We start from the raw sequence: 178,589 nt of genomic DNA, 5'->3' as shown, positions 1-178,589 counted from the left end.
CACCCCGAGGGTGTCTCCGGTCGGCTTTTCTCTGCGCGCGCCCCGCGCCCCGCGCCCCGCGCCCCGCGCCCCGCGCCCCGCGCCCCGCGCCCCGCGCCCCGCGCCCCGCGCCCCGCGCCCCGCGCCGGAGATCGTGCTCGATCCAGGATTTAGTGGTCTCGCCGACGCGCCGATGCCACTACATCCTGGATTTGGCACGATCTTGGCGAGGTGACGCCGCTGGGGAGGGCGGGCGGTCGCCGATCGCGGCCAGGTCGCGGTCTGGATGGTCCGGTGCTGCGGATGCGGCGGGTGGGTCAGAGGGTCTGCACGGTGGCGATGCGTTCCTCAAGCTGTTCGATGGTGGCCTGGGCGCTCGGCGGGCCGCCGCAGATCCGGCGCAGCTCGGCGTGGATCTTGCCGTGCGGCTGGCCGGTGCGGTGGTGCCGGGCGGCCACCAGAGCGTTCAGCTGGCGCCGGAGCGCCACCCGGCGCTGGGCGGCACTCATTGGTGCCGGCGGCGCCGCGACGGGCGTACCGGCCGGCTGAGCGGCCCGGTCGGCGCTGCGGCGGCGCTGCTCGGCCTGCCGTTTGGTCAGCAGCAGAGAGACCTGGTCGGCGGTGAGCAGGCCGGGCAGGCCGAGGTACTCCTCCTCCTCGGGAGTGCCCGCCTGGGCCGCCGTGCCGAATGACGCGCCGTCGAAGATCACCTGATCCAGCTCGGCGGTGGCCGAGAGCGCCGCGAACCGCTTCTCCAGCTCACCGCTGGCCTGATCGTCGCGCTGCGCCCGCTCCAGCAGATCGTCGTCGAAACCGTCCGATTCCTTGGGCTTGCCGAGCACGTGGTCCCGCTCGGTCTCCATCTCGCTGGCCAGCCCGAGCAGGTGCGGCACGCTGGGCAGGAAGACCGACGCGGTCTCCCCGGGCCGGCGGGCCCGGACGAACCGGCCGATCGCCTGGGCGAAGTAGAGCGGGGTGCTGGCGCTGGTGGCGTAGACCCCGACGGCGAGCCGCGGGATGTCCACCCCCTCGGACACCATGCGCACCGCGACCAGCCACCGCTGCTCGGAGGCCGCGAACGTCGCGATCCGTGCGGACGCGCCCACGTCGTCGGAGAGCACCACGGCGGCCTTCTCGCCGGTCACCTGCTCGATCAGCTTGGCGTACGAGCGGGCGGACTGCTGGTCGGTGGCGATGATCAGCCCGCCGGCGTCGGCCATCCCGGCGTTGCGCAGGACGGTGAGCCGGGCGTCGGCGGCCCGCAGCACCTGCGGCATCCAGTCCCCGGCCGGGTCCAGAGCGGTACGCCACGCCTGCGCCACCAGATCCTGGGTCATCGGCTCACCGAGCCGGGCCGCCAACTCCTCGCCCGCGTTGGTCCGCCAGCGGGTCTCACCCGAGTACGCCAGGAAGAGCACCGGCCGGACCACGCCGTCGCGCAGCGCGTCCGAGTAGCCGTACACCGAGTCGGCGCGGGAGCGCAGCAGCCCGTCACCGCCGCGCTCGTAGCTGACGAACGGGATCGGGTTGTCGTCGGAGCGAAACGGCGTCCCGGTGAGCATCAGCCGGCGTACGGCGGGCTCGAAGGCCGCCTTCACCCCGTCGCCCCAGGTCCGGGAGTCGCCCGCGTGGTGGATCTCGTCGAGGATGACCAGGGTGCGTCGGGTCATGGTGCGCCGCCGGTGCACCTGCGGGGCCATCCCCACCTGCGCGTAGGTGACCACCGCGCCGTGGAAGTCGGCCGCGGAGTGCACGTCGGCGTTGCGGAACGCGGCGTCGAGCTGGATACCCACCCGGGCCGCGGCCTCGGCCCACTGGTTCTTGAGGTGCTCGGTCGGGGCGACGACCGTGACCGCCTCGATGGTGCCGTCACCGAGCAGCTCGGCCGCGATCCGCAGGGCGAAGGTGGTCTTGCCGGCGCCGGGTGTGGCGACCGCGATGAAGTCCTCGCTGCGCCGGCGCAGGTACTCCACCAGGGCCTTGCGCTGCCAGGCACGTAGTGCCGGGAACGTCTCGAGCACCGGCGTCCGGGCTGCCACGCGAAGCTCCTCTCCGACCGCACGACGGCGGACCCCGGGCGAGGGCCACGAGTACCGCCGCCCATGAAAACGCCTCCGCGCAGAAGCTGCCGCGAAGGCCGACTCAGCATAACCAGCGCGGGCCCCACGGCCCAGGCGACGCCACGCTGGTCACATCCACCACCCAGACCCCGGGCCCACCGGGGTCACGGAAAGCCCCCGCCGACCCGTCGGCTTGAGCCCTCACCAGTCCCGGTCGGTGCGCGGATCCGCGCCACCGCTACGGGGCGGGCGCAGCGTCGCTACCGGGACGGACCAGCGCCGGCGCAGGGCGATCAGGCGCAGCCCGAAGACCAGCACGGCGGCGGCGGTGAGCGGCAGCGGCCCGGTCTGGTCGGTGACGTACAGCAGCACCACCACGACCGATCCGACCAGGGCGACGACCGCGTAGATCTCCCGGCGCAGCACCACCGGGATCTCGGCGGTGAGCAGGTCCCGGCCGAGGCCGCCGCCGATCGCGGTGAGCATGCCGATCAGGCAGGCGCCGACCGCCGGCACCCGGGCGTCGAGCGCCTTGAGCGTGCCGGTCACGGTGAACAGCGCGAGGCCCGCCGCGTCCAGCACCAGCACCGTGGTGCGTAGCCGGGCCAGCTGCGGGTGCAGCCAGAAGACGGCTAGCGCGGTGACGGCGGCGGTCGCCGCGTACCGCCAGTCGGCGAAGGCCAGCGGCGGCACCTCGTCGATGACCAGGTCCCGGAAGATTCCGCCGCCGAGGGCGGCCACGAAGCCGACGAACGCGACGCCGAAGAGGTCGAGCCGCTTGGCCACCGCGGCCGAGGCCCCGGACGCGGCGAACACCGCCACCCCGGTCAGGTCGGCGAAGAGCAGGGCGGTGGAGGTGGTCACCGCCGCAGGCTACGTCGCCGGCCGGGACAGCGGCCGTCGTTCACTCGCGGTACGAGTCGTAGATCTCCTTGCACTTGGGGCAGACCGGCGAACCCGGCTTGGCCGCCTTGGTGACCGGGAAGGTCTCCCCGCAGAGCGCGACGACGAAGGTGCCCATGACGGCACTCTCGGCGATCTTCTCCTTGCGGACGTAGTGGAACATCTCGGGACCGGTATCGGCGTCCTTCAGCTCCGGACGCTCGAGAACCTCTGTGCTCACGTCTGCACCTCCGACCGTCAAGTTTGGCAGGTCATCACGGCCGGGTCCACTTGAGGCCGGCCGCGGCCCCACCCCGTACCGTGCCCCCCGTGACTGACTTTCGCATCAGCTACGGCACCGAGGTGGCCGACGCCCTGCACGACGGCCGGCCCGTCGTCGCCCTGGAGAGCACCATCGTCTCGCACGGCCTGCCCCGGCCGGCGAACCTTCGGGTGGCTCGGGAGATCGAGCAGGCGGTCCGGGACGCCGGGGCGGTCCCGGCGACGATCGGCATGATCGGCGGCGAGCTGGTGGTCGGCCTGGACGACGCGCAGCTAACCCGCCTGGCCACCGTCGATGGAGTGACCAAGCTCTCCGTCCGCGACCTCGCGGTGGCGGCGGCGACCGGCGCGGACGGCGCCACCACCGTGGCCGCGACCAGTGCGGTGGCCGCCGCGGCCGGGATCGGGGTGTTCGCCACCGGAGGGCTCGGTGGGGTGCACCGGGAGGCCGCGCACACCTTCGACGAGTCGGCGGACCTGATCACCCTGGCCCGGACCCCGATCGCCGTGGTCTGCGCCGGGGTCAAGTCGATCCTCGACGTGGGCGCGACGCTGGAGCGGCTGGAGACCCTGGGGGTCGCCGTGGTCGGTTACCGCACCCGCCGGTTCCCCGGCTTCTACCTCACCGACGGAGGCTTCGACCTGGACTGGTCGGTCGACTCGGCGGAGCAGGTCGCCGCCGTGCTCGCCGCCCGTGACGGGCACGCCGTGCACGCCGGTGGCCTGATCGTCGCCAACCCGCTGCCGGTCGACGAGCAGCTCGACCCGGAGCTGCACGACCGGACCCTCACCGAGGGTCTGGCACTGCTGGAGCGGGACGGGGTGACCGGCAAGGCCGTCACCCCGTACCTGCTGGCGCATTTCCACTCGGCCACCGAGGGCGCGAGCCTGGCGGTGAACGTCCGGATCATCCTGCGCAACGCCGATCTGGCCGCGCGGATCGCGGTCGCCGCCGCTCGCGCCAACGCCGACCCGGCATGACCCGACCGGCCCGGGTGGTCGTCGTCGGGGACCTGATCACCGATGTGGTCGCGGTGCTGTCCGGCCCGCCCGCGGCGGGTTCGGACACCGCCGCCGACATCACTCTCGGCGGCGGCGGGCAGGCGGCCAACACCGCCGCCTGGATCGCGGCGCAGGGGGTGGATGTCACGCTTGTCGGCGCGGTCGGCAACGACGACGCGGGGCGCGACCGGGTGGCCGAGCTCGACCGTGCGGGGGTCGACTGCGCGGTCGACCGGGTCGAGGGCGTCCCGACCGGCACGGTGATCGTGCTGGCCACCGACGGCGAGCGCACGATGATCAGCCAGCGGGGCGCGAATCTGCGGCTCAGTGCCGAGCATGTCGAGCGGGCCCTCGCGGCGGTGCCCGACGCTGGGCACCTGCACCTGTCCGCGTACACCCTGCTGGACGCCGAGTCGCGCGGCGCCGGGCTGCGGGCGCTGGCCGCCGCCCGCGAGCGCGGGCTCACCACCAGCGTCGACGCGGCCTCCGCGGCGCCGCTGCGGCGGGTCGGCGCGGCGGCCTTCCTGGGTTGGGTACGCGACGTCGACCTGCTGCTGGTGAACGCGGACGAGGCGACGGTGCTGGCCGGCGGGCTGGACCCGGCGGCGCAGGGGCGGGCGTTGTCGGCGACGGCCCGTCGGGTGGTGGTCAAGCGGGGCGCGGCCGGCGCGGTCTGGGTGGACCGCTCGGCCCCGGTCTGCGTGGCCCCGGCCCGGCGGGTGGCGGTGGTGGACGTCACCGGGGCGGGCGACGCCTTCGCGGCCGGTCTGCTCACCGCCTGGCTCGCCGGCGCCGCCCCGACGGCGGCGCTGAACCGCGCCGCCGACCTGGGGGCCGTGGCCGTCTCCACCGTCGGAGCCCGGCCACGGCCGTGACCTGCCGGACCCTGGCCCGCCCGTGGTGGGTCAGGGTTCGGCGTCGATGACCTTGTGCGGGCGTTCCTCGGCGGTGAGGCTCATCGGCGGGGTGTCGTCCTGCAGTCGGGGGTGGAACCGGTTGGCCAGCCGGTGCTGCTCCTTGGGCGGGCGGTCGTTGGCCAGCAGCACGGCCAGCCACGGGATGAGCACCATGCCGAGGGCGCACAACGGCAGCCAGAGCCAGAGCAGTGGGGCCTTCGCGCCGACCAGGATCGCGCCGAGAATGATGCACGCCACCCGGATGCCCATCATCAGCACATAGCGGCGCTGACGGCTGGTGAGCTGGTCGTTCTGGCTGCGCGAGGCGTCGGTGATCAGAAGCGGCTGGTACGCCTGACGCTTCACGATGAACCTCCTCGAGGGGATTACGACCCATCCTGTCACCGCGAGGCCGTGATCAGCGAAATTTGACTCATGCCGGTGCGTGTTACGCGCGTGGTACGCTCCGCGACGTGGGCAGCAGGTTCAGCTTCACCGACGAGGCGTTGGCCAACCTGAGGGTCTACGACGTCACGCCCGGGGAAGTCTGGGAGGCGCTGCACAGCGCCCGACGGGTGATCCGCCACCTGGGCGACGACGTGATGGTGGTCTACGCCGCCGCCCGGCGGGGCCGCCGACTGGCGGTGCTGCTCGCCGAGGCCGACGGCGCCGACAACGACTGGGACATCCTCTCCGCCCGGGAGCTGAGCGACGTCGAGTCCAAGCGCTACGACGAGGCCGTGCGGAGATCTCGCCGATGAGGAGGGCCGTGACGATGCACCGTAACGACGCGACCAAGCAGTTCCACAGCGGCGACGACCGGATCGCCGAGCTGATCGACCAGAGCCCGGCGGTGGACCTGCCCACCCCCGACACCGACGTGCCGATGGTGAGCCGGTCGGTCCGGCTGCCGCTGGAGACCTACGAGCGGGTGCGGGCCGCCGCCGACGCCCGCGGCATCGGGGTCACCACGCTGATGCGGCAGTGGATCGAGGCTGGCCTGGCCGACCTGGACGACTCCACCACCGTCTCGCTCGCCGACGTCCGGCGCGCGCTGGCCTCGTTGGCCCACCCCACCGCCGCCTGAGCGAGCGGGCCGGCCGGGTCGTCAGCCGTCGGCTGACTTCGCCTTCGCGGCCGCCTTCATCTGCTGCTTGTACTCCCGCACCCTGCGCAGCGAGTCGGCGTCGGTGACGTCGGCCACCGACCGGTACGCGCCCGGGTCGCCGTAACCGCCGGCCGCCTCCCGCCAGTCCTGCGGGGTCACGCCGAACCGCTTGCCGAGCAGGGCCACGAAGATCTGCGCCTTCTGCTTGCCGAAGCCGGGCAGCTCGGCGACACGCCGGAACAGCTCCGGCCCGTCGGCGACGTCCGACCAGAGCCTCTCGGCCTCGCCGTCGTAGCGGTCCACCAGGACCTGACACACGTCCTGCACCCGCGCCGCCATCGCCTTCGGAAACCGGTGCAGGGCGGGCGGGGTGGCGAAGAGTGCGATCAGCGCCTCCGGGTCGTACCCGGCCAGCTCCGCCGCGTCCAGGTCGTGGCCGAGCCGCTGCGCCAGCACGTACGGCGAGGAGAAAGCCTTCTCCATCGGCACTTGTTGATCAAGGACCATGCCGAGGAGCCTGGCCAGCGGGCTGTGCTCCAGCAGCCGGTTGGCCTCCGGGTCGATGGGCAGCACAAGCGTCATGCCTGCCATCTTGCCCTGCCCGCGATGGGAGACACGACCACCGTCGACGGTGACACCCTGGACTAGTCGGCGGCGGGTGGTGAGCCGGGCGTGGTCCGCAGGCGGGCGAGCGCCTGCGGCGTCAGGTGTCGTGCGAGCGTGTCCAGCGCGGCATGGATGTCTGCGATGTGTTGTGGGTCGTCGGTGCCGAGCGCTGCGGCGAGGACACCGTCGATGGGTGCCGAGCGGACCTGGGCCACGCGGTGGGAGACCGCCGATGCGGGCCGTACCAGCAGGCGGCGGCGGTCGGTGGGGTCGGCGGCGGTGTCGATGGCGCCGGCCTCGCGGAGCCGGGCGACACATGCCGACACCTTGCTCTGCGGAAACCCGGTCCGCTCGGCGATCTCACCGACCGAGCTGCCGGGATGGGCCCGGATGTCGCTGGCGACGATGAGGACCGACCGTTGGCTGGTGGAGTGCTGGCCGACGCCTTCGGTCGGGATGGCGTCCTCGCCGATCTTCATAAGGGTGCGCCCCAACAGGAACAGCTCGATTCCATTCACGTCCCGACGTTACATCAGAACCGATGCATCATTCTTGATGCATCTGATCTGATGGGTTACGGTGATCTTCAGATCGGCCCGACCGCGACCCCTGGAGGACCCCTGATGACCACCACCCAATCCACCCGGACCGGCACCCTCTCGGTCCCGGGTGCCGACCTGTACTACGAGGTCCGGGGCACCGGACCGCTCCTGCTGATCAGCCAGAGTGGCGAAGGTGACGCCAATCGCAGCAGCGACCTCGCCGACCACCTCACCGCCGACTACACCGTGGTGACCTACGACCGCCGAGGGCTCTCTCGCAGCACGCTCACCGACCCGGCACGGCCAGGCACGCTGCCCGAGCACGCCGACGACGTGCACCGCCTGCTGGCCACCCTCACCGACGAGCCGGCTCTCATGCTCGGCTGCAGTCTCGGCGCAGTCATCGGACTGCACCTCGTGGTCCGTCACCCCACCCAAGTCCGCGCCCTCGTCGCGCACGAACCCGTGGCCCCCTGGCTGCTACCAACGAACGAACGCGCCCCCCACGAACGAGAACTGTTCGAACTCCAAGGCACTTACCGCACCGACGGTTTGTCCGCCGTGTTCCCGCAGATCGCCCGCGTCCTCGGCATCGACCCGGCCAACCAGGACACCGAGCCGGATCTGACCCCGCAGCCGATGACGTCCCAACGGATAGCCAACTTCGACCTGTTCATCCGGCACGACTTCACCGCCGTCGTGCGAGACACGCTCCCGGTGACCGACATCGCCGGGTTGATCGAAACCCGCATCGTGCCCGCCGCCGGCCGCACCACCCCACGCACCGTCTTCGACTACCGCTGCGCCGAAGAACTGGCCCGCCTCCGCGACACCGAACTCATCGAATTCCCTGGCGGACACAACGGCGACACCACCCACCCGGCCGCGTACGCCACCGAACTGCGTCGCGTTCTCCGCGACGCTGACTGAGACCGGTTCTGAGGGCCGCCCTTTCCATGGTTAGGCCATGTGTTGGTCAAGGACCATGCCGAGGAGCCTGGCCAGCGGGCTGCGCTCCAGCAGCCGGTTGGCCTCGCGGTCGATGGGCAGCACGAGCGTCATGACCCCATCCTGCCCGGCCGCCGACCCGGGACGAACACCGACGCTCCGGGTTCGATCCGGCGGGTGCCGCGGACCGGGCGCGCGGCGGGGGGCAGGATGGCGGTGTGGACGAACACGACATGCTGCTCTCCCCTGCCGGCGTCGACGCGTTGCGCACCGCGCTGACCCGGGCCGGGTTCACCAGCAACGGGATCGCGGGTCGGCTCGGCTCGCAGGCCACCGGCGCGGTCGCGCGCAACGACTACCGGGCCGCGCTGAAGGCCACCGAGGAGCGCGACCCGCTCGGCACACTGATCCGGGTGTTCATCTGCGACCAGACCGAGTCGGAGGCGACCGTGGCCGCCGCGCTGGCTCCGCTGAGTGTGGCGGAGGCGGTGGCCGGTGGGCTGGTCGAGCGGCACGGCGACGGCCTGCGCGCCGGCGTCGACCTGGAGCCGTACGGCGACGACTGGTGGGTGCTCGCCGACGTGCCGGCCAGCGCCCGGCCGGGCCGACCGCTGCACTCCGAGCACGTGCTCGGCATCGGCGGGGCCACCCAGACCCTGATCGGCGCGACCGTCCGCCGGCCGGTCGACACCGCGCTGGATCTCGGCACCGGCTCCGGCATCCAGGCCCTGCACCTGGCCACCCACGCCGGCTCGGTGACCGCCACGGACCTCTCGGAGCGGGCCCTGCGCTTCGCCGCGACGACCGCCGCCCTCAACGGCCAGGACTGGGAACTGCTGCGCGGCGACATGGTCGCACCGGTCGCCGGCCGCCGCTTCGACCTGGTGGTGAGCAACCCGCCGTTCGTGGTCGGCCCCGGCACCACCACGCACGTCTACCGCGACTCCGGCCGGGTGGGTGACGCGATCGGCGCCGAGCTGGCCGCCGCCGCCCCCGGCCTGCTCACCGAGGGTGGCACCATGCAGTACCTGGCGAACTGGGTGCACGTCGCCGGTGAGGAGTGGGACGAGCGGGTGGCCGGCTGGTTCGCCGGGACCGGCCTGGACGCCTGGGTGATCCAGCGCGAGGTGGCCGACCCCATGGCGTACGTCAACCTGTGGCTCACCGATGTCGGCGAGAGCGCCGACCCGGAGCGGATGGCCGCCTGGCTGGACTGGTTCGACGCGCACAAGGTGGAGGCGATCGGCTTCGGCATCGTGTCCCTGCGCCGCGGCGGGCACGACGACCCGGTGGTCCGGGTGGAGGAGCTGCGCCAGCGGGTGCAGCCGCCGCTGGGCGACCAGGTCGCCGCCTGGTTCGACCGTCAGGACTTCCTGCGGGTACGCGACACCGAGGCGCTGCTCGCCGAGCGCTACCGGGCCGCCGACGGCCTCCAGCTGCGCCAGGAGGCCACCATGGGCGACGAGGGCTGGGCGGTGGACCGGCAGGTCCTCGCGATGCCGGACGGCCTGCGGTGGACCGAGGAGGTCGACCCGCTGGTGCTGGCGCTGGTCGGCGGGGCCGACGGCCGGCTGCCGCTACGTGACCAGCTCGCCCTGCTGGCGGCGGCGCACGAGGTCGAGCCGGACGAACTGGCCGAGGCGGCGGGGCCGATCGTCGCGCACCTGGTGGAGCGGGGCTTCATCGCGCCGGTGCCCGGCTGATGCGGGCGGTGGTGCAGACGGTCGGCCGGGCCAGCGTGACGGTCGACAGCGCGGTGGTCGGCGCGATCGAGGACGGGTTGCTGGTGCTGCTCGGGGTGACCCACACCGACACGCCGGAGACCGCCCGGACGATGGCCCGCAAGGTGCACGAGCTGCGGATCCTCGACGACGAGCGGTCCGCGGCCGACACCGGTGCACCGGTCCTGGTGGTCAGCCAGTTCACCCTCTACGGCGACGCCCGCAAGGGCCGCCGTCCGAGCTGGACGGCCGCCGCCCCGGCCGAGGTGGCCGAACCGCTGGTCACGGCCGTCGTCGAGGCGCTCCGCGAGCACGGCGCCAAGGTGGAGACCGGCCGCTTCCGCGCCCACATGCTCGTCGAGAGCACCAACGTCGGCCCCCGCACGATCCTGCTCGACCTCTAACCGCCCCAACCCCGTTGATCATGAAGTTATCGCCCGCCGCGGCGGCGTGTCGGGACAACAACTTCATGATCAGCCGGCGGTTGCGACCCGGTCAGGAGAAGAGGCCGCGGCGGGAGAGGGACTGGCGGAGCCAGCCGTCGAGTTCGGCGGTCCAGTCGGTGCGGTCGGCGGTGGCGTGGTCGACCGTGAAGCGGCCGAAGGCGTCCCGACCCTCGGTGAAGACACCGCCGCGCTTGTCGACCTCCAGCACCACCTGCATCTGCTGCGGGTCGGCGATGAAGGTGACCTCCAACTGGTTGATCGAGCGGGCGTACTGCGGCGCCGGGTTGAACTCGATCTCCTGGTAGAACGGCAACGTCTGCCGGACGCCGTAGATGTGCCCACGCTCCACATCAGCGCGGGCGAACCGGAACCCCAGCCGCAGCAACGCGTCGAGCAGCCGCTCCTGTGCCGGCAGCGGGTGCACCGAGACCGCGTCCAGGTCACTCTTGTCCACCGCGCGGGCCACCTCCAGCTCCGTACGCAGCCCCATCGTCATGCCGTGCAGATGCTGCCCGTACAGCTCGGTGACCGGTGTCTCCCAGGGCACGTCGAAGCGGAACGGGATGTCGTGTCGCTGCCCGGGCTCCAGCCGGAACGCACCGGTGACCTGCTGGCGGTGGAACTCCTGAGTGGTGTCGTAGTCGTTGTCGCCGCTCTCCACCTCCACCCGGGTGACCAGCCCCAGCGCCACGTGGTCGATGTCGACCTGGTGGTCACCGCCGATGACCTGGATACGGCCCTCCAACTGGCCGCCCGGTCGGCAGTTCGGGTTGGTCAGCACCGTCTCCACCGACGGGCCGCCGACCCCCATCGCCTGCATGAGCCGCTTGAAGACCACGTCGTTCTCCATCTCCTGTCGCCGCCGACCGTGGGTGGCCGACCGTCGGCACGGTAGCCGGGGCGGGCAAGGACACACCGGGGCGACACACTCCCGCCCCGATCCGACCGGATTCCTGTCGGGTGCCCGATCGCCTCACTCCCGTTTTACGCCCCGCCCGCCAAGCTGTGTGTCACACCGGCACCACTGGGCCGGAGACACGGCACAGACGTGGACACGGGGAGAGACAGAGATGGTCCTGCAGATGACGGAAAACCGGACGCGCCCGGCCGCCAGCACCGACACCGACGGGGTCACCGAGGTCCTCGTCGACCTGGACGCCACCGACGAGCGCGGCATCTCCACCGACCTGGTCCGGGCCTACCTCAACGGGATCGGCCGGACGAAGCTGCTGACCGCGGCTCAGGAGGTCGACCTGGCCCGCCGGATCGAGGCCGGCCTGTTCGCCGACGAGAAGCTGGCCACCTGCACCCCCGTCTCACCGGAGCTGCGGGCCGATCTGGAGCTGATCGTCGCGGAGGGCCGGGCGGCCAAGAACCACCTGCTCGAGGCGAACCTGCGGCTGGTGGTCAGCATCGCCAAGCGCTACACCGGACGCGGGATGGCGTTTCTCGACCTGATCCAGGAGGGCAACCTCGGCCTGATCCGCGCGGTGGAGAAGTTCGACTACGCCAAGGGCTACAAGTTCTCCACGTACGCCACCTGGTGGATCCGGCAGGCGATCACCCGCGCGATGGCCGACCAGGCCCGCACCATCCGCATCCCGGTGCACATGGTGGAGCAGGTCAACCGGATGGTGCGGGCCCGCCGCGAGCTGGCGGTGACGCTGGGCCGTGAACCCACCGTCGCGGAGGTCGCCCGGGCGCTGGACATCCCCGAGTTCCAGGTCATCGAGCTGATCTCCTACGACCGCGAGCCGGTCAGCCTGGACCAGGCCGTCGGCGACGACGGCGAGAGCGCGCTGGGCGACTTCGTGGCCGCGGTGGACCCGCGCGTTGAGCCGGGCGACGCGGCCGCGCAGGGCGAGCTGCGCAACGAGGTGAGCATCGTGCTGGCCACTCTCTCCCAGCGGGAGCAGGCGGTCATCCGGCTCCGGTTCGGGCTGGACGACGGCCGGCAGCGCACCCTGGACGAGGTCGGCCGGGAGTTCGGCCTGTCTCGGGAGCGGATCCGGCAGATCGAGAAGGTGACGCTGCTGAAGCTGCGCGCGCCGGAGCGCGCCCAGCGCCTGGAGGCGTACGCCTGCTGACGCACCGGTCCCACGGAAGGCCCTGGCGGTTCGCCGGGGCCTTCCGTGTTGTCGAGGTGCTTGACGGTGACGTCGATCCGCGATACAAACCACATGGTTATGAAACTAGGAGGTTATAAGCGGTGGGCACCGAACTGCTGGACGCGACGTTCGCGGCGCTGGCCGATCCGACCCGGCGGGCCATCCTCGCCCGGCTCGCCAGAGGTGCGGCGACCGTGACGGAGCTGGCAGAGCCCTTCGCGATGAGCCAGCCGGCCATCTCCAAGCACCTCAAGGTGCTGGAACGTGCTGGCCTGGTCAGCCGCGGGCGGGACGCCCAGCGACGGCCGTGCCGACTGGAGGCCCGACCGCTGCGGGAGGCGACGGCCTGGCTCGCCAATTACCGCGACTACTGGGCGGAGAGTTACCAGCGCCTCGATGCCCTGCTCGACGAACTCCAGACCGTCGAGGAAACCGCCGCCGAGCGCCGGCACGCCCAACCGGACGGGACCGACGGATGACGGGCGTCGACGACCCGCTCGTCGTGCACACTCCCGGCGACCGGGAGATCGTGCTGAGTCGGCTGTTCGACGCGCCGGCACACCTGGTGTTCGCCGCCTTCACCCAACCCACACTGCTGGTTCGGTGGTACGGCGCGCGCGGCTGGCGGCTGGCGCAGTGCGACGTCGACCTGCGGGTCGGCGGGCGGTGGCGGTTCGTGTCACTGGGCCCGCGAGGGGCCCGGATGGTCCAGGCTGGGGTCTACCGGCAGATCGAGCCACCGCACCGGCTGGTCTGCACCGAACTCTTCGACGACCAGTCCTACCCGGGCGAGACGCTGGTCAGCCACGCGTTCACCGAGCTGGCCGGACGGACGACCGTCACCATCACGCTGCGCTACGCCACCCCCGAGGGACGGGACACCGTGCTGCGCTACCCGATGGCCCGGGGCGTCGGGCAGAGCTTCACGCGGCTCGCCGACCTGCTGCGCCTGACAACGACGATGCGAGGAGAGACACCGTGAACTGGACGTTGGAAGTGGTGGTCGTGCCGGTCTCCGATGTGGACCGGGCGAAGACGTTCTACGCCGACCGGCTCGGCTTCGCCGTCGACCACGACACGGTGATCGGCGACGACGTGCGGATCGTCCAGCTGACCCCGCCCGGCTCCGGCTGCTCCGTCGTGATCGGCAGGGGCGCCGTCCCGGACATGCCGCCGGGTTCCCTCAAGGGCCTGCAACTGGTGGTGCCCGACCTGGAGCGGGCCCGCACCGAGCTGGTCGAGCGGGGTGTGGAAGTCAGCGAGATCCAGGTGTTGGGCGCCAACCCGAGCCCCATGCCGCACCCGCTGGACAACGTCGGCTTCGTCTTCTTCGCCGACCCGGACGGCAACGCCTGGGCGGTCCAGCAGATCTCCAGCCGCGCCTGACGGCACCCGATGACGGAGGGCACTCACAGGCGGCGGGGGCCGGTGTCCGGGCGGGCGGCCACGCCGCCGACCTGCACCTGCGCGTGCAGGACCGAGATGCCGTCCGGGCGGGCGAGCACCGGGTTGAGGGTCAGCGACCGCACCCGGGGCTGCTCGTCGGCGAGCTGACCGACCCGCAGCAGCAGATCCGCCAGGGCCGTCCGGTCGACCGGGGCGGCGCCCCGGTGCCCGCGCAGCAGCGGCGCCGCCCGCGGCTCGTCGACCAGCTCGGCGGCGTCCCGGTCTGTCAACGGCACCGCACGCCAGGCTCGGTCGCCGAGCAACTCGGTGGCGACGCCGCCCAGACCGAAGCCGACAACCGGCCCGAACGCCGGATCCTCCACCAGCTCCACCACGCAGGCCACGCCGGGCGCAACCATCGGCTGCACCAGGACGTCCGCGCCGAAGACCGCCGCCAACTCGGCGTACGCCCGGCGGACCGCCGGCTCGTCGGGCAGGTCCAGCCGGACCGCGCCGAGGTCGAGCCGGTGCCGCAGCCTCGGCGCGGCGGCCTTGAGCGCCACCGGGAAGCCCAGCCGCGCCGCCGCGTCGACCGCGCCGCCGACCGAGTCGACCGGCACCGACGCCACGACGTCGACGCCGTACGCGGCCAGCAGCGCGATCGGGTCGGTGGCGTCGGCGCGCAGCGCGGCCGGTGCGGCAGCCCGGTCGATCCGGGGCAGCTCGGGTGCCACCCCGGGCTGCCGGCGCAGCCACTCGGCGTACCGGTGCACCCGGGCGAGGGCCCGCACCGCCTCCTCCACGCCGCCGTACGCCGGCACCCCCGCCGGCAGCCGGCCGACCAGGACGGTCGCCACGGTCGGCTTGCCCAACGCGAGCACCGCCGGCAGCGCGGCGGTGACGTCGGCGTCCACACCGGTCAGCTGGCCGGGCAGCGGTGGGGCGAAGACGACCACCAGGGCGTCCACCCGGTCGTCGTCGGCCGTCTCGGCCAGCGCGGTCGCGAACTCGGCAGCGCCGGCGTGCGGCCCGACGTCGCGGGGGTACCCGTCGACGACGGTGAGGCCCTGCCCGGCGCAGGCGCTGGCGGCCAGGCCGGTGAGTGCCGAGGAGTTGCCCACCACGCCGACCCGGCCACCGGCGGGCAGCGGCTGGTTGGCCAGCAGCACCCCCACGTCGAGCAGCTCCGGCACGGTGTCCACCCGGATCACCCCGGACTGGGCGAAGAGCGCGGCCACGGCCACCTCGTCCGGGCCGGCGGTGTCGCCCACCCCGACCGGGCGGGCCGGCGAGGCGAGCGCCACGACCGGTTTGGCCCGGCCGATCCGCCGGGCCAGCCGGGCGAACTTACGCGGATTGCCGAACGTCTCCAGGTACAACATGATCACGTCGGTGGCGGGGTCGTCCTGCCAGTACTGCAGCAGGTCGTTGCCGGAGACGTCCGCCCGGTTGCCGGCCGAGACGAAGCTGGACAGCCCCAGGCCGCGCCGGTCAGCCTCGGCGAGCAACGCCACCCCGAACGCGCCGGACTGGCTGAAGATGCCGACCCGTCCGGCCGGCGGCAGCGCCGGGGCGAGGGTGGCGTTGAGGCGTACCGCCGGGTCGGTGTTGGCCACGCCGAGACAGTTCGGGCCGACCACCCGCATCCCGGCGGCGTGCGCCGCCCGGACCAGAGCCCGCTGCGCCGCCGCGCCCTCGGCGCCGGCCTCGGCGAAGCCGGCGGAGATGACCACCAGGCCGTGCACGCCGGCGACCGCGGCGTCGGCCACCACCGCGGTCGCCGCCTCCGGCGGCACCGCCACCACCGCCAGGTCCACCGGCACCCCGGCGTCGACCGCCGACGGGTACGCGGGCAGCCCCGCCACGGTCGACGCGCTCGGGTGCACCGGCACCACCGCGCCGGTGAAGCCGCCGTCGCGCAGGTGCCCGAGCACCGCCGCGCCGACGCCCTGGCCGGTCGCGCTCGCGCCGTAGACGGCGATGCCGTGCGGGGCGAGCAGCCGGGCGATCGAGCGGGCCTCGGTACGGTGCTCCCGGCCGCGCTGCACCTCCAGCGTGGCCTCGGTGGGCGCGATCGGGAAGTTGAGGTGCACCACCCCGTCGGCGAACTCGCGCTGGACCTGGTAACCGAAATCGGCGAAGACCCGCAGCATCTGCCCGTTGGCCGGCAGCACCTCGGCGACGAAGCTCATGATGCCGTTGCGCCGGGCGGCGTCGGCCAGGTGCTCCATCAGCACCGAGCCGATGCCCCGGCCCTGGTGGGCGTCCTCCACCACGAAGGCGACCTCCGCCTCCGGGGCCTGCGGGCCCAGCCGTTCGTAGCGGCCGACCGCGACGATCCGGTCGCCGGCCAGCACCACGAACGCCTCCCGATCGTGGTGGTCGACCGTGACGAAGCGGATCAGATCCCGCTCGGGGATGCGCGGGTACGGCGAGAAGTAGCGCAGGTAGCGGGTGCGGTCGGAGAACCGGCCGTGCATCGCCACGATGGCCGGCGCGTCATCCGGCCTGATTGGCCGCAACTGGACGGTGCTGCCGTCGCTGAGCAGCACGTCCACCGGCTGGTCCACGGTGGTCACCGGCGCGGTCCTCCCCCGGCCCGGCTCAGTCCCGCGGATCGTACGGGTCGAGCCCGAGCAGCGGGAAGACCGTCTTGCGGGTGGCCGCGATCGCCCGGTCCACCGCGTTCGGCTCGCCGGTCGGCTGCCACGGCTCGTACGACGGGTCCGCGTCGTCGGTCATCCGCAGCGGCACCTCCCGGCCCGGACCACGGGCGGCGGCCAGTGCCCGCCAGGCCGGCGGAGTGAGCGTGGCCGGGTCGAGCGGGTCACCGGTGGCCACTGCCAGCAGGTGGCTCCAGGCCCGGGGCACCACCTCGACCAACGCGTACCCGCCGCCGCCGGTGGCGACCCAGCGGCCGTCGCACAACTCGTCGGCGAGCGCCCGCAGCGCGACGTAGGTGGCCCGCTGCCCATCCACCGTGAGGTTCAGGTCGGCGAGCGGATCCAGCCGGTGCCCGTCGGCGCCGCACTGGCTGACCAGCACCTGCGGCCGGAACGCACGCAGCACCGACGGCACGATCGCATGGAACGCCCGCTGCCAGCCGGTGTCGTTGACGCCGGGCGGCAGGGGCATGTTGACCGCGGTGCCCTGCGCGCCCGGCCCACCCGTCTCGTCCGGGAAACCGGTGCCCGGGAAGAGCGCGAGCGGGGTCTCGTGCACGCTGACCGTGAGCACCCGAGGGTCGTCCCAGAAGATCTGCTGCACCCCGTCGCCGTGGTGCACGTCCACATCCACGTACGCGATCCGCTCGGCGCCCAGGTCGAGCAGGCGGGCGATGGCCACCGCCGGGTCGTTGTAGACGCAGAAACCGGAGGCTCGGGCGGGCATCGCGTGGTGCAGGCCACCGGCCACGCTCACCGCCCGCCGCGCCTCACCGCGCCAGACCGCCTCGGCGGCGGCCACCGTGGCGCCGGCGACCAGCGCGCTGGACTCGTGCATCCCGTCGAAGACCGGGTTGTCGGAGGTGCCCAGCCCGTACCCGGCGAAGAGCGGGTCGCGCGGCGCGGCGCGCACCGCGGCCAGGTAGGCCGGGTGGTGCACCCGGGTGAGCAGGGCGTCGTCGGCGGGCTCCGGCTTGACCAGGCGGACCCCGGGGCGGTCCAGGATGCCCAGCTCGCGGGCGAGCGCGACGGTCAGCTCCACCCGGACGGGGTCGAGCGGATGGTCACCCATGTCGTAGGCGAGCAGCGACTCGTCCCACACCACCACAGTGTCGTCGGACATGTGCCCATCGTCGCACGAGGACCGTCGCCGGCCCACCACACGCGCTGCTCAGCGGCCGGGTGTCGGCCCGGAGGCAACCGGCCGGGTCGGGTCGGCCACCCAGTTGCTCCACGATCCGACGTAGAGCGCCGCGTCCGGTCGGCCCGCCAGGTGCAGCGCGAGCACGGCCTGCGCGGCGGTCACCCCGGAGCCGCAGTACGCCCCCACCGACCGCGCCCCGGTCACCCCGGCGGCGGCGAACCGCTCGCGCAGCACGTCGGCGGCCGGGAAACGCCCGTCCGGGCCGACGTACTCTCCGGCGGGCAGGTTCGCCGCGCCCGGGACGTGCCCGGCGACCGGATCGATCGGCTCGACCTCACCCCGGTAGCGGGGCGCGGCCCGCACGTCGAGCAGTACGGCTTCGTCCGCGGCCGCCAGCGCGGCGGCCTGACCGGCGTCGAGCACCGGAAGATCGCCGGGGCGCACCTCGACGTCGCCGGGGGCCGGGGTGGGCATCGCGGTGGAGACGGGTCGACCGGCGGCGACCCAGGCCGGGTAGCCACCGTGCAGCACGCGGACGGGGCGGTGCCCGGCCCAGCGCAGCGTCCACCAGGCCCGGGCGGCGGCCAGCCCGTCGCCGCCGTCGTACACCACCACGGGGTGACCGGCCCGGACGCCGGCGGCCCGCAGCGCGGCCTGCAACGCGGCCGGGTCGGGCAGCGGGTGCCGGCCGCCCGCACCGGGCGGCCCGCAGAGCGCGGTGTCCAGGTCGACGAAGACCGCGCCGGGCAGGTGACCGGCCAGGTAGTCGTCGCGGCCGGGCGGGCCGGCGAGCCGCCAGCGGACGTCGAGCAGGGTGGGCGGGTCGGCGCGGTCGAGCTCGGCGGCGAGCCGCTCGACCTCGACCAGCGGCTCCTGATTACCGGACATGGCGACCATCCAACACCATGCCGGTCGTCGGTTCGCGGGTCGGCGGCGGTCGATCGCCCGTTCTGCGAGGTAGCATCGTGCACCGGAGGGCCGCTGACGTCATGAAGTCTCACGACCTGGTCGACACGACCGAAATGTACCTGCGCACCATCCTCGAGTTGGAGGAGGAGGGTGTGCCCCCGCTGCGCGCCCGGATCGCCGAGCGACTGAAGCAGAGCGGTCCCACCGTGAGCCAGACCGTCGCCCGGATGGAGCGCGACGGCCTGCTCACCGTCGAGGGCGACCGGCACCTGATGCTCACCGTCCAGGGTCGCGGCACCGCCGTGTCCGTGATGCGCAAGCACCGCCTCGCCGAGCTGCTGCTGGTCAACGTCATCGGGATGCCCTACGAGGAGGCCCACGAGGAGGCCTGCCGCTGGGAGCACGTGATGAGCGACGCCGTGGAGAAGCGGGTGTACGACCTGCTCAATCGGCCGACCCGCTCCCCGTACGGCAACCCGATCCCGGGCCTGGAGGAGCTGGGCTCGCCGGAGGCGGCGCCCGCCGAGGCCGGCGAGGGTGAGCGCAACCTGGCCTTCCCCGGTCTCTCCGGGCCGGTCGTGGTGCGCCGGATCTGCGAGAGCGTGCAGACCAACGCCGACGTGCTGCGCCAGCTGCACGCCGCCGGCGTCGACCCGGGCGCCACGGTGACCGTGGCCCAGGAGCGCGACGGCGTGTCGATCGACCGCTCCGGGGACCGGGTCCGGCTGCCCCGCGAGGTCGCCTCCCGGGTCTTCGTCGCCGCCAACTGACCAACCGCCGGCCAGGAGGGCGACCCGGGCGTCACAGCGCCCGGGTGTTCACCTTCTTGGCCAGCGCGACCAGGTCACCGGTCAGTTTCTCGGCCGCCGAACGTTGGGCACCGCTCGCCGCCGTCCAGCTCAGCGTTGCCAGCCGCCCCTCGCTGGCCAGCCACCCCACCTCGGCGACCGGCCCGCGCCCGCTCGCCGCCGCGATGGTCCGCCGGTACGCCTGCTGACCCAGCCCGGTCACCTTCGTCGCCTTGTCGGGCACCACGTCCGCGCCGAAGGTGGCCTTGTCGATCTTGGTGTCGGTAACGCTCAGCGTCAGCTCCGGCAGCGCCGCGCGCTCGGCCCGGACGACGCAGGTGAACGTGTCACCCCGTTCGCTGGCGGCCGCCACGTCGAAGCGCACCTTGACCAGCTGCTCGATGACCGTGAAGTCGAGCAGGCGGCAGGCGCCGCCCGACGACGCCGCCGGCACGTCCACCGCGATCGGTGCCGGCGGTGGCACCGCCACCGGCTCGGCCTCGGCGGCGCAGCCGCTCACCAGCAGCCCCGCCAGCCCGGCGACCACGATCCGCCCGCGCACGCTCCACCCTCTCGCCGACCGACGGCGGAAGGTGCCCGCCAGGTGTCCGTCGGACACCGTACGGGGTGTCCGGGCCCGGCGGAAGCCCTCGTTCGGCGGGTCCGCCGCGACCCGAGCGGCGCTCATCCGGCCGACCGGTCGTCCACGTACGGGCAGTGCCGGCAGCCGCGTCCGCAGCAGGTGCCGCGGCCGGCCAGGAAACCGGCGCTGAGCACGAACAGCCCGGTCGCCGGGTCGAGATAGCCCGCCTCCCCGGCGGCGAGCGCGGCCGTGTGCGCCGCGATGATCCGAGGCCGGTCGGGGTGCTCGGGCGGCAGCCGGGACGGGTGCGGCTCGGTGAGCGGCCGGTCGGCCAGGGGTCGTCGCTCTCCGGTCACCGCAGCAGTCTAGGGACGCCGTCGGAGCGCCCGGCCCGTGGTCAGCCGTGCCGGGCCAGCGCGGCGGCCACCTCGTCCCGGCCGGCACCGGCGGCGAGCAGCAGGCGCAGCAGCACGCGCGCCTTGTACGGGTCGAGCAACCCGCCGTTGAGCAGCCCACGCCGTTGCAGGTCGGTCTCCGAGCCGACCGCCCCGTACGTGTGCCGCAGCACCGACCCGGCCCCGGATCGGGAGGTGAGCACCACCGGCATCCGGCTGGCGAGGGCACCGAGCGCCGGAGCCAGGGTGGCGGGCACGTGCCCCACTCCGAAGCCGGCCACCACCAGGCCCTGGTGGGTGTCGGCCAACCCATCCAGCAGCAGCCCGTCGTCGTCCATCGTCACCACGTACAGGGCCACCCGGGTCGCGTCGAGCCGGTCCGGGTCGACCGGCGGCAGCGGCTCGTGCCGCTGCGGCCGGGTCAGCACCCGTACCTCCCCCTCGATCACCTGGCCGAGCGGGCCGGCGTTGGGCGAGGCGAAGGTGGCGGTGCTGGTGCTGTGCGTCTTGCGCAGCCAGCGGGCGGCGTGCACCTGGTCGTTGACGGCGACCAGCACGCCCAGGTCACGGGCGGCCGGCGCGGCGGCCACCCGCAGTGCCGCGAGCAGGTTCGCCGGCCCGTCGGCGCCAGCCAGGGTGGGGTTGCGCATGGCGCCGGTGAACACCAGCGGGGCGGCGTGCGGCCAGATCAGGTCGGCCAGGAACGCCGTCTCCTCCACCGTGTCGGTGCCCTGGGTGACCACCACGCCGGTCGCGCCGCCGTTCACCGCCCGGGACGCCTCCGCGACCACGTCGAGCAGCTGACGGCCGGTGAGGTGAGCGCTGGGCACCGCGTGGGTGTCGCGCACGTCCACGGGTACGCCCAGCTCGGCGAGGCCGGGCACGGCGGCGGTGAGGTCCGCGCCGGTGAGCCGGGTGACCACGCCCGGGCGGCCGGCGTCGACGCCGCCCATCGCGATCGTGCCGCCGAGGGTGATCAGGGCGATGGACACGGATGGGCCCTCCTTTCGCCGCTGGGGCGTCCCGCGGCCCTGGGACGGTACCTGCCCCGTTGAGCGGGCCGACGACCCGACCGGACGACGCGAAAAGCGGTGTCGTGTGCGATCGCGGCCCCGGTAGGGTCCCCGGGCCGCCGGCCGGCGGCACGCGTGACCGCACAGACAGGCTGTGATCGTGACCCAGCAGGTGACCCAGGCCCCGGCGAGCGCGACCGGTGCCGTCCCGTCGCTGTGGCGCAGCAGGAGCTTCCTGCTGCTCTGGGGTGGTCAGACGGTCAGCGAGCTGGGCACCCGGATCGCCAACGTTGCGGTGCCGCTGCTCGCCGCCGGCACCCTGAATGCCAGCGTCTTCCAGGTCTCCCTGCTGACCGTCCTGGCCTGGCTGCCGTACCTGCTCTTCTCGCTGCCGGCGGGCATCGTCGCCGACCGGCTCGACCAGCGGCGGCTGATGATCGCGTGTGACCTGGGTCGGGCCGCGCTCATGCTGTCGCTGCCGGTGGCCGCTCTGGTCGGCCAACTCACCCTTCCCTTCCTGTACGCGGTGGTCGGGCTGGGCGGGGTGCTGACCGTGCTGTTCACGGTGGCGTACAAGACCCTGCTGCCCCGGCTGGTGCCGGCGGACCTGCTGGTGGACGGCAACGCCAAGCTCACCATCAGCGAGGATGCCGCCGAACTGGTCGGCCCGACGGTCAGCGGCGTGCTCATCGGGCTGGTCGGCGCGGCCCGGACCTTCCTGACCAACGGGTTCGCCTTTGTGGTCAGCGCGCTGACGCTGATCCTCATCCGCGAGGCGCCGGTACGCCGCGAGCCGGCCCCCCGGGTGCCGCTTCGGGTGGAGCTGACCGACGGGCTGAGCTTCATCCGGCGGCAACCGATCCTCGTCAGCATCCTGGCGTGCACCACCTGGTCGAACTTCTGGGTAATGGCGTCCGGCTCGATCGAGGTCACCTTCCTGGTCCGCGAGCTGCACGCCAACCCGGTGCAGGTGGGGCTGGTCTTCTCGGTCAGCGCGGTCGGAGGGCTGGTGGTGGGGGTGCTGGCCGCCCGGCTGACGGCCTGGCTCGGCTCGGCCCGGGTGATCTGGGTGGCGATGGCCGCACCTGGCCCGTTCTACCTGCTCATGCCGCTCGCGCAGCCCGGCTGGGGGCTGCTGCTCTACGGGGCCGGGCTGGCCGCGTTCTCGGCCAACGCGGTGCTGTTCAACGTGGCGGCGATGTCGTACCGGCAGCGGATCACCCCGCCGGCGATCCTCGGCCGGGTCAACGCGGCGTTCCTCTGGATCTGCCTCGGGGTGATCCCGCTCGGGGCGCTGACCGGCGGCGCGCTCGGCACCGCGCTGGGTCTGCGCGCCGCCCTCTGGGTGTGTGTGCTGGGCACCTGGGCCGCGTGCCTGTTCGTGGTCTGCTCCCCGCTGCGCCGGATGCGGGACATGCCGCCGGTGTCGTCGAAGGATCCGACGGTTTCGTCGTAGGGTCCGACGATTCGCCCGGCAGCCGGGTATTCGGCAGCGGCGTCGTCCTGCTGCGCCACGAGCGGGCCCGCTGACCCACATCGCCCGGACGGTTCCGCACGGGCCAACAGTCCTGGGAGGGCGTACTCGTGGCCAGCTTCGCCGCGCCCGACGGCACCACACTCGCGCGGTGCCGGGCCCGGCCGGCGGCGGGTCAGCGCAGGCGCGCTCCCGGCCGTCGGCGGCGCCGGCCGGTGCCCAGGCCCGGGTGTGGTCCTTTGCTCTGCTTCAACGGAGGCAACACTTGTCCGTGCTGAGTGTTGCGTGGAGTGAAGCAGCGCAAAGGGCGCGTGGCAGGGTACGGCCGGGGCGTGGTCAGCCGCCGCCGCCGGTATCGGGTTGAGTCTCCAGTGGGGGGAGACAGCAGGGTGGGGGCATGAACGGGGAAACGCGCTACACGATCGGCGACCTGGCCCGGCGGACCGGCCTGAGCGTCAAGACCATCCGGTACTACGCCGACCGGGGAATCGTGCCGCCCACCGACCGGAGTCCGGCCGGCTACCGCCGCTACGGCCCGGACGCGGTCGCCCGGCTGGAGCTGGTCCGGACGCTGCGCGACCTCGGCGTGGACCTCGCCGCCATCCGTCGGGTGGTCGACCACGAGGTGCCGCTGGCAGAGGTGGCCGCCGCGCACGCCGAGGCGTTGGCGGTGCAGATCCGCGTGCTGCGGCTGCGCCACGCGGTGCTCACCGCGGCGACCCGGCGCGGCGGCGGAGCCGACGAGTTGGAGCTGCTGCACACCCTGGCCCGGCTTTCCGGGCAGGAGCGTCGCCGGCTGGTCGACGACTTCCTCGACGCCGTCTTCGACGGCCTCGTGACCGTGCCGGCGTACCCGGGGATCATGCGGTCGCTGACCCCGGAGCTGCCTGACGAGCCCAGCGCGGCGCAGATACAGGCGTGGGTGGAGCTGGCCGAGCTGGCCCGGGACCCGGACTTCCGCGCCGGCATGCGGCGACTGGTGCGGCAGTACGCCGCCGACCACGACGTCCCGGGGCTGCCCCGCCCGGATGCTGTCGCGGTGGTCCGGGACGCCGTGGCACCCGCCCTGGCGGCCGGCGTCGACCCGACCTCGCCGGCCGCCGACGCCATCGTGGAGACCGTCACCGGCCGGTACGCGCAGCTCAGCGGCCAGTCCGACGGCGCCGATCTGCGGCGTCGACTGCTGAGCCGGCTGGAGACGGCGAACGATCCCCGCCGGGATCGCTACCTCGACCTGCTCGCGGTGATCAACGGCTGGCCGACGGGCGGGCAGACCGCGCCGGCGCTGGACTGGTTCATCCGGGCCCTGCGCGGTCGGATGCCGATCCGCACCCTGCGTAAGCTGCCCCACACCCACACTGAAGGGCCCCTCCTGTGACCACGATCCGTGTTGCCCGCTCCGACGAAATCCCCGGGCTCGTCCAATACGCGAACGATGCCGGACGCAATGCCGCGACCAGCACCTACCTGACCGACCTACTCACCAAGGGCTGCACGCGGCCGGAGTGGTGCCTGGTGGCCGAGGACGGCGACCGTCTGATCGGCAGCGTTGCCGGGTGGACCATGCCGGGCCACGACATGCCGAGCGATGTCGTGCTCCTGGAGGCCCCCTGGGACGACCCCGACCTGACCGTCGGGCTCGCCCTGCTCGCGGAGATGGCCACCCTGGCCAGGACGCTCGGTGCCACGGAACTGGGGCATGTGGTGGATTCCCCGGCCCAGGCACCACAGTTTCAGCGCCATCCCGAGCGGCGCGGTGAACTGCTGCGCCGGGCCGGATTCACCGTGGCCCGCGACGGCCGGCGCTTCCGCTGGCTGGCCGGCGGGGAACTGCCCGCGCAGGACGAGCGGCTTCGATTCCGATCCCTCGCCGACCTTGGCCCCGAACCCTTCGTCGATCTGCTGGAGGCCCTGCTCGCCGACACCGCCGACGCCCGGCTGTCCGAAGACGTACGCCGGCACGGCCGGCGCAAGGCCGCGGAGCTGCTGTTCGAGGAATCGGCCGAACTCCACCACGAGCCGCAGTGGTGGGAGATCGGGTACGACGCCGACGGCACCCCGGCCGTGATCAGCCTCCCGGCGCACAGCCCCGCCTTTCCCGTGATCGGCTTCGTCGGTGTCGCTCCCGCGCACCGGGGCAAGGGCTACAGCTCGTCGGTCGTGGCACGGGGTACGGCGATCCTGGCGGAGAACGGCGCCACAGAGATCCGCGGCGACTGCGACGTACAGAACATCGCGATGTTCAAGGGATTTCAGCGCGCGGGTTACGACAACTTCGCCGACCGGATGGAGTTCAGCCGTTCGCTCTGACCCGTATCCGGCATCGACGCCCCGGGGGCGTCAGCCGAACCAGGTCATCGCCTGGCCGTGCCCCCGGGTCCACGCCAGCGGCTTCCCATCCAAGGCGAGGACGTTGTGCAGCGCCGCCTCCGGGAGGTCGGGCAACCCGTCGTACGGCAGCACCTCCGGGGCCTCGTTGGCGACCCAGTGCCCGGGCAGGCCACGGACCAGCCGGACGAACGCCTTCCGACGCGGCACGGGCACCTGGTAGAGCACGGAGGTGTGGAAGACCACGAGGGTCGCGCCTGCCGGCGCCCGCGCCGCGAGCGCCGGCAGGTCGTCCACCAGGTCACCGCGGACCAGCAGCGGTGGGTCGGCCGCGGCGACCGCCGCCGCGGCGCGCAGCCGGGCCCGCCGGTGCGCGTGCTCCGGCCAGATCAGGGCGTCCAACCAGGACACGTCGTCGGGGTCGGTCACGTCGAGCGGGTTGAGGTCCAGGCCGGCCCGCCACACCACCTTGGGTACGCGTGCCGGCGGTACCAGTCCGCTGGCCGCGCAGTCCAGGACCGGCTCGCCGGAGCCGACCTGATGCTCGCCGTAGCGGTAGGCGTACCGGTCGGGGTAGAGGCAGAGCCCGGCGGACGCGCCGACCTCCAGTAGAGCGAGCGGCTGCGGCAGCGCGGCGAGCACCGGCAGCAGGACCGCGCACCGCCCGGCCTCGTTCGTCTGGGTGGCCCGAGCCCGCACCTGCGCCTCGATGGCCGACCAGTTCGTCACGGCGTAGTCGTGGAACGCGGCCGGGTCCTCGACCGGGCCGCCGAGCCACCGGACGACACCGAACAACAGATTCGGCTGCCGCTTGGCCGGCGGAAGCCCGTCGAGCAGGGCGAGCAGCTCGTCGTCGCGGGACACCGCCAGGGACAGCCGCTCGTACGCGGGCGAGACCCCGCGCACCTCGCGGCGGGCAAACCTGGCGTACGCCTCAGCGGTCGTCATGTCCTGATCGTCGCAGCCATCCGCCGGCACGTCACACCCCGTGTCTCCGATGCCAGCCGCCGCCTTCCCCGCCTCATAGAGTGCGGCGGCGGCCGGACCGTTGAGCAGCAGCTCAACCGGTCGGAACGGGCAACGGGGAGGTACATGTCGTGCGGGGTGACGGTGTTCGGGTACTGATCGTCGGCGGTGGTGTCGCCGGACTGGCGACGGTGTCCGCGTTGCGGGACTGGGGCGCGACGGCCGACGTGGTTGAGCGGGCACCTGGGCCGGCCGACTCCGGCACCGGCATCTACCTCACCGGCAACGCGACCCGGATGCTCGACGTACTCGGTCTGCGGGAGCCGGTCGCCGACGTCGCCGTGGAGATCACCCGGCAGCGCAGCGCCAACCAGCGCGGACGCCGCCTCTTCGACATCGACGTGGCCGCACTGTGGCAGGGCGTCGGGCCCTGCGCGTCGCTGTCCCGGGCGCAGTTGCACCGGGCCCTGCTCGCCGGCGTCGGCGACGCCCCGATCCGCTGGGGCCGCCAGCCGGTCGCTCTCCGCCAGGAGGGCGACGTGGTCGCCGTCGAGTTCGACGACGACAGCACCGCACGGTACGACCTGGTGATCGGCGCCGACGGGGTGAACTCGACGGTCCGGCGGCTCGCCTTCAACGGTCAGACGGCCCGCGACCTCGGCCAGTACGCGTACCGGTGGGTCGCTCCCCGGATCGACGACGAGTCGGTCTGGTCGGTGCAGTTGGGGCGCGGTAGGCAGTTCCTGACGGTCCCGATCAGCGCCGAGCAGACGTACTGCTACTACAACGACGGCCCGGTGGCCGACCGACCCGGCTGGCGCGACGAGTTGGGCGCGACGTTCACCGAGCCGGCCGCCACGATGCTCAAGGCCCTCGACTACGACGCCAGCACCCTGCACGCCGGGCCGAACCAGGAGGTCGTCCTCGACTCCTGGTCCCGGGGCCCGGTGCTGCTGATCGGCGACGCCGCTCACGCCACCTCGCCGAACATGGCCCAGGGCGCGGCCATGGCTCTGGAGGACGCCGTCGTGCTCGCCGAGTCACTGGCCGCCGCCGGGAGCATCGCCGAGTCGTTGCACGGCTACGAGGTGCGCCGCCGCCCGCGTACCGACTGGGTACTCAGCCAGACGCACCGCCGGGACAAGGCCACCGGGCTGTCGCCCGCGCTGCGCGACCTGGTGCTGCGCCGCCTCGGCGAGCAGATGTTCCGGTCGAACTACAGGCCGCTGTTCGCCCGCCCCTGACCCGACGAGCCGCGCTACTCGCGTGGCTTCGGTCCATCACGATCGACTCGGGTTCCGTGATGTCGGGGTATCCGGGCGAGGATGATGCCCCGATTTCATTGAACCCGAGTCGATCAGGCGGGAATGCCGCGAGCGCGGCAGGTGATCCCTGCCGCGCTCGCGGGTAATACGGTCGATCGCGTACGTCAGCTGCAGCCGCTGGTGGAGCCGCAGCCCTCGCAGACGTAGCAGCTACCGGCCGGGCGCATCTTCGTACCGCAGGTGAAGCAGAGCGGTGCGTCGGCGGCCTTGCCGATCACGGCCTCGAGCAGTTCGGTGCTGGAACCCACGCTCGGAGCCGGCTTGGCGGCGGCCACCTCGGCCATCTCCTGCGCCGGCTGCGCGACGGCCTCCGGCTTGGCCGGGGCCTCCACTGGTGCCGAGGACGCCATCGCGGTGAGCTCCGCGCCGGTCACGGCGGCGGCTTCCGCGTCGGCCTCGGCGCGCAGCTGCGCGGCCCGCTCGCTGGCGGTGAAGATGCCCAGCTCGGCGCGACGCTCGTACGGCAGGAAGTCCAACGCCAGGCGACGGAAGATGTAGTCCATCACCGAGGCCGCCATCCGCACGTCCGGGTCGTCGGTCATCCCGGCCGGCTCGAAGCGCATGTTGGTGAACTTGCTGACGAACGTCTCCAGCGGCACGCCGTACTGCAGGCCGATGCTGATGGCCACCGAGAAGGCGTCCATCACCCCGGCCAGGGTCGAGCCCTGCTTGGACATCTTGAGGAAGACCTCGCCGAGGCCGTCGTCCGGGTAGGACGACGCGGTGAGGTAGCCCTCGGCGCCACCGACGGAGAAGCTGACCGTCTCGGACGGGCGCTTCTTCGGCAGGCGCTTACGCACCGGCCGGTACTCGATGACCTTCTCCACCGCGGCCGGCGCGGCGGCTGCGGTCTCGACGGCGGCCGGCTCGGTGGCCTTGTTGGACTTGGCCACCGAAAGCGGCTGGCCGACCTTGCAGTTGTCCCGGTAGATCGCCAGCGCCTTGAGGCCGAGCTTCCAGCCCTCGAAGTAGATCTTCTCGACGTCCTCGACGGTGGCCGCCTCCGGCATGTTGACCGTCTTGGAGATCGCGCCGGAGACGAACGGCTGGATGGCCGCCATCATCCGCACGTGACCCATCGGGGCGATCGTCCGCTCACCCATGGCGCAGTCGAAGACCGGGTAGTGCTCCGGCTTGAGGCCGGGGGCGTCCACCACGTGACCGTGGTCGGCGATGTGCTCGACGATCGCCTCGACCTGCTCCTCGGGGTAGCCGAGGCTGCGCAGGGCACGCGGAACCGTCTGGTTGACGATCTGCATCGAGCCGCCACCGACCAGCTTCTTGAACTTGACCAGCGCCAGGTCCGGCTCCACGCCGGTCGTGTCGCAGTCCATCATGAAGCCGATCGTGCCGGTCGGGGCGAGGACGCTCGCCTGCGCGTTGCGCCAGCCGTTCTTGTCGCCGATCTTGTTGCCCTGGGTCCACTGCTTGGTCGCCTCGCGGACGATCGCGGTGGCCACCGGGCTGGTCGGCTTGATCTCGTCGTTGGCCGCCGCGTGCTTGCGCATGACCCGCTTGTGCGGCTCGGCGTTGCGGGCGTAGCCGTCGTACGGGCCGACGACGCCGGCCAGCTCGGCCGAGCGGCGGTAGGCGGTGCCGGTCATCAGGGACGTGATCGCCGCGGCGACCGAGCGGCCCTGCTCCGAGTCGTACGGCAGGCCGGTGGCCATCAGCAGGGCGCCCAGGTTGGCGTAGCCGATGCCGAGCTGCCGGTAGGCGCGGGAGGTCTCACCGATCTTCTCGGTCGGGAAGTCCGCGAAGCAGATGGAGATGTCCATCGCGGTGATGACGAACTCGACGGACTTGACGAACTTCTCCACCTCGAAGCCACCGTCGGCGCGGAGGAACTTCATCAGGTTGAGCGAGGCAAGGTTGCACGAGGAGTTGTCCAGGTGCAGGTACTCCGAGCACGGGTTCGACGCGGTGATCCGCCCGGTCTCCGGGCAGGTGTGCCAGTCGTTGATCGTGTCGTCGTACTGCAGGCCCGGGTCGGCGCACTCCCAGGCGGCCTGGGAGATGGCGCGGAACAGCTTCTTGGCGTCGACGGTCTCGATCACCGAGCCGTCCAGCCGGCCGCGCAGGTCGAAGCCGCCGCCGTTCTCCACCGCCGCCATGAACTCGTCGGAGACCCGGACCGAGTTGTTGGCGTTCTGGTACTGCACGCTGACGATGTCGGAGCCGCCGAGGTCCATGTCGAACCCGGCGTCGCGCAGCGCGCGGATCTTGTCCTCCTCGCGCGCCTTCGTGACCACGAACTCCTGGATGTCCGGGTGGTCCACGTCGAGGATGACCATCTTGGCCGCCCGCCGGGTCGCGCCGCCGGACTTGATGGTGCCGGCCGAGGCGTCCGCGCCGCGCATGAAGCTGACCGGGCCGGAGGCGTTGCCGCCGGAGGAGAGCAGCTCACGGGACGAGCGGATCCGCGACAGGTTGACCCCGGAGCCGGAGCCGCCCTTGAAGATCAGCCCCTCCTCCTTGTACCAGTCGAGGATCGAGTCCATCGAGTCGTCGACGGACAGGATGAAGCAGGCGCTGACCTGCTGCGGCGACGGCGTACCGACGTTGAACCAGACCGGCGAGTTGAAGCTGAACACCTGGTTCAGCAGCATCCAGGTCAGCTCGTGCGCGAAGATCTCGGCGTCGGCCGGGCTGGCGAAGTAGCCGTACTCCTCACCCGCGGTGCGGTAGGTGCTGACCACCCGGTCGATCAACTGCTTGAGCGACCACTCCCGCTCCGGGGTCCCCACCGCGCCCCGGAAGTACTTGGTGGTCACGATGTTCGCCGCGTTGACGCTCCACGACTCCGGGAACTCCACCCCGCGCTGCTCGAAGTTGATCGAGCCGTCCCGCCAGTTCGTCATCACGACGTCGCGGCGCTCCCAGGTGACCTCGTCGTACGGGTGGACCCCCTCGGTCGTCCACACCCGCTCGATCTTCACCCCGGCGCTCGCGCTGGCCTTGCTCCGTGACCTGCTTGTCGTCACACCATCCCCCGACATCTCATCCGCCCCCTCGTCCACGCGGCCACCCGCCGCGCTTCCACCTGTCAGCAACACAAACCTCAGTTGGTACGGCCGGCGGTCCCCGCCGCCCCGGCCTGGGCCGCGCCCTCCCGGGCGCGGGCCGCGGCCCGCAATGTCTCGATCTCCTGCTCGAAGTCGGCGAGCGAGTCGAAGGACCGGTAGACGCTGGCGAACCGCAGGTACGCCACCTCGTCCAGGTCCCGCAGAGGGCCCAGGATGGCCAGCCCCACGTCATGGCTGGGGATCTCGGCGGCACCCTTGGCCCGCACGGTCTCCTCGACCTTCTGGGCCAGCAGCGCGATCGAGTCCTCGTCGACGGGCCGGCCCTGGCACGCCTTGAGCACCCCGCCGATGATCTTCGTACGGCTGAACGGCTCGGTCACCCCGCTGCGCTTGACGACCGCGAGGACCGCCTCCTCGACGGTGGTGAACCGCTTGCCGCACTCCGGGCAGGACCGTCGCCGCCGGATGAGCTGACCGTCGTCGGCCTCCCGCGAGTCGACCACCCGGGAGTCGGCGTACCGGCAGTACGGACACCGCATCGCCTACCTCCTAATCATGATCAACCACGGTTGCGCCGGGCACTCCCGGGCACGGCTCGCCACGACGGTGCCGTCCGGAGACGGCGCCCGCCGTGGTCGACGTTACGAGAGTGCGGTCGGTAGTCGGACCCAACCTGTAGGCAACTTACGCCCGTGTCACTACTACATCTAGGGGTTGACCGTATGTCGCTGGCGAACCCGGGTCAAGTTGGCTGGCGTGTCCGGCGCGTCACGGACCATCCGGTCATCCACCCCAGCGCTCCACCGGAAGACCCAACGCCGGACCCCCGCCGCGGTTACCGGCCAACGGGCCGCAGTAGCCCGCAAAACGGCCGAGGATCGAACACCCGTGCTATCCGACGTACCATTTATCAGAACATCCGTACGACAGGAGTGGTTTTTCACCCCGACACGCCGGTGAGAGGTCGTACAGATGTTTGAAAATGACCGATCTCACCTATACGGTCAGGAACAGCCGGGTGCGATGGATCTTCGCCACACGCGGCGACGCACCACCCTCAGCACCGTCGTGGCACCACCGCACGCACCACGAGCCGACGAGGCACCCAGCGCCGACCAGGGAGGACGGACGTGACCGAGGACCGGGCCAGCCGGCCGAAGAGCCCGCAGCAGATCACCGAGGCGGGCCCGCCGGCCACCCGACGCCGCAGCGCCGCGCGCAGCCGGACGGGCCAGCCCGTCGTGCGCCCGGTCACCCCGGTGGTCAGCACCTTCCCCGACCCGGCGACGGTCGACCTGACCGCACGCCAGCGCCGCATCCTGGAGTTCATCCGCAGCTGGGTGGAGCGCCACGGCTACCCGCCGAGCGTCCGGGAGATCGGCGAGGCGGTCGGCCTCGTGTCGCCGTCCAGCGTCGCCTACCAGCTCAAGGAGCTGGAAAAGAAGGGCTTCCTGCGCCGCGACCCCAACCGGCCGCGCGCGGTGGACGTCCGGGCCCCGAGCGAGGCCATCGACGACGAGCTGTCCCGCGCGCAGCGGCCGACCCCGGCATACGTGCCGATGCTCGGCCGGATCGCCGCCGGTGGGCCGATCCTCGCCGAGCAGGCGGTGGAGGACATCTTCCCCCTCCCCCGCGAGCTGGTGGGCGAGGGCGAGGTCTTCATGCTCCAGGTCAAGGGCGACTCGATGCTCGACGCCGCGATCTGTGACGGCGACTGGGTGGTCGTCCGGCAGCAGCCCACCGCCGACTCGGGCGAGATCGTGGCCGCCATGCTCGATGGCGAGGCGACCGTCAAGACCTACCGGCGGCGCGACGGGCACGTCTGGCTGATGCCGCAGAACCCAGCCTTCGACCCGATCCCCGGTGACGACGCCACCATCATGGGCCGGGTCGTGGCGGTGCTGCGCCGGATCTGACCGGTCCGCGGGTGAGTGCCCACGGCACTCACCCGCGCCACCCAGGGCGGTGCAGTCGTTCAGGGTGCGTCAGGGCACGTGGCCGGGACGCGTCAGTAGCGGTCGCCCCGGTGGCCGCGACCGCCCCCGGGATACTGCCCGTACGGGTCCACGGGCGCGTCCTCTTCACGCCGACGACCGGGCCGCTGGCCCCGGTAGTCCGGCTCCGGCCCACCACGCCGTGGCGGCTCCGCCCGACCGCCGCCGGGCTGGCCACCACCACCGGGCTGGCCACCGCCACCGGGCTGGCCACCGCCGCCGTACGCGCCTCCGCCGGGACGGCCACCGCCCGGAGGACGACCGCCGCCACCCGCCGGCCGACCACCGCCGCCCGCCGGGGGACGACCCCCGCCGTAGACGCCGGGCGCGCCGCCCGCCGGGGCAGGGCCGTAGCCACCGTCGGCGGCCGCGGGACGGCCACCGCCGTACACCCCGCCGCCCGCCGGGGCGGGACCACCACGACCCGCGCCGCCGCCGTACGTCCCGCCGCCGGCGCCGTAGACCGCCCCACCGGCCGGCGCGCCACCACCGTAGACGCCACCCGCACGGTCACCGGCCGGGAAGCCGTCGTCGGCACGGGCGCCGGGCGGGCCCAGAGGCTCGCCGTCCGGATCCGACCGGCCGGAGCCATCGGCGGTCGGCGGGCGGCGGCGGGCCCGGAGGATGCCGACGATGCCCGCACCAACCAGCAGCAGGCCGATCAGCCCGACCGCGCCGACCAGGTACGTGATGTCGTCGAAGCTCATCCCGTCGATCCAGGACTTGGAGGCGGCCGACTTGGACTCACCGGCATCCGCCGCCAGCGGTTGCGCCGTCGAGGTGGACGGCGTGTAGCTGAGGATGTCGACCGTCTCCTCCTCGGTGAACTGCTGGCCGTCGGAGACGGTGAGGAAGGTCTTGCCGTCCGTGGTGTAGCTGATGGCCTCACCGAACGGGTCCGTGAGCGGCGTCACCCGGGGCTTGCCAGTGGTGAGCGCGCCGACGATGTCGCCGCCGGTCACGTCGAACTCGAAGGCGTCCGCGTAGGTGCGCAGGACCACCCGGGTGCCGTCCGGCGACCGCGCCGCGCCGGTGATCGCGACCCGGCCGAACGTGTTGAGCGGGTTCTCGGTCTCTGTCCTGGGCAGCGCGATGTCGCCGACCTTGCGCATCGGCACCGGGTCGGTGTCGCCGTTCCTCAGCGCCGCCGTGGGGGTGTAGATCTCGGCCTTCCCGCTGGTCACCTTGGTGATGATCAGCGGTTTGCCATCGTTGCCGATGAGCAGCGCCTCGGCGTCGTGGGGCTTGCCCTCGGGGTAGGAGAGACGGTGCAGCACCGGCTCCTTGCCGCCGGTGACCGGCATCGACCAGAGCGCGACCCGCTTACGGCGCTCCTTGGCGAAGACGTTGTCGCCGGTGTCCGCGATCCAGAGGGTCGCGCCGTTCGGTGAGAGAGCGAGGTCCTCGGTGTCGAACGGGCCATCCCCCGAGTAGCGGACCGGGTCCTTCGAGATTTTGCACTTGCTGTCCAGGAAGAAGACCCGCTTGCGTGCCGAGACCTCGGTGCCGTCGTTGATGACGATGTAGCCGCTCTTGGTCACCACCAGCCCGGACAGCTCGCGCAGCCGCTCGTCGGCGATCGTGCACCGCTTCTTACCGGGAGTGACGGCGGGCGCTTCGAGAGATGCGGGGGCGGGAGCGGCGACAGCCACTCCGGCGAGCGCCACGGTTGCCCAGAACAGGCCGAGGGCAACCGTGACCGAGGAAACAACGCGGCGCATTCGGTCAGTGTCGCATGCCGCGCGTTTCCGGGGGATGACGCCGGGGCCGCTCAGCGCCGGCTGCCGGCCGTCTGCCCCTGTCGCTCGACGTCGAACGGCGCCAACTCGGCGGCGAGCGCCTCGCCGACCCGCACGTGCAGCAGGGTGCCTTCCGGCAGGTGCGACGTGCTGAGCACATCGCCAGTACGGTGCACCCGTGCCACCAGGTCACCCCGGTCGTACGGCAGGACGGCCCGGACCTCCACGGCCGGTCGGGGAAGCCGCTCCTCGATCGCCTCGCGCAGCCCGTCGACGCCCCGCCCGGTGTGCGCGGACACGAAGATCGCGTCCGGCCAGAGCCGCTTGAGCCGCAGCAGCGTGTCCTCGTCGGCCGTGTCGGTCTTGTTGACCACCAGCAGCTCGGGGAGCCGGTCGGCGCCCACCTCGGCGAGCACCTCGTGGACCGCCCGTACCTGCTCCTCCGGGTCCGGGTGGGCACCGTCGACGACGTGCACCACCAGATCCGCCTCGGCGACCTCCTCCAGCGTCGAGCGGAACGCCTCGACGATCTGGTGCGGCAGGTGCCGGACGAAGCCGACCGTGTCCGAGAGGGTGTAGAGGCGCCCGTCGGCGGCGGTGGCCTTACGGGTGGTCGGGTCCAACGTCGCGAAGAGCGCGTTCTCCACCAGCACACCCGCGCCGGTCAGCCGGTTGAGCAGGCTGGACTTGCCGGCGTTGGTGTAGCCGGCGATGGCCACCGCGGGGACGGCGTTACGGGTACGCCGTGCGCGCTTGGTCACGCGTACCGTCTTCATGCTCTTGATCTCGCGGCGCAGCCGGGAGATGCGGTGCCGGATGCGCCGCCGGTCGGTCTCCAGCTTGGTCTCACCGGGGCCACGCACACCCACGCCGCCGCCGGCGCCGCCGCCGCGACCGCTACCACCGGTCTGCCGCGAGAGCGTCTCGCCCCAACCGCGCAGCCGCGGCAGGAGGTATTCCAGCTGGGCCAGCTCGACCTGGGCCTTACCCTCCTTGCTCTTGGCGTGCTGGGCGAAGATGTCGAGGATCAGCGCCGTCCGGTCGACCACCTTGACCTTAGTGCGCTGCTCCAGGTTGCGCAGCTGGGACGGGGACAGCTCACCGTCACAGATCACCGTGTCGGCGCCCGTGGAGAGCACCACAGCGCTGAGGTCGTCGACCTTGCCGCGGCCGATGTAGGTGGCCGGGTCGGGTCGCGTACGGCGCTGGATCAGCCCCTCGAGCACCTGCGAGCCGGCGGTCTCGGCGAGCGCGGCCAGCTCGGTCAGCGAGTTCTCCGCATCGGTCACCGTGCCCTCGGTCCAGACCCCCACCAGGACGACCCGTTCCAGCCGCAGCTGCCGGTATTCCACCTCGGTGACGTCGGTGAGCTCGGTGGAGAGGCCCGGTACGCGTCGTAGCGACTGCCGCTCCGACAGCTCCATCTCGCCGGTGGTGACGTCGTCGAGCTCGTCCTCGACGGGGACAAAGCTCTCCTGGTCTCGCAAGCGGTTCTCCTGTCCGTTTTGATAAGTAGAACGTAATCCTGACATGTCGCAACGCCGAGCGCACCTGCTATATGCCCGTGCTGAAGGTCGCCAAAAGCGGGGGCGAATGCCGGTCGACCTCGACAACCCGGTAGAAATGCTGGGCGGCGGCCGAGCGGCCGCACAGCTGTGACGGAGGGACCCCGTGGCCATCACCCGACTGCCGAGCGCCGGATTCTCGATCACCATCCGGATCGCCGTGACCGCGGACGCCTCCTCGATCGGCCGGCTCACCACCTCGGTCGGCGAGGCGGGGGCGATCGTCACGGCGCTGGACGTGGTGGACTCCGACCCGACCCACGTGATCGTCGACCTGACCTGCGACACCGCCGACGCCGGCCATGCCGACCAGGTGGTGGACGCGCTGACCGCGCTGGACGGCGTGGACGTGCGCAAGGTGTCGGACCGGACGTTCCTGCTGCACCTCGGCGGCAAGATCGAGGTGACCTCGAAGGTCGCGCTGCGCAACCGCGACGAGCTGTCCCGGGCGTACACCCCCGGGGTGGCCCGGGTCTGCATGGCGATCGCCGAGAACCCGGCGGACGCCCGCCGGCTGACCATCAAGCGCAACACCGTCGCGGTGGTCAGCGACGGCTCTGCGGTGCTCGGCCTGGGCAACCTGGGCCCGGCCGCGTCGCTGCCGGTGATGGAGGGCAAGGCGGCGCTGTTCAAGCGCTTCGGCGGGGTGGACGCCTGGCCGGTGGTCCTGGACACCCAGGACACCGACGAGATCGTGGCCATCGTCAAGGCGATCGCGCCGGCGTACGGCGGGATCAACCTGGAGGACATCGCCGCGCCGCGCTGCTTCGAGATCGAGGCCCGACTGCGTGAGCTGCTGGACATCCCGGTCTTCCACGACGATCAGCACGGCACCGCGATCTGCGTGCTGGCCGCGCTGACCAACGCGCTGCGGGTCGTGGGCAAGCAGCTCGCGGACGTGCGGGTGGTGGTCTCCGGCGCCGGCGCGGCCGGCACGGCGATCATGAAGCTGCTGCTGCGCCAGGGCGTCGGCGACATCATCGCGTACGACCGGGAGGGCGCCCTGCACCGTGGGCTGACCGGGCTCAACTCGGCGTGGCAGTGGCTGGCGGACAACACCAACAAGGAGAACTACTCCGGCGACCTGCCGGGTGCGATCCGGGGCGCGGACGTCTTCATCGGGGTCAGCGCGCCGAACCTGCTCACCGGCGACGACATCGCCCAGATGGCCAAGGACTCGATCGTCTTCGCGCTGGCCAACCCGGACCCGGAGGTCGACCCGCGGGAGGCACGCAAGCACGCCGCCGTGGTGGCCACCGGCCGCTCGGACCAGCCGAACCAGATCAACAACGTGCTCGCCTTCCCCGGGGTGTTCCGCGGCATGCTGGACGCGCACGCCGAGGAGTTCACCGAGGAGATGGCGCTCGCCGCCGCCCAGGCCATCGCCGACGTGGTCGGCGAAGACAAGATCAACCCGACGGTGATCGTGCCCAGCGTCTTCGACTCCCGGGTCGCCCCGGCGGTCGCCGCCGCGGTCCGCGCCGCCGCCCACAACCCCAGCCCGCTGCCGGCCGCCGACCCGGGCCCCGCCGACCTCCCCGAGATCGCCGCCAACGCCAGCGCCACCCCCTGACGGACTGATCGACGCGGAGCCGGCCCGGCACACGCCGGTATCGACGTGAGCGGGGGAGACGACCGGTTGGTGGTCGTCTCCCCCGCTTTGCTCTGCTTCAACCACCGCAACGGTCGGTGTCCGATTATCGGACATCAACCGTTGCGTGGGGTGAAGCAGAGCAAAGGCCTCGCGGTGACCGACCGCGGTCGAGCGCGGCACACGAGCGAGTAGCAGACACGGCACACGGGCGACCAGCAGACGCGGCACACGGGCGGCAGAGGACCGGACGGGCCAGCGCCGCCGGATGTCAGGCCGAGGCGGGCAGCGCGGCGAGGTCGACCTCGCCGGTGGCCACCAGGAGGGCGGGGCCGGACAGCCAGCAGGAGTCCTCGGTGACGGTCACCGTGACCCGGCCGCCGGGAACGTCGACGGCGACGCTGCCGGTGTCCCGGGCCGCGTCGCGCAGGGCCACCGCGGCCACCGCGCAGGCGCCCGTGCCGCAGGAGAGGGTCTCCGCGCTGCCGCGCTCGTACACCCGCATCAGGGTGTGCTCGTCGGTGCCGTCGACCGGCTCGCCCGGCACGATGAACTCCACGTTCACCCCGCTCGGGAAGAGCGCCGGGTCGAATCCGGGCGCGGTGGCGAGATTCAGCGCGGACAGCTCCAGACCGGCCGGCAGGACGCAGACCAGGTGGGGGTTGCCGACGTCCACGGCGGTGCCGGGCAGGGTCAGCCCGCCGAGCGTGGCGGTCGAGTCGGCGTGCAGCCGGGGGCGGCGCATCTCGACGGCGATGACGTCTCCCTCGACCCGCGCGCGCACGACGCCGGCCCTCGTGGCCACCGGCAGCGCCACACCGGCCGGCGTGGCCAGCCCGGTGTCGACCAGGTAGCGGACGAAGACCCGGGCGCCGTTGCCGCACATCTCGGCCAACGAGCCGTCGGAGTTCCAGTAGTCCATGAACCACTCGGCCTCACCGGCCTGCCCGGCACCCTCCGGATGCTTGGCCGCGCGGACCACTCGCAGCACCCCGTCCGCGCCGATGCCCCGCCGCCGGTCGCAGAGCGCCGAGACCAGCTCCGGGGTCAGATCGAGCTGACCGTCCGGGTCGGGGAGAACGACGAAGTCGTTGCCGGTGCCATGGCCCTTGGTGAACTCCACGCCCCCATCATCGCGCAGGAGCGGGCACCAGGCGCAGGGCGGCCTCGATCACGTCCGGCGCGGCCGAATCCAGCCAGTGGACCCGCGGGTCGCGCCGGAACCAGGACCGCTGCCGGCGGACGAACCGCCGGGTGGCCCGGACCGTCTCGTCGTGCGCCTGCGTCTCGGTCAACTCACCGGCGAAGAACCGCAGCACCTGCTGGTAGCCGAGCGCCCGGCTGGCCGTCCGCCCCTCGGGCAACCCCCGCCCGACCAGCTCGCGGGTCTCGGCCAGCAGGCCGTCGGCCCACATCCGGTCGACCCGCAGCGCGATCCGCTCGTCCAGCAGCCCGGTGTCCAGGTCGACTCCGAGCTGCAGCGACGGGTAGTACGGCGCCGGCGCCGGCAACGACGCCGTGAACGGGGCACCGGTGAGCTCGATCACCTCCAGGGCCCGGACGATCCGCCGGCCGTTGCCGGGCAGGATGCCCTCGGCGGCGGCCGGGTCGGCCGCGCGCAGCCGCGCGTGCAGCGGTGCCGGGCCGACCTCGGCCAGCTCCCGTTCCAGCCGCTCGCGCAGCTCCGGGTCGGTGCCGGGGAAGTCGAAGCGCTCCAGGACCGCCCGCACGTACAGCCCTGAGCCGCCGACCAGCAGCGGCACCCGCCCCCGGGACAGGATGTCGTCCACCGCCGCGCGGGCCAGACGCTGGTATTCCGCGACGCTGGCCGGCTCGGTGACCTCCCAGATGTCCAGCAGGTGGTGCGGCACCCCGTCCCGCTCGGCGGGGGTCAGCTTGGCGGTGCCGATGTCCATGCCATGGTAGAGCTGCATCGAGTCGGCGTTGACCACCTCCCCGTCCAGGGCGTGCGCCAACGCGATGCTCAACGCCGATTTGCCCGCCGCGGTCGGGCCGACCACCGCGACGACGGTGCCGACCGGACGGCCCCCGTCGCCACTCACGCCGGCACCCAGGACGCCACGAAGTAGGCGACGCCGTACGGGGCCGAGTCGTGCAGCAGCTCGCCGCGCCACCCGCCGCCGGTCGACCGGGCCACGCCGGCGAGCACCTGCCAGGGCGCCCGGCCGGCGGCCTTCAGCTCCGCGGACACAACCGGGTCGAGATCGAGCAGGACATCCACGTCCGCCTCGGCCAGGGCGGTCGCCACCCGCTGGTCGTACGCGTTGGCGCGCGGGTCGTCGTACCCCGGGGACTTCTCCCCCCGACAGGCCGACCCGTCCCCGAGCACCAGCAGCGCCACCCGGGCACCCACGGCGCCGACCTCGTCGGCGAGCGCGGCCAGCTCGGCGGGGGCGGCGTCGGCGGCCACCTGCACGGCGGTCACCGGCAGCCGCACGCCGTGCCGGGCCAGCAGCCACGCACCGAGGGTCAGGCTCAGCGGCAGCACCGCGCCCCGGTCCGGCTGGCCGGGGGTGAGCGGCACGTCCAGGTCGACGCCCCAGGGCTGCAGGGAGCCGGTGGCCGGAGGCGGGACCGGGCCGGTCACCGGGCCAGCGCCGAGCAGCACCACGGTGGACGGGTCGGCGGCCAACAGCCCGCGTACGGCGGTGTCGCAGGCCGCCCGCAAATCGTCCAACTCGGGCGCGGCGGCGCCCGCCACCTCAGGCACGAGCAGGGGCGGATGCGGGCAGACGGCGGCGGCGACCAGTGGCACCCGTTTACCGTAGCGGGAATCCCCGGTGCGTCTCCGCGCTGATCCGGTCAATCGGGCCCTAGGACACCGTATGGTCACGGTCGGCGATAGGCGCTCGACGCGGACCGGGTCGGACCTGTGACAATGCCGGAAGCAACTTGGCTGCGCCGTGGCGGCGACGGGGGACGGTTCCCTCGACGCCGGGAGAACGAGGATGGGCACATGAGCGACTGGACTGCCTTCGGACGGGTGGACGCGGACGGCACCGTGTACGTCAAGACCACCGAGGGAGAGCGGGTGGTCGGATCCTGGCAGGCGGGAGCACCGGAGGAGGGCCTCGCGCACTTCGCACGGCGCTTCGCCGATCTGGTGACCGAGGTGGACCTGACCGAAGCGCGGCTCAACTCGGGGGCGGCGGACGCCGGTCACTCGCTGAGCACGATTCGGCGGATCCGCGCCTCGCTGCCCGAGGCCCACGTGGTCGGCGACATCGACGCGCTGGCCGCGCGGCTGGACAAGTTGGCCACCCTCGCCGAGGAGAAGGCCGGCGAGGCGCGTGCCGCCCGGGACGCCGCTCGCGGCGAGGCCCTGGCCCGCAAGACCGCGCTGGTCGAGGAGGCCGAGAAGCTCGCCGCCGAGTCAACCGGCTGGAAGACCGCCGGCGACCGGCTCAAGGAGATCCTCGACGAGTGGAAGACCATCCGCGGAGTCGACAAGAAGGCCGATGGTGAGCTGTGGAAGCGGTTCGCCGCCGCCCGGGACGGCTTCACCCGGCGCCGGGGCGCCCACTTCGCCTCCCTGGACGCGCAGCGCAAGCAGGCGCAGACCGCCAAGGAGGAGCTGGTCGCCGAGGCGGAGACGCTCAAGGACTCCACCGACTGGGCGGCCACCGCCAACCAGCTCAAGGAGCTGATGACCCAGTGGAAGGCCGCGCCGCGCGCCTCCAAGGAGGCCGAGCAGAAGCTCTGGGAACGGTTCCGGGCCGCGCAGGACGCCTTCTTCAGCCGGCGCAGCGAGGTCTTCTCCGCCCGCGACAACGAGCAGCGCGCCAACCTGGAGCGCAAGCAGGCTCTGCTGGCCGAGGCCGAGGCACTGGACATCGACGCCGACCCGAAGGGCGCCCAGGCCAAGCTGCGGGACATCCAGGCCCAGTGGCACGAGGCCGGCCGGGTGCCCCGGGAGGCCGCCGCCGGGCTGGAGCGCCGGCTGCGCGTCATCGACGACAAGGTCCGCGAGGTGATGGATTCGGCTTGGCGCCGGACCACCAAGGAGGACAACCCGCTGCTCGCCCAGATGCGGTCGCAGGTGGCGGAGGCCGAGGACCGGCTGGCCCGGGCGCAGAGCGCCGGGGACGCTCGCCGGATCAAGGAGGCCGAGCAGGCCCTCGCCGCCAAGCGGCAGTTCCTCCAGCTCGCCGAGCAGGCCGGCTGACCTGAGCTGAGCCTTCCGAGGCCCCGGTCCCGCACGGGACCGGGGCTCCGGCGTATCCGCACCCCGCACGCCGCCCCAAGGTCGCACTGGATCCTGGTTGTAGTGGCATCCACCCCAGGGTGAGACCACTACCTCCAGGATCGAGCACGATCATGCGGGGTGGGGGCGGGCAGCCGGGGCCTTGTTGACGCATCGAGCTGAGCTGATGAGAATGGGCGCCGGAGCCAGGTTGGGCCACCGGCGACGAGGGCGACGACGGCGGGACACCGCCGTCGGGGGTCGTCGGTGAGCCTCCGCGAGTGTCCCCGTCCGCGTGACCTCGGCCGTCGCGCACCTTCCGCGTACCCCCAAAGGGACCGTGGCGTGCGGACGGCCGCCCGCCCGCGCCGCCCACGGCGGGCGCCGGGCCTCCGAAGTGGAGCTCGCATGTTCCGTCCCACCGCACTTGGCGGCGCGCTGACCGCGCTCGTCGCCGCCGCGGCCGGCGTGTTCATCGCCGCCGCCGTCAGCACCAGCCCGGCCGCCGCAGCTGGAACCGGCACCGGGTACCTGCACACCAGCGGCAACCAGATCGTGGACAGCACCGGCACCACGGTCCGGCTGACCGGCATCAACTGGTTCGGCATGGAGACCGACAACAAGACCTTCCACGGGCTCTGGTCGAGCAACCCGTGGCGGGGGCAGCTCGACACGATGGCCCGGCTCGGCTACAACACGCTGCGCGTGCCGTACTCGAACGACGCGCTGAAGCCGGGCGCGACCGCCAGCGGGATCAACGACTTCGTCAACCCGGACCTGGTCGGGCTCTCCCCGTTGCAGATCCTGGACAAGGTGATCGAGTACGCCGGGAGCAAGGGGATGCGGGTCATCCTGGACCGGCACCGGCCGACGTCGGCGGGGCAGTCGCCGCTCTGGTACACCTCGACCGTCTCCGAGGCGACCTGGATCAACGACTGGAAGATGCTCGCCCAGCGGTACGCGGGCAACCCCACGGTGATCGGCGCGGACCTGCACAACGAGCCGCACGCCGAGGGCACCAACCCGGCGGCCACCGGCGCCTGCTGGGGCTGTGGCGACCCGGCCCGGGACTGGCGGCTCGCCGCCGAGCGGGCCGGCAACGCGATCCTCGGCGTCCAGCCCAACTGGTTGATCTTCGTAGAGGGGGTGAGCTGCCCGAGTGGCGGCCTCTCCAACGTCTGGGACAACGACCCGAGCAACGACGAGGACTGCGGCTGGTGGGGTGGCAACCTGTCCAAGGCCGGCCAGTTCCCGGTACGGCTGGACGTGGCCAATCGACTCGTCTACTCACCGCACGAGTACGCCACGTCGGTCTACCGGCAGAGCTGGTTCGACGCGCCGGACTATCCGGCGAACATGACAGCCATCTGGGACCGGTACTGGGGTTACCTCCACAAGCAGAACATCGCGCCGATCATGATGGGCGAGTTCGGCAGCACGCTGGCCGACCCGAAGGACCGGGTGTGGCTGGAGAAGCTGATGGCCTACACCGGCACCGGGGTCACCGGGATGTCCTTCACCTACTGGTCGTGGAACCCCAACTCCGGCGACACCGGCGGCATCGCGCTGGACGACTGGACCAGCATCAACACCACGAAGCAGGCGATCCTCCAGCCGTACCTGATCGCGCCGTCCGGCGGCACCGGCCCGACGCCGCCCACCGGCGGGCCGAGCAACCCGCCGACCGGCGCCTGCTCGGCCACCTACCGGCAGGTCAATGCCTGGCAGGGCGGCTTCCAGGGCGAGTTGACCGTGCGGAACACCGGGTCAGCCGCGGTGAACCCGTGGTCGGTGACCTGGAGCTGGCCGTCCGGGGTGACGCTGGGGAGTGGCTGGAACGCCACCGTCACGCAGTCCGGTACGACGGTCACCGCCGCGGCCCCGAGCCACGCTCCGTCCCTGGCGACGGGCGGGTCGGTCACCGTGGGCTTCACCGCCAACGGCACCGCCAGCGCCCCGGGCACGGTGAAGCTCAACGGCACCGGCTGCTGAGCTGCCGGGACTGCCGGATCGCGATCTGAGCGGCCCACAGTGAAAGGAAGGGCCCCTTGTTATCGCCGGGCGATAACAAGGGGCCCTTCCTTTCACTCAGTGGGCGGCGCAGCCGCTGGTGGGCGCCGCCGCGACCGCCGGGGCGCCGATCGTGGGCAGGCCGAGCAACACCCCGGGGGTACGCGGGGAGCGGCCCGCCTCGGCGGCGTCGCCGGCCCGGGTCCGCCGGTGCGCCAGCGGCGCGCCGTCGGCGTTGAGGTGATGCGGGGCGGCGTACGTCACCGCGGTGTGCACGATGTCCCCGGGCCGGATCTGATCGGCCAGCGACACACCATCGGACGCCGTGGTCGCGAAGTGCACCAGCCGACCGTCGCGGGCTCGGCCGGACATCCGGCCGGTCCGCTCGTCCTTGCGACCCTCGCCGACCGCGACCAGCACCTCGACGGTCTCCCCCACCAGGCGCTTGTTCTCCGCCCAGGTGATCTCCTCCACGGTGGCGACCAGCCGCTCGTAGCGCTCCTGCACGACCTGCTTCGGCAGCTGATCGTCCATCGTCGCCGCCGGGGTGCCGGGGCGCTTCGAGTACTGGAAGGTGAAGGCCGAGGAGAACCGGGCCTCGCGAACCACGTCCAGCGTCCGCTGGAAGTCGGCCTCGGTCTCGCCGGGGAAGCCCACGATGATGTCGGTGGTGATCGCCGCGTCCGGCATCGCCGCCCGGACCTTCTCGATGATCCCCAGGTAGCGGTCGGACCGGTAGGACCGGCGCATCGCCCGGAGTACGTCGTCGGAGCCGGACTGCAACGGCATGTGCAGCGAGTGGCAGACGTTAGGCGTCTCGGCCATCGCGGCGATCACGTCGTCGGTGAAGTCCTTCGGGTGCGGGCTGGTGAACCGGACCCGCTCCAGCCCGTCGATGTCGCCGCAGGCGCGCAGCAGCTTGCCGAACGCGTACCGGTCGCCGAACTCGACACCGTAGGAGTTGACGTTCTGCCCGAGCAGGGTCACCTCCAGTACGCCCTCGTCGACCAGGGCGCGCACCTCGGAGAGGATGTCGCCGGGGCGGCGGTCCTTCTCCTTGCCCCGCAGGGCGGGCACGATGCAGAACGTGCAGGTGTTGTTGCAGCCCACCGAGATCGAGACCCAGCCGGCGTACGTGGATTCGCGCCGGGTCGGCAGCGTGGACGGGAAGACGTCCAGCGACTCCAGGATCTCCACCTCGGCGGCGGCGTTGTGCCGGGCCCGCTCCAGCAGCACCGGCAGCGCACCGATGTTGTGCGTGCCGAAGACCACGTCCACCCAGGGCGCCTTGCGGACGATCTCGCCACGGTCCTTCTGGGCCAGGCAGCCGCCGACCGCGATCTGCATCCCGGGGTGCTTGTCCTTCACCGGGCGCAGACGACCGAGGTTGCCGTAGAGCCGGTTGTCGGCGTTCTCCCGCACCGCACAGGTGTTGAAGACGACGATGTCGGGGGTGTCGTCGGCCGGCGCCGCGCGTACGTAGCCGGCCTGTTCGAGCAGGCCGGAGATGCGCTCGGAATCGTGCACGTTCATCTGGCAGCCGTACGTCACGACGTTGTAGGTCCTAGCCACCCTCTTGGTGCCCCTTCCCCTCGGGCTACCAGGGTAGCGGCCCCGCCGGCGGGCCCAGCCGACCGGCATTGACCCGGTGACCCATGGCGGGGGCCCACGACGGGCAGTACGCTGCACAACAAGAATGTGTTCTGGGCGATTTCGGGGGCTTTGCACTCGGCGCCGCCGATGCGCGGCTCCGCACTCGGGGGAGCACATGACGACCCGCGGGAGGCAACCGTGACGCGACAACATGCGGCACAGCGCTCCGTCGCCACTCCGGACGGCCGGCACCTCGCGGTGGAGACCTCCGGTTCGCCGGACGGGCCCGCGGTCTTCCTGCTGCACGGTACGCCGGGCAGTCGCAGCGGTCCCCGCCCTCGCGGCATCGTCCTCTATCGCCTCGGCGTGCAACTCGTCTGCTACGACCGGCCCGGTTACGGCGACTCCTGCCGGCACGAGGGTCGACGGGTGGCCGACGCGGCGGCCGACGTGGCGGCCATCGCCGATGACCTCGGCATCGAGCGGTTCGCCGTGGTGGGCCGCTCCGGCGGCGGGCCGCACGCCCTGGCCTGCGCCGCGCTGCTGCCGGACCGGGTCACCCGGGCCGCCGTGCTGGTGGGGCTCGCCCCGGCCGGCGCACCCGACCTGGACTGGTACGCCGGCATGTCGGAGAACAACGTCGAGGACTACGGGCAGGCCGACGAGGACCTGGCCGAGCTCACGCTCAGTTTGCAGGTCCGCGCGGAACAGGCCCGGCGGGATCCGATGACGCTGCTGGAATTCCTCCGCCCCCAGCTGCCCGAGGCGGACATCCGGGTGGTCGACGACATCGCGATCCGCCGGCTGCTGACCGACATGTACGCCGAAGCGCTGCGGCACGGCCCCGAGGGCTGGATCGACGACGTGCTGGCGATACGACGGGGCTGGGGGTTCGACCTCGGCGCCATCCGCGCGCCGGTCCGGTTGTGGCACGGCGAGCAGGACCGGTTCTCCCCGGTGGAGCACTCCCGGTGGCTCGCCGCGCGGATCCCGCACGCCGAGGTCCAGGTGCAGGCCGGCGCCGCGCACTTCGGCGCGGTGGAGATCCTGCCGCAGACCCTGGCCTGGTTGGCCACGCCGGAACTCGCGGCCAGCCCGCAGCTGTAAGCCCGAGCCGCACCACGGCCACGGCGGCCCGGACGGCTGGACCGCCCGCCGAGCCGCACCACGGCCACGGCGGCCCGGACGGCTGGACCGCCCGCCGAGCCGCCTCCCGCCGTCGGTCAGAACGGGTGCGGGTCGATCACCCGGACGACGAACCGCCGCTCACGCAGGGTCTGCACGGTCGGATGCTCCTGGCCGAGCACCTCGGCCAACCGGTCGGCCACTGCGGTAACGGCCTCGGCGGGAGCGCCGTCGCCGGCGTGCCTCGACACCAGGGCGAGATCACCGAGGCAGCGCAGCGTGTCGGGGTGATCCGCGCCGATCACCCCGGACAGCCGGTCGGCGGTCTCCCGCAGCCGGTCCCGCGCCGGCACCCACTCTCCCTCCTCGGCGGAGCACACCGCCTGGTTCACCTCGGCCGCCAGGGTGTGCGGGTGTTCGGGGCCGAGCACCTTGCGCAGCTCGCCGACCGCACGCGTGGCCGACGCGAGGGCCGCCGACCGACGGCCGACCGCACGTTCGGCGGCGGAGATGTTGCTCAACGTCGCCAGGGTGTGCGGATGGGTGGGGCCCAGGCGCAGCTCCTCCTCGTACGCCTGGCTGACCGCGATCATCTCGGTCAGCGCCCGGACCGCGTCGCCGACGGACAGCAGGTTCGCAGCCCGGCTCGACCGGCACGCCACCGTGTCCGGATTATCCGGGCCGAAGCGCTCTTCGAGCTTCCGGTAGGCCGACTCGAACATCGGCGCGGCCTCGCCGGCCCGCCCGGCACTGCGCAGGGACACCGCCAGGTTGACCTGGGCGCCGAGGGAGAGGCCGTCGTCGGGCCCGAGCACCTCGCAGTACGCGTCGTGGACGGTGCGCAGCAGGGTGGCCGACCGCTCGTACTCGCCGGCCTCGCGCAGGTCGCTGCCGAGGCGGACAGCAGAGATCAGCGTGTAGGGGTTGGTGGGGCCGAGCACCAGCCGCCGCCGCTGGTGCACCTCGTCGTCCCATCGGCGGGCCGACCGGTAGTCGCCGACCAGCCGGTACGAGACGGCGAGGTTGTTGGCCGCGCTCAGCGTCCGGGGATGATCCTCGCCGAACACCTGGAGCCAGGAGGCGTAGGTGGACCGGTCCCGTTCCAGCGCCTCGGCGTACCGGCCGAGCGCCCGCAGGTCACCCGCGAGGCTGCCGGCGGTCATCAGACTGTGCGGGTGCAGATTGCCCAGCAGCCGGCGCTGCTCGGCCAGCACCGCCTCGTCCAGGTCGCGGGATTCGTCGAACCGACCCAGGCTGCGCAGGATGTTCGCCCGGTTGAACCGCAGGTGCAGCAGCTGTCGACCCAGCGCCGTGGCCTCGCCCTCGTCGTCCAGACCCGCCAGCCGGGCAGACCAGGTGTCGTCCACCAGCCGGCTGAACCCGTCAGCCTGCTCCAGGCCGCCGCGCTGCCACAGGTAGCGGACCCGGTCGATCAGCAGCTGACACACCGACTCGTCGGGGCAGGTCACCGCCTCGGAGACCTCCAGGTGTGGCCAGAGCATGCGCAGCCGGGGCCAGGTGGTCGGGTCGTCGACGTCGCCGCGGGGTCGGGACGCGGCGAGCACCAGGTGCGCCTGGTGCCGGGCGGTGACGATCTCGTCGTCGGTCATCCGGTCCCGAACCACCGCCTGCAGAAGCCGGTGCACCTGGACCCGACCGCCCTGGACATCCAGTTTGAGCAGCGCCAACCGGTTGATCTGCTGGATCAGTGCGCCGCGCACGAGCCGCTCCGACACCGACGGGTCGAACGGCACGAGGGCCGCCGCCATCTCGTCGCTGTAGATCAGGTCGAGGGCGATCTCCGGAGCCAGCACCGAGCAGAGCTGCAACAGCCGGTACGCGGCGGGCGCCTGATCGTGCAGCCGGTTCAACGACAGGTCCCAGGTGGCCTCCACGGAGAGCGCGCTGGGCCCGTGCCGCTCGATCTGCCGCAGGTAGTCCGCGACCGACGTGCCGGTGTCGGCGAGCCACGCGCCGGCGGCGGCCACGGCGATCGGCAGGTCGCCGAGCGCCTCAGCCACCCGATCGGCCTCCTCGGCGCTGATCGTGGGCACCCGCTGAGCGAGGTGGGCGACGCTCTCCGTCCGGTCGAAGACGTCGACCTGGATGGGGTTCGCCCGATCGCCCCAGGCGCGGTTGCGGGAGGTCAGCAGGACGTGCCCGGGCCCCTGTGGCAGGAACGGCTCGATCTGGTCGAGTTCCTCCGCGTTGTCGAGCACGACGAGCCACCGCTCGTACGGCTCGCCCCGGCCCAACACCTGGAGCACCGACCGGACGGTGTCGGGCAGGGTGGGCCCGGCGGCGATGCCGAGCCGACCGGCGAGGTCGGCCAGCGCGGTGTCGACGAACTGCGGCGGGTCCGCGACGATCCACCAGACCACGTCGTAGGCGGCCTTGAACCGGTGCACGTACTCCAGGGCGACCTGGGTCTTGCCGACGCCGCCCATGCCCTGCAGAGCGACCGGCAGCACCACCGCGCTGCCCCCGCTCTGCAACTGCCTGCGCAGTTGCGCCAGGTCGTCCTCACGGCCGGTGAACCGGGCGTTCCGGTTGGGCGCGTTGAAGATCAACGGCTCGGCGCCGGGATAGCGGGCGCCGCCGCCCGCCGGGCCGTCCGCTGCTGCGGGCACCGGCCGGCCGACCAGCCGCAACACCCGCTCCACAGCCGTCGCGGCGCTCACGTTGACCAGGTTGGTCGAGCTCTGGGCCGGGAACTCCGCCAGCGGGCGCAGATCGGCGACGTACACGGCGAGGGCCGTCGAGCCGGTGCTGGTGTCGCGCGCCGGCAGGCCACCGGACGGCGTCGCCACGTAGGCCGGCGAGACCACCGTCAGCGTGCGCGGGGCGGGCGTGCCGGCGGACCCGACGGCGGACGCGGCGTCCACCACCCGCATCCCGGCCGCGCTGAGCACCCGCTCCAGCCACTCGGCCCAGATAGCGTCCTCCGGGGCGCAGCGGAGCACGATCTGGTCGTCGATCGCCTCGGTACGCCGGCGGAAGCGGGCCTTGCCCCGTTCCCGCACCGACTCGTCCATCACCGGCAGCGCGGTCACCGCGCCGTCGGTGAGGATCCCGGTCAACGTCTCGAACGCGGCCAGCAACGACGTCGGCGAGCCGGGCGGGTCGCCGAACGTCGCCAGCGTCTCCTCGTACGCGTAGAACGGCCGGTACGGGACCTCCACCGCCGCCCAGTACCGGCGCCGCTCCGCCTCCGTCATGCCGGTTGGCAGCCCCGCGAACCGGCGCATGGCCAGCAGGCGGCCGGCCTCGGCGCGCTCCTTCTCGGCCTGGTCCACCCGCATCGGCACCGGCAGGACCCGGATGTCCCGCCGCCGGTACCGGTCCCGCACCGAGTGCGCGACCCGGGCCGCACCGTCGATGCCCTGGTCGCTGAGGGTGAAGCAGTCGACCAGGGTGTCCGGCAGGTGCAGGGTGCAGATGTCGGCGACGTCGCTCAGCCCCGTCCGGCTGTCGATCAGGGTGAAGTCGTACTGCCGCTTCATGTCCGCCCGCAGCGCCTCGAAGAACTGCGCCCCGCCCAGCCGGTTGTAGAAGTTGTCCCAGTCCAGCCCGCTGACCGAGACCGCGTAGTCGCTGTTCTGCCGGCCGGCGGAGAGGAAGTCGAGGCCGCCGCCGTCGGGAAAGTTCCAGCGCAGCGAGAACGCGTGGCGGCCGACCCGGGCGTACTGCTCCATCCACCGCTCGGGGCGGTCGTCGGCCCGGGTGGTCTCCCACTCGTAGTCGCGGATGAGGTCGATGACGCCGCTGGTGCCCTGGATCGCCTCGGCGTCGAGGAACGGGTGAAAGAAGCGGTGCAGGCCGGGTGACTCGAGGTCCCAGTCCGCGACCAGGACCCGCCGTCCGCTGGCCGCCAGGATCCAGGCCACGTTGGCCAGCGCCATCGTCCGGCCCGTTCCACCCTTGAACGAGTAGAAGGTGACGACCTGGCCTTCGCGATCGTTGCTCATGGGGTCTCTCCGTGGGGACGCGGTGTCGCCGGATCATCGGGCGGGGACGCAGGGTCGGGCAGAGTCGCCGGGCCGGGGTTGGGCGGCACGTCGCGCAGGCTGGGCACCGGCTCCGGCGGGGGGAAGGCGACGACCGGGGCGTGCTTGAGGAACTGGCGGCGGGCCTCGGTCACCAGCGCCGGCATCAGGTCGACGAACTCCCGCATGGTGCACGCCCGCTTCACCTGGGGCAGGCCGGCGTCGTGCAGCAGCTCGGTCACCTCGGTGGCCCATCGGGCGGTGTCCTGCGCATCGTCGTCGTCGGTGACCACCAGCGGGACGACCCACTCCCGCAGGCCGTGCAGCAGGCCTTCGACGGTGCCGAGCGCATCCGGTGCCGTCACGATCCACGGGTCGACCAGCAGCACGGCCGGTCTGCGATCGAGCAGCCCGGCGGCCTGCGCGAAGTCCGCGGTACGCGCCGACAGCCCGAGCCGCTCAGCCGTGCTGGCCGCGTATTCGGCGGCGGGTAGTTCCTGACGGCTGCCGTACGGCCGCCAGAGCCGGCCGCTGGCCGCGTAGCCGGCGGGATCACGGTCGACCGGCAGGCGGTCCCGGGTGGGTGCGAGGACGGCGACGACGAAGTCCGGGTCGGCCGGTGCCGGGCGGGTGACCTCGTCCAGGCCGGGTGCCCGGGACGGGCCGAGCGGCCGCCGCTCGGCGGTGTGCACGATCCGGCCGGCCAACCGGCTCAGCAGGAGTTCGTACTGTGTCCGGTAGGAGGCCAGCATGCAGAGCGCGCGCAGGCCGTTCTCGGCGTACTCCGGGACGTCCCGGCCCAGGTCGAGAGCGCCGTCCAGCTCGGGATGGGTCTCCCACGGTGGGAAGGGGATCCACAGCACCGGGGTGAGGTGGCCGGCGGCGGCCCGGGCCGGCCCGGCGGCGGCCAGCCGGGCCCGGAAGGACTCCTGTTCCCCCAGCGCCCACGGGCGGCTGAAATAGCCGGGCGAGTAGAGCGGGACGAACACCTCCGCGGCACCGAGCGCCTCCGCGAGGGCCGCCTTCCAGTCGGCTCCCAACGGGATGTGCTGGTCGAAGAACCCGATCCGCATCCCGGCCACCGGCTTCGCCTGGCGGGTCACCTCGTCGGTCAGGTCGGCGAAGAACTTGCCGACCCACACGTCGGTGTCGGCCTGGGCGCCCTGCGGCGGAGCGGAGTGGGCATAGCTGAGGAAGAAGTACGTCCCCAGATCCGCCGCCTTGCGTCGGCCCGCCGGCGGGCTCATCCGGGCTCCTCGGCGAACCGGTTGCACAGCTCGTCCACGCTCGCCGGCACCCAGGGCTCCACCAGGTACGACCGGTGGATGGCCACGATCCGCTGGGCGAGCCGCCAGACCACCGCCCGGTAGGCGTTCTCCCACTGCATGGTCAGCAATCCGTAGACCCCATCCCGCTGGTAGTGCACCGCGATGTCCGGGTCCGGCATCGCGGTCGGGGAGAACCGTTGGATGTCGCGGAGCACCCGGGGCAGTGGCGTGCCGTTCGTCGGCGACCAGGTGACCGGCACGATCGCCGTCTCGTGCGCCGAGGAGGCACCGGGTCGCGGGACGATCCGCCGGCGGGCGAAGGCGTCCCACTCCCGGCCACACCAGTCGCTGCCGAGCAGCGCGCTGGACACCAGCGGAACGAAGACCTGGCAGGTGCCGGCGGCCTGGAGCAGCTCGGGGCTCCAGCGTTCCCCGCCGGCGATGGAGCTGTCCAGGAAGCCGGGATCCACTCCGGTCACCGGGCCGACCAGCTCGCTGACGTGGACCGACAGGTCCTTGTAGAAGCGGGAGATGTTCTCGGCGGGGTTGCCGGTGACCCAGTGGATCGGCGGCAGGGAATAGCTAAGAAAAAACAGCGGGGCGCGCGCGCCAGAGCGTGGGTCCACTGTGCTCACCGCAGTCCCTCCGCCCTCCCCACGCGGCCGGAACATCAGCGTAGTCCCCACGTCAACGCCGCACCGTCAAGCGGTTCGCGGCAAACCAACCGACCGCGAAGTCCACAGTGGCGCGAAGTGGCAGCAGGCGGGCGCTCGCCCGGCCGACCGTCCCGTGCCGGACGAACGGCTCGGCGTCGAGCGCCGCCCCCACCCTCGGAAAGTCGGTGTCGTCCAGGTCGAGGGCGTGGAAGTCGAGGCGGACCCGACGCCCGTCGACGAGACGGAAGCAGCGGTAATCCCGCTCCGGCGGCGGCACCGGCAGACGGTACTCGGCCAGGTGCAGCGCGCTGCACGCCTCGTAGCCGAGGCCGAGCAGCAGGATCTGCCCGTCCGCCGCGTACAGGGCGCCCACCGGTGAGCGTTCGCCCAGGTGGCAGTCGAGGTCGTGGCCGTCGGTGAGCTGCCGCGCCCGGGGACCGAGCGCGGCGAACGAGGTCTGCGGATGGTCGCTGCGCGCCGCGCCGGCGGCACACCGGACGTACTCGGCGAGCACCCCCATCCGTTGCGAGGGGGTGGTCCGGCGGTCCCAGCCCGGCAGGGCCGCCTCGTATCGCGCGAGCTGCGCCGCGTCCATGCCGGCGGTGGCCGCGAGGTACGTCCGGGAGGTGGTCGAGTTGCCGTCGGTCTGGGTGGGCACCAGCAGCGTGCCGGCCGGGCCGAGGACGTCGCGCAGCGCTCCGACGAGCGTCCCCGGGCCGTGCTCCAGCGGGCCCACCCGACGTAGGCCACAGTGCACGAGCAGGCACGCACCCGCACGGACGCCCAGCGCCCGCAGGTCCGCGGCGAGGCCGTCGCGACCCAGCGCGGGCAGGTGTCGTGGCTCATCCGGGCCCGACACGGGTCTCCTCCAGGGCGTGCCGCATCCGCCCCACGAACCGCTCCCCCGCCGGGGTGAGCGTGCGGCTGGCCAGCAGCGCGTCGGCGCCGTCCCGGGTCCACGACAGGTAACGGGCCGCGTGCGCCGGCGCGTCCCGATGCTCGGGCCGGTCGGCATCCGCCCGGGAACGCCACACCCGGGTGACCGCCAGGTGCGCGTACACCCCCTGGAGCACCCCCTCGGGCGGCCGGAGGTCCGGTCGCCAGGCCACCCGGATCCGGGTGGCCGAGCTCGGCTCGACGAGGTCGCACAGGTCGAGCACCGCGCCGAGCTTCGCGTGCTGCCACTCGTGCACGAGCAGCACCGCCAGCGCCTCCGGGTCCGCAACGGGGGTGACGGCGACCGCACCGAACGCGTCCCGGGCGGTGGCGCTCCGCAGCGGTCCCGCCGGGTCGGGGGCCAGCGGCACGACGACGCGCAGACCGGCGTCGAGCGCCGCCGCGTGAGCCGGCACGTCACGGTGCACGACACGCCAGGCGTCAGTCAGGGTACGGCCCAACGCGCGCGCCTCCGCGTCGTCCAGGCGGGAGGCGACCGGCTGGCCGTAGCAGTCCCGGTACGGGTCGCCGTCCTCGACGAGCAGGTGGTGGCCGGGCACCGGCACGCGGCGCGTGGGTCGCCAGCCGGCCGGCGGCGGCTCGCCCGGATCGAGGGACACCACCTGCTCCGCCCGCCCGCCACGGACCCGGAACCCGCCCGGGAGCACGGTCACCTCGGCGGTCTCCCCGCCACCGCTGGGCAACACCAGGCTGCCGAGCGTGGGCAGCGTGATGGCGCCGGCCCGCACCGGGACGTTCAGCGCGGTCGGGACGCCCGCGCTCAGGGCGGCGACGATGGCGAGGGCCGGTAACGGGTCAACCGCCCCGGACCGGGTCGACGGCCTGAGAAGCTGCACCAGCCACGGGCGGACGAAGGAGTGCGCCAGGACCGCCCGGACCGCGTCCGGTGCCGTGCCGTCGAGGTGTGCGAGCAACTCCCAGGCGGCGCTGGGGCCGGTCTTCTCCCGCCAGGCCACCAGCAGTGCCCGGGTGATGGAGAGCTGGGTGGCGGCGAGCAGACCGAGGGTGCGCTCCGACTCGCGCCCGGTCGCCAGTTCGTCCAGCAGTTCGTCGACGGGCGAGTCGTCGCGCTCGGGGTGGGCGGCGTGGCCCGGTGCCGGGTACGCGGCCACCGTGTCGATGAGGCGGCGCAGGTCGGCGCAGTACACCGAGGGGTTGTCGAACCCGGAGCCGGTGCGCCAACGATGGGCGTACAGCCCGCCGCCGCACCGGTCGACGACCGGGCAGGCCCGGCATGTGGCGCTGAGCCCGGCCACGCCGGCCTGCCGAACGGCGACCCCCGGGTGCCGGGCCGCCTCGTCCACCGACTGACCGAACACGTCGAATCCGGTGCCGGCCGCGCCGTGGTACGCCGTCTTCAGCGAATCCACCTGTTCCCACGTGCCGTCCGCCTCGACCACGAGCACGTCGGCCGGGGCGAGGCCGAACGCCTCGGTGCCGCCTCCACCCGGACGCAGCGCCTCGAACAGCCGGATCGACACGGGCCGCCCGTCGTCCACCCACCGCCGGTAGATGCGCCCCAGCCAGTCCGCGTACGGGGTGGCCGTGACGCCGGGGTGGTCGGGAGGGCGGTCCCAGGTGGCGTGCGGCAGCAACAGGTCGACCCGCGGCGGGTGTTCGGCCAGCAGCGCCTCGTACACCCGGTCGGGATCGTTGCGGACGTCGACGGTGCAGAGGATGCCGGCGTAGCTGGCCCGATGAGCGGGTTGACGGAGCAGGGCCAGAGCCCGCCGGACGTGGTCGTGACTGCTGCCGCCGTGGGCGAACACGCGGTGCCGGTCGTTGGCGGCGCGGTCGCCGTCGAACGACACACCGACCTTCACGTCGTGGTCGACCAGCACGCCGCACAGCTCCTCGTCGAGCAGCACGCCGTTGGTCTGCATGCGCAGGTCGAGCTGGGTCCAGGGCGTGATCGCCGCCCGCAGCTCGGCCACCACCTCGCGTAGCCCGGCCGCGCCGAGCAACAGCGGCTCGCCGCCGTGCAGCACCACGTGCACGACCGGCAGTTCGTGCTCGCGCGCGTGCTCGGCGATCCGCTTCGCGGCAGCCCGGACGGTGGCCGGTGCCATCCGGACCGGTCGGCCTCGCCAGGTCTGGTCGGCGTGCTGGTAGACGTAGCAGTGGTCGCAGCTGAGGTCACACCTGCTGTGCACCTTCAGCACGAACTGGCTGACCCGCCGGCAGGATCCGCCCGATCCGGACGAGCCGCACCGGCAGGCCATCGATCAGATGGACGAGTTGAAGGCGGCGACGGGAACGGCGCCCGAGGGCACCGACTCACCGGCAAGGACGCGCTGCCGAACCGTCGCGACCAGGTCGGCATGCTCGACGGCGATCCGTTCCAGCGGGGTGTGCAGGCTACGCGTCAGATCGTCGAGCGCTGGACGGGATGGGCGGGTGGGGGCATGGTCCACAATGAGTCTCCGGGGGCCCGGGGCGCGGGAGCGCGAGCGGCGACAATGGCTCGAAAGGCTCTGGTCCGTGACCAGGATAGACAAATATCGACTCAATGTCACCGTCGGTGCGGCCGCCGGCACCGCCGGTGGCAGCCGGGGCGTCGACAGCGACAGATGAGGAGTGTCACATGTGCCGGAGCATCAAGACCCTGCGTGAGCCGTTCACCCCGCAGGTGACCGACGCGGACATCGAGGCGGCGGCGTTGCAGTACGTCCGGAAGATCTCGGGCTTCCGGGCGCCCGCCACGCACAACGCCGCCGCGTTCGACGCCGCGGTGGCCGCCGTCACCGAGGCCACCCGCACCCTGCTCGACCAGCTCGTGGTCCGGGGAGCCGGGCCCGCCGCCGCCGACCGGACGGCCACCGCCTCCAGCTGACCGGCGCGGCACCGCGGACCGGGCCGGTCGGGCCGACCGGGGTCAGGCCGCGGCGAGGGCCGGAGCGACGGTGTCGGGCGCCCAGCGTGAGCGGTGGCACTGCGACCAACCCCGGCAGCCCGGGTCGGCCAACGTGCAGAGCCGCTGCCTGCTGAGCACCTCGCCGTCGTCGGTGTCCCGGATGTCGAAGTGCACCGGGCGGACCGTGCCGTCCGGTGTGACGAGCAGATGCCGGCCGGCGTCGAGCGTGTCGTCGCGCAGCAGGCAGTTGCGGTCCAGCAGTCGGGCCAACGCGGCGATGCTGGCGTGCTCGGGAAGCCGCTCGGGCACCCCGTAGCAGTCCACGATCGTCGCGAACTCCCCCGGCGCCTGCCAGACGTCGCAGACCACCGCGTACGCCGGCAGCCGGGCCGGGTCGGCCACCGCCAGCGGCATCACCACACGGCCGAGCGCCTCGGCCAGCGCCGGGTAGACCTCCACGGGTCGTACCCGGTCGATTCTCCAGTTCCACAGCTCGGTCATTCCGCCTCCTCGCTGCGTTCGTCCCACCGGCCTCCGGATCGGGCCTTACTGACGATGGTGGGGGGCATATGACCTCAGCCGGGGGCAAGTTACCGGTCTGTGACCATTCCGGGCAAAATTTCCCTGACCGCCAATGCTCAGAGTGGCGGGAAGGTGACAGTTTATCGGGTATGGTGCCCCGCCCACACGACCGGCGGCGCGTGTTCCGAACCGGCGACCGCGCACCGGCAGCCGGTCAGCGCAGGACGACCAGGTGCTCGCCGCGCGGCAGCAACTCGCCCACCACGGGCGCCCCCGGCAGCTCACCGGCGACCAGCAGGCCGCCGGAGGTCTGCGCGTCGGCCAGCAGCAGCGGCTCGTCCTCGCCTACGGCGCCGAAGTCGGTCCACGGGGTGACCCAGTCCAGGTTGCGCCGGCTGCCGCCGCTGACGTACCCGTCGCGCAGCGCCTCCCGCGCACCGGGCAGGTAGGGCACCCGCGCGGTGTCGATCGCCACCGTCAGCCGGCTGGCACGGGCCAGCTTCGAGGCGTGCCCGAGCAGGCCGAACCCGGTCACGTCGGTGCCACACCGGATGCCGGCGGCGACCGCCGCCCGGGCGGCGTCCCGGTTGAGCGCGCTCATCGTGGCCACCGCCTCCGGGAAGATCTCGCCGGTGGCCTTGTGCCGGGTGTTCAGCACACCCACCCCGAGTGGCTTGGTCAGCGACAGCGGCACCCCGGCGCGGCCCGCGTCGAGGGTGATCAGCTCCTCCGGCCGGACGGTGCCGGTGACCGCGAGGCCGTACTTCGGGCCGTCGTCGTCCACGCTGTGCCCGCCGGCCAGGTGGCAGCCGGCCTCCCGGGCCACGTCCTGACCGCCCCGCAGCACCTCGCGGGCCAGCTCCAGCGGCAGCACGTCGCGCGGCCAGCAGAGCAGGTTGAGCGCGACCAGCGGGACGCCGCCCATCGCGTACACGTCGGAGAGCGCGTTGGCCGCGGCGATCCGACCCCAGTCGTACGCGTCGTCGACGACCGGCGTGAAGAAGTCGGCGGTGCTCACCAGGCCGGTCCGCTCATCCAGACGGACCACCGCCGCGTCGTCACCGTGGTCCAACCCGACCAGCAGCTCCGCGGTGCCGGTGGCCGGCCCGAGACCGGCCACCATGATCTCCAGCTCGCCCGGGGGGATCTTGCAGGCGCAGCCGCCGCCGCGGGCGTACCGGGTCAGGCGTACCGGTTCAGTCATCCCCCCATGGTCTCGGTAACCCGCCGTCGACGCCACCGATGGGGCTCGCACGGTGACCGGAATCGGACTCGTCGCGACGAACCCGACCGGTGTTACCGCTCCGTGACCCGCCAGGTTGCGTTCCGCCACATCACGCCGCCTACAGTGGCCGCACCGGGGGTCAACCGACCCCTATCGGGGAGACGACAGGGACGGTGGACGACGTGACGACGGGCGAACCGCTCATCGTGCTGGACGCGGTCAACAAGTGGTTCGGGCCGCTGCACGTGCTGGACGACGTCTCGCTGTCGGTGGGCCGGGGCGAGGTGGTCGTGGTGATCGGCCCGTCCGGCTCCGGCAAGTCGACGCTGTGCCGCGCCATCAACCGACTGGAACCAATCAACTCCGGCACCATCACGTTCGACGGCCAGCCGCTGCCGGCCGAGGGCAAGCCCCTCGCCAAGCTGCGCAGTGAGGTCGGGATGGTCTTCCAGTCCTTCAACCTCTTCGCCCACAAGACCATCCTGGAGAACGTCACCCTCGGCCCGGTCAAGGTCCGCAAGGAGAAGTCGGCCGCTGCCCGCGAGCGCGGCCTGGCTCTGCTCGACCGGGTCGGCATCGCCAACCAGGCGGACAAGTTCCCAGCCCAGCTCTCCGGCGGCCAGCAGCAGCGGGTGGCCATCGCCCGGGCACTGGCCATGCAGCCCAAGGCGATGCTCTTCGACGAGCCGACCAGCGCCCTGGACCCGGAGATGGTCGGCGAGGTGCTGGACGTGATGACCTCGCTGGCCCGCGACGGCATGACGATGGTCGTGGTCACCCACGAGATGGGCTTCGCGCGGCACGCCGCGAACCGGGTCATCTTCATGGCCGACGGCCAACTGGTCGAGGACGCCCCACCGGCGGAGTTCTTCGCCAACCCGCGCAGCGAGCGCGCCCGGGACTTCCTCTCCAAGATCCTCACGCACTAGGCGTCCGTAGTGGAGCACGCCGGCCACCGGCGGGCCCCGTTGAAGAAGGAGAAGTGTATGCGTATCACGCGCGTTGCGGCAGTTGCCGCGGTCGCCGCTCTGGCGCTCGGCCTGACCGCCTGTGGCGGCGACGACGGCGGGGAAGGCACCGGCGCCGGCAGCAAGTCCTTCGCCGCCGGCAGCACCATGGAGAAGCTGAACAAGGCCCAGAAGATCAAGGTCGGCACCAAGTTCGACCAGCCGGGCTTCGGTCAGAAGGGCCTGTCGGGCAAGCCGGAGGGCTTCGACGTCGAGGTCGCGAAGATCATCGTCAAGGAGCTCGGCATCCCCGAGGACAAGATCGAGTGGGTCGAGGCCCCCTCGAAGGTCCGCGAGGACGTGATCGTCAACGGCACGGTCGACCTGGTCGCCGCGACCTACACGATCAACGACAAGCGCAAGGAGCGCATTGCCTTCGCCGGGCCGTACTACGAGGCCGGCCAGAACATCATGGTGAAGAAGGCCGACACGACGATCACCGGTCCGGACTCGTTCAAGGACGGCACCAAGAAGGTCTGCTCGGTCACCGGCTCCACCCCGGCCGAGGAGATCAAGAAGCACGTCAAGGACGTCGGCACCCAGCTGGTGCTCTTCGACACCTACGACAAGTGCCGTGACGCCCTCAAGGGCGGCCAGGTCGACGCCGTGACCACGGACAACGTGATCCTGCTCGGCTACATCGCCAAGGACGAGGCGTCCTTCAAGCTGGCCGGCTCCAACTTCACCAAGGAGCCGTACGGCATCGGCGTGAAGAAGGAGGACGCGGACTTCCGCAGCTTCATCAACGACACGCTGGACAAGGCGGTCGCCGACGGTAGCTGGAAGAAGGCCTGGGACGACACCGCCGGCAAGTTCGGCGCGGAACTGGGCTCGGCGCCCACCATCAACCGCTACTGATCTGAACCTTCGATCTGGAGGGTGGAAGGAACACCGACCCGTGAACGTACTCATCGACAAGTTCGACGTCTTTGCGGGTGGTTTCTGGCTCACCCTCCAGATCTGCATACTCGCCGCGATCGGCGCCCTCATCCTGGGTGCCATCGTGGCGGTGCTCCGCATCTCGCCGGTGCCGCCGCTACGCGCGGTGGGCACCAGCTACGTCAACGTCTTCCGCAACATGCCGTTGACCGTGGTGATGTTCTTCGCCGCGTTCGGTCTGCCGGCGCTCGGATCCAACGCGGACTTCCTCCGCATCCCGGTGATCGACTCGTTGTTCACCCGGCTCGGCACGGACCTGCCGTACTTCCGGTTCGCGCTGATCGCTCTGGTGCTGTACACGGCCGCGTTCGTCTGTGAGGCGCTGCGGTCCGGGGTCAACGCGGTGCCCGCCGGCCAGGCGGAGGCGGCGCGATCGCTGGGTCTGACCTTCGGGCAGAACCTGCGCTACGTGGTGCTGCCGCAGTCCTGGCAGGCCTCGGTGGTGCCGCTCGGCTCGGTGATCATCGCGATGATCAAGAACTCGGCGCTGGCCGGCTTCTTCGGGGTGGTCGGCGACCTGTCGGCCACGGCCGACCAGCTCACCGGGGCCGAGGGCTACGCCTTCGTCCCGGTCGCCATTGGCATCTCGATCGGTTACCTGATCATGACCGTGCCGCTCGGCACCCTGCTGGACCGGATCGAGAAGCGACAGGCGGTGGCCCGATGAGTCAGCAGACCAGCGTCCTCTACGACGTCCCCGGGCCCCGGCAGCGGCGGATCACGCTGATCAGCAGCATCGTCGCCGGGCTGGTCCTGCTCGTCGGGGCGTACTTCCTGATCTACCGGCCCCTGGACGAAAAGGGCCAGTTGTCGATGGAGTTGTGGGGTCCGCTGGTCGACCCCTCCAACGAGAACTTCTCCCTGGTGTGGGAGCGGATCGGCCTCGGCTTCAAGAACACCCTGATGGCGGCGGCGATGGCCATCGTGGCCTCGCTGGTGGTCGGCACGCTGCTGGCGGTGCTGCGGATCCAGCTCAAGAGCCTGACCCGTCGCAAGTTCACCGGGCTCGCCACGCCGCTGGCGTACCTGCTGCGGGGGCTGAGCACGCTGCTGTCGGCGATCACCCGGGTCTGCGTCGAAGTGTTCCGCGGCCTGCCGGTCGTGATCACCATCTTCTTCGTGGCCCGTGGCTTTCCCGAGTTCGGCATCGCCTTCGACAACCTCTGGTATCTGGTCATTGGCCTGACCATCTACAACTCGGTGGTGATCGCCGAGATCCTCCGCTCCGGCATGGAGGGACTACCTGGCGGCCAGGCGGAGGCCGCCGCCGCCATCGGGCTGTCCCCGGCACAGACCACCCGGATGATCCTTCTGCCGCAGGCATTCCGGATCATGCTGCCGGCGCTGATCAGTCAGCTGGTGGTAGTGCTCAAGGACACCTCACTCGGCTTCATCATCAGCTACGAGGAGACCCTGAACATCGGCAAGCAGATCATCGGCGCACTGGGGAACCCCATCCAGGTCTACGTCGTGATCGCCGTTCTCTTCATCGTGGTGAACTACTCGCTGTCGAAGCTCGCGCAGTACGTCCAGCGCCGGCTCGCCCAGGGCCGCAAGACCGCGAACACCCCGGCACAGAATCCGCCGCCCGCGACACTGATGTCCCAGGCCGAGGGCGGCGGGGGCATCTGAGACTCAGCTCACCGTGAGAGGGCCAGCCCGGAGTCCGGGTTGGCCCTCTCACTTCGCTCCGTGAACAGGGCAAACTCTCACCAATGAACACCGTCGCCCAGTTCGTCGTCGGGACAGTGGTGGCGCCGGCCGGCGCCGTCATCGTCTACCTGCACGGAGTGTGGGCGGGCCACTTCATCGACCTCCGGGCCACCAGCGAGTACTGCTCCGCGAAGCCGTTGGCGTCGACGCCGACCAGCACCGACTGGCTGCCGCTGAGACACCTTTGTCGCTACAACGACGGCACCACGGCGGATCTCGTTCCCGCGTACGTCAACCCGATCGCGTTCCTCTGCCTGGCCGTCGCGGTGGTCTGCACCGCACTCGCCGTACGATCCGCCCGCGGAGCAGGCCGAGCTGCCGGTGTCGCGGACTAGCGGGCGATCTCGGTGACCCGGGACTCGCGGACCACGGTGACCCGGATCTGACCCGGGTAGGTCAGCTCCTCCTCGATCTGCTTGGCCACGTCCCGGGCCAGCACAGCCGCCCCGATGTCGTCCACGTCGTCCGGCTTGACCATCACCCGGATCTCCCGGCCGGCCTGCATGGCGAAGACCTTGTCGACGCCGAGCTTGCTGGCCGCGATCTCCTCGATCCGCTCGAGCCGCTTGACGTACGCCTCCAGGCTCTCCCGGCGCGCGCCCGGCCGACCGCCGGAGCAGGCGTCGGAGGCCTGGGTGAGGACGGCCTCGATGGTCTGCGGGGGCACCTCGTTGTGGTGCGCCTCGATGGCGTGCACCACGTCCTCGTGCTCGCCGTACTTGCGGGCCAGGTCGGCGCCGATGATGGCGTGGCTGCCCTCCACCTCGTGGGTGAGCGCCTTGCCGATGTCGTGCAGGAACGCCGACCGTTTGATGGTGGGCACGTCCAGCCGCAGCTCGGCGGCCATGATGCCGGCGATGTGCGCGGTCTCGACGAGGTGCTTGAGCACGTTCTGCCCGTACGAGGTGCGGTAGCGCAGCCGGCCCAGCAGGGTGACCAGCTCGGGGTGGATCTCGGTGATGCCGACCTCGACCAGGGCGTCCTCGGCGGCCCGGTGGCAGAGCTCCTCCACCTCGTGCCGGGCCAGGTCGTAGACCTCCTCGATCCGGTGCGGATGGATCCGCCCGTCCAGCACCAGCTTCTCCAGGGTGAGCCGGCCGACCTCCCGGCGTACCGGGTCGAAGCAGGAGAGCAGCACCGCCTCCGGGGTGTCGTCGATGATCAGGTTGACCCCGGTCACCGACTCGAAGGCGCGGATGTTGCGCCCCTCCCGGCCGATGATGCGCCCCTTCATCTCGTCGCCGGGCAGGTGCAGGACGCTGACCACGCTCTCCGCGGTCTGCTCACTCGCCACCCGCTGGATCGCGTCGACCACGATGTGCCGGGCCCGCTGCTCGGCGGTGTTGCGGGCGTCGGACTCGATGTCCCGCACCAGCAGCGCCGCCTCCCGCTTGGCCTGCGTCTCGATCGCCTCGATCAGCTCCAGTCGGGCCGCCTCGGCGGTGAGCCCGGCCACCCGCTCCAGCTCCCGGCGGCGCAGCTCCTCCGCCTCGGTGAGCTCGGCTTCCCGTCGGGTGAGCTCGGCCTCCCGGGCGGCCAGTGCGGCGCGGGCCCCGGTGAGCTGCCGCTCCCGCTCGGCGAACCGCTCCACCTCCTCGGTGTGCAGCCGCTCGCGCTCGTCCATCCGGGCCGCCCGGCGCTCCACCTCGGCCGCCTGCTCCCGGGTGGTGGCGGCGAGCACCGCCACCTCCCGCTCGCCGCTACGACGGGCCGTGGTGCGCAACTGCTCAGCGTCCGCCTCGGCCTGCTTGTGCGCCCGCTCCAGCACCGTGTCGGCCTCCGCGCGGGCGTCGTCGAGCACCCGGCGGGCCTCGGCCCGGGCCGCCTTCGCCTCTGCCTTCGCCGCCGCGGCCTCGGCCCGGGCGGCCGACGCCGCGGACTTCGCCACGTCGATCGTGCTGTTGGCGTGGTCGGCCGCGCTGCGCAGGGCGGCCAGGGACTGCTCCTGGCGGTCCTTCTCGGCGATGAACGCCGGATCCTCCGGCACCGGGGCCGCGCCGACCCGGCGCAGCGTCCGGACGCCGAAGAGCACCGCGCCGACCACCACTACGGTCAGGACCAGTACGGCGGCGAGGAGCACCATGTCGAAGGTGCTCATGCCGGGACCTCGTGCGGACCGCCGGTGAACCTGTGCCGCCCCGCCATGGCCGCCTCCCCCTGGATACGTCGGCGCCGCAGCGACCGTGCCGAGGGCACGCTCCTGCGGCTCTGGACGCCCGACCGGAGCGACTGGCCGTGGGTAGCTCTCTCCGCCGGCGGTGCCCGCGGGCATCGTCGGCGGCCGGGTGCAGTTGTCGCGCCGGCTCCGGACCGGCCTGCCCGGAGCTGCGATGAATGGCCGGTTGCGCTGGCCAAAGTGATGCTGTTCTGTTACGCGATCTATGTTGTGCGCTTAGCCTGCGCTTGGTCGGGCAATGTGAGCCTGTATGGCGAGGCTAGGTCTCCGGAGGCGGTCTGGTCAAGAACTCATGATCAAACCCCCCGAACGGAGAGAAGCCGCCACATCACCACGTGCTGATGTCGGGCCGGACACGGGCGGACAAACTCCGCGAGTGGGCTCGGTCAGTGAGCGTGTCCGCCCTGCTCAACCCGGCCCAAGCGCCCACTGGATGACACTCGGCCGCCCAGGCAGGCCCGGCGGTGTGACCCATCCGTCCAATTGCGGACATCCGCCGAGTGGCGCGGCGGGTCGGCCCCGGGCACCCACCCGGCCGGCTCACCCGCCCGGGTGGTTGTCCCGCTCCAACTCGCCCTCGGCGTCGGCGAGCGCGTCGGCGTCGATCTGCTCGGCGAACTCGGCCGCCTCGGCGCTCTGCGCGGCGATCGCGTCCTTCACCGCCCGGATCGCCACGCCGGGCGGGTAGCCCTTGCGGGCCAACATGCCCACCAGCCGCCGGAAGACCGCGTCGGGCTCACCACGGGCGGTGCGCAGCTTTCGCTCCACCAGCGCGCGGGCGGTCTCCGCCTCGGTCTCCTCGTCCAACTCGCCAAGCGCCTCAGTGGCCACCTCGCCGTCCACGCCCTTCTGGCGCAGCTCGTTGGCGAGCGCCCGCCGGGCCAGACCCCGCCCGGAGTGCCGACTGGAGACCCAGGCCCGTGCGAACGCGGCGTCGTCGATGATGCCGACCTCGTCGTACCGGTCGAGCACCTCGGCCGAGACCTGCTCGGAGATGCCCCGCTTGGCCAGCGCCCCGGCCAGCTCGGCCCGGGTGCGTGGCCGGACGGCGAGCTGGCGCAGGCAGATCTCGCGGGCCACCTCCGACTCGTCGCGAGGTGGTGACGGGGACTCGGCCGCGTCGGCCTCCCCGGACCGGCCACGGCGACCCCGCCGGGGACGGGGTGGATCGCTGGCGTCGCCCGTACGGGGCGGACTGGCATCCCAGCCCCGCCCCGTACGGGCGCGTCGTCCTGCCACGGGTCAGCGACCGGTCAGAAGTCGACCGGCGGCAGCTCCGGGCCACCGGCGGCGTCACTCGCGCCGACCCCGACGCCGAGCTTCTCCAGAATCTTCTTCTCGATCTCGGCTGCCACGTCCGGGTTTTCCTTCAGGAACTCCCGGGCCTTCTCCTTGCCCTGGCCGAGCTGGTCGCCGTCGTACGTGTACCAGGCGCCGGACTTGCGGATGATCGCCTGCTCCACGCCGACGTCGATCAGCGAGCCCTCGCGCGAGATGCCCTTGCCGTACATGATGTCGAACTCGGCCTGCTTGAACGGCGCGGCGACCTTGTTCTTCACGACCTTGACCCGGGTGCGGTTACCGACCACGTCGGTGCCGTCCTTGAGGCTCTCGATGCGGCGCACGTCGAGCCGGACCGACGCGTAGAACTTCAGCGCCCGGCCACCGGTCGTGGTCTCCGGGCTGCCGAACATCACGCCGATCTTTTCCCGGAGCTGGTTGATGAAGATCGCCGTGGTGCCGGTGTTGCTGAGCACACCGGTGATCTTCCGCAGCGCCTGGCTCATCAGCCGTGCCTGGAGACCCACGTGGCTGTCGCCCATCTCGCCCTCGATCTCGGCGCGCGGCACCAGGGCCGCCACCGAGTCGATCACGATGACGTCGATCGCGCCGGAGCGGATCAGCATGTCCGCGATCTCCAGCGCCTGCTCGCCGGTGTCCGGCTGGGAGACGAGCATCGCGTCGGTGTCGACCCCGAGGGCCTTCGCGTACTCCGGGTCGAGCGCGTGCTCCGCGTCGATGAAGGCCGCGATGCCGCCAGCCCGCTGGGCACTGGCCACCGCGTGCAGCGCCACCGTGGTCTTACCGCTGGACTCGGGACCGTAGATCTCGACCACCCGGCCACGTGGCAGACCACCCACACCGAGTGCCACGTCGAGCGCGATGGAACCGGTCGGGATCACGGCGGTCTGGGTGACGGGCCGCTCCCCCAGCCGCATCACCGAGCCCTTGCCGAATTGCTTGTCGATCTGAGCGAGAGCAAGGTCGAGTGCCTTCTCCCGGTCAGGCCCTGCTGCCATGGTTGCCACCCCTGCCTTCGCCGGCGTCTTTGCTGAGCTTCGCGTCACGCGGACACGCTAGGCGCTGGGTCCGACAGAAAACCAGCCGACGGGCCGCGAGCTGTGGACGAGCACCCCGCTGTGGACAATAGCCGAACAGGTGTACGACTCGACAAGCGACACGCGGAAGCCGCGAAAAGGCTGCTCAGCGTAGTCGCGCGGGCACACGGTCGGGATACGCGGCGCAGACCGCCCGCCACACCACGTGCGTCTGCTCCCCCGACGCCAGCGCCTGCTCGATGGTGCGTCCATCGAGCTGGGACAGCACCTGGTCGCGGGCGATGCTGGCCGCGTAGCCGGGGCCGAAGGCCTCCTCCAGCCGCGCCCAGAAGTCGGTCAGCCGCACGTGATCAGCCCTCCTCGTCCGGTGCCCCGGTCGGCACCGGCCGCAACGCTAGCGCCACCAGGGGCACCGTCGCGACCGCCGCGAGCAGGGTGAGCACCGGATAACCGGCCACCTGCATGACAAACCCGCTGACCATGGCGGCGCCGGCCCCGGCCAGCCCCATGGTCAGGTCGGACAGCCCCTGGACGCTCGGCCGCACGCCGCCCGGCACCGACTCGGAGAGCAGCGTCGAGCCGGCCACCATCGTCCCCGACCAACCCAGCCCGAGCAGGACCAGCCCCACCGAGAGCCGGGGCGTGTGGTGCCCGGCGGTGCCGGCGACCGCGCACGCGGCCAGCAGCAGCGCCACCCCGCCGAGGATCACCACCCGCCGGCCGAGCCGGTCGGTGAGCCAGCCGACCAGCGGGGAGAACGCGTACATGCCGGCGATGTGCAGGCTCAGCACGATGCCGACGAGCCGCAGCACGTCGGCGTCGGCGTGCGACTCACCGAGCCGGACCGGGGTCATCGACATCACCGCCACCATCACCAGGTGGCCGACCGCCACCGCCGCGATGCCGAGCCGGGCGGCGGGCCGTCCGCGTACCACCGACCAGGCCGCCCGCATCCCGGCGCCGCGCGGCGCGCGCACTCCGACCGGCGCGGCGGCCGCAGCCGGCACATCGGCGGGCGGCGCGTCGGCCGCCGCGAGACGGCGCGCGGTGAGCAGCGGGTCGGGCCGGAGCAACCCGAGGAGTACGCCGCCAGCCAGCACGAACGCGACCGCGCTGAACGCGAACGGGCCGGCCAGCGGCGGCAGCCCCCAGCCGGTGGTGACCCGGTCGGCCAGCGCGGCGAAGTTCGGCGCGGCCACCGCGCCGATGGTGGTGGCCCACACGATCAGGGAGAGCTGCCGGCCCCGGCGGGCCGGCTCGGCGAGGTCCACCGCCGTGTAGCGGGCCTGGAGGTTCGCGGCGGTGCCTCCGCCGAAGAACAGCATGCCGAGGAAGAGCAGCGGCACCCAGCGGGTGGCCGCGGCCAGCACCACCAGCACGCCGCCGACGGCGCCGACCACGTACGCCATCACCAGACCCGGCCGCCGGCCGTGCCGCGCCATGATCCGGGTGACCGGGACGGCGAGCAGCGCCGCGCCCACCACACCGGCGCTCTGCGCCAGCCCGGCCACCGCCGTGCCGGCGATCCGGGCGGCGAGCAGGGCACCGACGGCGATGCCGATGGTCACGCCGACGCCGCCGATGATCTGGGTGGTGAAGAGCAGCCGCAGGGTACGCCGCTGGATCGGCGCGACGTCGGGCCGGACGGTACGCGCCGCGGTCAGGTCGGTGGCCATTGGCGCTCCTCAGGACGGGGGTGCCCCATCCTCGCGCACCCGTGCCGACCAGCGGCAGTGGGTTTCGCTGTCGGCCGAGCCGACGCTCGTCCCTCCGGCGCCGCGGTGTCAGGGCGGGGCGGTGTCAGCCGGACAGGGCGCGGGAGGCGACGGTGAGGTCGGCGACCAGCCCCTCGTACGCCTTGTCCTGATCGTCGGCGCGCAGCACCGCGGACGGGTGGATGGTGGCGAGCAGTCGGGCCTCGGGCGCGTCGGCCCGCTTTCCGGCGTTGTCCACCGGCACCCGCTGGAAGTCCTCCGCGTGCTGGGCCGACGCGGGCCAGGGCAGCAGCTCGCCCCGCTGGCGGGTGACCCGGAAGGACGGGCCGAGCAGCGCCTTGGCGGCTGTCGCGCCGAGCACCACCACGATCTCCGGGCGCAGCCGGGCGAACTCGGCGACCAGCCACGGCCGGCACGCGGTGATGTGCACCCGGTCGGGGGTCTGGTGGATACGCCGCTTGCCGCGCAACTCGAAGCGGAAGTGCTTCACCGCGTTGGTCAGATAGATCTGCGAGGGGTCGAGCGCGGCGTCGTCGACGGCCTTGCGCAGCAGCCGCCCGGCGGGACCGACGAAGGGCAGCCCCTTCTGGTCCTCCATGTCGCCGGGCTGTTCGCCGACCAGGACCACCCGGGCGCTCTCGTCGCCCCGGCCGAAGACCGTCTGCGTGGCGTCCTGGTACAGCTCGCACCCCTGACAGCCACCCGAGGCGGCGCGCAGCTCGTCGATGGTGTCCGCGCCCGGCGGGATGAACCGCTGGGCGCCTGGGGCGCTCCCGGTCTGCTCGGCCATGCCGACTGTTATATACCCGTTCGCCGCCCGATGCCGGGTACGCCATGGTGGAGCGCCAGCACCGTCGGCCGGGCCGCGTCAGTACCCGTTGCCGCCGTCACCACCGGACGCGATCGCGATCAGCACGATCACGATGATGATGATCACCACCGCCACCGCGATCCAGAGCCCCTTGCGCGAGCCACCTGAAGCCATGTCTTCCACCTCCGGCGGCCCGCATACCCACCCCAACCGCTGTGAATCGTCGCGATAGCGCACTTTCTGCTCTACCCAACCGCGCAGGCCCGGCGGCGACAGCCACGCCCAACTCCGTTGGGTCAGGTGGAGAAGCCCGGTGGTGGGGCGGGATGGGCGGCGCGGGCCAGGGCGGCGGCCAGGGGAACCAGGTCCGGAATGGTGAGAGGGCTGACGGTGATGCGCAGGGCGGGCGGGGCGGCGATCCGGTAGAGGGCTCCGGGGGCCACCGACCAGCCGGCGTCGCGCAACGCGGTGACCGCGCTGGTCTCGTCCGCCACCGGCAGCCAGACGTTGATGCCGCTGCGGCCGTGCGCGGCCAGGCCGTGCTCCGCCAGCGCGGCCAGCAGCCCCGCACGCCGCTGCTCGTAACTCTCCGCCGCCCGCTCCACCACCTCGGCGACCGCCGGGTCGCGCCACAGCGCGAGCACCAGTCGCTGGAGCACGGTGGAGACCCAGCCCGCGCCGACCCGCGTCCGGCCGGTCACCCGAGCAACCGTGGTCTCGTCACCGGTCAGCACGGCCAGCCGCAGGTCGGGGCCGAAGGGTTTGCTCACCGAGCGGAGGAAGGCCCAGCTCGCGGTCGCGCCGGCCAGCGGGTGCAGCGGTACGCGGGCCAGCTCGGCGGCGTGGTCGTCCTCGATGAGCAGCAGGTCGCGCCGGCCGGCGAGCAGCGCCCGCAGCGCCTCGGCCCGGGTGGCGGAGACGGCCGCGCCGGTCGGGTTCTGCGCCCGGCTGGTGACGACCAGCGCCCGCGCGCCGGCGGCCAACGCGGCGGCCACCCCGGCCACCAGCGGCCCTTCGTCGTCGAGCGGTACGCCGATCGGGCGCAGCCCCAGCGCGGCGACCAGGTCGAGCAGGTTGGCCCAGCCCGGATCCTCCACCGCGACCGCGTCGCCGGGACGCAGGTGGGCGCCGAGCAGCCGCTCGATGCCGTCCAGCGCGCCACCGGTGAGGGTGAGCTCCCCGGCCGGCACACCGTCGGCGCTCAGCCGGGCACGGGCCGCCGCGGCCAACTCGGGCAGCACGCCGGCGTCGGAGTAGCCGACCGGCGGGCCGGTTTCGGCGGCGAGCGCCGCCAGGTGCGGGCCGAGGGCGGGCAGCAGCCGGGGGTCGGGCTCACCCCGGGACAGGTCACGGGCCCCGGGCAACGGCGCCGGACGCAGCGCGGAGCGGCGGGCGGCCACCGGCGGGCGGGGGCGGACCCGGGTGCCGTGCCGACCGGCGGTGGCGAGCAGGCCGCGCTGGCGCAACTCCTGGTAGGCGCGGGCGACCGTGGCCGGGCTGACGCCCAGTTCAACGGCGAGCACCCGGACCGGTGGCAGGGCGGCACCGGGCGGCAGGCCCCCCGTGCGGATGCCCGACTCGATGCTGGCCGAAATCGCGACGGCCGTCGCCCCGGCGAACTGATAGCGTGCTGACACAAACAGGAGATTGTACTAGAACAAAGGGGCGAGCATGTACCCACCCACCGCCCGGACCATCCCCAGCCGTTCCCGGGACCGGATGAGCTACGACCGGGCCGCCGCGCACGCCGTGCTCGACGAGGCGTACCACTGCGCGCTCGGGTTCACCGTCGACGGCCAGCCGCGGGTGCTGCCCACCCTGCACGTACGCATCGGCGACACGCTCTACCTGCACGGCTCCACCGGCAGCCGGCCACTGCTCGCCGCCCGGGGCGACGGACTGCCGGTCTGCGTCACGGTGACCCTGCTCGACGGGCTGGTCTACGCCCGCTCCCAGTTCCACCACAGCGCCAACTACCGCTCGGTGGTCGCGCTGGGGACCGCCCGACCGGTCACCGACGAGCGGGAGAAGACCGCCATGCTCACCGCGCTGGTGGAGAAGGTCGGCGCGGGACGCAGCGCGGCCAGCCGCCCGCCCAACCGGCGGGAGCTGGCCGAGACCGCCGTGCTGGCGCTGCCACTGCGCGAGGTGTCGGTCCGGGCCCGCACCGGTGGGGTCCGCGAGGACGAGGACGACCTGCACCTGCCGCACTGGGCCGGCGTGCTGCCGCTGCGGCTCACCCCCGGGGTGCCGGAGCCGGACGCCGGGGTCACCGCGCCGCTGCCAGCGTACCTGCGGCCGAACCGGTCGGCCTGGCTGGAACCGGTGGTGCTGCGCGGCGAGCACGTGCTGCTGGAGCCCCTGGACCCGAGCCACGCCGAGGGCCTGTACGCCGCACTCGACGACCCCGAGGTGTGGCGCCACATCGGCAGCCCGCGACCGACGAGCGTGGCCGAGATGACCGGCTACATCGGCGCCGCGCTGGAGGCTCACCAGCGGGGCGTGCGGGTGCCGTGGGTGCAGCGCTGCGCGGCCACCGGCACGGTGGTCGGCACCACCTCCTACTACCAGCCGGACGAGGAGCTGCGAACTCTGGAGATCGGCTACACCCAACTCGGCCGGCGGTGGTGGCGCACCGGGATCAACACCGAAGCCAAGCTGCTGCTGCTCACCCGGGCCTTCGGGGAACTGGATGCGACCCGGGTCACCTGGCAGACCAGCACGCTCAACGAGCGCTCGCAGCGGGCGATCGAGCGACTCGGCGCCACCCGGGAGGGCACCCTGCGGGCCAACCGCAGACGCGCCGACGGAAGTTGGCGGAACTCGGCGCTCTACTCCATGCTCACCGACGAGTGGCCGAACGCACAGGTCAGGCTGCGGGAAAGGCTTCTCCGGACGGCACCCGTGGCGTGATGATGGCGGGCGTGCTGGGGATCACCGACATCTGGACGTACGTGCTGGGCACCGTGGCCATCATCCTGCTGCCCGGGCCGAACTCACTCTTCGTGCTCTCCACCGCCGCCAAGCGGGGAGTGGCGGCCGGCTACCGGGCGGCGGGCGGGGTGTTCGTCGGCGACGGGGTGCTGATGTTCCTCTCCGCCGCCGGGGTGGCGTCGGTGCTCAAGGCGTACCCACCGCTGTTCCTGGTGATCAAGTACGCCGGTGCCGCGTACCTCGGTTATGTCGGGGTGACCATGCTGCGCGGCGCCTGGCGGCGTTGGCGCGACCGCAACGACCCGAGCACGCCGCGGCTCATCGACGCCGCGGAGCCGGCGGCGATGCGCAGCCCGTTCCGTAAGGCGCTGGTGATCAGCCTGCTGAACCCGAAGGCGATCCTGTTCTTCATCTCGTTCTTCATCCAGTTCGTCGACCCCGGCTACGCCTGGCCGGCGCTGTCGTTCCTGCTGCTCGGGCTGATCGCCCAGGTGACCAGCGCGATCTACCTGACCGCGTTGATCTTCGCGGGCACCTTCCTGGCCACACAGTTCCGCCAGCGTCGCCGCCTCGCCGCCGGCGGCACCACCGCCGTCGCCGCGCTCTTCCTCGCCTTCAGCCTCAAACTGGCCACCGCCTCGGTGTAAGGAGGGGCCCCCTGTTAACGCCTGCGGTAGAGGAGGGGACCCCTATTAACACCGTTGACGGGCACAGGCCGCGCTAGGTGCCGTCGCCGCCGGAGCCGCCGCCACCGACTCCGGCACCACCGGCGGTGCCGCCGAGGCCGTAGCCGGGCCGGACCGGCTCGTCGGGGTGACGGCTGACGTGGGCGGACTCGTCGAGCCGCGCGGACCAGTCGGCGTGTGCCGCCGCCGCGGCGTGCCGGTTGATCGCCTGGCGCAGCCAGCCGTCCACGGTGGCGATCCAGTCCCGCCGGTCGGCGTCCGCATGCCAGATCCGGAACCGGCTGATGCTCTGATGGGTGATCCCGGCCAGCGCCAGCCGGCGGTCCATCCAGAAGATCGCCTCCAGGCCCGCCGAGTTGGTCACGAAGATCACCTCCAGCTCGGTGATCGGGCCGGCGTAGAGCGGCGCCACCCAGTACCCCCACCGCTGGTGCAGCGGCAGGGTGTGCGCCACCCCCGGCAGCCCACCCTCCTGGAGCCCGGCCTGGCGGATCATGAAACCCAGCGTCTCGAACGCCGCCAGCACGTGCTGCTGAGTGGGAATCGGGTGCACGAAGACCGGCACCATCGCCCCCTGATCCAGCTCCGGGTCGACGGAGACCTCGGTACGCAGCCCCATCCGCAGGCTCAGCAGCGGCACCCCGCCGAAGATGGTCACCGGGGTCTCCCACGGCAACGGCAGCGCGAAGTCGACCGCCCGCCGCCGACCGGCCGGTACGACGAACCGGCCGGCGATCGGCAGCTGAAAGAACTGCACCAGGCGCCGGGCGGCGGCCGGATCATCCGGCTCGACCGTGGTGACCAGGCCGAGCCGGATGTGCCGCACCAGTACGTCGTCCGGCCCCGCCGCCAACGTCACGCGGCCCGGCAGGCGCAGGCCCGGACGGGTACTCGGGTTGGGAAGTGTGGTCTGCACGGACAGCCCGGTCCAGCCGGACTCCCGGGACACCCCCGTCAGCCGCACCGCGCCCCCTGTCAGGCCACGCCCCCAGCCACCCACTCCAGCCCCGACGAGGCCACTCTCAACTGTCGCGGACCCCGCGCCGGGTCACCCCGACTTTCGCGAAGAGAAACCACTCCTCCGGTTCATCGCAACCGCCTCCCGCGCGGCACCGTGTCGGTCTCGTCGTCGAACTCGCCGATGACCTCCTCCAGCAGGTCCTCCAGGGCGACGAAGCCGATCGGCCGGGCCGGGCCACCGCCGTTGCGCACCAGCGCGAGCTGGGACTGCCGGGCCCGCATCGCGGCCACCGCCTCGGTGACCGAGGACGTCGCGGGCAGCGTGAACGCGGGCGTCATCAGCTCACCGGCGGTGGCGACGCGACCGGTGGTGACCACCCGCACCGCCTCCCGCACGTGCACCAGGCCGCAGACGTCACCCGCCGCGTCCAGCACCGCCAGCCGGGACCGGCCGCTGTCCCGGCTGACCTGCTCGATCCGCTCGGCCGGGTCGCCCCGGCGGACCGTGACCATGGTGGCGAACGGCTCCATCACCTGCGCCACCGACGTGCCCTGCAACTCCAGCATGCTGGTCAGCAGTTGGTGCTGCTCGGCGCCGAGCAGCCCGTGCTCGCGTGACTGCTCCAGCAGGATCCGCAGCTCGTCCGGGCCGTGCACCTGGGCCAGCTGATCCTGCTGGTTGACACCGAACAGCCGCAGGATCGCGTTGGCCAGCGCGTTCAGCGCGGAGAGCACCGGCCGGGACACCCGGGCGAAAGCACGGAACGGCAGCGCGAGCAGCGTCGCCGAGCGCTCCGCGTCGGTGATCGCCCACGACTTCGGCGCCATCTCCCCCACCACCAGGTGCAGGAAGGTGACCAACCCGAGGGCGAAGACCAGGGCGATCAGGTGGCCGGCCGCGTCCGGCAGCCCCACCGCGTGCAGCAGCGGACTGAGCAGGTGCTCGATCGCCGGCTCAGCCAGCGCACCGAGCCCCAGGGTGCAGAGGGTGATGCCGAGCTGCGCCCCGGCCAGCATCAGCGACAACTCGCGGACGCCGTCCAGCGCCGCCCGAGCCGCTCGGCCGCCGTTGGCCGCCGCCTGCTCCAGGCGGTACCGCTTGCTGGCCACCAGGGCGAACTCGGCGGCCACGAAGAACCCGTTCAGCGCCAGCAGGATCACCGAGCTGAACAGCGCGATCCCCGGACTCATCGGGACACCTCGCGCCGGTCGCCCGGGTCGGTCAGCTGCAAGCGCACCGAGTCGGCCACGTGCCGGTCGACGGCCAGCACCTCGACCAGCGCCCGGGGTTCGGCCTCGCCGTCCTCGGCGTCGGCTCCGTCGGGCAGCAGGCTGATCTCCAGTCGGTCGCCGACCTCCGGCACCCGGCCCAGCTCCCGCATGACCAACCCGGAGAGGGTGTCGTACTCCGGGGCCTCAGGCAGCGCGATGCCGGTGCTGTCGGCGACCTCGTCGATCCTCCAGCGGGCCGGCACCACCCAGGACCCGTCGTCCTGCCGGGCGGGTGCCCGCTCCGGCGGGTCGTCCTCGTCCCGGATCGGGCCGACCAGTTCCTCGGCGATGTCCTCCAGCGTGATCACGCCCGCGAAGCCGCCGTACTCGTCGACCACGCAGGCCATCTGCCGGTGCCCGGACCGCAGCCGGTCGAGCACCGTGGGCAACGGCAACGTCTCCGGCACCAGCAGCGGCGGCCCGGCCACCGCGCTCACCGGGGTGGTGGCCCGCTCCCCCGGGGGTACGCCGAGCACGTCGGCGATGCCGACGATGCCGATCAGGTCGTCGACGCCCTCCGCGCCGCGCACCGGGAACCGGGAGTGGCCGGTGTCCAGCAGCTCGACCACCCGGCTCACCGGCTCGTGCGCCCGCAGGGTGTGCACGTCGACCCGGGGCACCATGGCCTCGCCGGCGGTCAGCTCTCGGAAATCCAGCCCCCGGTCGAGCAGCGTGGACATCTCCGCGTCCAGGCTGCCCTCCTCGCGGGACTCGGCGATGATCTGTTCCAGGTCGGCCGGGGTGGCGCCGCTGGGCAGCTCCTCGATCGGCTCGATGCCGACCCGACGGAGCAGCCGCACCGACGCCCGGTCGAAGAGCCGGATCACCGGCCCGGCGACGGTGAGGTACGCCAGGGTGGACCGGCTCAGTGCCCGGGCCAGCGGCTCGGCCCGGGCGATGGCCAGGTTCTTCGGGGCCAGCTCACCGAGGACCATCTGGACCACGGTGGCGATGACCAGCGCCAGCGCCACCGACAGCGGCAGGCTGACCGCCTCGCCGACGCCGGCGACGCCGAGCAGGTCGGCGAGGCCGCCGCCGAGGTACGGCTCGGCGAAGTAGCCGACCAGCAGCGCGGTGACGGTGATGCCGAGCTGCGCGCCGGAGAGCATGAAGGAGAGCCGGCTGGTGACGGTCAGGGCCCGGGCGGCAGCCGCGTCGCCGTCATCGGCGAGCTGGCGGAGCTTGCCCCGGTCGACGGCGACATAGCCGAACTCCTGCGCCACGAAGTAGCCGGTGGCGGCGGTGAGCACGATGATCAGAAGGAGACCGACGACGATCAACACGGGTCGCTCAGGGCTCCCGGGGTCGTCGGAACGGGGATATGCCGGGCACGACCCGGCTGGCTACTGCTGCCCTCCTGGGCAGAAGAGTCGATCATGCCTTCATTTTATCGGCGCTGGCTGGGACTCCGCTGAGGGTGGGCCGAAGGCGCCGATCGTCCGGTTCAACAGCGGTGGCCCAAGCCGTCACCCCGGCCCCGCCGGCCCCCGGCCCGGCCCGCGTTCGGCCAGCTCATCCGCGTCGAGCAGGTCCCGGTCCAGCCGGCCGGCCCGGTACGCGGCGCGGCCGATCATCTGTGCCGCGACGGGCGCGGTGGCCAGTTGGAAGACCGCCACCAGCATGATCATGCCGAGGTCCGCCGGCGACCGCAGCCTCAGCATGATGCCGAGCAGCAGCAGGAGCACCCCGAGCACCTGCGGTTTGGTGGCCGCGTGCATCCGGGACAGAGCGTCCGGAAAGCGGAGCACGCCGATCGCGGCGGCCAGGCCGAGCAGCGCGCCGGCCACCAGACAACCGGCGCCGAGCCAGTCCGCGATCGTCCCGATCATGCCTGCTCCCGAACGGCGAAGCGGACCAGCGACACCGAGCCGATGAAGCCGAGCAGGGACAGCACGACCAGGACGGGCAGTGTCGTGGCGTGCCGGTTGACCGCCGCCTCGGCGCCGACCGCGCCGACCATCGTGGCGAGCAGCATGTCCGCGGCGATCACCCGGTCCAGCAGCGACGGGCCCCGGTAGAGCCGGGTCAGCGCGAGCAACGCGGTCACCGAGAGCAGGGCGGTGAGAACGACGGCCAGGAACGTGATCACGGGAGGGTTCCCTTCTCGACGGCATCGGTCTCGACGAGGCGCAGTTCGGCGGCGGAGCCCACCGCCCGGACGATCCGCCGCTCGACGGCGAGGGTGCGCTCCCGGGCGAGGGTCAGCTCCGCCGGCCCGTGGGTGTCCAGCACGTGCAGGTAGAGCGTTCCGGAATCCCGGTCCACCTCGAGGATCAACGTGCCGGGCACCAGCGAGACCGCTTCCGCGGTGAGCGCCAGGTTCAGGTCGGTGGGCACCCGCAGCCGCACCCCGATGATCGCCCCACGCGGTCGGTAGCCGGGCTGCACCGCGATCCGGGCCACGTGCAGGCTCGCGCCGACCAGTTCGGTGCCGAACCGGAACGCGAACACCAGCAGCGCCCGGGGGCGCAGCCGCCCGGCGAAGGTGACCGCCGGCAGCGGAAAGAAGAGCAGCACCGCGCCGCCCACCAGCAGGCCTCCGGCCAGGTTCGCCCAGTTGATGTCGCCCCAGAGCAGGCACCAGACCGCCACCAGCCAGCCGAACGCCAGCGCCTGGTCCCGCCAGCGTCCGAGCCGGTGCCGCCGTGGCGCGGCCGGCTCGTCGGCGCCGCCCGGGACCGTTCCGCGCGGGGCGGTCACGGTCCGCCGCCCGGCAGGACGGCCCGCACGTACGGGGTGCGCGAGCGCAGGTCGGTGGCCGCGTCGACGGTGACGTCGAAGAGCGGACCGGCCACCACGGTCAGCGCCAACCCGAACGCGACCAGGGCCATGGTGGCCCCGACCATCAGCGTGGGCAGCCGGACGGCCGGCTCGGTGGTGGCCAACCGGGGCGACCGCCAGAAGGCGATGTTCCACACCCGGGAGGCCACGTAGAGGGTGAGCAGGCTGGTCAGCGTGCCCGCCGCGACGAGCACCAAGGGCAGCGGCCCGCCGGCCGCCACCCCGGCCTGGAGCAGGCCGAGCTTGCCGAGGAAGCCGGAGAACGGTGGCACGCCGGCGAGGTTCATCGCCGGGACGAAGAACAGCACGCCGAGCAGCGGCGCCATCCGGGCCAGCCCGCCGAGGCGGCGCAGGTCGGTGCTGCCGGCCCGTTCCTCGACCAGCCCGGCGACCAGGAACAGCGTGGTCTGGATGGTGATGTGGTGCACCACGTAGAAGATCGCGCCGGCGAGCCCGGCGACGGTGCTCAACGCCACCCCGAAGATCATGTAACCGATGTGGCTGACCAGGGTGAACGAGAAGAGCCGCTTCATGTCCGACTGGGCCACCGCGCCGAGGATGCCGACCACCATGGTGAGGCCGGCGACGACCATGAGCAGCTCGTCGGCCTGCCCACCCGGAAAGAGCAGCGTCTCGGTGCGGATGATCGCGTAGACGCCCACCTTGGTGAGCAGCCCCGCGAAGACCGCGGTGACCGGAGCCGGCGCCGTGGGGTAACTGTCCGGCAGCCAGGCCGAGAGCGGGAAGACCGCCGCCTTGATGGCGAACGCGAGCAGCAGCATCAGTTCCAGGGTCAGCCGGACGTTGGCGGGCAGGTCGTCGAGGCGCTGAGCCAGTTGGGCCAGGTTGAGTGTGCCGGTGGCCGCGTACACCAGGCCCACCCCGGCCAGGAAGATCATCGAGGAGAGGATGCTGACCACCACGTACGTCGACCCGGTACGGATGCGGATCTCGGTGCCGCCCAGGGTGATCAGCACGAAGCTGGCGGCCAGCAGGATCTCGAAACCGACGAAGAGGTTGAACAGGTCACCGGCGAGGAACGCGTTGGTGACGCCGGCGGTGAGCACCAGGTACGTCGGGTGGAAGATGACCACCGGTGTGGTCTCGCCGATCTCGCTGCGGCCCTGGCCGATCGAGTACAGCAGCACGCAGAGGATGACCGACGAGGAGACCACCAGCATCAGCGCGGCGAGCTGGTCGGCGACCAGGACGATGCCGACCGGCGCCGGCCAGCCGCCGATCGCCATCACCACCGGCCCGTACCGGTACGCCTGCACCAGCAGCAGGAGCGCCACGACGAGGGTGCCGCTCAGGCAGAGCACACTGACCGCGCGTTGGAGCCGGGGCCGGGCGGCCAGCAGCAGGGTCAGCGCCGCGCCGAGCAGCGGCATCACCACCGGCAGGGGCAGCAGCCGGCTCATCGCTTCCCCCGCGACCCGGCCATCACGCCTCGTCCCCGCGATGCAGCCGACGCCGGGCGGGCTCGGGATCGACCTGCTCCGGATCGTCGTCCGGGCCCTCCCCGCCGAGGTCGGCCGTGCCCACCTCGTTGCGCTCGGCCCGCCTGATGATCTGCTGGTCCTCCAGGTCGTCGGGCACCTCATCGTCGCCGGTGAGGTACCAGCTCCGGTACGCCACGGCGAGCAGGAACGCGGTCAACCCGAAGGTGATCACGATGGAGGTCAGCACCATGGCCTGCGGCAGCGGGTCGCTCATCCGGTCCACCGGGCCGGTGCCGACGATCGGCGCCCCACCGGACCGACCGCCCAGCAGGATCAGCAGGTTGACCCCGTTGCCGAGCAGGATCACGCCGAGCAGGATCCGGGTCAGACTGCGCTCCAGCAGCAGGATCACCCCGCAACCGACCAGCACCCCGACAGCGAGCACCAGCACCAGCACGGGCCCGGCGCCACTGGTGGTCATGGCCGGTCCCCCTTGTCGACGGTGAGTCCACCGGCGGCGGTTCCGGTCGCCTCGATGTGCCGGTCCACCTCGGCCCCGAGGCTGCGCAGGATGTCCAGCACCAGCCCGATCACGACCAGGTACACGCCGACGTCGAAGAAGAGCGAGGTGACCAGGTGTGCGTCGCCGACCAGCGGCAGGGACCGGTCGACCTTGGCGCTCTCCAGCACCGATCCACCGGCCAGCAGCGCCACGACGCCGGTGCCCACCGACAGGGCCAGGCCGGCGCCGAGGACCGTGCCGGCGCCCACCGGCGCCGCCTCGGCGAGCTCGTACCGGCCGCCGGCCAGGTAGCGGACCACCAGGGCGAGCCCCGCCACCAGCCCGCCAGCGAAGCCGCCGCCCGGGCCGTTGTGTCCGGAGAAGAGCAGGAACAGGGAGAACAGCACCACGGTGTGGAAGATCAGCCGGATGATCACCTCCAGCACGATGGAGCGGCGCTCCTCGTCCAGCGTGGGCCCGCCGCGCAGCCACACCGGCCGGTCGGTCTGTTTCGCCGGCCTCGCCGACTCCGGCCGGCGCGGCCGGGGCCCGGTGCGGGACCGCTCGAAGATCAGGCTGGCGACCCCGGTCGCCGCCACCACCAGCACCGCCAGCTCACCCATGGTGTCCCAGGCCCGGATGTCGACCAGGGTCACGTTGACCACGTTGCGGCCGTACCCCTCGGCCACCGCCAGGTCCGGAAAGACGGCGGAGATGTCCGGCGCCCGACGGGCGCCGGCGGCGACGAGGGCCAGCCCAGCGGCCACCACACCCACCGCCACCCCGACCGCCCGACGGACCCACCGGCTGCGGCGCAGCGGACGGACCGAGAACCGGTTGGGCAGGCGGCGCAGCACCAGCACGAAGACCGCGATGGTCGCGGTCTCCACCAGGAACTGCGTGAGCGCGAGGTCGGGCGCGCCGTGCAGGACGAACAGCATGGCGCTGCCGTAGCCGGTCATCCCCACCAGCAGCATCGCGGTCAGCCGCCGGCGGGCGCGGACCGCCAGCACCGCGGCCACCCCGATCACCAGCACGACCACCGTCTGCAGCGGGGTGTCCCAGAGCGGGATCCGGGCATGCCACGGGCCGACGGCGAGCATCGCACCGCCGGGCAGCAGCACAAGGACGACCAGGATGACGCCCAGATACTGCGGCAGGGAGCCGCGCTGGGTCGCTCCGGTGACCTCGATGGCCAGTCGGTCGAACCGGCCCACGATCCACTCGTAGCCCTGCTTTCCGCTGACCGGCCAGCGGAGCCGGGCCAGCACCGGAGCGAGCGGCCCGCGCAGCGCGAAGAGCAGTCCGCCACCGGCGAGCGCCAGCGCGGACAGGCCGAGCGCCGGGGTCGGTCCGGACCACAGCGCGAGGTGCGCGTGGACGCCGCTGGACAGGTCGGCGTACGGGCGCAGCAGGCCGTCCAGCAGGCCGGCTGCCGGGCCGGCGAGCAACCCGACGCCGGCCAGCACCGCCGGTGGGATCAGCAGCGACCCGGCGATCGGGTCCGGCTGGACCGATGCCACGCCCGGCCGGTCCGCGAACGCGCCCCAGACGAAGCGGGCGCTGTACGCGACGGTGAGCACGGTCCCGGCGACCAGACCGGTGAGGAGCACCGGCCGGTCGGTGAACGCCGCGAACACCGCCTCCTTCGCCACGAAACCGACCAACGGCGGCACGCCGGCCATCGACGCCGCGGCCAGCACCCCGACCACGAACAGCGGTCGGGACCAGTGCCGCAGCCCGGACAGCTCGCGCAGGTCGCGGGTGCCGGCGGCGTGGTCGATGACGCCGACGACCAGGAACAGCGCCGCCTTGAACAGCGCGTGCGCCAGCAGCATCGCCGTACCGGCCAGCGCGGCGTCCGGCGTGCCGGACCCGGTCACCGCGACCAGCAGGCCGAGCTGGCTGACCGTCCCGAACGCCAGCAACAGCTTCAGGTCGGTCTGCCGCAGCGCCGCCCAGCCGCCCATCAGCATGGTGGCCAGGCCGGCGACCTGCACCACGGGCCGCCAGGGGCCGACCACGGCCAGCACCGGCGCGAGCAGCCCGACCAGGTAGACGCCGGCCTTGACCATGGCGGCCGCGTGCAGGTACGCGCTGACCGGCGTGGGCGCCGCCATCGCGACCGGCAGCCAGGAGCTGAACGGCAGCACCGCCGACTTGGACAGCGCACCGGCCAGGATCAGCAGCACGGCGGTGACCAGGTAACCGCCGCTGGGCAGCGGCTGTGCGGCGATCTCCGACCAGCGGTAGCTGCCCGCGTGCTCGCCGAGCAGGATGAACCCGACCAGCATGGCCAACCCGCCCAGCGTGGTGACCGTCAGCGCCTGCGCCGCCGCCCACCGGCTGGACCGCCGTTCGGTGCTGTGCCCGATCAGCAGGTACGAGAAGACCGTGGTCAGTTCCCAGCCGACGTAGAGCAGCAGCAGGTTGTCGGAGAAGACCAGGGCGAGCATCGCTCCGGCGAAGGCGACCAGGACCGCGGCGAACTGCGCCAGTCCGATCGAGCCGGCGGCGAAGTACCGGGCGCTGTAGATCAGCACCAGCGCGCCGACGCCGCCGATCAGCAGGGTCATCAGCCAGGACAGCGTGGTGAGCCGCAGCGCGATGTCGAGGCCCAGCTGTCGGATCCACGGGTACGTCTCGACCACCGCGCCGCCGTGGCTGACGGCCGGGGTGCGGGCCACCGCCCAGCCGAACGCGGCGGCCGGCGCCAGCGCCAGCGGGTAGCACGCACGCGGACCCCACCACCGAACGAACAGTGGCGCGACGAGGGCCGCCACGAGATGGAGGATGAGTAGTACCAGCACCCGCGCTCCCGGTCGTGGTGGCCGACGCCAGTGCAACGGTGGCGCCTAGCAGCGATCAGACGCCAGTTCGTCGCCCGTCGGGCCGTTTTGCCGGAATTCGTCCGCGACGCGTCATAAGCGTTGCCGCTGGCGGGCGAGCTGCGCGCCGATGTCAGCGCAGCAGGGCGTCTCCGACGGGCAGCGCGTCGTCGGGGGCGGGGCGGTCGCGGCGCAGCTCGGCCAGCAGGTCGACGCGGCCGAGCTGGCGGGCGACCTTGTCGACCACCCGCTCCGCGGCGGCGAGCGACCGCACCGAGAGCAGCCGGCCCCGGCTCTCCCGGCGCAGCACGAAGTAGTGGACGGCGGCGCGGACCTGGCCGCGGTCGGCGGCGCTGGCCTGCGCGGTGGAGATGACCAGCTCACGCAGGCAGCGGGCGAGGCGCTCGGCGAGCTCCAGCTCCGGCCCGTGCAGGCCGCCACGGAGCGTGGCGAGGTGGCTGTCGACCTTGCGGATCAGCACGTCGGTGCCGGGTGCGACATTCCGCTGCTCGCCGGCCATCCGATCCCCCCACCCCGGTTCGCGTTGCGAGTGAAGTTACTTTATGTTGCTCCTCACAAGCAAGCAGTTAAGTGAGACTTAACGCATTAAGCACGCATCCGGTGCTTATGGCTTTGACTCGGACACATTTCACGGTCGGGCGCTCGTGGTTGTCGTACCGGCGGGGCACGATGGAGCGGTGACCGGGGCAGACGCAGACACGGCCGGGGCGCTGGCCGGGTTCGGCCCGGCCACCCGTGCCTGGTTCGACGCCGCCTTCGCCGCCCCCACCGCCGCCCAGGCCGGCGCCTGGCGGTCGGTCGCCGCCGGCCGCAACGCCCTCGTGGTGGCGCCCACCGGCTCCGGCAAGACGCTCGCGGCCTTCCTCTGGTCCCTCGACCGGCTGGCCCGCGAGCCCGCCCCGGCGGAGGCCCGGCAGCGCTGCCGGGTGCTCTACGTCAGCCCACTCAAGGCGCTCGCCGTGGACGTCGAGCGCAACCTGCGCGCCCCGCTGGCCGGCATCCGGCAGGCGGCGACCCGGCTCGGCGTCGCCCCGCCCGACATCACCGTCGGCATGCGCACCGGCGACACCCCGGCCGACGAGCGACGAGCCTTCGCCCGCACCCCACCGGACATCCTCATCACCACGCCCGAGTCGCTGTTCCTGCTGCTCACCTCCGCCGCCCGGGATTCACTTCGCGGCGTCCAGACGGTGATTGTCGACGAGGTGCACGCGGTGGCCGGCAGCAAGCGCGGCGCCCACCTCGCCCTCTCGCTGGAACGTCTCGACGAGCTGCTGCCCGCCCCGGCGCAACGGATCGGCCTCTCCGCCACCGTCCGGCCGATCGACGCCTGCGCCCGGTTCCTCGGCGGTGCCCGCCCGGTCGACGTCGTGCAGCCCGCCACCGCGAAGACCATCGAGGTCAGCGTGCAGGTGCCGGTGGAGGACATGACCCGCCTGGACGAGCAGGAGCAGCCGCCGGAGGACGACCTCGGTGGTCCCGGGCCACGCCGCGCCTCGATCTGGCCCGCAGTCGAGGAGCGGGTCTTCTCGCTGATCGGCGAGCACCGCTCGACCATCGTCTTCACCAACTCCCGACGCAGCGCCGAGCGGCTCTGCGCGCGGCTCAACGAGCTGGCCGCCGAAGGGGTGGCGGAGGGCCCCGCCGGTCCGGTCCGCAACCGGCCCCCGGCGGAGGTGATGGCCCAGTCCGGCGCGGCCACCGGCGCGGCGCCGGTGATCGCCCGAGCGCACCACGGCAGCGTCTCCCGGGAGGAGCGCAAGCACATCGAGGAGGCGCTCAAGTCCGGCCAGCTCCCGGCGGTGGTGGCCACCTCCAGCCTGGAGCTGGGCATCGACATGGGCGCGGTCGACCTGGTGGTGCAGATCGAGGCGCCGCCGAGCGTGGCCGCCGGCCTGCAGCGGGTCGGCCGGGCCGGGCACCAGGTGGGCGCGGTCTCCCGCGGGGTGGTCTTCCCGAAGCACCGCGGCGACCTGCTCTCCTGCGCGGTGGTCGCCGAGCGGATGACCGACGGCGCGATCGAGGAGCTGCACTACCCGCGCAACCCGCTGGACGTGCTGGCCCAGCAGATCGTCGCGATGGTGGCCCTGGAGCCGTGGCGGGTCGGTGATCTGGCCGTGCTGGTCCGTCGGGCCGCGCCCTTCGCCGAGCTGCCCGACTCCGCGCTGCACGCAGTACTGGACATGCTCTCCGGCCGCTACCCGTCCACCGCCTTCGCCGAGCTGCGCCCCCGGCTCGTCTGGGACCGGGCGACCGACGTGCTCACCGGCCGCCCCGGCGCGCAGCGGCTCGCGGTGACCAGCGGCGGCACCATCCCCGACCGGGGCCTCTTCGGTGTCTTCCTGGCCGGCGCCGAGCGGGCCGCGCGGGTCGGCGAACTGGACGAGGAGATGGTCTACGAGTCGCGGGTCGGCGACGTCTTCCTGCTCGGCTCCTCCTCCTGGCGCATCGAGGAGATCACCCCCGACCGGGTGCTGGTCTCGCCGGCCCCGGGGCAGGCGGCCCGGATGCCGTTCTGGAAGGGCGACCAGCTGGGCCGGCCGGTGGAGCTGGGCCGAGCCATCGGCGCCCGGGTGCGCACCCTGTTGCGGCAGAGCGACGAGGCGGCGCTGGCCACGTTGCGCGCCGGCGGCCTGGACGACTGGGCCGCCGCCAACCTGATGGCCTACCTGCGCGAGCAGCGCGAGGCCACCCGTTCGCTGCCGGACGACCGCACGATCGTGGTCGAGCGGTTCCGCGACGAGCTGGGCGACTGGCGGCTGGCCGTGCACAGCGTCCTCGGTGCCCGGGTCAACGGGCCGTGGGCCCTCGCAGTGGGTCGCCGACTGGCCGAGCGGTACGGGGTGGACGCCCAGGTGATGCCCTCCGACGATGGCATCGTGGTCCGGCTGCCGGACACCGCCGACGAGCCACCCGGCGCCGACGTGGTGGTCTTCGAGCCCGACGAGATCGCCCAGCTGGTGGAGGAGTCGGTCGGCACGTCCGCGCTCTTCGCCGCCCGATTCCGGGAGTGCGCCGCCCGGTCGCTGCTGCTGCCCCGGCGCGATCCGCGCCGCCGCCAGCCGCTCTGGCAGCAGCGCCAACGTGCCGCACAGCTGCTCGACGTGGCCCGCGAGTACGCCGACTTCCCGGTCACCCTGGAGGCCGCCCGCGAGTGCCTCCAGGACGTCTTCGACCAGCCGGCGCTGGCCGGGCTGATGCGCGACCTGACCGCCCGCAAGGTGCGGCTGGTCGAGGTGGAGACCAGCGCGCCGTCCCCGTTCGCCCGGTCGCTGCTCTTCGGCTACGTCGGGGCGTTCCTCTACGAGGGCGACGCGCCGCTCGCCGAGCGGCGCGCCGCCGCGCTCGCACTGGATTCCACGCTGCTCGGGGAGCTGCTCGGCCGGGTCGACCTGCGCGAGCTGCTGGACCCGACGGTTCTCGCCGAGACCGAGCGGCAGCTGCGCTGGCTGACCGAGCAGCGCCGCCCGCGCGACGCGGAGGACGTGGTCGAGCTGCTGCGGGTGCTCGGCGACCTGAGCGACACCGAGCTGGCCGAGCGAGTCGTACCGGAGAGCTGGCTGACCGAGCTGGAGGCCGCCCGCCGGGTGCTGCGGGTCCGGATCGCCGGCGAGCAGCGCTGGGTGGGCGTCGAGGACGCCGCCCGGCTGCGCGACGCGCTCGGCGTGGCGCTGCCGGTCGGGGTGGCCGAGGCGTACCTCACCCCCGTGGCCGATCCGCTCGGTGACCTGGTGGCCCGCTACGCGCGCACCCACGGGCCGTTCGCCGCGGCGAGTTGCGCGGCCCGCTTCGGGCTCGGCGTGTTCGTGGTCGAGCAGACGCTGCGTCGGCTCGGCGCCACCGGTCGGGTGGTGTCCGGGGAGTTCACCCCCGATTCGGCTGGCGCCCAGTGGTGTGACGCGGAGGTGCTGCGGCTGCTGCGCCGCCGCTCGCTCGCGGCGCTGCGCCGGGAGATCGAGCCGGTGCCGCCCCGGGCGCTGGCCACGTTTCTGCCCCGCTGGCAGCAGGTCGGCTCGTCCGCCCGGGGGGTGGAGGCGCTCGCCGCCACGGTGGAGCAGTTGCAGGGCGCCGCGGTGCCGGCGTCCGCGCTGGAGCGGCTGGTGCTGCCCGGTCGCGTCGCCGACTACTCCCCCGCCCAGCTCGACGAGCTGTGCGCCAGCGGGGAGGTGGTCTGGGCCGGGTCGGGGGCGATCTCCGGCGGGGACGGCTGGGTCACCCTGGCGTACGCGGACACCGCGCCGCTGCTGCTCCCCCCGCCCGACGAGGCGCTGACCCGGACCCCGCTGCACGAGGCGGTGCTCGACGCGCTCGGCGACGGGCAGGCGCTGTTCTTCCGGCCGCTGGCCGACCGGGTCGGCTCGACCGACGACGCCGCGCTGACCGCGGCAATCTGGGACCTGGTCTGGGCCGGTCACCTCACCAACGACACCCTCGCCCCGCTGCGCGCGGTGCTCGGAGCCGGTGGGGCGCACCGCTCCCGGCCGTCCGCGCCGCGCACCCGCTACCGGCGGCCCGGCCGGGTGGCGCTGCCCACCCGGGGTGGCCCACCGACCGTCGCCGGTCGCTGGTCGCGGCTGCCGGAGCGGGACCTCGACCCGACCCGGCGCGCCGCCGCTCTGGCCGACGTGCTGCTGGAGCGGCACGGGGTGGTCACCCGCGGCGCGGTCATGGCCGAGCAGGTGGTCGGCGGTTTCTCCGCGGTCTACCCGGTGCTGTCGGCGCTGGAGGAGCGCGGCGCGGCCCGCCGGGGCTATTTCGTGGAGGGGCTGGGCGCGGCCCAGTTCGCGGTGCCCGGCGCGGTGGACCGGTTGCGTGCGCTGGCCGAGCCGGCCGACGGAGCCCGGGCGCGGGGCGGGCCGGCGACGGTGCTGGCCGCCACCGACCCGGCCAACCCGTACGGCGCGGCGCTGCCCTGGCCGGACCGGGTGATCGACTCCGGCGACGGCGCCGCCCCGGCGACCGGGCACCGGGCCGGCCGCAAGGCGGGCGCGCTGGTGGTGCAGGTCGCCGGTGACCTGGTGCTCTACGTGGAGCGCGGCGGCCGGACGCTGCTCTCCTTCACCGACGACGCCGACACGCTCGCCGCGGCCGGCAAGGCACTCGCCGACGCCGTCCACTCCGGAGCGTTGGGCGCGATGTCGGTGGAGCGGGCCGACGGTGAGGCGGTGCACTCCTCGCCGCTGCGCGACGCGCTGACCGCCGCGGGCTTCCGGGCCACCCCGCGCGGCCTACGCCTACGCGGCTGACCGCCCTCCTGGATGGGGCCGGCGCCGCCCGCGGCGGGTGACGATCGGCTGCGAACTCCCGTGCGGTGCCAACCACCGACCTGCTGCCAAACCCACCCCACCGGCCGGACGGCCAACGCCCGGCGCCACGGGCTCGGCGCTCAGCCGAGGTTGGCGAGGACCTTCTCGTAGCGCGTGCGGTCCCCGGCGGGAGTTTTCGCCTCCAGGTAGTTGAGCACCACCGTGCCGCGCCGGTACGACTGCCCGCTCCAGGTCTCCGCGATGTCACCGGCGCTGATCTCGTCGGGGAACACGTACACCGTGACGGCGTCGGTGGCGATCAGCTCGGAGCACCCCAGGCCGAGCCCGTCCGGCCCACAGTCGACCGAACGGTCCTTCGGGTGCGGCACCTTCAGGCCGGCGGCCTTGAACGCCTCGACGACCTGCTTCGCGCCGGGGGCCCCGGCCGACCGCTTGGGCAGCACCACCGGCGGCGGGCTGGCCGGTCGGCGCTCGGTCGGCCCCCGCGGGGCGACGGCGGGCGCGGAAGGGGCACCGCTGGCGCTGAACTGGTCCGTCGAGGGCGTCGCCCCGTCCGAAGGACCGGTGGCCGCCGGGGCCGAGACGGACGAGGCGGCGTCCGGCTGACCGGCGTCGTCACTACCGCAGCCGGCGGTGAGGGCGACGGCGACGGCGGGCAGGCTCCGATGTATCACCAGGGCAGTCTGCCCAACACCGCCCGGCGGCGGGAGTGGCCGGTCGGCCAGTGCCGTGTCCCATATCCGCCAGCAGCCGGTCGACCGAGCGACGCGGGTACGCGCCAACCCTGCGGAGCAGACTCGGCGACCGCAAACCTGTTCGACTGTGGAATGCTTCCCCGGTGGGTGAACACGTGGTTCCCGTGGCCTGTCCCTGCTGTGCCTCCCGGACCGGCGGCGGGACCTGCCCGGTCTGCTTCTGGACCGACGACGGTCAGTCCGACACCGATGCCGACGCGGTCCGGGGCGGCCCCAACGGCGACCTGAGCCTCTCGCACGCCCGCCTCAACTACGCCGTCTACGGCGCCAGCCACCCCCGCTACCAGGACATGGTGCGCCTGGCCCGCCCCGACGAGCGCCCGGACGGCGCCCGGCGGGGCTGAGCTCGGGTCAGCAGACCGGCACGGAACCGCCGTACACCGCGGAGATGTACGCGTGGCTGACGTACTGCCCGGCGGACAGGCGGTTCCACCGGGTGGAGGTGCGGTAGGGGCCAGCCACCGACTGGCCGGTGACGTAGCACTGGATCGGCACGTTGGCGAACCGGGCGGCGAGGCCACGGCTCGGGTACGACGTGCTGGCCCCGGTGCGGATGTTGAGCGGCCCGTCGCCGACCACACCGCGCGGCCCGCCACCGGTCCACAGGTAGGCCACGTCCACCCAGGCGTTGGTGGTCAGCCGCAAGCCGTCCCAGAACGTGCCGTCGGCCAGGTCGATGCCAGCCGGGTTGAGCACCGTACGCCCGAACTGGTCCCGCCCGCCGTTGTAGCCGGACTGGTACGCGGCCTGCGCCTCGGGCCGGCCCTGCGGCAGGTTCTTCCAGTTCTCCCGCACGGCCGACGGGTTCCAGTAGTCGTCACGGGTGTTCCACGGCCCGACGTCCCAGACCGGCGCGTACTCGCAGCGGGAGCCGGTGGTGGTGCAGACCCGCACGGTGTAGTCGCCGCTGTTGAGCGGGGAGAGCCCGCGACGCGACGGCAACGCCGCGAAGTGGTCCCGTGGCTGCACCGTACGGCCGTTGGCGGTCAGCTCGCCGACCAGCCCGATCCGGGTGGCGTACACCCGGTAGGTGCGGCCGGGGGTGGCGGCGGAGACGGCAGCGGCCGCGTCGGCGGTGAGCCGGACGCCGCGTACCGTCGCGGTGGCGCCGCCGGCCGGCGCGGTGAGCACCACCCGGGTCTGCACCCGGCTGACCGGCCGGTCGAAGACCGCGCCGGCGGTGGCGGCCCGCCACTCCGTCCAGCCGCTGACCCGCCATCCCCGGACCTGCGCCTCCACTGTGGCGCCGGCGGGGACCGAGGCGGTGATCTCGGCGCGGACCCGGGTGGCCGGCCGGGCGAGGGCGCGCGGGGCGGTCAGCAGCATTCCCTCGGCGACCGCGCTGTGGCGGCGCCCGGCGGCCCGGGCCTCCCGCAGCCGCAGCCCGGCAGCGCTGCGCCGGACGTTGACGTCATCCCGGTCGACGACGGACAGGTCGGCGTTCCACCGTTCGCCGCCCGGGGCGGCGGCGGTGAGGGTCAGCGGGTGGCCGGCCTCGCGAATAGCCGGGACGGGGCTGGCGGCGGGCACGAGCGCGGCGGTGAGCGCGAGGGCCAGGGTGGCGACGAGGACCGAGCGATTACGACATCGGGGTCGTGTCATCGACATTCTCCTCAGAACTTCCTGACCCTCACATGTCAGGAGATCATGAGGAACCTGAGTACAAATGGCGACACATGCGAATCTTGCTCGAAGGAGGGAGGATAGCGGGGTGCCCGAAGGCGACACCGTCTGGAACACCGCGCGCGTACTGCACCGCGCGCTGGCTGGCGCGCGTCTCACCGGCAGTGACTTCCGGGTGCCCCAGCTGGCCACCACGGACCTCACCGGTTGGACCGTCCGCGAGTCGGCCAGCCGGGGCAAGCACCTGCTGCTCCGCCTCACCGCCCCCGCCGACCGGCCCGGGGTGGACGGATCGCACTGGACGCTGCACTCGCACCTGCGGATGGACGGCGCCTGGCGTGCGTACGCGCCGGGTGAACGCTGGAGCGGCCGGCCGGCGCACCTGATCCGGGTGGTGCTGCGCAGCCCCGGCGCGGTCGCGGTCGGCTACCACCTGCACGAGCTGGCTCTGGTGCCCACGGCCGAGGAGGACGGCCTGGTCGGCCACCTCGGCCCCGACCTGCTCGGCCCCGACTGGGAGCCGGCCGAGGCGGTCCGCCGGCTCGCCGCCCACCCGGAGCAGACCATCGGCGAGGCGCTGCTCGACCAGCGCAACCTGGCCGGCGTGGGCAACCTCTACAAGTGCGAGGTGCTCTTCCTGCGCGGGGTGTCGCCGTGGACGCCGGTGCGTGCGGTGCCCGACCTGGCCGGCACGGTGGCTCTGGCGCAGCGGCTGCTCGCCGCCAACCGGGGCCGCTGGACGCAGAGCACCACCGGATCGCTGCACCGGGGGCAGACCAGCTACGTGTACGGCCGCCGCGCCCAACCCTGCCGCCGCTGCGGCACCGCGATCCGCAAGCAGGAGCTGGGCGAACGTGTCACCTACTGGTGCCCGGTCTGCCAACCGGAGCACCCGGAGAGGCTCGCGCCCGCCTGACCCACCGCACCCGGACAGGGGTCATCCCAGAAACGGACGATTGGGTAATTCCTAACCGGCCGTCGGAGTCGCATGCTGCGGTTGAGTGCTCACCGATCGTCAGAGTGCCGGGCCCGACCAGGTCGCCACGCCGGGGTGGCGACCCTCGTGCCCCGACCCCGGGGAGAGCCATGGCGATTTTCCGCAGACTCCGCTCCACCTGGTTCGAGCGGAGCGCCCGCGACAGCAACGGCGGCGCCAACGGACGGGTGGCGTCCGTGCCGGCCGCACGTACCGCCGAGGACGCCGCCCCGGCGCCCAGCCTCGACCCGGCCGTCGTGCCCCACTGCTTCGGCCCGGTGCCGAACTTCGCGCACAGCCCCCGACCGGCACGCGATCCGCACGGGCGGGTGGTGCCGGGCACCGGGCTGCGCAAGTTCGTCGACGTGCTGCCCACCCCGGGTCAGCTGGGCCGCGGCGACCTCGGTGGGTACCTGCCGGTGGCGGTGCCGGACACGATCAGCTTCCCGGGCTGCGACTACTACGAGATCGGCCTCCAGGAGTACGTCCAACGGCTGCACCGGGACCTGCCGGCCACCCGGCTGCGCGGCTACCGGCAGCTGAACCTGGGCACCGACGCGTCGGGCCACAACACGGTGGCGCCACCGGGGCGGCCCTGGCACCTCGGTCCGATGATCCTCGCCCGCCGGGGCCGGCCGGTCCGGGTGAAGTTCATCAACCAGCTCCCCACCGGCCGGGCCGGGGAGCTGTTCCTGCCGGTCGACGACACGGTAGACGGGGCCGGCGGTGGCCCGCTGGACGGACCGGCGCCGTACCCGCAGAACCGGGCGGTGCTGCACCTGGCCGGTGCGCAGACCGGCTGGACGAGCGCCGGTAACCCGGGGCAGTGGATCACCCCGGCCGGGGAGATCACCCCGTACCCGACCGGGACGGGTCTGACCCACGTGCCGGACATGCCGCCGCCCGGGGCCGGCGCCACCACGCTCTACTACCCGAACGAGCAGAGCGGCCGGCTGATGTGGTTCCACGACAACACCCTCGGCCTGGCCCGGCTCACCGTCTACGGCGGGCAGCTCGCGCCGTACCTGCTCACAGACCCGGCCGAGGACCAGCTCATCGCCGACGGGGTGCTGCCGGCCGACCAGCTGCCGCTGGTGATCGAGGACAAGACCTTCGTGCCGGACGACACCCAACTGGCCGCCGAGGACCCGACCTGGGACCGGGAACGCTGGGGCGCCCGGGGCAGCCTCTGGCACCCACACGTCTACCAGCCCCGGCAGAACCCGTACCGGTCCGGCGGGCGCAATCCGACCGGCCGGTGGGACTACGGACCCTGGTCGCGCAGCACCGCCCCGGACGGCACCCGTGGCGACAGCTGGCAGACGATGGACGGCTGGCCGTCGATGGACGGCTGGCGGGCTGCGGACGGCGTCACCGGCGGACCGCCGCTGACCGGGCCCGGCCCGGTGCCGAACCCGCACCACGATCCGGTCGGCGCGCCGGACGAGCCGCCGCTGGGCCCCGGCACGCCGCACCCGTCCGCGGTGCCCGAGGTGTACGGCGACACCCCGCTGGTCAACGGCGTCGCCTACCCGTACCTGGCGGTGCGGCCGCGCGCGTACCGGTTCCGGATCCTCAACGCCTGCCTGGACCGCAGCCTCAACCTCCAGCTCTACCGGGCCTGCTCGGACTCTCCGATGTGGACGGAGGACGACGCCTTGGCCGACGCCGACGCCGGTGAGGTGCCGATGGTGCCCGCCATGCGGGCTGCGGACCGGCCGGCGGACTGGCCGACCGACGGGCGTGACGGCGGGGTGCCGGACCCCCGCGCCGCCGGGCCGGCGTTCATCCAGATCGGCAACGAGGCCGGGCTGCTGCCCGCTCCCGTCGTGCTGCCGAACCGGCCGATCGGCTACCGCTACGACCGCCTCGACCCGACCGTGCTGAACGTCGACGGGCACACGCTGCTGCTCGCCCCCGGCGAGCGCGCGGACGTGCTCGTCGACTTCTCCGCCGTACCGCCGGGCACCACGCTGATCCTGTACAACGATGCCCCGGCACCGCTGCCCGGCTTCGATCCGCGCTACGACCAGCACACCGACGCGCCGGACCGGACCGCCGAGGGCGGCCCGCCCCCAACCCAGCCGGGGTACGGCCCGAACACCCGCACGCTGCTCCAGTTCCGGGTGAGCGGAGCGCCGGCCCCGACGTACGACCTGGCGCTGCTGCGCCGCCGGCTGCCCCTGGCGTACGCGGCCAGCCAGCGCCCGCCGATCGTGCCGCAGCCGGCGTACGACCCGGCGTTCGGCACCCGGACCGCGCGGGAGACGAGCGTGCCGGTGCACGCCGCCACGGTCACCTTCACCCCGGCGGGCGTCGCCGGGCCGGTCAGCCTGCCCGTCGCGGTGAAGGCCGCGCAACAGGTCGTCGAGCCCGGCCACGGCCGGCTGGCCGGCCGGCTCGGCGTCGGGCACCCGAACGCCGGGCCGCTCGTCCCGGCGACCCTGCCGCTCGGCCCGACCGACCCTGTCACCGAGGTGCTCTTCGCCGCCGATCCGGCCGTGCCGGTCGGCGCGCCGACCGACGGGACCCAATTCTGGCGGATCAGCGGCAACGTGCGGCAGACCGAGCCGCTGCGCTTCGGCGGCTGCGACGTGCAGCTCATCAACCGGGTCGGCTGGGACGGCACGCTCCGGCCACCGCACGGCAGCGAGCTGGGCTGGAAGGAGATCATCCGGGTGAACCCCCGGGAGGACGCGGTGGTGGCGCTACGTCCGGTCGCCCCGACGCTGCCGTTCAAGCTGGGCGACAGCGTCCGACTGCTCGACCCAAGCCGCCCGGCCGGCGCCCGGACCGGTTCGACCCCGATCAGCCCGGCCGACGGGCGACCCGCCCTGGTGGTGAACCAACTGGTCAACCTGGGCTGGGAGTACCGCTGGCACAGCCAGCTCGCCGGCCACCGCGACCTCGGAATGAACCGGCCGTTGGTGCTGCGGGTGGCGCCGAAGGCGCCCACCGGGCTGACCGCCACGCCGGTGCCGGGCTCAGCCACCGCGCTGCCGGCGATCGCGCTGGCCTGGACCGGCAACGGCGGTCGCCCGCCGGCCACCAGCCACCTGCTGCAACGGGCCACCGACACGACGTTCGGCGGCGAGGTCACCACCATCACGGTCGCGGCCACCGCCACCCGCTACACGGACGCGACGGTCACCCCCGGGGTCACCTACCACTACCGGATCCGGGCGGAGAACGCCGTCAGCTACTCGTCCTGGTCGAACAGCGTGCCCGCCTCGGTGCACCTGACCGCCCCGAGCGGGCTGGCCGCGGCGATCCCGCCGGCCGCGCCGCTGCGGGTGGCGCTGCGCTGGGCGAACCGCTCCTTCGCCACCGGCATCGACGTGCAGCGGGCCACCAACCCGACCTTCACCAGCGGCCCGGGCACCACCGCGATCGGCGTCGGTGACAACCACCTGGACGTCACGGTCGCCCCGGACACCACGTACTACTACCGGGTGCGAACCACGTACCTGGGCGCCGCGTCGGCCTGGTCGACGGTGGCCGCGGCGAGCACCCCACCCGCACCGGTCGCGCCGAGCGGGGTCGGTGCCACCGCCAGCGCGCCGGGACCGGACACCGCGACGGTGGTCCTGGTCTGGGCGGCGAGCACGCCGGCCCGTCCGGGGGCCGGGTTCATCGTGCAGCGGGCGCTGGACCCGGCCTTCGGCCGGGAGGTGGCCACCTTCACGGTGACGGGTCGCGGCTTCACCAACACCGGACTGGCCCGAGGTGTGACGTACCACTACCGGATCCGGTCGTTCAATGTCGTGGGCAGCTCGCCGTACACCGACCGGATCCCGGTCACCACCCCGCCGTGACCTGGCGCCGGTTCGCGGCGCCGGGTCAGCGGGTGTACGGGCTCAGCGGGTGGGTGCGCGCAGCGGGGTGCCGACCGCGCGCAGCTCGGCCAACGCCGAGGCCACGCCGTGCAGCAGGTCGGTCGCCTCGGTGAGCCGGGCGGCGGCCGGGTGGGCGGTCTCCGGTCGGGCGTCCTCGGCCAGGTAGCCGGCGGCGGCGACGACCAGCCGCTCGTAGGCCGCGACCCCGCTCTCCAACTGGGCGGTCAACGCGCCGTGCGCCTCGGCCAGCGGCGCCCGCGCGTCGGCGGGGGCCAGCCGCAGCGCCCGTTCGACGCTGGCCACCCGGGCGGCCAGGTCACGCAGCGACCGGTCGGCGGCGGCGGCCTCCAGCACCGCCGGCTCGGCCAGCCCGGTGAGCCGGGTGGTCATCCCGGCCAGGGTGAGCGCTGCCCGATCGAGTCGGGCCCACTGCTGCCCGGCACTGGTGCCGCGCAGCGCGACCCGGCTGCGGACCCGGCGTACCTCGGCCAGCACTCCGGAACCGACCGGCAGCCGCTCGACCGCGGCCACCAGCCGGGCCCGCGAACGGGCTGCGGCCTCGGCCGGGTCCAACGCGGGGGGCGCCGGCCGGGCGGCCAGCGCGCGCAGGTCGACCCAGCGCCAGGCGGCCAGCGCCACCGCGCTGCCGGCGGCGCCGGCCCAGGCCGCGTCGGGCAGACCGAGACCGGCGTACGGGGTCAGCACCGCCGCGGCGCCGCCGAGCCCACCGGCCAACACGCTCCACCGCCGCGCGGACCGGCGCAGCCGGTCCAGCCGACGGAAGTACCGCGTCCGCTCGTCTGCCACGCTGACCTCCTCGGGCCGGTCGTTCAGCCGGCGGCGGTCGGGTCGCCGGTGCCCCGTTCGCGGGCCATGCTGGCCCGGAGCTCGTCCAGCCGGGCAGCGGCGGTCGGGTCGCTGGCCGGGCCGGCCGCGCCCGTCGTCTCGCCCTGCGGCACCGCCGGTCGCTGCGCCGCGCCGCCGAGCTGTTCCCCGGCCATGCTGGACCGGATCTGCTCCAGCCGGGCCGAGCCGGCCGAGTCGATGCTCGCCTTCTGGATCTCCAACATCCGGCCCTCGACCGAGTTGCCGGCCAACTCCGCCCGGCCCATCGCGTTGGCGTACCGCCGCTCGATGCGGTCGCGGACCTCGTCCAGGGACGGGGTGGTGCCGGGTGCGGTCAGCGACGACATCGACTCCAGCGAGCGGGCCACCGTCTCCTGCATCTTGGCCTGCTCCAGCTGGCTGAGCAGCTTGGTGCGCTCGGCGAGCTTCTGCTGGAGGATCATCGAGTTGTTCTCCACCGCCCGACGGGCCTGCGCGGCGGCGCCCAGCGCCTGGTCGTGCAGGGTCTTCAGGTCCTCGGTGGCCTGCTCGGCGGAGACCAGCTGGGTGGCCAGGGTCTGCGCGGACTGCTCGAACCGCCCGGCCTCGGCCTCGTCACCCTTGGCCCGGGCCTGGTCGGCGAGCACCAGGGCCTGCCGGGCGTTGCCCTGCAACCGCTCGACCTCGGACATCTGCCGGGACAGCTTCATCTCCAGCTGACGCTGGTTGCCGATCACCGCGGCAGCCTGCTGCACCAGCGCCTGGTGCTGACGCTGGGCATCCTCGATGGCCTGCTGAATCTGCACCTTGGGATCGGCATGCTCGTCGATCTTGGCACCGAAGAGCGCCATCAGGTAGTTCCAGCCCTTGACGAACGGGTTCGCCATCTCCGCCGTATCCCCTCAGTAACGTCGATCCACCGTGGCCCGGCCGGATAGACCGGCCGACCACGACCCGGCCGGTCTCCATCGTCCCAGCCGGAGGCCAACGAGGCATCCGTACCGGGCGGTCGACGGCACCGGCAGCTCCTGCGGGCCACCCTACGCGGCCGGGGCCAACTCGCCCATGGTCAACCGGAAGGACGGGCTCAGGCGGCGCAGACCACGTCCCGGTCGCGCTCGGTGGGGCGGACCCGGGTACTGCGCAGCGTGGCCTTGAGCGGCGATTCCTGACGGACCGAGACGGCGACCTTGCCATCGGAGGTGACCTGGCGAACGCCCCGGTTGGTGTTCCTGCGAACGGCGGGGGCGGCGCCGACGGGCACGGCCTCGGCCGACTCGTCCTGCATCGGGACCAGCACCCCGGGCATCTGCTCGGCCAGCGCGACGGTGTCGCTGACCTCGCGCAGCAGCTCGGACAGGCGGGCGCCGAGCGCGTCGCAGATCGCGGCGAGCAGCTCGCTGGACGGCTCCTTGTGCCCGCGCTCGATCTCGGAGAGGTAACCAAGGCTGACGTTGGCGGCGGTGGACACCTCGCGCAGGGTGCGCTGCTGCCCCTGCCGGCGCGCCCGCAGTGCGTCACCGATCACCCGGCGTAGCAGGACCATCGCACCTCCCCCTGAGGGATACCTCTCGCTCGGCGTCCCGCAGCCGGTCGCGGCGGACCGCGCCGGCCCCGAGCGCCGAAGCCTTCCCGCAACCGTACCCGGTGTGGGCCCGGGCGACATCCCGCCCCGCCCGTCGGTTCGCCCGGGCCGGCTCACCGTCGCCCAGCCCCGGCCGTTCCCGCCGCGGCGGCGCTGCCGGTCCCCGCCGCCTCCGCGGCATCCGCGGCGTCCGCGGCGTGGATCCGCTCGCCGAGCAGCCGCAACGCCTCGGTCACCGCCGCCGATCGGACGTGGTCCCGGCCGCCGTCCAGATCGAGCTGGCGCACCTCACCGCCGTCCGGGCCGGCGACCGCGACGTAGACCAGGCCGACCGGCTTGCCGTCCTGCGGCTCGGGACCGGCGACCCCGGTGGTGGCGAGCCCCCAGTCCGCGCCGCAGCGCTGCCGGCCACCCTCGGCGAGCGCCGCCGCCACGTCCGGGTCGACGGGCCCCCGCTCGGCCAGCAGCTCGGCCGGTACGCCCGCCAGCTCGGACTTCAACTCGGTGGCGTAGACCACCAGCCCACCCCGGTAGACGTCGCTGACCCCGGCGATCTCCACGATCGAGGCGGCGAGCAGCCCACCGGTGAGTGACTCGGCCGTGGCCAGCGTCTCGTGCCTCTGCGACAGGCTGTGCACCACGCCCGCGGCCGGACTGCCGACCTCTGGGCTGCCCACCGGCCGTTCCCGACCCTCATCCCGCTCCATGCACCCGTCCTTCCCCACCCATTCCCACCCAACCCTCCCCCGACCGGTGGCGTCGATCATGAAGTTACTGCCCCGACACGCCGCGCCGGACGGCGATAACTTCATGATCGACGGGGCGACGGCGGGGGCGGGGTCCGTGGGGTCGGGGTGGGGTCAGCGGGGGTGGCGGAGGCGGAGGGCCTGGGCTATGTAGTCGAAGCCGGTGGCGACGGTGACCAGGACGGCGGCGCCCATGATCCAGGGGCCCACGGGGGCGAGGGCGGCCGGCATCGGCCAGAGGTACCAGGCGATGGCCAGGATCTGGAGCGCCGTTTTGATCTTGCCGCCTCGGCTGGCCGCGATCACGCCGTGCCGAATCACCCAGAACCGCAGCCCGGTGATCCCCAGCTCACGGACGAGGATCAGCGCGGTCACCCACCAGGGCAGCCGGTCGTACCAGGAGAGCAGCACCAGGGCGGCGCCGGTGAGCGCCTTGTCCGCGATCGGGTCGGCCACCTTGCCGACCGAGGTGACCAGCCCGAACCGGCGGGCGATCCAGCCGTCCACCAGGTCGGTCGCGGAGGCGACCGCGAAGATCAGGCAGGCCGCCATCCGCCAGCCGGCGTGGGTCATCCCGGCCATGATCACCGAGGCGGCGAAGACCGGCACCAGCACCAGCCGTAACGCGGTCAGCGCGTTGGCCGCGTTGAGCACCGGCACCCCGGGAACCACCCGAGGCGGCGTGGACTCCGTCGCCCCGGTCACCGCCTCGCCCCACTCGGACCGCCGTGGCGTTCCCGACACCGCACCACCTGGGTCCCCCGCTCCGCTCGGGCCCGCCGTCACCGTGCCGCGCCGGGCGCCGCCGAGATCATCTCATCCGGCACGGCGAGCAGGTCCACCCCTTCGGTGCCGGTCACCCTTGCCCGCACGAGGTCACCCGGGCGCAGCGCGGCCAGGTCGACCCCGCCCTCGACCGGGGCGACCAGGGTCGTCGAGCCGTCCACCTCCGGCGCCTGGTGCGCCGCCCGGCCCTCCACCACGCCATCGACGATCGAGTCGACCAGCACCTCGACGGTCGAGCCGAGCCGATCCTCCGCCCGCTGCGAGCAGAGCTCGTCGGCGAGCGCGCTGAGCCGGTCGTAGCGCCGCTTGATCGTCGCGGCGGAGACCTTGCCGGGCAGCCCGGCGGCCTCGGTGCCGTCCTCGTCGCTGTAGTCGAACATGCCGATCGCGTCGAGCCGGGCCTCGGTCAGGAAGCGGACCAGCTCGTCGACGTCGCCGCGGGTCTCGCCGGGGAAGCCGACGATGAAGTTGCTCCGGGCGCCCGCCTCCGGGGCCAGCGCCCGGGCGCTCGCCAGCAGCTCCAGGAACCGGTCGGTGGAGCCGAAGCGGCGCATCCGGCGGAGCACCGGCTCGCTCGAGTGCTGGAACGACAGGTCGAAGTACGGGGCCACCCCCGGCGTGCCGGCGATCGCCTCGACCAACCCGGGCCGGGTCTCGGCCGGCTGGAGGTAGCTCACCCGGACCCGGACGATGCCGGACACCGCGGCGAGCTGCGGCAGCAGCTTCTCCAGCGCCCGGGGATCGCCCAGGTCCTTGCCGTACGAGGTGGAGTTTTCGCTGACCAGCACCAGCTCCCGGACGCCGGACTTGGCCAGCCACTCCGCCTCGGCGAGCAGCTCGTCCGGGGTACGCGAGACGAACGCCCCACGGAAGGCCGGGATGGCGCAGAACGCGCAGCGGCGGTCGCAGCCGCTGGCCAGCTTCAGCGAGGCGACCGGGCCGGTGTCCAGCCGGCGGCGCAGCACCTGACGCAGGTGCGCCGGGGTGTGCTCGTCGGTGTCGACGGCCGTGCGGGCCGGGCTGCCGTGCCCGGGCAGCGACACCGCGGCGTCGCGCCGCTTAACCGGGGTGAGCGGCAACAGCTCCCGCCGGTCCCGCGGGGTGTGCGCGGTGACCTGCTCGCCGGCGACGACTGCGCTCAGTCGGGCGGCGATGTCCGGGTAGTCGTCGAAGCTCAGCACCGCCTGCGCCTCGGGCAGGCTGTCGGCCAGCTCCCGGCCGTACCGCTCGGCCATGCAGCCGGCGGCGACCACCTTCGCGCCGGTCTCGGCGGCGGCGAGCAGGGTCTGGATGGAGTCCTGCTTGGCCTTCTCCACGAAGCCACAGGTGTTCACGACCACCACGTCGGCGCCCTCACCGTCCGTGGTCACCTGCCAGCCGTCGGCGTGCAGCCGGGCGGCCAGCTCCTCCGAGTCGACCTCGTTGCGGGCACAGCCCAGGGTGAGCAGGGCCACGCGACGGCCCTCGGCGGCGGACGACAGCTCCAGCGGCGTCGGACGCGCCGAGCTGGAAGGGGAGGTGGCAGACACCATCCGAGGGTACCGGGCCGACCGGGGAAGCCCGTGCACGCGGGCGGCCGGGAGATCGGGCGCACTCCTGCGCCCGTACCTCGGCACCTCCTTCGGGCCCCAGCCCGCTCCTCAGCCCGCCCCGCTGTGCTGCGGCGCGGACTCGCTCGGCAGCCGGGACAGGGCGGTGGAGAGCAGCCCGGCGAGCTGTTCGGCCTCGATCTCGCCGGCGCCCGGCCCGCGGACCAGCAGCAGCACGAGGTCCCCCCGGCGGCCGACCACCCGGTCCGGCCCGGCGTACGCCTCGTCACCCACCTCGGGCAGCGGGACACCCGTGCTCCGCCCGACAGTCAGGTTGAACCGGGCCATCGTTCCCCGGGTGACCTGGAGCGCGAGGACGGTCGCCCCGCTGCCGTCGACGAACGACGCCATGCCCCGCACCTGACCGGTGCTCGTGGCCGGTCTGACCAACGACACCCGCCGGCCGGTCGCGGCGCCCACCTCCGTCGCGCTGAGCAGGCGCTCCGGCTGGACCGCGCCGTGGGTCGCCGTGGCGGGCAGGACGCTGCCGGCCGGCGGCTCCTCCTCGGCGTACGCGTCCGGGTCGGCCTGCTCGGGCGCCGCGCGCTGGACGGTCACCCCGAGCACCCGCCGGGTCCACGGCCGGACCCGTGCGGTGACCACGTCGCCGAGCCGGCACTCCCCCGCGATCTGGTCCGGGATGATCCACGCACGGAGCCGCTCGGCGTGGCCGTCGTCGATGACGAGGTAATGGTTGATCGTCCGTCCCGGCCCGTCGTCCGACGTCTGCCGCTGCCACACCTGGTGCCAGAGCACCTCGCCGGTGACCGTGGCCGGGGCCACCAGGTCGACCAGCGCCCGGAGGAGGAGATACCCGGCGAGGCCGAGCAGCGCGAACCCGAGCAGGACGAAGCCGAGCGTGACCGGGCGGAGGTCTGTGAACCCCGTCGAGCCGGCCGACGAGTCCCCGGTCGAGGCGAGGAACACCCCGCCGACCACCCGGGCGAACGTCCAGCCCAGCAGGCCGGCGATCAGCGCCCGGAAGACGACCCAGCCCAGCGGCTGGCCGTACCGGGGCAGCCCGCGCGGATAGCTGACGCTGACCCGACGCCACCCGCCCCCGTACGACGACCAGAGCCGTTTCCGGTCGGCCATGCCCAAATCGATCACCTGCGAGGCCACCCGGGTGACGCCGAGTGCGGCCCCGTACGGCAGATAGCGGTCCCAGACCGTGACGGCGGCGGGCGGCAGGTCGGCGAAGCTCTCGTGCCCGGCGAGCCAGGCGCGCAACCCCAGCCAGCGGGCGGCGGCGGCCCGGCCGGCGGGGGTGTCCCGTTCTCCGAGGTCCCGGCCGGCGAGGCCGGCGAGCGCGACGATGGTGACGAGGAAGGCGGCGACGGGAGCGAACGGGTCCTCGCCGGAGCGGGCCACATAGTGCCAGACCCCGCCCGCGACCCCGCCGGCGGCGACAGCGCCGAGCACGGTGAGCAGGACAACCAGTGCCCGAGAGAACCGCCGACGGGAGAGCCCGAGCCGCTGGGCGTCGGCCACGATCGACCGGCGCAGCCGTTTGGCCCACGAGGCGGATCGGTTGGCGTCCGAGAATCCCAGTGCGGTCAGCGGCACCATCCCGTCGACCGCGCGGGCCGCCACCCGGTCGAAGACTTGCCGCTCGTACCGGTTGAGGTCGTCGGGGGCGCGGCCGGTCAGGTGCACCGTGGTGTGCCGGGGATCGGGGCCGGCCTGGCGCAGCTCCAGGTAACGGCGCGCGGCGAGGTCGAGCAACGTGGACTCGGCTGCGTCCACGGTGAACTGCCAGCGGTTGGCCAGCAGGCTGACCACGGCCGGCGGCTCCTGGCCGGGGAACTCCATGGCAGCGGGCGCCAAGGCTACGGCGGCGGGCCGGCTGGCCAACCGGGTGATCCCGTAGACCAGCGCCCAGAGGGCGAGGCCCGCGACCGGCAGGCCGATCTCGACGACCGGGTCGGAGAATTCCAGCACGGCTAGAACCGGACGGAGACGTCGGTGCGCTCCGGACCGGTCGCCTCGAAGTACGACTCCGGACGGAAGCCGCCCAGCCCGGCGATGACGTTGGTGGGCAGGGTCCGCACGGCCGTGTTGAGCGATTGAACGGCCGAGTTGTAGAACTGCCGCGCGTAGGCGATCTTGTCCTCGGTGGCGGCCAGCTCACGCTGCAGCCCGGCGAAGTTCTCACTCGCCCGCAGCTGCGGGTACGCCTCGGCGACGGCGAACAGCCGGCCGAGCGCCTCGGTCAACGCACCCTCGGCGTCGACCCGCGCCGGCCCACCACCCGCCACCGTCGTGGCCGTGACCCGTGCGGCGGTCACCGCTTCCAGCGTCGCCCGCTCGTGCCCGGCGTAGCCCTGCACCGTCGACACCAGGTTGGGGATCAGCGAATGTCGCCGTTTGAGCTGGACGTCCACCTGCGCCCAGGACGCCTGCACCTGGGCCCGCAACCGCACGAGCCGGTTGTAGCCGCCGACCGTGACGACCAGCAGCACGACGACGAGCACCACCACGACAGCTACCAGCACCAGCCCGAGGTTCATGACACCTCACGTTCGGGTTGCTCCGCCGGCCCCGTCGCGGCGGTCGCCTCCATGATGATCGGTTCCCGGGGCCGGCAACTCCGCCCGGTCGCCTATGCGACCGTCCACTGTTCGGTCAGTCCCGATCGCGCCGGCTCGCGAACCGGTCAGCGCGCCGCGGCTCCCACCCGGGTCAGCCGGTCGAGCAGGAAGACCTCGGTCCCGGCCAGACCGGTGGAGCAGAAGACGGAGACCTGGTCCGCGGTGGTTCGGCCGGGGACCGCGCCGGCCAGGATGCCGCCCAGGTCAAGCAGCCGCCCGGCGTACGGGGGCGTGGCGGCGAGCATCGGCGGCCGGTAGTCCTTCGCCTGGGCCGGCGAGTCGGTGACCAGCAGGTCGGCGGCGTCGAGCAGGTCGGCACCGAACTCGCTGCGATCGCGCTGCTTGAAGCCGACCGCGTTGACGTGCGTGCCGGGGCTCAGGTCGGCGGCGCAGAGCACCGGGGTCGGGCTGGTGGTGGCGAGCACCACCATGTCCCGCCCGGCCACCGCCGAGCCGGGGTCGGCCACCGCGCGGGCCGGCACGTCCAACTCGGCGCGGACCCGGGCGGCGAAGGCGTCCCGCCGGGCGGCGGAGCGGCTGTGCACCACCACCTCGCGCAGTGGGCGGACCGCCGCGGCGGCCCAGACCTGGGTCCACGCCTGCCGACCGGAGCCGATCACACCGAGGGTGGCCGCGTCCGGTCGGGCCAGCGCGTCGACCGCCACGCCACCCAGCCCTCCGGTACGCCGGGAGCCCAACTCCTCGCCGATCGCGACGGCCCGGATCGCGCCGGTGCGGGCGTCGTGCAGCACCACCAACTGCTCGCCCTGCGGGTGGCCGAAGGTGTCGTACGAACGGAAGCCGTACCACTCGTCGACCAGGTGCCCGGCGGTGAGCACCATCCGCCCACCGCTGAGCGAGGCGGTGGCCCGGGGCGGGGCGACCAGCCGCCCGTCGTACGCGGCCAGCAGGGCGGCGCGCATGGCGTCGACCGTGGTGGCGGCGTCCAGCACGGCGGCGACCTCGGGGTCGGCGTAGAGCAGGGTCATGACCGCCATACTGCAAGTTGAAGTGAGGTGCAGGTCAACGCGAGGTGGCGGGGGTCACCGAGCCGTCGGCGGACCGGGGCCGGTGCTAGCGTCGGTGCCGGTGGCCCGGTCGTCCGTGGCCGCCCCGGACGAGTGGTGGGCGTACCCGGTCAGGCCAAGACGCCCCGCGTGACGTGCAGACTCCACTCGTCCCGGCGCGACAGCCCGGGCGCTCCCCGTGAGGTGAACGATGGCCTGGCTGGTATTGGTGATCTCGGGACTGCTGGAGACGGCCTGGGCGATCGCCCTGGAACGCAGCGCCGGCTTCAGCCGGCTGATCCCGTCGCTGGTGTTCGCGGTGACCCTGGCGCTGAGCATGGGCGGGCTGGCGTACGCGCTGCGGGAGATCCCGATCGGCACCGGGTACGCGGTCTGGGTCGGCATCGGCGCGGTCGGCACCGCCCTGGTCGGGATGCTGGCGCTCGGCGAGTCGGCGAGCCTGCCCCGGATCCTGTGCCTGCTGCTGGTGGTGGCCGGCGTCGTCGGTTTGAAGATCTTCCACTGAGTACCGCGCGGCGCGGCGCCGGTACGCGTGAGCAGCGCCCACAGTGGGTAGAGATCGATCCGTCACGACAGGCTCTCACCCGGAGGCAGACATGGCCGACATGCCCAGCACCGCCCGCCCGCGCAGCAACGCCGCCCGGATCCTCACCATCGTGGGCTTCGTCTTCGCAGTGCTCGCCCTGCTGCTCAACCCGATCATTTTCGGCGTGCTCGGCGTGATCGCCGGCATCGTCGGCGCGGTGCTCGGCGACAAGCCGTTGGGCTGGTACGCCGCTGCGGCCAGCGTCGTCGCCGCGGTGATCAGCCTGGTGATCATCTCCGCGCTGATCAACAACTGACCACTTCTTCCGCCACGGGCCCGCCGGACACCGGCGGGCCCGCCGCGTTGCCCGGTCAGTCTCCGCCGCCGCGCAGGCCGACCAGGACCTCCTCCAGCTCGTCCGGCTTGACCAGCACGTCGCGCGCCTTCGACCCCTCCGACGGCCCGACCACGCCACGGGTCTCCATCAGGTCCATCAGCCGGCCCGCCTTGGCGAAGCCGACCCGCAACTTGCGCTGGAGCATCGAGGTGGAGCCGAACTGCGAGGTGACCACCAGCTCGACCGCCTGCGTCAACAGGTCGAGGTCGTCGCCGATGTCCTCGTCGATCTTCTTCTTGGTGTCCTGTGCGGGGGCCAGCACGTCCTTGCGGAACTCCGGCTCGCGCTGGCCCTTGCAAAACTTCACCACATCGGCGATCTCGCGCTCGGTGACCCAGGCGCCCTGGATCCGCACCGGCTTGGAGGCGCCCATCGGCAGGAACAGCCCGTCACCGCGGCCGAGCAGCTTCTCCGCGCCCGGCTGGTCGAGGATGACCCGCGAGTCGGCCAGCGAGGAGGTGGCGAACGCCAGCCGGGACGGCACGTTCGCCTTGATCAGGCCGGTCACCACGTCGACCGAGGGGCGCTGGGTGGCCAGCACCAGGTGGATGCCCGCCGCCCGGGCCAGCTGGGTGATCCGGACGACCGAGTCCTCCACGTCGCGCGGCGCGACCATCATCAAATCGGCCAGCTCGTCCACGATCACCAGCAGATACGGGTACGGACGCATCTCCCGTTCACTGCCCGGCGGGGCCTTGATCTCGCCGTTGCGTACCTTGCGGTTGAAGTCGTCAATGTGCCGGACCCCGTTGGCGGCGAGGTCGTCGTAGCGCATGTCCATCTCGCGGACGACCCAGTCCAGCGAGTCGGCCGCCTTCTTGGCGTTGGTCACGATGGGCGTGACCAGGTGCGGGATGCCCTCGTAGCCGGTCATCTCAACCCGCTTCGGGTCGATCAGCAGCAGCCGCACCTCGTCCGGGGTGGCCCGGGTGAGGACGGACACCAGCAGTGTGTTCAGGCAACTGGAGTTGTGCGTGGGGATGCACGCACGACTGGCCAGGTACAGGTGGCTCGGGCTGTCGACCTCGATGCATCGGACGGGTACCGAGGGGATCGGCCGCACGTCCACGATGTAACGCCGCGAGGTCGTCGCGCGCGTACTGATCACCTGGCGGCTTGCTTTGCGCGTCAGCCGGAAGACCTTGTCAGCCGGGGTGAAGTGAATCCGATAGCAGGTGGAGGTCAACTCACTCCGACCTTTTACCCGCTTGGTCGTCATTGTGGCCTGGTAACCGAGCCCGATGATCAACTCGAGAGCATCCTGCGCCAGACGCTCATTGGTGAGTGCGAGCTCGACTCCGCCTTGCGCGGAAACCGTGCCATCGGTGTCCAGCAGACCTGCCAGCAGGGCTCGCCGCTGCTGCTCAGAAGATCGCAGATAGCTGGCAGGGATGTGTTTCGTACCGAGCTCGCGGAACAACTGCCGCAGCGTCCGGTATCGGTCACGGGAAGGAGCTCCCGGCTCGATGTGGCTCGGCGGCTGAAGCCTTTCCTGACCGCGGGCCGCCAGACACACCGCGGAAAGGCCGACCCCGACCTGCCTGGCCGCCCGAGCGAGGCTCACGCCCCGGGTGAATAGCTCCACAGCCTCGGCGATTCGCCCGTCCCGCTCCGGCCTGTTCGAGATCGTGTACTGCATCCGGCTGGCGGGATGCTTTGTCACGACGTACCCGTCCAGACGAATGTTGTCCAGCAACTCCTCTTCGTCGCACGTAAAACCCGCCGACCCGGTGGTGCCATCACCCAGCCAGCAGCCCAAGGTGTACGGCGCGATCGGTAGATCCTGCTCTGGATAGTCGAGCGCTCCGCACACTGCCACCGCGTGATTGGTCCAGGATCCGCTACGCCCGACCACCCGTAGCGAGGCTGCTATCTCTGCCGTCGTGACTGGTCGATCGTCAAAGCTGAGCCTCCGACCTGATCGTCCCGGATCTGCGACAAGTTCGCGCAATGCCTGGTAGACCCGATGACGGGAATAGGTAGGGACCCGCCGGGTCACCTCGCGACCACCCCGCAGGTAGCTGGTCAGGGCGTTCCCTGGCTCCTTAGGCAACCCACGCACGATCCGGTACAGCACGTTCCGGAACTGCTGGCCGACATCTGCGATGACCTCGTCAGTCGACACCGGCCGATCGAGATCCGACAGCACCGTGTCGGCTCGTGCAGTCACCCGCTGCACATCATTGACGGACCAGTAGGAACCATCCTTCCAACGGTGGGTTCGCTGGGTCCGGCCAGCCCTCGTCGTCGTCTGCCACTGGTGCTGGGCGTCGGCGACGATGACCGTGCCGTCGGAAAACTCCACCTCGTAACAGGGGCGGTCATACATGACCGCAGTGGCGGCGACGATGGTGCACGGCCGGCCCTGCTCGTCGAACACCTTCCCACCTACCCGGAGGGCACCCATGGTGGACCATCCGTCAGGCGTAGGGATCGGTGTATCGAGGGCCAGTGCCTTCCCAGCGCCCGTGGCTCCCGCAATGAGAATGTGCGGCATCTTGGCGAGGTTGGCCACCACGTAGCCGCCCTCGATGTCCTTGCCGAGCGCCACGACCATCGGGTGGTGGTCGCTGGTCGCCGCCCGCGAGCGCAACACGTCGCCGAGCGCGACGTTCTCCGGGTCGGTGTTGGGGATCTCCACACCGACCGCGCTCTTGCCCGGGATCGGGCTCAGGATGCGTACGTCCGGCGACTTGACCGCGTACGCGATGTTGCGGGACAGCTGGGTGATCCGTTCGACCTTGACGCCGTGCCCCAGCTCCACCTCGTACCGGGTGACCGTCGGCCCCCGGGTGAAGCCGGTGACCGCGGCGTCCACGTCGAACTGGTCGAACACCCCGGTCAGCGCGGCGATCACCTCGTCGTTGGCCTTGCTGCGGGTCTTCGCGGCGGCGCCGGCGCTGAGCATGTTGGCCGGCGGCAGGGTGTAGTCGCCGGCCAGGCCGGTCAACGCGAGCTGCTCGGCGCGGGTCGGCGCGGGCGAGTGCTCCGGCGGCTCGGCCGGCTTGCGGCTGGCCGGCACCTTCGCCGGCGCCTTGCGCGGCAGCACCATCGTCTCCTGGAGGTCGGCGCCGTCCAGGTCGTCGAAGTCGTCCGGGTCCACCGGCGGCGGCATCCGCTTCGCGGGTCGCTTGCGCGCCGGCCGGACGGCCGTCCCGTCCGCCTCCTCCTCGGTGGCGTCCGGCGAGGCGACCAGCCCACCGGCGAGCAGGCCCAACCGCTCGGGAATCTTGTTGATCGGCGTGGCGGTGACCACGAGCAGGCCGAAGAGCAGGAGCAGGATCAGCAGCGGCACCGCGACCCACGCGGTGACCGCGCGCTCCAGCAGGCCGCCGACGCCGGCGCCGAGCAGGCCACCGGCGAAGTCACGCTGCACCGTGTCGACCGGGTCCTGGCCGATCTGGAGCAGCGCGGCGGTCGACACGAGCAGTGAGCCCCAGCCGATCAGCCCCCGGCCCCGGTGTGCCGGATCGGCCGGTTGGCGCATCAGACGCCAGGCCCCGATCATCAGCAGCACCGGCAAGACCACGGAGATCGCGCCCAGGAACAGTCGCACGGTGTCGGCCAGCCGCGTGCCGACCGGGCCCGCCCCGGAGAACCAGAGCGCGACGGCGCTGAGCAGGGCGAGGCCGAACAGCAGCAGACCCCCGCCGTCGCGGCGGTGCTCAGGGTCGAGGTCACGGGCGGAGGCGGCCTGCCGGCCGGCGGCCCGCACCGCCCACCCCATTCCGTGCGCCAGCCCCATCCACAGTGCACCGATAGCGCGGCCCACGTAGACGGCCGGTCCGGGCCGGGAGGCCGCGGTGCGGCGCCGAACCGGTGCCCGGGTCTTCTTCGCCGGTTGACGGGCACGGCTGTTGGTGCCACCGCGCGGCGACGCGCCGCGTCGCCGGCTCGCCTGAGAGGTACGGCCCGCCATAGAGTCACGGTAACGGCGGGACCCGGCAGATCGCCGCTTTTCCGGGTCGTGTCCGCGCGTCGCAGCACGGACCGCGCCGCCGGCCGTGATATCCGCCTCAGGAGGGATGCCCGATGGCGTCGCCGGGATTCGAGGACGATCCGCTGGCCGGGCACCCTGACGCGTTGCGTCCGTTGACCGGCGAACTGGTCGCGGCGGTGCTCGCCGCGCGCGGCCGGCCGGTCGGTCGAGCCGTCAACGGCGACCTGGTGGGCCGCTTCGACGACAACCTGATCTGGTTCCTGCGCCTCGGCGGGGACGGCGAGCTGCTCCAGGTCCGCACCCTGGTCGCGCCGACCTTCTCCATCGAGCAGGTGCCCGCGCTGTACGCCTTCTGCAACTCCTGGAACCACGACCGGCTCTGGCCGAAGGCGTTCGTGCACGTCGACGACGACGGCCGTGCTCGGGTCTGTGGTGAGGTGATCACCGATCTGGAACGCGGAGTGACCCCGCACCAGCTCGACCAGTTGCTCGACTGTGGCATCTCGGCCGGCTGCCAGCTCGCCGTGGCGGTCGGCCGGTTGCCGGGCGCGGTGCCGGCATGACCGGCCGGGAGGAGTCCACGGGCAGCCGGACGGATGATCCCGGCGCTGCGCGCAACGGCCCCGCTGAGCGGGTCGCCGTCCGTCGCGTTCCGGCGCTGGTGGCCGCGCTCGCCGACGCCCGGGACCTGCCCGACGGGCCGGGGCGGCTGGTGGCCCTGGAACGGCTCGCCGAGCGGGCGGACGCCGCCGGAGACGCGCGGACCGCGGTGGAAGCCCGCTTCGCGCTGATCGAGGCGTACCTGCTGCACGGAGAGCGGTGGCGTCTGGTCGAGCCGGTACGGCGCTGCCGGGCCGCCGCCGATCACCGACCCGAGCTGCTCGCCGACGCCGAAGCCGGTCCGCTGCTGCGCTACCAGCGGTACGCGGTGGAGGCGCTGCTCGGCACTCCCCGGGTCGGGCTGGACCAGACCCGGTCCCTCCTGGACGACCTGGCCCACCGGGTCGGCGCGGACGGGCCCGACGCGCCGACCGTCGCGGAGCTGCGCTGCCGGATCGCCGACCACCTCGGTGACGAACCCACCGCCCGCCACTGGTACCAGCGCTGGGCGGGGACGCGTCCCGGGCCGACCGGCGGTTGCCCGGGCTGCGCCCCGGCCCGACGCGCGGAGCTGCTCGCCGGCTGGGGCGAGTGGCGAGCCGCGCTCGCCGAGCTGCGGGAGTGCGCCGACGAGCCGGAGGACTGCACCGACCAGCCCGAGCGGGCGCTGGTCGCGGTGCTGCTGCCCGATCTGCGGGCCGGTGAGCCGGAGCGGGCCGCGGCGGCACACGTGCGGGCGTACCGGCGGCACCGGCGCGAGCGCGCGGCGTTCCCGCACCTCGCCGCGCACCTACGGTTCTGCGCGTTGGGCGGGCACCTGGAACGCGGGCTGGACGTCCTGGCCGAGCAGCTGCCCCGGTTGGACGAGCCCACCGACGACCTCGCCGCGATGGAGTTCGCCGCCGCGGGGGCGCTGGTCTGCGGGCTGGCCGTGGAGGCCGGCCTGGGCGGGCGGACGGTGCACCGCCCGGCGTACGACAGGCGGCCGGCCACCGAGCCGAACGTGGCGACCCTCGGCTCGCTGCTGCTCGGGGTCGCCAGTGAGCTGGCCGGCAGCTTCGACGCCCGCAACGGCACCGGCCACCACTCCGGGCGGATGGCTGCCTGGCTGGCCGAGCGTCCACTCGCCGAACCGGTCCCGCTGCCCGCCGACGACGAGCCCACCGAGGGGCCCGGTGACGGGCCGGGCGAGCAGGAGCTGGTGGCGCTGACCCTCGACACGATCACGGCGGCGCTGGACCGGCGCGGCGACCAGTACCTGGTGGACGAGGGCGCAACGGTGGTCGGGCGGTGGGGTGCCGCGGTGATCCAGTTCCGTCGGGCGGGCGAGAGGGGCGAGGTGCTGCACGCCCGGGCGATGGCCGTCCGCCGACTGCCGGTGGCGCGGCGCGCCGAGGCGTACGCCTTCTGCAACGCGTGGAACCACGACCGGCTGCTACCCAAGGCGTACGCACACGACCTCGGCGAGGAACTGGTGCTGGCCGGCGACGTGGCCACCGACCTGGCGCACGGGGTGACGCCGGCGCAGCTGCTGGTGCTGGTGGACGCCGCGATCGCCACCGGCGTCGCGTACGCCGAGGCGGTCGCCGCGCTGCCCTGACCAAGGGCGACGCCCGCCGGCACACGAGGTGCCGGCGGGCGTCGCGACGCGCGGTGTCAGACCTCGACGACGGTGGGCACGATCATCGGCCGACGACGGTACGCGTCGTTGACCCACCGTCCCACGGTCCGCCGGACGATCTGCTGGAGCTGGTGCGGGTCGGTGATGCCGTCCGCCGCGGCCCGGTTGAGGGCCTCGGTGACCAGCGGGATCACCGGGTTGAACGCCTCCGGGTCCTCGGAGAAGCCCTTCGCGGACAGGGTCGGGCCGGCGACGACCTTGCCGGTGACCGAGTCGACGACCACCGTGGTGGCGATGAAGCCGCCGTCGCCGAGGATCCGTCGCTCGGTGAGCAGGGATTCGCTGACGTCGCCGACCGCGAGGCCGTCGACGTAGACGTACCGGCTCTTCACGTGCCCGACCAGGCTGGCCCGGCCCTCGACCAGGTCGACCACGTCGCCGTCCTCGCAGAGCACCACCCGGTCGGCGGCCACCCCGGACTCGACGCCGAGGCGGGCGTGCGCACGCAGGTGGCGCCACTCGCCGTGCACCGGCATCAGGTTGCTGGGCCGGACCACGTTGAGCAGGTAGAGCAGTTCACCGGCCGGGGCGTGCCCGGAGACGTGCACCTTGGCCACGTCCTTGTGCACGACCACCGCGCCGGCCCGGGCCAGCCGGTTGATCACCCGGTAGACCGAGGTCTCGTTGCCCGGCACCAGCGAGGAGGCCAGCACGACGGTGTCGCCGGGGGCGATGGTGATGTGCCGATGGTCGCCGCTGGCCATCCGGCCCAGCGCGCTCATCGGCTCGCCCTGCGACCCGGTGGACATCAGCACGATCTGCTCGGGCGGCAGCGTGGTCGCCTCTTCGATCCCGATGACCAGGCCGGCCGGGATGTTGAGCAGGCCGAGGTCCCGGGCGATGCCCATGTTGCGGACCATCGACCGACCGATCAGCGCCACCTTGCGGCCGTGCTCCGCGGCGGAGTCGAAGACCTGCTGCACCCGGTGCACGTGCGAGGCGAACGAGGCCACGATGATCCGGCCCTTCGCCTTCGCGAAGATCGAGTCGAGCACCGGCCCGATCTCCCGCTCCGGGGTGACGAAGCCGGGGATCTCCGCGTTGGTGGAGTCGGACAGCAGCAGGTCGACGCCCTCGGCGCCGAGCCGGGCGAAGCCAGCCAGGTCGGTGATCCGGCCGTCCAGCGGGAGCTGGTCCATCTTGAAGTCGCCGGTGTGCAGCACCAGGCCGGCCGGGGTACGGATGGCGACGGCCAGGGCATCCGGGATCGAGTGGTTGACCGCGAAGAACTCGCACTCGAACGGGCCGAGCCGTTCCTTGCCGCCCTCCCGCACGGTCAGCGTGTACGGCTGGATCCGCCGCTCGGCCAGCTTCGCCTCGACCAGGGCGAGGGTGAACTGTGAGCCGACCAGCGGAATGTCCGGCTTGTGGGCGAGCAGGTAGGGCACCGCGCCGATGTGGTCCTCGTGGCCGTGGGTCAGCACGATCGCCTGGACGTCGGCCAGCCGGTCCAGGATCGGGCCGAAGTCGGGCAGGATCAGGTCCACACCCGGCTGCTCGACGTCGGGGAAGAGCACCCCGCAGTCGACGATCAGCAACTTGCCGTTGTATTCGAAGACGGTCATGTTCCGACCGATGGCACCGAGCCCGCCGAGCGGGATGATCCGCAGGCCACCTTCCGGCAGCGGCGGGGGCAGTTCCGCCTCGATGTGCGCCTCGGTCACGCGTTCACCTCATTCTGCGACGCCGTCACTCGGCGCCCATCGTGTCGTTCGATCATTCGGGTAGCTCCAGGCCCGCTGCCGCGAAGTCCGCGCGCAGCTGGGCGATCTCGTCGTCGGTGGCGTCCACCAGCGGGGGTCGCACCGGGCCGGCGGGCAGGCCCAGCGACGCCAGGCCCGCCTTGACCAGGATGGTCCCCTGGGTGCGGAAGATGCCCGTGAACAGCGGCAGCAGCCGTCGGTGCAGGGTCAGCGCGGTCGGCATGTCCCCCGCGTCGTACGCCTCGATCATCTGTGCGGTCAGCGCCCCGGTGAAGTGCGTGGAAGTGCCGACCACACCAACGCTGCCGACGGCCAGCGCCGGCAGGGTGAGCGCGTCCTCGCCGCTGTAGAAGGCGAGGGCCGTGCGGCTGGTCACCCAGCTGGTGGCGGTCAGGTCACCCTTGGCGTCCTTCACCGCGACGATCCGGCCGTGCTCGGCGAGCCGGACGAGCGTCTCGGTCTCGATGGGCACGCCGGCGCGGTGCGGGATGTCGTACAGCATCACGGGCAGGCCGGTCGCGTCGGCCACCGCCGTGAAGTGCCGCAGCAGCCCGCTCTGCGGCGGCTTGTTGTAGTACGGGGTGACCACCAGCAGGCCGTGCGCACCCGCCTTCTCGGCGGCGGCGGCCAGCTCGATGGTGTGCCGGGTGTCGTTGGTGCCGACGCCGGCGACCACCTTGGCCCGGTCACCGACGGCCTCCGCCACGGCCCGGATCAGGCGCTCCTTCTCCGCGTCGGTGGTGGTGGGCGACTCACCGGTGGTGCCGTTGACCACCAGCGCGTCGTTGCCCTGCTCGTCGACCAGGTGGCTCGCCAGCCGGGCGGCGCCGTCGAGGTCGAGCGAACCGTCGGGGGTGAACGGGCTCACCATGGCCGTGAGCAGCCGCCCGAAGGGGCGGGACACCGGTCGGGCAGCGGCGGCAGGGCGGTCGTGCGTCATACCCTCCAACCTAGCGGACGACCAGCCGGGGCCTGCCGGGGAAGGCCTCAGGACGCCTCGTGCGGGCTGGCCGCCACCTCGGTGCCGTCCGGCAGGGTGGAGATCTCGAAGTCGGCGAACACGTTCGGCGCGACCCCCTGCAGCTGGCGCAGGCACTCCACGGCCAGCTCACGGATCTCGACGTCAGCCTGCTCGGTGGCCCGCATCGCGATGAAGTGCCGCCACGCCCGGTAGTTGCCGGTGACCACGATCCGGGTTTCGGTGGCGTTGGGCAGCACCGCGCGGGCCGCCTGCCGGGCCTGCTTGCGGCGCAGCGTCGGGTTCGGCTCGTCGGAGAACCGCTGCTCCAGCCCCTCCAGCAGCTCGTTGTACGCCCGCACGCTCGCTTCGGCGGCCTCCACGAAGCGCTTGTGCAGCTCCGGGTCGTCGGCGATCACCGTCGGCTCGACCATGGCCGCGTCCCGCTCCGGGACGTACCGCTGGGAGAGCTGCGAGTACGAGAAGTGCCGGTGCCGGATCAGCTCATGCGTGAAGGAGCGGGACACGCCGGTGAAGTAGAAGGTGACCGAGCCGTGCTCCAGCACCGAGAGGTGCCCGACCTCCAGGATGTGCGCGAGGTAGCCGGCGTTGGTGGCGGTCGCCGGGTTCGGCTTCTTCCACGACTGGTAGCAGGCCCGGCCGGCGAACTCGGCGAGCGCCTGGCCACCCTCCGCGTCCGTCGACCACGGCACGTCGTCCGGGGCCGCGAACTGGGTCCACGCGATCAACTTGACCTGGGGCTGCACCATCTCCGGCATGCCTGGGACTGTAGTGGTCCCCGGCCGCTCACCCAACTCGGGCTCGCGGTGGCGAATGCGCCTGGCGGCAGCCAAATCGCCGACACTTCGCGGTCATCGTGGCCGCACGGGTGTCCAACGTCTCGACAAGCTGGCTCACGCCTGCCAGTCCCGGGCACCTCTCCGGTTGCCTGTAGAGCTGCCCCGGATCTGGGGCAGCTCTACAGGGGCACGACACGGTCCTACCTCGCCCTGGCGAAGCCGCACGGGCTTTCAGCCGCGCTACCGGCGGACAGGAGCCTGGCGGACGGGTCAGACGTAGAGCGAGGTGAACGGCGCCCAGGGCAGGTTGCGCAACACCGAGAAGGCGAGCCACGCCGCCAGGAAGCCACCGATGACCTTGGAGCTGATCCGCAGCTCGGGCAGCCGCCAGCCGAACGCCTGGTTGCCCGCCCAGGCCACGAAGAGGTACGCCAGGAACGGCAGCGCGAAGACGAACAGGAAGTGGTGCCGGGCGGCGGCCGGCAGGTCGCCGTGCAGCACGTACCAGAGCGCGCGGGTGCCGCCGCAGCCCGGACAGTCGAGCCCCGTGGTCAGCTTGAGCAGGCAGGTCGGCGCGGCGTCCGGGGCGGCGTGGGTCGGGTCGCTGAGCAGCGCGTAGCCCATGCCGGCGGCGACGCAGCCGACCGCGGCCAGCGGCACCGCCCAGCGCGGCGAGCGCTCGTAGAGCCGCAGGACGAACCGGGTGAGCCGGTCCGGCTCGGGGACCGGGTAGCCACCCGGCGGGCTCGTCGGCCAGCCGGCCGGACCGGTGCCGGCGGCACCGGCGGACGGGTCGGCGGTGACCGTCGGGATCGACGCGAACGGCTGGGCGTCCGGCCACGGGTCGACCGCACCGGGCGCGGGCTGTGGCTGGTCGGCCGGTCCGGGAGCGCTCGTCACGCGCTCACGGTACACCGGACACGCCGGCCAACGCGGCGGTGAGCGGACCGGCCAGGTCGCCGGCCGCGGGCGGCGCCACCGCGTCCAACCCGAGCCAGCCGGCGAGCCGGTACAGCTCGGCGGCGAGCGCCACCGCGGTCTCCCCCGGGTCGGCGCCGGGCTCGACCCACGCCGCCGGCACCAGCAGCACCCCCGCCCTGCGGTCGGCCTTCAGGTCGACCCGCGCGGTGAACCGGTCGCCCTGGAGGAAGGGCAGCACGTAGTAGCCGTACACCCGCTGCGGCGCCGGGACGTAGATCTCGATCCGGTAGGTGAAGTCGAAGAGCCGCTCGGTGCGGCCACGCTCCCAGACGAGCGGGTCGAACGGGCTGACCAGCGTGTTGCCCCGAACCCAGCGCGGCAGCCGGGCGCTCGCGTGCAGCCAGGCCGGCTGCCGCCAGCCCGGCACGGTCACCGGCACCAGCTCACCCGCCTCGGCCAGCTCCGCGACGGCCTGGCGGGCACCGGCCAGCGGCAGCCGGAAGTAGTCGCGCAGCTCCGGCTCGGCGGCCACCCCGAGCGACTGGGCGGCGAGGGCCACCAGGGTGCGGTACGCCTCGGCGTCGGTCGGGGTCGGCGCGGCCAGCACTGCGGCCGGCAGCACCCGCTCGGGCAGGTCGTAGCGGCGGGCGAAGGAGGTGCTGCGCTCCGCGGCGGCCACCTCGCCGGCCCAGAACAGATATTCCAGGGCGCGCTTCACCGCCGACCAGTTCCACCCCCAGTTGCCGGTCTCGCGGGGCGCGTCGTGCTCGATCTCGGCGGCGGTCAGCGGACCACGGGCGGCCACCTCGTCGCGCACCCAGGCGACCAGCTCCGGCTGCTCCTGGGCGATCCGCCGCATGCCACCCCAGGACTCGCTGTGTGCCCGGGCCATCCGCCAGCGCAGCATCGGGTGCAGCCCGACCGGGACCAGCGACGCCTCGTGGCCCCAGTATTCGAACAGCTCCCGTGGGCGGCGGTAGGCGGCCTGGTCGAGCAGCGTGGTCGGATAGGGCCCGAGGCGGCTGTAGAGCGGCAGGTAGTGCGCGCGTTGCAGCACGTTGACCGAATCCATCTGGATCAGCCCGACCCGGTCGAGCACCCGGCGCAGATGCCGACGGGCGGGCACCCCGGTCGGCGCCGGGTCGGCGAAGCCCTGGGCGGCGAGCGCCACCCGCCGGGCCTGGGCGAGCGAGAGTGATTCCGGTGCGGCCATCGTCGGCGACCTTAAATCATCGGTACGACGCCGGTGCGGGAAGCTGGACTCCGACCGTCACCGGGGCATAGAACGGTGCAATGCTGACCATCCGCCGGGAGGAGCCGGACGACGCCGAAGCGGTCGCCCGGGTGCACGTGCACGGCTGGCAGGCGGGCTACGCCGGCTTCATGCCGGACGAGGTGCTCGGACGGCTCAACGTGGTGGCCTGGGCGCAGCGCCGCCGCGACATCGGCACGGCCGACCCCGAGCATCCGTTCACCACCCTGCTCGGTGAGGTGGACGGGCTGGTCGTCGGCTTCGCCACCTTCGGGCCGTACCGCCGCAACCAGGACCGCGACGACCTGGACCCGGCGGTCGGGGAGGTGCTGGCCCTCTACGTGGAGCCGGCATGCTGGGGCGACGGCACCGCCGCCCCGCTGCCCGGGCCGGGCTCGTCGAGCGGGGCTGGACCGGCTACCGGCTGTGGGTGCTGGCGGACAACCGGCGGGCCCGCCGGTTCTACGAGCGGGCCGGGTTGTCACCGGACGGTGAGCGGTCGACCTACCAGGTGCCCCTCGCCGGTGGGTGCCCGCCGGTCGGGCTGGTCGAGCTGCGGTACGCCGGCCGCCTCGACGACTGATCCGCCCGGGGTCAGCCACCGGCGGATCGGCAGGAAGGCCAGCAGCGCCAGGCTGATCCAGACGTAGGCGTTGCTGCCCAGGAATCCGTCGACCCCCGTGAAGTCCTTCTCCCAGAACCAGACGGTCCGGCTGATCAGCAACGCGTACCCGATGGTCGCGGCGACCAGCAGGACCCACCGCCGGCGGCCGGCCGGCGCCGCCATCGCGTTGTCGACCAGCAGGATCAGCGCGGGCAGCAACCAGACCAGGTGATGCACCCAGGTGACCGGGCTGACCAGACACATCACCGCGCCGGTCAGCGCCAGACCGGTGGCCTCGTCCGTCGCGACGGCCGTCCGGGACCGCCACGCCCACAGCGCCAGGGTGCCGAGCACCACCAGCAGCCAGAGCAGGGTGCTCGGGTGCTCCGGGTCGAGCCGGGCGACCACCCCGCGCAGCGACTGGTTGGACACGAACGCCAACTCGCCCACCCGACCGGTGTTCCACAGCGCCTCGGTCCAGAACTCCCGGGAGGCGTCCGGGAAGAGCGCACCGGCCAGCAGCGACACCCCGGCGGCGGTCCCGCTGGCGGTCAGCGCCGCCCGCCAGCGCCCCGTGACCAGCAGGTAGACGATGAAGATGCCCGGGGTCAGCTTGATCGCGGTCGCCAACCCGATGCCGACCCCCGCCCACCGGTTGCCGGCGGGCAGCAGCCGCAGCAGGTCCACCGCCACCAGGAAGAGCAGCAGGGTGTTGACCTGGCCGAAGTTGACCGTCTCCCGCATCGGCTCGAACGCGGCGGCCAGGCACAGCGCCACGGCGAGCGCGAACCACCGGGTCCAGCCGGCGCGGCGGGCGATCGGGTCGACCAGCCACCAGATCAGCACCGTGGTGGTGACCACGCTGGCGAGCACGCTCACCACGATCGCGGCCGTCCACGGCAGGTACGCCATCGGCAGCATGACGAGCGCGGCGAACGGCGGGTACGTGAAGCCGTACTGGGTGCCGGGCTTGAGGTAGTCGTAGATCTCCCCGCCGTCGTGCACCCACCACGTCAACGCGCCGTAGTAGACCTTCAGGTCGAAGAAACCGTGTCGGACGGCCGCGACGGCGAGGAACGCGGTGACCGCCGCGGCGAGCACCACCACCCCGACGACCTGCGCGGTCGTCCTGTTGGCACCCTGCGCCACCGTCGCCTCCCTCGCCCTGCGTAGGCTTCCGTCCCATGGCTCTCGGGTACGTCCGCCCGGCGCGTCCCGAGGACGCCGGCGAGATCGCACGCATCCAGCTCGCAACCTGGCGGGTCGCATACCGCCGGATCCTGCCTCGGCACGTGCTCGACAACCTGGACGAAGCGTTCCTCGCCCGGCAGTGGAGCGCCGCGGTGCAGGAGCCGCCCTCGGGCGCGCACCGGGTGCTGGTCGCCGTCGAACAGGCCGAGCAATCGTATCTGGTGGGGTTCGCCGCTTCCGGCCCGGCCGACGCCGAGGCGCTGGCCCCGGGCGAGCCGGCCGAGGCGCTCGGCCCGGACGTGGCCGCGGTGACCGACCTGCTGGTCGAACCGCGCTGGGGTCGGCGTGGGCACGGCAGCCGGCTGCTCGCCGCCGCGGTCGACCTGTGGCGGGAGGACGGGCTGAGCCGGGCGGTGGCCTGGGCGTTCGAGGGTGACGAGGCGACCCGCAAGTTCCTCACCAGCACCGGCTGGGAGCCCGACGGCGCGGCCCGCGCGCTGGACGTCGACGACATGCTGGTGCCCCAGGTGCGCCTGCACGTGGCCGTCCCGGCCGAGAAGGTTCCAGCCGACGAGCAGCCCGGCGCCTGACACGCGATCCAGCCGGCTCGCGCGGCGCGTCCGGGCCGTTACGGCGGCCGATGTCACACGGGTCGCCTAACGTCGGCCCCATGAGCGCAGCGACCGTGCCGGCGCCGACCGCGGACGGCCGGCTTGAGGAGTTCCGGGTCGAGCTGACCGGCTACTGCTACCGGATGCTCGGCTCGCTGTACGACGCCGAGGACGCGGTGCAGGAGACGCTGCTGCGGGCCTGGCGCGGGTGGGACGGCTTCGACGGCCGGTCCAGCCCGCGCACCTGGCTCTACCGGATCGCCACCAACGTCTGCCTGGACCTGCTGCGCGGTCGCCGGCGCCGGGCCCTGCCGATGGACCTCGGCGATCCGTCGTCGCCGGTGGCGACGGCGCTGGGCGGTCCCGAGACCGGCTGGGTGGAGCCCGCCCCGGACGCGGCGGTGCTGCCGGCGGCGGCCGATCCGGCCGAGCTGACGGTGGTTCGGGAGTCGGTCCGGTTGGCGTTCGTGGCCGCGCTCCAGCACCTGCCGGCCCGGCAGCGCGCGGTGCTGATCCTGCGGGACGTGCTGCGTTGGCGGGCCGAGGAGGTCGCCGGTCTGCTCGACACCACCGTGCCCGCGGTCAACAGCGCGCTGCAACGAGCCCGGGCCACGCTGGCCGACCGGGTCGGTGACGCTCCGGGCCGGCCGCTGGATCGGGAGCACCGCGACCTGCTCGACCGCTACGTGCAGGTCTTCGAGCGCTACGACGTCGACGCCCTGGTGGGCTTGCTACGCGCCGACGCCGTCCAGAGCATGCCGCCGTACCGGATGTGGCTGCGCGGCGCGGGCGACATCGGTCGTTGGCTGGTCGGGCCGGGGGCGGGCTGCCGGGGCTCCCGGCTCATCCGGGTGACGGCCAACGGCGGCCCCGCCCTGGCCCAGTACCGGCCCGACCCGGCGGGTGGGCACCGACCGTTCTCGATCCAGCTGCTGGAGGTCGCCGGTGGCCGGATCACCCGCCTCACCCACTACCTCGATCCGGGGCTCTTTCCGCGCTTCGGCCTGCCCGCCCGTCTCGACCCCTGACCGTCCGGGCCGGCCGGGCGATGAGTTCCGGCCGGCGACATCGTCCACCCCTCGTACGCCGACAATGAGGAGACCACCGTGTTCACAGACACCAAGGCGTTCAGCGGGTTCTCGGTGGACGACACCGGGCGCGCCGAACGGTTCTACGGCGAGACGCTCGGCCTGCGGGTCACCCGGGACGACGCGATGGGCGGGTTGCTGACCCTGCACATCGCCGGGGACCGGCCCGTCCTGGTCTATCCGAAGAACGACCACACCCCGGCGACCTACACGGTGCTCAACTTCCCGGTCGACGACATCGACCGTGCGGTCGACGGGCTGATCGCGCGGGGGGTCCACTTCGCCCGCTACGACGGGATGCCGCAGGACGAGAAGGGGGTCATGCGCGGGCAGGGGCCGGCCATCGCCTGGTTCACCGATCCGGCCGGCAACATCCTGTCCGTCCTCCAGCAGAGCTGACCGGTGGGGCGGCTCCGCACGTCGGGGCCGCCCCACGGGGGCAGGTCAGCCCTTGTCCGAGCCGTCGTTGGCATCCCGGACGAAGTACCGCTGGAACACCACGAAGATGATCGCGACGGGGATGGTGGCCAGCAGCGCCGCGCCCAGCTTGAGCGGATACTGGGTGCCGCTGCCGAGTGAGCCGCTGACCAGGTCGGCCAGCCCACGCGGCAGGGTGAACAGGTCCGGGTCCTGCACCGACACGAGGCTGTGCGGGAACTCGTTCCAGGAGCCCTGGAACGACAAAATGGTCAGGGTGATCAGCGCCGGTTTCGCCATCGGCAGCACCACCGACCAGAAGGTGCGGAAGATGCTCGCCCCGTCGATCCGGGCGGCCTCCTCCACGCTCAACGGGATCGACTCGAAGAACTGCTTCATGATGAACACGCCCGCCGCGTCGGCCAGCAGCGGCACCACCAGACCCGCGTAGCTGTTGTAGATGCCGAGCTGGTTGAGCACCAGGAACTTCGGGATCAGCAGCACCACTCCGGGCACCGCCATCACCGCGATGACGGCGGCGAACAGCCCGCCGCGTCCCCGGAACCGCAGCCGGGCCAGCGCGTACCCCGCGAGCGAGTCGAAGAACACCCGACCGAGGGTGACGAGCACCGTCACCAGCAGTGAGTTGCCCAGCCAGAGCGGGAAGTTGGTGCCGCCGAAGATCCGCTCGAAGCCGGCCAGCGTGAGCGGGTCCGGGAACGGGGAGAGCGGGTTGGCCGCCGCGTCGGGCTCGGTCTTGAGTGAACTGCTGATCTGGATGACGAACGGGTAGAGGAACACCAGCCCGAAGAAGATCAGCGTCGCGTACCCCAGGAAGCGGGTGGCCAGGGTGCGGGCCGCGCGCTGGTCGCGCCGCGCGGGCGCCACCGGCGGGCGGTCGGTGAGCACGGCCATCTCAGGACCTCCCCGGTACGCGCCGACGCCGCCAGCCGCGTCGCGGCCGGTCGGTGTCCCGCTCGGCGAGCACTCGGCGCTGAATCAGCGTGAGCACGATGATGATCAGGAACAGCACGAACGAGATCGCCGCGCCCGAGCCGTAGTCGAAGTCCCGGAAGGCGGTCCGGTACGACAGGTAGGCCGGGGTGAGCGTGGTCTTGGCCGGGCCGCCCTGGCTCATCACGTACACCTGGTCGAAGACCTGCCAGGAGCCGATCAGGCCGAGGGTGAGCACCAGGAACGTGGTCGGCCTGATCAGCGGCAGGGTGACGTGCCGGAACCGCTGCCACCGGGACGCGCCGTCGAGGGTGCTCGCCTCGTCCAGCGTGACCGGCACGTTCTGCAGGCCGGCCAGGAACATCAGCATGAAGGTGCCGGAGGTGGTCCAGATGACAAGAGTGATGATCGACATCATCGCCACGCTGGGACCGGCCAGCCAGTCCCACCAGCTCAGCCCGAACGGGCCGCCGTCGGCCAGCGCCGCCGGGGGCGAGTCGACGCCGACCGCTTTGAACAGCAGGTGCAGCACGCCCCGCGAGTCGGCGAACCACTCCGGTCCGTCGATGCCGAGGACGCTGAGCAGCGCGTTGACCGCGCCCGAGTTGGCGAACAGGAACAGGAACACCACGCTGATCGCGACCGAGCTGGTGACCGAGGGGAAGTAGAAGGCGCTGCGGAAGAAGCTCTTGCCCTTGAGCATCCGGTTGTTGACGACCAGCGCCAGCCCGAGCGCGAGCACGGTCTGCGCCGGCACCACGATCGCCACGTAGTAGATGTTGTTGCGGATGCTGGTCATGAAGTCGCGGCGGGCCAGCCCGTCCTCGGTGAACAACTGGGTGTAGTTGTGCCCGCCGACGAACGGCACGTCGCCGGTGAACGGGCTGCCCTGGCCGTTCCAGTCGGTCAGGCTGACCCAGAGCGCCATCAGGATCGGCAGCAGCAGGAACAGCCCCAGGATGACGATCACCGGCGCGACGAAGAGCCAGCCGGCGACGGTCTCGTTGCTGCGGATGCCGCCTCGGCGTCGGCGGGGGCTCTCGCCGGACGCGGTCGCCACGGCGCTCAATGTTTCGGTTGCCATCTCCCCTCCCTCCCTGTCTCGGGCCGACGGTGTAAGGAAGGGCCCCTTGTTATCGCCTGGTGCATAAAAAGGGGCCCTTCCTAACACCTCAGCTGGCGCCGAGCGCCGCCTTGGCGTTCTTGTCGAAGTTCTGCAGCACGGTCTTCGGGTCACCGTTGACCAGGCCCTGCAGACCGGTGTCGAGGTCGCCGAGGACGCTGTCCATCTTCGGGGCGTTCACCGGGCCCTGGGCGTACGCGGCGCCGTCGATGAACGGCTTGTCCGCCGGGAAGGCGCTGGTGTACTGGTCGCGCACCGACTGCCGGGACGGCATCACGCCGAACGCCTTGGCGAAGGCCATCTGCTGCTCGCCACTGGTCATCGCCTCGACGAACTTGATCGCCTGGTCCTTGTACTTGCTCTTGGCCGCGATGCCCCAGCACTGGGTGAAAGAGAGCGTGCCCTGGCCCTTCGCGCCGGCCGGCAGCGGAACGACCTTGTACTTGACGTTCGGGAAGTCGTTCTGGAGTGCGCCCTTGATCCAGTTGCCCTCGATGGTCATCACGGCCTTGCCCTTGCCGAACGCCTCACCGGACCAGCCGGCGTCAAGCTGCTTCGGGTACTTGGCGAGGCCCGTGGTCAGCATGGTCTTGACGTACTGGAGGGCGGCCAGGTTCTCCGGGGTGTCGGCGGTGGCCTGCTTGCCGTCCTTGCTCATCAGCCACCCGCCGTTCTGCACCATGAAGGCGCCGATCCGGTCGCGGGTGTCACCCAGGGCCAGCGGGACCTGCCCCTTGGCCTTGATCTTCTGGGCGGTCGCGGTGAGCTGGTCCCAGGTGGTCGGCACGTCGGCGTCGGTCAGCCCGGCCTTGGTCCACAGGTCCGTGTTGATCTGCAGGGCCAGGGTGGAGAAGTCCTTGGGCGCGCAGTAGAGCTTGCCGTCGTAGGTGAAGGCGGTGCGCAGGCTCTCGTAGAAGTCGCTCGTGTTGCTCACCTTGTCGCCGTACGGCTCCAGGGCCCCGACGCTGGCGTAGTCGGCGAACCGCGCCGCGTCGACGTAGAAGACGTCCGGTGGGGTGCCACCGGCGAGGGCCTGACCGAGCTGCTGGGTGAGGTCCTGCGCCGGGGTGACCGTGGCGGTGTTGCCGGAGCTGCCGGCCCACTTCGCCGCGGCGTCCTGGACGGCCTTGGTCTCAGCCTCGCCCGAGGAGCCGATCAGGATCTGCAGGCTGGCCGGGCCGCTGGACTGGGTGGCGTCGCCGGAGGAGTCGTCGAAGCCACTGCCGCAGGCCGCGGAGCCGAGGAGGGCGACGGCGGCAAAGCCGGCCACCGCCGCCCGGGTGAGGGTTCGAGGTGCCATGGGTTTCTCCTGGTGGGGGAAGGGACTACGCGGTGTGCCGAAGCGCCAGCGCGGGCTGGAGCAGCACGTGGGTGGGGGTCTCGTGGTTACCGTCGAGGACCCCGGTGAGCAGGTCCACGCAGCGGGCGGCGGCCTCGCCGAGCGGTTGGCTGACGCTGGCCAGCCCGACCGCGGCGGCCACCGGGGTGTCGTCGAAGCCGATCACCGACACGGGCGGGTCGACGCCGCGGATCGCCTGGACGGCGCCGAGGGCGAGCGAGTCGCTGGCACAGACCACGGCGGTCGGTGCCACGGTGACGAGCAGGTCGCGCATCAGCCGCTCCCCCTCGGCGATGCCGTCCTCGGTCTCCCGGTGCAGCCCGGTCGGGTCGATGCCGGCGGCGCGCAGCGCGTCGCGCCAACCGGCCCGGCGGTCGTCGCCGACGCCGGAGCCGAGCGGCCAACCGATGAACGCGATCCGCCGGTGCCCGGACGCCAGCAGGTGCCGGGTGGCCTGGGCCGTGCCGGCCGCGCCGTCGACGTCGACCCAGGGGTGGGCGTCGAGCGCGTCCCACGGCCGGCCGAAGGTCACGAACGGCACGTCCCGGCCGGCGAGCCAGGCGGTACGCGGGTCGCCGTACTTCGTGCCGACGAGCACGAACGCGTCCAGCTCGTACGTGCCCAGCAGGTCGTCGTAGGTGGCGATCTCCCGCTCGTCGTCGGTGGCGGTGTAGAGCAGCACCCGGTAGCCGGCGGCGTCGGCGGTCTCGGTGAGGCCGTGCAGGAAGCGGTCGAGCACCGATCCGTTGATGCCGTCGCGGGTCGGCTCGATCCGTGCGGCGATCAGCCGGGACCGGCCGGTACGCATCTGCCGGGCGGCCTGGTTGGCTCGGTAGCCGAGCGCGCTGATGGCGTCCTGGACCCGTAGCCGGGTCTCCTCCCGCACGATGTGCGGGGCGTTGAGCACGTTGGACACCGTCTGGCGGCTCACTCGGGCGTGCCGGGCCACCGTCGCGATGGTCACCTTTTCGGCCACTTAATCCCTCTCGCCATCTTGAACGATCCAATCTGGATAAGGCAGGATTAGATCGTTCAAGTTTCTGGAATGTTTCGCACTTTGCACCGCCAGGGGCGCGTTGTCAAGACGTCCGTCCCGCACCCTGAGGATCTGGAGCCACACCGTGATCGAACGCCAGCTGCAACCCCTCCTGCACGAGTTGGTGGGGGTGGTCCTCGCCCCGACCAGCGCACTGGGGGACGCGACCGGGCAGATCCGCCCGACCGGCGTCCAGGGCGTCTTCCACGCCGACGCCAGGGTGCTCTCCCGGGTCGAGCTACGGGTCGACGACCGGGAGCTGGAAGGGCTGACCCGCGGCGACGACGGCCCGCACGGCGCCCGCTTCGTGAGCCTGGCGCGCTGGCTCGGCGACGCCGTGCCCGACCCCACCGTCCGGGTCGACCGGCTCCGCCGGGCCACCCGCGACGGCCTCACCGAGGAGCTGCGGGTCGTCTCCACGGCCACCGTGCCGGTACGCGCCACCGTCAGCGTCGACCTCGCCTGCGACCTGGCACCCATCGAGGTGGTCAAGTCCGGCGGCGCCGCGCCGCCGCTGGAAGCCAAGACCGGCCAGCCCGGCGTGCTCACCTGGGCGGCGGAGGGCATCACCGTCACCGTCACCGGCGCGGGCGCCGACGTCCTCGCCACCGGCGAACGGATCACGGCCCCCCGGCTGGCCTGGCCGGTCGAGCTGCCCCCCGGCGGCGAGACGGTGCTGCGCTGGCACCTGACCGTCGAGGACCCGCGCGCCGTGGTCATCGGCCCGGCCGGCGAGCCGGACTGGTCCCGGCCCCAGGTGACCGCCGACGACCGGCGGCTGGTCCGGCTGCTCGACCGCAGCCTCGACGACCTGCGCGGGCTGCGACTGGCCGAGACCGGCGCACCCCGCGACGTCTTCCTCGGCGCCGGGGTGCCCTGGTTCCTCACCCTGTTCGGCCGGGACAGCCTCTGGGCCGCCCGGATGATGCTGCCGCTCGGCACCGACCTGGCCGCCGGCACCCTGCGGGTGCTCGCCCGGCGACAGGGCACCCGCGTCGATCCGGCCACCGGCGAGGCCCCCGGCAAGATCCTGCACGAGCTGCGCCGGCACGAGTTCGCGCTGCCCGACGACGGGCTCCGCCTGCCACCGGTCTACTACGGCACCGTCGACGCCACCATGCTCTGGGTCAACCTGCTGCACGACGCCTGGCGCTGGGGTCTCCCGGTCGAGCAGATCGAACCGCTGCTGCCGCACCTGGAGGCGGCGCTGCGCTGGCTCTGCGAGCACGCCGACCCGGACGGCGACGGTCTGGTCGAGTACATCGACACCACCGGGCACGGGCTGTCCAACCAGGGCTGGAAGGACTCCGGCGACGCCGTCCGGTTCCACGACGGCTCGCTGGCCACCGCGCCGATCGTGCTGGCCGAGGTGCAGGGGTACGCGCACGAGGCCGCGGTGAACGGCGCCGCACTGCTCGACGCCTTCGGCCGCCCGGGTGGGGACCGCTGGCGTGAGCACGCCGCCGCGCTCGCCCGCCGGTTCCGGGACAGCTTCTGGGTCGACGGCCGGTACGGCCCACAACCCGCGCTGGCCCTGGACCGGGACAAGCGGCCGGTCGACTCACTGACCAGCAACATCGGTCACCTGCTCGGCACCGGCCTGCTCACCGGCGACGAGGAGGACCAGGTCGCCCGCCTGCTCACCACCGACACGCTGGCCGGTGGCTTCGGGCTGCGGACCATGTCCACCGACGACGCCGGATTCAGCCCGCTGTCGTACCACTGCGGTTCGATCTGGACCCACGACACCGCGATCGTGCTCGCCGGGCTGGCCCGCGCCGGGCACCGGGACGCCGCGCTCGGCCTGGCCGAAGGGTTGCTCGCCGCGGCCGAGGCGTTCGACTACCGGCTGCCCGAGCTGTACGGCGGCGACGACCGGTCACTGGTGAACCGCCCGGTGCCGTACCCGGCGGCGTGCCGGCCGCAGGCCTGGGCCGCAGCCAGCGCGGTGCTGCTGCTCCAGGCCGCCACCGGGCTCTACCCCGACGTGCCGGGCGGCACGGTCCGGCTGGCGCCGCTGGCCGGAGCCGAGCTCGGCGCGCTCACGGTCAGCGGCTTCCGCCTGGCCGGCACCCCAGTGGACATCACCGTCGACCGAACCGGCCACCCCACCATCACCGGCCTACCCACCCCCCTGACCCCAACCCTCCCCACCCAACGCCGCCCCACCACCTCAACCCCCCTCTAACCCACCCCGCAGCACCCCGTCCCGACCCGCTGATCATGAAGTTGTTGTCACCCGCCGCGGCGTGTCGTGGCAATAACTTCATGATCAACGGGGGTGGGGTTGGGTGGGGTGGGGTGGGGGCGTTACCGGCTTTGTTCGGCGATTAGTTCGTCGTCGTCCATGGCGCCGGTGGTGTGGAAGCCCAGGGCCGTGTAGAGGGATGCCGCCTGGGTGTTGTCGGGGTGGTACGAGAGGCGAACCCTAGGGTTGCCGTCCTTGGCGGCCAGCCAGGCGGCCAGGGTCCGCACGGTGGCTCGACCGACACCCCGGTTCTGCTCGGCGGCGTCGATCAGCATCCCGCCGATCCAGTGCGAGCCGTCATCGTCCACGCCCCACATGACATGGCCGACGACGGCCTCGTCGGCGTAGACCGCGAGCGAGTTCCACACCTCGGATCGGATGCTGACCAGCAGGTAGCGGGCGCCCAGCGCGGCGACGAACCGGCGCTGGTCGTCGCGCGGGGCGACGTCGGCCACGGCACGCCAGTTGTCGTCGTCCACCGGGCGCAGGGTGACCCGGCGTCCGACCTGGTCCAGATGTCCACCATTGATCATGGCGGCAGCCTAGGACCGGCCCGACTCCCCCGCGATCCGGTTTCCGCCCACCCTCGACACCGCGGCGCGGTCAGTCGAGCAGGGCGTCCAGGCCGACGGTGAGACCGGGGCGGTTGCGCACCGCGCGCACGGCCAGCAGCACACCCGGCATGAACGAGGCCCGGTCGTACGAGTCGTGCCGAATGGTCAGCGTCTCGCCGGTGGTGCCGAACAGCACCTCCTGGTGGGCGACGAGCCCGGTGGCGCGCACGGCGTGTACGCGTACCCCGTCGATCTCGGCGCCCCGCGCGCCCGGCACCTCGTCCTTGGTGGCGTCCGGGACCGGGCCGAGCCCAGCCTCGGCGCGGGCCCGGGCGATCTGCCGCGCCGTGTGCGTGGCCGTGCCGCTCGGGGCGTCCAACTTGCGCGGGTGGTGCTGCTCGATGATCTCGACGGACTCGAAGTGCCGGGCGGCCCGCGCGGCGAACTGCATCATCAGCACCGCGCCGATGCCGAAGTTCGGCGCGATCACCACGCCCACCCCCGGCTTGCGGGCAAGCCAGCCGCGCACCCGGTCCAGCCGCTGCTCGGTGAAGCCCGTGGTGCCGACCACCGCGTTGATGCCCTGGTCGATGCACCAGTGCAGGTTGTCCATGACGACGTCCGGCGTGGTGAAGTCGACGACCACCTCGGCGCCGGCGTCGGACGCGGCGAAGAGGCCGTCACCCTGGTCGACCATCGCCACGAGCTCAAGGTCGTCGGCGGCGTCGACCGCCTTGCACACCTCGATGCCCATCCGGCCCCGGGCACCCAGGACACCGACCCGCACCGGGTCGGCCGGAGTTCTCTCCTGCTCGTCAGTCACGGGGCACAACCTATCCCAATCGGGACGCTGGCTCCCGGCCGGACCGGATCCACGCCACTGTCCGGGAGGTCACCCGGCCCGACTGCCCCACCGCGGCGGCAGCGCCCTCAGCCGACGAAGTCGGAGGCGCCGAACGGGCCGACCACGGCCAGCGACATCGGCCGGCCGAGCAGCTCCGCGGCGAGGGCGTTCACGTCCGCCACGGTGACCTCGTCGACCCGCCGGAGCAGCTCGTCCACCGGCATCAGGTCGCCGTAGAGCAGCTCCCCCTTGGCCAGCCGGCTCATCCGGGAACCGGTGTCCTCCAGGCCGAGCACGAACGAGCCCTTGCTCATCCCCTTGCCCCGGGCCACCTCGGCCTCGGTCAGCCCCTCGGCGGCCACCCGGGCCAGCTCGGCGCGGGTCAGGGCCAGCACCTCGTCCACCTTGCCCGGCGCGCAGCCGGCGTAGACGGCGAACAGGCCGCTGTCGGCGTACTGGCTGGCGTACGAGTAGACCGAGTACGCCAGGCCGCGCTGCTCGCGGATCTCCTGAAACAGCCGGCTGGACATGCCGCCGCCGAGCACGTTGTTGAGCACCCCGAGGGCGAAGCGCCGATCGTCGATGCGATCGATGCCGGGGCAGCCGAGGATGATGTGCGCCTGCTCGGTCTCCTTCGGCTCCACCAGAGTGGTGGCGGGCCGGGTCCGTACCGCCGGGGTGGCCTTGCGGTACGGCGCCGGGGTCGCCGGGTCGCTGTCCAGCGGGGTGCCGCGCACCGCCTGGCGGACCAGCTTGACCACCGCGGCGTGGTCGAGGTTGCCGGCGGCGGCGATGACGATCTGCGGCGCGGTGTAACGGCGCCGGTAGAAGCTCTGGATCTGCCGCCGGGTCATCGGCGTGACGGTCTCCTCGGTGCCGGAGATCAGTCGGCCCAGCGGGTGGTCGCCGTAGACGGCGCGGGCGAAGAGGTCGTGCACCTCGTCACCGGGCTCGTCGTCGTGCATGGCGATCTCTTCGAGGATCACGCCGCGCTCGGTCTCCACGTCGGCCGGCTCCAGCAGCGAGTCGGCGACCAGGTCGCACATCACGTCGATCGCCAGCGGCAGGTCCTCGTCCAGCACGCGGGCGTAGTAGCAGGTGTATTCCTTCGTGGTGAAGGCGTTGGTCTCGCCACCCACCGCCTCGATCTGCGAGGAGATCTCCAGGGCGGTGCGCTTGTGGGTGCCCTTGAAGAGCAGGTGCTCGAGAAAGTGTGCGGCACCGGCCTGTGGGCCGGTCTCGTCCCGCGAGCCGACCGCCACCCAGATGCCGAACGAGACGCTGCGCATCGCCGGAATCGCCTCGGTGAGCACGCGCAGGCCGCCGGGCAGCACGGTACGACGTACCGTGCCGCCCAGCGGGTCGTCGCTGAGCGTCCGGGTCACCGCCCGGGCGGTGCCGCCGGAGCGGCCCGCCCCGGTGTCCCGGGACGCGGCCACCCCCCGTCGATCCGGTGGAAACGGCGCACTGAAGGCCCGACTCACGTACTGCTCCCGGTTCGACGAGGGGTGGGTGATGCGATGTACGACGATCAGCTGTGCCGGGTCCGGCGGCGCGGACGCTCGCCGCCCTCACCACCCTCGCCGCCGCCGTTGCCGCCCTCGCCACGGTCGCCGCGCTCCGGGCCACGGCCGCCCTTGTCGCCGCCACGCTCGCGGTCGCCCCGGTCACGCGGCCCACGGTCGCCACGGTCGCGGCTGGCCGGCCGGTCGCCACCGGCGGCCTCACCAGCGGCCGGCGCCTCGGCGCCCTCCGGGCGGACCTTGTCCAGGTAGATCTTGCCGCGGGCGTCGATGTCCGCGATCTCGACCTCGACCCGGTCGCCGACGTTGAGGAAGTCCTCAACGCGCTCGACCCGCTTGCCGTCGCCCACCTTGGAGATGTGCAGCAGGCCGTCACGACCCGGCAGCAGCGAGATGAACGCACCGAACGCGGCGGTCTTGACCACCGTGCCGAGGAACCGCTCGCCCTGCTTGGGCAGGGTCGGGTTGGCGATCCCGTTGATCCGGTCGACGGCCGCCTGGGCCGACGGGCCGTTGGTGGCGCCGACGTAGATCGTGCCGTCGTCCTCGATGGAGATCTCGGCGCCGGTCTCGTCCTGGATCGCGTTGATGGTCTGCCCCTTCGGGCCGATCACCATGCCGATCTTGTCCACCGGGATCTTGACGGTGGTGACCCGCGGCGCGTAGTCCGACATCTCGGCCGGAGCCTCGATCGCCGCCTTCATGACACCGAGGATGACCTGCCGGGCCTCGTTCGCCTGCTGCAGCGCGGCGGCCAGCACGTCCGACGGGATGCCGTTGAGCTTGGTGTCGAGCTGGAGCGCGGTGACGAACTCCGGCGTGCCGGCGACCTTGAAGTCCATGTCACCGAACGCGTCCTCGGCACCGAGGATGTCGGTCAGCGTCACGTACTGGGTCTTGCCGTCCACCTCGTCGGAGATGAGCCCCATCGCGATGCCGGCGACCGGCGCCTTCAGCGGCACACCGGCGCTGAGCAGGCCCAGCGTCGAGGCGCAGACCGAACCCATCGAGGTGGAGCCGTTGGAGCCGAGCGCCTCGGAGACCTGCCGGATGGCGTACGGGAACTCCTCGCGCGCCGGCAGCACCGGGATCAGCGCCCGCTCGGCGAGCGCGCCGTGGCCGATCTCGCGCCGCTTCGGCGAGCCGACCCGGCCGGTCTCACCGGTCGAGTACGGCGGGAAGTTGTAGTTGTGCATGTAGCGCTTGCGGTTCTCGGGGGACAGCGTGTCCACCATCTGCTCCATGCGGAGCATGTTGAGCGTGGTGACGCCCAGGATCTGGGTCTCGCCCCGCTCGAACAGCGCCGAACCGTGCACCCGGGGCAGCACGCCGACCTCGGCGGTCAGCGGGCGGATGTCCCGCGGGCCACGCCCGTCCATGCGGACCTGCTCACGCAGCACCCGGTTGCGCACCTCGGACTTGGTCAGCGAGCGGAAGGCGGCGCTGAGCTCCTTCTCCCGACCCTCGAACCGACCACCCAGCTCCTCGGCGACCCGGGCCTTGACCCGGTCCAGGGCCTCCTCGCGGTCGGCCTTGCCGGCGATGGTGATCGCCTCGGCCACCTCGGTGCGGGCCAGCCCGGCGACCGCGTCGTACACGTCGTCCTGGTAGTCCAGGAAGACGGGGAACTCGGTGACCGGCTTGGCGGCGACCTCGGCCAGCTCGCTCTGCGCGCGGCACAGCTCACGGATCGCCGGCTTCGCGGCCTCCAGGCCGCTGGCCACGATCTCCTCGGTCGGGGCGGTGGCGCCGGCCGAGATCAGGGCGACGGCGTTCGGCGTGGCCTCCGCCTCGACCATCATGATCGCGACGTCGCCGTCCTCGAGCGTGCGGCCGGCCACGACCATGTCGAAGGTGGCGCGTGCCAGCTCCTCCAGGGTCGGGAAGGCGACCCACTGGCCGTCGATGTGCGCGACCCGGGTGGCACCGATGGGGCCGGAGAACGGCAGGCCGGAGAGCTTGGTCGACATCGAGGCGGCGTTGATCGCCACGACGTCGTACGGGTGCTGCGGGTCGAGCGCGAGGATGGTCTCGACGACCTGGACCTCGTTGCGCAGGCCCTTGACGAACGACGGGCGCAGCGGCCGGTCGATCAGCCGGCAGGTGAGGATGGCGTCCTCGCTGGGCCGGCCCTCACGGCGGAAGAACGAGCCGGGGATCCGGCCCGCGGCGTACATCCGCTCCTCGACGTCGACGGTCAGCGGGAAGAAGTCGAACTGCTCCTTCGGGTGCTTACCGGCGGTGGTGGCGGAGAGAACGACCGTCTCGCCCAGCTGGGCGACGACGGAACCGGCGGCCTGGCGAGCCAGCCGACCGGTGGAGAAGGTGATCTCACGGGTGCCGAAGGACCCGTTGTCGATCACGGCGGTGCGGGATTCGGTGCCGAGGTTGGTCTCGGTCATGTGCTGTAGTGCTCCTTCGCGTCGTGGGCCCCACGACACGGGGAACTGCTCAGCCGGCCGGTCTTCGATCGAAGCGCCCGGGTGGCCGGCATGATGCCGGGATTCCCGGGGGCCACTACCGGAGACCGGTACGCTGACCGGCTCCCTGTCGGGTGGTCGCGCGGCCCGTGTTCTTCAGGTGGGACGCCGATCGGGGGAGCGGCCGGTCGGCCACTCCCCCGTCACGTCACCGGCGCAGGCCGAGCCGCTCGATGAGCGACCGGTAGCGGGCAATGTCCTTCTTCTGGACGTAGTTGAGCAGCCGACGGCGCCGGCCGACCAGCAGCAGCAGCCCACGGCGGCTGTGGTGGTCGTGCTTGTGCACCTTCAGGTGCTCGGTCAGCTCAGCGATCCGCTTGGTGAGGACCGCGACCTGGACCTCCGGCGAACCGGTGTCGCCCTCGGCGGTCGCGTACTCCGCGCGGATCGTGGCCTTGGCTTCCTGATCGAGCGCCATGTTCTCCCTGTTTCAGTGGGTTGATCAAGTAGTTGTCCGTCGTCCCGATGGACCGGGGACGGACCGGTCCTCGCACCCGCGGCGTCGAGCAGGCACGCGAGGCCCCACGCCGGTCACCCGACGTTTCCGCCAGACTACCAGCACCCGCCGGTAGCACCCGGTCAAGGGCCTCGGGCAGGCAGCTGCGTCGCCCGGGAGGATCAGCCCAGGGCGCGCCGGGTGCGTTCGACGTCCTGTTCCATCTGGGCGATCAACGGCTCGATCGAGTCGTACCGGATCTGCCCCCGCAGGTGCGCCACGAAGTCCAGGGCCAGCCGCTCGCCGTAGAGGTCACCGTCGAAGTCCAGCGCGTACGCCTCCACCCGCCGCTCCCGGCCGGAGAAGGTCGGGTTGGTGCCCACCGACACCGCCGCCATCAGCGGCTCGCGCTGCCCGCGGCGGATCAGCCGGGCCGCGTACACCCCGTCGGCGGGCACCGCCGCGTACCGGTGGCAGAGCAGGTTGGCGGTGGGAAAGCCCAGTTCCCGCCCACGCTGGTCACCGCGGACCACCACGCCCTCCAGCCGGTGCGAACGGCCCAGCGCGGCCGCCGCCGCGCCCACGTCGCCCGCGTCGACGCAGGAGCGGATGTACGTCGAGGAGAAGACGGTGCCGTCCTCGGCGACCAGCGGGCCGCCCTCCACCGCGAAGCCGAAGGTCTGACCCAGCCGCTCCAGCAGCGCCACGTCGCCGGCCGCCCGGTGCCCGAAACGGAAGTTGCTGCCGACCACCACCAGCGCCGCGTGCAGGTGCTCGACCAGGATGTCGTGCACGAACTGCTCGGCGGGCAGCCGGGAGAACTCCGGTGTGAACGGCACCACGCAGAGCACGTCCACGCCGAGCGCCTCGATCAGCTCAGCCTTGCGGGCGGGCTCGGTGAGCACAGCCGGATGCGAGCCGGGGCGGACCACCTCGGCCGGGTGCGGGTCGAACGTGACCACGACGGACTGCACGCCCAGCTCTCGGGCCCGGGCCACGGCGTGCCCGATGGTCGCCTGGTGCCCCTTGTGCACGCCGTCGAAGACGCCGATGGTGACGACCGAACGCCCCCACCCGCCGGGTGCCGCGTCGTATCCCCGCCACCGCTGCATGCCGCTCCCCTTCGTAAGGAAGGGCCCCTTCTTAACGCCTCGTGCAGAGGAAGGGCCCCTTGTTAACACTCGCCGGGCGGATCCGCGCCGCCGGGCGCCACCCGGGCGCGCGCACCGGCGGCCTCGCCGTCTAGGCCGGGGCGAGCACGATTTCGGCGCGGGCCCGCCCGTCCCGCTCGCTGACGATAGCGATCAGCCCGCCGGCCGGGCCGAAGACGGCGTACGGCCCGGTCAGGCCGGCCGGGTCCAGCGGCCCGCCGTGGGCGAGCACCCGCGCCTCGTCGGGCGTGGCCTCCCGACGGGGGAAGAACCGGTCGGCCGCCGCGTCGAGCGGCAGGTTGACCACGTCCGGGGCGCGCTGCTCCAGCTCGTCGAGGGTGGTCGCCTCGGCGAGGGTGAAGCCGCCCACCGCGGTTCGGCGCAGCGCGGTCAGATGGCCACCGACTCCGAGCGCCAGGCCCGCGTCCCGGGCGATGGCGCGGATGTACGTGCCGGAGGAGCAGGTGACGTCGATGTCCACGTCCACCACGTCCGGCTCGGTGCGGCGGATCGCCAGCACCTCCAGGCGGGAGATGGTGACCCGCCGCGCCGGCAGCTCGACGTTCTCCCCGTCGCGCACCCGCTTGTACGCCCGCTGGCCGTCGATCTTGATGGCGCTGACCGCGCTCGGCACCTGGTCGATCTCGCCGGTCGACGCGCTCAGCGCAGCCCGGATCGCGTCGTCGGTGACCTGACCGGCCGGGGTGGTGGCGATCACGTCGCCCTCGGCGTCGTCGGTGACGGTGGCCTGGCCGAGCCGGATGGTGCCGGTGTAGCTCTTGCCCGCGCCGATCACGTAGGTCAGCAACCGGGTGGCCCGGCCCACGCCGATCACCAGCACACCGGTAGCCATCGGGTCGAGCGTGCCGCCGTGCCCGACCCGCCGGGTCTTCGCCAGCCGGCGGATCCGCGCCACCACGTCGTGCGACGTCATGCCGCCGGATTTGTCGACCACGATCAGACCATCGGTGCTCACGTCGCCCAAGCCTGCCAGATGCCCCGGATGGCGACGTGTGTGGGCAGGCGCCGCCTCAACGAATCGCGCCGACGACGGCCCAGCGGCCGTCGCGCAGTCGTAGCAGCAGGGCGACCAGCCGGATCACCACGAACAGGGTGAGCCCGGCCCAGATGCCGCCCAGCCCCAGCTTGAGCCCGTACGCCAGCCAGATGGCCGGCAGGAAGCCGCCGAGCGCCGCCACGATGGTGAGGTTGCGCAGGTAGCGCACGTCGCCGGCGCCGATCAGCACGCCGTCGAGCGCGAACACCACTCCGGCCAGCGGCTGCATGGCGACGAACCAGGGCCAGGCCACCATGGCCTGCTCGCGTACCTCGGGGTCGGAGCTGAACAACGACGGCACCACGCCGGCGCCGGCGGCGATCAGCAGCGCGAACCCGACGCCGCAGACGCCGCCGAGCAGCCCGATCCGGCGGGCCAGCGCCCGGGCGCCCGCCGCGTCGCCGGCCCCGAGCGCGGCGCCCACCAGGGACTGCGCGGCGATGGCGAGGGCGTCGAGCACCAGCGCGGTGAAGAACCAGAGTTGGAGCGCGATCTGGTGGGCGCCGACGGCGGCGGCGCCGAAGCGGGCGGCGACGGCGGTCGCGGAGAGGAAGCTGGCCTGGAACGCCACGCCCCGGATCAGCAGGTCCCGGCTGAGCACCAACTGCTGGCGGATCAGCCGGGGTCGGGGTCGCAGCGACACCCGCTCGGCGACCAGCGCGGCGGCGAAGAGCACCCCGGCGAGCGTCTGCGCGATCACGTTCGCCACGGCCGACCCCACCAGGCCGAGCCCGGCGGGGTAGACCAGCAGCGGGCAGAGCAGTGCGGAGAGCAGGTTGGGGCCGAGCACGAAGACCAGCGGGCGGCGGGTGTCCTGCACTCCACGCAGCCAGCCGTTGCCGGCGGCGGCGAGCAGCAGGCCGGGAGCGCCGAGCGCCGCGATCCGAAGCCATTGCGCGGCGGCGTCGGCCACCTCCCCGCCGCCTCCGGCGAGGGTACGTGCCAGCGCGCCCCCGCCGATCTGCATGCCGACGGCGACCAGCAGCCCGACGCCGAACGCCAGCCAGGACGACTGAACACCCTCGGCCACCGCCGCTGCCCGGTCGCCGGCGCCGAAGCGGCGGGCCGAACGCCCGGTGGTGCCGTACGCGACCACGGTGCCGAGCCACGCGGTGAGCGTCATGACCGTGCCGCCGACGGCGAGCGCGGCCAGCGGCACCCGGCCGAGGTGACCGACCACGGCGGTGTCGACCAGCACGTAGAGCGGTTCGGCGGCCAGCACCACGAGGGCTGGCAGGGCGAGGCCGGCGATCCGCCGGGGGGACGCGGCAAGCGTGCTGGTGTCCATCGCCGGCGATCCTGTCACGAGCACGGTAAGGATCGCAAGGAGCGCCAGCACTTACCGGTGAGAACCGGCGGGGCTACCCCGCGGTGCGGGATCAGTGCGTGGCGCGGCCCGGACGGGACCAGGCCGGTCGGGCGGTGACGCCGTGGACGGAAATCGTCGGCGGCGTCACCGCCGGACGGGTCGGGTCACTGACGGGTGTCCATCGACGTCTGCAGCGCGCGGCGGGCCTGCTCGCGGGCGTCGTCGGTGGTCTCCGGCTTGGGCTTGTTCGGCATGGTGGCGCTCCTTCCAGGGTGCGAGCCACCGGCACGCGGCGGCCCTCACGGGCGGTCGTGCTGAGCGCCCCACGGCGGTCCGGGGTTACCGGAGCAGCCGGCTGGGCGGCGTAAGCCCGGGTCGGTCCGACCCTGGAGGGAGGCGGCACGAGGTGTGGCACCACCGCCCACGACCTGCACCGCGGCGCGGCGCCGGCCGTCTCCCAAGCTATCGTTCAGGTCCACATGCTGCCCACGGTTCCCGCTATCTGGACAGGCCGGTACCCGGTTCAGCGGGCCAGGAAGTGCCAGCCCAGCCACCACCAGAAGCCGAACAGACCGATCCGGCCCACCGGCACCGGGCCGACCTCGTAGCGCATCACGTACGCGCAGACCTCGCCCAGCGTGGGGATCCGGGAGCCCTCCCGCCGGGCCAACCACTCGACCACGCCGAAGAGGGCCAGCGCGGTGAGGAAGCCGCCGATCGCGAGCGCCCGCATCATCGCCGCACCAACCCCCAGAACGCGCCCAGCCAGGCGAACCAGGCCGCCGACCGGGTCAGCTGGTCCTCCAGCAGGGGATCGGCCAGCCGGGAGAAGGTGGGGAAGTCGTCGCCCACCGCCAGCACGAAGGTGACGCCTTCGAAGACGCCGAAGATCACGACCGGCAGCGCCCACCAGGCCGCTCCCACACCCAGCCGACGCGGCGCCGGACGACGGGGCACCCGGTTGCTCAGACCGAGCCAGATCAGCACCCCGCCGGTGCCGAGGGTGTACAGGTTGGCCTCGGTGGAGAATGACGCGAACCGGCCACCGACGAGCGACAGGCAGACGAGGACCGGTACGGAGACGGCAGGCCGGTCCCAGGCGCGGGGGGCCTCCATGGTGAGGTCGTGCGGCTGCTCCATCCCGCAATTCTTCCCGGTCTCACCGAACGCGGGAAGACCAACACTCCCCGGAGTTGACCCTGATCTCCCCCTCGGCAGAGCGTGTGGCTGGTCCGCGCACCGGGTGTGCGACACCCGGCGGCGCGAGTGCCTCGATCAGTCGCCGGGGCGGATCAGTGCCGCGTCCAACTGGCCGCGGATCGCCTCGACCACCTGCTCGACGGTGCCCCGACCGGTGAACCCGGCCGCGAACTTGTGGCCACCACCGCCCAGCGCGACCGCCACCCGGCTGACGTCGACCGCGCCCTTGCTGCGCATCGACACGGCCCAGTCGCCGGGCGTGGTCTGCTTCAGCACGCAGCTCACGTCCGCCTCGGCGGTGCACCGCACCGAGTCGATCAACGCCTCCAGCACGTACGGGCGCTGGTCGTGCCGGGCCAGGTCGTCCAGGGTCGCGAAGGTCCACACCAGGCCCCGACCGTCGGCCTCGGCCGGCTCCAGCCGGGCCCGGCCCAGCACCTCGCCGAAGAGCCGGACCGCGCCGAAGGGGCGGGTGTCGAAGACGCGCCGGGAGATGTCACCGGGTGAGATGCCGGTGGCCAGCAGCCGGGCGGCCAGCTGGTGCACGGCCGGGGTGGTCGCCTCGAACCGGAACGAGCCCGTGTCCGTGGTCAGTGCCACGTAGAGGCACTCCGCGATGGCCCGGTCCAACGCCACACCGAGCCGGGCCAGCAGCTGCTCGGCCACCACCGAGGTCGCCGCGGCCGCCGGGTCGACCAGGTTGACCGTGCCGAAGCCGGTGTTCGAGGCGTGGTGGTCGAGCACCAGCGCCGCCCCCGCGGACGACAACCGCCCGACCAGCTCACCGAGGCGCGACTCGCTCGCCGCGTCGAAGCAGATCACCAGGTCCGGGTCGGGATCCGCTGCGCCGGCCGGGACCAGCAGGTCCAGCCCGGGCATCCCCCGGAACGGCTCAGGCACCTCCGGCGGCCCGGGAAAGGTCGCCTGCAGGTGGCGTACGCCGAGCTGACGCAGGCCCAGGCCGAAGCCGAGCATGCTGCCCAGCGCGTCGCCGTCCGGGTTGACGTGACAGATCAGCAGCACCCGGCCGGTCGGCGGAAGGGCGCGCACCAGCGCCTCGGCCGCCACCCAGTCCGCCTGGGTGGGGCCGGCACCGACCGCCGTCGCTAGCTGGGGGCCGGCGGTGCCGGTCACCGCGCTTCCCCACCCCGGGGGTTCTCCGGGACCTCGGCGCCCTCGCCGTCGGTCTCGTCCGTCTCCTCGTCGACCCGGTACGGCTGTGCCTCGCCCGCGTACTTCGCCTGGGCGGCGAGCCGCTGCACCTCGGCGTCCGCATTGCGGGCCGCGGCGAGCAGGTCGTCGATGTGCTTGACCTGATCCTGCACGTCGTCGAGGACGAAGGTGAGGGTCGGCGAGTGCCGCAGCCCGAGCGCCTTGCCGACGGTGCTGCGCAGCAGCCCCTTGGCGCTCTCCAGCGCCGCCGCGGTGTCCGCCTGGGCCACCGCGTCGCCGAGCACGGTGTAGAAGACCGTCGCGTCGCGCAGGTCGGCAGTGATCCGGGCGTCGGTGATCGTGATCATGCCGAGCCGCGGGTCCTTGATCTGGCTCCGCACCACCGACGCGACCAGCTCACGCACCCGTTCCGCGTGCCGGCGTACCTTGGCCGGATCAGACATCTCGCCACCTCCACGGCGTCCTGCTCCCGGCCGACACGGCGACCCGCGGGCCGCCGGCCGACCGGCCAACATCTCGAACACTACCTTCGCGACCGGCCGGGTCGCCCGGCACCGTCGGCACCCTGCTCAGTCGTCCTCCGCGCCGTACAACCGGCGCCGAACCGACAGCAGCTCCACCTCGGGGCGACCGACCACCAGGCGCTCGCAGGAGTCCAGCACCTCGCGGACGTGGGCCGCCTCGGCGGCCACCACGGCCACCGCTATCTGCGCTCGACCGTGCAGGTCGAGCGCTCCCACCTCGGCGGCCGACACCTCGAAGCGGCGCAGCGCCGCCACGATCGGCCGTACATATGATCTCTTGGCTTTGAGCGACCTGGAGTCGCCCGGCAGCAGCAGGTCGAAGACCGCGGTTCCGGTGAACATCGCCCCGGACGATACCGCCAACCCGCCCCACATGATCAAGGGGTTTACGCCGAGCGGCGTAAACCCCTTGATCAGCTTGTCACCGCCGGATCAGGCGCGAACCTTCTCCCGCATCTCGAAGGTCTCGATGATGTCGCCGACCTGGACGTTGTTGTAACCACCCAGGGTCAGACCACACTCGAAGCCCTCGCGGACCTCCGTGGCGTCGTCCTTGAACCGCTTCAGGGAGCTGATCGTGAGGTTGTCCGCCACGACCGCCCCGTCCCGCAGCAGGCGCGCCTTCGCGTTGCGCCGGATGACACCGGACCGGACGATACAACCGGAGATGTTGCCGATCTTGGACGAGCGGAAGACGTCGCGGATCTCCGCGCTGCCCAGCTCGACCTCCTCGTACTCCGGCTTGAGCAGGCCCTTGAGCGCCGCCTCGATCTCCTCGATGGCCTGGTAGATGACGGTGTAGTACCGGATCTCCACGCCCTCGCGGTCGGCCATCTCGCGGACCTTGTTCGAGGCCCGCACGTTGAAGCCGATGATCGTGACCGGCTCGGACGAGGCGCTCGCGAGCATGACGTTGCTCTCGGTGATCGCGCCGACGCCCCGATCGAGGACCTTGAGCTGGACCTCCTCGGGAATGTCGAGGTTGAACAGCGCGTCCTCCAGGGCCTCCACCGAACCGGAGCCATCGCCCTTGAGGATGAGGTTGAGCGACGTCTTCTCGCCCTCCTTGAGCTGCTCCATGAGCGTCTCAAGGGTGGCCCGGCCACGGGAGTTGGCGAATGCCGCCGCCCGCCGCCGCGCCTGCCGCTGCTCGGCGATCTGCCGCACCGTACGGTCGTCCGCCGCGGCGAGGAACGTGTCACCCGCGCCGGGCGGCGCGGTCAGACCCAGGACCATGACCGGACGCGCCGGCCCGGCCTCGGAGACCTGGTTGCCGTTCTCGTCGAGCATGGCCCGGACCCGGCCGTGCGCCCCACCGGCGACGATCGAGTCGCCCGCCCGCAGGGTGCCCTTCTGCACCAGCACCGTCGCCACCGCACCGCGGCCCTTGTCCAGGTGCGCCTCGATGGCCACACCCTGCGCCGGCCCGTCGATCGGAGCGGTCAGCTCCAGCGACGCGTCGGCGGTCAGCAGGACAGCCTCGAGCAGCTCCTCGATGCCGATGCCCGGCTTCGCGGCCACGTTGACGAACATGGTCTCGCCGCCGTACTCCTCAGCGACCAGGCCGTACTCGGTCAGCTGCTGGCGAACCTTGTCCGGGTTGGCCTCCGGCTTGTCGACCTTGTTGACCGCGACCACGATCGGCACGTCAGCCGCCTTGGCGTGGTTCAACGCCTCGATCGTCTGCGGCATCACGCCGTCGTCGGCCGCGACCACCAGGATCACGATGTCCGTCACCTGGGCACCACGAGCACGCATGGCGGTGAACGCCTCGTGACCCGGGGTGTCGATGAAGGTCACCGCGCGGTCCATGCCGTCGTGCGGCACGTGGACCTGGTAGGCACCGATGTGCTGAGTGATGCCACCGGCCTCGCCGGCCACGACGTTCGCCTTGCGGATCGCGTCGAGCAGCTTGGTCTTACCGTGGTCGACGTGACCCATGACGGTCACCACCGGCGCACGGCTGACCAGACGCTCCTCGGCCACCTCCGCGTCGAGGTCGATGTTGAACTGCGCGAGCAGCTCGCGGTCCTCGTCCTCCGGGCTGACGATCTGGATGTCGAATCCGAGGTGCTCACCCAGCAGCTGCAGGGTGTCGTCAGAGCAGGACTGGGTCGCGGTGACCATCTCGCCCAGGTTGAACATCTCCTGGACCAGCGAACCCGGGTTGGCGTTGATCCTGTCGGCGAAGTCCGACAGCGACGCGCCACGGGAGAGCCGGACGACCTGACCCTGACCCCGGGGAGCACCCGAGCTCATGGTCGGGGCCGACAGGTTGTCGAACTCCTGTCTGCGCTGCTTCTTGGACTTGCGACCGCGCGTCGGCCGGCCACCCGGACGCCCGAAGGCACCCGCGGCGCCACCGCCACGGCCACGACCGCCCGCACCCGGACGACCGCCACCACCGGCCGGAGCACCCGGACGGAAACCGCCACCGGGAGCACCGCCGCCGCCGCCGGGACCGCCACGGTAGCCACCGCCACCGCCGGCACCCGCGCCGCCACCGGGGCCGCCGCGGTAACCGCCACCGCCACCGGCGCCACCGCCGGGACCGCCGCGGAAGCCACCGCCACCGCCACCGGGACGACCAGCGCCGCCACCGGGACGACCAGCGCCACCGGGGCCGGGACGACCGGCGGCCGGACGCTGACTCGGCATGGACGCCGGGCTGGGCCGCGGCGGCATGGAGTTCGGGCTCGGCCGCGGCGGCATGCCCGCCGGGGTGTTGGGCCGGGGGCCACCCGCGCCCGCCGCCGGCGGCCGCTGCTGGCCACCCTGAATGCCGAACGGGTTGTTACCGGCGCCGCGCGCCGGCGGACGACCGCCGGGCCGGGCACCGGGACCCGGTGCCGGCGTGCTCGGACGAGCTGCCGGCGAACCGGGACGGGGCGGCATCGCGGCGGGACCCGGCCGAGGGCCGGGGCGGTTGCCGCCGTCTGCCGGAGGCTCCCGGCGAACGGGGTTGTCCCGCTGCTGCTGACGGGCGGCCTGCGCGGCCTTGACCGCGGCCTCCTGCTCAGCCTTCAGCGCGGCGGCACGCGCCTCCGCGGCCGCCACCTCGATGTCGTGGGCACTCGCCGGCTTGGCGACCAGGGCCGGGGCCGCGGGCTGCGGCGCACCAGGCACCGGACCCTTCGGCTTCGGACCCGGGGCCGGCGCGGCCGGCCGCCGAGGCGGCATCGGCTTGGCCGAGACCCGGGGCGCGCCCGGGGTCGGGAACGGCGTCGGGGTCGAAGCCGGCGCCGGCGCGGGCGCCGACGGGGCGGCCGGCGCCGGAGCACCGGCGGACGCCACGAATGCGTTACGCAGCCGCCGGGCGACGGGCGCCTCGACGGTGCTGGACGCGGACTTCACGAACTCGCCCATTTCCTTCAGCTTGGCGAGAACGGTCTTACTCTCGACCCCGAGCTCTTTTGCAAGCTCGTGTACGCGGGCCTTGCCTGCCACTGCACTCCTCACTCCGAGGTCGTGCGGGCAGCACCCGCAGCGACCTCACTCGTGCACTTGAAGCCTGGTCATTTCAGGGACTTCATCGTGTGCTCATGTCGGTCGTCCTACCCTGCTAGCGACCCTCGCCCGGTCGGGCTGACCGGACGTAGTGGTTGGCGCATCGACGTGCTCCGCCAGCACACCGTGGTCAAGGACCTCGGTGATGCGCAACGCACGCCCGAAGGCGCGGCGCCGCACCGCCAGCGCGAAGCAGGCCGGATCCGGGTGCATGTTCGCTCCCCGACCCGGCAGCCTGCGGAGCGGATCAGGCCGGAGGCTGTAACCAGCCTCGTCTCCGATCGCGACGATCCGCAGCAATTCGCTGGCCGGCGCACGTTGCCGGCAACCCACACAGGTGCGCTCCGGCTGCGCGCGTCGTACCACTGGAGGAAGTCTACCCCTAGCTGCCCGAGATCGCGCCGCCCGGTTCCGGCACGTGATCAGCTGCCCCACGCGCGGCCGGGCTGGTCTGCTCCGCGTCGGACCGAATGTCGATCCGCCAACCGGTCAATCGGGCCGCGAGGCGGGCATTCTGCCCCTCCCGCCCGATGGCGAGAGAGAGCTGGAAGTCCGGAACGGTCACCCGGGCGGCCCGGGCGGCAAGGTCCACCACCTCGACCCGCAACGCCTTGGCCGGCGACAACGCGTTGCCGACGAAGGTCGCCGGGTCGTCCGACCAGTCGATAATGTCGATCTTCTCACCGTGCAGCTCGCTCATCACCGCGCGCACCCGCTGGCCCATCGGGCCGATGCAGGCGCCCTTGGCGTTCACCCCGGGGGTGGTGGAGCGTACGGCGATCTTCGTACGGTGACCTGCCTCACGGGCGATCGCGCCGATCTCCACCGTGCCGTCGGCGATCTCCGGCACTTCCAGCGCGAACAGCTTCTTGACCAGCGCCGGGTGCGACCGGGACAGGGTGATCTGCGGTCCGCGCATGCCCTTGGCCACGTGCACCACCACGCAGCGGATCCGCTCGCCGTGCGCGTACCGCTCGCCGGGCACCTGCTCGGACTGCGGCAGCACACCCTCCAGCTTGCCCAGGTCGACGCTGACGATGCCCTTCTCGGTCCGCGTCTCGTGCGCCTGCACCACGCCGGTGACCAGGTCGCCCTCGCGGCCGACGTACTCGCCGAAGTGCACCTCGTCGGTGGCCTCCCGCAGCCGCTGGAGGATCACCTGCTTGGCGGTCATGGCGGCGATCCGGCCGAAGTCGTGCGGGGTGTCGTCCCACTCCCGCACCAGGGTGCCGTCCTCGTCCATCTCCTGCGCGTACACCAGGGCGGCGCCGGACTTGCGGTCGATCTCCACCCGGGCGTGCGGCTCGGCACCGTCGGTGTGCCGGTAGGCGGTCAGCAACGCGGTCTCGATCGCCGCGAGAATCGTGTCGAACGGGATCTCCCGCTCGCGCTCGAGTGCGCGCAGCGCCGCGAGGTCGATGTTCACCTCTCCTCGTCCTCCACATCATCTTCGTCGTCGATGTCGTCTGAATCGTCGATCTCGTCGGTCTCGTCCGCGTCGTCGAACTCGTCCGGCTCGCCCAACTCGGCGAGCCTGGTGAACTCGACCTGCACCCGGCCCGGGCCCAGCTGGGCGTACGGGAGGAGGGCGCGGCCGTCGTCGGTCTCCAGCTGCACGCCCTCGTCGTCGGCGGCGACGACCCGGCCGGTCAGCTGGCGGTCCCCGGCGGGCTGCTCGCCGCGCTGGCCGGGCAGCCCGGCCGCGCCCCGGGCGGTGACCTTGACCAGCCGGCCCACGTTGCGCCGCCAGTGGCGGGGCAGGGTGAGCGGCCGGTCCACGCCCGGCGAGCTGACCTCCAGCTGGTACTCCCCGGCGACGATGTCGCCGCCGGTCTCCTCGGCGGCGTCCAGCGCGGCCGAGACGGCGCGTGAGACGTCCGCGACGGCGTCCAGGTCGATCCCGCCGTCGGCGTCCACGATCACCCGGACCACGTGTCGCCGGCCGGCCCGGGAGACCGAAAGGTCCTCCAGGTCGTAGCCGACGCCGTTGACCACCGGCTCGATCACAGTCCGCAACCGGGTACGCCGCGCGGCGAGATCACCGCCGCGGGGACCCGCGCCGTCGCGGGGTCGACCTGTCGACCTGGTGGCACGGCCACGCTGCGTCATCTCCGCACCCTTTCCCTGGTCGACGGTCCGGGTTGTCCCGCCATGCCGGCACGCCACCGGAGCGGACGCGCCGGTGGCTGCGCAGAGCGTAACGCGCCAGCCCGTCGGCGGACCGGGCGGCGCACCGACGCCGGTGGCCCCCGGAGCGGCGCGGATGGTGTTGACTTGCCCGGTGGGGATCGGCAGAACGACACAGCGCGACCAGGCATCCGGGCATTCCCGGCGAAAGCTCCTGCGTACCGGGGTGCTGCTGGCGCTCGGCGGCGCCGCGGCGCCGCTGACCGGCTGTGATCTTTTCGACCGTGACGACGAGCCGGCGCCGCCACCGGACCCGCTGCGGCCGATGGTGGACGAGTCACTCGGGCTGGCCGCGGCGTACCGGGCGAGCGCCGCGGCGCACCCGGAGCTGGCCGGCCGGCTGGACCCCATCGCCGAGGCGCACACCGCGCACGCCACCGAGCTGGCCCGGGTGATCGGGGTCGCGTTGCCGTCGGCGCCCGCCGCAGACCCGACCACCGCCCCGGCGACCGACCCGGCCGGCGCGCTGGCCGCCCTGCGGACGCTGGAGAAGACCGGCCAGCGATCCGCCACCCTCGCCTGCGCCGCCGCCCCGGCGGAACGCGCGGCGCTGCTCGGGTCGATCGCCGCCGCCCGGGCAACCCATCAGGAGGCACTGAAGTGAGGCAGCCGTCCGTCGGCGAGGCGCTCGCCGCCGCCCTCTCCGCCGAGTACGCGGCCATCTACGCCTACGGGCGGATCGGCGTCCGGCTCAGCGGGGCGGCCCGGGACGCCGCGCACCAGGCCGAGGCCGCGCACCGACGCCGGCGCGACGCGCTGGTGGTGCAGCTCAGCACCGCCGGCAGCACCGTGCCGCCGGACCTGGCTGGCTACGCGCTGCCGTTCCCGGTCACCGACCGGGCGAGCGCGTTGCGCCTGGCCGTGGAGGTCGAGGAGCGCACCGCGGCGCACTGGCGGGCCGCGCTGGCCTCCACCACCGGCGCCGACCGGGACCAGGCGCTGGCCGCCCTGGTCGAGTACGCCGTGCGCGCCACGAGGTGGCGAAAGACCGCCGGGGTGACCCCGCCGACTGTCGCGTTTCCCGGCCGCCCGACCTGAACGGGTTCGCCGCGGTTGCGGTGCGCATACCAGGTATGCATACTCCGTTGCCATGTCCATCCGTCACGGGTTGCTCGCCCTGCTCGAACGCGGCCAGATGTACGGCTACCAGCTGCGGGCCGCGTTCGAGGAGTCGACCGGCTCGACCTGGCCGCTGAACATCGGGCAGGTCTACACCACGCTGTCCCGGTTGGAACGGGACGGTCTGGTGCGCCCGCTGCCGGAGAGCGAGGCAGGGCAACGGCCGTACGAGATCACCGATGCCGGCCGGGCGGACCTGGCGCTGTGGTTCGCCACCCCGGTTAGCCGTACCGACCGTCCCCGTGACGAGCTGGCGATCAAGCTGGCGCTGGCGCTGACCACCCCCGGCGTGGACGTCCGCTCGGTGGTGCAGGCCCAGCGCAGCGGGACGATGCGGGCGTTGCAGGAGTTGACTCGGTTGAAGTACGGCAGCGACCGGCCGGAGGACCTGCCCTGGCGGCTGGTGCTGGACTCGATGGTGTTCCAGGCCGAGGCGGAGGTGCGCTGGCTGGACCACTGCGAGACGAGTCTGGTGCGGCACCAACCCGGGGCCCCCGGGCCACCCGTGCCCAGGCCGGGCGACGCCGACGCGTCCGACGCGGCGCGGTGGGCCGACGAGGAGGCGCGACGGTGAGCGGGGCGGACGACGCGGTGCTGGAGTTACGCGCCGTCCACCGCACCCACGGGGCCGGCCCCGCGGCGGTGCACGCCCTGCGCGGCGTCAGCCTGGTCGTCCGGCCGGGTGAGCTGGTCGCCGTGATGGGTCCGTCCGGCTCCGGCAAGTCGACGCTGCTCTCCCTCGCCGGTGGGCTGGACCGCCCGACCGGCGGCGAGGTACGGGTCGAGGGCCAGCCGTTGGGCGCCTTGGACCGCAGGGGGCTGGCCCAGCTGCGCCGCCGCCGGATCGGCTACATCTTCCAGCAGCTCAACCTGCTGGGCAGCCTCAGCGCGGTGGAGAACGTCGCGCTGCCGCTGGAGCTCGACGGCACCGGCGGGCGCAAGGCCCGCGCGGCGGCCCTGGCCGCGCTGGCCGAGGTGGGCCTCCCGGCGTTGGGTGACCGGTTCCCCGACCAGCTCTCCGGCGGCCAGCAGCAGCGGGTGGCCATCGCCCGGGCACTGGTCGGCGAGCGGCGACTGGTGCTCGCCGACGAGCCGACCGGGGCGTTGGACTCGCAGACCGGCGAGGCCGTGCTGCACCTGCTGCGCCGCCGGGTCGACGCGGGCGCCGCCGGCATCCTGGTCACCCACGAGGCGCGGCACGCCGGCTGGGCCGACCGGGTGGTGTTCCTGCGCGACGGGGTGCTGGTCGACACGACGGCGCCGCTGGGCAGCGTCGAGCAACTGCTGTCCGGCAGCGACCGGTGACCATCCGCCGGGCGCTGCGGGCCCCCGGCCGCGCCGACGTCCCGGCGGCCCCGCCGGTCGCGCCACCCGCGCCACCGGGCCGACGGCGGACGGCCGAGCTGATCGGTTCCTGGCGGGCGGCGCTGCGGATCGCCCGGCGGGAGTCGCGCCGGGCCCGCCGGCGAACCGCCCTGGTGCTCGCGATGATCGCCCTGCCGGTGCTGGTGCTGACCTTCCTGGCGGTCAGCTACGACATGGCCGAGCTGACTCCTCAGGAGCGGGTCGACCGCCGGCTCGGCGTCGCCGACGCGGAGCTGCGCTGGCTCGCCGACACCTCGATCGAGCAGGACGCGTGGGGCGACAACTGGTCCGCCCACGAGAGTGAGCACACGTCGGGTCGCCGCGTCGCCACCACCTCCGAGGTGGCCGCGCTGCTCGGCCCGGGCAGCCGGGTCTCCGAGATGCGCGGCCCCCTGTCGCTCACCGTGCGCGGCCCGGTGCGCGACGAGGACGTGGAAGGTCGGGTGCTGGACCTCACCGACCCGTTGGCCCGAGGTCTGGTGCGGTTCCAGGCGGGGCGTACGCCGCGGCAGCCCGGCGAGGTCGCGGTGAGTCCGGCCGCGTTCCGCCGTCTGGACCTGCGCCTCGGCGCCGCGATGGCCACGGCCGACGGAACCAGGGTGTACACCGTGGTCGGGGTGGTCGAGTTTCCCGACGATCTCGGCCCGGTGGTGGCGCTGCATCCCGCCGCCGTGCCGCGTACCGAGCCGGGACCGCCCAGCACCTGGCTGGTGGACGTGCCCGGCGCCGCCGATGCCGCGATGGTGTCCCGGCTCAACGAGCGCGGTTTCCTGGTCGTCCCCCACCACCCGACCGGCCCGACGACGCAGCCGTCCCGAGGCTGGCCCGGGTTCATCGGTCCGGCCGACGCGGCCGACCTGAGCACCGGCGTACTGATCGCCGGCCTCGGGCTGCTGGAGGTCGTGCTGCTGGTCGGGCCGGCCTTCGCGGTCGGCGTCCGCCGCCGACGACGTGACCTCGCACTGGTCGCGGTGGCCGGAGGGGACGCGGCCCAGCTTCGCCGGGTCGTGCTCGCCGACGGCGTGGTGCTGGGCGTGCTGGGCGCTGCCGCCGGCCTGCTGCTCGGCGTCGGCGCCGCGTTCGCCGGCCGCCCGCTGGTCGAGCAGTACGTCTTCGGTGCCCGCTTCGGCGGGTACCGGTGCTGGCCGTCGGCGCTGGTCGTGCTCGGTGGGGTCGCGGTGCTGGCCGGGGTGCTCGCCGCGCTCGCACCGGCCTGGACCGCCGCCCGGCAGGACGTCATCGCCGGGCTCGCCGGGCGACGCACCCCGCCCGCGACCCGGGCACGGTGGCTGGTCCTCGGTCTCACGCTGGTGGTCGGCGGGGCGGCGCTCGCGGCGTTCGGGGCCACCCAGACCTCGCCGGCGGTGATCCTGACCGGCCTGATCCTCGGCGAACTGGGCCTGGTCTGCTGCACGCCCACCCTGATCGGCGCGCTCGCCCGCCTCGGCCGGGTGCTGCCGCTGGCGCCCCGGATCGCGCTGCGCGACGCCAGCCGCAACCGGGCGGCCGCCGCGCCGGCCATCTGCGCCGTGATGGCGGCGGTGGCCAGCAGCGTCGCGCTCGGCGGGTACCTGGCCAGCGACGGGGCCCGCGAGGCGCGCGCCTACCAGCCGATGCTGCCGACCGGTCACGTGCTGGTCAGCCCGGCCGAGCCGACCCGCGAACCCGGGCCCACGCTGGCCCAGGTCACCACGGCCGCCCGGGCGCAGTTGGACGCCGCGGCGGTGGCTCCGGTGCAGATGGCGGCCTGCCAACCGGCGGCGACCCCCGGCGGCTACTGCTACGTCGAGCCGGAGCTACCACCGGAGCGGGCCTGCCCCTGGCGACCCGGGGACGCCCTCTCAGAGGCGGAGCGCCGGCAGGCCCGGGCGGACCCGCGCTGTGTGGCCCCGCCCGGGGACCACTACGGCAGCTACGTGCAGCCACTGGTGGACGACGGCAGCGCGCTGCCGCTCCTCACCGGCGCGGATCCGGCGGAGACCGCCGCCGCCACCGCGGTGCTGCGCGCCGGGGGTGCCGTGGTGACCGACCCACGCTATCTGCACGATGGCCGGGTGACCGTGCGGGTCAACCGGGTGGAAATGGAGGCCGACAGGCCGGCCGTCACCACCGGCGAACTGCCCGCGTACGCGCTGAGCGCGGCGGTCGGCCAGCCCAGCCTGCTGCTGTCCCCACCCGCGGCCCGACGCCTCGGCCTGATCGGGTCCCCGAGCGGCTGGGTGATCGGCACGCCGAAACCGCCGGACGTGCACCGGCAGAAGCGCTTCACCGCCGCCCTGCAATCCTTCGGGACGTTCTCGTTGAGCGTGGAGCAGGGGGCCGCGCCACGCGACAACTCACCGCTGCTCCTGTTGCTCGCGGCGGCGGCCGGGCTGATCACGGTGGGCGCGGCGGGGATAGCGACCGCGCTCGCCGCCGCCGAGGGCCGCGCCGAGCTGTCCACCCTCGCGGCGGTCGGCGCAGCCCCGGCGGTACGCCGGCTGCTCGCGATCTGCCAGGCCGGGATCATCGCCGGCCTCGGCTCGGTGCTCGGCATCGTGGCCGGGCTGGGCACCGCCGCGATCGTGCTGCTCTCGGTCAACCGGCAGTACGCCACCGCCTGGCCGGTACGCGAGCCGTACCCGTTCCTGGTGCCGTGGCCGGCGCTCGGCGTCCTGGTGCTGGTGCCGGTGGTGGCGATGCTCGGCGCGGGCCTGTTCACCCGCGCCCGGCTGCCGATCGAGCGGCGACTGGACTGACCGGGGCGCTCCGGCGGGCATTCGGGGGGTGCCGCCGGGGCCTGGCAGCCGGCAGACTGTCGGCGTGTCAGTGCTGGGAACCCTCACCCGCCGAGTCGGGCACCACCGCTGGTTCGGCGCCGCCGCCCGCCTGCTGGTGCCCGCCGACCGGATCGTCGGCCGGCTCACCCGGGGCCGGGTGGTCGCGCTCGGCCTGATCCCGTCCCTGGTGATCACCACCACCGGCCGCCGCTCCGGCAGGCCGCGCAGCAATCCGCTGCTCTATGTGCCCGACGGCGACGCGTACGTGGTGATCGGCTCCAACTGGGGTCAGACCCACCAGCCCGGCTGGGCGATGAACCTGCTCGCCGAGCCGGCCGCCGAGGTGGACGTGAAGGGCCATCGGGTGCCGGTCCGGGCCGAGCCGGCCACCGGCGCGGAACGGGACCGGCTGTGGCAGCTCCTGGTGACCGAGTGGCCGGCGTATCGCACGTACGTGCAGCGGGCCGGCGGGCGGGAGATCCGCATCTTCCGGCTGGTGCCGGCCGGGCGCGGCGCGCCGGCCGGGCCGCCACCGGCTGGCTAGGCTGACGCTCAGTCGCCAGGCGGGGTTGGTCCGCAGTCGGGAACGAGAGGTGGCCCGGTGAGCGCGAGGAGTGAGCCGCTGTTGCGAGCCCCGCAGTCGCGAACAAAGGCGGCCCGGTGAGCGCGAGCAGCGAAAAGACCGTAACCGACCGGGGCCGCGACGATCGGCGGTGGACGGTGGCGGAGCAGGTCGCCGAGGCGGCCCGGCGGCGCTTCCCGGCCGACGTGCTCGCGGTCGCGGTGCACGGGCCGCTGGCGCACGGCGACGACGACGGCGGCGGGGACCGCGAGGTGGGGATACTCGTGGTCACCTACCGACCCGGCACCGGCCCGCGACCGGCGACCCGGCGGGTGGACGGGGTGCTGGTCGACCTGACCGTGGCCGCCGCCGACGACTACCTCGGGCAGGCCCGGGTGCTCTCCCCCCTGTGGCCGCTGACCGCCGACCGGTACGTCACCACCCGGGCTCTGCACGACCCGACCGGTTGGCTGCCGACGCTGCGCGACGAGCACCTCGGTCGGCTGGCCCGGGCCCGGCCCGCGGAGTTCAGCACGGCGGCCCGGCAGGCCTGGTACCGGGGCAGCGCGGCGCATGCCCGGGCCGCCCGGCTGGCCGAGTGGTACGAGACGGACCAGGCGCTGCTGATGCTCGGCGAGGCACGGCTGGCCGCGGCCACGGTGACGGGGCTGCTGAGCCGCACCTACTTCCGGGACCCGGGGGACGCGGTGCGCCGCACCGGGCTGGCCGGCGCGGACATGACCGAGGTGGGGGTGGTGCTGGCCCGGCAGGCCGAGGAACTCACCGCCCGTGGCCGCCCGGTCGACGGCACGGTCGACGAGCTGCTCAGCGGCTGACCGGCGTCACAGCCCGCCCTGTACGCCGATCAACGAGCCGATCAGGTAGGTGGCGCCGGCGGCCGCGGCACCCAGCAGGAGTTGGCGCAGGCCGCTGGTCCACCAGGGCCGGTTGGTGAAGCGGGCCACCACCGCTCCGGCGGCGAACAGCCCGAGCCCGCCGACGGCGAGTGCCAGCCAGAGCTCGGTGGCGCCGAACAGGTACGTCAGCAGCGGCACGAGCGCACCCAGCGAGAAGAACAGGAACGAGGAGATGGCAGCCGCCCACGGGCTGGGCTGGTCGTCGGGATCGACACCCAGCTCCTCGCGGACGTGCACCCGCAGCGCCTCCTCGGGATCGCGCCGCACCGCTTCGGCGACCTGGGTGGCCAGGTCCCGCGGCAGGCCGCGGGCCACCCACGCGTCGGCCAGCTCGCGGGCCTCCGCCTCGGGGTGCCGCTCCAGCTCCCGCCGCTCCTTGGCCACCTCGGCGGCGACCTGCTCGTTGGCCGAGCGCACGCTGGTGTACTCGCCGAGCCCCATCGAGATCGCGCCGGCCACCAGGCCGGCGGAGCCGGTCAGCACGATGCTGCGCGGCGAGACCCCGCCGCCGCCGACTCCGGCGATCAGGGCGATGTTGGTGACCAGCCCGTCCATCGCGCCGAAGACGGCTGGGCGCAGCCAGCCGCCGGAGACGTCCGCGTGGTGCGCTTCGCGCAACGCCGCTGGGGTGTCGGTCACGGCAGGGTCAGGATCTCGTGGCCGTTGTCGGTCACCACGATGGTGTGCTCGAACTGCGCCGTCCACTTCCGGTCCTTGGTGACCACGGTCCACCCGTCGTCCCACATGTCGTACTGGTAGGTGCCCAGCGTGATCATCGGCTCGATGGTGAACGTCATCCCCGGCTCCATGATGTCGGTGGGCCGTGGGCTGTCGTAGTGCGGCACGTAGAGCCCGCTGTGGAAGGATTCGCCGATGCCGTGGCCGGTGAAGTCACGGACCACGCCGTAGCCGAACCGCTTGGCGTACGACTCGATGACCCGGCCCACCACGTTGATCTGCCGGCCCGGGGCGACCGCGCGGATGCCGCGCATCATCGCCTCGTGGGTCCGCTCGACCAGCAGCCGGGCCTCCTCGCTGACCTCGCCGACGCAGAAGGTGGCGTCGGTGTCGCCGTGCACCCCGTTGATGTACGCGGTCACGTCGACGTTGATGATGTCGCCGTCCTTGAGGACGGTGGAGTCCGGGATGCCGTGGCAGATGACCTCGTTGAGGCTGGTGCAGCAGGACTTGGGGAAGCCCCTGTAGCCGAGCGTCGACGGGTACGCGTCATGGTCGCAGAGGAACTCGTGCACCACGCGGTCGATCTCGTCGGTGGTCACGCCCGGCTTGCAGTGCTCACCGGCGAGCTGGGTCGCCTGGGCGGCCAGCCGGCTGGCGATCCGCATCTTCTCGATGGTCTCCGGCGTCTGCACGTGCGAGCCACGCCACTCCTGGGGGCGCTTCTTGCCCACGTACTCCGGTCGGGGAATGTGGGCGGGCACCGGTCGCATCGGGGAGAGCGTGCCTGGGGTCAGCGGCGGACGGACGGTCATGCCGCAAGCCTATCGCCGGAGCCGCCGGTGACCCGTGCCACGGCCGCTCCGGACCGGTTGTTGCCCAGTCAGGTCGGCTGTGCCATGGTGTCTGCGTGGATCAAGGGGGAGCACCACCCGTCTTCTCTGCCAGCGCGGAGATCGACGGTGGCCACCTCCACGTGGTGGTGGCCGGCGAGGTCGACATGGCGACCGCCGACACGATGCTCCAGACGGCGCTCCGCGAGCCCGCCGAGCGGATCACCCTCGACCTGAACGCGGTCACCTTCTTCGACTCGGCCGCCATCCACGCCCTGGTCCGGCTCGCCCAGCAGTTTCCCGGCACGCTCACCGTGCTGCCGACCCGGCAGGTCCGTCGGGTGCTGGACATCTCCGGCCTGGGCGAGCAGAGCTGGCTGAGCCCGGCCTGAGCGGCTCACGCTCCGCACCCCGGGGCAGCGCATGCGGTACGCGGCGACCGGAGCGCGTGGTCAGGCCTGCAACTGCCGGCGCAGCGTCACCTCGGTGCCCTCGGCGGTACGCCGCACCGACAGGTCACCCAACGCCTTGATCAGAGTCAGCCCGCGCCCCCGGAACCCGGAGCCGGTCGACTCCCGCCACTGCCCGCTGTCGCGCACGGTGGCGGTCGCCGTGCCGTCCTCGATGGCCACCTCCACGGTGATCATCGGTTCGGCGGGGTGCACCGGGTGCTCGATGGCGTTCGCGGCGGCCTCGGAGACCGCCACCGTCAGGTCGAACAGGTCCGTCTCGCCGACCCCGTGCGCGACCAGGAAATCCTCCAGGCGCTTGCGCAGCACGCTCAGCCGGGTCGGGTCCGCCGGCAGTCGCAGCACGAAGCGGTTCAGCTCGGCCGCCTCCAGGGCCAGCACCGCCACGTCGTCGCGGCGCGGCCGCCCAGCGACCCGCTCGACCACCGCGTCGATCAGGTCGTCCACGTGCTCGCCGGGGATGGCCGCGTCGACGCGCAGTTGGGCCAGCGCCTCGTCGATGCCGATCTGACGGTCCTCGATCAACCCGTCGGTGTAGAGCAGCAGCCGGCTGCCGACGGGCAGCTCCCCCTCGACCGTCCGGTACGTCGTGTCGGGGATGGCGCCGACCGGTGGGCCGAGCGCACGGTCGTGCAGGAACGCCGCGTCGCCTCCCCGGATCAGCAGTGGCGACGGGTGGCCGGCGCTGGCGTACCGCAGCCGGCCGGCCCGCGAGCTGAACAGCAGGCAGACAACGGTCGCGGAGGAGCGGCCCTCGGTGGAGCCGACCAGCCGGTTGAGCCGGGTCAGCGACTCACCCGGGTCGAAGCCCTCCAGGACGTACGCCCGCAGCGCGTTGCGCAGTTGCCCCATCGCCGCGGCGGCCTGGACGCCCTTGCCGACGACGTCGCCGATGACCAGCACCAGCTCGTCGCCCTCCAGCGGAATCACGTCGTACCAGTCGCCGCCGACCTCGACGTCGGCGGTGCCGGGCAGGTAGCGGCTGGCCACCACCGCGCCGGGCAGCTGTGGCAACGACCGGGGCAGCAGGCTGTGCTGCAACGTGGTGGCGATGCGGTGCTCGGCCTCGTACAGCTGGGCGTTCTCCAGCCGCACCCCGACCAACCGGGCCAGCTGGGTGAGAGCGGCCTCGTCGGCCCGGGCGTCGTCACCGGGCGGCCGCCAGACCCGCAACTCGCCGAGCTGCTCGCCGGTGGTGCCGGTCAGCTCGCTCACGAAGGACGGGTCGGTGGCGGTGACACCCCCGGCGTCCGCCTCGGAACGGGCTCCGCTCGCGGTGACCACCACCCGGGCGGCCTCGGCGAGGGTGAGCGCGTGCCGGGCGGCGACCTGGAGCACCTCGGCGGTGGACCGGGCGGTGTTCACCGCCACGGCGGCGTCGGCCAGCGCCCGGAGCCGGCGGATGATCTGCCCGCGCAGCTGGCCCAGTTCGACGTTCGCCCGGACGCGGGCGATCAGCTCCTGCCCGGAGAACGGCTTGGTGAGGTAGTCGTCGGCGCCGGCGGAGAGGCCGGCCACCGCCTCCGCGGAGCCCGCCCGGGCGGAGAGCAGCACGATCGGCACGTGCCGGGTACGCGGGTCCGCGCGCAGCGCGCCGACCAGGCCGAACCCGTCCAGCCGGGGCATCATCACGTCGGCGAGCACGAGGTCGAACCCACCGTCGCGGGCCAGCGGCAGGGCCGCCAGGCCATCGCTCGCGGTGACCACCTCCCAGGTCGGGGAGAGCAACCGGGTGACGTGCTCGCGCAGGTCCACGTTGTCGTCGACGACCAGGATCCGGCCGGCCGGGGCGATCTCCGCGGGCTGGCCACCGAAATCGGGCGTCGGCTCGGTGCCGGTCCACAGCGCGGTCTCCGCCACGTAGAGCCGGGCCTGCTCGGGCTCGCCCGTCGGAAGGGGGGCGAACGCCACCACCCGGTCGCCGGGCAGGTGCGCCGACCCGAACGGGACCGTCACCGTGAACGTGCTGCCCTCGTCGACCCGGCTGGTCAGCCCGACCTCGCCACCGTGCATCTCAACCAGCTCCCGGACCAGCGCCAGGCCGATCCCGGTGCCCTCGTGGGTGCGGGCGCGCACCCCGGGCACCCGGTGGAACCGTTCGAAGACGTGCGGCAGCTCGGCCGGCGCGATCCCCACGCCGGTGTCGCTGACCTCCAGCCGGGCGGCGCCGTCCACGGCCCGGACCCGGACCCGGATCTCGCCGCCGAAGGTGAACTTGACCGCGTTCGACACCAGGTTGAGGACGATCTTTTCCCACATGTCCCGGTCGACGATGACCGGCGCGGGCAGCGGCGGGCAGTCCACCACCAGCTCCAACCCGGCCCGGTCGGTGGCCGAGCGGAAGGTGCTGGCCAGCCGGGCCGTGTAGCCGGCCAGGTCGGTGGGCTGGTAGCGGGCGGCCAGCCGACCAGATTCCAGCCGGGAGAAGTCCAGCACGGTGTTGACCAGCTTGAGCAGGCGCAGCGCGTTGCGGTGCATCATGGTGAGCCGGTCGGTGTAGTCGGAAGGCAGCGCCCGGTCGGCCAGCAGGTCCTCCAGCGGGCCGAGCACCAGGGTCAGTGGGGTCCGGAACTCATGGCTGACGTTGGCGAAGAAGTTGGTCTTCGCCCGGTCCAGCGCGGCCAGCTCCGCGGCGCGGGCCTGCTCCTGCTCGTACGCCCGCTGCCTGCCCACCGCCCGGGAGATCTGGGCGGCGACCAGGTCGAGGAAATTTCGGTACTCATCGTTGAGCGGCAGCCGGCGGGCCACGCCGACGACGAGCGCGCCGACCCTCTCGTGGGTCGCCGTGACGGGCAGCACGAGCGCCTCATCGGCCGCGTCGGCCGGCGGCGCGTCGAGCAGCCCGGCCACGTCGATCGTGGCGGGCACGCCGTCGGCGGTCACCCGGGCGAGCACCCCGGGGTCGACGTCGACGGCGGCCTGGCCGGTGCCGTCGGAGCCGGCCAGGACGAACCGGCCGGTGTCGTCGGCCAGGTTGATCAGCGCGAACGGTACGTCGGCCCGGTGCCGACCCAGCACCTCGGCGGCGGTCCGGCCGAGCTCGGCGGCGCTGCCCACCTCAGCCAACTCGGCGCCCAACTCGGCCAGCGCCCGAAGCCGGCGCTCGCCGAGAACACGGCCGGTGGTCTCGTTGACGATGCAGTAGACGCCGCTGACCGAGCCGTCGGCCCCTCGGATCGGGTCGTACGAGACGTCGAAGTAGGTCTGTTCGAGAAAGCCGTGCCGGTCCAGCAGGAAGGGATGGTCCTCGCCGCGGTACGAGCGCCCGGTGCGCCGTACGCCCTCCAGCAGGGGGCCGAGCACCTCCCAGGTCTCCGCCCAGTGCCGCGCTGCCGGTTGACCGAGCACGCCGGGGTGCTTGCCGCCGATGGTCGGGCGGTAGGCGTCGTTGTAGAAGGCGAGCTGGTCGTCGCCCCAGAACATGACGATCTGCGCGCTGGAGGCGAGCATCATGCCGACCGCGTTGGAGAGCGCCGACGGCCAGCAGGCCGGGGCGCCCACCGGTGTCGAGGACCAGTCGAAGCGACGCAGCCGTTCGCCCAACTCGCCACCGGCCGCGAACGCGGCCGCCAGCATCGGGGGGAGCTCCGCGCCGACCGCCGAGGAACCCTCCGCGTCCGCGCCCCCCTGGGCCGAGCTCATACAGCCTCCCGCTCCGGCTGTGCCGCCAGCCGTTGATCTCCGCCTGCCGTGTCCCGACCTGTACCCCGGCGGACCAGCAACGTAACGCGTGACGCCCCTCGGACGCTGATTACGTGCGCCGGGCCCGTCGGCCATCCGACACCGGGGCGGACGCGGCGTCCGGGCAACCCCTGGTGGAGCGCCCTCGACGGCTCAGAAGACGGGCAGCCCGTCGATGCTCGCCGCGTTCCTGGTGGCCCGGTAGACCACCAGGTCGTCGGCGGTACGGCGCGAGTGCGCGGTGAGCAACAGGTCGCGTTCGGCGCGGTAGTCCATGAGCGGCACCGCGTACCCGCAGGAGTCGCTGACCCGGTCCACCTCGACGGTGATCACGGCCCGCACGGCGTGCACGTCCGGCGGCTCGGGGAACTCGGCGAGCCGGTCGGTGAACGCCTCCTCGGTCACCGCGACGCTGCTGCCCCGACCGTGCAACCGGACGATCTTCGGTGGCCCGTCGAAGGCGCAGAACATCAGCGTGATCCGGCCGTTGTCCCGCAGGTGGGCGATGGTCTCCGCGCCGCTGCCGTGATAGTCCAGGTAGGACACCCGGTGTGGGCCGAGGATCACGAAGGTGCCCCGCATACCCTTCGGCGAGACGTTGACGTGCCCGTCGGCGCCCGACGGCGCGGTGGCCACGAAGAAGACCGGCTGGGCCGCGATGAAGTCGCGCAGCCGACCGTCGATCTCCGGATAGACCTTGCCCATGCGCTGATCCTCCCACCGGCCACCACGGCCCGCGGGTGCGACGTACGTCACGTACCCCGGGGTCGCACCGACCGCCCGGCGTCTTCGGGCGCGGTGCCGGGCGGTCGCTGGCGGGCGGCCCGGACCAGCGCGGTGATCGGACGGGGATCCGGCTCGTTCTCCGGATGCCACTGCACCCCGAGCACGAACGGCCGGCCCGGATCCTCGACCGCCTCGATCACACCGTCCGCCGCCCAGCCGCTGACCGCGAGCCGCCCAGGGTCGGCAACCGCCTGGTGGTGGTACGAGTTGACCCGGTCCACCCCGGCCAACACCGTCGCGGCCAGGCTGCCCGGCGCGAACCGCACCGGATGCTCACCGTAGACGCTGGGCGCCGGGCGGTGCGCCTGGTGACCGACCACGTCCGGCAGGTGCTGGTGCAGGGTGCCCCCATACGCGACGGCGAGCAGCTGCATCCCCCGGCAGACGCCCAGCACCGGCAGCTCCGCGGCGAGCGCCGCGGACAGCAGGGTCAGCTCGCCGTCGTCCCGGTCCGGCCGGTCCTCGGTCCTCGGGTCGGGCAGCTGGCCGTACCGCCCCGGGCCGACATCGGCACCGCCGGCCAGCAGCAACCCGTCCAGGACCGCCAGCACGTCGCCGTCTCCGTCGTCCGGCGGCAGCACCACCGCCCGGCCGCCGGCGACGGTCACCGCCCGCACGTACGCCTCGGGCACCAGCACGGCCCGCACGCCCCGCCAGATGGCCCAGTCGGCGGGCTCGACGTACGCGCTGATCCCGATCAGTGGCCTGGTCATAGTGGAGTGACATACGCGCCGGTGATGCCCCCGTCCACCACGAACTGGGCGGCGGTCATGAACGAGGCGTCGTCGCTGGCCAGGAACGCCACCGCGGCGGCGATCTCCTCCGGTTGCCCGAACCGGCCCATCGGCACGTGCACCAGCCGACGGGCGGCCCGCTCCGGGTCGGCGGCGAAGAGTTCCAGCAGCAGCGGGGTGGCCACCGGGCCGGGGCACAGCGCGTTGACGCGGATGCCCTCGCGGGCGAACTGCACACCCAGCTCCCGGGTCATCGCCAGCACCCCGCCCTTGCTCGCGGTGTACGCGATCTGCGACGTCGCCGCGCCCATCAGCGCCACGAACGAGGCCGTGTTGATGATCGAGCCCCTGCCCTGGCGGCGCATGTGCCCGATGGCGTACTTGCAGCAGAGGTAGACGCTCGTGGTGTTGACCCGCAGCACCCGTTCCCAGGCGTCCAGGCCGGTGGTCAGGATGGAGTCGTCGTCCGGCGGCGAGATGCCGGCGTTGTTGAACGCGATGTCGACCCGCCCGTGCCGGTCGACCACCCCGTCGAAGAGGTCACGCACCGCGGACTCGTCGGCGACGTCGGTGGCCACGAACTCGCCGCCACACTCCTCGGCGGCCCGCTTCCCGGCCGCCGCGTCGATGTCCACGCAGACCACCCGGGCCCCCTCCGCGGCGAACCGACGGACGGTGGCCAACCCGATCCCACTGCCCGCACCGGTGATCACGGCCACCCGGTCCTGCAACCGACCCTGCACTGGCGTCACCCCTCTGTCGCGATGAACACGTTCTTGACATCGGTGAAGGCGTGCAGCGCGTCCGGACCGAGCTCCCGGCCGAGGCCGGAGCGCTTCATCCCGCCGAACGGGGTCCAGTAGCGCACCGAGGAGTGCGAGTTGACGCTGAGGTTGCCCGCGTCGACGGCGCGGGCGAGCCGGAGCGCGCGGCCCACGTCCCGGGTCCAGATCGAGCCGGAGAGGCCGTACTCGGTGTCGTTGGCGAGCCGGACCGCGTCGGCCTCGTCGTCGAACGGGAGCACCGAGACCACCGGGCCGAAGATCTCCTCCCGCCAGTGCCGGTCGGCTGGCGAGTCGGCCAGCAGCACCGTCGGGGCGTGCCAGAAGCCGGGACCGTCGGGGCAGGAGCCGGTGAACGCCACCCGGGACCCGGCCAGGTAGCCGGCGACCCGGTCGCGCTGGCCGGCGGAGATCAGCGGGCCCATCTCGGCGGTGTCCCGGGCCGGGTCCTCGACCCGCACGGCGCGGACCGCCGGTTCGAGCAGTTCCAGGAAGCGGTCGTACACCGGGCGCTGGACCAGGATCCGGGACCGGGCGCAGCAGTCCTGGCCGGCGTTGTCGAACACCGCGCCGGGCGCGGTCGCGGCGGCGCGTTCCAGGTCGGCGTCGGCGAAGATGATGTTGGCGCTCTTGCCGCCCAGCTCCAGGGTCAGCCGCTTCACCTGGGTGGCGCAGCCGGCCATGATCCGGGTGCCGACCTCGGTGGAGCCGGTGAAGCAGATCTTGCGGACCGCCGGGTGGCTGACGAACCGCTCCCCCACCACGGCGCCCTCGCCGGGGACGACCGTGAACACGTCGTCGGGCAGGCCGGCCTCGCGGGCCAGCTCGGCCAGGCGCAGCGCGGTGAGCGGGGTCAGTTCGGCGGGCTTGAGCACCACGGTGTTGCCGGCGGCGAGGGCCGGGACGAACCCCCAGGCGGCGATCGGCATCGGGAAGTTCCACGGCACGATCACGCCGACCACGCCGAGCGGCTCGTGGAAGGTGACGTCCAGCCCGCCGGGCACCGGGATCTGCCGCCCGGTCAGCCGCTCCGGCGCGCCCGCGTAGTAGTCCAGCACGTCGCGGACGTTGCCGGCCTCCCAGCGGGCGTTGCCGATGGTGTGCCCGGAGTTGCGAACCTCCAGCGTGGCCAGCTCGTCCAGATGCGCGTCGACCACGGCGGCGAACCGCCGCAACATCCGGGCCCGATCCCCGGGCGCCACAACCCGCCACCCGTCGAACGCCCGGTCCGCCCGAGAGATCGCGGCGTCGACCTCCCCAACCGAAGCCCCGGGTACGTCCCGGAAACTCTCCCCGGACGCCGGATCCACCACCTGCGTCACGCCGGCACCCCCATTCCTGCGTCGTCAGAGGCGTTCGAAGCCACGGGTCAGCTCCCAGTCGGTTACCGCCACGTCGAAGGCTGCCAGCTCCACCCGGGCCTGGTTGGCGTAGTGGGCGACCACCTCGGGACCGAAGGCGTCCTGGGCGGCCGTCGAATGCTCCCAGAGGGTCAGGGCGTCGCGCAGGGTGCCGGGCACGCGCTCGGCCTCCGGGTCGTCGTACGCGTTGCCGGTGCACTCCGGGCCCAGCTCCAGCTCCCGTTCGATGCCGTGCAGCGCGCCGGCGACCAGCCCGGCGATCGCCAGGTACGGGTTGACGTCGGCGCCCGGCACCCGGTTCTCCACTCGCATGCCCTGCCCGTGCCCGACCACCCGCAGCGCACAGGTGCGGTTGTCCATTCCCCAGCGCAGCGCCGTCGGGGCGAACGACCCCGGCTGGTAGCGCTTGTAGGAGTTGATGTTCGGGGCGAAGAGCAGGCTGAACTCCCGCATTGTGGCCAGCAGCCCGGCGAGCACCCGCTGCCCGGTCTCCGACAGGTGCGCGGGCCCGTCGCCGAGCATCGCCGAGGCGCCGGTGGTGTCGCGCAGCGAGAAGTGGATGTGGCAGGAGTTGCCCTCCCGCGCGTTCGGCTTGGCCATGAAGGTGATCGCCATGCCCTCCTGGGCGGCGATCTCCTTGGCCCCGTTTTTGTAGATCACGTGGTGGTCGGCGCAGGCGACCGCCTCGTCGTACCGGAAGGCGATCTCGTGCTGGCCGAGGTTGCACTCACCCTTGGCACTCTCCGGGGTCAGCCCGGCGCCGGCCATCTCGCTGCGGATCCGGCGCAGCAGCGGCTCCACCCGGGCGGTGCCGAGCAGCGAGTAGTCCACGTTGTACTGGTTGGCCGGGGTGAGGTCACGGTAGCCGCGCCGCCAGGCGTCCTCGTACGAGTCGCGGTACAGCACGAACTCCAGCTCGGTGCCGGCGTACGCGGTCAGCCCGTGCTCGGCCAGCCGGCCCAGCTGCCGGCGCAGGATCTGCCGGGGCGAGGCGACCACGTCACCGGAGCCGTCCAGCCAGGTCAGGTCGGCCAGCAGCAGCGCGGAGCCCGGCTGCCACGGCATCCGGCGCAACGTGCCGAGATCCGGCACCATCGCGAAGTCGCCGTAGCCGCGCTCCCAGCTCGACATCGCGTACCCGTCGACGGTGTTCATGTCCACGTCGACGGCGAGCAGGTAGTTGCACCCCTCGCTGCCGTGCTCGACGACCTGATCGAGGAAGAAGGGCGCGTGGAACCGTTTTCCCTGCAGGCGACCCTGCATGTCGACCAGGGCCAGCACGACGGTGTCGATCTCACCCTCGGCGACAGCGACCCGCAGTTGTTCCAGCGTGAGCTGAGCTCTCCTCATTCACGGGCCTCCATTACCAAGGTCTACTGGCAAACCGGATCACCGTCAATGCCCCCGGCGGCGAGGGTGGCAAACCCGGCGGGACGGCAGCGGGGCCCGTCCCGCCGGGCGCGGGTCAGGCCGGGCCGTCGACCGGCGCCGGGTCGGCCGCCGGCGCAGGCTCCTCGACGGTACGAACCGGGCCCGCGAACCATTTCCGGGCCGAGACGTACCACCAGACGGCGACCACCAGCAGCACCCCGCCCACGGCCAGCGGCGCGTAGTTCACCGCCGACCAGGTGAACCCGTCGTTGCCGGGCACCCCGGCGGGCACGATCGGCAGCACGAAGTAGACGGCGATGACCGCGATCTCGATCACCGCGATCCAGCCGAGCAGTTTGTACTTCCGCCCGAGCGTCCACGGGCCGGGGACGAACCGGTCGCCCATCCGTAGGCGCAGCGCGATCGGGATGAGGAAGGACAGGTAGAGCCCGAGCACCGCGACGGAGACCACGGCGTAGAAGGCGATCGGGATGCCGGCGGAGCTCTCGTAGAGCGCCGGCAGGGTGAGCACCAGGCCGGCCAGGGTGGCACCGATGATCGCGTTGACCGGGGTGCCGTTGCGGTCCACCCGGGACCAGAGCCGCCAGCCCGGCACGGCGCGGTCGCGGCTGAACGCGTACGCCATCCGGCTCATCGAGGTCACGCAGCTCATCCCGCAGAAGAACTGCCCGATGGTGGAGATGATGATGACGATCTTGAAGAAGACCGGGGTGAGCGCGGACTCGAAGATGGCGCCGGAGAAGCCGCCGGCTGCGTTGACCGCCTCGACGTCGGTGGCCGCGAAGAGGAACGCCAGCAGCAGGATCCAGCCGCCGACCGCCGAGTAGAAGATGGACTGCCAGAGCCCGCGGGCGGCGGCCTGCGAGGCGCCCCGGGTCTCCTCGGACACGTGCGCGCAGGCGTCGAAGCCGGTGATCGTGTACTGGGTGAGCAGGAAGCCCAGCGGCAGCACGTAGAACCAGAATGTCAGCCCGCCGGTGTCCCCGTCACCGAAGCCGGAGTTGTTGAACCGCTCGGTGAACACGAACTGGAAGCTCTGGTGGTTGTCCGGAACGAGGACCAGGATGGCCACCACGGCTGCCGCCCCGGCCACGTGCCACCAGACGGAGACGTTCTGCAGCACGTCGATGATCCGGTGCCCGAAGATGTTGATCAGCCCGTGCAGCACCAGGATGATCACGAAGAGGACGAACGCCTGGCGCAGCGTGCCGGCCCAGCCGTCGAAGAGCGCCGACAGGGTCAGGTTGAGGAAGGTCGCGCAGCCGTAGTCGACCGAGGCGGTGACCGCGACCAGGCCGATCAGGTTCAACCAGCCGGTGAACCAGCCGTGCACCGGGCGGCCCATCGTCGCGGCCCACCAGTAGATCCCGCCGGCGGTCGGGTAGGCCGACACCAGCTCCGCCATGCAGAAGCCAATGATCAGGATGAACAGCGAGATCAGCGGCCAGCCCCAGGAGATGGCGACCGGCCCGCCGTTGTTCCAGGCCTGGCCGAAGGTGGTGAAACAGCCGGCCAGGATCGAGATGATGGAGAACGAGATGGCGAAGTTGGAGAAGCCGCTCCACTTGCGGCGAAGCTCCTGTTTGTAGCCGAGTTCGGCGAGCCGTCGGGCGTCGTCGTCCATCGGATGCTCGGCGGTCGGCACAGGCGTCGTGGCCACTGCACACCTCCCTGAGGTGATTCCGCGTACGAGAGCGCAAAGTGTCGTCCTGCCGATCAAGGTGGTCAATACGATGACCGTGGTAATCTCACCGCCGTCGGGCTAATTGCGTTGCCGTGACCCCACCCCGGACGCCATCCTTGACCCCGTGACCAGGCCCGATCGGGCCCACTGACCCACCCTCCCCGGGCACTCGGACCGCCCGGACCGCGGCGGCGCGGGGCACACTCTCTCTCACGTGCGGCGTTCCGCCGTACCCGACAGTGCCCCGCGCCCCCGGGCGTCGGTCAGGTCAGGAGGAGTCCGATCAGCCAGGTGGCGGCGATCAGCAGACCGGCGGTGAACTCCACCAGCATGGACAGGCCGGCGGCCTTGAGCGCCTGCACCGTGGACGGCCAGGCCAACTGGTTGCTGCCCAGCCTCAGCCGTTCCGCCGCCCACACCCCGGCGACGAAGCCCAGCACCAGCCCCACCACCGGCACCACGAAGAAGCCGACGATGCCCAGCACCGCGCCGGCGAGCAGCGTGGAGGTCGGCACGCCGGTGCGCTTCAGGTTGCGACCAGGCCACGCGTACTTGATCACGGTGCCCCCGGCGGCGACCAGCGTCGCGGCGGCGAACACCGCCCAACCACCCGGGCCCGCGCCGCCGAAGATCGCCCAGACGAGCACCCCGCCCCAGCACAGCGGCAGCGCCGGCAGGCCGGGCACCACCACGCCCGCCAGCCCGGCCAGGATGGCCAGCGCGGCCACCACCGTCACCACCGTCTGCGAGTCGTTCAGGCTCACGCCGTCGCCCTCCGTCGCCACACCCGGACCCGGCCGGTCCGGACGGATCCCCCGCTCACCCCACCGCCCCGCCGCGCAGCCGGAGAGTGATCGCCTCGGCTGGCGCCGGAGCCCCGAAGTACCGGCCCTGCCCGGTGTCGCAGCGCAGCGCGCGCAGCCGCTCGGCTTGCACACCGGTCTCCACCGCCTCGGCGGTGACCCACAGCTCCAGCGCGTGCGCCAGCCGGACCAGCGCGTCGACGATCCGCTCGTCGCGGTGGTCGGCCACGGCGTCCGTTCCGTCGGCGCGGATGCCCTCGACGAACGGGCCGGCCAGCTTCAGGCAGTGGATCGGCAGCCGCCGCAGGTACGCCAAATTGGAATACCCGGTGCCGAAGTCGTCCACCGCCAGCCGGACGCCCAGCCCGGCGAGCCGGTGCAGGCTGCGCAGCGGCTCGCCCGCGCTACCCATCACGGCGCTCTCGGTCAGCTCCAGCTGCAGCAGCTTCGCCGGCAGCCCGCTGGTGGCCAACGCGTCGGCCACCGTCTCCACGATCGCCGGGTCGTCGGCCTGCCGGGCGGCCATGTTCACGCTGACCACCAACCGGGCGTCGGGGAACTCCCGCCACCACCGCTCGGCGTCGCGGCAGGCCCGCCGCAGCACCCACTCGCCGAGCCGGACGATCAGGCCGGACTCCTCGGCCAGGGCGATGAACCGGTCCGGCCCGATTAGGCCCAGCTCCGGGTGCTCCCACCGGACCAGCGCCTCCACCGCGAGCATGGTGCCCTCCAGCAGCGACACGATCGGCTGGTAGTGCAGCACGAACTCGCCCCGGTCCAGCGCCGCCGGCAGCCCGGCGACCAGCGCCGACCGGGCGATGTCCCGGGCGCTGCGCTCCGGGTCGTAGACCGCCCACCGGCCCCGGCCGGCGGCCTTGGCCCAGTAGAGCGTGGTGTCCGCGGCCTTCATCAGCTCCGAGGCGGTGGTCTCGGCGGCGGGGCACTCCACGATGCCCACGCTGGCCGAGACGGCCAGTTGCTGGTCACCGACGTGCACCGGGGCTGCGACGGCGGCCAACGCGGCCTCCGCCACGGCCACCGCGTCGTCCAGGTCGTTCCCGCCGTCGACCAGGATGACGAACTCGTCGCCACCCATCCGGGCGACCAGGTGGCTGTGGTCCGCCACGCACGCGGCCAGCCGCCGGGCGATCATCACCAACAGCCGGTCACCGAGGTCGTGACCCAAGCTGTCGTTGATCGCCTTGAAGCCGTCCAGGTCGAGGAAGCACACCCCGACCCGCCGCCCGGTCCCGGCGGTGTCGAGGACCCGGCCCAGCGTCTCGAAGAACAGCGTCCGGTTGGGCAGCCCGGTCAGCGGGTCGTGCAGCGCCTGGAAGCGAAGCCGCTGCTGGAGTTCGTACCGCTCGGTGATGTCCTCGATCATCGCGACGGTGAACCGGGGCTGGCCGTCGTCGTGCCGGATCAGCGAGACGGCCAGATCGGTCCAGACCACGCTGCCGTCCTTGCGGTGGTAGCGCTTCTCCAACCGGGCCGAGTCCTGCTTGCCCTCGATCATCTCCTGGTACAGCTCCCACATCCCGGCGGCGTCGTCGGCGTGGAACAGCGCGGACACGTTCGTCTCACACAGCTCGCTGATCGAGTAGCCGAGCATGTCGGCGAACGCCTGGTTGACGTCGATGATCTGGCCGTCCACCCTGGCGATGCCGATACCGATCGCGGCGCCGGTGAAGACCGCCCGAAAGCGTGCCTCGCTGTCGCGCAGCGCCTGCTCGACCTCGTCCCGCGCCTGCCAGGCCGACCGGGCGATCCGCTCCTGCTGGCTGAAGGTGCGGTCGCGCAGCGCACGGGCGAACCCGGCGGCCAGGCCGCCCTGCACCGCCGCGATCCGCTCAGTCAGGTCCGCCGGCTGGTCGTCCGCGCCCAGCACCTGGCGGGGGAAATCCTGACCGAGGGCGCGCAGCGACCACTCGAGCGCCCGGGGCTCGGTGAGGTGCGCCTCCACCAGCGCCCGCCCCACCTCCTCGGCGGGGCGGGCCGAGAACGGCTCGGCCCGTACCGCCTGAGCCAGCCGGACGGTGTGCACCAGCAGCAGCCGCTCGGTCTCGGCCGCGCTGAGCGGCACGAAACCGAGACGGCGTACCGCGCGGGCCCAGTTGGCGGCGTAGCCCTGGGCGTCGCCCCGGCCGGCGTCGACCCCGGTCGGGTCCGGGACGGCGGCCACGGGATCAGCCGGCGGGCTGGTCGTACCGGGCGACGCCCCCGAAGGCGCCGAACCGCTCCGGGTGCTCGTCCACCTCGGACGGCGAGTCGGGACGCCAGAGCGGCATGTGCACGACGCCCGGGTCGAGGACGGTCCAGTCGCCGAAGAAGCCGGTGACCTGAGCGCGGGAACGCAGCGTGATCTCGGTGTCCGTTCGCGCGGAGAGCCGCTGGGCGTCCAGCATCTCCTGCGGCTGATCCTCGAAGGTGGAGTGCGAGATGACCAGGAAGCTGCCGGGTGCGGCGGCCGCCCGCAGGGTGGCCAGAATGGACTCGGGCCGGTCGGCGTCCGGGACGAAGTGCACGACCCCGGCCAGCAGGATGCCCACCGGCCGGCTGAAGTCGATCAGCCCCAGCTGGCGGGTCTCGGCGAGGATCCGCTCCGGGTCGCGCAGATCGGCGTGGATCACCCCGGTCAGGTCGTTGCCGGCGAGCAGTTCCCGGCTGTGCGCGACGGCCACCGGGTCGATGTCGACGTAGACCACCCGGGCCTTGGGGTTCGCCCCCTGGGCCACCTCGTGCACGTTGCCCACGGTGGGAATTCCGGAGCCGATGTCGAGGAACTGGTCGATGCCGGCGTCGAGCAGAGCCCGGACGGCCCGGCGCAGGAACTCCCGACCCGAACGCATAGTGGCGGCGAGATTCGGCGTCATGCTGGCGATCTGCTCGGCCAGCCGACGGTCGATCTCGAAGTTGTGCGCCCCGCCCAGGAAGTAGTCGTAAACCCGGGCCGCGCTCGGCCTGGTCAGATCGATCTCGGTCGGCATCCCGTCCGGCATCAGCGTGCTCCCCAGTTCATCGCCGCGGCGCGGGACGGCACCGGCGTCGGCTGGCACGCGCGACCACCGGTCGACCCGCGGGTCGTGTGGTGTGGACCACTCTAGGCCGCCGACTCCCGCGTCCGGGAGATCCCTTCGCGCTCTTTCCGTGCTCAGTCGGCCGACTCCAGCAGCAGCGAGATGCCCTGACCGACGCCGATGCACATGGTGGCCAGGGCGCGGCGGCCGCCGCGACGGCGCAGCTCCAGGGCGGCGGTCAGCGCCAGCCGAGCGCCGCTCGCGCCCAACGGGTGCCCCAACGCGATGGCGCCGCCGTTCGGATTGACGTGCTCGGCGTCCACGGGCAGCCCCAGCTCGCGCAGCACCGCCACGGACTGCGCGGCGAACGCCTCGTTCAGCTCCACCACGTCCACCGCGCTCAACTCGACGCCGGCACGGTCGAGCAGCTTGCGGGTGGCCGGCACCGGGCCGATCCCCATGATCCGGGGTGGCACGCCGGCCGCCGCCGCGCCGCCGATGCGGGCCAGCGGGGTGAGTCCGTACCGGGCCACCGCGGCCTCACTGGCCACCAGCAGCGCGACCGCACCGTCGTTGACGCCGGACGAGTTGCCGGCGGTCACCGTGCCGCCCTTCCGGAACGGGGTGGGCAGCGCGGCAAGCTTCTCCAGCGAGGTCTCCCGGGGGTGCTCGTCGACCTCGACCAGCCGGGTCTCCCGGCGGCCCGCCGGCACCGAGACCGGCACGATCTCCTCGGCGAACCGCCCGTCGGCCTGCGCCTTGGCCGCGCGCTGCTGCGAGCGGTACGCGAACGCGTCCTGTTCGGCCCGGCTGACGCCGTACTCGGCGGCCACGTTCTCCGCCGTCTCCGGCATCGAGTCGACGCCCCAGCCGTCCCGCATCAGCGGGTTGACCAGCCGCCAGCCCAGGGTGGTGTCGTACACCTCGGCCGAGCGGGAGTACGCCGACGTCGCCTTCGGCATGACGAACGGCGCCCGGCTCATGCTCTCCACCCCGCCGGCGACCACCAGCTCCGCGTCCCCGGCCACGATGGAACGGGCGGCGGTGGCGAGGGCGTCCAGCCCGGAGCCGCAGAGCCGGTTGACCGTACTGCCCGGCACCTCTTCGGGCAGGCCGGCCAGCAGCGCCGCCATCCGGGCCACGTTGCGGTTGTCCTCGCCGGCCTGGTTGGCGCAGCCGAGCACGACGTCGTCCACCCGGGTCCAGTCCACCGACGGGTGCCGGGCGACCAGCTCACGGATCACGTGCGCGGCCAGGTCGTCGGGACGGACACCGGCCAGCGCGCCGGCGTACCGGCCGATCGGGGTGCGGACACCGGCCACCAGGTATGCCACGGTCATCGCGAGTCCTTCGGGGTGGAGACGGCGGGGGTGGGGGCGCCCACCGGGGTCGTGCGGGCTGCCAGCCGCCAGGATATCCGCGCCCCCCAGCCGATAGGTTGACGGCATGGCTCGGGCCCAGTTCAGCGCAGAGACCAGCGGCGGCGGCGCGTTCGTCCGCCAGCCCAACCGGTTCACCGGCCGGGTCACCCCGGACTCGACCTCCCCGCCCGGCGGCGGCCCGGACGAGCAGGACCGCTGGCCGCTGGAGGCCGGCCGCTACCGGCTGATCTGGTGCCGCGCCTGCCCGTGGGCGCACCGGGCCCGGATCGTGCGCGGCCTGCTCGGGCTGGACGACGCGATCTCGCTGGGCACCGTCGACCCGATCCGGGACGAGCGGGGCTGGGCGTTCGCCCTCGACCCGGACGGCTTCGACCCGGTCCTCGGCGTCGGCTTCCTCTCCGAGGCGTACCTGGCCACCGACCCCGACTACACCGGCCGGGTGACCGTGCCGGCGCTGGTCGACACGCTGACCGGTCGGGTGGTCACCAACGACTACCCGCAGCTCACCCTCGACCTCTCCACCGAGTGGCGGCGGCTGCACGCCCCCGGCGCGCCCGATCTGTACCCGGTCGAGCTGCGCCCTGAGATGGACGCGCTGATGGCCGAGATCCACACCGACGTCAACAACGGCGTCTACCGGTGCGGCTTCGCCACCTCGCAGGAGGCGTACGACGAGGCGTTCCGGGCACTCTTCGCCCGGCTGGACGCGCTCTCCGAGCGGCTGGCCGGGCAGCGCTACCTGATGGGCGACGCGATCACCGAGGCCGACGTACGGCTGTTCACCACGCTGGTCCGCTTCGACGCCGCGTACCACGGGCACTTCAAGTGCAACCGGCACAAGCTGACCGAGATGCCGGTGCTCTGGGGGTACGCCCGGGACCTGTTCCAGACCCCGGGCTTCGGCGAGACGGTGGACTTCGACCACATCAAGCGGCACTACTACGGCACCCACCGGAAGATCAATCCGAGCGGCATCGTGCCGCTCGGGCCAGACGAGTCCGGCTGGACCACGCCGCACGGGCGTGGCTGAGCCGGGTCGGCGCGGCACGTCGACCGCGCCGGCAGCCCGGGCGGACGTCGCGCGCCGCGTCGCCGGGTGGGCCGCCGCCGGCTGCGGGCTGATCGGTGCGGTCGCGGTGACGGTCGCGGTGGTCGCCGGTCCCGGGCCGGGGTTCACCGGGTACGTCAGCGAGGCGGGCATCGCCGGCGGCGGCCACGCGGCGACGTACCGGATCGGGATCCTCGCACTGGCCGGCTCGCTGCTGCTGCTCGCCGCGGCCCTGCCCCCCGGGGTGCGGGCGGCGCCGGCGCTGCTCGCCGCCGGTGCCGTGTGCACCACGCTGTCCGGGGCGGTCACCTGCTCGGCCGGCTGCCCGCTGCCGCCGTTCGAGCGCGCCACGGTGGCGGACCTGGCGCACGGCGGCGCGAGCATCGCGGCGACCGCGTCGGTGGTGTTCGCCATGGTCGCGCTCGCCGTGGCCGGCCCGGTCGACCGGGCGGTACGCCGACTGTCCGGCACGGCCGCCGCGCTGAGCCTCCCGCTGTGCGCCACGGTGGGGCTGGGCCTGCTCGTCATCGGTCGGGGCACCGTGGTGGGCGTGCTGGAGCGGCTGATCCTCGCGCTGGCGATCCTGTGGGGCCTCGCCACCGCCACCACCCTCGCCCTGACCCGCCAGTAGGGCGTGTAAGGAGCGTCACCCCGATTCGTGCCTTGCGATGGCCACTCACCGGCGTATCGTCGGCTGGCGATGACCAATCTCTGGGACCTCACCGTTCGCCTGTACGTCGATCTTCGACTGCAGGCCAGCGGCATCTGTCCGGCGTAGCTGCGCTCCCACGCCTACCCCGTTCAGCCCAGACAATTGGATCAATCCTCATGCCCTTCGGCCTGCGCAAGATTCCCTTCTCCGTGCAGATCCTGCTCGGCCTCGTGCTCGGCGTGGCGCTCGGCTTCCTGGCCCGCACCAACGACCTGAGCTGGCTGACCAGCACCCTGCACACCGTCGGCAGCCTCTTCATCCAGCTGCTCAAGCTGGCCGTGCCGCCCCTGGTCTTCACCGCCATCGTGGTCAGCGTGGTCAGCCTGCGCGGCGTCGCCAACGCCGCCCGGCTCGCGCTGAAGACCCTAATGTGGTTCGGCATCACCGCACTGATCTCGGTCGCCATCGGCATCGGCCTCGGCCTGGTGACCAACCCGGGCAGGGGCGTCACCCTCGACCTGGGCGGCGCGGCGCCGCCGAAGAACACCGGCTCGTGGACGGACTTCCTCACCGGCATCGTGCCCACCAACCCGGTCGGGGCGTTCGTCGAGGGCAACGTGCTCCAGATCGTCTTCCTCGCCCTCGTGGTCGGGGCCGCGGCGCTGCTGGTGGGCGACGCCGCCGAGCCGTTCGTGGCGCTGAACCGCTCGCTGCTGGAGATCGTCCAGAAGGCGCTCTGGTGGGTCATCCGGCTCGCCCCGATCGGCACCCTCGGCCTGATCGGCAACGCCGTCGCCTCGTACGGCTGGGACCTGCTGGCCCCCCTCGCGAAGTTCACCACCGCCGTCTACGTCGGCTGCGCCATCGTGCTGTTCGTGGTCTACCCACTGGTGCTGATCTTCGCCGGCCGGCTCAACCCGCTGCGCTTCTTCGCCGGCGCGTGGCCGGCGATCGAGCTGGCCTTCGTGTCCCGCTCCTCGGTGGGCACCATGCCGGTGACCCAGCGCTCCGTCGAACGGCTCGGCGTGCCCCGCGAGTACGCCTCGTTCGCGGTGCCCTTCGGCGCCACCACGAAGATGGACGGCTGCGCCGCGATCTACCCGGCGCTGGCCGCGATCTTCGTGGCGCAGGTGTTCGGCGTGCACCTCGGCATCACCGACTACCTGCTGATCGCCTTCGTCTCGGTGGTCGGCTCGGCGGCCACCGCCGGCCTGACCGGCGCGATCGTGATGCTCACCCTCACCCTGAGCACGCTGGGCCTGCCGTTGGCCGGCGCCGGCCTGCTGCTGGCCATCGACCCGATCCTGGACATGGTCCGCACCGCCACCAACGTGGCCGGGCAGGCGCTGGTGCCGACCGTGGTCGCCGCCCGCGAGGGCACCCTCGACCGGGCCGCGTACGAATCCGCCGGTCGGCGGGACCTGACCGATCCGGAGCCGGTCGCGGACAGCCGGCCCGACCGGCGGGACGAGCTGACCCCCGTCCCCGCCTGACCGGTTCGCATCGACGACGACGGGCCCCTCCCCGGGGGCCCGTCGTCGTTTCCGAGAGGATGACGAGATGAGCTCCCTGTTCACCCCGCTGGCCCTGCGCGCGGTAACCCTGCCCAACCGGATCGCCATGGCGCCGATGTGCCAGTACACCGCCGGCCCGGACGGTCTGCCCACCGACTGGCACCTCATCCACCTCGGCAGCCGGGCGGTCGGCGGGGTCGGGCTCGTGCTGACCGAGGCAACCGCCGTGCTGCCGGAGGGCCGGATCAGCCCGCAGGACACCGGGCTGTGGTCCGGCGCGCACGTGGACGCCTGGCGGCCGGTGACCGCGTTCGTCGCCGGTCACGGCGCGGTGCCCGCAGTCCAGCTCGCGCACGCCGGCTTCAAGGCCTCCACGCACCGTCCGTGGGCCCCGAGCCGCGGCGGCGTGCCGGACGCCGAGGGTGGCTGGACGCCGGTCGGCCCCGGGTCCGAACCGTTCGTCGCCGACTACCGGGTGCCGACCGCCCTCGACGCGGCCGGGATCGCGGGCGTGGTCGAGGCGTTCGCCACCGCCGCCGAACGCGCCCTGGCAGCCGGCTTCGCGGCCGTGGAGATCCACGCCGCGCACGGCTACCTGCTGCACGAGTTCCTCTCGCCGCTGACCAACCACCGCACCGACTCCTATGGCGGTGACCGGGCCGCCCGGATGCGGCTCACCCTGGAGGTGGCCCGCGCGGTGCGCGCCGCGGTCGGCGAGAACGTCCCGGTGCTCACCCGGATCTCCGCCACCGACTGGGTCGAGGGTGGCTGGACGATCGAGGACAGCGTGGTGCTCGCCGGCGAGCTGGCCGGTGTCGGCGTGGACCTGGTCGACACCTCCTCCGCCGGTGTCAGCGTGGACCAGCGCATCCCCCTCGGTCCCGGCTACCAGGTGCCGCTGGCGGCCCGGATCCGCCGCGAGGCATGCGTGCCGACCGGCGCGGTCGGTCTGATCGTCGAGCCGGAGCACGCCGAGCAGATCGTCGCCGGCGGCGAGGCCGACCTGGTGCTGCTCGGCCGGGAGTTGCTGCGCGACCCGTACTGGCCGCGCCGGGCCGCCGCGAAGCTCGGCGTGGCGTACACCGGGCCCGCCCAGTACGCCCGCGCCGCCTGATCCCCCGCCGGTCGGGCGGCTGCCGTGCCGGGCAGCCGCCCGCCGTCAGCCGGCCAGGTGCGACCAGTCGCCCTCCAGGTCCCGCCAGGAACCCTGGGCGGCCACCGTGCCGCCGAGCAGCACCACCACGTGGTCGGCGCGGACCAGCGCGGCGCGCTTCGCGGTCGAGCCGACCACGGTCACCCCGTGCGCGCGCAGTGCCTGCCACAGCGCCAGCTCGGTGGTGACGTCCAGTGCCGACGACACGTCGTCGGCGACCAGCAGCTCGGTACGCGGCGCCAGCGCCCGGGCCAGCGCCAGCCGCTGCAACTGGCCACCGGAGAGCCGGGTGCCCTTGTGCCCGATGAGCAGACCCAGCCCGCCACCCGCGGCGGCGAGGTCGTGGTCGAGCTGGGCGGTGCTGACCGCCCCGGCCGCGTCCACCTGGTGGCCGAGCGCGATGTTGTCGGCCACCGTGCCGGAGAGCACCCGGGGTAGCTGGCCGACGTAGCCGACCTGGTTGGGGCGCAGGAACAGCTCCGGCTCGGTGACCGGGTCGCCGTTCCAGGACAGCTCGCCGGTGTGGTGCACGATCCCGGCCAACGCCCGCAGCAGCGAGGACTTGCCCGAGCCGACCGGCCCGACGACCAGAACCAGCTGCCCGCGCTGCACGGTCAGGTCGACGTCCCGCACGGCGGCCGTACCGTCGGTGTGCACCACCCCGAAGCCGCGCAGCTCCAGCCGGCGCAGCGGGTGCCGTGGCGGCGGCGTCGGCGCGGGCGCCGTCCCGGCGGCCAGGTCGACGGCGGACACCCCGGCTGAGTACGCGCCCACGCCGGTCATCGCCACCGTGCGCCGGGTCCAGACCCGCGCGGAGGGCAGCTGGGAAATCAACGACGCGGTGGTCCAGGCGAACCAGCGGGCCGCGCCGAGGGTGGAGACGGCCACCAGCACCGCTCCGGCGGAGAGCCCACCGGTCAGATAGAGCGCCCACGCGCCGATCGGCAGCAGGCCACTGGCCACCGACGGCGTGGAACGCGACCACACCTGCACCGAGATCTCCCGCCGCTGCCGGTCACTGCGCAGCACGTCGAGATCGGCCAGGTGGCGCAGCACCGCCGCGGTCGCACCGGCGAGCTTCACCGTCCGCGCCGCGGAGAGCGCGGAGACCAACGCGGTGGCGAAGGCGGCCCGCGCCGCCACGGTGGCCCGGGCCGCGCGCTCGAGCTTCGGCCCGAACAGCGTCGCGGCCAACCCGGAGACGACCATCGTGCCGAGGAAGAACAGCGCCGGTACGACGCTGCCGGTCACCGCCGTCATGGCGACCACCAGGATCAGCGCGACGGCCTGGTCCAGCACGTTGTCGGCGAGCTGGACCACCCGCTCGGTGTCACCGCCCTGCGCGACCACCTCCGCCGGGGTGTGCGAGCTGACCCGGCGCGGCCCGGTCTGGCCGTGCACCAGGCGCAGGCCGATCCGCAACATCTGCCGTACCCACCACTGCGGGAACCAGACGTGGGTGTAGAACGGCAGCGGCAGGGTGACCAGCAGCCCGGCCAGGATCCCCAGTGCCGGCAGGTACGGGTTGCCGGTCCCGTCGACCAGGTCGGCCCAGAGCCAGGGCAGCACCGGGCCGTCCAGCCCGAGCAGGGAGAGTCCGAGGAACAGCCCGATCGCGGCCAGCCCGTACCGGGGGTCGTTGGTGCAGAGTCGGACGATCTCCCGCAGGGTCCGGGCCGGCGGGACGGGCGGCAGTGGCGGCGGGTCGGCACGTTTCGGCTCGACCGGCTCGACCCGCGTGGCCGGCTCGATCGGTTCGATCGTCGGGCCGCTCGGCCAGGCGTCCGCCGGGCCGGGGCCGACCAGCAGGTCGGTGCCGGCGCCGGTGCGACCGGTCGGCACCACCGCGGCGTACGCGGCGGCGTGGCTGGTCGCGAGCAGCTCGGCGAAGCGCGTCGACGTTTCCAGCGGGCCGGCCTCGACCACCGCGCCGTCGGCCAGCACCACCACCTCGTCGCAGCGGCGCACGGAGGAGAGCCGATGCGCGATGACGATGCCGATCCGGTCGCGCAGCAGCCGTTCAGTGGCCCGCTGCACCCGTGCCTCGGTGACCGGGTCCAGCCGCGCGGTGGCCTCGTCGAGGATCACCACGTGCGGGTCGCGGACCAGGATCCGGGCGAACGCCACCAGCTGCTCCTGACCGGCGGAGAGCACGTGCCCGCCCTCCCCCAGCCGGGTCGCCAGCCCGTCCGGCAGTTCGGCGATCCAGCCGGCGAGTCCCAGCTCGTCCAGCGCTCGGGCCGCGGCGTCGAGCAGCTCCGGGTCGAAGAGCGCGACGTTCTCGGCGAGCGTGCCGGCCAGGATCTCGGTGCGCTGCGGCACCAGCGCCACCCAGCGGCGCAGCTGCTCGACGTCGAGGTCGCACAGGTCGGTGCCGCCGAGGAAGACCGTTCCCGGCGGCACGTCGACGGCCCTGGTGAGCACCTTCGCCAGTGTCGACTTGCCCGAGCCGGTCCGCCCGATCAGCGCGTACGAGCGGCCACGCGCGAAGGTGAGGCTGACCCCGCGCAACGCGGCCCCCCGGCCACTCTCCGGCCCGCTCACCTGGTACCCGAACGTCAGGTCGCGGATGCGCAGGTCACCGTCGGTCGGGCTGGCCCCGCCGAGGGGCTCCTGCCGGGCCTTCTGGAGCAGCTGCACCCGCGCCCACGCGCCGAGAGCCTCCTGGAGCTCCGGCACCATGCGGCTGACGTGCTCCGCGGTGGCTCCGAAGGCGAGGGCGAGCAGCCAGATCGCGGTAAGGCGGGCCGCGTCGATCCGGTCGGTGGCCAACGCCCAGGCCCCGCCGAGCACCACCACCCCGATGCCGCCCCGGATCGTCGCGGTGGCGGCCGTGGCCACCCGGGCGGACAACACCCAGACCAGGCGGCCCCGGGACAGCACGGCGGCGGCCCGTCGGGCGTACAGCCGCAGCACGTACGGCCGGGCCAGACTGGTGCGGACGTCGTCCTGGCCGTGCACCGCCTCCTCCATCACCGCGGCCAGGTCCGACCAGGCCTCCTCCTCCGCCATCCGGGCCGGACCGATCCGCGCCGTGGGCCGGCGCAGGCCGACGGCGAGCGCCACTGTGAGCAGGAGCATCGCGATCCCTGCCGGCCACCACACGGCCAGCGCGACGACCATCGACAGCAGGCCGACGCAGAGTCCCTGGGCGAGTCGGGTGCCCTGGTTGCGGACCGCCGACGCCACCTGGTAGACGTCCCCGTCGATGCGGTCGAGCAGCTCACCCACCGGGGTGGTCTCCAGGGTGGGCAGGTCCTGCCCGAGCGCGACCCGGCAGAGCCGCCGCCGCACGTCGGCGGACCAGTCGGCGCTCAGACCGGCCATCAGCAGGCTGACCGCCAGATCGGTGAGCACCACGGCGACCAGCGCCGCCGCCAGTACGGTGAAGAAGCCGGCCGAGCGATGCACCAGCACCGCTCCGGCGAGCGCCGACGCGCCGGCCTGACCGGCGGCGCCGAGCACGATCAGGACGGCCACGATCGTCAGGCGACGTGGCGAGGTGCCCCACAGATCACGGAGCAGGCGCATCGGTGTCCTCCGGACGTGGGTGGCGGAGAACTCAGCGTGCCTGTTACGACCCTGTCCACTCAACCGATTTACCCGCTCTGAGCAGGGCTTCCGATCAGGTCTGGGCACCTGACCCGCGATGCTCGGGCAGCGCCGCCCGCACGCCCACGACGGCCGGTCGGGTTGACGGACCAGCCAGTTCCACGGCAACCACCCGCCCCACGCCGAACAGCGCCTAAGAAGGCGACGGGCGCATCCCGCTCGGCCGGCAGATCGCCATTGAACGCCGTTCGCCCCGATCCCCGCGCCAGGGTGCGGCGGAGCCCGGATCGCTCGCTGCTCCCGTTTGGTCCCTGTGGGTGGACGCGGCCCGGGTACGCCCCTTGTCGGGGGCGGTCGGTGTTGTGAGCGATATACCTGTGAGGCATAAATATGCCTCTGAGGTATACCCCTCGTTGACCACCTCGCCCGGGGCTTCGCCTCGTCCTCCTTCCGCGGTGGTCGACGCGATGTCAGCGATGTCGGGGATGTCGTGGTGTCCCGGGTGGCCGGATGGCCCGGTATCGGTGATACCGAGTCGATCAACCCCTGAGCCAGCCGAGCTGGCTGCGCGAGGATGGGTCTCTCCGCGCCGAATGTCCCGTATCGGGTGGACTCTGGCCTGTGACCGGGTGCACTCGTGGGGTGGAATCGTGGCGGGCCGGGGGTCGTTACACACCCTGACGATCGCAGCACCACCGGTCCGGCACCCCGCCCCTCTGGGGTTGGGATGGCGGCCAGGCCCGGGTTGGAATGCCCGCGGGTAGCCGGTCGTTGCAGACCCCGCGAACGACGCACCAGCACCCCCTCACCCGGGGCCCGCTGGGACGGAGCCCCCGGTCACCGGGGTGCCGATGGATGGGCCACCCCCGGAATGGGCTGGGCCCGGCGGTCGTTACACACAGTCCCGGCGCCACGAGCCCCCCGCCCGTAGGCCGCCGACCGATGACTTTCCCCCTTGCAGTTGAAAGCGCCGGACGAGGTGCTCGCACCCTTGCGCCGTCCCCCTCGGGCGTGTGGGTGTCTACCCCCTGAAGGAGCTGACCTCTCATGAACACGATCATTCGTAAGAGCATGCTGTCTGTTGCTGGTCTCGCGTTCGCCGGTGGTGTGTTCGCCGGTCCGATCGCCGCGCACGCCGCCACCCCCGTGGAGGGCAAGCCGGTCGCGGTCGCGGTGCAGACGGCCAAGGTGCAGGGCGCGCAGTCGCACATCGACCTCAACGACGAGCAGGTTGCGAATGTGAAGGCGATCATCGCGGCGACGAAGAAGGCTGGCCTGCCTGAGCGGGCCGCGGTGATCTCGATCGCCACGAGTCTGCAGGAGTCGAAGCTGGAGAACCTGGGCCACCTCGGCGACGCCAACGACCATGACTCGCTGGGTCTGTTCCAGCAGCGCCCGACCTCGGGTTG

152 protein-coding genes, 2 pseudogenes and 1 riboswitch are annotated in these 178,589 nt (G+C 72.9%); of the genes and pseudogenes, 54 read left to right on the top strand and 100 right to left on the bottom strand.

What is annotated here, in order from left to right; translation table 11 throughout:
* Nucleotides 1–296 precede the first annotated feature (296 nt).
* The 3 genes from ACWD5O_RS14745 to ACWD5O_RS14735 all read right to left on the bottom strand — a co-directional run bounded on the left by ACWD5O_RS14745 (nucleotide 297) and on the right by ACWD5O_RS14735 (nucleotide 3,162).
* Nucleotides 297–2,018: a DEAD/DEAH box helicase gene (locus tag ACWD5O_RS14745; RefSeq protein WP_354963127.1), complete on the bottom strand. Its 1,722-nt coding sequence runs from the start codon at nucleotides 2,016–2,018 to the stop codon at nucleotides 297–299.
* Between the two features lie 222 nt (nucleotides 2,019–2,240).
* Nucleotides 2,241–2,903, bottom strand: coding sequence for a trimeric intracellular cation channel family protein (locus ACWD5O_RS14740; RefSeq protein ID WP_354963128.1), 663 nt, complete (start codon nucleotides 2,901–2,903; stop codon nucleotides 2,241–2,243).
* Nucleotides 2,904–2,943: 40 nt separating this feature from the next.
* Entirely contained in the window at nucleotides 2,944–3,162 is a 219-nt protein-coding gene (locus tag ACWD5O_RS14735) for a DUF3039 domain-containing protein (RefSeq protein ID WP_007456912.1), read from the bottom strand.
* An 89-nt stretch (nucleotides 3,163–3,251) separates the two neighbouring features.
* Between ACWD5O_RS14735 and ACWD5O_RS14730 the strand changes: the two genes are divergently transcribed.
* Nucleotides 3,252–4,184: a pseudouridine-5'-phosphate glycosidase gene (locus ACWD5O_RS14730; protein ID WP_354963129.1), complete on the top strand. Its 933-nt coding sequence runs from the start codon at nucleotides 3,252–3,254 to the stop codon at nucleotides 4,182–4,184.
* Nucleotides 4,181–5,080, top strand: a complete 900-nt coding sequence (locus tag ACWD5O_RS14725; RefSeq protein ID WP_450085592.1) for a carbohydrate kinase family protein — start codon at nucleotides 4,181–4,183, stop codon at nucleotides 5,078–5,080. The genes ACWD5O_RS14730 and ACWD5O_RS14725 overlap by 4 nt, the downstream gene beginning before the upstream one ends.
* 30 nt (nucleotides 5,081–5,110) lie before the next feature.
* On the opposite strand, the gene ACWD5O_RS14720 is transcribed toward ACWD5O_RS14725, so the two are convergent.
* Entirely contained in the window at nucleotides 5,111–5,467 is a 357-nt protein-coding gene (locus ACWD5O_RS14720) for a DUF3099 domain-containing protein (RefSeq protein ID WP_449935150.1), read from the bottom strand.
* Between the two features lie 107 nt (nucleotides 5,468–5,574).
* Between ACWD5O_RS14720 and ACWD5O_RS14715 the strand changes: the two genes are divergently transcribed.
* Both ACWD5O_RS14715 and ACWD5O_RS14710 read left to right on the top strand, forming a co-directional pair.
* Nucleotides 5,575–5,862, top strand: a complete 288-nt coding sequence (locus tag ACWD5O_RS14715; RefSeq protein WP_231930849.1) for a hypothetical protein — start codon at nucleotides 5,575–5,577, stop codon at nucleotides 5,860–5,862.
* Between the two features lie 14 nt (nucleotides 5,863–5,876).
* On the top strand, nucleotides 5,877–6,188 hold the full coding sequence (locus tag ACWD5O_RS14710) for a hypothetical protein (RefSeq protein WP_449935280.1): 312 nt from the start codon (nucleotides 5,877–5,879) through the stop codon (nucleotides 6,186–6,188).
* A 21-nt stretch (nucleotides 6,189–6,209) separates the two neighbouring features.
* On the opposite strand, the gene ACWD5O_RS14705 is transcribed toward ACWD5O_RS14710, so the two are convergent.
* Together ACWD5O_RS14705 and ACWD5O_RS14700 are read right to left on the bottom strand one after the other, a co-directional pair.
* A complete protein-coding gene (locus tag ACWD5O_RS14705) occupies nucleotides 6,210–6,800 on the bottom strand; it encodes an HhH-GPD-type base excision DNA repair protein (protein WP_450085591.1) in 591 nt (196 codons plus the stop codon).
* 53 nt (nucleotides 6,801–6,853) lie between these two features.
* Nucleotides 6,854–7,333, bottom strand: a complete 480-nt coding sequence (locus ACWD5O_RS14700) for a MarR family winged helix-turn-helix transcriptional regulator (protein ID WP_450085590.1) — start codon at nucleotides 7,331–7,333, stop codon at nucleotides 6,854–6,856.
* Between the two features lie 105 nt (nucleotides 7,334–7,438).
* On the opposite strand from ACWD5O_RS14700, the gene ACWD5O_RS14695 reads away from it, so the two are divergent.
* The 3 genes from ACWD5O_RS14695 to dtd all read left to right on the top strand — a co-directional run bounded on the left by ACWD5O_RS14695 (nucleotide 7,439) and on the right by dtd (nucleotide 10,430).
* A complete protein-coding gene (locus ACWD5O_RS14695) occupies nucleotides 7,439–8,287 on the top strand; it encodes an alpha/beta fold hydrolase (protein ID WP_449935143.1) in 849 nt (282 codons plus the stop codon).
* Between the two features lie 236 nt (nucleotides 8,288–8,523).
* Entirely contained in the window at nucleotides 8,524–10,008 is a 1,485-nt protein-coding gene (locus ACWD5O_RS14690; RefSeq protein WP_450085589.1) for a DUF7782 domain-containing protein, read from the top strand.
* Entirely contained in the window at nucleotides 10,008–10,430 is a 423-nt protein-coding gene (dtd, locus tag ACWD5O_RS14685; protein WP_450085588.1) for a D-aminoacyl-tRNA deacylase, read from the top strand. The genes ACWD5O_RS14690 and dtd overlap by 1 nt, the downstream gene beginning before the upstream one ends.
* Nucleotides 10,431–10,521: 91 nt before the next feature.
* Here dtd and ACWD5O_RS14680 read toward each other — a convergent pair whose 3' ends face one another.
* Nucleotides 10,522–11,310: a sporulation protein gene (locus ACWD5O_RS14680; protein WP_450085596.1), complete on the bottom strand. Its 789-nt coding sequence runs from the start codon at nucleotides 11,308–11,310 to the stop codon at nucleotides 10,522–10,524.
* Nucleotides 11,311–11,554: 244 nt separating this feature from the next.
* Between ACWD5O_RS14680 and sigB the strand changes: the two genes are divergently transcribed.
* From sigB to ACWD5O_RS14660, 4 genes are all read left to right on the top strand, one after another.
* Nucleotides 11,555–12,559: an RNA polymerase sigma factor SigB gene (gene sigB / locus ACWD5O_RS14675; protein WP_354963135.1), complete on the top strand. Its 1,005-nt coding sequence runs from the start codon at nucleotides 11,555–11,557 to the stop codon at nucleotides 12,557–12,559.
* Nucleotides 12,560–12,681: 122 nt separating this feature from the next.
* Nucleotides 12,682–13,059 carry an ArsR/SmtB family transcription factor gene (locus ACWD5O_RS14670; RefSeq protein WP_449935139.1) on the top strand — a complete coding sequence of 126 codons (378 nt, stop codon included), beginning with the start codon at nucleotides 12,682–12,684 and terminating at the stop codon, nucleotides 13,057–13,059.
* Nucleotides 13,056–13,562: an SRPBCC family protein gene (locus tag ACWD5O_RS14665; protein ID WP_450085587.1), complete on the top strand. Its 507-nt coding sequence runs from the start codon at nucleotides 13,056–13,058 to the stop codon at nucleotides 13,560–13,562. The genes ACWD5O_RS14670 and ACWD5O_RS14665 overlap by 4 nt, the downstream gene beginning before the upstream one ends.
* Nucleotides 13,559–13,966, top strand: coding sequence for a VOC family protein (locus ACWD5O_RS14660; protein WP_450085586.1), 408 nt, complete (start codon nucleotides 13,559–13,561; stop codon nucleotides 13,964–13,966). Before ACWD5O_RS14665 ends, ACWD5O_RS14660 begins: the two co-directional genes overlap by 4 nt.
* Nucleotides 13,967–13,989: 23 nt before the next feature.
* On the opposite strand, the gene ACWD5O_RS14655 is transcribed toward ACWD5O_RS14660, so the two are convergent.
* From ACWD5O_RS14655 to ACWD5O_RS14645, 3 genes are read right to left on the bottom strand one after another with little or no spacing between them, the layout of a single operon-like run.
* Nucleotides 13,990–16,545 (bottom strand): bifunctional acetate--CoA ligase family protein/GNAT family N-acetyltransferase, encoded by a 2,556-nt coding sequence (locus tag ACWD5O_RS14655; RefSeq protein WP_450085585.1) that lies wholly within the window; start codon nucleotides 16,543–16,545, stop codon nucleotides 13,990–13,992.
* Between the two features lie 25 nt (nucleotides 16,546–16,570).
* Nucleotides 16,571–17,752: an acetoin utilization protein AcuC gene (locus ACWD5O_RS14650; protein WP_450085584.1), complete on the bottom strand. Its 1,182-nt coding sequence runs from the start codon at nucleotides 17,750–17,752 to the stop codon at nucleotides 16,571–16,573.
* A gap of 48 nt (nucleotides 17,753–17,800) precedes the next feature.
* Complete coding sequence (locus ACWD5O_RS14645; protein WP_450085583.1) at nucleotides 17,801–18,661, bottom strand: sulfurtransferase; 861 nt, start codon at nucleotides 18,659–18,661, stop codon at nucleotides 17,801–17,803.
* Between the two features lie 101 nt (nucleotides 18,662–18,762).
* Here ACWD5O_RS14645 and ACWD5O_RS14640 point away from each other — a divergent pair, with 101 nt between their 5' ends.
* On the top strand, nucleotides 18,763–19,452 hold the full coding sequence (locus ACWD5O_RS14640) for a metal-dependent transcriptional regulator (RefSeq protein ID WP_450085582.1): 690 nt from the start codon (nucleotides 18,763–18,765) through the stop codon (nucleotides 19,450–19,452).
* Between the two features lie 31 nt (nucleotides 19,453–19,483).
* Here the strand turns inward: ACWD5O_RS14640 and ACWD5O_RS14635 are convergent, their stop codons facing one another.
* The 3 genes from ACWD5O_RS14635 to ACWD5O_RS14625 are packed head-to-tail and all read right to left on the bottom strand — an operon-like array spanning nucleotide 19,484 to nucleotide 21,440.
* Nucleotides 19,484–20,158 (bottom strand): hypothetical protein, encoded by a 675-nt coding sequence (locus tag ACWD5O_RS14635; RefSeq protein ID WP_450085581.1) that lies wholly within the window; start codon nucleotides 20,156–20,158, stop codon nucleotides 19,484–19,486.
* Nucleotides 20,155–20,409 carry a DUF5522 domain-containing protein gene (locus ACWD5O_RS14630; RefSeq protein WP_450085580.1) on the bottom strand — a complete coding sequence of 85 codons (255 nt, stop codon included), beginning with the start codon at nucleotides 20,407–20,409 and terminating at the stop codon, nucleotides 20,155–20,157. Before ACWD5O_RS14630 ends, ACWD5O_RS14635 begins: the two co-directional genes overlap by 4 nt.
* 41 nt (nucleotides 20,410–20,450) lie before the next feature.
* A complete protein-coding gene (locus ACWD5O_RS14625; protein WP_450085579.1) occupies nucleotides 20,451–21,440 on the bottom strand; it encodes an asparaginase in 990 nt (329 codons plus the stop codon).
* A 181-nt stretch (nucleotides 21,441–21,621) separates the two neighbouring features.
* Here ACWD5O_RS14625 and ACWD5O_RS14620 point away from each other — a divergent pair, with 181 nt between their 5' ends.
* The 3 genes from ACWD5O_RS14620 (at nucleotide 21,622) to ACWD5O_RS14610 (ending at nucleotide 25,245) form a co-directional block, all read left to right on the top strand.
* Nucleotides 21,622–22,917 carry an MFS transporter gene (locus ACWD5O_RS14620; RefSeq protein ID WP_450085578.1) on the top strand — a complete coding sequence of 432 codons (1,296 nt, stop codon included), beginning with the start codon at nucleotides 21,622–21,624 and terminating at the stop codon, nucleotides 22,915–22,917.
* 415 nt (nucleotides 22,918–23,332) lie between these two features.
* Nucleotides 23,333–24,313, top strand: a complete 981-nt coding sequence (locus ACWD5O_RS14615; RefSeq protein ID WP_450085577.1) for a MerR family transcriptional regulator — start codon at nucleotides 23,333–23,335, stop codon at nucleotides 24,311–24,313.
* On the top strand, nucleotides 24,310–25,245 hold the full coding sequence (locus ACWD5O_RS14610; protein WP_450085576.1) for a GNAT family N-acetyltransferase: 936 nt from the start codon (nucleotides 24,310–24,312) through the stop codon (nucleotides 25,243–25,245). Before ACWD5O_RS14615 ends, ACWD5O_RS14610 begins: the two co-directional genes overlap by 4 nt.
* Before the next feature lie 30 nt (nucleotides 25,246–25,275).
* On the opposite strand, the gene ACWD5O_RS14605 is transcribed toward ACWD5O_RS14610, so the two are convergent.
* Nucleotides 25,276–26,211, bottom strand: coding sequence for a DUF2332 domain-containing protein (locus tag ACWD5O_RS14605; protein WP_450085575.1), 936 nt, complete (start codon nucleotides 26,209–26,211; stop codon nucleotides 25,276–25,278).
* Between the two features lie 149 nt (nucleotides 26,212–26,360).
* Between ACWD5O_RS14605 and ACWD5O_RS14600 the strand changes: the two genes are divergently transcribed.
* Nucleotides 26,361–27,473: an FAD-dependent monooxygenase gene (locus ACWD5O_RS14600; protein ID WP_450085574.1), complete on the top strand. Its 1,113-nt coding sequence runs from the start codon at nucleotides 26,361–26,363 to the stop codon at nucleotides 27,471–27,473.
* A 185-nt stretch (nucleotides 27,474–27,658) separates the two neighbouring features.
* Here ACWD5O_RS14600 and ACWD5O_RS14595 read toward each other — a convergent pair whose 3' ends face one another.
* Together ACWD5O_RS14595 and nrdR are read right to left on the bottom strand one after the other, a co-directional pair.
* Nucleotides 27,659–30,553 (bottom strand): vitamin B12-dependent ribonucleotide reductase, encoded by a 2,895-nt coding sequence (locus ACWD5O_RS14595; protein WP_450085573.1) that lies wholly within the window; start codon nucleotides 30,551–30,553, stop codon nucleotides 27,659–27,661.
* 62 nt (nucleotides 30,554–30,615) lie between these two features.
* On the bottom strand, nucleotides 30,616–31,119 hold the full coding sequence (gene nrdR / locus ACWD5O_RS14590; protein ID WP_354963158.1) for a transcriptional regulator NrdR: 504 nt from the start codon (nucleotides 31,117–31,119) through the stop codon (nucleotides 30,616–30,618).
* 591 nt (nucleotides 31,120–31,710) lie between these two features.
* On the opposite strand from nrdR, the gene lexA reads away from it, so the two are divergent.
* Nucleotides 31,711–32,496, top strand: a complete 786-nt coding sequence (gene lexA / locus ACWD5O_RS14585; RefSeq protein ID WP_354963159.1) for a transcriptional repressor LexA — start codon at nucleotides 31,711–31,713, stop codon at nucleotides 32,494–32,496.
* Nucleotides 32,497–32,588: 92 nt separating this feature from the next.
* Here lexA and ACWD5O_RS14580 read toward each other — a convergent pair whose 3' ends face one another.
* Both ACWD5O_RS14580 and hflX read right to left on the bottom strand, forming a co-directional pair.
* On the bottom strand, nucleotides 32,589–34,295 hold the full coding sequence (locus ACWD5O_RS14580; protein WP_450085572.1) for a hypothetical protein: 1,707 nt from the start codon (nucleotides 34,293–34,295) through the stop codon (nucleotides 32,589–32,591).
* A 50-nt stretch (nucleotides 34,296–34,345) separates the two neighbouring features.
* Entirely contained in the window at nucleotides 34,346–35,800 is a 1,455-nt protein-coding gene (gene hflX, locus ACWD5O_RS14575) for a GTPase HflX (protein WP_450085571.1), read from the bottom strand.
* A 184-nt stretch (nucleotides 35,801–35,984) separates the two neighbouring features.
* Between hflX and ACWD5O_RS14570 the strand changes: the two genes are divergently transcribed.
* A complete protein-coding gene (locus ACWD5O_RS14570; protein WP_354963162.1) occupies nucleotides 35,985–37,451 on the top strand; it encodes an NAD-dependent malic enzyme in 1,467 nt (488 codons plus the stop codon).
* 289 nt (nucleotides 37,452–37,740) lie between these two features.
* Here ACWD5O_RS14570 and dapF read toward each other — a convergent pair whose 3' ends face one another.
* The 3 genes from dapF to ACWD5O_RS14555 are packed head-to-tail and all read right to left on the bottom strand — an operon-like array spanning nucleotide 37,741 to nucleotide 40,245.
* Nucleotides 37,741–38,592, bottom strand: a complete 852-nt coding sequence (dapF, locus tag ACWD5O_RS14565) for a diaminopimelate epimerase (protein WP_450085570.1) — start codon at nucleotides 38,590–38,592, stop codon at nucleotides 37,741–37,743.
* Nucleotides 38,593–38,599: 7 nt separating this feature from the next.
* Nucleotides 38,600–39,532 carry a tRNA (adenosine(37)-N6)-dimethylallyltransferase MiaA gene (gene miaA, locus ACWD5O_RS14560; RefSeq protein ID WP_450085569.1) on the bottom strand — a complete coding sequence of 311 codons (933 nt, stop codon included), beginning with the start codon at nucleotides 39,530–39,532 and terminating at the stop codon, nucleotides 38,600–38,602.
* Entirely contained in the window at nucleotides 39,529–40,245 is a 717-nt protein-coding gene (locus ACWD5O_RS14555) for a class III extradiol dioxygenase subunit B-like domain-containing protein (RefSeq protein WP_450085568.1), read from the bottom strand. The genes miaA and ACWD5O_RS14555 overlap by 4 nt, the downstream gene beginning before the upstream one ends.
* A gap of 201 nt (nucleotides 40,246–40,446) precedes the next feature.
* Here ACWD5O_RS14555 and ACWD5O_RS14550 point away from each other — a divergent pair, with 201 nt between their 5' ends.
* A complete protein-coding gene (locus tag ACWD5O_RS14550; RefSeq protein WP_354963166.1) occupies nucleotides 40,447–41,655 on the top strand; it encodes a DUF349 domain-containing protein in 1,209 nt (402 codons plus the stop codon).
* 426 nt (nucleotides 41,656–42,081) lie between these two features.
* Entirely contained in the window at nucleotides 42,082–43,665 is a 1,584-nt protein-coding gene (locus tag ACWD5O_RS14545) for a cellulase family glycosylhydrolase (protein WP_450085567.1), read from the top strand.
* Nucleotides 43,666–43,761: 96 nt separating this feature from the next.
* Here ACWD5O_RS14545 and miaB read toward each other — a convergent pair whose 3' ends face one another.
* Nucleotides 43,762–45,255 carry a tRNA (N6-isopentenyl adenosine(37)-C2)-methylthiotransferase MiaB gene (gene miaB, locus ACWD5O_RS14540; RefSeq protein ID WP_450085566.1) on the bottom strand — a complete coding sequence of 498 codons (1,494 nt, stop codon included), beginning with the start codon at nucleotides 45,253–45,255 and terminating at the stop codon, nucleotides 43,762–43,764.
* Nucleotides 45,256–45,474: 219 nt separating this feature from the next.
* Between miaB and ACWD5O_RS14535 the strand changes: the two genes are divergently transcribed.
* The gene (locus ACWD5O_RS14535; RefSeq protein ID WP_354963169.1) at nucleotides 45,475–46,383 is read left to right on the top strand and encodes an alpha/beta fold hydrolase; all 909 of its coding nucleotides are present in this window, start codon (nucleotides 45,475–45,477) and stop codon (nucleotides 46,381–46,383) included.
* A gap of 116 nt (nucleotides 46,384–46,499) precedes the next feature.
* Here ACWD5O_RS14535 and fxsT read toward each other — a convergent pair whose 3' ends face one another.
* From fxsT to ACWD5O_RS14505, 6 genes are all read right to left on the bottom strand, one after another.
* Complete coding sequence (gene fxsT, locus ACWD5O_RS14530; protein WP_450085565.1) at nucleotides 46,500–50,369, bottom strand: FxSxx-COOH system tetratricopeptide repeat protein; 3,870 nt, start codon at nucleotides 50,367–50,369, stop codon at nucleotides 46,500–46,502.
* Nucleotides 50,366–51,634, bottom strand: a complete 1,269-nt coding sequence (locus ACWD5O_RS14525) for a TIR-like protein FxsC (RefSeq protein WP_450085564.1) — start codon at nucleotides 51,632–51,634, stop codon at nucleotides 50,366–50,368. Before ACWD5O_RS14525 ends, fxsT begins: the two co-directional genes overlap by 4 nt.
* Nucleotides 51,631–52,290 carry a TIR-like protein FxsC gene (locus ACWD5O_RS14520; protein ID WP_450085563.1) on the bottom strand — a complete coding sequence of 220 codons (660 nt, stop codon included), beginning with the start codon at nucleotides 52,288–52,290 and terminating at the stop codon, nucleotides 51,631–51,633. The genes ACWD5O_RS14525 and ACWD5O_RS14520 overlap by 4 nt, the downstream gene beginning before the upstream one ends.
* Before the next feature lie 52 nt (nucleotides 52,291–52,342).
* On the bottom strand, nucleotides 52,343–53,170 hold the full coding sequence (locus ACWD5O_RS14515; protein WP_450085562.1) for an aminoglycoside N(3)-acetyltransferase: 828 nt from the start codon (nucleotides 53,168–53,170) through the stop codon (nucleotides 52,343–52,345).
* Nucleotides 53,154–55,430, bottom strand: a complete 2,277-nt coding sequence (locus ACWD5O_RS14510; protein ID WP_450085561.1) for an FxsB family cyclophane-forming radical SAM/SPASM peptide maturase — start codon at nucleotides 55,428–55,430, stop codon at nucleotides 53,154–53,156. Before ACWD5O_RS14510 ends, ACWD5O_RS14515 begins: the two co-directional genes overlap by 17 nt.
* A 63-nt stretch (nucleotides 55,431–55,493) precedes the next feature.
* Entirely contained in the window at nucleotides 55,494–55,682 is a 189-nt protein-coding gene (locus tag ACWD5O_RS14505; protein ID WP_450085560.1) for a hypothetical protein, read from the bottom strand.
* A 170-nt stretch (nucleotides 55,683–55,852) separates the two neighbouring features.
* Between ACWD5O_RS14505 and ACWD5O_RS14500 the strand changes: the two genes are divergently transcribed.
* Nucleotides 55,853–56,101 (top strand): DUF2277 family protein, encoded by a 249-nt coding sequence (locus ACWD5O_RS14500; RefSeq protein ID WP_449936314.1) that lies wholly within the window; start codon nucleotides 55,853–55,855, stop codon nucleotides 56,099–56,101.
* Between the two features lie 42 nt (nucleotides 56,102–56,143).
* Here the strand turns inward: ACWD5O_RS14500 and ACWD5O_RS14495 are convergent, their stop codons facing one another.
* Together ACWD5O_RS14495 and selD are read right to left on the bottom strand one after the other, a co-directional pair.
* Nucleotides 56,144–56,623, bottom strand: coding sequence for a hypothetical protein (locus ACWD5O_RS14495; protein WP_354963177.1), 480 nt, complete (start codon nucleotides 56,621–56,623; stop codon nucleotides 56,144–56,146).
* A gap of 235 nt (nucleotides 56,624–56,858) precedes the next feature.
* A complete protein-coding gene (gene selD, locus ACWD5O_RS14490; RefSeq protein ID WP_354963178.1) occupies nucleotides 56,859–57,848 on the bottom strand; it encodes a selenide, water dikinase SelD in 990 nt (329 codons plus the stop codon).
* Between the two features lie 194 nt (nucleotides 57,849–58,042).
* Here selD and ACWD5O_RS14485 point away from each other — a divergent pair, with 194 nt between their 5' ends.
* The 5 genes from ACWD5O_RS14485 to ACWD5O_RS14465 all read left to right on the top strand — a co-directional run bounded on the left by ACWD5O_RS14485 (nucleotide 58,043) and on the right by ACWD5O_RS14465 (nucleotide 61,863).
* A complete protein-coding gene (locus ACWD5O_RS14485; protein ID WP_450085559.1) occupies nucleotides 58,043–58,798 on the top strand; it encodes an amino acid ABC transporter ATP-binding protein in 756 nt (251 codons plus the stop codon).
* A 57-nt stretch (nucleotides 58,799–58,855) separates the two neighbouring features.
* Nucleotides 58,856–59,734, top strand: coding sequence for a glutamate ABC transporter substrate-binding protein (locus tag ACWD5O_RS14480; protein ID WP_449936312.1), 879 nt, complete (start codon nucleotides 58,856–58,858; stop codon nucleotides 59,732–59,734).
* A 40-nt stretch (nucleotides 59,735–59,774) separates the two neighbouring features.
* Nucleotides 59,775–60,482 (top strand): amino acid ABC transporter permease, encoded by a 708-nt coding sequence (locus tag ACWD5O_RS14475; protein ID WP_354963181.1) that lies wholly within the window; start codon nucleotides 59,775–59,777, stop codon nucleotides 60,480–60,482.
* Nucleotides 60,479–61,447: an amino acid ABC transporter permease gene (locus tag ACWD5O_RS14470; protein WP_450085558.1), complete on the top strand. Its 969-nt coding sequence runs from the start codon at nucleotides 60,479–60,481 to the stop codon at nucleotides 61,445–61,447. The genes ACWD5O_RS14475 and ACWD5O_RS14470 overlap by 4 nt, the downstream gene beginning before the upstream one ends.
* A gap of 83 nt (nucleotides 61,448–61,530) precedes the next feature.
* A complete protein-coding gene (locus ACWD5O_RS14465; protein WP_450085557.1) occupies nucleotides 61,531–61,863 on the top strand; it encodes a hypothetical protein in 333 nt (110 codons plus the stop codon).
* Here ACWD5O_RS14465 and rny read toward each other — a convergent pair.
* From rny to ACWD5O_RS14430, 7 genes are all read right to left on the bottom strand, one after another.
* Nucleotides 61,860–63,626: a ribonuclease Y gene (gene rny / locus ACWD5O_RS14460; protein WP_450085556.1), complete on the bottom strand. Its 1,767-nt coding sequence runs from the start codon at nucleotides 63,624–63,626 to the stop codon at nucleotides 61,860–61,862. The genes ACWD5O_RS14465 and rny overlap by 4 nt on opposite strands.
* Nucleotides 63,627–64,244: 618 nt before the next feature.
* Nucleotides 64,245–64,943: a regulatory protein RecX gene (locus tag ACWD5O_RS14455; protein ID WP_354963185.1), complete on the bottom strand. Its 699-nt coding sequence runs from the start codon at nucleotides 64,941–64,943 to the stop codon at nucleotides 64,245–64,247.
* 14 nt (nucleotides 64,944–64,957) lie between these two features.
* Nucleotides 64,958–66,004, bottom strand: coding sequence for a recombinase RecA (gene recA / locus ACWD5O_RS14450; RefSeq protein WP_450085555.1), 1,047 nt, complete (start codon nucleotides 66,002–66,004; stop codon nucleotides 64,958–64,960).
* Between the two features lie 184 nt (nucleotides 66,005–66,188).
* Entirely contained in the window at nucleotides 66,189–66,389 is a 201-nt protein-coding gene (locus ACWD5O_RS14445; RefSeq protein WP_074318010.1) for a DUF3046 domain-containing protein, read from the bottom strand.
* Nucleotides 66,390–66,393: 4 nt separating this feature from the next.
* Nucleotides 66,394–67,719, bottom strand: coding sequence for an MFS transporter (locus ACWD5O_RS14440; RefSeq protein WP_450085554.1), 1,326 nt, complete (start codon nucleotides 67,717–67,719; stop codon nucleotides 66,394–66,396).
* Between the two features lie 124 nt (nucleotides 67,720–67,843).
* A complete protein-coding gene (locus ACWD5O_RS14435; RefSeq protein ID WP_450085553.1) occupies nucleotides 67,844–68,548 on the bottom strand; it encodes a UdgX family uracil-DNA binding protein in 705 nt (234 codons plus the stop codon).
* Between the two features lie 317 nt (nucleotides 68,549–68,865).
* On the bottom strand, nucleotides 68,866–70,206 hold the full coding sequence (locus tag ACWD5O_RS14430; protein WP_450085552.1) for an aminotransferase class I/II-fold pyridoxal phosphate-dependent enzyme: 1,341 nt from the start codon (nucleotides 70,204–70,206) through the stop codon (nucleotides 68,866–68,868).
* A 34-nt stretch (nucleotides 70,207–70,240) separates the two neighbouring features.
* Between ACWD5O_RS14430 and ACWD5O_RS14425 the strand changes: the two genes are divergently transcribed.
* Both ACWD5O_RS14425 and leuE read left to right on the top strand, forming a co-directional pair.
* Nucleotides 70,241–71,482 (top strand): bifunctional pyridoxamine 5'-phosphate oxidase family protein/GNAT family N-acetyltransferase, encoded by a 1,242-nt coding sequence (locus tag ACWD5O_RS14425; protein WP_450085551.1) that lies wholly within the window; start codon nucleotides 70,241–70,243, stop codon nucleotides 71,480–71,482.
* On the top strand, nucleotides 71,482–72,150 hold the full coding sequence (gene leuE / locus ACWD5O_RS14420) for a leucine efflux protein LeuE (protein WP_089017168.1): 669 nt from the start codon (nucleotides 71,482–71,484) through the stop codon (nucleotides 72,148–72,150). Before ACWD5O_RS14425 ends, leuE begins: the two co-directional genes overlap by 1 nt.
* Nucleotides 72,151–72,223: 73 nt before the next feature.
* Here leuE and ACWD5O_RS14415 read toward each other — a convergent pair whose 3' ends face one another.
* The 10 genes from ACWD5O_RS14415 to ACWD5O_RS14370 form a co-directional block, all read right to left on the bottom strand.
* The gene (locus ACWD5O_RS14415; RefSeq protein WP_450085550.1) at nucleotides 72,224–73,153 is read right to left on the bottom strand and encodes a sporulation protein; all 930 of its coding nucleotides are present in this window, start codon (nucleotides 73,151–73,153) and stop codon (nucleotides 72,224–72,226) included.
* 122 nt (nucleotides 73,154–73,275) lie between these two features.
* Nucleotides 73,276–74,340 carry a hemolysin family protein gene (locus tag ACWD5O_RS14410; protein WP_354963192.1) on the bottom strand — a complete coding sequence of 355 codons (1,065 nt, stop codon included), beginning with the start codon at nucleotides 74,338–74,340 and terminating at the stop codon, nucleotides 73,276–73,278.
* Nucleotides 74,337–75,704, bottom strand: coding sequence for a hemolysin family protein (locus ACWD5O_RS14405; protein ID WP_450085549.1), 1,368 nt, complete (start codon nucleotides 75,702–75,704; stop codon nucleotides 74,337–74,339). The genes ACWD5O_RS14410 and ACWD5O_RS14405 overlap by 4 nt, the downstream gene beginning before the upstream one ends.
* A gap of 183 nt (nucleotides 75,705–75,887) precedes the next feature.
* Entirely contained in the window at nucleotides 75,888–76,250 is a 363-nt protein-coding gene (gene mnhG / locus ACWD5O_RS14400; protein WP_354963194.1) for a monovalent cation/H(+) antiporter subunit G, read from the bottom strand.
* A complete protein-coding gene (locus ACWD5O_RS14395) occupies nucleotides 76,247–76,510 on the bottom strand; it encodes a monovalent cation/H+ antiporter complex subunit F (RefSeq protein WP_354963195.1) in 264 nt (87 codons plus the stop codon). Before ACWD5O_RS14395 ends, mnhG begins: the two co-directional genes overlap by 4 nt.
* Nucleotides 76,507–77,121: a Na+/H+ antiporter subunit E gene (locus ACWD5O_RS14390; protein ID WP_450085548.1), complete on the bottom strand. Its 615-nt coding sequence runs from the start codon at nucleotides 77,119–77,121 to the stop codon at nucleotides 76,507–76,509. The genes ACWD5O_RS14395 and ACWD5O_RS14390 overlap by 4 nt, the downstream gene beginning before the upstream one ends.
* Entirely contained in the window at nucleotides 77,118–78,623 is a 1,506-nt protein-coding gene (locus ACWD5O_RS14385; RefSeq protein ID WP_450085547.1) for a Na+/H+ antiporter subunit D, read from the bottom strand. Before ACWD5O_RS14385 ends, ACWD5O_RS14390 begins: the two co-directional genes overlap by 4 nt.
* Nucleotides 78,624–78,645: 22 nt before the next feature.
* Nucleotides 78,646–79,125 (bottom strand): Na(+)/H(+) antiporter subunit C, encoded by a 480-nt coding sequence (locus ACWD5O_RS14380; RefSeq protein ID WP_354963198.1) that lies wholly within the window; start codon nucleotides 79,123–79,125, stop codon nucleotides 78,646–78,648.
* Nucleotides 79,122–81,956, bottom strand: a complete 2,835-nt coding sequence (locus ACWD5O_RS14375; protein WP_450085546.1) for a Na+/H+ antiporter subunit A — start codon at nucleotides 81,954–81,956, stop codon at nucleotides 79,122–79,124. Before ACWD5O_RS14375 ends, ACWD5O_RS14380 begins: the two co-directional genes overlap by 4 nt.
* Nucleotides 81,957–82,107: 151 nt before the next feature.
* The gene (locus tag ACWD5O_RS14370; RefSeq protein WP_354963200.1) at nucleotides 82,108–82,494 is read right to left on the bottom strand and encodes a hypothetical protein; all 387 of its coding nucleotides are present in this window, start codon (nucleotides 82,492–82,494) and stop codon (nucleotides 82,108–82,110) included.
* Nucleotides 82,495–82,672: 178 nt separating this feature from the next.
* Here ACWD5O_RS14370 and ACWD5O_RS14365 point away from each other — a divergent pair, with 178 nt between their 5' ends.
* On the top strand, nucleotides 82,673–87,241 hold the full coding sequence (locus ACWD5O_RS14365) for an ATP-dependent helicase (RefSeq protein WP_450085545.1): 4,569 nt from the start codon (nucleotides 82,673–82,675) through the stop codon (nucleotides 87,239–87,241).
* Nucleotides 87,242–87,381: 140 nt separating this feature from the next.
* Here the strand turns inward: ACWD5O_RS14365 and ACWD5O_RS14360 are convergent, their stop codons facing one another.
* Nucleotides 87,382–87,936, bottom strand: coding sequence for a hypothetical protein (locus ACWD5O_RS14360; RefSeq protein WP_450085544.1), 555 nt, complete (start codon nucleotides 87,934–87,936; stop codon nucleotides 87,382–87,384).
* 164 nt (nucleotides 87,937–88,100) lie between these two features.
* Here ACWD5O_RS14360 and ACWD5O_RS14355 point away from each other — a divergent pair, with 164 nt between their 5' ends.
* The gene (locus ACWD5O_RS14355) at nucleotides 88,101–88,361 is read left to right on the top strand and encodes a CPCC family cysteine-rich protein (RefSeq protein WP_354963203.1); all 261 of its coding nucleotides are present in this window, start codon (nucleotides 88,101–88,103) and stop codon (nucleotides 88,359–88,361) included.
* Nucleotides 88,362–88,368: 7 nt separating this feature from the next.
* On the opposite strand, the gene ACWD5O_RS14350 is transcribed toward ACWD5O_RS14355, so the two are convergent.
* Nucleotides 88,369–89,619, bottom strand: a complete 1,251-nt coding sequence (locus ACWD5O_RS14350; protein WP_450085543.1) for a hypothetical protein — start codon at nucleotides 89,617–89,619, stop codon at nucleotides 88,369–88,371.
* Nucleotides 89,620–89,728: 109 nt separating this feature from the next.
* On the opposite strand from ACWD5O_RS14350, the gene ACWD5O_RS14345 reads away from it, so the two are divergent.
* Together ACWD5O_RS14345 and ACWD5O_RS14340 are read left to right on the top strand one after the other, a co-directional pair.
* Nucleotides 89,729–90,556, top strand: a complete 828-nt coding sequence (locus ACWD5O_RS14345) for a DNA-formamidopyrimidine glycosylase family protein (RefSeq protein WP_450085542.1) — start codon at nucleotides 89,729–89,731, stop codon at nucleotides 90,554–90,556.
* Nucleotides 90,557–90,726: 170 nt separating this feature from the next.
* Nucleotides 90,727–94,431, top strand: coding sequence for a hypothetical protein (locus ACWD5O_RS14340; protein WP_450085541.1), 3,705 nt, complete (start codon nucleotides 90,727–90,729; stop codon nucleotides 94,429–94,431).
* 42 nt (nucleotides 94,432–94,473) lie between these two features.
* On the opposite strand, the gene pspM is transcribed toward ACWD5O_RS14340, so the two are convergent.
* The 9 genes from pspM to ACWD5O_RS14295 all read right to left on the bottom strand — a co-directional run bounded on the left by pspM (nucleotide 94,474) and on the right by ACWD5O_RS14295 (nucleotide 103,563).
* On the bottom strand, nucleotides 94,474–95,259 hold the full coding sequence (gene pspM, locus ACWD5O_RS14335; RefSeq protein ID WP_450085540.1) for a phage shock envelope stress response protein PspM: 786 nt from the start codon (nucleotides 95,257–95,259) through the stop codon (nucleotides 94,474–94,476).
* Nucleotides 95,260–95,282: 23 nt separating this feature from the next.
* Nucleotides 95,283–96,164 carry a PspA/IM30 family protein gene (locus ACWD5O_RS14330; RefSeq protein ID WP_354963208.1) on the bottom strand — a complete coding sequence of 294 codons (882 nt, stop codon included), beginning with the start codon at nucleotides 96,162–96,164 and terminating at the stop codon, nucleotides 95,283–95,285.
* Nucleotides 96,165–96,364: 200 nt separating this feature from the next.
* Nucleotides 96,365–96,823 carry a helix-turn-helix domain-containing protein gene (locus ACWD5O_RS14325; RefSeq protein WP_089017185.1) on the bottom strand — a complete coding sequence of 153 codons (459 nt, stop codon included), beginning with the start codon at nucleotides 96,821–96,823 and terminating at the stop codon, nucleotides 96,365–96,367.
* 152 nt (nucleotides 96,824–96,975) lie between these two features.
* Complete coding sequence (locus tag ACWD5O_RS14320; RefSeq protein WP_450085539.1) at nucleotides 96,976–97,569, bottom strand: CinA family protein; 594 nt, start codon at nucleotides 97,567–97,569, stop codon at nucleotides 96,976–96,978.
* Between the two features lie 153 nt (nucleotides 97,570–97,722).
* Entirely contained in the window at nucleotides 97,723–98,313 is a 591-nt protein-coding gene (pgsA, locus tag ACWD5O_RS14315; protein ID WP_450085595.1) for a CDP-diacylglycerol--glycerol-3-phosphate 3-phosphatidyltransferase, read from the bottom strand.
* 77 nt (nucleotides 98,314–98,390) lie between these two features.
* Nucleotides 98,391–99,926: a 30S ribosomal protein S12 methylthiotransferase RimO gene (rimO, locus tag ACWD5O_RS14310; protein ID WP_450085538.1), complete on the bottom strand. Its 1,536-nt coding sequence runs from the start codon at nucleotides 99,924–99,926 to the stop codon at nucleotides 98,391–98,393.
* 108 nt (nucleotides 99,927–100,034) lie between these two features.
* The gene (locus ACWD5O_RS14305) at nucleotides 100,035–101,924 is read right to left on the bottom strand and encodes a DUF2207 family protein (protein ID WP_450085537.1); all 1,890 of its coding nucleotides are present in this window, start codon (nucleotides 101,922–101,924) and stop codon (nucleotides 100,035–100,037) included.
* Nucleotides 101,925–101,926: 2 nt separating this feature from the next.
* The gene (locus tag ACWD5O_RS14300; RefSeq protein ID WP_450085536.1) at nucleotides 101,927–102,493 is read right to left on the bottom strand and encodes a LemA family protein; all 567 of its coding nucleotides are present in this window, start codon (nucleotides 102,491–102,493) and stop codon (nucleotides 101,927–101,929) included.
* A gap of 146 nt (nucleotides 102,494–102,639) precedes the next feature.
* The gene (locus ACWD5O_RS14295) at nucleotides 102,640–103,563 is read right to left on the bottom strand and encodes an ornithine cyclodeaminase family protein (protein WP_450085535.1); all 924 of its coding nucleotides are present in this window, start codon (nucleotides 103,561–103,563) and stop codon (nucleotides 102,640–102,642) included.
* Between the two features lie 101 nt (nucleotides 103,564–103,664).
* Nucleotides 103,665–103,732: riboswitch (guanidine-III (ykkC-III) riboswitch) on the top strand.
* 60 nt (nucleotides 103,733–103,792) lie between these two features.
* Between ACWD5O_RS14295 and sugE the strand changes: the two genes are divergently transcribed.
* Nucleotides 103,793–104,107, top strand: a complete 315-nt coding sequence (gene sugE, locus ACWD5O_RS14290; RefSeq protein ID WP_354963213.1) for a quaternary ammonium compound efflux SMR transporter SugE — start codon at nucleotides 103,793–103,795, stop codon at nucleotides 104,105–104,107.
* A gap of 91 nt (nucleotides 104,108–104,198) precedes the next feature.
* The gene (locus ACWD5O_RS14285; protein WP_328424690.1) at nucleotides 104,199–104,444 is read left to right on the top strand and encodes a hypothetical protein; all 246 of its coding nucleotides are present in this window, start codon (nucleotides 104,199–104,201) and stop codon (nucleotides 104,442–104,444) included.
* 73 nt (nucleotides 104,445–104,517) lie between these two features.
* Here the strand turns inward: ACWD5O_RS14285 and ACWD5O_RS14280 are convergent.
* A pseudogene (locus tag ACWD5O_RS14280) lies at nucleotides 104,518–108,444 on the bottom strand (DNA translocase FtsK 4TM domain-containing protein); the annotation flags it as partial.
* A 113-nt stretch (nucleotides 108,445–108,557) separates the two neighbouring features.
* On the opposite strand from ACWD5O_RS14280, the gene ACWD5O_RS14275 reads away from it, so the two are divergent.
* Both ACWD5O_RS14275 and ACWD5O_RS14270 read left to right on the top strand, forming a co-directional pair.
* Nucleotides 108,558–109,028, top strand: coding sequence for a type III secretion system chaperone family protein (locus ACWD5O_RS14275; protein ID WP_354963214.1), 471 nt, complete (start codon nucleotides 108,558–108,560; stop codon nucleotides 109,026–109,028).
* Nucleotides 109,025–110,665, top strand: coding sequence for a YbjN domain-containing protein (locus ACWD5O_RS14270; protein WP_450085534.1), 1,641 nt, complete (start codon nucleotides 109,025–109,027; stop codon nucleotides 110,663–110,665). Before ACWD5O_RS14275 ends, ACWD5O_RS14270 begins: the two co-directional genes overlap by 4 nt.
* A gap of 56 nt (nucleotides 110,666–110,721) precedes the next feature.
* On the opposite strand, the gene ACWD5O_RS14265 is transcribed toward ACWD5O_RS14270, so the two are convergent.
* From ACWD5O_RS14265 to ACWD5O_RS14240, 6 genes are all read right to left on the bottom strand, one after another.
* The gene (locus ACWD5O_RS14265) at nucleotides 110,722–112,410 is read right to left on the bottom strand and encodes a ribonuclease J (RefSeq protein WP_450085533.1); all 1,689 of its coding nucleotides are present in this window, start codon (nucleotides 112,408–112,410) and stop codon (nucleotides 110,722–110,724) included.
* A gap of 52 nt (nucleotides 112,411–112,462) precedes the next feature.
* Nucleotides 112,463–113,389 carry a 4-hydroxy-tetrahydrodipicolinate synthase gene (gene dapA, locus ACWD5O_RS14260; RefSeq protein ID WP_449939393.1) on the bottom strand — a complete coding sequence of 309 codons (927 nt, stop codon included), beginning with the start codon at nucleotides 113,387–113,389 and terminating at the stop codon, nucleotides 112,463–112,465.
* A 47-nt stretch (nucleotides 113,390–113,436) separates the two neighbouring features.
* Nucleotides 113,437–114,177 carry an FAD-dependent thymidylate synthase gene (gene thyX, locus ACWD5O_RS14255; RefSeq protein WP_450085594.1) on the bottom strand — a complete coding sequence of 247 codons (741 nt, stop codon included), beginning with the start codon at nucleotides 114,175–114,177 and terminating at the stop codon, nucleotides 113,437–113,439.
* 300 nt (nucleotides 114,178–114,477) lie between these two features.
* Nucleotides 114,478–115,020: a DUF2752 domain-containing protein gene (locus tag ACWD5O_RS14250; protein ID WP_450085593.1), complete on the bottom strand. Its 543-nt coding sequence runs from the start codon at nucleotides 115,018–115,020 to the stop codon at nucleotides 114,478–114,480.
* A 91-nt stretch (nucleotides 115,021–115,111) separates the two neighbouring features.
* Nucleotides 115,112–116,341 (bottom strand): winged helix-turn-helix domain-containing protein, encoded by a 1,230-nt coding sequence (locus ACWD5O_RS14245; RefSeq protein ID WP_450085532.1) that lies wholly within the window; start codon nucleotides 116,339–116,341, stop codon nucleotides 115,112–115,114.
* A gap of 520 nt (nucleotides 116,342–116,861) precedes the next feature.
* On the bottom strand, nucleotides 116,862–118,133 hold the full coding sequence (locus tag ACWD5O_RS14240; protein ID WP_450085531.1) for a glycosyltransferase 87 family protein: 1,272 nt from the start codon (nucleotides 118,131–118,133) through the stop codon (nucleotides 116,862–116,864).
* A 35-nt stretch (nucleotides 118,134–118,168) separates the two neighbouring features.
* Between ACWD5O_RS14240 and ACWD5O_RS14235 the strand changes: the two genes are divergently transcribed.
* The 3 genes from ACWD5O_RS14235 (at nucleotide 118,169) to ACWD5O_RS14225 (ending at nucleotide 120,273) form a co-directional block, all read left to right on the top strand.
* Complete coding sequence (locus tag ACWD5O_RS14235; RefSeq protein ID WP_450085530.1) at nucleotides 118,169–118,765, top strand: N-acetyltransferase family protein; 597 nt, start codon at nucleotides 118,169–118,171, stop codon at nucleotides 118,763–118,765.
* Between the two features lie 80 nt (nucleotides 118,766–118,845).
* Nucleotides 118,846–119,814, top strand: coding sequence for a sigma-70 family RNA polymerase sigma factor (locus tag ACWD5O_RS14230; protein WP_450085529.1), 969 nt, complete (start codon nucleotides 118,846–118,848; stop codon nucleotides 119,812–119,814).
* A 78-nt stretch (nucleotides 119,815–119,892) separates the two neighbouring features.
* On the top strand, nucleotides 119,893–120,273 hold the full coding sequence (locus ACWD5O_RS14225; protein ID WP_354963224.1) for a VOC family protein: 381 nt from the start codon (nucleotides 119,893–119,895) through the stop codon (nucleotides 120,271–120,273).
* A 45-nt stretch (nucleotides 120,274–120,318) separates the two neighbouring features.
* On the opposite strand, the gene ACWD5O_RS14220 is transcribed toward ACWD5O_RS14225, so the two are convergent.
* From ACWD5O_RS14220 to ACWD5O_RS14205, 4 genes are all read right to left on the bottom strand, one after another.
* Nucleotides 120,319–121,206 (bottom strand): carbohydrate ABC transporter permease, encoded by an 888-nt coding sequence (locus tag ACWD5O_RS14220; protein WP_387325418.1) that lies wholly within the window; start codon nucleotides 121,204–121,206, stop codon nucleotides 120,319–120,321.
* 1 nt (nucleotide 121,207) lies between these two features.
* Nucleotides 121,208–122,329 (bottom strand): carbohydrate ABC transporter permease, encoded by a 1,122-nt coding sequence (locus ACWD5O_RS14215; protein WP_450085528.1) that lies wholly within the window; start codon nucleotides 122,327–122,329, stop codon nucleotides 121,208–121,210.
* Nucleotides 122,330–122,417: 88 nt separating this feature from the next.
* Nucleotides 122,418–123,668: a sugar ABC transporter substrate-binding protein gene (locus tag ACWD5O_RS14210; RefSeq protein WP_450085527.1), complete on the bottom strand. Its 1,251-nt coding sequence runs from the start codon at nucleotides 123,666–123,668 to the stop codon at nucleotides 122,418–122,420.
* 25 nt (nucleotides 123,669–123,693) lie between these two features.
* Entirely contained in the window at nucleotides 123,694–124,683 is a 990-nt protein-coding gene (locus tag ACWD5O_RS14205; protein ID WP_450085526.1) for a LacI family DNA-binding transcriptional regulator, read from the bottom strand.
* 145 nt (nucleotides 124,684–124,828) lie between these two features.
* On the opposite strand from ACWD5O_RS14205, the gene ACWD5O_RS14200 reads away from it, so the two are divergent.
* The gene (locus tag ACWD5O_RS14200) at nucleotides 124,829–126,931 is read left to right on the top strand and encodes an amylo-alpha-1,6-glucosidase (protein WP_450085525.1); all 2,103 of its coding nucleotides are present in this window, start codon (nucleotides 124,829–124,831) and stop codon (nucleotides 126,929–126,931) included.
* Nucleotides 126,932–127,053: 122 nt separating this feature from the next.
* Here the strand turns inward: ACWD5O_RS14200 and ACWD5O_RS14195 are convergent, their stop codons facing one another.
* From ACWD5O_RS14195 to rimP, 17 genes are all read right to left on the bottom strand, one after another.
* Nucleotides 127,054–127,524: a GNAT family N-acetyltransferase gene (locus tag ACWD5O_RS14195; protein WP_450085524.1), complete on the bottom strand. Its 471-nt coding sequence runs from the start codon at nucleotides 127,522–127,524 to the stop codon at nucleotides 127,054–127,056.
* 70 nt (nucleotides 127,525–127,594) lie between these two features.
* A complete protein-coding gene (gene dapB, locus ACWD5O_RS14190; RefSeq protein ID WP_387325428.1) occupies nucleotides 127,595–128,368 on the bottom strand; it encodes a 4-hydroxy-tetrahydrodipicolinate reductase in 774 nt (257 codons plus the stop codon).
* Nucleotides 128,369–128,475: 107 nt separating this feature from the next.
* Nucleotides 128,476–129,873: a M16 family metallopeptidase gene (locus tag ACWD5O_RS14185; RefSeq protein WP_387325431.1), complete on the bottom strand. Its 1,398-nt coding sequence runs from the start codon at nucleotides 129,871–129,873 to the stop codon at nucleotides 128,476–128,478.
* 47 nt (nucleotides 129,874–129,920) lie between these two features.
* Nucleotides 129,921–132,314: a polyribonucleotide nucleotidyltransferase gene (locus ACWD5O_RS14180; protein ID WP_387325434.1), complete on the bottom strand. Its 2,394-nt coding sequence runs from the start codon at nucleotides 132,312–132,314 to the stop codon at nucleotides 129,921–129,923.
* Nucleotides 132,315–132,540: 226 nt separating this feature from the next.
* Nucleotides 132,541–132,810 carry a 30S ribosomal protein S15 gene (gene rpsO, locus ACWD5O_RS14175; RefSeq protein WP_074317913.1) on the bottom strand — a complete coding sequence of 90 codons (270 nt, stop codon included), beginning with the start codon at nucleotides 132,808–132,810 and terminating at the stop codon, nucleotides 132,541–132,543.
* A gap of 200 nt (nucleotides 132,811–133,010) precedes the next feature.
* A complete protein-coding gene (locus ACWD5O_RS14170) occupies nucleotides 133,011–133,940 on the bottom strand; it encodes a bifunctional riboflavin kinase/FAD synthetase (protein ID WP_354963234.1) in 930 nt (309 codons plus the stop codon).
* Nucleotides 133,941–134,070: 130 nt separating this feature from the next.
* Nucleotides 134,071–134,955, bottom strand: coding sequence for a tRNA pseudouridine(55) synthase TruB (gene truB / locus ACWD5O_RS14165; protein ID WP_354963235.1), 885 nt, complete (start codon nucleotides 134,953–134,955; stop codon nucleotides 134,071–134,073).
* Nucleotides 134,956–135,010: 55 nt separating this feature from the next.
* Nucleotides 135,011–136,324 (bottom strand): MATE family efflux transporter, encoded by a 1,314-nt coding sequence (locus ACWD5O_RS14160; RefSeq protein WP_354963236.1) that lies wholly within the window; start codon nucleotides 136,322–136,324, stop codon nucleotides 135,011–135,013.
* Between the two features lie 544 nt (nucleotides 136,325–136,868).
* Nucleotides 136,869–137,078 (bottom strand): DUF6186 family protein, encoded by a 210-nt coding sequence (locus ACWD5O_RS14155; RefSeq protein ID WP_199723267.1) that lies wholly within the window; start codon nucleotides 137,076–137,078, stop codon nucleotides 136,869–136,871.
* Nucleotides 137,078–137,485: a hypothetical protein gene (locus ACWD5O_RS14150; protein ID WP_387325442.1), complete on the bottom strand. Its 408-nt coding sequence runs from the start codon at nucleotides 137,483–137,485 to the stop codon at nucleotides 137,078–137,080. Before ACWD5O_RS14150 ends, ACWD5O_RS14155 begins: the two co-directional genes overlap by 1 nt.
* Before the next feature lie 135 nt (nucleotides 137,486–137,620).
* Nucleotides 137,621–138,679 carry a DHH family phosphoesterase gene (locus ACWD5O_RS14145; protein WP_387325445.1) on the bottom strand — a complete coding sequence of 353 codons (1,059 nt, stop codon included), beginning with the start codon at nucleotides 138,677–138,679 and terminating at the stop codon, nucleotides 137,621–137,623.
* Nucleotides 138,676–139,161, bottom strand: coding sequence for a 30S ribosome-binding factor RbfA (rbfA, locus tag ACWD5O_RS14140; protein ID WP_354963239.1), 486 nt, complete (start codon nucleotides 139,159–139,161; stop codon nucleotides 138,676–138,678). Before rbfA ends, ACWD5O_RS14145 begins: the two co-directional genes overlap by 4 nt.
* 126 nt (nucleotides 139,162–139,287) lie before the next feature.
* Nucleotides 139,288–139,584, bottom strand: coding sequence for a DUF503 domain-containing protein (locus ACWD5O_RS14135; RefSeq protein WP_354963240.1), 297 nt, complete (start codon nucleotides 139,582–139,584; stop codon nucleotides 139,288–139,290).
* 90 nt (nucleotides 139,585–139,674) lie between these two features.
* Entirely contained in the window at nucleotides 139,675–142,689 is a 3,015-nt protein-coding gene (gene infB, locus ACWD5O_RS14130) for a translation initiation factor IF-2 (RefSeq protein ID WP_450085523.1), read from the bottom strand.
* A gap of 93 nt (nucleotides 142,690–142,782) precedes the next feature.
* Nucleotides 142,783–143,115, bottom strand: coding sequence for a YlxR family protein (locus tag ACWD5O_RS14125; RefSeq protein ID WP_354963242.1), 333 nt, complete (start codon nucleotides 143,113–143,115; stop codon nucleotides 142,783–142,785).
* Between the two features lie 16 nt (nucleotides 143,116–143,131).
* Nucleotides 143,132–144,175 (bottom strand): transcription termination factor NusA, encoded by a 1,044-nt coding sequence (nusA, locus tag ACWD5O_RS14120; protein ID WP_089017218.1) that lies wholly within the window; start codon nucleotides 144,173–144,175, stop codon nucleotides 143,132–143,134.
* Nucleotides 144,172–144,858, bottom strand: coding sequence for a ribosome maturation factor RimP (rimP, locus tag ACWD5O_RS14115; protein WP_354963243.1), 687 nt, complete (start codon nucleotides 144,856–144,858; stop codon nucleotides 144,172–144,174). The genes nusA and rimP overlap by 4 nt, the downstream gene beginning before the upstream one ends.
* 154 nt (nucleotides 144,859–145,012) lie before the next feature.
* Here rimP and ACWD5O_RS14110 point away from each other — a divergent pair, with 154 nt between their 5' ends.
* From ACWD5O_RS14110 to ACWD5O_RS14080, 7 genes are all read left to right on the top strand, one after another.
* Entirely contained in the window at nucleotides 145,013–145,540 is a 528-nt protein-coding gene (locus tag ACWD5O_RS14110) for a ferritin-like domain-containing protein (RefSeq protein WP_450085522.1), read from the top strand.
* A complete protein-coding gene (locus tag ACWD5O_RS14105) occupies nucleotides 145,537–145,974 on the top strand; it encodes a ferritin-like domain-containing protein (RefSeq protein ID WP_450085521.1) in 438 nt (145 codons plus the stop codon). Before ACWD5O_RS14110 ends, ACWD5O_RS14105 begins: the two co-directional genes overlap by 4 nt.
* 52 nt (nucleotides 145,975–146,026) lie before the next feature.
* Nucleotides 146,027–146,629, top strand: a complete 603-nt coding sequence (locus ACWD5O_RS14100) for a PadR family transcriptional regulator (RefSeq protein WP_450085520.1) — start codon at nucleotides 146,027–146,029, stop codon at nucleotides 146,627–146,629.
* Nucleotides 146,626–147,360 carry an ABC transporter ATP-binding protein gene (locus ACWD5O_RS14095; RefSeq protein ID WP_450085519.1) on the top strand — a complete coding sequence of 245 codons (735 nt, stop codon included), beginning with the start codon at nucleotides 146,626–146,628 and terminating at the stop codon, nucleotides 147,358–147,360. The genes ACWD5O_RS14100 and ACWD5O_RS14095 overlap by 4 nt, the downstream gene beginning before the upstream one ends.
* Nucleotides 147,357–150,158: an FtsX-like permease family protein gene (locus tag ACWD5O_RS14090; RefSeq protein ID WP_450085518.1), complete on the top strand. Its 2,802-nt coding sequence runs from the start codon at nucleotides 147,357–147,359 to the stop codon at nucleotides 150,156–150,158. The genes ACWD5O_RS14095 and ACWD5O_RS14090 overlap by 4 nt, the downstream gene beginning before the upstream one ends.
* A 64-nt stretch (nucleotides 150,159–150,222) precedes the next feature.
* Nucleotides 150,223–150,723 (top strand): nitroreductase family deazaflavin-dependent oxidoreductase, encoded by a 501-nt coding sequence (locus ACWD5O_RS14085; protein ID WP_450085517.1) that lies wholly within the window; start codon nucleotides 150,223–150,225, stop codon nucleotides 150,721–150,723.
* 116 nt (nucleotides 150,724–150,839) lie between these two features.
* A complete protein-coding gene (locus tag ACWD5O_RS14080) occupies nucleotides 150,840–151,577 on the top strand; it encodes a nucleotidyltransferase domain-containing protein (RefSeq protein WP_450085516.1) in 738 nt (245 codons plus the stop codon).
* Between the two features lie 6 nt (nucleotides 151,578–151,583).
* Here the strand turns inward: ACWD5O_RS14080 and ACWD5O_RS14075 are convergent, their stop codons facing one another.
* The gene (locus ACWD5O_RS14075; RefSeq protein WP_450085515.1) at nucleotides 151,584–152,297 is read right to left on the bottom strand and encodes a VIT1/CCC1 transporter family protein; all 714 of its coding nucleotides are present in this window, start codon (nucleotides 152,295–152,297) and stop codon (nucleotides 151,584–151,586) included.
* On the bottom strand, nucleotides 152,294–153,151 hold the full coding sequence (gene map / locus ACWD5O_RS14070) for a type I methionyl aminopeptidase (RefSeq protein WP_354963251.1): 858 nt from the start codon (nucleotides 153,149–153,151) through the stop codon (nucleotides 152,294–152,296). Before map ends, ACWD5O_RS14075 begins: the two co-directional genes overlap by 4 nt.
* 95 nt (nucleotides 153,152–153,246) lie before the next feature.
* Between map and ACWD5O_RS14065 the strand changes: the two genes are divergently transcribed.
* Nucleotides 153,247–153,561, top strand: a complete 315-nt coding sequence (locus ACWD5O_RS14065) for an STAS domain-containing protein (protein WP_450085514.1) — start codon at nucleotides 153,247–153,249, stop codon at nucleotides 153,559–153,561.
* Between the two features lie 60 nt (nucleotides 153,562–153,621).
* On the opposite strand, the gene ACWD5O_RS14060 is transcribed toward ACWD5O_RS14065, so the two are convergent.
* The 11 genes from ACWD5O_RS14060 to pcaF form a co-directional block, all read right to left on the bottom strand.
* The gene (locus tag ACWD5O_RS14060; protein WP_450085513.1) at nucleotides 153,622–157,281 is read right to left on the bottom strand and encodes a SpoIIE family protein phosphatase; all 3,660 of its coding nucleotides are present in this window, start codon (nucleotides 157,279–157,281) and stop codon (nucleotides 153,622–153,624) included.
* Between the two features lie 192 nt (nucleotides 157,282–157,473).
* Nucleotides 157,474–158,025, bottom strand: coding sequence for a pyridoxamine 5'-phosphate oxidase family protein (locus ACWD5O_RS14055; protein ID WP_450085512.1), 552 nt, complete (start codon nucleotides 158,023–158,025; stop codon nucleotides 157,474–157,476).
* Between the two features lie 47 nt (nucleotides 158,026–158,072).
* Entirely contained in the window at nucleotides 158,073–158,819 is a 747-nt protein-coding gene (locus ACWD5O_RS14050; RefSeq protein ID WP_450085511.1) for a gamma-glutamyl-gamma-aminobutyrate hydrolase family protein, read from the bottom strand.
* The gene (locus ACWD5O_RS14045) at nucleotides 158,816–159,583 is read right to left on the bottom strand and encodes a 3-oxoacyl-ACP reductase (protein WP_354963256.1); all 768 of its coding nucleotides are present in this window, start codon (nucleotides 159,581–159,583) and stop codon (nucleotides 158,816–158,818) included. Before ACWD5O_RS14045 ends, ACWD5O_RS14050 begins: the two co-directional genes overlap by 4 nt.
* Before the next feature lie 5 nt (nucleotides 159,584–159,588).
* Nucleotides 159,589–160,944, bottom strand: a complete 1,356-nt coding sequence (locus ACWD5O_RS14040; RefSeq protein ID WP_450085510.1) for an aldehyde dehydrogenase family protein — start codon at nucleotides 160,942–160,944, stop codon at nucleotides 159,589–159,591.
* 24 nt (nucleotides 160,945–160,968) lie between these two features.
* The gene (locus ACWD5O_RS14035) at nucleotides 160,969–162,333 is read right to left on the bottom strand and encodes a glutamine synthetase family protein (RefSeq protein WP_450085509.1); all 1,365 of its coding nucleotides are present in this window, start codon (nucleotides 162,331–162,333) and stop codon (nucleotides 160,969–160,971) included.
* A 115-nt stretch (nucleotides 162,334–162,448) separates the two neighbouring features.
* Nucleotides 162,449–164,035, bottom strand: a complete 1,587-nt coding sequence (locus ACWD5O_RS14030; RefSeq protein ID WP_387325472.1) for an amino acid permease — start codon at nucleotides 164,033–164,035, stop codon at nucleotides 162,449–162,451.
* Between the two features lie 287 nt (nucleotides 164,036–164,322).
* On the bottom strand, nucleotides 164,323–164,823 hold the full coding sequence (locus tag ACWD5O_RS14025) for a DUF456 domain-containing protein (protein ID WP_354963260.1): 501 nt from the start codon (nucleotides 164,821–164,823) through the stop codon (nucleotides 164,323–164,325).
* Between the two features lie 55 nt (nucleotides 164,824–164,878).
* Nucleotides 164,879–167,044: a putative bifunctional diguanylate cyclase/phosphodiesterase gene (locus ACWD5O_RS14020; RefSeq protein ID WP_450085508.1), complete on the bottom strand. Its 2,166-nt coding sequence runs from the start codon at nucleotides 167,042–167,044 to the stop codon at nucleotides 164,879–164,881.
* 4 nt (nucleotides 167,045–167,048) lie between these two features.
* Nucleotides 167,049–167,861, bottom strand: coding sequence for an SAM-dependent methyltransferase (locus tag ACWD5O_RS14015; RefSeq protein WP_450085507.1), 813 nt, complete (start codon nucleotides 167,859–167,861; stop codon nucleotides 167,049–167,051).
* A gap of 152 nt (nucleotides 167,862–168,013) precedes the next feature.
* Nucleotides 168,014–169,219, bottom strand: coding sequence for a 3-oxoadipyl-CoA thiolase (pcaF, locus tag ACWD5O_RS14010; protein WP_450085506.1), 1,206 nt, complete (start codon nucleotides 169,217–169,219; stop codon nucleotides 168,014–168,016).
* A gap of 106 nt (nucleotides 169,220–169,325) precedes the next feature.
* On the opposite strand from pcaF, the gene ACWD5O_RS14005 reads away from it, so the two are divergent.
* From ACWD5O_RS14005 to ACWD5O_RS13990, 4 genes are all read left to right on the top strand, one after another.
* Complete coding sequence (locus ACWD5O_RS14005; protein ID WP_450085505.1) at nucleotides 169,326–170,291, top strand: glutathione S-transferase family protein; 966 nt, start codon at nucleotides 169,326–169,328, stop codon at nucleotides 170,289–170,291.
* A complete protein-coding gene (locus ACWD5O_RS14000; RefSeq protein ID WP_450085504.1) occupies nucleotides 170,284–170,940 on the top strand; it encodes a DUF998 domain-containing protein in 657 nt (218 codons plus the stop codon). Before ACWD5O_RS14005 ends, ACWD5O_RS14000 begins: the two co-directional genes overlap by 8 nt.
* A 209-nt stretch (nucleotides 170,941–171,149) precedes the next feature.
* Nucleotides 171,150–172,454, top strand: a complete 1,305-nt coding sequence (locus tag ACWD5O_RS13995; RefSeq protein ID WP_354963321.1) for a dicarboxylate/amino acid:cation symporter — start codon at nucleotides 171,150–171,152, stop codon at nucleotides 172,452–172,454.
* A gap of 67 nt (nucleotides 172,455–172,521) precedes the next feature.
* Nucleotides 172,522–173,589, top strand: a complete 1,068-nt coding sequence (locus ACWD5O_RS13990; RefSeq protein ID WP_450085503.1) for an NADH:flavin oxidoreductase/NADH oxidase — start codon at nucleotides 172,522–172,524, stop codon at nucleotides 173,587–173,589.
* Between the two features lie 45 nt (nucleotides 173,590–173,634).
* On the opposite strand, the gene ACWD5O_RS13985 is transcribed toward ACWD5O_RS13990, so the two are convergent.
* Nucleotides 173,635–177,159 (bottom strand): ATP-binding cassette domain-containing protein, encoded by a 3,525-nt coding sequence (locus ACWD5O_RS13985; protein ID WP_450085502.1) that lies wholly within the window; start codon nucleotides 177,157–177,159, stop codon nucleotides 173,635–173,637.
* Nucleotides 177,160–178,227: 1,068 nt separating this feature from the next.
* Here ACWD5O_RS13985 and ACWD5O_RS13980 point away from each other — a divergent pair.
* A pseudogene (locus tag ACWD5O_RS13980) lies at nucleotides 178,228–178,589 on the top strand (hypothetical protein); the annotation flags it as partial.

This window comes from Micromonospora sp. NPDC005161, assembly GCF_053599855.1.
Note: the sequence above shows the minus strand (reverse complement) of the source record. Positions and strands in the feature narration are given on the sequence as shown.

What these genes read in the sequence shown, in the direction of transcription:
- ACWD5O_RS14320 (WP_450085539.1), bottom strand. Translation starts at nt 97,569, where the DNA reads ATGGAGCGGGATGAGGGTCGGGAACGGCCGGTGGGCAGCCCAGAGGTC.
- ACWD5O_RS14580 (WP_450085572.1), bottom strand. Translation starts at nt 34,295, where the DNA reads ATGCGCCGCGTTGTTTCCTCGGTCACGGTTGCCCTCGGCCTGTTCTGG.
- ACWD5O_RS14235 (WP_450085530.1), top strand. Translation starts at nt 118,169, where the DNA reads ATGGCTCTCGGGTACGTCCGCCCGGCGCGTCCCGAGGACGCCGGCGAG.
- ACWD5O_RS14545 (WP_450085567.1), top strand. Translation starts at nt 42,082, where the DNA reads ATGTTCCGTCCCACCGCACTTGGCGGCGCGCTGACCGCGCTCGTCGCC.
- ACWD5O_RS14035 (WP_450085509.1), bottom strand. Translation starts at nt 162,333, where the DNA reads ATGAGGAGAGCTCAGCTCACGCTGGAACAACTGCGGGTCGCTGTCGCC.
- ACWD5O_RS14725 (WP_450085592.1), top strand. Translation starts at nt 4,181, where the DNA reads ATGACCCGACCGGCCCGGGTGGTCGTCGTCGGGGACCTGATCACCGAT.
- ACWD5O_RS14230 (WP_450085529.1), top strand. Translation starts at nt 118,846, where the DNA reads ATGAGCGCAGCGACCGTGCCGGCGCCGACCGCGGACGGCCGGCTTGAG.
- ACWD5O_RS14480 (WP_449936312.1), top strand. Translation starts at nt 58,856, where the DNA reads ATGCGTATCACGCGCGTTGCGGCAGTTGCCGCGGTCGCCGCTCTGGCG.
- ACWD5O_RS14550 (WP_354963166.1), top strand. Translation starts at nt 40,447, where the DNA reads ATGAGCGACTGGACTGCCTTCGGACGGGTGGACGCGGACGGCACCGTG.
- ACWD5O_RS14370 (WP_354963200.1), bottom strand. Translation starts at nt 82,494, where the DNA reads ATGGCCGGCGAGCAGCGGAATGTCGCACCCGGCACCGACGTGCTGATC.
- ACWD5O_RS14385 (WP_450085547.1), bottom strand. Translation starts at nt 78,623, where the DNA reads ATGAGCCGGCTGCTGCCCCTGCCGGTGGTGATGCCGCTGCTCGGCGCG.
- ACWD5O_RS14160 (WP_354963236.1), bottom strand. Translation starts at nt 136,324, where the DNA reads ATGGACACCAGCACGCTTGCCGCGTCCCCCCGGCGGATCGCCGGCCTC.
- ACWD5O_RS14180 (WP_387325434.1), bottom strand. Translation starts at nt 132,314, where the DNA reads ATGACCGAGACCAACCTCGGCACCGAATCCCGCACCGCCGTGATCGAC.
- ACWD5O_RS14525 (WP_450085564.1), bottom strand. Translation starts at nt 51,634, where the DNA reads ATGAGCCCGCCGGCGGGCCGACGCAAGGCGGCGGATCTGGGGACGTAC.
- pcaF (WP_450085506.1), bottom strand. Translation starts at nt 169,219, where the DNA reads ATGACCGTGGCATACCTGGTGGCCGGTGTCCGCACCCCGATCGGCCGG.
- ACWD5O_RS14470 (WP_450085558.1), top strand. Translation starts at nt 60,479, where the DNA reads ATGAGTCAGCAGACCAGCGTCCTCTACGACGTCCCCGGGCCCCGGCAG.
- ACWD5O_RS14150 (WP_387325442.1), bottom strand. Translation starts at nt 137,485, where the DNA reads ATGGAGCAGCCGCACGACCTCACCATGGAGGCCCCCCGCGCCTGGGAC.
- ACWD5O_RS14500 (WP_449936314.1), top strand. Translation starts at nt 55,853, where the DNA reads ATGTGCCGGAGCATCAAGACCCTGCGTGAGCCGTTCACCCCGCAGGTG.
- ACWD5O_RS14665 (WP_450085587.1), top strand. Translation starts at nt 13,056, where the DNA reads ATGACGGGCGTCGACGACCCGCTCGTCGTGCACACTCCCGGCGACCGG.
- ACWD5O_RS14350 (WP_450085543.1), bottom strand. Translation starts at nt 89,619, where the DNA reads ATGACACGACCCCGATGTCGTAATCGCTCGGTCCTCGTCGCCACCCTG.
- ACWD5O_RS14330 (WP_354963208.1), bottom strand. Translation starts at nt 96,164, where the DNA reads ATGGCGAACCCGTTCGTCAAGGGCTGGAACTACCTGATGGCGCTCTTC.
- ACWD5O_RS14270 (WP_450085534.1), top strand. Translation starts at nt 109,025, where the DNA reads ATGACCGGCCGGGAGGAGTCCACGGGCAGCCGGACGGATGATCCCGGC.
- ACWD5O_RS14170 (WP_354963234.1), bottom strand. Translation starts at nt 133,940, where the DNA reads ATGCAGCGGTGGCGGGGATACGACGCGGCACCCGGCGGGTGGGGGCGT.
- ACWD5O_RS14595 (WP_450085573.1), bottom strand. Translation starts at nt 30,553, where the DNA reads ATGTCGGGGGATGGTGTGACGACAAGCAGGTCACGGAGCAAGGCCAGC.
- ACWD5O_RS14295 (WP_450085535.1), bottom strand. Translation starts at nt 103,563, where the DNA reads ATGACCCTGCTCTACGCCGACCCCGAGGTCGCCGCCGTGCTGGACGCC.
- ACWD5O_RS14220 (WP_387325418.1), bottom strand. Translation starts at nt 121,206, where the DNA reads ATGGCCGTGCTCACCGACCGCCCGCCGGTGGCGCCCGCGCGGCGCGAC.
- ACWD5O_RS14110 (WP_450085522.1), top strand. Translation starts at nt 145,013, where the DNA reads ATGGTGTTGACTTGCCCGGTGGGGATCGGCAGAACGACACAGCGCGAC.
- ACWD5O_RS14440 (WP_450085554.1), bottom strand. Translation starts at nt 67,719, where the DNA reads ATGGCCACCGACCTGACCGCGGCGCGTACCGTCCGGCCCGACGTCGCG.
- ACWD5O_RS14425 (WP_450085551.1), top strand. Translation starts at nt 70,241, where the DNA reads ATGTACCCACCCACCGCCCGGACCATCCCCAGCCGTTCCCGGGACCGG.
- ACWD5O_RS14325 (WP_089017185.1), bottom strand. Translation starts at nt 96,823, where the DNA reads ATGGTCCTGCTACGCCGGGTGATCGGTGACGCACTGCGGGCGCGCCGG.
- ACWD5O_RS14645 (WP_450085583.1), bottom strand. Translation starts at nt 18,661, where the DNA reads ATGTCCGGTAATCAGGAGCCGCTGGTCGAGGTCGAGCGGCTCGCCGCC.
- ACWD5O_RS14705 (WP_450085591.1), bottom strand. Translation starts at nt 6,800, where the DNA reads ATGGCAGGCATGACGCTTGTGCTGCCCATCGACCCGGAGGCCAACCGG.
- ACWD5O_RS14015 (WP_450085507.1), bottom strand. Translation starts at nt 167,861, where the DNA reads ATGCCGGACGGGATGCCGACCGAGATCGATCTGACCAGGCCGAGCGCG.
- rbfA (WP_354963239.1), bottom strand. Translation starts at nt 139,161, where the DNA reads ATGTCTGATCCGGCCAAGGTACGCCGGCACGCGGAACGGGTGCGTGAG.
- ACWD5O_RS14465 (WP_450085557.1), top strand. Translation starts at nt 61,531, where the DNA reads ATGAACACCGTCGCCCAGTTCGTCGTCGGGACAGTGGTGGCGCCGGCC.
- ACWD5O_RS14055 (WP_450085512.1), bottom strand. Translation starts at nt 158,025, where the DNA reads ATGGGCAAGGTCTATCCGGAGATCGACGGTCGGCTGCGCGACTTCATC.
- ACWD5O_RS14410 (WP_354963192.1), bottom strand. Translation starts at nt 74,340, where the DNA reads ATGAGTCCGGGGATCGCGCTGTTCAGCTCGGTGATCCTGCTGGCGCTG.
- ACWD5O_RS14435 (WP_450085553.1), bottom strand. Translation starts at nt 68,548, where the DNA reads ATGGCCGAGCAGACCGGGAGCGCCCCAGGCGCCCAGCGGTTCATCCCG.
- leuE (WP_089017168.1), top strand. Translation starts at nt 71,482, where the DNA reads ATGATGGCGGGCGTGCTGGGGATCACCGACATCTGGACGTACGTGCTG.
- recA (WP_450085555.1), bottom strand. Translation starts at nt 66,004, where the DNA reads ATGGCAGCAGGGCCTGACCGGGAGAAGGCACTCGACCTTGCTCTCGCT.
- ACWD5O_RS14640 (WP_450085582.1), top strand. Translation starts at nt 18,763, where the DNA reads ATGAAGTCTCACGACCTGGTCGACACGACCGAAATGTACCTGCGCACC.
- thyX (WP_450085594.1), bottom strand. Translation starts at nt 114,177, where the DNA reads ATGGTGCAGCCCCAGGTCAAGTTGATCGCGTGGACCCAGTTCGCGGCC.
- ACWD5O_RS14615 (WP_450085577.1), top strand. Translation starts at nt 23,333, where the DNA reads ATGAACGGGGAAACGCGCTACACGATCGGCGACCTGGCCCGGCGGACC.
- ACWD5O_RS14710 (WP_449935280.1), top strand. Translation starts at nt 5,877, where the DNA reads ATGCACCGTAACGACGCGACCAAGCAGTTCCACAGCGGCGACGACCGG.
- ACWD5O_RS13990 (WP_450085503.1), top strand. Translation starts at nt 172,522, where the DNA reads ATGAGCTCCCTGTTCACCCCGCTGGCCCTGCGCGCGGTAACCCTGCCC.
- ACWD5O_RS14050 (WP_450085511.1), bottom strand. Translation starts at nt 158,819, where the DNA reads ATGACCAGGCCACTGATCGGGATCAGCGCGTACGTCGAGCCCGCCGAC.
- nrdR (WP_354963158.1), bottom strand. Translation starts at nt 31,119, where the DNA reads ATGCGGTGTCCGTACTGCCGGTACGCCGACTCCCGGGTGGTCGACTCG.
- rimP (WP_354963243.1), bottom strand. Translation starts at nt 144,858, where the DNA reads ATGACGCAGCGTGGCCGTGCCACCAGGTCGACAGGTCGACCCCGCGAC.
- ACWD5O_RS14215 (WP_450085528.1), bottom strand. Translation starts at nt 122,329, where the DNA reads ATGGCAACCGAAACATTGAGCGCCGTGGCGACCGCGTCCGGCGAGAGC.
- ACWD5O_RS14005 (WP_450085505.1), top strand. Translation starts at nt 169,326, where the DNA reads ATGGCTCGGGCCCAGTTCAGCGCAGAGACCAGCGGCGGCGGCGCGTTC.
- ACWD5O_RS14695 (WP_449935143.1), top strand. Translation starts at nt 7,439, where the DNA reads ATGACCACCACCCAATCCACCCGGACCGGCACCCTCTCGGTCCCGGGT.
- mnhG (WP_354963194.1), bottom strand. Translation starts at nt 76,250, where the DNA reads ATGATCGGGACGATCGCGGACTGGCTCGGCGCCGGTTGTCTGGTGGCC.
- dapA (WP_449939393.1), bottom strand. Translation starts at nt 113,389, where the DNA reads ATGACGCACGACCGCCCTGCCGCCGCTGCCCGACCGGTGTCCCGCCCC.
- sugE (WP_354963213.1), top strand. Translation starts at nt 103,793, where the DNA reads ATGGCCTGGCTGGTATTGGTGATCTCGGGACTGCTGGAGACGGCCTGG.
- selD (WP_354963178.1), bottom strand. Translation starts at nt 57,848, where the DNA reads ATGACTGAACCGGTACGCCTGACCCGGTACGCCCGCGGCGGCGGCTGC.
- ACWD5O_RS14100 (WP_450085520.1), top strand. Translation starts at nt 146,027, where the DNA reads ATGTCCATCCGTCACGGGTTGCTCGCCCTGCTCGAACGCGGCCAGATG.
- ACWD5O_RS14135 (WP_354963240.1), bottom strand. Translation starts at nt 139,584, where the DNA reads ATGTTCACCGGAACCGCGGTCTTCGACCTGCTGCTGCCGGGCGACTCC.
- ACWD5O_RS14635 (WP_450085581.1), bottom strand. Translation starts at nt 20,158, where the DNA reads ATGAGCGCCGCTCGGGTCGCGGCGGACCCGCCGAACGAGGGCTTCCGC.
- sigB (WP_354963135.1), top strand. Translation starts at nt 11,555, where the DNA reads ATGACGGAAAACCGGACGCGCCCGGCCGCCAGCACCGACACCGACGGG.
- map (WP_354963251.1), bottom strand. Translation starts at nt 153,151, where the DNA reads ATGACCGTCCGTCCGCCGCTGACCCCAGGCACGCTCTCCCCGATGCGA.
- rimO (WP_450085538.1), bottom strand. Translation starts at nt 99,926, where the DNA reads ATGGTGTCTGCCACCTCCCCTTCCAGCTCGGCGCGTCCGACGCCGCTG.
- fxsT (WP_450085565.1), bottom strand. Translation starts at nt 50,369, where the DNA reads ATGAGCAACGATCGCGAAGGCCAGGTCGTCACCTTCTACTCGTTCAAG.
- ACWD5O_RS14495 (WP_354963177.1), bottom strand. Translation starts at nt 56,623, where the DNA reads ATGACCGAGCTGTGGAACTGGAGAATCGACCGGGTACGACCCGTGGAG.
- ACWD5O_RS14060 (WP_450085513.1), bottom strand. Translation starts at nt 157,281, where the DNA reads ATGAGCTCGGCCCAGGGGGGCGCGGACGCGGAGGGTTCCTCGGCGGTC.
- rpsO (WP_074317913.1), bottom strand. Translation starts at nt 132,810, where the DNA reads ATGGCGCTCGATCAGGAAGCCAAGGCCACGATCCGCGCGGAGTACGCG.
- ACWD5O_RS14650 (WP_450085584.1), bottom strand. Translation starts at nt 17,752, where the DNA reads ATGTCCGACGACACTGTGGTGGTGTGGGACGAGTCGCTGCTCGCCTAC.
- ACWD5O_RS14195 (WP_450085524.1), bottom strand. Translation starts at nt 127,524, where the DNA reads ATGATCAATGGTGGACATCTGGACCAGGTCGGACGCCGGGTCACCCTG.
- ACWD5O_RS13985 (WP_450085502.1), bottom strand. Translation starts at nt 177,159, where the DNA reads ATGCGCCTGCTCCGTGATCTGTGGGGCACCTCGCCACGTCGCCTGACG.
- dtd (WP_450085588.1), top strand. Translation starts at nt 10,008, where the DNA reads ATGCGGGCGGTGGTGCAGACGGTCGGCCGGGCCAGCGTGACGGTCGAC.
- ACWD5O_RS14285 (WP_328424690.1), top strand. Translation starts at nt 104,199, where the DNA reads ATGGCCGACATGCCCAGCACCGCCCGCCCGCGCAGCAACGCCGCCCGG.
- ACWD5O_RS14605 (WP_450085575.1), bottom strand. Translation starts at nt 26,211, where the DNA reads ATGACGACCGCTGAGGCGTACGCCAGGTTTGCCCGCCGCGAGGTGCGC.
- ACWD5O_RS14300 (WP_450085536.1), bottom strand. Translation starts at nt 102,493, where the DNA reads ATGAACCTCGGGCTGGTGCTGGTAGCTGTCGTGGTGGTGCTCGTCGTC.
- ACWD5O_RS14210 (WP_450085527.1), bottom strand. Translation starts at nt 123,668, where the DNA reads ATGGCACCTCGAACCCTCACCCGGGCGGCGGTGGCCGGCTTTGCCGCC.
- ACWD5O_RS14380 (WP_354963198.1), bottom strand. Translation starts at nt 79,125, where the DNA reads ATGACCACCAGTGGCGCCGGGCCCGTGCTGGTGCTGGTGCTCGCTGTC.
- ACWD5O_RS14340 (WP_450085541.1), top strand. Translation starts at nt 90,727, where the DNA reads ATGGCGATTTTCCGCAGACTCCGCTCCACCTGGTTCGAGCGGAGCGCC.
- ACWD5O_RS14275 (WP_354963214.1), top strand. Translation starts at nt 108,558, where the DNA reads ATGGCGTCGCCGGGATTCGAGGACGATCCGCTGGCCGGGCACCCTGAC.
- rny (WP_450085556.1), bottom strand. Translation starts at nt 63,626, where the DNA reads ATGAGCACCTTCGACATGGTGCTCCTCGCCGCCGTACTGGTCCTGACC.
- ACWD5O_RS14245 (WP_450085532.1), bottom strand. Translation starts at nt 116,341, where the DNA reads ATGGCCGCACCGGAATCACTCTCGCTCGCCCAGGCCCGGCGGGTGGCG.
- ACWD5O_RS14155 (WP_199723267.1), bottom strand. Translation starts at nt 137,078, where the DNA reads ATGCGGGCGCTCGCGATCGGCGGCTTCCTCACCGCGCTGGCCCTCTTC.